We start from the raw sequence: 230,686 nt of genomic DNA on the forward strand, positions 1-230,686 counted from the left end.
GATGCCGAACATAGCCAATTTTTCGCGGTCCATAACATCCATCCATGTCAGATTGGAGCTCTTCTGAATCAACCAGTCTGAGAGAATATAATCCTCACTGTTCACGAAGGTTCGGCTATTCTCTACTCAATAAGAAACAAAGAAAAAGTTGAAGGATACATCCAATAAGGCAAGACCGATCAGGTCATATCAGTACTGTGCATTGCTTTCATGCATTGAGGGGAGCAGCTAAGCTCCCCTCACCTATATTTTTGTTGCTATTGTTCGGTTATATCTCTGCTGTTGGCTAGCAGTTTACTTCTCCGCGAGCTGCTGCATCTCATCCCAGACACCATCGAGGCTATCGATGACTCTCTTATAAAGATTATACTTTTTCTCATACATTTCTTTGAAATCTGGATTCGGCATGACTCTTGCTGAAATTTTACACATTCTGCCAACTGCTTCATCAAGGGAGGCATAATCGCCTACAGCTGCAGCTACTCCGATTGCACATCCTAATGCTCCTGTTTCATTCGCTTTAACAGTCTCAAAAGGAATCTGCATTACATCGGCAAACATCTGAGTCCACTGTCTGCTGTGAGCCGCCCCACCGGCAAGCCTGATGACTTTCACATCAGTTATCCTGCTCTTAAGCAGCCTCTCGGTATGCATTTTATGACAGAAGCAAATACCTTCAAACACACTGCGGAGAAGATGCTTGCGGGAGTGGTTCATAGTAATGCCGATGAATGACCCTTTTGCATTCGGATGCACATTGCTGGCCATTAGAAAAGGAAGAAAAACAGGGACAAATTCATCGGGGCCAATCTCATCAATCCAACTGTCGAGTTCCTTATAAATGTTACCACCCCGGGCTGCCAAATCCCTTCTGAGCTCCGGCAGCAACTGGTTGATGTACCAGGCATTGTTGCCGGCGGAGGTAGGACTCGACTCCTCTATGAGGAAATACTCAGGCAGTGCGAACAGCGAGTTCATTGCAACAGAGCCATCCAGTACCGGCTCCTTCCTGATATACTCATTGATCGACCAGGTCCCTGCGATCATACACAGGTTGTCCTCGTTAGTGATACCGGTACCCAAAGCACAGGCATCGATGTCGAACATGCCGCCGATTACCGGAGTTCCTGCATTGAGGCCGCACTTTTCAGCAGCCTGTTCGGTCACATAGCCTGCAATCTCGGTTGCTGTACACAACGGGGGCAAAGCATCATGTACCTCGCTGATACCGAACAGCTTCAAGAGCTCATCATCATAGGTACGAGTGTGCAGGTTGAGGAAGTTTGCACCTGAATAGTCGGTATACTCCGCCTTTGCCTCACCGGTAAGCCTGAATCTCACATAGTCCTTGCACTCAAACACATACTTGATATTCGTATAAGACTCGGGTTCGTTATCCTTCAGCCAAGCCAACAAAGCAACCGGCTGGCAGGCCATGATATGTTGGCAGGAGAGCGCAAACACCTTCTGCTCTGTACCATCCTGAGCCCATTTCTTTGGGTATTCATATGCGCGGTTGTCGGTGGAAATGATACCGTAGCGAACAGGACGGTCATCCTTTCCCCATAGATATAGACCCTTTCCATGACCGCAGATTCCTACGCCGGCAACATCGTCGGCCGAGATGCCAGTCTCCTCAAGAACCCCCTTGATTACTGAACAGTTGGCTTCCCACATCTCTTCCATATCGCGCTCTGTGTACCCTGGACGGACGGCAATCATGGCAGTGGCTTTACTGCAAATACCAACCTCATTTCCCTCAGCATCAAACAGCGCTGCTTTTGTCGTAGTTCCGCCATTATCAAGCCCGAGATAATACTTCATTGTTGACTCCTTTCATTCAGAGTAGCCTTAGAGGCGGCAAGCATTTCTATTCCCTTTTTGAATTGTTCTTCCATCCACAAGCGTGAACGTAAAACCTCGGATTCGGAGAATGTAACATCTTCGTACCACATCTCCATCATATAAGGTCCGGTATAATTTAGTCTTTCAAGTTGTGCAAAACGCTTGGAGAAATCAACGCAACCTGATCCGAACGGAACGCACTTGAATTTGCCCGGGAAGGACTCAGTGACAGAAAGCGTATCCTTGAGGTGAACCCCAACGATGCTCGATATTCCTCGCTCCAATTCAAAATCAACATCGTTCTCCGGCCATGCCGAAAGATTTCCGATATCGGGGTACACCTTATACCATGGTGAATTAATCATCGCCTCATAGGCCATGTGCTTTGAGATGGAGTTAAGAAAAGGAGTATCCATTATTTCCATTGCAAGCATCACCTGCTTCTGCTCAGCCACCTTGGCAGCCCAAGCCATCGCCTGACGGAAATACATGACAGACTGTGGCGTAGAAGGTTCATAGTACACGTCATAGCCGGCAAGCTGGATGACTCTGACCCCTGCATGGTTGCAAAAATCAACCGCTTTCAGCAAAAGTTCATGAGCCTTTTCCCGCACTGCAGGATCTTTGGAACCGAAGGGAAACCTTCGGTGAACAGAGAGACACATCGACTGGCAGGTCATTCCCGATACCAGAGCAGCATGCCTGAACTCTTCAATTTGTTCCAGACTCCAGTCAAGCCGTGTCAGCCTCTCATCGGTTTCATCGATGCTTATTTCGAGAAAGTCAAAACCAAGCTGTTTTGCTTTTGCAAATCTCTCGTGCCAGTTGAATTTTGGATCCAGCGCTTTCTCATACAACCCCAACAGATGATTACCTAACACTGATCACTCCTATACTAAAGTCCTCGGGGAACGCACAGAGGTCGTCGACAAACACATGGTAGAGTACCAAGAACACATCAGTATAGAGCGATGTCGACCTGTGTGGCACGCCTCCCACCCTCTCATCAGCAAAGTCACAGGCAGCCAAACAGCATGCCTGTGACACATAATATTACCATACAACAAGTGCTGCGCACCTGCATATGCGAACTTACTTATCTCTCACCAACTCCAGTACGATAGCGACTATATTCCAAATCGAACTCAGAATCTGCCAGACAAGAAATAGTATTAAGGCAATCGATACGATTGTTGCAAGCATAATCATGTGCAATACCCCCCTTACGCCTTTTCTCTAATCCGTTCGCCTGTTTCGATGTCGAACAGGTGAGTCTTTTCTCCCCGGACCTCAAGCTTGACTACATCATCCCTTCGGTACCGTCTCTCATCCTCGGTGATCAGCATAAGTAACATATCACCGACATGAATGCCGATGCGCCGCTCATCACCCAGGTTCTCGAACGTCGCAATATGCTCAGGTGTCCCTACAGAGTCCTCGCCGCCGATCAACACATCCATCGGTCGAACACCGACCTTGCAGCGGAAACCGTCCTGGATTACGTCATAATATCGTCTTGGAACAGTGATCTGGAGATTACTGTTCTCGAATGAGAAAAAGTAGACTCCTTCCTTCTTGATGATTTTCGTCTCAAGAATATTCATCGGTGGTTCACCAATGAAGGATGCAACGAACTCGTTGGCAGGATCATCATATACCTCAGTCGGGGTTCCGAACTGCTGCAGAACACCGAAATTGATGATGGCGATCCTGTCGGCAAGGGACATTGCTTCCAACTGGTCATGCGTTACATAGATTGTGGTGCATTTGATTTTGTTTATCAGGCGCTTAATCTCAATACGCATGGCCTGGCGGGCTTTGCCGTCAAGGTGTGAAAGCGGCTCATCCATCAAAAGAATTTCCGGCTCCCTAATGATTGCACGAGCAATGTTCACACGCTGTTTCTGTCCACCGGAAAGTTTGACAGGCATCTTTTCCAGAAGGTCCTCAATCTGCATCAGTGGTGCAATTTCTCGGACTCTTCTATCAATCTCAGCACTATCAACCCCTTTAGCCCTAAGATTAAACGCAACGTTCCCGTACACATTAAGAGGAGGATACATTGCATAATCCTCGAAGGCCAGACCTATCTTTCGATCCTTTGGGTGAAGGTCATTGATAAGACAATCATCAATATAGATATTCCCTTTCGTAATGTCTTCAAGACCGGCAATCATACGGAGCGTGGTTGTTTTCCCGCATCCGGAAGGCCCAAGTAAAGCAACAAACTCTCCCTGCTCACATTTAAGGTTCAAATCATTTACGGCATAATCATTAACGGTTCTCTTCTTTTTACCGGAATTGTCATATCGTTTGAATAAATGTTCTAGAGTCAGACCAGCCATTATCGAACCTCCTGTATTGTTGCTAAAGCCTTCACGGCCTCTTCATCATATCTGACAATGTAATTCTTCGATTCGCAGTCAAATACAATGGACTTCCCGATTTCAGGATGGATGTAGATATCGCTGTCTATTCGGACCCTCAAGCCGTTCGGAGCAATCATGCGAAGCTGGTAGTCACCGCAATCGGCAATAATTACCGATTTGTTCCCGATACTCTCATAGCTGTACACCGTTGCCTTAAAGTAACCCTCAATCTTCTCGAAGCTGTATTGGATGTGCTGGGGGCGGATTCCGATATCGACACAGCGAAGAGCAAGCTCACCGATCTTTACCATAACCTTCTCATCCACAGGCATTTCCATACTGATCTTCTTTCCGAGTACTTCAAAGCAGAGGTTGTATTTGTTTCCCTCAACTTTAATCGTGGAAGGGATGATATTGATCTGAGGTTCACCCATTAAAGAGGCAACAAACTCATTGATCGGCATATAGTATATTTCATCACCGGATCCAATCTGAATGATCTTACCCTTATTGATGATGGCAATCCTATCGCCTAATGCCATGGCTTCCATAAAGTCATGTGTAACATAGATACAAGTCGAGCCAAGGTTGGCCTGCATTTCCTTCAGCTCCGTACGCATGGAGTTTCTGAGTTTTGCGTCCAAGTGAGCAAGTGGCTCATCCATGAGAAATACATTAGGGTCGCGGACTAGTGCCCGTCCCATTGCCACACGCTGCTTCTGGCCGTTGGACAACTGGCTCGGCAACCGCTCGAGCAAATTCTCCATCTTCATCATCTTCGCAGCGGCATACACCTTTTCCTTGATGGTATTCTCATCGGTTTTGTAGAGCTTGCTTCTAAGGGGAGATGCCATATTGTCATATACGGTCATGTTGGGGTAAAGCGCATAGTTCTCAAATACCATTGCAACATTCCGGCGGGCCGGATCGACCAGATTCATCAATTGGTCATTAAATGATATGGTCCCTTCATCTGGAATCAAAATACCAGCAACACAATTCAGAATGGTTGTCTTTCCTGCACCAGCCGGCCCGAATAATACGAAGAACTCATTATCATGAATCTCGAATGAAATACCGTCGAGTGCGCATACCTTTCCAAACGTTTTCTTAACATTTTCAAACTTAATTCTTGCCATATCAAACCTTATCCTTTAACCGCACCGAAACTCAGTCCGCGCACAAGATGCTTCTGAATAAACAGTGCAAATACGATAGCAGGAAGTGCTGAGACTGTTGCCGCAACTGCAAGGTTCCCGTAACGGGCAGTGTCAGTACCAAGATATTTGGTGATTGCTACAGTGACAGGATACACTTTGCTACTGGCGAGAATCAGCGGGAATGTAAACGAGTTCCATGAAAAAATGAATGCCAACAATGCAGAGGAGACAAGGCCCGGTTTGATAAGAGGTATAAGCATCTTGAAGAAAATCTGATACCACGGATAGCCGTCTACTTGCGCAGCATATTCGATCTCAACGGAAATATCCTCAAAGTACCCTCTTACTACCCAAATCAGTAGAGGGAGCGAAATGAGCTGATAGACCCAAATCAAGCCTATATAGCTGTCATAGAGGCCCATCTTCTGATAGAGCATGAAGAGAGGAAGTACTACAAGAATCTCCGGTGCGAACTTGAAGGAAAGAATCTGGAAAGCCAGCTCCTCCTTCCTAGGGAAGTTGTATCGTGCAAGTGCATATGCTGCAGGAACACCGACGATCACAGAGACGAGAACGGCACCTCCGGAAACAATGAGGCTGTCTGTGATGTATCTTACGTAATCTGAACGCAACAATACTTCCTTATAGTTCGACAATGTCGGATTGAAGATGAAAGTTGTGGTGAAAACCTCTGTATCTGCCTTAAAAGAGATCATAACCATCCAAAGCAACGGAAACAGAGCAAAAATTGCATAGATTATCAGCAGAATATTCATTAGCGCGGTTAGTGCACCTTTTTTGCCTTTATTCATAATACCCCCTTCCTCACTCTTCCAGACCAGAGGCCTGCCTTTGTGCAAAGCGCTGGCGCTTTACAATAAACTTAGCCATCACATTGATGATAAGCCAAAGAACCAAAATGAATGAGATTGCAGATCCAAATTTCTGAAACTTGAATCCCTTCTGATACGAAGTCAACGAAAGCGACATGAGCGTATCGCCGGGACCGCCCTTCGTAAGTGCGAATATGACCGCATACTCCTGAAGTGCAGCCATCAATCTGAACAAGAGTGCGATGTAGAGACTCGGTTTGAGCATCGGGAGGGTCAGGTTCTTGAAATTGAACCAAGCACTTCCGCCGTCAATCTTGGCTGATTCGAACGGTGACTTGGGAAGGGATTGAAGTCCCGCAAGCACTAGAAGAATGACGAATGACGTGTTGATCCATACATCGATCATCACTACAGTCATGAGCGCAGTCCCAGGGGCTGACGCCCAAGGGAAATTATAAACTCCGAATATATTAAACAGTTTTTCTACAATACCTACTGAACTGTTCAGCATGAGCTGCCAAACAATCGTTGCAGTAACAGGAGCAACCATGAGTGGGAATACGAGCAAAACACGTAATACTTTCGAAAGCCAATTGTTCAGACTATTGAGAAGGAGAGCGATTCCTAGACCAAGGAGGATCTCTATCGCAGTGGAGAACAATCCATATAAAAGTGAAACTGTGAGAGCATTCCAGAATTCCCTGGAAGTCAACATGTTGACCCAGTTATCGAGACCAACAAACCTATGAGTAGGAAATTGGAATGAATAATTCGTAAACGAATACCAGATTGCCATCACAAATGGAACCATAATGCCAATTGTAATGATCAGTGACGGGGCAACAATAAGATACGGCCTTACCCGTACCTTGAAAGGGACTTTGTTCAAATCAGCTTTCTTGATGCCCAAGTTATCTTTTTGCATAACAGCACCTCTTGCAACAAACATAAAAGCACGGAGTATGGATTGGCCTATGCTCCGTGCTTATTAGCAGACTAACTACCTAGGTTATTCAACTTTAAGATCAGCAACGATAGAATCCATCGTCTTCTTCAATTGATCCATTGCAACCTGGACAGACGGGTACTTGTTGGTGGTAACCAGCTCTTGCAGAACCTTTGCCCATTCAGTGGTGGTTTCAACGAAATACGGCTGTGCAGTGAAGAAGATGCTTGCATTCTTCGACACAGTGCTGAATGCCTCATAGTAGCCTTCTGCATCAGCAACAGAATTTCTGTAAGCCTGGCTGGTCAGAACAGATGTGCGCGGAGTATCGGTACAAGCACCTTCCGTACCGGACCAGAGCATGAACTCGGGGCTGGTGAAGTGCTGCATGAAGTACCAAGCCGGTCCCTTCTTCTTAGAGGCAGAGTTCATAGCCATGGACCATACCCAAAGGTTGGATTTCATATCAGCTTCGGTCTTGCCAGCGGATACCGGATAAGGAACCATACCGAATGCAAGGTTGCCAGCCTGAGAAGAAGCACCCTTCACGTTCTGAGTGTATCCACCTCTGTCAGCATCCCACATCATTGCTGCCTTACCAGCACCAAGATCAGCACCGCACAACTCCCAACCGTAGCTTGCCCACTGAGGAGCACCACCGTTCTTTACCAGGTCAACCCAGTACTCGGTCATAGCGACAGCTTCAGGAGAGTTTACACGGCTCACGAGCTTTCCATTGACAACTTCAAAATCCTTTGCACCCCATGTCGAATAGAGGGACATGTATGCAGGGTGGATGGTGCCCCAGTCGGGGAGGCCGCGAACTGCGAGACCATAGGTTCCGCTTCCGCCAAATCCCTTCAGAGCCTTTGCAACACTCAGTAGCTCTTCAGCAGTCTTCGGAGGATTCAGACCCTTATCAGCAAGGACTTTCTTGTTGTAGGTGAGAATGTTAACTTCCCAACCCATCGGAAGTGCCCACTGAGAACCCTTTCCAACCGGGTGACCGGGCTTGAGGTCCCACTTCAGAGCATCGATTACACCAGGAATGAAGTCGGCATAGTTCCAACTCTTATCGGTGAGCGATGCATTGTTGATGTAGTTTTCCAACGGCTCTACGTTACCAGCGGTTGCATATCCCCAAGACTGATAAGCACCAGTCATGAAGACATCAATCGAACCAGAGCGGCTAGCAAGCTCTACATTCAGCTTCTCGAAGTAGTTACCTTCGGGCATGCTCGAATAGTTTACCTTGATACCAGTCTTATCAGTGAAATCCTTCAGCTTTGCTTCAACAGCACTAGCGTAGGTGTGATCGCTGAAGAGAACGGTAATCTCACTTCCGGCATACCTTTTCAAATCAAAATCGCCTGTCACTGATGTTGCATCAAGCACGGTGCTTGCTGCGTCCTTGGATCCCTGTGCAAATACGCTCGGCATAAGGACCGCAAGAATCATGAAAACCACTAAAAACTTTTTCATCCTTTTTCCTCCTTAATACTATATCCTTCTTATGAAAGATAAAAACCACAAACACTCGTCACAAAAACCAAAACCCTTTCAGGTTAATCGAACTTGATGACTACCTTCAAATCGCCTTCAGCCCCGCCGGCAAGTTTGAAACCCCTCTCCCAATCCTCCAGAGAGATTGTGGTTGTAACTATTCCATCGGTTTTCAAGTTACCCTTACTCATATTCTCAATCACAAATGGATAAGCATACGGGCTCAGGTGCGCTCCCCTAATATCAAGTTCCTTTCGGTCGCCGATAATCGACCAGTCAACGGTTGTTTCCTTAGAAAAGACTGAGAATTCTACAAAAGTACCAAGCTTCCTGATGATGGTGAGGCCCTGAATCACGCTTGCCGGGTTTCCAGTTGCTTCGATGTAGATGTCACAACCATATCCTTCGGTAAGAGCCTTGATTTCCTTGTCGATATCGCACTTGCCGGGATTCAGGATCAGGTCGGCACCAAACTCCTTGGCCTTTGCCAAGCGGTTATCCTGCATGTCGAGAACGATCAGCAACTTAGGATTCTTCATACGCGCATAGGTAACCATGCCGAGTCCGAGCGTGCCGGCACCGGAGATGACGACCACATCCTCGTTGGAGATCTCTGCCCTATCGACAGCATGCTTGGAGCAACCATAGGGCTCAATGAGCACAGCCTGTTCCATTAGCATATCGGCGGGGATCTTGGAAACGACAGCATTCTTCGGGTAGCGCACATACTCGGCCATACCACCGTTTGTGTAGTACATGAAGCCGAACATATCGTGGGGTTGGCACATCCAATAGTGGCCATCCTTGCAGAAACGACACTTGCCGCACGGAACAATCTGGTCAGCTGCAACACGATCGCCGAGCTGGAAGTCCGTTACATTCTCGCCGATCTGCACAACGGTTCCGAAGAACTCATGCCCGGGAATGAAAGGCGGCTTCACCCATGAAGGCTGAATGTCATCACCCCAGAACATGGCTGCACCATGGCTGCACTTAAGATCACCGGCACAAATACCGCATGCTTCCGTCTTAATAATTATATCATCAGCCCCGCACTCAGGTGTCGGGTACTCCGGTTCAAAACGATAGTCATCCTTGCTGTAAGCTACTAATGCCTTCATCGTCTTTGGGATTGTTCCTTTTACTGCCATAACAGGTACTCCTCGATTATCACTTATAGAAAGTCATTTTATATATGTCATGATATGTCAATAAAATTGACTTGTCAAACACATTTTTTTAATTTTTACCCCATATTTTCCGCAAAACTCAGTGAATATATATGAAACATGGCACTATGTAATGTAAACTATTGACTTTAATAATAAATGTTATATGATATGCTTTTATAAAAGCAAACTATGGAAAATCAACAATGAATCTATCGTCCGCAAAATTGAAGCAAGCAAACCGAAAAAAAGTATTTCTTGAAATATATGAGAAGAAGGCAATATCAAAAAACTCAATCTTAGAAAACCTAAAATTAAGCATTCCTACTATTACTCAGAACCTAAAGGAACTTGAGAATGAAGGGTTAATTATTCAGGAGGGATATTTCAAATCCACTGGAGGAAGACCTGCGACAATATACAAGTCCAATGAGAAAGCCTGTATTGCTATTGGAATGGATCTTCAGCCAAACAGCATTGAGATAGCTTCAATAGATATGTATGGCAGAATTATTGAAAAGGATTCACTAAGCATTACTTTCACCAACTCAGATTCATACTTCAAAACCCTCGGCAGCTTTGTCAATGAATTTATTCACAGAAGCGAGAAGCACAGCTCAACAGTTTTAGGGGTAGGCATTGCCGTCCCTGGCATTATTGCATCTGATGAAAACCATATGCTGTATTCCCAGGTTCTCAAGACATCTGATTTTACTCTTTCAGATCTAGCAAAATACATTGAAACCCCTCGCTGCCATTTTTATCACAATGCAGAATCCGGTGCTTTTGCTGAAATCTGGCATGGCAAGATCGACGGTTCTGCTTTAATGCTTTTCTTGGACAACTGTCTGTGCAATGCATTGATATTGAACGGTAAAGTATATCAAGGAATACTGAGCAGCGGTACTATTGAGCATATGGTTCTCCATCCAGGCGGAGAAACCTGCTACTGTGGAAAGAAAGGATGCGTTGATGCTTATTGTTCCGCATCAGGACTCAGCAGAATGATGAAACAGGACAATCTGGATGAATTCTTCATTGATTTAAGAAACGGAGATAGTGAAGCTGGAAGGATATGGAGCAAGTATCTTGAAGAACTGGCTTTAGCCATCGATAACTGTAGGATGATCATTGCCAGTGATGTGATACTGTCCGGTATGCTCCAGAAATATTTGACAAGTGAAGATTTCGAGATACTTAAATCGCTCTCCATGAGTAAAACAACATTTAAAAATGCTGATTTCAACATAACCAATGGAGTCTGTGGACGCAATGCAATAGTCATTGGAGCAGCAATACCACTGATGAAGGAATTCTTGCACAGCTGCAAGCTTCCATAGCAATCATCATCCATCAAGTGTCCGAGCTGACTGAAAATCCAAGACTCTTCCATCGAGCTGTAAAAGTTATAAACTTGTTGAGTAATGTTAGCAGGGCAATCGCTTAAAAAGGAATTTCTATAAGGATTGACAAATGAGGCTAAGCATTGGTCTCGTTTTGGTGAATTTTCTTTTTCATCTCTATACATTTTCAGGAATTCACGAATATCAACAATGCATAAAATCCCAGAGGTCCATGATTGGCCAGGGCTGAACCGGATCTGCTCGTTCGCTGTGAATTATATCCAGCCGGGAAGTCTATGTACTAACTGAGTTCCTGGTACCTTTATGGAAGGATCCAAAAAACCATCTTCCCACATGATTGATAGGTATGCCGGTAATGGATCTGCCTTCCTTTTTGTGAGCTTTTCGCCATCTTTGGGTCATCTTCAGGCTTGGCAAGATGCATCACGAGCTTCCTCAACAGGGAGAAGGTATTTTCGATTCAGTTGGATGTACCACGTATTTGCTCTTGGAGTTGACAACACAAGAGAATGGTACTATAGGGAACAATGTACATTATCTCAACGCTGCCCTACAGGGAGAATTTACATGAAAGCTCATATGGCCGTATTGCTTGTCCTGTTGATCGCCTTGTTACCAGGATGCACCACAAAGACAACGGAACAAGAGATTGTCTACGTCCCTGCCGTGAAGGAAGAACGTGTCGACTTCAGTGGCTACTGGGAAGGATCCTTGGTCATTGGTGTGGAACAATCACTTGCAATGGGCTTCACCATTAACTCCAACGGCGAGGGAACCTATGAAGCCCTGTTGCAGATTCCGTCCCAAGGCCTGAGGAATTTCAAGGTCTCGTCGATCCAACAGGAACACAACCAGCTTGCCATTGACATGGAGCAGTTGCAAGCCACATTCACGGGAACCTACGATGCCGGGACCCAACAGATAGCAGGGACCTTTGTCCAGATGGGGCAATCGCTCCCCCTTGTTCTTGCCAAGGGAGAAGTCAAGGAGAACACACGACCGCAAGACCCCGTCAAACCGTATCCTTACATAGCCGAAGATATCTATTTCCAACAAGAACCGGAGGGCTTCAAGCTTGCAGGAACCATTACACGACCACAAGGGGACGGCCCGTACCCCGCCGTGGTGTTGGTTACCGGATCAGGATCCCAAAATCGGGACGAAGAGCTGCTTGGTCATAGGCCGTTCTTAGTACTGGCAGATGCACTGACACGTTCCGGAATTGTGGTCTTGCGCTATGATGACCGTGGATTCGCCGAGTCGGAAGGCGATGCGAGTGCCGCCACATCGTTGGATTTCGCTGACGATGCCGAATCAGCTGTACACTACCTCAAGTCCTTGCCGTATGTCGATGCAGGAAATATTGGAGTCCTCGGACATAGCGAGGGTGCCATCATCGCACCGATTGTCGCCCAAAGGAATCGTGACCTGGCATTTCTCATACTCATGGCCGGCCCCGGTGTTGATGGAGTGGCCGTACTCGAGGACCAAACAGCGGCCATTCTTAGGGCTCAGCAGGCTCCCGAGCCGTATATCGCCCAGATAGTGCAGGCAAACCTGGCCATCTATGCAACGATCCTGGATGAGGGGAAGACAATCGAGGAACGCAAGGAAGCTGTACTGCAGACACTCCTGGCGATGGGATTGCCCGAAGACCAGGCAAAGGCCCAGGTATCTGCACTATTCTCCCCCTGGTATATGACGTTCCTCGCACTTGACCCTTCCGATTACCTGAAAGACCTGGCATTGCCCGTCATGGTCCTCAATGGAGCGAAAGATACGCAAGTTTCCGCAGCACTGCATGTACCGGCTATCGAAAAGGCTTTGCTTACCGGAGGAAACACCCGCAATACGATTAAGGTATACGAGGGGCTCAACCATCTGTTCCAACCGGCACAAACCGGCGCTCCAGAGGAATATGAGAATATTGATATAACAATCGACCCACAGGTTCTGGAGGATGTCTCAAACTGGATTGTCAGCGGAAGGTTCCAACTATAACGAACAGATTTCAGCAACAATGCCAATGACTTTTCAATGTGAATTCCCGGTAACCAGCCGTAAAATCCGTCAACTTGATGATTGATTTTACGGCTATTCACTGTATGCAGGCGTATGTACAGCCAAGCCTTCATTTTTGAGAAAAGTCTGGCAAAAAAGGAATGAAACAACTCCTATATATAAGACCCTCACCATCGCTCAAGGATTCCTGGTTCCCGTCAGTAGCAACAATTTTCCTGAAGAAATCGCTGTTTTCCTTAAGAAGCAGAACCTCAGCTGGCTTTTCTGACCGCCAATGGTTTTTTGATTCCTACGATGCCTTTGCTGCCACCGGAAGAAAACGTACCTTTTTCATAAGATAGCAAACCTTATTTCTTGTTTCCTGAGATTTGGTTGGAAAGAGGAAAATATCATACCAAACTCAAGAGAATAGCTCATGTACTTCTGACATAGCCGGCCTTAGCATTTAATTACCAGATGCGGCGTTGCCGCTGAATAACTATCTCCCATGTTTTTTGTGATTCCCTAAAAGGAGGAGAACATGAAAAAGGCTCTAGGTATTTTGATGGTTCTGATTATGCTGGGTTCGGGTGCACTGTTCGCCCAAGCTCAGGCTGAGACCGGCCTTACCAAGGTGGGTATTGTCAATCTGCCCCCCGAAGAATCCGGATATCGCCAGGCCAACGTAGAAGACATGAACACGGTATTCTCAAAAGCCAACGGTTATGACGCAAAACAGACCAACACCATGGACAACAGCGAACAGATCGCTGCCGCGAAAGGCTACATCCGTGATGGAGTGGACTATCTCCTGATCTCAGCAGCAAACGCTTCTGGTTGGGACGACACCCTCAAGTCTGCAAAAGATGCCGGAATCAAGGTAATTCTTTTTGACCGCGCAATCGATACCGCTCCCGCCAACTACCAGGCCGCCCTGCTCTCCGACATGGCCTATGAAGGCAAGAAAGCAGTGGAATGGGTATTGGGCCTTGGTCTTCCCAAGATCAATCTGATCCTTATCCGCGGACAGATGGGTTCTGCAGCTGAAATCGGCAGAAGTGCAGCAGTACTCGAAGCCGCTAAAGCAGGCAAGCTCAACATCGTCGCCGATGGAACAGGTGGGGACAGCTGGAGTCTTGAGGAAGCCCGCAAAGTTGTTGAAGCAGCGATTGCAGCAGGCAAGGATTTCAACGTCATCTACGCACAGAATGACGGTATGGCCCAAGGTGCTGTCCAGGCTCTGCAAGCAGCAGGCATCAGCCATGGAAAGGGCGGCAAGGTCAAGGTCATCGGATTTGACTTCAACCGCTTTGCCCTTCGAAACGTCCAGGCCGGTTACTGGGATGCCGACATGCAATGCAATCCCCGCCAGGCAGCCGAAATCTCCAAGTGGATCAAGAGTGGAAACATCCCCAGTGGAGTCATCTATCAGGAAGAACTGCTGTTGACAACCGAAACCATCACCGATGAACTCATCGACAAGTGGGGCATCAACGCCGATCCAGGCAAGGGTGTAATCACCAGGTAAGGTTTCATTCACAACCATGTGAAGTATGCAGTGTGGTGTGCAGATTCGATTCTGCATGCCGCATTGCATGTAGTTTGTTCCGTATGAGTATAAGGAGAACCTTGATTGTTGTCAGAAACCATACTCGAAATGACGGATATCAGCAAATCATTTCCTGGAGTCAAAGCTCTGGATGGCGTGGACTTCAAGCTCCGAAAAGGTGAAATCCATGCGCTCATGGGCGAAAACGGAGCGGGCAAATCCACACTGATAAAAGTCATCACCGGAGTCTACGAAAAAGACGCCGGCCTCATCACATTGCAGGGAGAGTCCATCCACTTCAAGACGCCCGAAGAAGCGCAGAACAAGGGAATAGGCACCGTCTATCAGGAGATAATGCTGTGTCCGAATTTGACCGTGGCAGAGAATATGTTCATCGGCCGCAGTCACACAGCCCTCGTCAATTGGAAGCAGATGAACGAAAAGGCAGCCGAGCTGCTTGCATCACTGAGTATTCCTGCAAGTCCCACCCAGGAACTTTCCAGTTGTTCGATCGCCGTACAGCAGATGATTGCAATCGCCCGTGCAGTCGACATGGACTGTAAAATCCTCATACTCGACGAGCCCACCTCCTCGCTGGATGAAGACGAAGTACATAAACTCTTCGCCCTCATGCGTCAGCTCAAAGAGCGGGGCGTAGGAATCATCTTCATCACGCACTTTCTCGAGCAGGTATACGAAATCAGTGACATGATCACCGTACTGCGCAACGGAAAGCTGGTAGGCGAATATGAAACATCCGCGCTCTCCCAATTCGACCTCATCGCAAAGATGCTGGGCAATGAACTTGAGGATATCAGCAAGCTTAAGAAACATGAACCGGTGGCATCGGACTCCACCACCCCGGTCTTCGAATGCATCGGTCTTTCAAGTTCCAAAGGAGTCAGACCGTTCAATTTCACCATACAGAAAGGTGAAGTAAACGGATTCGCCGGACTACTCGGATCAGGACGCAGTGAAAGTGTGCGAGCCATCTTCGCTGCAGACAAGGTAACAGGCGGTGAAGTGAAAATCCATGGCAAGCGGGTGAAAATCAAAACACCGCTTCAGGCCATACAACACGGAATAGGATACCTTCCCGAGGACCGCAAGGACGACGGCATCATCGCCGACCTGTCGGTACGGGACAACATCATTCTCACGCTGCAGGTCATGAAAGGCTTCTTCAAACCCCTTTCACTGAAGCAGGCGCAGGCATTCGCCCAAGAGTACATTGAGAAGTTGAACATCAAGACTCCGACTCCCAACACCCCCATCAAATCCCTCTCGGGAGGCAACCAGCAGAAAGTCATTCTGGCCAGGTGGCTGCTAACCCACCCCGAGTACCTGATTTTGGATGAACCGACCCGGGGAATCGACGTTGGAACCAAGGTCGAGATTCAGAAACTGGTACTGAAGCTTGCATCTGAAGGGATGAGTTTGACCTTCATCTCCTCGGAGATCGACGAGATGCTCAGAACCTGCTCGCACTTGATAGTCATGAAAGACCGTCAAATTGTAGCTCAGCTCAGAGGAACGGAATTGACGGAAAACGATGTAATGAACGTGATAGCCCAAGGGGGAAAGAACACATGCGCAAAGTAATAAAGAACGTTTCCCACCTGGTGCTTCCCCTATCGGTGTTGACGCTGCTGGTCATCATCAATCTGATAAAGGGTGCCGACTACTTTTACATAACCATGGTGAACGGAGCCCTGTACGGGAACATCCCGAACATCCTCTTCGGAGCCTCGGAGCTGGTCATCCTCTCCATAGGCATGACACTGGTTACCGCCGCTTCAAGAGGACAGGACATCAGCATCGGGGAGACAGCCACCATAACCTCAGCGGTATTCGTGCTCTATGTCCTGCAGGCACAAGAGGTCACCCTGCTTACGATAGTAATTGGCTTTCTCCTCAGTTGTGTTGCAGGCTTGCTTCTTGGAGCATTCAACGGCACCTTGGTTTCGGTATTCAAGGTTCAGCCGATGGTTGCATCGCTCATCCTCTTTACCGGCGGCAGGTCCATAGCCTTCATGATCGACGGCAAGCTGTCCCCCATCCTGGCCAATGACCTGTCGAACAAAATCGGTACGGTCATACCAGGCGTGCCGATACAGACTCCCATCATCCTGACGGTCCTCTTCATCGTGTTTGTTGCAGTGGTGTTCAAGACTACAACGCTCAGGCTCTATGTGGAGAGTGTGGGCATCAACCCGAATGCGGCACGACTGAACGGCATCAACCCCAAGAAAATCATATTCATAACCTTCTTGATCATGGGATTCTGCAGCGCAGTTGCCGGCTTCATCGCAGTGAACAAGGCAGGCCGCCATGACAGCGTCAACCTGCTCAAGCTCATCATGATGGATGCAATCCTCGCCGTGGCCATAGGCGGGAACTCATTGGGCGGTGGAAAGTTCAGCATCAGCGGTTCGGTCATCGGGGCGTATACGATAGAGATGCTCAACCGGACGCTGCTGAGGCTGGAGATAGACCCGGCGATGATCAAGGTCTTCAAGGCGGTCTTCATCATCATTCTCATGGTGGTTGCATCACCGGTGGTCCGCTTGTACATCAGCAGAACCATGGACAAGATCCGAGCTTGGAGAAGTGCTGCAGGCAGAGCACCCATTCCCACCACGAGAGCTGCAGGGAAGAAGGAGCAATAGGATGGCATCGGCGAATATACTCAAACAAAAAGCAAGACTATCGAACTCGAATATTCTCTTTCTCATCGCTGCAGTCATCTTTGTACTGATGTACCTGTTTGCAATAATCAGTTACCCGGCCAGCTTTATGCAGTTCCAGACGTTCTTCGACTTGTTCAACCTCAATGCTCCACTGCTCATCATGACATTGGGATTGTGCATCGTCATGATCGGAGGCGGCATCGACATCTCCATCGGCTCGGTGTGCGGCCTGATAACCATGGCCTGTGCGGTGTATCTGCAATCCGAGTCAGGAAGCATCGGCGGTGCCATCCTCATCGCACTGGGCATAGGCATTGCGTTCGGAATCCTGCAAGGCTACCTTATCGCCTATCTTGAGATCCAACCGTTCATCATCACCTTGTCCGGCTTGTTCCTGGCACAAGGCCTGTTGACGACACTGCATAAGGATCCGATCAACGTAACCATGCCGGCATTCGTAAGACTCAGGGATTTTGAATTTGTGATCACATGGCTGGGTACGAGAAACAGACTGGGTGTTTTCATCCCTTGTGAAATAAAACCCGGAACCGTACTTGTGGTAATTTTGCTTGTCATACTGGCATCGTTGATGAAGTGGTCGCGTTTTGGACGTAATGTCTACGCCGTCGGCGGCAACATGCACAGCGCCCTGATGCTCGGCGTCAACGTAAAAAGAACCATATTCATCACCTATGTGATCAGCGGATTGACCGCCGGCATAGCGGGCTTCGTGTACATAATGACCACAGGGGCCGGCAATGTCGGGAATGCGGCGGGAGCCGAAATGAAAGCCATAGCCTCGGCCATCATAGGAGGAACACTGCTCAACGGCGGTGTCGGGAACCTGCTGGGTGCACCGATAGGTACGTTGACGCTGCTGGTGATCAACGAACTGATCCGGGCGGCGGGTGTTCAATCGAACTTCCAAGCAATGGTAAGCGGTCTGTTGCTGTACTTCTTCATCGTACTGCAAAGCATCATCATGTCGCTGCGTGACCGAAAGAGCATCAAACTCACCCTGCCGCCTTGGCTCAAGCTTTCGGACAAGCAGCAGGTTCCAAGCAACCAGTAACAAAGAGTGCTTGTTTCTTCAACTCTGGCATTTGCTCCCGGTCCTGAACTCCCGGGGGGAAATGCCTGTATGTTTCTTGAAAATATAACTGAAGTAATGGGGGTCGCCGAATCCAACCTCGTAGGCGATGTCCGCACTTCTGTGCGATGTCGTCAACAGCAGCTCCTTGGATGTATTGATACGGACCCGGGTAAGATACTCAATGAACGTTTCACCGGTTTCCTGCGAGAAGATGGTGCTGAAATGGTTGGGGCTTACATGGACGATCGAGGCCACCGAGTGCAGGGAGATGTCCTGGTCGGCAAAGTGCAGGTTGATATGCTGCTTTGCCTTCTGAATCATTTCATAGTATTTTCCAGCCGCTTTTTGATCCCTGAAATCTATGAAAGGATCGAGGATTGACTTCACCCCGTCACAGAAGGTCTCTTTCGAACCGGCCATCTCTAAAAGTTGGGCTTTATTCGATAAGCACGGAATTACTTCCTGCACAACACCACCCAGTTCATCAATAATCCTTGAGATAGCCACCATAAGGTCATAGAGAAGATAATAGCTGATGAGCGTGGTCTGCAACGGGTCGGTGCCTATCATGGTCATATACTGGGCGATGATCTCATTGATGCCCGATTTCTTCACATATTTAAGCCGCTCCGATATGGGGCTTCCGTCCAGTTTCAGAAAGTCAATTTCAGAAAAGGTATTCAGGTCATGAATGCCGATTATCAGATTCTGACCGGTCTTTACAGAAAAGGTAATGGCCTTTTCCGCATCGGCATAGGATTGGGAGAGGCTGCCGATCCGCTCGACGAACGAGCCTATTCCGATTGTCACCAAGCATTTGGTGTTTCGTTCCACCTCATATTTTATGGCCTGCCCCAATGTATATGCAGTCTCTTCGAGAGGTTCGGATACAAGCTGCTTCAACAGCAGGACGATGGAGTCCCTGCTCTGGGAAAAGCATACCACCTCCTCCTGATGGTCGATGAGGCTGTTGATATTGAGCTTGGCGTTGATCAGTTCTGCATAGTTTTCAGAGGAGATGGAGAGCTTGATGATGGCTACAAGGTACCCATGGGCGATGAGATCGAGTCCCATGTCCCCGCCTTTTTCAAGTGCATCCTCGGTTTTGACAATACCGGTTACCAGGTCGTACAGCCAGCGCTCCCTGATCAGGTCCGAATTGGATTGGGCCTGCTGTTTCAAGTTCTCAATGCTTGAAAGGTGCAGTTTCTCCTGCTCGATCCTATCCACCAGTTTGCCGAGCGTTAGAAGCATATCCGAGGCGGAAATAGGTTTAAGGATGTACTCATCAACTCCGATTGATATTGCTTCCTGCGCGTACTGGAATTCGTCGTGCCCGGAGATGATGATGATTTTTATCCAGGGAAGTATCTTCTTGATGATTCTGGAGAGGCTCAGCCCGTCAACAAACGGCATCCGAATATCAGTGATCAGGATGTCGGGTTTCACATCCTTCATGATCGAGAGGGCCATCTCGCCGTCCGAGGCTTCTCCGACGAGAACGAACGGCCCCGATCCCGCCTGAATGCTGTTTCGAAGCCCTTCACGTACTACAATTTCGTCTTCTGCAATAAATACCTTATACATTGAATCCAACCTCAGGTACGCTGAAATACACAGTAGTACCCTCTTGATACCGACTTGTTATTTCCAGCTTCGTGCTTGCATCATAATACAGCTCCAGCCTCTTGTTAACATTATACAATCCATAGACATTGTTCAGATCCTCGGGATCAGCAGAGCCGTTGATCTGCTGGTTGATGTTTGCAAGTTTCTCTTCGGTCATTCCTATCCCGTTGTCCTGGACTGAGAAACACAGGCGATTGTTTTCACGCCAGCCTTTCACCGACAAGAATCCTCGACCCCGCTTATTCTTGATCCCGTGGTACAAGGCGTTTTCAACAAGAGGCTGCAGCACGAGTTTCAAGATTTGGCAGCTTGCCATTTCAGGTTCGTACTCAATCTCATAATCCAAAATATCCCTGTATCGTATCTTCTGAATGGTCAGATAGCTTTTCACATGCTCAAATTCCTCGCTGACCGTCAGATAATCCTTTCCCTTGTTCAGAGATATCCTGAAGAAACTTGAGAAGGCGCGTGTTATATCAATGACCTGGTCATTCTTCTTCTCTTCGGCTAGCCAGACTATGGTATCGAATGTGTTATAGAGGAAATGGGGGGTGATCTGGGCCTGGAGGGCTTTCATCTCCGATTTCTGCAGGTTTTGCTGTTCCCTCACATTCTCTGCGATCAACTCTTGGATTTTGACAGCCATGATGTTCAGGTTGTCGGTCAGTCCGTCAAGCTCGCTTACCTGAGGAAGTTTCACCCTGACCGTAAAATCCCCCTCGGCAATTCTCTTTGACAGGTCATCAAGCCTTTTAATCGGGTCGTTGATGCTGGCGGTCACCGAACGCTGGGTAAAAACAGCGAAGATTGCAACAAACACCACGGTAAAAATCTGAATGACGGTCAGGACGAATGTAATGCGCTTGTGATGCTCGTTTGTTATTGTTGCCGACTCGATTACGCGTACGATAAAATCCTGGAGGATGTCGGAGATGAGGGCGGACACGCCTCGGATTTCATCGAGCATTTCCTCATTCGCACTCACCAGGGACTGGTTCGCCATCTGGCTTCCCAACCGATCGACATTGCGCCTGAGCGTATCGACGGCACGACCGGCGACCTCAAGCATCTGCCTGTTTTCCCGTTCTTCGGTCGTTCTCATGATGTCATCCAGGCTTTCGTTGATTCCGTCGATGATGTCGTACTGCCGACCTTCTTCGAATTTCTTGTTTCCTGCTACAATATCCCATACCTCATTGGAGATATCCATTTTTACCGTTTGATTGAGACGGTTTGTCTTGCTGACATTGGTAATGATGAGGTCATAGCGAACCATCTGGACAACAAACGAGAAGATGGTGATAACCGGTGGGGTTATCATCAAAAGGATTATGATCACGTAGGAGAGCTTGATCCTCTCTTTAATGCTCCTGCTTTTAAACACTGAGAAAATCTTATCGACCATGGAAATCTGGTGCTTCATATCAATACCCACGCGGTTCTATGAGCGAAAGGTCATCGGTTTCATAAAACACTTCTTCATGTACGTATTGGAGTCGTGGGATGTATTGACCAGCCGCCAACCTTTCAGCCAGCCTGATGATTTCCGGACCGGTCTTGGGATTGCATTCGATGACACAATTCACCTTTCCTTCCCGCAGTGCATCGATGGCTGCCTGCTGAGCATCTATGGTAACAATGACGATATCCTTTCCAGGACGAATCCCTCTCTCTTCCATCGCCTCGATCGCCCCAAGGGTCATGCCGTCATTGTGGGAGAATATCACGTCGATGTCTTCATACATATCCAGAAACTCAACAGCAAGTTCGTACCCTTTGGAGCGGAGAAAGTCACCTGATTTGCTGTAGATGATTTGAAACTCCGGATGCGACGCAAGCACTTCCCTGAAGCCTTCCGCCCTTCCATTTGCCACCGAAGAACCTTCCGTCCCGAATAATTCCACGATGGTAATGGGTTCTTTGGTTTGCTCGAAACGCTTACGCTTCTCTGAAAATGTATCCAATACGAATTGCCCGGCATTCCGGCCCTCCTTCAAGCTGTCGGTACCGATGAAGCCGGCATAGAGCGAGGGGTCTGCCACTTCGATCTTTCGGTCTGTAACCAGGACAGGAATCCCGGCGTCGCGGGCTTCCTGCAATACATTATCCCAGCCATCGGTGACGATCGGAACGAATACGATTACATCGACTTGATACGCAATGAAAGAGCGTATCGCCTTAATCTGGTTCTCCTGTTTCTGTTCAGCATTGTCATACACCAGCTGCACCCCCTGTGCAGCTGCGGCATCCTGCACCGAGCGGGTGTTGCATGTTCTCCAGGCACTTTCAGCACCAATCTGCGAAAAACCCACAATAAGCCCATGATCTTCTTCAAATTGAGAGCTCTTCCCCTTTTGCGCGCCGCATCCAACGAGACAACAGGTGAGCAGGAGGAACATGATAGTACGGAATTGCTTGCTGATTGACCATTTCATATGAATCATCGACAGGACCCTTTTTCGTGCATGTACACTGATTATACATTCTCAGCACTGGAATTAACAGGAAAAGTTGAGAACAGCCACCCCCATCTTCATCCTCCTGCATCGATGGGAGAAAGAGATGATCTCTGGTTGAAGCCGAGGTTCCTTTTTCAACTAACCGCGTTTATTCTATGGAATGATTTCGTTGGTTGAAAAATCTGAAGACAAAGCTTCAGGTTAAAAAGGATGGACGTTTCTTTTGGCAATACTTCCTACAACCAAGATGCGGAACGTACAAACTTTTCACAACTCAGATGGCACTGTATGTTGGTCCAAAACCAATCGGTGATGATCTCATCAGCAGTGAGCAGGACGCATACCCTACAGCTGTTGGCTTGGCCAAACAGAAAAGTCATGTAAACAATAAATGGGAGACTGTTTTCCCATGCTGTTCACCTCACACAAAGATCTGGCAGAATAGGTGGAGTACTCAACGGTGTTCAAGAGCCATCAATTATTGAACGAAGCCATAACGGCTACTCAGATATTCCTTATCCCAGATTTTATAGTAGGAAAGCTCAAATAGTGTTATCTCATTTTCATATGAACAGCACACATCCTTGATCCTTATATGAGGACCGGAAAAGAGTTCCTCTACAACTCTCTCAATGTACTCTTTCTTATCCAGTCCAAGATCAACGTCGAATGAACTTCCCTGCAGAAGAATACGTATTTCCAAGTTGTATACATCAGTGGGAGGTATTTCTGAAAAAGGATCGAGTTTGAAGAAAAAGCGTTTGATCGAAGGGAAAGATTTATTAAGTTCTGTGAGCTTGTTGTCGAGTTTTTTATTCTTTGAAAGATAGGTATTAAAGAGATCCGGAAAGGCAGGTCGGCTGTACCGTTTAGACAACCAGGAAACCAGCGTCGACAAAGATTCCGTGGTAAGCTCCTTATCAGAAACTGGAAAGTTTTCGTCAATCAGATTCCGAGGAATACGTATCCGATGAGCCATTTGTACATGAAAAAAAGTGCCACCTCTGTCTTCCACATGCAATCTACGAGGATTTTTCCCATACCTTAAATTTATATCGCAAGCTTCAATAGATTGTGCACAAAGAAATTCAACAAACGGTTCATTCTCAAGAGAATGATGTTGCAAATCACAATCTTGGCTGAATAGAATGCATGCGTCTGCTTCATTTACCCAAGAGAACTGCTCAGTAGCATGGCTTACCAGCACATCTTTTTAATGCACCGTCAAATACTTGTCCTTGTTTCCAACCCAGTTTTTGTATCCGTTGTTGTATTGTCTCTACCACACCCATTATCCCTTCTCTTCTAAGAAAGAAGCTGATCAAGATTATAGGCGAAGGTTTCTTCCGAAGCCTTCTTTGTTGCAGCCAGTCTGTCTAGTTCTTCCTTTTTCCTGCGAGATCGATCCAACAACTCTTCCAAGACCTGGATAATGGTACTACGTTGTTCAACAACAGCATTTGGAGAGGAAATCACTTCGAACAAAGAGGCATTCAGCTTTGCGATGTGATGATGCAAATACAACTGGACAGTATCCTCAGAAGAAATATCAGAAATTTCGCATACTAATTGGAACAATTGCTCAATCCGCTTTTTATTCGCACCTGAGGGCTCCATCGTCCTATTCAACCACCCGTAGATGGTAACACGGCTCACTCCGAATATTTGAGCCCATTCAGTCTTTCTGAACTGAAAGAACCGATGGAGATGCTTGAATTGTTCATAGATATCAGTAACAAGTGACTTCTGTTTGGCTTTAGATACCATGACAGCATCCGTAGAAGTTTTTTGAGAAAAAATCCAGTACGTATTTGGAATCATCTTATATGCAGTACCGGCCATAAAGGTTTGTTGTAAAATATTTTCATCTACCAGCTTATTTGAATCTTCAGAAAAATAAATAACTTGAACATTCAAGCTGCTACAATTACTTACATTTTTATAGGACCTTGAAGGTGCAAATCCTATGCAGGTAGTCTGTGTTGCATCGCCGGTTGTCATGACCATAATTGCTTAGCCTCCTCTGTAATGAGAGAAGTAAAAAAAACATTCTCAATCACTGTATGTAAAGCAATAAAAACCTCTTTGCTCTTTGGCACAATCGCGTCCTTAGCACCATTTTGAAACACAATGAAATGGTCCAGATCAGCATAGGTAACCAAGGGCCCAGAAGAGACATAATCTATTACTCCGCGAGGATCGCGAATAATATCTTCTGGATACTTTCTCCCAGCTGCATTCTGGTATATTCGTACAAGTAAGTTACTTGTCATTTTCACTTCAGGAAGCCTTACCATCCTTTGGAGAGCCCAAGTCAACAATCCATTATCCGCCCAATGTACATCATCCGGGAATGGACATCCTTGGAATTCCGGCTTGATTGCAGCTTGCCAGGTCAACTCAGGCTTCTCTTCAATGGTATTAATAAATCGAAGACCCAATCCATTGATCAAGGAAAAATCAACAAGTTCATCAATCTTGTTCATGAGTTGCATGAAGGTAGCGAGTAAATCCTCGAATGAATAATCAGCCAAATCAAACACTTGAAAGGTAAGTTTCTCCGTATCAATAAACAGTGTTCTTTGATAATCAGCCGAAGCGAATACCCATTGCACAACAATAGTTTTCTCAACCTCTCCGTTTTGGCCAATTTTCAGCATATCTCCCCGCATTTTTGTAATCTGCGGGAAACCGACTTTTCGGCAATAATCTTGTATTGCTGGAATATACTTATCAATTTCCAAAATTGGTGCATACTGCATTTGGAAGAGAACCACTGACAAAGGTCCGTTGGGAAGTTCTTGTTTAATTGTAGCCATTGCCTTACTCCCTACTATTACTTTACGCTAAACTTTACACAATTACAAGGAAAATGCATATCTTCTCACCAAACCGCACCTATGACCTACGGGCACTCGTGTCATGATCAATGCACCACCGAAAACATCATCATAGGTACCACGGTGAACTGTCCTTTTTGATGGTATTCCGTCAGAAATCCATCTTATTACGATAGATATTTTCTTTCTTCCAGCTTCCCATCCGGTTACAATTGCTCCATGGATTATCAGACAACCAAAGAACGCTGCATCGCCTTTGATAAGAGCTATCAGGAAGTTGAACGCTTTGCCATCGAGTGGGGCATGGCTGCGACGCATGTACGCAGTGTAATCGATGAAATATTTGCATTGGCCACCGAAGTCAAAGGACTACGCTCACTGGCGGGCAACAATGCTTCGGCTTTCATTGTCTCCGAGCTATTCCAAAACCCAGAGCATATCCAGCAATTGATCGACCAGCGTCGATCTGCTTTGACTGGCGATGCGATGTATGTCCTTCAGCACTGGATTGAAAACCCTTGGTTTTGGTGCTACTACCAAGTCAAGGAAGAGATCGCCCATGATTTTTGGAAAATCCAGGATCTCCTGACAGGCAAACAGCATCTCTATTACTCGCCCTATATCAGGGATTTACAGGATCGTGCACAGAGAAAGGATATTTGCTGCTTCAATCCGCTGTTCTCAAACGGAACCTGCCTTCAGTACAGCAGAACCATCAAGGCCTTCTTGTTTCCTGTTTCCGATTTTCATTACTTTTGTAACACGATAGCACCGAATCAGAGCCTGAAAGAAATCCAGAGCAAACACTACCCGACATTCCTTCTGCTGGACTTGCTCATGGGCAGCCCGATCAAGATGCATGCAGGTTTGGAAATCGGTTTCATCTGGCAGTCGTGTGCGATACCGAACTTTTCCATAGGAAGGTTGCAAGGAGTTTGGGAAGGCAAAGCCATCTGTTCGATTGAACAGTACGCATTATCGCAATTCGATGAAAGCATGATCGATCTTCCCAATGCAGAGCTCTTCATTACCGCACCAGATGCCATGAGAGGCTCCCTGTTCTGGAACAGCAGAACTGCAGAGGCAGGCCTCCATACCAATTCGAAGGAAGCCTATTCATTGTATGCAGAGCTCCTGCAAAGGGCCTATCCTGGCTTGAAGCTTCCCAAAGAACCCGAAATCTTCATCAGCCAGCCTTTGCAACGCATCATCAGTGAGAGAAATCTTGCCCGCCCGTGGAAAGCTTTTGAATTAGTTTCAAACATCTGGGGATGGGCCAATACCAAGTCTATAACGCCCTTGGGCATACCTGATGAAGGAGAAGAACTGGATGCATACTGAAGCCCTTGATGACCGAAGGTATTTCTTGGACAAGCCTGTCGATGAGAGCACCTCCAAATTGGTAGTGACCTTCTTGCGTAATTTGTTTAAAAAAATGGAAGTTGATTCACAGATATCCCTCACTACAAAGCTATCAAAGATCCGCTATCTTAAGACAGGTGCAGCACTTGGAAATCTGAATGCGGAATATCTGAATACCGACCTGTCGGAATTCCCAGAAGGAACCCCAATTCTTGCCATCTGGAGTTCTACTTGGGATTGTGAAGAAGTCAACTACTATGCAGAAGGTTCAGAGTCGGGTACTCGATATGATGATGTGTTCCTCATCGATGCCAGAGTACTCGAAGAGGCTTGCAAAACCGATAATCCTCAATGGGGCTACCACCTGGATCATCATGACATCGAAGCAATAGAAGGTGATTTCAAGGAGATTGGGTTGCCTGATGAAGGCTATCACACCTACATCAATTTTGTGCTTTCAGGCTTGGTTTACTCGTATGATGGTGATGTGGATGTTGAGTATGCAAAGCAAGCTCATCCGATCATCCGCGATTACATTGCAAGCCAGATTGCCATGCATAGGGAAGAGGAATGAAAACCCCCATCCTCCTGCACATTCCGCACAGTTCGCTCAATATTCCGAAAGCTGTTCGAGATAAGCTTTGTATATCCGATGCTGAACTGGAACGTGAATTGTTGAGAATGACGGACCGGTACACTGACATTTTGTTCGGCCTGCCGACAATCACCAGCCATTCAATCATCTATCCAGTCAGCCGGCTGGTTGTTGATCCCGAGCGGTTTGAGGATGATGCAATGGAACTGATGGCCGCCATTGGCATGGGTGTCATCTATACCGCGACATCACAGAGAACACTCCTGCGTATCCAGCCGGATGCGTGTGAACGCACCAAGCTCTTGGATGCCTATTACCACCCCCATCACCGCCGATTTACTGAAGCAGTTGCTGAATTGCTCAACGAGGCTGGGCAAGCCCTGATCATCGACTGCCATAGTTTTGCAAGCAGGCCATTGCCGTATGAACTCAACCAGGGTATGGACAGACCGGACATCTGCCTTGGAACCGATGCCTTTCATACTCCGAAATGGTTGCTTGATTCAGTAACAAAAGCTTTTCTGAAGCTGGGGTATTCAGTAGCTATCAATCATCCGTTTGCAGGAACGATCGTACCGCTGCCCTACTACACTCAAGAAGCACGCGTGCTTTCGATTATGATTGAGATCAACCGAAAGCTCTATATGCATGAGGATACAGGGGAGAAAGGGCCCTTCATTGCCCGTGTCAAGGATGACATTGCTACGGTAGCAAGCCAAATAGTTCAAACGTAAGAGGTGTATATGACCATCGCAACGTATAAAGATGAGGACAAGACACTGTTTAATCAGATGAAGAACCAGACATCCGGGACATGGCACTTCCTGCTTACCGGAGAGTGGTCTCAGTCACCGTATCACCAAGGCAAGGTAGCGTTCCATTACCGGAATACAAACAGCAAGAAAAATTGGGCAATCCTCTCCATAGGCTTTCCCAAGCGCATTGCAGTGGCTGCAACCTTTAACCAACTTACGAAAATCGAAGAGGCGTATGAGCGAAGTTGACTACTATGCGCAGTGTGCAACCTCAAGAGACATCGTTCACAGCGAAAGAGAGAAAGCAAAACTCAGGATCAATGCACATTCTTCCAATACAAAAACCTGAGACAAAGCTTCAGGTTCATAAAGAAGTACGTTTCCTTCGGCAAGCACTACCTTTCGGAACCACTTCCTACAGCCAAGGTGCGATACGTAAAAACCATTCACAGCTCAGCAGATGCTGTCTCTTGGCCCAAAACCTGCATCATCGCAATCACTGATGGTCCTGCCACCAAAGAGCAGGACTCCTGCTCTATATCGAGAATAAGGGTTGTAGGGATAGTATTATGAGAGTTGAGTGAAGTTTTCCCAAGCAATCATATCCTTGACTTTTACATCCCTTTGGGAAAATTCTATCCGTCTCTTATCTCACATTTGCAAATCACTCCACTATTCGGAAGAAACTCCCAATGGTACAAAGAAAGAGCCAATACTGAAACGATATGGATTCAGATGCTGTGAATTTAATGATTATATTGGCGAAGGGCGCAGGATTAACCACTGTTCAGATTTGTTAACTATCGATAAATCCAACCGATTCAAAAACCTAATATATCAATCGTAAAATTGGGATAGCTCTCATGCTATGAAGTATGAAACTTAACAAGTGAAAGCCTGGTTTATGCCCAAAAATTCGCAAAAGTTAGCAACAAATGCGACGAATTGCGTACAAACATAACAATTTTTGCATAGCTGGATGCATTATTGTATGTAAGACTAAGTAATAGATTTTCTGCTGAAGTTTTCCATTTGGTGCGCTTTGCAAGGAATCAGAACATCGCTGATGTAATATTGTGCTCGAACAAATTTGTCATATTAACTGAGATCTGGATGTTTGATTTCTCAGGCTTGGAGGTAGGAATGGAAATTATTAATAAAACAAGAAACATGAAAATTCCCATTATCAATAAGCATCTACTACGGAACTACTGGAAAAATAAATACTTATTTCTCCTGCTATTTCCTGGTATAGTTTGGTATATCATATTTAAATACTTTCCTATCTATGGGTTATCACTAGCATTCAAGGATTTCAGTTTTCGCAAAGGAATTTTCGGCAGTGCTTGGGTGGGGCTGAAGCATTTTATTTATCTCTTTTCATTGTCTGGTTTTAGAAAAGCTTTTTTAAATACCTTGATTATAAACTTCTATCAACTGGTTTTTTGTTTTCCTGCTCCCATCATCTTCGCCCTTCTACTTAATGAAATCATTCATATAAGATTCAAGAAGATTGTACAGACGATAAGTTATCTTCCTCATTTCCTATCATGGGTCATTTTAGCAGGAATGTTCATGCAACTGCTTTCACCATCCACCGGTGCGCTCAACCAACTACTTGGTTTCTTTGGAATAGGCCCTTTTTACTTCCTGGGTGATCCCAAGTATTTCAGAGGTACTCTAGTTCTGACAAACCTATGGAAATCGATAGGTTGGAACTCCATTGTATATCTGGCCGCCTTATCCAACGTCGATACACAGCTGTATGAAGCTGCCCGCCTAGATGGTGTCAATAAATTCCAAGAAATCATTCATGTTACGTTGCCATCAATCGCAGGCATTGTAACAGTCATGTTGATCTTCCAGATGGGCAAGTTGTTCGGCGATAATTTTGATCAAGTCTTCAACCTCTACAATGCTGCCGTCTATGAGGTCGGAGATGTTCTGGGTACGTATACCTATCGAATGGGACTGAGGGATATGCAATACAGCCTGTCGACCGCTGTCAGCCTCGTAACCAACGTCATATCTTTTTCGCTGGTGATACTTACTAATGCAGTTGCGAAAAAAATCAATGATTATGGAATTTGGTAAGGGAGGGGGTCACAATGAAAATTCGTAGATCTACTGGTGAAAAGATATTCCTGACTGTCAACTATGTAACCATGATTGTGCTCTGCCTCACTATGATTTTTCCCTTTTGGAATCTTTTTGCAAAATCATTTGCTGCTGCAAGCGTTCCTACATCCAGATTTTATATGTGGCCGTCAGAAACAACTTTGGACAACTATGCCAAAGTATTCGCAAACAAGAATATATGGATCGGGTTTGCGAATACGTTTTTTAGAACCATCATTGGGACGTTCCTGTCGTTGATCATGAGCATCCATGTAGCGTATCCCCTTTCAAAAAGATACCTACCGAACAGGACACTCTGGACGTCCTTCATTGTCTTCACCATGTTTTTTTCCGGTGGAATGATCCCCGATTACATCCTGGTACGATCTCTCGGCCTGTATAACAGCCGATGGGCGTTGATCCTGCCGATTCTGCTGAACACTTTCAACATGATCATCATCAGAAACTATTTCATGAGCATTCCTGACAGCCTCGAGGAATCTGCAAAGATCGATGGGGCGAATGACCTTCTGATTTTGTACAGAATCATCATTCCACTCTCATTTCCAATCATTGCGACTGTTGTGCTTTGGACTGCCGTGACTCATTGGAACGCATGGTTTGATTCACTCATCTACATCAGTGATGGAAACAAGCAAGTGCTTCAAACCATTCTAAGGAGGATTGTCCTGGAAGGAAGCCTTCAACTGATGGAACTCCAAGGAGGAGCCATGGGCATGGATACGGCCAATGTGAACTCTGAGACGATCAAGGCCGCCACTGTCATTGTTGCAACAGCGCCGATTTTAGTGGCATATCCATTTCTGCAGAAATACTTTGTAAAGGGCATTCTTGTGGGTTCATTGAAAGGATAATCCCACCGATAAATACACATTGCAACCACCAAAGGAGGAAAAACTGAGCTTGTAAGTCTTTATGGCTTGCTTTAAAAAATCCTAGGCAAGTATATAGCTTATTGTATCTTTTTAACGTCCTTTAGACGTTTATTAAATGTATTTTCAAAAGCGAGGTAAGAGTATGAAAAAAGGAATGAGTTTCTTAATGGTTCTCCTAAGTGTTTCCATCCTGTTTGCTGCCGGTACATCGGAAAAAGCAACCGACAAGAAGATGAACATCACTTGGACGGCTTATCAGATGGCTCCAACAAATGCCGATGCACCCATGGTCAAGTACTATGAAGAAATGTTCAACGTGGATTTTGATGTATGGAACATTGATTACCAGCAGTACACGGAATTATTGAACATTAGGCTAGCAGCAGGCGAAATCCCTGATATGTTCATGGTCATGAATCCTGTCGATCTTTCAAAGTATGTTGAACAAGATCTTCTTGCTCCCATTCCACTTGAGAAAATCAAGAAGTTCATGCCAAACACCTATGCTGCCTATCAGAAGGATTTCTCGAATGAATTTGCATTGGGTCAGATTGATGGAAAGATTTACGGACTTGCTTCAGTTTCCACTGGCAACGTGTACCGACTGCCCATCACCTACAACAAGAACTGGCTGGACAAGCTTGGTCTGGAAGTTCCTACCAACATCGATGAGTTTGAGAAGGTCATCTATGCTTTCGCCCATGGCGATCCCGATGGAAATGGAAAGAAGGACACCTATGGCTTGTCGATGGATGGTCTGAACTTGCTATGGGGAATGTACGGTATGGTACCTCTTCAGGACTACTTCAGCATCAAGAACGGCAAAATTGCCTACCTGCCTATCGAACCCGAGATGAAGGAAGCTCTGGCGTATGCTCACAAATGGTATAAGGATGGCGTCCTAGATCCGGAATTCATCACTGGTGAGAACACTGGTGGATATTGGGCAATCAGCCACAGTTTCATCAACGGCCGCGTCGGTATGACCGTCAGAGGCAACTATTACCATTGGCTCTTCCCTGGTGATTACAACGAATATGACAATGGTCAGGCAATTCCCAACCAGGTTGGTGCAGTTGCCAAGGAACTCCTTGCAATCAATCCCGATGCAAAAGTTGCTTTCGGCCAACCCCTGAAGAATAAAGACGGAAAGCAGGGTGGAATCCGTGGATATCACATGCTGTCACGTTTCTATGGCATCGGAGCCGACGTTCCTGAAGAAAAAATGGACAAGATCCTGCAAATTCTTGACTACATGAGCGACAGCAACCCTGACAAGGATGCATGGGCCGTTGCTCGATACGGAATTGAAGGTGAGTCCTGGAGATGGTTGGAAAAAGATCGTGAAACCATCCTGAAATTGGGTGAATACAAGGATAGAGAAGGTTTCCGCTTTGAGAACGGCAACGTGTTCTGGTGGACAAGCGGATCACTTCCGAAGAGTCGTCAGGCTGAATGGGGTACAAAGATGGGATTTGACCAGAATGGCATCTACTCAGTATTCCCAATCTCTCTTGAGGCAATGAACAGATACAATGCTCAACTCCAGACATTCAGAGAACAGACGTACATCCAAATCATTACAGGGTCCAAACCTCTTGCTTATTTTGACACGTTTGTCGCCGAGTATCTCAAGACTGGTGGAAAAGAAGTATTGGACGCTGTCCAAGCTTGGTACACAGCAAACAACTAAGAGAATTATCTTCTCATAATTCTAACACCAGTGGGCTGTAAACACTATGACTTGAAGATTAGCGTCGAGCGAAGGAGGATCGGATACCATCAATATCCGATCCGACGATAACTTCCCCGCGTTTATGCTGAAGATAATGAAAGAACTGTGTTTTCAGACCACTGGATCAATATCGACTGGATATGTTCGTCATGCTGCGATATTGGACTGTCTCAAATCGTAGAGGTCAATGAGTAAAGAAAATGTTGTGGAGGTCAGTGATGGGCATTAAAGATATACGAGCAAGACAAAACTATACTCTCTTTATCATACTATACTTCTTTATCTATATGGGGGATGTCCCCGGCGGAACATACTTGCCTTTATACTTGAAATCAATAGGATTGCAGGAAGCATCCATTGGGGCAATTTTGGCCATTGCACCAATGATGGCAATGTTCGTCCAACCATTGTGGGGAATAATCACCGATATTTCTAAGTCGAAGAATTCAGTACTGATGATCATGCTCTTGGGGGCAAGCCTATTTTTCTTCTTGATCCCGCATATACCCAATTCATCAATTGCACTGTTAATTGGCCTGATAGTCTTATATAACATTTTCCGAAGCTCAACGCATGGAATCACCGATACCATTGCATTAGAATACCTGGATACAGTCAAAGCCAAATACGGGCTTGTAAGAATGAGCGGTACGGTAGGCTATGCGATGATGTCAATAATTGCCGGAATCATAGCAGCAAAACGATTAGAGAATATCTTCTGGCTCTTTGCCGTCCCTTCCGCTTCAGCTGCAGTATTGCTCCTGATTCTTCCGAATGTTGAAGGTCATTATAAGAAAAACTCTCCTGTCAATTTCACGTCACTGTTCAAACAGAAAGAACTATTATTGCTGACCGGAATCGGACTCCTGTTCCAGTCTACATCAGGATTTTTCCATTCGTTTTATTCGATCTATTTCACCAATGATTTGGGTGGAAGCTTACAGATGCTCGGAATCATCACTTCATTTTCAGCTTTCGCGGAAATCCCATTTCTCATATTCTCTGACAGCTTGGTCAGAAAGTTTGGTATCCGCTCACTCATGCTTTGCGCCTGTTTCATCGGGGCTGTCCGATGGATACTCACTGCCTTGGTTTCGACGCCTGAAATGCAGTTCTTTGTTCAGCTTCTGCATGGAATGAACTCCATAGTCTTCATGTTCTGTATGGCGGTCTACATCAACCAAAGCGTTCCCAAGGAAATCAAGGCATCCGGACAGACTTTCTATGCTTTTCTTGTAGGAATCGGCTCTCGAGTCATTGGAAGCTGGATTGGAGGCATCCTTACTACCTACATCTCAAAAAAACTAATTTTTCTTGCCAATGGATTGCTTTTATTGGCAGTTCTTGTAGCGATTTCATTCCTTATGCGAAAACATCAAACTAAAAGAATTAGAAATACTCCAAAAAACGAGGTAAGCGATTATGGAACGGTATCATCAATATCTCATTGAAGGGGCGGAACAGAGGATCCAGTACTTTCTGAAATACCAGACTGTAAATGTCAATGACAGGAATTTCGGTGGAATCGGTATGTATGAAAAAAACTATCCTCAAGCAAAATCCACCATTTACAGAATGACACCAGCGTTGTGTTGTTATGTTAATCCAACAAGCAGTTACTTTGAAAACCAGGAACTTCTTGAGCGAATATATCTCGCATTGAGATACATCATGAGCAAGCAGAGAGAGAGCGGTTGCTTTGATTTGGAAAACTGCAATTTCGATTCTGCTCCCGATACAGCTTTTTGCGTAAAGCGCTTGCTTCCACTGTATCGTATTGTGGAAGGATATCCTGCTTTGAATACTGAGTCGGTACTGGTGATGCTTCGTCAGATCATTGAAAAAGCACTTGAAGGCATTTCCAACGGTGGATTCCATACTCCAAACCATCGATGGGCAATTGCATCAATTCTAGCCGATGGCTCAAAACTGCTGGATATGCCTAAATATATGGATAAAGCGAAGGAATATCTTGCCGAAGGTATAGACTGCAACGAGTTTGGTGAATATTCCGAGAGAAGTGCCATCACCTATAATGCTGTCAACAATGCTGCCATGCTTACACTATATCAGGCTACGGGAGATGAAAAATTCCTGGACTATGTTCGTCGGAATCTGAAAATGATGCTGACGTATATGGAAGATGACGGATCGATCTTCAGTGAGAATTCCACAAGACAGGATAAAGGCGCCAAAGCATACGGCCGCGACTATTTTTATCAATTTTTGTATGTAGCTGCTCGTGACACAGACCCGATATACGGGAAAGCAGCCAAACGAATTCTGGATGACAATAAGAGAATGAATCTCCGTAAAGCGCCTGATTGCCTACACTACATCATGCTGGATGAGAAAATGTATAATTACACTTTCACTGATTCCGGATTTTTGGATTCCTATGAGAAACACTATAAATCATCAGGGCTGGTTCGGTTCAAACAAGGGAAGATGTCCTATTCCTTGGTTGAGAATTCACCAAAAGCTCTTTTCTTTAATACCGGGAGTTTTGGTTTCTACCTGAGAGGCTCAATCGGATATTTTGATAAGAGGCATATCCTGCTCAATGAGCTATCTCGTACTCAGGATGGATACAAAAGCACGTTCCATGCTGATGGATGGTACTACTTGCCATTGAAGAAAGTCGATCGGGAAATCATCAATTTCTTCGAAGTGGATAATTCGCAACGGGATAAAATCATCAAGAACACCATTGATATTGACATAGAAGTGATCAACAGACAAAACGGTTTTGATATCTCTTTTACTTCAAAAGGTATAGATGAGGTCAGCGTGTTGTTGGAATGGGTGATACCTGAAGGTTGCGAAGTAGAGAACGATGCTTTCTACTGCATCTCCCAACCTGGTGGAGCAATCATGGTTCGACAAGGTTATGTCAAGGTACGTAATGGTAATGACTCATTCTCCTTCGGCCCCATGGGAGTTTCAAAATACATCATGAAAGGTAATTACGGAAGTGAAGCAAGAAGCGAATCGAGTTTTACCCTTTGCACTGTCATGACAACTCCTTTCAAGAGGATTTTTAAAGTCAGATCTCTGTGACTAAGAAACCTTGTTTGATGTCAAACAAGGTTCAGCAAGGACAGGATGATTTAGTACTAAGAAATTAGCGGTATCGTACTATTCTCAACTTGAAGACTCTTGTTCTTTGATTACTCTTCTTTTTGGAGAATGGAGGTTCTCGGAAACTAAAAATATGAATATTAGTCGGAATGAAGCAAAAATTGATTTGAATCTATCCTTATTGCTTTAGAAAAATGCAATCAGATACTGAAGAATTGACTGCGCTTCACACAAATCGAACGATATCCGGTAGTTCTTTGTATGATGCGGCAAAACAACAAATCAAGATGACAACTTCATGCTGTTTATTTGCGGTTATCTAGACTTTACAAGTATGTAATTTATTAACTGGAATAAACAATCAGCAAACTGGATTTAGTAAAATTCCATCAGCAATCCAATAGCCAAGGATTATTAATGGATCCATAAAAAACACTTTTGAAAAGTATACTATACATTTTAATCCAAAAGTCTTAGGAGCTATAAGAATGACGAATGAGAAAAGTATAATACAGCAAAAAATCACAAAATTACTGGATCATTTTAAAACCGTTCTCTATGTGACTGATGATACATTCTTGCACAATATGCAAACCAACAATTTAGCAGGTGATGATATTTCTCTCTATCAATTTTGGGAATGGCCACAAGGCGTCGGGCTGTTTGCTCTTTGGTCCCTCTTTCAACAGACAAAAGACTTACATTGCTTGGAATTATTGAAATCTTATTATGATGAAAGAATCTCCATCGGGCTTCCCGATAAAAACATCAATACGATGGCACCTATTCTTGCTTTATCATATGTAGCAGAATACACGGGGGATGAAAAGTATCTTGAAATTTGCCTTGAATGGGCTGATTGGGCTGCAAATCAATTGGCACGTACAAATGAAGACGGATTTCAACATATCACTTCAGATACGTTGAACAACCAAGAACTCTGGGATGATACTCTATTAATGACTGTCTTGGCTTTGGTTAATATTGGAAGAATTATCAAGAACGACTCATACATCCAAGAAGGTATCTACCAATTCCTTGTACATGCAAAGTACTTGGTTGATAAGAAAACCGGTTTGTGGTTTCACGGTTTCACTTTTAATGGAAAACACAATTTTGCAAATGCATTGTGGGGTCGCGGCAATTGTTGGGTTACTATTTCCATACCTATTCTGTTGGAGATGATTGAACTTCCGCCAAGTACAAAGAAATATCTATGTACGTTACTAAACGAACAAGTAAAATCATTAGTCGATCATCAAGATGCATCAGGAATGTGGCATACTTTATTGGATGACCCAACTTCATATATTGAATCAAGTGCGACGTGCGGGATAGCGTATGGAATCCTAAAAGGAGTGCATACAGGAGTATTGTCTCCATCGTTCTCTGAATTTGCTATGAAGGCTATCAAACCAATACTTCAGAATATAACTGATAATGGAGAAGTACTCCAAGTATCGTATGGAACACCTATGGGACGTGAAACGAAAGAGTTTTATAAACAAATCCCACTTAAACCCATGCCGTATGGGCAAGCGACAGCAATCCTCTTCTTGATGGAGGCACTGATTGAACTAAAACAGGTTCCCAAGCTTTATGACTAGGGATTATATTATGTTTCAAGCAACTCATTGCCTTATAAATCATAGCCAGGAAAGAATTATGTAAGCTTTAACCTAAAGCAATCAACAGTAAGAATGAACAATTATTGCTCGTCTGACCACCCTCTTGAAACCGTATATTCTGCTACATATACGGTTCTCGCCTATATAAAACGGAATAACGGTGATTCGTGAATACATCAAACAAGGTTGTTAAACTTGTTGGCTTGAGAGTGTCATCACGTTTATTCTGGAAGTTTTATACTTTTTCAAAAACCCCTCGTTTCAATAAAGTCTACCATCCATACCAAAAACAAATCTCAACTACTCATTTTCCTTGTTCAGCAATCCGGCCAGCAAAGTTAGAATTTCTGATGCATTCTGATTATCCAAATGCAACGAGAAATTCAGGAGAATACCATCATCCGATTTCTGCACGGTAATCCCACTTTGACTGAGTTTAAGCATTTTGGCCCCATCACACTCACAAGCATCAAGCGCTACGGCCTCAAGAGAATCAAGCTCGACTTTCCCGCCAGTAGCAAGCCGATACCATTGTCTCGTGTCTGTCGGAAGAACAATCCTGCGACCGCTTGATTTTTGCTCAATCGCATCCTTGAGTGCATTCCTCGCATCCTCACTACCATGTAGGAGAAATACTGTCCTATTGTTCTCCCTAGTTGGCATGGTTGCATAATCCACCAACTGTGACTGATCAGCATGACCGGAATAGTACGGGCCAATATCAATGATACGACACCGAATGTCTGCTAATCGCAGGCTCTTCCCATCATTCATAATAACTCTCTTATTATATGCATCGTCATCTGTGAACTCTCCCAAGTGTTGAAGCAGATACCCATTGCTTTCAGGACTCTGATAGCCGGTAAGAAGGATGATTGCTTGTTCATCGGTAAGTACATCCTTTAAAATAGTAGGCTGTTTTTAAGAATCAGTGACTACGACACTCTGTGTCACACTTGATGCAATACACTGTCATCAGGAGGCAGCAAATATGCCACAGATGACAGCAGAGACACTTGTCGAGCGGATGAAAAGGATTCCTGAGTTCATTCTCAGCAGGATTGTCGAAATACTCGACTCCTATGACAAGGAAAGCACCGTTGCTGAAGGGATCCTGTTTGAACGTTGCCCAAAATGTGGAGTGGCCCACCCGAGGATCATAAAGGGCGGTAAGACATCCACCGGCAAGCAGATGTTCAGGTGCATGGATTGCCAGCGGCGGTTCACCGCCGACTATGGCACCTACTCATTCTATTCCCACCAGAGCCCCGAAGCCTGGAATGGGCTGATAAAGATGACGATCACCGGCGAGACCTTGGAAACGATCTCGAATGTCCTGGGTGTAAACATCGCCACGGCATTCAGGATGAGGCACAAGCTCATGTGTTCGCTGGAGGACGAGGAAGCCTCGGCCAGAATCTCTGACCAGGCGGAGCTTGACGAGAAATACCTTGTCAAAAGCCACAAGGGCGAGAGGATGAAGCATGTTGCAGGAAAGAAAAGAGGGACTCCTTCTCCCAAGAGGGGCATTTCCCATGACCAGGTCTGCCTCCCCTCAGGAGTGCAGAGGGGAGGAGGCTCCTATCTCAGATCCATTAACATGGCCAGGCCTACATCGGAGGAGATCATGAACCTGCACCCGCACATTGAGAAGAAGACCTATATATGGACCGATGACTGCCCGTCTTACAACAAGCTGATCGCGGCTCTTGAAAGCGACAGCAAAGTGGTCTCGAACTACAAGGACTACGACAGGGTCAATCATCTCAACAACGTCTACAGCTTTCATTCCCTGATTGAGCGATGGTACAACAAGATGGGTGGGGTTGCCTCCAAGTACATCAACAGGTATGCAGCTCTCTTCAATATCAGGTTCCAGGTTGGCAGGATGGATCCAAGCGAGGCTCTTCTGCTGGTCAAATCAAGGTTGAGAGGAATCAAGGGCAACAGCTTTGTGACAATCGAAAGGCTCAAGCAAGAAAAGCTGTTCAGCCCGCCTGAATTGAGATGGGAAGCAGGGCAAACGGCATGAAGTCACTATTTGTTAAAAACAGCCAAATAGTAAGCACATTCCCCTTATCCACCATACCGGAAGAAGTAAGAACAATCGATGTCGGAAAGCCTTGTTCACGCCTCTTGAACGGTAGCTGCAAGTCTTTGGGGCAATCAGGCAATAGGGTTCCAAGCTTATTCCATATAACGTCTTCATCTTTCATCAATTGAAAAAGTTCCAAGAAATCATCGGACAAATACTTTGTTTTCACTTCCTTTTTCACAGATAATGTATCGGCACAATGATCTCTGTACACCTGATTAATGGCCCCCATCAACGGAGAATGCAGGGTAATCGGAACCTGCTTGGCCTTTTTCATCTCCTTCATTGGATATTCATTATCGAGATCGACAAGTGCTCTCTGAAACTCAGGGACAAGCGATTGATACTCTATATCTGCATCACTGAAGGAGAACTCAGCCTGCATATGATTGCGCCAGAGATTACAAAATGCTTGCCATTTAACTCTTGCCATCGAATAATCGCATGACGGAGAATTTCCAATACTCGTATGCAAACCATCCAGGCGTGCGTTCAGCTCCTTCTGTGAAAGCCAGGATGCAACTTCTGAAACAGGCCGTCCATTCTTTTCTGCAATATCAAAGACAAACGCCAAGGTTTCATTGCTGAGCTTACTCTTCTTAACCAATCTGTACGTATTATTAAAAATCGGTAGATCATGAATTCTATTGCTTTCCAGAAGGAATTTCAGATCAATCAGTATCTGTTGAGCTCGATCGAGCGAAAAAGCTGGGATTACAAGCATCGATTCCGTATCAATAGCATCGTTGACAATCTCTTCCAGACGCTTCAATCGATTCTGATGAAGTGAATACTGTTTATCGCGCCGCCGATTGCCATATGTCGATTCCATGATAATGAATTTATCTGCCCCTTCACTGAATGGAAACTGGACGTTCTTGAATAAACATCCCGGAGAAGCCCCTCTTGATGTCGGTCCCAAATCACCGCTCGCATACAAGTACATCCACTTCTTTTTCTCATTCGGCCATCCCTCTTCATAATCATTTTCAGTCCAACGGAAAACATACGAACAGGAACCCAAAATATGCGATGTTCTCAACGCAGTAAATTGAATATCTGCAGAGAGCGCAATATAAGTCTTCGAGAACAAAAAACCTCCGTCCTTATCAATTAAGAACCACCTACTCTCAAACAATTGTAGAATCTCTTGCACTTTCTCTTTGCTGTAACCCTGAATTTTGAGTTGATCTTCCAACATCACCTTACTGATAGCTGCTGTCGCTTTTGTAAAATAGAATTGACCGGAGAAACCGGATTCAAGAAGAAGAGGAATCCTCCCGATATGATCGGCATGGGCATGGGTTATAAAGACTACATTTACAGAAGTAGCAAGCTTCTTGATTTCTGCATCCAGAGTCTGTACTGGGTCATTTTGAACAAGTCCAACATCAATAAGATAACGCAACACAAATAGAATGACTACTGTAAGGACCAGAGGCGCACTCTAGTCTTTACAGCTGGAGGTTCGATGATATTCTTAACTGACGGAGTTAGGAAGCCGGTGGCCGAGTGTCCTAGTTTGTAAGATTCTGGTACATCCAGAAATCTTGTTACACAAAATACTCCAACCCGGTCATCGAAGTCTATCGTAGGGCATGTCGGGGAGGCTTTTGCCTCCCGATATGACCCTGTAAATAAAAATGGTGGATTACGAACCACGCCTATACAGCCTTCCAGCTTCGAACATCCAAAAAGGAGGTGCTGCCATGCCGATGAACATGCAGTACGAACGGGCATTCGGGTTGGATCTCTCGAAGAAGACCTTCCACGGATGCATGCTGGACGGACCCGATCTGGGAAACCGTCATTTCTTCACCGGGGAGATGGGACCGCAGGGCAAAGCCAAGCTTGCAGGTAGGCTTTGCGAATGCGACCTGGTGCTCATGGAAGCGGGGACCTCATCGTTCTCGCTGGCGAGGTTCCTGTTGGAAAACACCGAGGCGGAAGTGGTCGTGCTCAATCCCGCCAAGCTCTACAACATTTTCAACAGTACCCTCAAGACGGATAAGTCGGACAGCGAGAAAATTGCCAGGATTGCCAGGACCATGCCCAGGGATGAGTGGCCTACAGTCTCGATTCCGACTAAGGAGGAGCAGGCTGAGCGGTCAACAGTCTCCCTTGAGGTGTTTCTCGCCCAGGAGATCACGATGCTGGTCAACCGTCTGTATGCCCTGTTCAACTCGATGGGACATCCCTTCATCAAGAAGTCAGACCTAAAGACGGAGGAAGCAAGGTTGACTTTGGCCAACAGACTGTTGTGCGAGGAGGCTCTTGCCATGGAACAGGCAATCATGCTCTCCAACCAGATTGAGCATGTGGCCGATCAATTGGAGCAATGCAAGCAGAGATTGAGGGATATCTGTCTTTCCCACCCAAAAGAGGCACTTTCCCTGCTCTCGTTGCCTGGAGTCGGCCTGATGACGGCAGCATCCCAGATTGCCTTCCTCAATGATGGTTCCCGTTTCAATTCCCCCGACAGCTATGTGAACTATGTCGGGCTCTCAGAGAGGAGGTTTGATTCAGGAACAAAAGTAAGCAAGGGTCATATATCCCACATGGGCAACAAGTGCATCAGGAGGAACATTATCCAGGCAGCCTGGGTGGCCTCAACCAAATTGAAAGGTAATCCACTCTCAATGAAATACAAAGATTTGATATTGAGAGGGAAAAACAAACCTGTTGCTGCGGTCGCGATTGCCAAGAAGATGATTCAGCTGAGCTATATCCTAGTCAAGAGCAACGGAATCTACGAGTTCACCAAACAGCAGGGTCTGGGGGCTTTCCGGAGAAAACTCCAATACCACAAGCTTACACAGTTGCTTGATTTTCTGCCCGAAATCACGAAGAGAGAAATGGAGGAGATTGATAGGACAAAAAGGAAAGAGGCAGCTGCAACTACCTCTAGTCCAAAGAAATTTGCATAAGCTTTGTAACTAAAGTATAGCACTGTTCTCGGAATCTGCAAGCCACCGAGTGGCGGCTTGTGTGCGCCATCAAGTTTAGCATTATCTATGACTAATAAGTTAAAAGTTCCGTTCCTTGAATTTAGGGCTTGACAACAGTAGTCAAATAAAACTCGCCTGTATTAAATTCCAATAATGTTGCTGATCCTGTCACGCATCCCATAGCACCTAAAAACCGGACTCTTGCTACTCGTTTAGCTTCCATTGTATCTCCTTCCGCACATGGTCAAAAGAATAAAGTCATACAAGCCTGTTTGCAATAAAATCTTCACTCGTAGACATACTTATTTTGAATTTTACAATTATTCCTCAAAGCCAATAACTATAAATACGTTTATGTACTCTTCTCCTCAAGCGACAATACAATACCTGCCTTCATACCTATCCATGCTGCTCGCTACAGGCAGGATTTACACATTGCCTGATACTAACCTTCATGATTCGGGCCATATTTGGAAGAACCCATTGTTTTCCTCATCGGACAAAATACGCATACACCCCTCCAGCTGCATCCAAGGCGGCTGACACCCAGTCATACAGACACTGAATTGCTTCTCTGACCTCCAAGAAATCGGCTTGCTCGAACTCCTTGAAGAGTTTCGGCCAAGTAGCATACTCCGAGTAGGGTTCATACGTGTCTTTACACAGTTCCACATAAAGAGTCTTCCAATCACGGTGAGCAAGAATAGCTCTCCAAACTTTAAGAGATGAATTTAGAGACTCCTTGCTGTTGTAATACGGCTCGTTCTCCCAATCAGATGTTTTAAAGGCATGGTGAAACAGCTTCCCGGTAGCCCAGCGTTCAAAGCTTCCAAACATCAGATCCAAGCATAGGCAATACCTCTTTTCATTCCCATCAATGCTCAGCACCTTAGCATCGTCTTGACCTACAAAGAGTACGTATTCCGTATATGGCGGCATCGCCAATCGTGGGTCCATCTTAAACCAAGGATGTCCGCTATACCGCCAATCAAGACCTTGGATGAACAAATGAAGAGTCTCAAGACATAAGTACCCTGTAACACTACTCTGGAAGAACACCAAACCAAATGCATGCAGACCCTTTGACCAATACCCATCCAAGGAATCACTCACCGGTACTTCGTTCGGAGGGAAGGCATGCAAGCCCGAATCGGTGCATAGAGAAATCACCCGCTCAACACGTAAGCCTACATCGATTGCAATTTTGAGGCTTCTCAACGTATCAATAATTGAGCCATCACCGACAGGGAAACTCCAATCCAACAACTGTTCGATGGTGAAAGACTCTTCTCCAGCAGCATCCTCAATCCATACCAGATGTGCGGTAGTATCATGAAAGGTTGAAAAGACATTATCGGGTCCCGTAGTAAGGAGCAAGCCATCATCGACTAGCATCCACTGGGTATCCCCAATCCTTCCATAGCATTTGATCACCCTGCCCTGCAGTTCTACGATTTCCATGAGAAACCGTGCAACATCATGGGTGCACGTACACGCTCCCTCCAAACGGGATTCGCTGGCAGTAATTGCGTTAAACATGTGTATATCCTCCAATAAATGGAGGACTATCAGGATGAGGGTTCGTGAGTCTGAAAGGTAATCATGGAAATCATACTAACAAGTGATGTAAAGAGTGTACAGGAAAAAACAATCGATACGACCACCCAACAATGCCTTAATTTTGCGTTTTGAGTAAAAGAGTCGCTTAGCTACGCCCAGAAGCCCCATACTCCACCCTCGGAACCTTCTTCTTCATCTTCTTCTCTATCACCTTGAAATGAGCTTCCTCTGAAGGACTGACAAACGTAATGGCTTCACCGGGCCTTCCTGCACGGCCCGTTCTCCCGATTCTATGAATGAAGTTTATGGGAGAACGAGGCAGCTCATAGTTGATCACAAAGGGAAGGAACTCAATATCGATTCCCCGGGACAATAAATCGGTGGTAACCAACACCCTGAGGTATCCCTGCTTGAAGTCGCTGAGCAGGTCTGTTCGTGCTCCCTGTGTCTTTCTGCTGTGAATCGACCTGGCCTCAATGCCATTCTTTTGTAATTTCTCCACCACCCTGTCAGCCCTTGCTACAGAAGAAGTGAAGACCAATACCTGATTCATATCCCGGCTCTTGATAAGGTGCCGCAGAAGCGGTCCTTTCTGTTCCTCTGCGATAAAATATGCACTTTGTTGGATGCAATCCAACTCAACTGCTTCCTCTTCGATTTTAATCACCAAGGGATCATGCAACAGAACTTTCTCCAATGCCTGAATACGATCATTCAACGTTGCAGAGAAAAGCAGATTTTGGCGGGCCTTGGGAAGCAACGCAAAAATCTGGTCCATCTCGTTCTCAAAGCCGGCTGTCAACATTTTGTCCGCCTCATCAAGCACCAACATCTCTGCCGAAGACAAAGAGACTGCGTTGAGGGAGATCAACTCCAACAATCTGCCCGGAGTGGCAACAAGAATGCTGACATTGTTCATAGCCATCATTTGAGGATTGATCGACACCCCGCCAAAGACAGCCAGGGTCTTTATCGGCAATCGCGCTTCATATACGTACGTGGCAAACACGGAATGAACCTGAGCAGCAAGCTCTCTGGTGGGAACCAGTACCAGAGCCTGGATATGCCTGCTCTTCATAACCACTTTCTTTTTTTGTATATGCATAAGGATGGGCAATACATAGCCAAGGGTCTTGCCCGACCCTGTCTTGGCAATACCAAGCACATCCCTCTTGCTCAGGACTGCTGGAATTACTTCTGCTTGAATTGGATAGGGCGTTGCGATATGTTCTTTCTGTAGCGCAGCACAAAGAGATTCCGAGACTCCCAAAGAGGTAAATGACATATAAGCTTGATCCTTTCATGCTACGTGTATAGCTATAGTATTGATAGGAATCATATGCCATCGCCTCCTGAGAGTACAGGGGTGCCTAAGTTTGCTGATTACCAGAATCGAATCATGAAATCACGGTTTAAGAGAAAAAAGTATATGTTTTTCGGAAGTTTTTTCTCTATAGAGATAAAACTCTACACTCATTGCATTCTTAATGCTATACTATCTCTATGAATACTCAAGAACAACCACTGATGCCCAGAAAAGAGTACTTGAAGCAACTGATTGCCTGGCGTGAGAAGCATCTTATCAAGGTAATCACCGGAGTCAGACGTTGCGGCAAATCGACATTATTCTCCCTCTATATCAAGTACCTCAAACAACAAGGTGTGCGGGATAGACAGATTATATCGATCAACCTTGAGGACATCGAATTCGAACATCTTCTCGATTACCACTCACTGTATCGATACATCAAGGAACTGTTGCAGAATGATTGTTTCACCTATGTTTTCATCGATGAAATCCAACAATGTAAGGGCTTTGAAAAGGCCGTCGATAGTCTCTTCATCAAGAACAACGTTGATCTGTATATTACAGGGTCGAATGCCTATATGCTCTCAGGCGAGTTGGCTACATTACTTTCCGGAAGATATGTAGAAATACAGATGCTTCCCCTCTCCTTCAAGGAGTATCTTGAGTTCTCCCATGCAAGTTTGGATAACCTCACTCCTTCATTCAATCGCTACTTGAAGCAGGGTTCGTTTCCCTATGTTCCAATGCTGGAGCAACAAGATTCTATTATCAGAACCTATATCGAGGGCATTTACACAACCATCCTGATCAAGGATGTAGCCCAACGCAAGGCCATCACCGATGTTTCCCTCCTTGAACGCATCATCAAGTTCTTGGGAAGTAGCATAGGGAGTCCCATCTCTGCAAAAAAAATCTGTGACACTCTCATCTCCAGTGGCAGAAAAGTTTCAGTCAATACGATAGATATCTATCTTCAGGCATTGCTGGACAGTTACATTTTTTACAAAGTGGACCGGTATGACATCAAAGGAAAAAATTTTCTTAAAACTTTGAGCAAGTACTACATAGTCGACTTGGGACTACGAAACAACCTGCTTGCGAGTTCAGAATCGGATATCGGACATCAGATTGAAAATATTGTATATCTGGAACTCATCCGGCGCGGATATCAGGTATCCATCGGCAAGCTGACGGACAAGGAAGTCGATTTTGTGGCAAAGTCCCAAGAGGGGCTCTCCTATTTTCAAGTATCGGCCTCGGTCCTCGATGAGAATACCCTCAAACGCGAACTTGCTCCGCTCCAAGCGATACGAGACAATCACCCAAAAACACTACTCACCTTGGACGAAATCGGTGCGGGCAGCAACTACGAAGGCATCCAACAAAAGAACTTGTTGCAGTGGCTTGTCACGAGCTAGATGATGATTGACCTTCTATTGGCATACCATGTGTTGGTTTTTGTTGGTGCAAAGGGTCGCACATTTGAAATTTTGAACGCTCAGTGATTTAACATAATTGTATTCGATTTTTCTTTATATCCAATACTTTGAGTAGTATACTCTATCAGATTGTTCTATTAATGCTCAAAGGAGAATACAAAAACGTGAAAAGAAATTTTCTTTTGTCTCTGCTTGTGCTCGCTCTCGTCCTTGGATTATTCACCGGGTGTGAACAAGAGCCTTCGCTCCCAAGAATCGCAGCCACCTTGAAAGGATACAACGATGAAATAACAGCCTTGATTGTATCGCACGTATCAGGCAACGCACCTGAGACCTTTACAGAAGGCACAATGGATACAGTAGATGTGGGATTTACCTGCAGAGTTGATTACTCAGACACCGATGCACTCGATCTGGAAGTGTTCCTACATCATTGGACTGCAGCTGATGGAACCAAAATCAGTGGGTATTTACAAGTGGAAATCGAGTATTATGCAACCCCGGTCTCTATATCCAGCATACATACCAATCGTACCACAATATATTTCGATCGTACGTCGGCAAGCTATGATGCAGACGTATTCGACGGGGATGCATCTTCAGAAACATTTATCGTTGAACTAGACCTGTTCAGGTGTCTTTCCCTGATTGTAGACGGAAAAACGCTGATATCAAGTACTGTCAACCTAAAGTAATTATTCTGCCAAAGCTTGCATACCGTGCATTGTTTGAAAACCGGTTTGCAGGCAATTGGAAATGGTGGTTTTCCTAGTTGTCCATCCATCCCGATCCATTAGCTTGAAGGCACATAAGCGGATGGACTATTCCCAGGCAGATTTCGTTCATATACATTGAAGCATCCGATCACTTGTAATCCCTCCCTCTTTTCTCCCATGTACTACCCTATTGTGGGAGATAAACAATCCATGTGGGAGAAAACTGCTAGCTAAGTATGCATGGACACAGAAAGCCCGTCCTTCTATCCGGACGGGCTTTCATTCCATGCTCTTACTTGTTCAGCGTATCGGTGGCAGTCCCTTCTGCAAGCTCTGCGGCAAGGGCGAACGTCTCACTGAGGGTCGGGTGGGGATGGATGCTCAACCCTACGTCCTGGGCGCTGGCTCCCATCTCAAGGGCAAGCACAGCCTCGGAGATAAGCTCACCTGCATTCCTGCCGCAGATTCCGGCTCCCAACAGGCGCCCTGTCTTTTCGTCATAGAGAGCCTTGCTGACTCCCTCTGAAGCCACTGCGTGTGTTTTGTCAAGCAAAAATCCTTGGTCTAATCACCAGGGAATCCCGTGTCTAATCACGGGAAATTCCCGGGTTTTATCATCTGCACAGGAATCTATGCAGATATCCAGAAACTATGGCTTGTAATCAGGGACATCCTCATATTCATCCTCAATCACAAAGATCACGTTTGGATCCGTTTCCCCATGCAGCTGATGTGCAATTTTACCTTTCAGGTAGGCAAGCTTGTTGCCCAGGTAAGCCATCTCGTTCTCGATCTTGTCCAAGCCGTACAACAGTCGAAGCCTTCCTTCAGGGCTTTGGTACTGCATTACTATCTTTCTGGCCTGCTCATGCAGGTCCTGTTCCGAGTATTCATGCGGGCTGGGTTCTATCCCCAACCGGTCCAATATGATCTGCTCGAGCTCCTCGGTGAATTTTGTACCGTCGTATCGGTAACACGAACGCAATTCACGCAAGTATTGTTTGTCAACGACCATGTTCGTCACCCCCTTTCGACCGCTCGGATGCGGTCTTCCGCATCAATGCATGCTCCATCCGGTAGCTCTGCCCCTCGAACACAAGCAGGTGCCCATGGTGGATGAGCCTGTCGATCATTGCTGCAGCCATCTGCTGGTCGGTGAAGATGCCACCCCACTTGGAAAACTCGAGGTTCGTCGTAAGAATGAGGCTTTTGCTCTCGTAGCTGTCGCTGATGATGCGGAACAGGAGCTGGGACCCCTCCTTGTCCACCGGTACGTACCCCCACTCATCAAGAATGAGCAGATCCAGTCTGCGTATGTCCGACACCAAGCGTTCCAAGACTCCGTTCTTCCGTGCCTCGGCCAGTTTCAGCACCAGCTCGGTCACCGTATAGAACCGGGCTGCAAGGCCCATCTCGCAGGCCTTCATCCCCAGTGCTATGGCCATATGCGTTTTCCCGGTTCCCACCGGTCCATAGCAGACCAGGTTGGTCTTCCTGCCAATGAATTCGCAGCCTTCCAGTTCCACCCTGGTAATGGAAGGCGGCAGGCGCACATGAGAATAGTCGTAGCCTTCCATGCTCTTGGGCATGGGAAACCGGGCCCGGTTGAGCAGCCTGGAGCGTTTTGAGCGTTCCCGGCTCTCCACCTCCATTGACAGCACGTCATGCAGGAACTCTTCCTGCCTCGGCGTTGCCTGCTGGCACAACGCTACCAGTTGTTGGGAAAGGAACAGTTTCCGGCACATGTCCGATATCTCTTCCCTACGTTGGATGCGGATGGTTGAAGTCATCATCATGGCTGCACCCTCCGTTGTTCCAGAAGCTGGTCGTACAACGAAAGGTCGGGACCGGCGTCCAGGTCGGTTTGGTCCCCGAACTCCGCCATCCTCGCCGCAAACACCATTGCATCGCTGAACGGGGCGTTGCCGGGGTTCCTCAGCACCAGGTCGAACGCATCAAGTGCTCTTTCGAAGCTGTAGCGCTCGCTCAGCAGGTTCATCGTTCGCAGGGCATCCTTCAGCGATTCCCTGTCCAGCGCATCGAGATAATCGCGTACGGGGGAGGACACCATCTCCCTCACACCGCTGTTGGGCCACGCTCCCACATTTCTCATGAGTACGGCCATGGAGGTTCTTGGGTCGACGCTGTCGGACCGCTCCTTGCCGAATTTGCGGACGTGGCTCACCAGGATCTTGCGCTTCTCGTCATAGATGTCGACGGTGTGGGCCCGGATGCCCACCAGCACTTCGCTTCCCCGGTATTCGGGACGGGTTGAGTAATGGTGGTTGCCGTCAATCTCCACCTTCCCGTACCCGTCGGCCTTGGCGTACACATACCGACAGACATCAAAACGGTGTCGGGGCAGCGGCAGCAGTGCCTCGCGGTCCTGTTCGAAAAGCTCGCCTATGATTGTGTTCTTCTTGTAATGGGTATTTCCCTGAAAGCTCGTCGCCTGCTCCAGCAAGCCCTTGTTGTATTGCTGCAGGTCGTCGAACTCGGGCAGGGGAACGAACCGGTTCCTGCGGACCGTGCCGATTTTATTCTCGACGCACCCCTTTTCCCATCCACTACCCGGACTGCAGAATCGTATGGAGAAGCCGTAGTGAGCCCTGAATTGGGCGAAGAGCTTCGCTTCCCGTATCTCCTGCCCGATGCGACGACCTGCTCCGGTGGCATTGTCTATCACAACCAGGGGGAAGACTCCGCCGATGAACTCAAAGACGTCCTGAAAGCCCTGGCAGATGCATTCGCTGGTCTCTCCGTTGAACATCTGGGGAAAATCCGCATTTGAATTCGGAAACACGCAGACAAGATAATGCTTGCGCTGCTTGACGCCTCTTTCATAGCAGTCCGCCTCGCCGAAGTCCCCCTGGGCCTCACCCGGATGCCATACCAGCTCCTGGCAGGCCCTGTAACTCGAGCGTTGTGCACGTGTTTTCCTCACATACCGCGATACCGTTGGGTAGGAGCAACCGAATTCCGGATGCAGCTCCACCAACCTGTCATAGACGCGCTGGGCGGTATGGCGCTGTTTCGAATTCTCCTTTTCATCGTTGGAAAGCCATCCGTCTATCTGCGGCTTGTAGGGGTCCAGCTTGCTGGGCAACCCCTCCTTCTTTTGAGGCGGCTTCGGTGAGAAGTCTTCCATGCAGAGGTACTTCCTCGCCGTCTTCTCATCGACCGATACTTCCCTGGCAATCCTTGCCACTGAGTATCCCTCTTTCCTCAAATCTCTGATACAATTGATTTGGGACATGTTGAGCACTTCTCCTTTCTCCTTTAATGTATTTGTTTCTACATCAAAGGTTACTTTCCAAAGGGCAGCTTCTCAACTGTCCCTTTGAACAATCCCGGGAATTTCCCGTGATCAGACCAAGGAAGATGAAGTGATCTTTCTAGGGATTTTTAGTTTACGCTACACACACTGCGCTCAACGCCCTGCCGTTTGCCATCCAGGGGAAGGACCCCTTCTTGAAGGCTATCCCCTTCTGTTTGGCTTCTGCTTCGGTCAGACCGATCCAGGCAACCTCAGGGCTTGTATAGGCAACCGAGGGAATACCCATCGGAGTGAAGGCCGACGCATGACCTGATGCCACCTCTGCAGCCACCTTGCCTTGGTGGCTGCTCTTATGGGCAAGCATCGGGTCTCCCACGACATCACCAATGGCAAAGACATGGGCGACATTGGTTCTGAGCTTCTTGTCCACCTCGATCCAGCCGCGCGTATTCGTCTTGATCGACGTATTCTCCAGTGCAATGCCATCGGAGTTGGCCTTTCTTCCCACAGCCACCAGCACGGCATCGGCTTCGATGGTTTCAGGAGCCTTTTCGCCTTTCAGATGGAGAACGAGGGCCTCCTTTTTCGCCTCCACCTTCTCAACTTTCGTCGAGGTGTAGATCGCCTCATACTGCTTCTTTAGCTTTCTCACCAACGGCTGCTTGAGATCGGCATCGGCAGGAGGAATGAGGGAGTCCATCATCTCAATGATGGTAATCCGAGAGCCCAGGGCGTGGTACATGGTAGCCACCTCAAGGCCGATGATTCCTCCCCCGATGATCGCAAGACGCTTGGGAATGTGCGTAAGCTCCAGAGCCTTCGTAGAGTCCCAAACCCGTTCATCCTCATAGGGAATGCCCGGGATTTGCACCGAGCGCGATCCCACGGCGATGATCAGGTCCTCAAAGGTGAGCTTCAGCTCCTCCTTGTCGGTAACCACCTTAAGACCGGTATCGGAGAGAAACGTACCGGTTCCCACGATGCGCTCGACCTTCCTTGCCTTGCACAGCGAGTCCAGCCCGCCAGTAAGGGTGCCTATCACCGAATCGCGATGGGCCCGGATTTTCTCCAAATCGAAGGTGGGCTTGCCAAAAGAAACTCCAAGAGGAGCAAGTTTTTCGGCATCCTCGATTACCTCGGCAAGGTGTAGCAGAGTCTTGGACGGGATGCAGCCGACATTCAGACACACTCCTCCCAACACCGGGCTCTTTTCGATGAGTGTCACCTTCCTGCCCAAATCAGCGGCACGGAACGCTGCACTATACCCTCCGGGTCCTCCTCCGAGGACCACAAGGTCAGCTTTCTTCTCTTGCATCTCTCTACACCTCCTTAGAGGAGCACCCGACGCAAATCACCCAAAAGGGAGGCGAGATACGTGGTAAAGCGAACTCCGTCGGCACCATCGATGACCCTGTGGTCATAGGCTACGGAGAAAGGCAGGATGTCGCGGGCGACAAACTCCTTGCCGTTCCAAACCGGCTTTTTGGAAAGCCGTGAGACACCAAGAATGGCAACCTGCGGAGGATTGATCAGAGGCGTGAACGCCGTCCCCCCGATTCCTCCAAGGCTTGAGATACTGAACGAACCACCTGAAAGATCTTCGGGCTTCAGTTTTCTCTCCCGGGCTTTCTGGCTCAAGGAGGCAAGCTCGCGTGCAATGTCTGTGACACTCTTAGTATCGGCATCCCTGAGAACCGGGACGATCAAGCCCTCGGGAGTGTCCACTGCAATACCGATATGGTAGTAATGCTTGAGAATCAACTCACCGCCGTCCTCATCAAAGGATGCATTCATCTGGGGGAACTTCTTCAAGGCTGCGACGACCGCCTTGATGATGAAAGCAAGGATGCTGATGCTCACAGGATCGTTGCTCTTCTTCATCTCCTCCTTGAGTGTTCTTCTCAGCTCTTCAAGATCAGTGACATCAGCCTCGTCATACTGGGTGACATGAGGGATGATCTGCCAGCTCTTCTGCAGATGAGGCCCGGAAATTTTCTGGATGCGGGTAAGCTTCCTGCGTTCGGTCTTCCCGTACTTTGAGAAGTCCTCAAGCTCAATCTTGCCGAAAGAGACCGAAGCTGTACCAATTCCACTGAGGGCTTTCTTCACCAAGGCCTGCACATCCTCATGCAGAATCCTCCCGTTGGGCCCGCTGCCCTTCACCAGTGCAAGATCGACTCCAAGCTCCCGTGCATACTTACGCAGGGAAGGAGTTGCATGGTAGACGGCACCTGGTGCCTGCTCATTGATGAACTCAGTGATACGATCCTGCTTCTCTGTCACTTCAACCGGCTTTTCAACCTCTTCGGCAACCTCGGATGCGGGTTCTTCCTTGGGTTCTGCGGGTTGCTCTTTCTCCGTTTCTTTGGCAGGGCTTTGTTCAACTTCCTCTGACGCGACCTCGATTTCGGCCACCACACTGCCCTTGGAGACGGTGTCCCCCTCCTTGAGCAACACCTTGGTTATGGTTCCTGCATAGGGGGAGGGAACATCAAGAACGGCCTTCTCGCTCTCAAGAGCAACCACCGAGCCTTCAGAAGCGATGACATCGCCGACCTTGATGTACACATCGATGATTGGAACGTCTTCAAAATCCCCGATATCCGGGATGAGTATTTGCTTGATTGCCATATTCCCTCCTTACCTCGTCAATGGATTGGGCTTGTCGACGTCGATGCCGTATTTCTTGATAGCCTCGCTGACACTCTTTGCAGGAATCTTGCCTTCGTCCGCGAGTCCCTTGAGCGCTGCAACGGCGATGTAGTACCGGTCGACTTCAAAGAATTTTCTCAACGCCTGCCTGAAATCGGATCGGCCGAAGCCATCTGTTCCCAAAATGGTCACACGCTTGTTGGGGATCAGCCTTCTGATCTGCTCAGGGTACGCCCTGATATAGTCGGTGCTGATTACAACCGGACCGTCATGATCTTCCAGAAGCTTGGTAAGGTAGGGTACCTTCGCTTTCGCCTCCGGGTGGGTCAGATTGTAACGCTCTGCCTCAACACCATCGCGATGCAGTTCGTTGACCCCCAGGATGCTCCAGATATCCGCTTCCACCCCGAAGTCCGCTGACAGCAGCTCGGCCGCAGCGATGACTTCCCTCAGAATGGTTCCGCTTCCCATCAGTTGAACAACAGGGCTCTTGGTCTTCTTTGCCTTCTTGAAGAGGTAGGCACCTTTCTTGATCCCTTCCTCGACACCCTTGGGCATCTCGGGATGGGTGTAGTTCTCGTTCATCAGTGTGATGTAGTAGAAGATATTCTCCCCTTCCTCATACATGCGCTTCAGCCCGTCCTGAATAATGAGTGCAAGCTCGTAGGAGAATGTAGGATCATAGGCCTGGCAGGTGGGATGGGTCGATGCCAAGAGCAGCCCATGCCCGTCCTCATGCTGCAGTCCCTCACCGTTCAAGGTGGTCCTTCCTGCCGTTGCTCCCAGCAAGAAGCCCTTCGCCCCGCTGTCCCCTGCGGCCCAAATGAAGTCACCGATGCGCTGGAAGCCGAACATCGAGTAGAAAATGAAGAAAGGAATCATGGAAACCTGGTGGTTCGCATGACTGGTGGCCGCAGCTATCCAGGAGGAAATTGCTCCGGCTTCAGTAATGCCCTCTTCCAGGATCTGGCCTTTTGCATCCTCGCGGTACCAGAGGAACGAATCCTTGTCCACCGGCTCGTACAGCTGTCCGTCCGGTGCATAGATACCGATCTGCCTGAACAAGCCCTCCATACCGAAGGTCCGGGCCTCATCGGAGACGATGGGCACGATCCTCTCCCCTATGTGCTCGTCCTTTACCAGCTTGGTAAGCAGGCGAACGAAGGCCATGGTGGTGGAAAGCTCCCTTTCTCCACTCGAGGCAAGCATATCCTCAAAACTCGAGGGAGCGGGAACCGTCAGTTTCTCTCCATCCTTATAGCGGAAAGGAACCGGACCGCCCATCGCCTCACGGCGCCTGGCCAGGAACTTACCTTCCTTGCTTTCCGGGTCGGGCTTGATGAAGACCATGTTCTTTGCCTGCTCGTCATCAATGGGTACGTGGAAGTGGTCCCTGAAGGCAAGCAGGTCTTTCTCTTCCATGTGCTTCAGGTTGTGCGCCCCCATCGCACCTTCACCGCTGCCCATGCCGTAGCCCTTGATGGTCTTGAACAGTATGACCGTGGGCGTACCTTTTTGGTTCGATGCTGCATGGAATGCCTGATAGATTTTTCTGGGGTCATGGCCTCCACGACTCAACTGCCACAGGTCCTTGTCGGTCTTGCCTTCCACCAGTGACTCTAGGTAGGCATCCCCGGAGAAAAGCTTCTCACGAAGATAAGCCGGACCCTTGGCCTGCAAGGTCTGGAACTCGCCGTCCACCATGTGTGCGAGTTTTTGGATGAGAACCCCCTTGGTATCCTTCTCCAGGATGGAGTCCCATTCGGTTCCCCAGATGACTTTGATCACATTCCATCCGGCTCCCCTGAATTTTCCTTCCAGCTCCTGGATGATCTTGCCATTGCCGCGAACCGGCCCATCGAGGCGCTGCAAATTGCAGTTGACTACAAAGATGAGGTTGTCGAGTTTCTCCCTGGATGCGAGAGAGAGTGCTGCCAAGGATTCGGGCTCATCCGACTCGCCGTCCCCCATGAAGACCCAGACTTTCCTGTCGCCATTGTTCTTCAGGCCCCTTCCCTCCATGTATTTCATGAAGCGCGCCTGATAGATTGCCATGGAAGGTCCAAGGCCCATGGAGACCGTCGGGAACTGCCAGAATTCGGGCATCAGATAGGGGTGGGGATAGGAAGAGAGCCCCTTGCCCTCCGTTTCCTGTCTGAAATGCTCCAGTTGGTCTTCTGTAAGCCTTCCCTCTATGAATGCACGGGCATACATACCCGGCGATGAGTGGCCTTGGAAGTAGATCAAGTCCGCACCATGTTCAGACTGAGGCCCTTTGAAGAACCAGTTGAATCCAACTTCATACATTGCAGAGGAAGATGAGTAGCTGGCGATATGCCCGCCCAGCCCCTTCCCGCCTTCATTTGCCTTGGCTACCATCACCATGGCATTCCAACGGACGAATGCAGAAACATTGCGAGCAATAAGAGAATCTTCGGGTGGGATGACAGCCGGGTCGTTTATGGTTGTATTTATATAAGGGCTGATCACCCCGGGAGAGGTGACAACTCCTTTGCTTCGAGCGGCTTGGGTAAGCTCAGAAAGCAGATAATCAGCCTTCTGATCGCCTTCTTTCTGAATTACACCTTCTAGCGACTGCAACCAATCTTTGGTCTCTGCAGGGTCTGGATCATGAAAAATCTGTTTACTCATACATTTCCTCCGATGGTGAGTGTAGGTACTTGATAAGTTTAGCATTCAAATCAACATTTGTGACTTTATTTAATATACTACTAATTTGGTAGTATATCAACCTACAATTACAGTTACATGAGAAAATTTGGAACATGGAATAGTATAAAAGTGTATTTCTGACAAAGAATTGATTATATGTAGTTCAAAATAAGGTTTTTTACAATAAATAAAGCAGATCGCCCTCTGGCTGCAAAAAAACCATCCGGTTGATCAAGGCAATCAGATTAATCTTGGAGTTACACTGCGTGTGCATACTCGAAAACCCATACATTTTTGTTCGGCTGAACACCCAATCATTATGACTCACAGCCTATATAGCTTGACCGCTATCCGCAAGAGGGGTGTACGTCTGTAAAAGTTCAGCAGATTGTTGCTGTTACGCGCAACTCACCAACACCCTGGATGGAGGGGACTCCATCAAACCAATACCCCTTGTTCAGAATTACTCAAGATATCATCATAGAAATTCCAAATCATACGTAAAAAAATGTCTTCGTATTTTGTATATTTATAGCACAAAAACCTCTATACTCAATCCGATTGCAATACACTTGCATTGAGGGAGAAGACCGTACGGTGAAAAGAAAATTCCTGCTGACTCTGCTTCTCGTGACGAGTATGCTTGGTGTGTTCACAGGATGTGAACAGGCGTCATCCCTTGTAGAAATTGTAACAACTGTACAAGAATACAACGCTGAATTATTACAGTTGATCCTGTCCCAAGCGGCTGGACATTCGTATGATTACTATACTGTGGGGGCGACAATCCCAGTAGACGAGGGAATAACCTGCACTGTTCGTGATACAGACTCTGAGGATACTACCTTTGATGTAAACTTGAACAACTGGGCGGCAAGTGACCATACGTTGATCAGTGGGTATATGTCGGTCGATATTGAGTACTATTCATCATCAACTGTTATTTCCAACATCAATATGAGGCCGGCAATGCTCTATTTTGACCGTACTTCGGTTAGTTACGTATCAGAAGTGTATGATGGAGATGCAACTACCGAGGAGTTCACCTCCGATTCTGATGAGCTCATGTGCATTTCCATTATTGTTGACGGAGAAACACTCCTATTCAATATTGTTGGTCTTTATAAATAGGTACTCGCAGTTGTCGAGTGTGTATCGAGATTCCAAAATCTGATACGCACTCTGCGTATATGTACTTTGCAAGGTTCCAATTCTCAGTAGAAGTCATAGATCCGTCCTGTTTCAAAGGTTTCCAAAGCCGGTAGAGAGAACCTAAAGGGTCCAGGCAATTCTGATACATGTATTTGTTTCATTTACTGCATTAAAGAATTTTAAAAAAGGAGCAATGTGTATGGTGAAAATGAAGTTCGTAATGGTTCTGCTTCTCGTGATTATCATCCTCGGGACTTTTATAGGTTGTGAGCCTTTACCATCCCTACCAACAATCGTAACAACCATGAAGGGATATAACAATGAAATTGTTGCATTAATATTATCCCAAGTGGAAGAGGAATATTCACCCGATGATTTTCCTGAAGGTTCGACAATCCCCTTGGACGAGGGAATTACCTGTACCGTTGACTACTCAGGAGCTGCTGATCTCGAATTGATACTTACTCTCAACAACTGGGCAGCCGGCGACGGGACCGAAATCAACGGATTAATGTCTGTGGAGATTGAGTATCAAGCTTCTCCAGTCGCTATTTCCAGTATCAGCGTAAGTCCGGCGATGCTCTATTTTGACCGTACCTCGGTTAGCTATGTAACCGAAGCTCTTGATGGAGATGCATCCAGCGAAGCATTTACCTCTGAAGAGCGCCTCTTTGTGTTCATATCTCTCATTGTTGACGGGAAAACCCTCATATCAAATTTGGTTGGTTTATAACTCTGGTTTGATTGCTGCACAACAATGTGTATTGGGCCTCGATGCCTCAATACACATTGTACATACAATTTAAAAGGTAAATTCTCCCAAGTTATTGGTTTACAACAGTGCCGTTCACATAAACCAGTCACTTTGCTATGTACGAAAGGGAAATCGACCCTTTGCCTGCATGCAAGGCGATGACAGGAGAAGCCTGCTCGACAAACAGTGGTTTCATTCCTGTTTTCTGCTCCACTATCTGTGCAACAGAAATGGCCAGACTTGCATCGCCGATATATGACAGTCCATAGGCCTGGATGCCCTGCTTTCGATATACCTTCATGAAACGCCCGACCAAGGCAGCGATGCTTCCTGTTCTGGATAAGCGCAAACCCAAAATGGCACCACCGCCTTCCTTGGAGAGCCCTACCACCGGCTTGAGATTCAGCTTGAGCAACAAGGAACCAAGCTTTTTGGGAATTCTCCCTCCACCAACCATCATCTTAAGAGATTGTACCGATACCATGATGGTGGTTCTCTCCGCTGTTTCACGAATGCTTTGCGAAAGCGCCTCCCCCTTCACCCCTCTTGCAACAGAGCGCGCAGCCTCTTGTGCAACAAGTCCTTGGGCGGAAGCATTGAGTTTCGTATCGATAATGGAGATGTCGGCGCCTTTATCCTGCAACGCCTTGGCTGCCAACTGATACGCGTTGTATGTACCGCTGAGCTTGGAAGAAACCGATAGTACCACAATATGTTTATAGTGCTGGGCAAGAAACTCAAAATGGCGCTGAATTTCACCGATTGAAGGCATCGAGGAGGACACCTTCTGGGCATTGCTATCCAGTATGTTCAACAACAAAGGAGAAGAAATTGTGATGCGGTCGAAATAGGAGGACTCTCCAATTTGTATGATCTGAGGAATCCTGTAGATTCGCAGCTCATCGACTACCTGCTGGGGAATGTCAGCCGAGGAGTCGGTGACAATGACCGTATCAGAATTTCGATTGGTTACGGCAAGCTGCTGCATGAACATATCATCAACCTTCTGCTCCTCGATGTGGGACAACAAGCCCAGCCGCTCAAACATCAAGGCAGGCTCGTCGGTATGCAGGTGAACCCGCATCTGGTCCTGATAGCTTCCCAATACCAAGGAATCACCAAGGTCCGTCACAGCATCCCGTACCTGCTGCTGTCGTCCTTGTGGAATACGAAGCAGAGCTTCCGTGCAATAACGATACCGACTATTCTCATGAGCATGGGCAGGCTCACTTGTACTTGAAGCCGCATGCACCAACAGGTTGGTTTCCGAAAATACTCTCGCTGGGTTGAGCAGATACTGATCAACTCCTTCCAAAATGGAAACAAATGCCTTTGCACCGGCATCGACCACTCCTGCACGACGTAAAAGTTCCATCTGGTTGGTGGTCTCCTTCTCAGCTTTCCTTGCAGCACGCAGTGCGCGGCGCAGCTGTATGGAAATAGGAATATCTGAGCCCTCAAAACGGGAAAGTTGATCAGCCCAACTTCTCATAACGGTAAGAATCGTCCCTTCCATAGGTGTTTCAACTGCACGATAGGCTGCGGCCACCGCTTCTCTCGTCGCAGCAACAAGGGTTTTCAGCGTAAGCTCTTCGAACTCATTTGCGATAAGAGAGAACCCATGGAAGAATTGGGCGATGATCATACCCGAGTTCCCCCTGGCCCCGATAAGGGCCGTACGTGCGAAATTATTGGAGATATCGGAAACGGAACCCGATCCATCGGTATTTGAAAGAATTGACTTGAGCGTATGGGAGATATTCGATCCTGTATCACCATCAGCAACAGGAAACACGTTGATGGTATTGATCGTATGCATGTTTTCCCTGAGGTTGTAGAAGCCGAATGTCAGAGAACCATAAAGGTCTTTTCCCGTAATGGTCATTTGTGCTCCTTGTCAGCCGAGTAGCTGAACTTTGGTTCTGAGTGATGTATGAGACGGTTGACGTTCGTCCTGTGGGTGAAGAGAATCAACAAGGACAACAAGCACAAGAAGACCAATCGGGCATACTCAATCGGTTGACCTTGGATATGGGAACGTATCAGATAATAAGGAATGAGTACGACGTAGGTCGTAATGGATGCCAAGGAAACATACCGGGTACCGATCGCAACAGAAAAGAAAACAACCAGGCCGACAGGTATTGCCGATGGAAACAGGACAGCAATCACCCCCGCTCCGGTAGCCACCCCCTTCCCTCCTCTTTGTGAAGGAAGGTAGGGAGAAAAAACATGCCCTAAAATGGTAGCCATGCCAATACACAGAAGCGAAACAGCAGGCAGGGAGAAAAAGTCCAGAGCAAACAAGGAGGGGACCACTCCCTTGAGCAGGTCCAGCACCCCGACGGTGACGCCATAGCGAAACCCAAGAGTCCTGCTTGTATTGGTAGCCCCGAGGTTTCCACTACCCTTCTCGCGCAAGTCGATGTGTTTTCTCTTCGCAACAAGGTACGCGGTGGGAATGCCACCTAATAGATACCCAAAAAGGCAGAGTGCAGCCGTTACGAGCAGGTTGCCCATCAGGACCTCTTTCTCCAGGGAATAAACAAGGAGGTCTGACGCACATATTCCTGGTAGTAAGCCTCGTTTCCATACTTCTCTTTCCAGGAGGCTTCCAGGAGATTGACGCCGCTCACAAACAGCAGCAACAGGGTTATGAATACGGGCCCGAAGACAACGAGATAATTGAACCCTCTCAGATAGGGAAGAACCATCACAAAAATTCCCCACCATACCAACACCTCACCAAAGTAATTCGGATGACGGCTATAAGCCCAAAGGCCGGAGGTAACGAGTCTCTTGGGGTTCTTCTTTTTAAAGGTGTTCTTCTGATAATCGGCAATCGTCTCGTAGACAAGACCAAATAGGGAGACAACCAATCCTCCCACAAGGAAAGGATAATTGATCTGCAAGCCTTGCCGACCCATCGCAAACGTGACCGGTAACAAGATGATCCAAACGGCGGTTGCCTGCAAAAGCCAGAAGGTTCCGAATTTCACAAACGAATTACGCTTGTCATCGAACCGATGATCGACTTTGGTCGCAAGAATGCGGCTCAGCAGGTATGAGCCCAACCGCACCGCCCAAAGCGACACAACAGCAAGCAGCAGTGTCTGCAAGAGGGCTTTCTCAGCATGTAGTACATACAGGTAGAGGACAGCAAGCAAGAAACTCAGACTATAGGAGAGGTCTGTTACCACATCGGTTTTTCGTATAAAGGCGTACACGAAGAACAGGGTGTTGATACCGAAGGAAATGACGAGGATTTCCAGAAATAGATTCATGATGTCTCCTAGGGAAACTGTGCTTTGTGGACGTATGTTAATAATAATACTTATTATTAAGAAAGACAATCTACAGGCCTTTTCACGCTGCTGACTCCTACGTTTCTTTGGTAACAACCCAATTCGATATAGAGACTCGTTTATTTAGAATACAAGGTGATTTTCCCGCGATGTCAGAAAACCGCTTGTAGCTTTTAAAGGATTACTAACTTAGGGGATAGAAAACACTTCGTTATAGACCAATATATGACTTAATTATCAATTAATATCTTTTATTATTATTTATTGTTGTTATTTAATGATTATTGGTGTATATTGATATTAGGTACTTGTTATTCTGCATCCCCTCTGCTCATAAAAGATTCTAGGACAAATCCTAGGAAAAGAGAAAAATCATGAAAAAAATGTTACTTGTGTTGGCAATCACATTGCTGACAACCGGACTGCTATTTGCAGCACCAAGCTGGTTAGGCGTCCAGGGCACAGCCTCTGTCAAACAGGAAACGGGAACTGAAGACCACACCATCATCCCTATCGGTTTGAATATCGCAGGAACCATAGGTATTGGCGATGCCCCGGTTGGAATAGGATTCCAAGCTGGTTTTGCAAAGACAGCCATTCACCAAAGGGACGGAGAAGAGCTGGAAGTCGAGGACTATCCTTTGACATGGAATGTTGGAGCTGCCGCAAAATTCAGGCTCAGCATGACAGATATGCTCGCTCTTGAACTTGGAGCGGGAATGATGTACGAGCGGTATGCGAGAACCGGCAGTATTCTGGGAACTGATTATGTAATTAACTTCAATACGCTCAGTGCAATCATCGTAAGTGACCTGTTGATTCACGTATCAGATTCCTTTGCAGTTGTCGGAGGTGTAGACCTCGCATTCCCCCTCACCGAGCAGGGTACATACACTCTCGGAGGAAGCTCGACTACGGTAAATTATGATGTTGAAGGTTACACGATTACGGGTAAGATAGGCGTTGCTTTCGGCTTCTAAAAGAAACATTACAATAAGTAAGGTATAAGCCCCACATTTTTCGGAGTTCTCCAGAAAGTGTGGGGCTTTTCATACTGCTTGAGAAACTGCGATGAACACATAATCCAATTACTCCAAGGAAATCGAGGAAGGTCTTCATAAATCGGTGATAGTTTCATGATATGTAGGCTCATAATTCTCTGGCAATAGAGATCAATCATTATAATGTTGTCATATAAATTACTCAAAGTTCGCATACTGCTAGGCCCTAGAATTTTGGATGAAAAGCAAAGGAAAAATTTGGAGATTAATTAATAATTACATATAATATATAGACATAAGCTCGAATATCTCGTATAATGGATGTACTATAAACCTATACAAGACAAGGAGCTTATGCCTAACATGTTGAGGGATTTTACCAACAATACCGATGCCATTACAAGTCAAGTCAGTGTTTTTTCCCAGAGATTTAAAGTCGGAGCCATCCTTCGCCATTGTGGTGCACACAAACAAAAGGGCATAGAAGTCCGGAAGGTCTTCTCCTACCTGTGTACCCTGCTGTTCTGTGGAATATCCATGAACAGGGATCAAAAAACCCGCAAGTACGGGAACATGGTGAAAAAGGATACATGCCATCGGTTCCTCCAATCCATGAAGATGGACTGGAACCGGTTCCTTTCCCTGCTGGCCAAAGAGATCATCGACAAGGATTTCCGCCCGATATGCCGCAACGATTGCAAGGGAGTGCAAAAGCCTTTTTTCCTGGTGGCCGATGACAGCAGCTACTGTCGCAACAGGTCCAAGAAGGTGGAGCTGAGCGCCAAGAACTGGGACCATGCCCTCAAACGCTACTACAAGGGATTCAGGATGCTTACCCTTGCCTGGACCGATGGCGTATCGGTCCTTCCCGTATCTTTTTGCAATATGAGCACATGCGACGATACGAAGGTGCTCAGGGGATCCAAAGGGCTTACCGCCAAAGAAAAGGAAACCTTTGGCTTCAAGATACGCAAGCTGGCAAAACAGAAGATGAACGACACGCTGCTGGACCTTCTGGATGTCGCTGCAGCGGCGAATCTCCAGGCCCGGTACCTGCTGTGCGACAAGTGGTTCGCCAACCCCGTCACCATCTTCGCCATCAGAGACAAGGGATACGAGGTGATCTGCATGCTGAAAAACTCCTCCACCTATTATCTCTACAAGGGAGAAAGGAGAAAGCTCAGCCAGATTTTCCGCATGTGCGCCAAGGAGGAGAGGCTCCAGCGCAAACTGGACCGAAAGGCCGGAAATGACGACTCGAAAGGCAGGAAATTCCTGTTCTCCGCTGCCATCTCACTGATCAACAAGGATGAGAAACCCAACCAAGAATCGAAAATCGTGTTCGTCAGGAACAGGAACAAGAAGAGTGAATACCTGGCGATTCTCTGCACAGACAACAGCCTGTCAGAGGACCAGATAGTTGAATATTACTGCAGCCGATGGGGGATAGAAACAATGTTCCATACCTGCAAGTCATTCCTGCGCCTGCAAAAGAGCACCCAATCGCTGGATTATTCAGAAATCCATGCCAGCACCGCCATAGTCATGTTCCAATATGCGATGCTCTCCTGGCTGAACCGCCAGAACTCTGATGAAATAGGTTTCGGTGAACTGTTCTACCAACTCCTGGAAGAGGTCCAAGATACTGCTCTCTTTCATGCCATTGAACTGGTGTTGACATTGTTCGTCGAGACCCTCGCTTCTGAATATGCCATGCCACCGGGAAAGCTCAATGAAGCGATGAACAAATTCCTCAAGCAACTGCCTGAGAGGCTGAAAACCTGTCTGGATCTAGCTGCTTAGGCATGTGCGAACTTTGAGTAATAATACATCTCAATAAGAAAGACAATCTGTAGCTTCCCTATTTCAGCTGCATTGAGTTGGATTGGGTATGCTGCAACCAACCAGAACAGAATTACCTAGTTGAGCATATGGCAATGAGAACAAACAATTTCTCGTTCAGCCTATCGTGTTTACTATTTACTTTGCTTTACTTGTTTGGTTGAGTTGCTGATCGTCTAGGCTTACGAAAGATTGGCCAAGAATGCTTCAATCAGGGAATCCTGATACGCTCCACGATAAGTGCCAGAAATGAGGCGATCGAGCATTTCCGTTCGGAAACGTGCCCAGGATTCCGCTTCATGACGCACCAAAATGGGAAAGTAGAGAATGTTGTTTTCGCGGGCGGCAGCCAGATCGCCGGGAGCATCACCGACCATGACCACCTTCTCAGGATCGAATCCGAACTCAAGCATCTTTGCAATGCAATAGGACTTAGTACCCACATCCTGTGCAAGAGAAACATCCATGTAATCCATAAGCTGATGCTGTGTCCACTCTTGGAGAACCGCTTCCGGATTGGCAGCCGAGATAATGCCGAGATTGGCTATCTCCTTGGCACATGCAAGCCCTTCCGTGATTCCTGGAAACGGCACCTTTACCTCTTCGGGAAGATTGGTGATTGCCGTATTAACTGCAATCGACCATGCATATGCTTTCTTGAAAACCGTCTGTCCTGATGCCTGCATCTTTGCAAGTACCGTTGCATTGCTGAGTTCTTGGGCCGATTGTACCCAAGACAAGAACATTGAGGCACCTTCAATAGGCGTGTATGTCTTGTCTATCTCCTCAAGCAACATTCCAAGGCCAAGAAACCGATTGATGCCTCGGGACATGGAGAATAAATTCACCGTGTTCCATCGATCCAAAATCTCTTTTTCCCACCGCTGGAGCCCCCATTCCTTGACCAACATCGGCCCAAAGCATAGTTGATGCTTGCTATTCATGGTGTCCATGGCACAACCATCTGAATCGACACAAATGAGATAGTCTTTCGTCTTTATGAATTCATGCAAAGTTTTCATGTTTGATCCTTGATGCTTCGGTAGGGCATACCGCAAATAGCCTCTGCAAAAAGCAAAGTGTATATAGTGCGAGTAGTGATGCTATGGTATTGGGAGCATCCCTCTCCTGGCTTTCAGGAGAGGGGATTTTCCATCCCCGCAAAGAGGCGGGGATACAGATGAGTCAAAATGGGGCTTAGCGGAACTGGTACCAATAGTCCTGCACATCCTGAAGATTGTCATAGATGTACTCGTAGTTGAGATTCCAAAGCGGCATTGCCTGGAAGGGGATGTTTCCCTCAGCACCCTTGGTCTCTGGACGCACCGTCCATCCCCCGATGGTGTTGAACGGCTGGATACCCTTGCCATTGCCATTCTCATCACCCAGCATATAGCGGATGAGCAGCTGAGCCCCATACGGATGCGGAGCCTCATTCACTACAGCAACGAAGTTCATGAACGGCACCCCGGACATTGGGACCATGACAGCGGGATTGACATCGATATTCCAACCCTTGTCGGTCTTTTCCCGGTACTTGGAGGAGGGAGCATAACCGATGAGCGCAGAAGTAGTTCCTTCACCGACGGCTTTGATGACCTCGTTGTTTGAATCCATGATAATCGGGTCGTTTGCAAGCACCCGCTTGATCCACGCATGAGCGGCAGTGGGCTCATCCTTGGCAAGTACAATGTCTTTGCCATAACATGCCTTGTACGCAGAGGCCATCTCATCGGCATGTTCGACCATCGTAGTGATGATTGCCATGTAACTGACGGTTCCAAGCGGGTTCTGGATGATGAACTTGCCTTTCCACTCAGGCTTGGTGATATCCCACCAGTTGCTGATCGGGCTCTCTTGATAAACACTGGTATTGTAGAACCACCAGTCGGTTTCAAAATACAGGGGTGTAAGATCCTTAAGGTACTGGGGATCCACGTTGCCGAAGATGGATGCAGGCTGATAGTTGTGCAGAATGCCTTTGGCAAAGAATTCCATGAGGTATTCGCCGTTCTGTTCCTTTGAGTGGATAACGTCTGCGGTTCTGATACCTGCCTCATATTCCGTTCTCAGTTTAGTGGCCATGTCGTTGGAGCTGATATCATAGCTTTCTACCGTCATGCCGGGATAATCGGCTTCGAATGCCGCCTTTACTCTAGCCATGCGGCTCGAGATTGAATAGACAACGACTTTGCCGCCTTCAGTCTCAAGCGCTTTTTTATAGAGCTCCTGACTGGATACGCCTTGGTTCAGACCTGCCTTTGCAGCCCAGTCATGAGCAAGCATAAGGCTGTCTTGTTGCTTTGGCTTTGCAGCTTCCTGGGAGCCTCCAGCAAAAATCGAGGTAAAAACCAAGAGAAACATCGTGACAATGAGCAACGTTTTTTTCATTTTCTTCTCCTTTATATTGATGTACAGGTTCTAATTATTCAGCGTCCACAACCGCTCGCTTCACGAGCAGCTTGCTCGTACTGTCAAATACATTGATTTTTGCCGGGTCGAGAGTAAGATACACATCCTGATCGACGTCGTAATGACGTAGGCCGTTCTGCTTCACCAGCAGTGTCTGACTGCCGACAGTAACATAGATGAGGGTCTCTGAACCTGCAGGCATCACCGACACAATCTTGGCAGAAATCAAACCGTCCGCCTTTTTCTTCTTGATGGAGACGATTTCCGGCCTGATACCCAGCACAGCCTTGAATTCACCTTTCGGGGCATCCGCCACCAGCTGATCAAGGGAGCAGATCAACGTTCCAAGCTCGGATTGCACAGAAAAGGAATTGTTTGCATGCACGGCAGTTGCATCGACAAAGTTGATTTTGGGATTTCCGATGAAGTCCGCCACACGCAGTGAACTTGGATTCTGATAGATTTCCATCGGGGTATCGACCTGGTCGAGAATCCCATTGAAGAACACTGCAATCCTGCTGGACATCGTCAGGGCCTCGGTTTGGTCGTGGGTGACATACACGATCGTCGTCCCCATCTCATGGTGCAAACGCTTTAGTTCGCTGCGCATCTCGACACGGAGTTTCGCATCCAGATTGGAAAGTGGTTCATCAAGCAACAGCACCTGCGGCTCAGTGACAATCGCCCTCGCAATTGCAACCCGCTGCTGCTGACCACCGGAAAGCTCGGAAGGATACCGCTCGGCGAATTCATCGATGCGCATTTGCTTGAGCACTTTTGTCACCCGCTTTTTGATATTATCCTTGGTTTCCTTCGCCACATCGAGGCCGAACGCGACGTTTTCAAATACCGTCATGTGCGGCCACAGTGCATAGGATTGGAAAACGAGGTTGAGATTTCGTTTTCCTGGTTCCTCATAGAATCGCTCGTTTGCGTTGATGATTTCTCGGTCTCCGATGCTCATCAAACCACCCTGGGGCTTTTCAAGTCCTGCAATGATTCTGAGTGTCGTAGTCTTTCCGCACCCCGAAGGACCAAGCAGCGTCATGAATTCTCCATCATTGATGGTTAAATTCAGATTCTTCAGGACATGGTTCTCACCATAATACTTATCAATATTTAGTAATTGTATTGTACTCATTCTTACCCTCCCTGATCAGAAGCCCTTGGACAAGTCGGCGTCTGTAAACGTATTGGCGAACCAGTAAACGAAGAAGACCATGGCAAACATGACGATGGTCACGGCACTTGACAGCTGGATGAGATTTTCCGACGTATAGGAGTACGCCATATACGGCAATGTCTGTTGGTTCGGCGTCATCAAGAGAACGATAAGGTCGAGCTCCTTGATGATATTGACGAACACCAGGATGAATCCGCTGAACATGCCTCCCTTGGAAAGGGGAAAGAGAATCTTCATAAAGCGTCGGAAGAATCCTGCATTGACCACCTGCCCTGCTTCTTCAAGCTCCACGCTGATCTGCAGCATATTCGATGTGCCGGCTCTGGATGCAAAGGGAAGATTTTTTACCACCGCGATGAGCACAAGGATGACAAAGGTGCCATACAGGGAGGGAATGACGGTAAAGGCATGACCAAAAAGCGTCAGCGTCTGAGATGTGGCGAAGAGTGAAAGATACATTGCTCCGAATGCAATCGAAGGAATCAGGTAGGGAATGAACACCAACTGCTCTACAAGCTTGCCAGAGAGCTTAGCCCTTCCCCGTGAATTTACATACCCGATGAACTGTCCGAAGATTGTTGCAAAGAAGGAAGTGAAGACCACCAATTTGATTGTATTCTTCACATAGGTGAAGAACTGGGAATTCTTGAAAATACCTGGCTCGCCTTGGTCGATGGTGGGCACCGAATCCCCAACCCAATAGTGGGTGGTAAGGTTGGAAAGACTATAATTTCCCGTCTCAAGCATGAATGACTGATACAGCAGCACAACCACAGGAATGACAACGGCCACCAACACAAAAAGCAACAGCACCACCACAATTGGTTTCTGCCACTTCCCTAGTGCTATCAGGTTGCTGCGCGAACCCTTGCCCCCGATTGTGCTGTAGGACTTTCGGGTTCCGATGAGCTTTTGGTTGAGAAAGATCGTTCCCGATGCAATGATGATGAGAATCAACGAGATAACATAAGCTACCCGGTTCTGCCCGTTCTGAATGGAATTATACAGCGTGGTTGAAACCGTGTAATAACTGATATTCAGTCCCAAAATCGAAGGAACGCCGAACGTACCCATGACTTTCGAGAAGGTCATGATGAATGCAGAGAGTATTGCAGGAAGTACTAAAGGAAACGTGATTCTTGTGAGGATTGTCTTCTTGTTCGCCCCGATGATCTGTCCCATCTCCTCGAGCTCGGAACTCACCGACCGAAGCGATGCAGAAACCAGGAGGTAGGAATACGCATAATAGTGGATGGTCAACACCAGGATGATGGGAACAGGCCCATAGACAAACCAATCAGGTGCATTGATGCCAAGGTATGCGAGCAATCCCGGAGATCCTCCGGTACGGGTGTTTTTAAAGATGGTGAGCCATGCCATGGCTTTACACCAAGATGGGAGCATGTAGGGAACAATCAAGGCAATGGAAAAGAATTTTTTATGGGGGATGTCACTTTTGACCATCAGCCAAGCAAAGAGTGATCCGATGGTTACCCCTACAATTCCTGTACTCATTCCGATCAGCAGTGAGTTTGCCAGAGGTTGCCACAACATTTTCTTGGAAATGGCGCTAAAGAGCACTCTTTTCCAATAGTAGAGCGTCCAACTACCTACTGTCGCCCCTTCCACTCTCCGTACGTCAGCGGCAGCAAGCGTGAAGGTCTGCATGATCATCTGTCCCAACGGAATGATGATGAGATAGAACATCATCAATACTGAAATGGCCAACATAACGTTGTACGGATTCTTAACTCCGCTGTAGAAAACATTCTTCGCTCTGCGCAGGCGTGAATAATCCTCGTTTCTCAAGTCCATGTGAAAATCCGCCTTTCCCATACAATTTCTTGAGGTTGCAACAAAGCAGATACGAAAGAGGTTTCCTCCATTCTGCCTGTATTCAGAAGCATAGGGTGAAACACCTAAGAAGTAAATTGCAATTCTTCTCAAAAAACATTGCATTTTGTCTCATTCTATCGTAGTCTGGGTATATGGGATTCGATGTCAGGCGTCAGCACGAGTTATTCAAGCACGTTGTTGACTTACAGGTTGATACCTCAAAAGCAAGCTTCATGCGCCACTGTCACCTCGATTATGAAATTAATTTCATCATGGAAGGAGACATCACGTTTTCCTTGGAGCAAGACACCTATCACATCGTACCACCTACCCTGCTGCTGATACAGCCAGGCCAACATCATTGCATCCTGACCAATACTGTTGGAGTTCCGTATGACCGATACGTGTTCCGTTTCAATGAGACGGAGCTATCCAAAGATATCAATGCATCCCTGGAAACAATCGCTGCCGTCAGTGAAGTCAAGGATCAGAATTTGATTGATTTGTTTCTTCGCCTCGATCCGTACATATCCTGCATTAAACCTGAGTTTTACACTGAGTTCCTCAAGTCTGCGCTGACAGAAATCATCATCTACTTATGCAGCAGCAATCCTAATCCATCCACCAAAGTAATGACGAATAAGGAGATTGAAACCATCATTACCTATATACATTCCAATCTTGAGTCCATCCTCTCGATCGACGACATCTGCCAGAACGTATTCATGTCCCGTGCGAAGGTGAATCGGCTTTTCCAAGAGCAATTCCATACCCCGCCGATGGCCTATGTAAGAGGAAAAAAATGCATATTGGCCAAGAAGCTGCTTCTTTCAGGATATCCTCTGACCGAACTCTATGAGAAATGTGGCTTCAGGCAGTATTCTACATTCTATCGATCGTATCGTTGGTTTTTCGGGCATGCGCCTTCAGAAGAACTTGTTTCTTCAACCACCTGAAAGAGCGCCATTTTGTTCTCTGGTATCCGACACGTACCTCTTCCATCAATCCCTGCTACCTTGTGGGCTGTTCTTTCTATGGTTGCAACCATACCCTCAAGCATTTACTGTACAAGTGCTGTACGGTCCTTGCTAAGGTGCTTCAAAGCAAATTTTTTTATGTTCATTCTATACATATAAATAGATTCATAAGAAGATCCGACTGAAGCAAATAAAACCTTCAGGAATTCCGATGTTCCCAAATAGCGGAGCGGGTTCCTTGGGCAACAATTTTCAAGAATCCATCACTTCCAACCATGCTATACTATACGGGATGCCTGCCGGCCAAATCTCTTTTTCGAGAAATCTACTGAAGGGGATATGCATGAAACGGATTGTCAAGCTTGCAACTATCGGATTGGTATTGGTTGTTCTGGTCTCTTGTTCGCTATTCAGACCAACACAGAAAGAACCGTTTGTAGACACCAAGCAAGCAGCCCGACAAATCGGAACCGCCCTTGTTACTGGAGACGGGGATGTAAGTGCAGTAAGCATTGCCATCATGCACGAAGGCGCCATTGTCTACAGCCAGGGTTTCGGCTTACGGGATGTTGAGAACAACCTTCCCGTCGATTCCCATACCCGTTTTAATATCGGGTCGATCAGCAAGATTTTCACCGGAGCCTCGATACTCCTGCTTGAAGATGAGGGCCTGCTCAAGCTCGACGACAAGGTGGTCGACCTGCTGCCGAACTTCACCATGGCCGATGAGCGACACAAGGATATCACCGTTCGCATGCTGCTCAACCATACATCGGGGATGCCGGGAACGAATATGCGCAATGCGTTCTCTGATGAGCCCAGCAGTGTGTATCTTCAACAATCGATGCAGGAATTCGCCAATTCAAATCTCAAGCACGATGCCGGTGCCTTCTCCCCCTACTGCAATGATGGCTTTACGATCGCACAAGTGCTTGTAGAACACCTTTCGGGAATCCCGTTCCCGCAGTTCCTGCAGGAACGGATTTTCAATCCGCTTGGCATGAATGATTCCTCCGTGGGTTTCCAGCCCCAAGAGGAGAACATGGCGTATGGGTACATCGAGCGTGCAATACGACTGCCAGTTGAGTATGCAAACATCACCGCTTCCGGAGGTCTCACCTCAACAGCAGAGGACCTTTGCCGGTTTGTTGCAATTGCAATGGAGCCCACCCTTTTACGTGAAGAAGCCATCACCGAATACCTTCGTGCGCAACCACCTACGTATCTGCTGCAAAGCGGGTACCCCCCTCTGCTCAGCTATGGCTTGGGCTGGGATTTCGTCTCTTGGGAACCCTACCGGTCTCAAGGCATCCAGGTACTGGGAAAGACCGGCGGGACGTTGGAGTATTCGACAATGATTTTCTTCCTACCCCAGTCACAAAGCGCCGTGGTTCTTTTGTCCTCAGGGCATCTCGATCCCATCGGAACAACACTGCCCATCGTCGATGCTCTTTTGAAGGAAACCGGACAAATACCCGAAAAGACCAAAACAGAGAAGGCGAAAGCTCTAAAGACACAACCGCTGCCTCCGGACATAGAAACCTACAGCGGATACTATTACGGAGGAAAAGGCCTGTTGCGGCTCAGTTTCGAACCACACACTTCGTCTCTCCGATTTGAAACCTATGACGGCTCGACGTTTGTAGAAACCGATACGTCTCGCTACATCGGGGATGGAATCTTTGAGAACCAGAGTGGAACATGGAATACGTTTGAAACATTGAACACAGTTCCCTGCCTCATGGAGATCAGAAGACCATACAACGTGGCTGGCATAGCCATGACCAAACTATCCACACAACCTTCGATCGAGCATTCCTTCACGCCAAGTTCCTATGTGCCGGCCAACCTCCCGGCCAACGACCTGTATTTTCCTGTCTTCACCGTTTCGTTCATAGAGGAACTGCCTTCCCATCTCATCGTTGACAACGCAATCTATGCGATCACTGGACAAACAGAAACCTCCATGGTCCTGCCGGCTTTGCGCGACCAAGCTGCTCCTAGGCTCGATGAGAATGATCATTTGATCATCGGCTCGTACATCTGTATGAATACCTCTGACATTCGGGCCTTGGAAAAGGGAGAAGCAATTACAATCGACGGTGATGAGAAAGCAGTCTTGAGAGAAATCACCGAACAAGGGACTTTTACCTGCACGGTACCAGAAGGGGGAAGAATCGTGGTACTCGGTCCCGATCTCTCAGACCTTGAGGACACACTGTACAGTGGAAGCGATCAGCTTGAGATGGATATCTTCGGCTCCTATGTGGTCTTCATGGCTGACAGGCCAATGGTGTTCCAGCCGAGCATCACGTAATACAAAAAACTCCCCGGCTTTGTACGACCTACGATGCCGGGTAGTCCCTCTTGATTCCCTACCAGCTGCATTTTCATCCTGCAAGCTGGATCAACATTGCAGCGTCTGCATCAGGGCAAAGAATTGTTGTGGCTCACCGGTACTGAAATATGCATACCACGCTTCTAGTGTGCTCTCTTCAAACACCCCCAGGAGCTCAATAATCTGTTTCGCCCATAAGAGCGAGGCGGTCGGACCTGCAGTAACAAGGTTGCCGTCCACTACCGACGCCTGGTCAACGTACAATGCCTGCCCTTTGTAGGAAGGACAAACCATCTCCAGAAACCCCGGTCCGTTGCTGGTATGCTTTCTGGCATCCAACAACCCTGCGTCGGCAAGGGCTGCCGTAGCTCCACAGATTGCACAGACTGTTGCACCGACAGCAAGCAACTCTCTTGCTTTCTCGATGATCGCACCATGTTTCGTATCGCTCCATGTATCGGCACCCGGCAGGAGCAGCACACTTGTTTTCTCAATTACCAACTCATCGAGCTGACAATCGGGAACAACCTTCAAGCCTCCCATCGTTGTGATCGGCCCCTTTGAGCAACTCACCGTTTTAAGGGATATCCGTTCAGCACCCTTTTTGAAAAAACGACTGCTGTGCAGTTCGGCAGTCACATACCCCGGTTCCCAGTCGGCCAACGTATCAAGCACATAGACATAGACAGTACGCATAGCTCCTCCTCATGGATTGCTTTCTGTATTGTTCCACTGTACTGTGCTATTGTTGACATCAGTATGGCAACAATGAGAAAGTATCAGGAAACCAACGATGAAAATCGACCGGCTTGTAAGCATTATCATGGTGCTCCTTGACAAGAATCGTATTGGAGCGCAAGCACTGGCTCAGATGTTCGAGGTATCACAACGCACCATATACCGCGATGTTGAGACCATCAACATGGCGGGCATTCCCATACGGTCGACACCAGGGGTGGGCGGTGGATTTGAGATTATGGAGGAGTACAAGCTGGAGAAGAAAGTATTTTCCAGTTCCGACCTTTCGGCCATCCTGATGGGGCTTTCCAGCCTGTCCTCCATGGTACGGGGTGAAGAAGTGGTGCAGGCCCTTGCGAAGGTAAAAAGCTTCATCCCAGCTGATCAAGCAAAGGAAATTTCCCTAAAGGCCAATCAGATATACATCGATTTGAGCCCTTGGCTGGGCAACAGGAATGTACAACCATACTTGGAACTCGTGAAAACAGCGTTGGAGCGGAACAAACTGCTCGCCTTCGACTACGTAGACCGTCATGGAACAAGGACCACCCGGACAGCCGAGCCCTATCAACTCGTGTTGAAGAACAGTCATTGGTATTGGCAGGGATATTGCCATACACGAAAGGATTTTCGATTGTTCAGGCTATCCAGGACACTGAACCTGCACATGCTCGGGCAGTCGTTCATTCCCAAGGAATACCCTAAGCCGCAGTTTGAGTATCCTGACTTCTTGGCACCATCATACACAACCATCACCATTCGGATTCATACGTCGGTCATGGACAAGGTACTCGAATACTGCACCTATGACCACTTCCAGCCTGACGGACCGGAGCACTACACCGTTGCTTTTCCCTTCATCGAGAATGACTATTACTACCAGATCCTGTTCAGTTTTGGTACAGAGTGTGAATGCTTGGAACCACTAGATATCCGCACGGAAATGAAGCGTCGCATAGAGGCCTTGGCTTCCTTGTATTGAGATTCTGTTCCTGTAACAGGAACATATTTGTGTTTTCGTTCCTGTACTAGGAACGTTAATACGATTTCGTTCTTGACTCAGGAACATTTGGTTTCTATCATACGTACATGACTATCCACCGTATTGCAGAACTTGAAGTTGCCATGAAACGACGTATTGCCTCGCTTCCAGCCAGGTTCCGTCCATTTGTCAGACATCGGGAGACGCTCCCCAGAACTACTATGCTTACCGGTCCAAGAGGAGTCGGAAAAACAACATTTCTTCTCTACCACGCACAAAAATTCTTTGAGACCCATAGAGAGAGGCTGCTTTACCTATCTGCTGATAATCCTACGCTTGGAAGTGAAGGTCTCTATGAAATAGTTACATCCATTTTTCTTGCGGGCTACGCAGGTGTAATTATCGATGAAGTCCATTTCGCAAAAGACTGGAGCATTCATCTAAAGGCTCTCTACGATGATTTCCCTAACCATACATTGTGGATAAGCGATTCATCATCCCTCTGCCTACGAATGGGCAAAGGCGACCTATCCCGCCGTTTTGTTCATATCGATATGCCCCTTCTCTCATTTCGTGAGTTCATCTATCTTGAGACTGGTACTGAGCATCCCACGTACAACCCATTCAACCCAAGCGGACAGCTGCCCTTGCAACCTTCCCCGAACGTCCTCTCTGCCTTTATGACATACAGGAGCATAGGCACTCGACCCTTCTACAGTGAAGGAGATTTTCATGATCGAATGCTCTCTATTCTGGATAAAACACTCTACAGTGATATTCCATTCTTCTTACCCAGCATCAGCGATGGCAATCTACGATTAATGAAAGCGATAACCGGTACTCTGGCCAATTCATCCATTCCAAGACTCCAGGTACGTTCGTTGTGTACTGATTGGTCGGTAGGAGCCGATAAGCTGTATCAACTTCTGAATGTAATGGAAGCAGTTGACCTACTCCGAATCATTCGCAAGGAACACGACACCAAAGCAAAAACAGCCGGTGAAAAACTGTTTTTTTCCGATCCGGCATTCTATACGGTGCTAGGAGGTAATATCGACAATGCAAGGGAGGCCATGACGGCTATGCTTTGCACCGCCGGAGGTTTTCTCGTAGAAGCTGTAAAAGATGAAACCACAGGCGATTTTGTGTTGTCCAAACCCTATGAGGCTGCGAGCAACCATATAAAAATTGAAGTGGGAGGCTCCTCGAAAAGTCTGAAAAAGGCTGATTTTGTCATCAGGGACGATACCGATTATCCAGGAGACAGAACCATCCCTTTGTGGCTGCTCGGTATGATGTATTGATGAGGCGTCTTGTCAGTCTCATATGGTTATCCTATCCTATTCTGAGACTCCTCCAAATCTTTGAATCTCCTATACAACGTCGCCTTTGACAGCTTGGTGATTGCAAGAGCTTCGTCTAGTGTGATTCGGCCTGCTTTCAGTTTCTGTCTCACCTCATCCAGCAGCGGCAGCGATACATCGATGGGCTTTCTTCCCGTGTAGACACCCCGTTCCCCGGATTCCATTTGGCCTCTCTTCTGTTGCACTCTGCGCTTGGTTGCAAGAAACTCATATTCGATCAAGTATGCTTTGATAAGGGTGCTGCGCTCCTGCTCACAGAAGCGTACGCCATGGATGTCTATCGGCAGCCTCATCCCCAAGAGCTGGAGGACCGAGAGTGCATGCCACTGCATATTTTTGTTTGAAAAGCCGGTGAAGTTGTTGAAACCATCCTGCTCAACGATCAACTTGTCACCGGTATAGATGGTGTCGGTGTTGATCAACCACTGCAGGCGGTTCAGGTAGTCCAGATTCGTTCTCTCTAGCTCCTCCTTGAGATTCACGCGGTTCGGTGAAGGGGTCCTCTCGCTGATGAATGTAGGAATTACCCCTACTCGGTAGTAGCGCTCGCGCCTAAGGTCCAGGTCGAGGCCGGGTATCCCACCCCAATCAACAGGAGTCAAGCCATCCACTACATCGTAGCAGGGAGCAAAGATGTACTAAAACGATTCATCCTCGAACAGCTCGTAGGTGATTTTAGCGACCTTGAACAAGGTCGTTTTGGTGTATGCGAAACAAATCTCTCCAGAAAGGCTGTAGAGCCGCTTCACATCCGAGGATATTGGAGTGGTGATATCTGTATTTCTTTTCATGGAGTTCCTCCACATAATTTCGTATAGGAAGCAAGGAGAATTTTCTCAACCCATGTCTGCAGTACCATAGAACGCATATTCTTGGGATGCTCGCCCCATCAAATGGTGAACACCCCGGAGTTCCCTTGACTCATCGTTCAGCATCCCGGCCTTCCACTTTTCTTGGCTCCGAACAGGTTGATGTTGCGACGTTTCCCAATCACCAGGCCCATGAGCTTGATGCACAGAAAGTAGAAGAGGACTGATTCGAGAGAGAATCTGATTTGGAATATCGCAATCTGAAACACATCAAAATAAGGGAGGAACAAAAGTCCCAACACTTGGAGAGCAAAGGTCAACCGGGTATTCTTGAGATGTAGTTTTGTTGAAAACAAGGCCGCCAAGGAGAAGGAAAAAGCCAAACCCAAACAACCGCCAAGCAAGTTGAACGATGAATTCTGCGCGTACTGCAGGAAAGCATGAGAGGCAGCCAGACAATACAGCAAGCATCCTATTACAAGAAACCCATCCTTGAACTGTTTTGGCCTATGAGCACCTGTCATGACACCCTCCTATACAAGTATCGATGCAACTATACGAATCAAATTACCTTATAGCCGATTATTCATCACTTTAAGCCTCCTTGCAAGACATACACAGGCTAACACCTCCTGTTGAACGGAGCTCTGCCCTGCACTATACTTTTTTCGCTGTACCAATGGAGATGACGATGCAGAAGGCACAACCTTATGAACCACTTTGGCAGTACGTTGCCGGTAACGATGCACAATCTGTAACACTTTCCTTTTCGGAGATTGAGAGGGTGCTTGGGTTTCCCATCAACCATGCCTTCCTGAATTACAAGAAGGACCTTCACGCCTATGGTTGGCTCTGCCGCAACATCTCAATAAAAGGAAACCTCATCACCTTCCTTCGCCTGCCTGAACATGCAACGGTAGTGCAAAAGGCTGGCTTCTCGGTCATCGGAAAGGAAGGCTCGACAGACGAAGGGGAAGGTTTTATCCAGAGGCTCTGGCAGGAAGCAAACAGCCAATTCGACACTGTAGCACAGCTGGCCAAGAAGGACGGAGATGAGAACCTCTGCGGCATCTGGGGTCTGATGACCGACTTCAGCCGCTCATACAAACCCTGGACGGAACATTTTACCCGTGGACTCTACCTGGCAGGAGTAGAGTGCATTGACAATGCAATCGCCCCTGAAGGCTGGACACGCTGGACCGTACCTACGTTCGAATACCTGGCGGTGGAATGCTGGACCGAGAACATCTTTTCAACAACAATCGCCTTCATGAAGGAGAACAAGCTACCCCTCGCCGGCTCTGTGCATGACTTTACAGAACCAAAGACAGGCAAGGCTTTCATGTTGTTTCCCATGCGAAGAAAGTGATTACATGCAGGTAGTCGCTACGACCTTATCATGCTGGCGACAACTGTTTTTACCTGTGGGAGGCTCAATGCCCCGATTGCCACCGCTCCGATGAGGGCGGCGCCGAATCCCGCCCCGTCATCAACCTGGGCAACAATGGTCGACCGGTTGAACTTCCTGTTCAACGCTTCTCTAAAGAGAAGGTTTTTGCGTACCGAGCTGCCGGTGGCAACAATACTTTCAACAGCAGCAAACACCTGCCCCGACTCAAGTCCGAACTGATACAGCTCATCAACAATTCCATCGATCGTACCAAGCACCAGGTTGCCGAACGTGAGGTTCTCCAAATTAACGGGGCCTATCGATCCTCTGATATTCGGCTCCTTCCTCGAACCGTTGAACCGGGTATCGACAGAGAGGGAGCCGGGAATACCCTTGTTTTTCCCTTCTTTCTTCATAAGATCGAACACAGCTTCATCAGAGATATCCATCCCTGCACTTCGTAGGATGGATGCTATGAGATCATGCAGCGTCTCATACGCCTTGCCTGCTGTCAGGGTCGCGCCGACATGCAGATACCCCTGGCCGAGGAACGGCCTGAGCTCCATGGAGGAAGGACACTGTGTGTTGGTGCTGAACAAGGAGATCTGTCCGCTGGTTCCCATGCTTACCAAAGCCGAACGGAACCAATCGGAAACCAAACCGAAGAAGCCGGCTTGATTGTCCCCAACCGGGTAGGTGACGGCAACACTGTCTCTTGTGTAACCGGCCACTTCAAATGGTTTGCAGGAGCCGAGAAACTGCTTCTCCTTCGAACCCAGCACCTCGAGGAGAACTCGTTCTTCAAAGGTGGAGGAGATGGGATCGAAGGCCCCGAACGGACCAAGGCAGCTTGGATCGGACTTGTCGATGGGTTTTCCCACAAGACGACTTGTCACATACTCCAGAATGCCGCAGAAGCCTGCTGCATCCGAGGGAACCTTGCCCAGCCTTCGGTTGGCATAATGGGCCAGCAAGCCATACCCCGAGGGAAGCAACACCCCGGTTTTCTCAAGCAGCAGCTGTTGGGAATCGATGCCATCCACCTGCTCCATTGCCCTTCGGTCGAGCCAAGTGTACAAGGGAGAGACCGCCAGACCCGAAGCATCGTAATACAGGATGCCATGCACCTGCCCGGTCACACAGATGGAGGCTATCGGAGAAGAAACCTTGGCGAGCAATGTCCTTACCGCCTGCTCTATCGCATGGGGATCTTGAGCATACGAGTACAGCTCCCCTGTCTGCAATTGCGGATTAGCCAAGGAGATTGCAGGCAGCAACCTGCCCGCTTCAAGGTCCAACACCACCATGGTAATATTTGTGGTTCCGATATCAAGTCCGACATGTACCATACCCATATACAACCTCTCTGCCTAAAGATAGCATACGGTACAATGTACAGGAAAAAAAGTGGATTCAACTGGCTTCTTCCCTACTTCCAACACCGTTTGCATGGACTTGTCCCCTTGTATACAGTAGAGTGACAGGGTCTGAATTCTGATCTTGCTGCAAGGATGAGGTATGCTGGATATTGCCATTTGCGACGATGACCCCACTCAGCTGGCACTGCTCGCAACATATACGAACGAATGGGTGCAAAATTCCAACAACCCAGCCTTCGTCCATCAATTCCTCCATCCTGATGAACTCTTGCGCAGCTGCGAAAAACGTCGATACCACATCTATCTCCTGGACATCGTCATGCCCATGATCCATGGAATCGAAGTAGGCAAGACCATCCGTGAGCACGATCAGCAGGCCGTCATCATCTACGCCACTTCAGAACCTAGTTTTGCCTTGCAGTCGTTTGCAACAAACCCTATCAACTACCTGCTCAAGCCCATCGACAAGGGCCGGCTTCATGCTACACTTTCCCTTGCGGCTTCAAAGCTTGACCCATCTGATGAGCATGTTCTCACCGTAAAAACCCATGCGGGAATACAAGTCATCAGACCCTCGGAAATTCTCTTTTGCGAATACTCCAAACACACAGTCATATACACCCTTACCGATGGCAGGACGGTACGGTCCAAAGTCATTCAGGGGACATTCTCCCGATACATTGAGCGTACACTGCATGACAAGCGTTTTATCAGGCCCCATGTATCCTACGTACTCAACATGGACTATGTCGAAAGCTTTACCAAAACACGGTTCACCCTCCGCTCAGAGCACAACGTTCCCATCGTAATCAAGCAATACTGCACGGTGCGGGATATCTACATGAATTACCTTTCATCGAAGGGGAAAACGTGATACAGGACCTGATCAACAACATTCTTCGCGGCAGCGTTACCTCGGTGATGTATGTACTGTTGCTTTTCACCCTGACCAAGTCAAAATTCGGACGTAAAACCACCATTCTCATCACTGCGTTTGTATTCACCATAAACATTGCCAGCACCTTCTGGTTCTATGTGTATGGGGATCTTACCTCGCTCTCTCGTTTCACGATTGTAATGTTCATAGTGGTCGGAATCGCCATGAAACCTCTGACTAAGCAGAGTCTCATGCAGTGGAGTTTCACGTTTCTCACCAGCATCAACATAGCCATGATGGTCATCATACTCAGCTTCCATCTAGGCAAACTCTTTCCCGATCCCCAGAGTGCCAATACCATCCTCAGGTTGCTGCTCTACTTGTTGGTGATTTTCTTGTTCCAACGCTACCTGCTTTCACTCTATCGCTCGGTTGTCAACAACTGGCCTATGTTCTCAGCCCTCATACTCTGCATTTTCCTCAACCTCTCCTATTACTTCTACGTTACCAGCGATATCCAAAACACCTTGCTCTCTTCCAGATGGCCGCTCCTGCTTCTAATCCTCCTCTCCATTTCAGCCTATGGCACTGTGTTCTATTCACTGAAACGCTTCACCGCAATGCATGCCCTCGAAACAGAAAACCTGAGGAACCAACATGAGAGGATTCTGCTCTCCCAAGCGGTCTCAACCATGACAGAGAGGTTGCAGCTCATGGAAAAAGTGGCCTACGAACACAGCCTTGTCTCCCATGACCGCAGACATTTCAACAGCATGCTTTTAGGCCTTCTTGAACAGGGCGAGACCGAAGAGGCCATGGCTTGTTTACGCACGCAGAATGAGAGTAAAACGAGCCCAAGCAAGGTCTATTGTGAAAACAAGGCTGTGAACGCCACGGTCAGTTATTACGTAGATCTGGCTGAGCAGAAAGGCATTCAAACAAACACCAACCTTACGATAGCAGCACAAATACCTGTCGATTCACTGGAGTTGGCAATGGTGGTAGCCAATCTCTTGGAAAATGCCATTCATGGCGTCTTGCTGCTGCCCGAAGACCAAAGAAACGCCATCAACCTCACCTGTCATCAGGTTGGTCGACTCTTGCTTGAAATAACCAACCCCTGCGTTAAAACGGCAACTCTGGGACCTGACGGCCTTCCTTTCTCCCCTGATGAAGGACATGGTGTGGGAACCAAGAGCATTGCAGCCTTTGCAGCCAAACATGACGCAGAGTTGCTGTACCATATTCAGGATGGGCTGTTCAGGGTGAGACTGCTCATCTAACTGCTTGTTGCTTTTTATGTAGAAACCGACGCCTTTTATGAATAACCTCTTTTCTGCCTGGTAAAATTTGCTAGGCTACCGTCCAAACTGTTTTTTCTGGATGACATCGCATGCCTGTTTTGTTTCTTCACAAGAATGCGTATGGATGTCAACCGAGTAAGAGGGGTCTCATCATGACAGTAAAAGTTCGGACGGTAGCTTGCACAGCTCTCCTGCTTGTTTTCTCAGGTATATCAGTCTTCGCTTCCAACACTCCCCTACGGCTTTTGATCAAACCCGTCTCCGACAGGGTTCAGTCAATCCGCTTCCAAACCGGAGTCGAGGAGACAGATATATGGACGGAGGTCTCTGCTTCCAACCCCGCCCTGGTGCTTGAGACATTCGACAGCAACAAGGACAGGCTCTTCGTTCAGCAGTCGCAGGACAACCAAGTCTGGAGTTCAAGCTACGAATACCAATATGATTCATCAACCAAAAGCTGGAAGATCACACCGCTTCGGGTCGTTATAAAGCCCGCCTCCGACAAGATCCAGGCCATACGATTCCAAACAGGCGTCGAGGAGACAGACAAGTGGGCGCTTGTCCCTGCATCCAATCCCACTCTGGTGCTCGAGGCATTCGACAACAATCAGGACAGGCTCTTTGTGCAGCAGTCGCAGGACAACCAGAGCTGGAGTTCAAGCTACGAATACCGATACAGCACCTCGGACAAGAGATGGACGGTCACTCCAAGCGAGGCGGATTCGTCCAGCCTCGTTGAATCGCTGGACCTGAAGCTGTACAACCTCTACCCACTGAGCAAGAGTTCCACCTACTACTCGTATGTGATCGGGGCCGGGCTGAAAATGAACATGGCATTGAACAAGCAGGAGACCCTCCTCGGCTACGCTGAGGTTGCATACAGCAGAGGGCCGTCGAAATCCGACTGGGTAGACACCATGCAGGCGGTGAACCTGTCGGTGGGGATGGGATATCGGGTTGCCCTTGCCGACAGGCTGCAGCTGACACCTGAGCTCGGCTACGGCGTAGTGCTGCATCTGCTCAACGCAGACTTCGACCAGGATGGGACGAAGACATTCGAACCCTTTGTCGACCAGCAAATCCGCCTCTCGCTGAACATAGGCTATGAGCTGAATGAATCCTATACCCTTCTCGTCGCCCCGCTGGGCGTCGTGTTCTTCGAAAAGAACACCATCGGAACACTACTGGGAATCCAAACCAGCCTTCGATTCAACTTCTAGGGAACCATCATGAAACAACATACTACTGCTCTTCCACTTTTGCTTGTCATGCTTGCCATAGTCCTGCTCAGCTTCACCGCCTGCAGTGATATGATGGAAAAACTGGGGACTATAAGCCTTACCATCGTCCTGGACACCCCCGACGTGGCGGTGGCCTCCTATCGCATGGAGGGATTGCATGACAATCCCAACTCACGCTTCACCTTACACGACATCGTACCGCCCCGCCATGTTCTTTCTTCCTTGAAAAGCGGGCTGTGGACCATCACCGTCACTGCCTTCGATGCAGCGGGCATGCAGTTGGGGATGGGCTCTACAAGTGTAGACATCCGGGAGGGCCAGATAGTCGAGACCACCCTGCTGGTCGTCTTCGACCAGGCTGTCCCCGCCTCCAGCGGTTTCACGTTCACCGCTCCTACACGTTTTGACAGTGCCGACGGCAGGCTGGATGGAACAACGGCAGCCATGGAGTACAGACTCGCATCCGATCCGGCGGATGCCCCCTATACCGCCTGCAGTGAAGGCACGACCATCCTAGGCTCCGGGACCTATCTGGTCAGGTACGCAGCCGCACACGGCCTACGGGCAAGCGAGCCGCTTAGCGTTGGCGTGCCGCACTATCAACCAATCCAGCTGACCATCGCAGACCCGACGCTGAATACCAGCAAAACCTATGACGGAACGCTCGAAATTGTTGGTGAGGTGGCTCCAGGAGCCTTGGTCGGAGTTGCCGGAACCGACAGCGTAACAGTTAGCGCCCGGGCAACGTATGACAACAAAGACGCAGCTAACGGAAAGATCATCACAGTCACCTATACACTCGAAGGGCCTGATGCAGGCAACTACATCAAGCCGGTCGATAAAGCAGTGGCGGGAGTAATTGAAAAGAAAGCTGTTGCCATCTCGGGAACAACCATTGCCGCAACCAAGGTATATGACCGCTCTCCATCAGTAGCAGTTACTTCACCAGGCTTGTTGGCAGGGGTAATTGGCTCCGATGAGGTAACAATTGCAGCAACGGCAAGCTGTAGTGACAGCAATGTTGGAAGCGATAAGCCAGTTACCATCACCTACACCTTGGGGGGAAGGGATGGCGGCAACTATCAATTGGCGGATAATCATTCCGAACAGACTTCCATTACGAAGGCCGTGCTGACAGCAACGGTGGAGGACTATTCCAAGACCTATGGCGATAATAATCCTTCCTATGCAGTATCTGTTTCCGGCTTCATCCCTGGTGAAGATGCCGATACAGCAGCAGGCTACACGGCCCCGTCTGCATCCTCCGCAACTGATGCCACCACAGTAATAGGTGTATATCCGATTACCATCGCAGGTGGAAGTGCAACCAACTACAGTTTTGTTACCAGTGATAGGGGAAATCTCACCATCAACAAAGCTACTATGGAAGGAAGTGTGTCTATTTCAGGTACTGCTGCCTATGGCCAGGACTTGAGTGCAGTATCCAACCTGACCAACACCGAGACACCCACCTACCAGTGGAAGCGTAACGGGGTAGCCATTAGTGGGGCAACCGACACCACCTATACCTTGGTAACTGCCGATATCAGAGCGACCATCACGGTGAGTGCTACTGCGACAGGAGCCAATTACCAAGGAACCAAAGACAGTGCAGCCACCCCGGCCGTCGCAAAGGCTGCCTACGCCATGGGTGATGTCACGTTCAATGATTACTCGGTATCGTACGATGGAAATCCAAAGAGCATTGAGATTACAGGTACACTCCCTTCAGGGGTGAGCGTTTCTTACAGTGGTAATGGACAAACAAATCCAGGAACGTATAGCGTAACCGCACACTTCACCGGCGACAGTACAAACTACCTGTTGATTCCCAACAAAACAGCCACGCTTACCATCAACAAGGCAGTAATAAAAGGAAACCTATCCATTGCCGGGACACCTACCTATGGGCAGGTCCTGACTGCAGTAGCAAGCCTGACCAACACCGAGACTCCCACCTACCAATGGAAGCGCAACGGGGTAGCCATCAGCGGGGCGACCGGCACCACCTATACCTTGGTAACTGCCGATATTGGAACAGCCATCACGGTAACCGCAACTGCGACAGGAGCCAATTACCAAGGAACTAAAGACAGTGCAGCAACCACAGCCGTCGCCAAAGCAACCTATGCAATGGGGGGGATTACGTTCAGCAATTACGCGATGACATACGACGGAAACCCAAAGAGCATTCAGATTACAGGTACACTACCCTCAGGGGTGAGCGTTTCCTACAGTGGAAATGGACAAACAAATGCGGGAGCGTATACGGTAACCGCACGTTTCACCGGTAACAGTACAAACTACGAGACGATTCCAGACATAACTGCCACACTTACCATCGCCAAGGCGATTATGACTGGAAGCGTATCCATTACCGGGACCCCTACCTATGGGCAGGTCTTGACTGCAGTACCGAACCTGACCAACACGGGGACTCCCACCTACCAGTGGAAGCGCAACGGGGTTGCCATAAGCGGGGCGACCGGCACCACCTATACCTTGGTCTCTGCCGATATAGGAACAACCGTCACAGTAACCGCAACTGCGACAGGAGCCAATTACCAAGGAACTAAAGAGAGTGCACCACCGCAAGGAGGCGTGATCACCCCGAAGCAACTCGGCATCCAGATTCTTGACCTACCATCGAACAAGGTATATGACGGGACCACTTCTGCAACAGCTCCCACATTCAATCTTTATGGAAAAATCGGTTCTGATGATGTAACAATAACGGCAACAGCCACCTATGATACCCCTGCAGCGGGAACCGGCAAAAGGATTTCTATTGTCTACTCGCTTTCGGGACCCGACGAGGGCAACTACCTCAAGCCAACCGACACGCTTACAACAGCATCCTGCGCGATCATAAAAAAGCGGCTTACGATTAGTGCTCCTACCTTGGAAACTGTTGAAAAAACCTACGATGGGACAACCAATGTGCTGGGAAGTATCACAACAGGTACGCTCTCCGGCATATTGGAAGGAGAAGTTGTTACCGTAGGAGCCAATGCAAGCTATAAGTCAGCCAATGTTACAACTGCAACGGGGGGATTCAATCCCATCACAGTGGTCTACTCACTAAGTGGTTTGAATGCTATCAATTACGACCCACCCGTCAACCAGCAACTTTGGGGAGCCATCGTAAAGAAACAAATAAGCGTCATCGGTACTGTCTTCCCTGCATCGAAGGTGTACGATAAATCATCTACAATCACCATCACAGAATGGGGGACTTTATCCGGTCGGATTGCAGATGATGATGTAAGTCTGAGCAATGTCATTGCATATTATTCCGGTTCCTACAGCAGCAATGTAGGAGCAGACAAGCCTGTTACCATCAACTATACCATCAACGGCACTGATGCCTACAATTACTACCTGAATAATGACACAAGCAAGACTGCCTCAATTACCGCAGCAGTTCTGACTGCAACGGTGGGGGACTATACCCAGCAATACGGTTCCGCCGCCCCTACTTTCACCGTTAATGTCACCGGCTTTGTTGGATCTGACAGTGCTTCCAATGTATTGGGATATAGTGCTCCTACTGCAACAGCAGGAACCAATTCCTCCTCTGCTGCAGGAACCTACACGATTCGCATAGCAGGAGGCAGCGCCCCCAACTACAGCTTCAATACCACTGATACGGGAACTCTAACCATCCAGAAGCCCATAGGCCCTGCAATCAGCGGTACCATAGAGGGATATTACCCCAATTCGAATGAAGATCAGACGATCATCAACGTCACCGGATTCTCGCCCAACCAAACGGGAATCGAGGCGGAAATTGCCTCCTTTGGCACCTTCATCCCTTATTATCCAGATTTTGCGATCGACAGTCGCGGCAGAACATTACTCGACTTGCCTTCCCCTGCGTCAACAACGACAAAGATTCGTTTCAGGGTGAAAGAGACAAGCACCCATGCACCAGGGCCTGCAACAGAGATTACGCTCGCCCCTCGACCGCTTGCAATCGGGGACTATTATGAAGGGGGTATCGTCGCTTATATCTCAACGAGCACCAATCTTGCTGAAGACACAGATGGGTTGATTGCGGCAAAGAGTGATGTTTTGCCTGCAGGAATAGCTTGGTCATATGTGTTGTCTACGCAAATTGGAACTGCGAATAGTATCGGCATGGGATTTACAAACACCAATTCAATTGTTGATAGGCTAGGATCTTCAGCTTCATCCTATGCAGCTGGAAAGGCTCGCTTCTATACGGGAGGTGGATATTATGACTGGTTCCTACCATCGCGGGAAGAATTAGTTGAATTATTTAACAGCAGGATGGAAATTGGAAATTTCATAACAACTTCTGAGTCGTTTTATTGGAGCTCAAGTGAGAATGATATGATCAGAGTCCCAGCTGACATTACTAGAGCGTGGGCTGTAAACTTTGATTCCACTTTAACTTACGCAACAATGTATGCCAGTGATCAAACAACGGCATTACATGTCCGTCCAGTCCGATACTTCTAGCATACCCTCCCCCTGCCAGACATCTGTTTGGCAGGAGGTGTCTTCCTATCTATTCTTCTATTTGATACCCGAGATTGCATCGGGTAATCTGGTTGTTCTCACACACTTCTCACACGTTTTAAATAGACTTGCAACCGGTTATACAGTACAGTAAAACAGTCGAAACCATGGTATGCGCTGTAAGGATTAAGGTATGCTGAATATTGCAATATGTGATGATGATTCCACTCAATTGGGGCTGCTTGCTTCTTATACAACCGAGTGCATCCAATCACACGCAATAGGGGCTGTCATCCATCAATTCGACCATCCCGACAAGCTGCTCAGCAGCTGCGAGAGACAACGGTATCACATCTACATCCTGGACATCGTCATGCCTATGATCAACGGCTTGGAGGTAGGCAAGGCCATCAGGGAACGAGACCAGGAAGCAATCATTCTCTATGCAACCTACGAGCCGGGCTACGCCTTGCAATCGTTTGAGTCGAGCCCGATCAACTACCTGCTCAAGCCGATCGACAAGGGCCAGCTGTGTAGAACGTTGCTGCAGGCATTCTCGAGGCTCGACAAGGCTTCTGATACCTCCTGCACCGTCAAGACAGCAGAGGGTGTCAGGGTTCTCAGATTCGCTGAAATCCTGATTGCAGAATACTCCAACCATACAGTGCGGTACACCCTCACCGATGCAAGAGTCATTGTCACATCGATCATCAAGGGTTCGTTTACCGACCATATCCAAGGCTTGTTGCGGGATGAGCGCTTCATTCGTACCCATATATCGTATGTCTTGAACATGGATTACATCGAGGGTTTCACCAAGACACGCTTCACCCTGCACGGAGGATATGAAGTACCCATCGTAGCCAAATTGTATAGAACGGTGCGTGAGCGGTATCTCGAGTACCTGCTGACCAAGGAAGGCTCATGACACCGGACCTATTGAACAACCTGCTTCGAGGCAGTGTCACCGCCGTCATGAACGCACTGCTGCTGTTTACCTTGACCAAGTCAAAGTATGGAAGAAACGGTACCATCGTTGCAGCAGTCATCATGTTTGTCACCGATATCACCTCTACCATGTATTTGTATTTCAATGCCGATCTTACGGCGGTATCGCACTCGAATCTGCTTACCATCATCCTGCTGGGCTTCCTTCTCAAGCCCTTGTCCAAATCAAGCATCATGCAGTGGGCGTTCAGCTACCTGACGACGATGAACGTCATGATGATGATCGTCATCCTCAGCTTCCAGATCGGAATGCTTCTTCCCTTCATCCCTCACATCCATTCACTTTCTCGCCTGATCCTGTTTCTTTTGGTAATCTTCCTGTTTCATCGATACCTGCTGCCGCTCTATCGATCAGCCGAGGACAACTGGCCGATATTCTCAGTCCTCGTCATCTGTCTTTCCTTGATGCTCGCCTACCCCTTCTACGCAACAACCGACATTATTGCCACCCTGCAGAGCTACAGCCAACCGCTCCTGCTCCTTGTTGTCCTTGTCGTAGCAAGCTATGGAACCATTTTCTATTCACTGAAGCGTCTCAATGCAATGCATGCATTGGAAACTGAAAACTTAAGCATCCAGTACGAGAAGACCCTGCTCTCCCAAGCTGCATCCACAATGGCTCAGAAACTTGAGCTCATGGATAAGGTTGCTGAGCAAAACAACCTCGCCTCCCATGACCGCCGTCATGTCTACGGCATGCTGCTGCAACTGTTGCAGCAAGGTGAGACCGAGGAGGCGATGCGTTGCCTGGAGTTGCAACTTGCCACCAAACAGCCAGCCTCGAGGGTCTACTGTGAGAACAAGGCCGTGAATGCAGTCACCAGCTACTATGCGGAAAAAGCAGTGCAACATGGCATACAGACAACCATCAACTTGAAAGTGCCAGCACAACTTCCCTTCGACTCCTTGGAGTTGGCCTTGGTGATTGCTAATCTTTTCGAGAACGCCATCCAGGGAGTATTGCGTATCAAGGACTGCAGGGATCGGGTCATCCAACTATCCTGTGTCCATAAAAACCGGCTTATCATACAAGTAGTCAACCCCTGCACCGATGATACCATATTGAATGCAGACGGCCTTCCTGCAACAGAAGAGGAGGGGCACGGGATAGGGACGAAAAGCATTGTTGCATTTGCCGCCGCGTACAACGCTGAGCTGCTCTACAGCATCCAGGATGGCCAGTTCCGTGTGCAACTGCTTGTCTGAAATAGTAAGTAGAAAATCGCATATTCTAAGTAACATTCCCCTATTTCCTCGATGTTTTTGCTAGGCTACATTCCAAATCTAGTAGCAAACGACTCAGTACTATGTCTTTTTTATAAGGTAAAACGCATACAACAGTCGTATCTCGATGAGGGGTTGTAGTATGGTATTAAACGTTCGGACAGCGACTTGCACTGCGCTTCTGCTTCTTCTCTCCACACTCTCGGTTTTTGCTTCCTCTTCCCCTGTGCGGATTATGATTAAACCTGCCTCCGAGCAGGTTGCGGCAATCAGGTACCAGAGTGGAACGAAAGCAAAAGGACCTTGGAAAGAGGTGGATGCCGACCATCCCATCCTGTCACTTGAGGCATTCGACAGTGCACAGGAGGTTCTCTTTGTTCAGCAAAAGGAACCCGGCAGGGATTGGAGCCGCAGTTATGAGTATCGGTACGATGAGCTGACAAACAGTTGGGACGTAACGCTGCCGGCCATCAAGAAACCGTTGTTCATCGACTCGATGGAGCTCAAACCGTATGCATTGTTCCCGACAAGTTCGAGTTCAACCCTCTATTCCTCGGTAATCGGGGGAGCTTTAAAACTCAATCTCAGTGTCGACGAACAGAAACCCTTGTACGGATACGTGGAGGGAGCTTACAGCCGCGGACCTTCGAAGTCGGATTGGGTTGACGTGATGCAGGCGGTCAACATTTCGGCAGGGTTTGGCTACAGAGTGAGCCTGGGCAAGCGTGTGGAGATTGCACCGGAGGTGGGCTACGGCCTGGTCGTCCACCTGCTCGACGGCGACCTTGACCAGGATGGGACCGATTCGCTTGAGGTCTTTGTCGACCAGCAGGTACGCCTTGCACTCAATTTCAACTACACATTCTGCGATGTACATGAATTTTTCATTGCCCCGCTGGGTGTCCTGCTCTTCGAGAAATCAAGGATCGCGGCCCTGTATGGCGTCCAAGCTGGCATGCGCTTCAACTTCTAGGAAACAATCATGAAAAAAATCAATACAACACTGACAATCATATCCCTCGTTCTTCTTTGCACCCTGGTAAGCTTCGTCGGCTGCAGCGACATGATGGCAACGCTTGGGAATATCAGCCTGACCATCGACCTGGATACCCCTGAGGTCGAGGTGGCTTCCTATATCCTGGAAGGCAATTTGGTCGACTCGAATTCCAGATTCACCCTGAACAATATTGTTCCTCCAAGACACACCCTCTCCGAGTTGAAGCAAGGGAGGTGGAATCTCACCGTCAAGGCGTTCGACGACCAGGGCAATCAAATTGGAATAGGAACCAAGACAGTCGATCTGAAGGCCGGGCAGGTTGTCGAGACCTCGTTGTTGGTTGAGTTCGGACAAAGTACTCCCGTGCTCAGTACGTTCACGATTGCAGGTCCCTCCCGTTACGATGACCGGGAAGGTTCTGTTGCAGGGACTACGACGAGGATGGAGTACCGCCTTGCTTCAGCCGCCGCCGATGATCCCTTTACCGCCTGTACTGCAGGCAGTACGCTTCTCGCTCCTGGCTCATACAAGATTAGGTATGCTGCAGCACATGGTCTTCAGGCCAGTGAGTGTCTCACCATCTCCGTCCCTGCATATACACCCATCCAGTTGACCATAACCAGTCCCACCCTGACGACGACCAAGGAGTATGACGGGACCAACACCGTACAAGGAAGCATCACACCGGGAACACTGAGCGGCATACTCAGCGGGGATGAGGTGACCGTACATGCACAGGCTGTCTATGACGCTTCCTCAGTAGGAAACAGCAGAACCATTACGATTACTTATTCCCTGGGCGGCGCTGATGCAAACAACTACCTCAAGCCGACCGATTCGACGTCACAAGGCACCATCACCCAGAAGCAACTCACCATTTCAGGAACCACGGTTACAGCATCCAAGGAGTATGACCGGTTGCTTGAAGCAATGGTTACCCAGACAGGTACCCTTGCAGGCAAGGTGGGCAATGAGGATGTTACTGTTTCGGCCTCGGCTTCATATCAGGACAAGAATGCAGGGACGGGCAAGCAGATCACCGTTGTCTACACGCTCGGTGGGGCCAATGAAGCCAACTACCTCAAGCCGGCGGACAATACCAGCTTCTCAGGTGCCATCACCAGGAAAGCACTTTCCATAACAGGCACGCCGGTACTGCAGACCAGGGATTACGACGGGGGCAGGACTGCCCAGGTCACCAATCCGGGCAGCCTCTCAGGAGTCCTTGCCGGTGATTCTGTAAGCCTGCAGGCAACGGCACTCTATGCTGATAAATCAGTAGCAGACAACAAGTCTGCAACAGTAAGCTATACCATCAGCGGCGATGATGCGCTCAACTATACAGCTCCTTCGGACGCTTCTGGTAGAGGAAGCATCAGGCCCAAGCAATTGGTTGTTACCGGATACAACCTCACCACCACGAAACAGTACGACGGCAACAACTCTGCCGCAATTAGTTCTGTGGCGTTCGACGGGAAGGTCTTGTCTGAAACAGTACAAGTAATTCCTGAAGCAACGTACAGCTCCGCCGGGATTGGAAACAAAACCATTACGATTACTTATTCCCTGGGCGGCGCTGATGCAAACAACTACCTCAAGCCGACCGATTCGACGTCACAAGGCACCATCACCCAGAAGCAACTCACCATTTCAGGAACCACGGTTGCAGCATCCAAGGAGTATGACCGGTTGCTTGAAGCAATGGTTACCCAGACAGGTACCCTTGCAGGCAAGGTGGGCAATGAGGATGTTACTGTTTCGGCCTCGGCTTCATATCAGGACAAGAATGCAGGGACGGGCAAGCAGATCACCGTTGTCTACACGCTCGGTGGGGCCAATGAAGCCAACTACCTCAAGCCGGCGGACAATACCAGCTTCTCAGGTGCCATCACCAGGAAAGCACTCTCCATAATAGGCACGCCGGTACTGCAGGCCAGGGATTACGACGGGGGCCGGACTGCCCAGGTCACCAATCCGGGCAGCCTTGCAGGAGTCATTGCCGGTGATTCTGTAAGCCTGCAGGCAACGGCAATCTATGACAACAAAACAGTAGGAAACGGTAAGAGTGCGACAGTAAGCTATTCCATCAGCGGCGCTGATGCGCTCAACTATACAGCTCCTTCGGACGCTTCTGGTACCGGGGATATCAGGCCCAAGCAATTGACCGTCACCGATTTCAATCTTGTGTCCACCAAGGAATATGACGGATCAGCCTCCTCGACCATCAACAATGTGGCATGTTCGGGCATGGTTTCGACCGATGATGTGCAAGTCAGTGCAAATGCAACGTATAACTCTCCCACAGCAGGAACAAACAAGCCGATAACCGTCACCTACACCCTTGCAGGTGATGACAGTGGGAATTACCTCAAGCCTGCTGATTCAATTGCCACTGCAACCGGTGAAATCACCAGAAAGCAGCTGAGGGTGACTGGGACAACCCCCACGCTGAGCAAGGTGTATGATGGTACTACGAACTTGCCAATTACATCCAATGGGACATTGCAGGGTGTGATTCAAGGCGAAGATGTGACATTAAGCACTGCTGCAGGCGCATATGCAAGCGCTGATGCCGGGACCAGCAAGGCGTTTACCATCAGGTATACCCTCAGTGGAACCGACGCTACCAACTATACAGTCAACGATACTACGGGTACTACCGGTATCATCAACAAGGCGGTTTTAACAGCTACGGTAGGAGACTACACCAAATCCTATGGAACAACCAATCCAACATTCACAGTATCCGTTTCGGGTTTTGTGAATGGAGAAAGCGCCTCAACGGCCAGCGGGTATAACGCCCCGATTGCATCATCTACGGCGACTACAACCACCAGTGCAGGTACTAATTCCACGATAACCATTTCAGGAGGCAGCGCAACCAATTACAGCTTCAATACCAGTACGGGTACGCTGACGATCAACAAGGCGGCAATATCCAACGATCTTGCAATCTTTGGCGGGACTAGCCCCAAATACGGCGATGTCTTAACTGCAATAGGAAATGCTACCCTATTGGGGACTCCCACGTATCAATGGAATCGTGGCGGTACAGCTATCAGCGGAGCAACAGCTAAGACCTATACATTGACTGCTGCCGACGTAGGATCGATCATTACAGTCACGGCAATCGCAGATGGGATAAACTATGAGGGCAGCCATACGAGTAGGCCGACCAACACAGTGTCAAGAATTGACGGTCCCTCAATTGATGGCGCCTTCAGTGCATACTATCCGTCCTCCCCTGCTACACAGACGATTATCAACCTCACCGGTTTTACGCCAAATCTTTCAGGTCTGGAAGCCCGGGTCAGCTTGAATGGCATACAGTATGATGATTATGCTGATTTAGAAATCGACAGTCGCGGCAGAGCGATGATTTTGATGTCTTCAAGTGTTACTACATCAGCAAAGGTCCAGGTGCGATACAAGGAGACTGCAACTACCGATGCAGGAGCCGTTAGGGAGATTCCCATCACTGAGCAGGCACTGGCAATCGGAGACTACTACGCAGGAGGTGTGGTAGGGTACATCTACCAAAGCTCTGATCCAGGGTACGTAGCAAATGAACTGCATGGCTTGATTGCTGCAAAGACGGATACAACACCAAGTTCAATGGTTTGGTCATCCAGGGATTTGGAAGTAGGAGGCACATCCACGGCTTTGGGAACCGGAGCTGCAAATACAACTAGAATCATTGATTATTTTAATAGCCTTGGGAATGAACCGACACCCTATGCAGCTCAAGCAGCAAGGGATTATACCGATGGTACATATCACGACTGGTTCTTGCCTTCCTTCGAAGAGTTATTTAAAATACGAACTAACAAAGCTATCATCGGAAATTTCCAAGATTCATCTGTCTATTGGACCTCCTCTGAATCAACACAGGAACCAGATCCACATGATTATGGACCAACGAAGTGTGCACATGTGTTACCGTTTTCTACCACCTCTGGGACAGGATGGGTCAACTACAAGTCTCCCAGGAATTCCAGCTATACAGCGGATGAACATGTCCGCCCGGTCCGCTACTTCTAATCGAGTACTCCCTGCCGGGCAATTGCTTGGCAGGAAGCATTGCACTCTTCACAGGGAATTGCCTATGCAATTCCCTGCGTGTGCCCTATGCGGTTACTAGAGTTTCACCCCATTCTTATCATATTGGCGTACGGAAATCTCTATCCGCTCCCAGAACGTATCTGCAAGGACAGCAATATCATCCGTCAAGATATTTGGCGTATTGTTATCGTAGATTTCTATAATGTCTTGCAGGTCCCAGTATATTTCAAATGCAACTCGGGCTGCTTTCTTATGAATCTCCACCCCTTCCCAGGGAAGGCGGGTAAAGACAGTATTTCCTTTGGTCCCCATACCTGGAGTGGTTTTATAATCAAACAACTCATGCCATGTTTGCCCTTGGGGCACATCATACGTAACAGTCTCATCACCATTGAACCAGAATACTGTGAGTTTCTTCCCCTGTATCACTCCATTTGTTATCGGACCTGGAAGCAAATCCGACAATTCAACCTGATAGATAGCCCGTTGGGCATCAACTACCTTGGTTTCATATACCGTAGAGCCATCAATGACTAAATCATACGACTCATAGACCGGCTCACCTTCTGTATTGGTTCTTCTGTGTACACGCTTTATCTGGTCTGTTATCGGAAACAGGCCGGCATACGTATCCGGCAGATCCATGACAATTTCATTGGAATAGAGGGCGTTGATCCCTGGAGTTGATGACATTTGCATACTTCCGGCACTATCGAAGAAGAAGAACAGAAAATCGGTATAGGTATCAACGGGAATGAGTCCAGGGCTTGCAATGTTGTTCTCAGTGAAATCCCCATACTGAACAATCCACTTCTGATTTCCTTCGTCGAACTGATGAAAAGGAATCGGATTGACAAATTTCCTCTCATTGCTCAACTCGACAGCTTGCAAGGGAATCTTGAATTTGGAAGGGGTGACGGTTGCAACAAGGCTTCCGTAATCTTGGTAATAGGGCGTTACCAAGGAATCCGGCTCCTGTAAGTTACGAGCAGTTGTGAGTTTTGGACTATCGCTCGATCGCCATGCGACGGTAGACGTCAAAGCAGCTGAGCCTGGATTCCAGTCACAGCCTATGAGCAACAGCATACATGCAAACAGTACAAGAAACGCTCGCTTCATACACACCTCTTCGGAAAATACACCCATCAAAGTATCGCATCAACATTCAGATAGCAAGCATAAAAAAAATCAATACGGTGTGTTCGCCAAGCCGCAGTAGTTGCTCGTTGAAGCCATGATTTCCTAAAGACATATTTACATGCGGTACTTTCATCCGGCTCTTCTCATATCGGCCATGAAAAGTCTCCAATTGTCTTCCATACTCGTTGCTTATAGGAACCGTCTGAAAATTGTAAACGATTACACTCCAATCCTTGACAGATGCTATAAGCCGTGTGAACATGGTATTAGGCAAGGAGAAGCGGCCATGAGAAACGTCATTCTGTCAATGAAGAACATTGACAAGCGATTCGCCGGCGTCCATGCACTCAAGGGTGTTGACTTCGAGCTGTGCGAAGGCGAAATCCATGCGCTGGTCGGTGAAAACGGAGCCGGAAAATCGACTCTGATGAAAGCACTGACCGGAATATTCCCCAAAGACTCAGGAGAAATCCACTACCAAGGGAAGCTCTTCAATCCCCAGGGGCCGAAAGACGCGCTGGATGCAGGCATAGCAATCGTACACCAAGAACTCAATATGATGGAGCACCTTACTGTTGCCCAGAATCTGTTCATCGGGCGTGAGGCGACCAAGCATAACGGCTGGTTTTTGGATGAAAAGGAACAAAACAGAAAGGCCGCCGAGCTCTTTGGGCGGTTGAACATGCACATCGACCCACAGGAGAGAGTGAGCAACCTTACGGTGGGCAAGCAGCAAATGGTCGAGATTGCAAAAGCCGTCTCACACAACCTCAAGGTCCTCATTCTCGACGAACCCACCGCCGCCCTGACCGACAGGGAGATCAACGACCTGTTCATCATTATGAAAGACTTGGCTAAAAGAGGCGTAGGCATGATCTACATCAGCCACCGCCTCGATGAGATTGGAATCATAACCGACAGGGTCACGGTGTTGCGTGACGGCGAGTATGTCGGTACCAAGGAAACAAAGGACCTGAGCAAGGATGAGATGATCAACATGATGGTCGGGCGGGTGATTTACGAAAAGCCCAAGACAAAGAGCAATGTCGCCCCCGACGCTCCGGTTGTCCTGAAAGTACAGGACTTGAATGCCGGAAAGCTTGTGCAGAACATCTCATTTGAACTAAGAAAAGGTGAAATCCTGGGCTTCGCAGGACTTATGGGAGCAGGACGCACAGAAACGATGCGAGCTCTCTTCGGTGCAGATAAAGCAGCAGGAGGAATTTTCATCAACGGAAAGAAATCCATCATCGAAAGCCCTCAGGATGCTGTACGCAACGGTATCGGATACCTTTCGGAGGACCGCAAGCGCTTTGGGTTGGCCATAAAGCTCTCAGTGAAGGAGAATGCTGTGATGGCCTCCTACGAGGACCTAAGCCCTTCTCTCTTTTTACCGAGGATCAAGCTGGACGGCATTGCAGCTGAATATGTGGAGAAGCTGAATGTAAAAACCCCTTCGCTCGACCAGTTTGTACGAAACCTCTCGGGAGGCAACCAGCAGAAGGTGGTCATCGCCAAGTGGCTGATCAAGAACTGCTCGGTGTTGATTTTCGACGAGCCGACGCGCGGCATCGATGTCGGAGCGAAGAGCGAGATCTACCACCTGATGAACGACCTGGTCAAGGAAGGCAAGTCCATCATTATGATCAGCAGTGAACTGAACGAAATTCTTCGGATGAGCGATCGCATCGCAGTCATGTGCGAAGGAAAGCTCACCGGAATTCTCAATATTGAAGAGGCAACCCAGGAACGCATCATGGCCTTGGCTACCCAACGAGGATAGGAGTGACCATCTATGAAATTGACAGATACCAATAAACTCAGGGAGAAACGAGGGGTGAATCTACAGAAACTGCTTGCACCCTTGGCTCTCGTCATCGTCTATGCATTCTTCGCCCTGTTCGGAAGAAACTTCTTCTCCTACACCACGCTGGTCAACATCCTCGACTCCTCCTATTACATCGGCTTCATCGCCATCGGGGTAACGTTCGTCATCATCACCGGCGGCATCGACCTCTCCTGCGGAACCATCATGATGGCATCCACCATCATCGGAGGAACCGCCTATAAGACATGGGGCTGGCCGATGTGGCTCTCGCTGCTGCTCATCCTCCTGGTTTCCACCAGCTTCGGCTTGTTCAACGGCATCCTGGTCAGCCGCTTGAAGCTCCCTCCGTTCATCGCCACCCTCGGAACGATGATGATCAGCCTCGGGACCGGCTCGATCGTCTCCAACGTTCGAAGCGCCACCTTCCCGGCACGTGGAGCCGCTGACAGCTGGTTCAAGGGCATCTTCAAGTACATCGCCCCCAATAATGCCAGCTACCCCACCGGTGCATTGGTCCTCTTCGGAACCGCCTTCATCGCCTACATCATCCTCACCCGCACGAAGATGGGCCGCTACATCTTCGCCGTTGGCTCGAACAAGGAAGCGGCACGCCTGTCCGGTGTAGATGTAGCCAAGTGGGAAATGATGGCTTATGTGATCAGCGGCTTTTTGGCAGGCGTGGGCGGTATCGCCTTCGCAGCTGTCTACACCACGGTCATGCCGGCCCAAGGCCAGGGCTTCGAGCTCTACGCCATCGCAGGAACGGTCATCGGAGGAACAAGCCTCAGCGGCGGTGCAGGTTCGGTGCTCGGCACCATGATCGGCGTGTACATCATGAGCGTACTGCGGGCGGGGCTGCCTTCAATGAACCTCCAGGCACAGTATCAGACATTCTTTACCGGCATTGTTGTTCTTGGAGCAGTCTTGCTGGATATCTATCGTACCAAGAAAGCTACCGAAGTGCGGATCCTCACTGCAAGTGATCGCTACCGACAGGAGATGCTGCTCAAGATCAGCCAAGTACAGGGAGAAGAAGCTGCTGTTCTGAAAGCAGAGATGAACAAAGAGTATCGAAGACTCAGACATGAAGAAAAAGTGCAACGGAATCTGTTGCGCAAACAAGAGAAGGATTTTGAGAAATCATAAACGGAAGATTATCCGGACTCGTATGAATCCGGAGGAAAAATAGGAGGGTTATTATGAAGAGAACCTTAGTCGTTCTATTGGTTCTGGTTGTACTCGCTTCAGCAACTGTATTCGCCCAAGGCGTGCAGGAAGCCAAGAAGCCGTACATCGCCGTTGTCTCCAAGGGGGAGCAGCACGATTTCTGGCAGCAGGTAAAGCTTGGTGCCAATGCCGCAGCTGCGGCCTATGGCGTGGATATCACCTTCGAAGGTCCTCCTTCTGAAAGTGATGTGCAAATCCAGGTGGAAATGCTGAATAATGCCATGGCAAAGAATCCTGTCGCTATCGCACTGGCAGCCTTGAACACCAGCAGTGTTCTTGACCAACTGCAGCAGGCAAAAAACCAGAAGATTCCCGTAATCGGATTTGACTCTGGTGTACCCGAGGCCCCGGCGGGATCGATTTGGGCGAATGCATCCACGAACAACTATGCAGCAGCCGGTATGGCAGCTGAAAAGATGTTCGAGGTGATCAAGAGCAGAATCGAAGCTGCAACGGATGCCAAACCGGTGAAGATCGTGGTCATGAACCAGGATGCGTCCGGTGAGTCATTGCTCAGCCGCGGCAAGGGTTTCCGTGACACCATCGTCAAGTTGATCGATGAGAAGACCGCTCTTTCCAAGAGTGATATCGCAGTCATCGGCAACACCGCTTACATCGCCGCCGACAGCCCCAGAAACGGCAAGAAAGTCATCATCGAGATGATTGTTCCTGCTTCTTCTGCCATGACCGATGCCACCAATGCCGCCCAGGCAGTGTTGAACAAGGTCACCAGCGACAATATTGTTGGCATCTTCTGTTCCAATGAAGCAACGGTAAAGGGCCTCCTGGCCGCTACCAATGACGGTGCAACGCTGAAGAGCAATGCAGCATTTAGAAACGTTGTAGTCATCGGTTATGATGCCGGAGCTGCCCAGAAGAATGCTGTTCGCAACCAGTACTTCCTCGGCTCCATCACCCAGGATCCGTACCAAATTGGTTACAAAGCCGTCGAGTTGGCTTACAAGGCCTACAAGGGCGAGCCAGTTGCCGATGTCGATACCGGTGCCAAGTTCTACAACTATCAGAACATGGATAACGCTGATATCAAGGGTCTGATCTACGATTGATGCATGGTACTTTCAACCGGGGGTCTACGAAGACCCCCGGTTTCTATGGAGAGACAAACGGTGGATAGCAATATTCCGGTGACGATCAAGGATGTTGCGCGATTGGCAGGAGTGTCGATCGCCACGGTGTCCCGAGCCCTCAACGAAAGCGATGTGGTCAAGGACCAGACCCGCAAAGCCGTCTTGGAGGCAGTGGAGAAACTCGGGTACAACCGCAATGAGGTGGCTCGTTCACTCAAGTTCCGACAGACTCGAACCATCGGTATCATCGCCCCCGAGCTCTCCAACATTTTCTTCATGGAGGTCGTCGAGGCACTGGAGCGATGTCTCGCGCCGAAAGGCTATTCGATGATCATCACCTCATCCTACGATTCGGTTGAAGAAGAGAAACGAAAGCTTCAGATTCTCATCGAACGCAACGTCGACGGGATGGTAGTCATGCCCTCGGGCTCGGAGGGAGAACACTTCCTCTCCAAAGCCCTGTCCAACATTCCATTGGTCCTCGTCGACCGCCGCATCAAGGGCCTGAAGGTCGACTCTGTAGAGACCGACAACCGGTTCGGCGTGCATAAAATGATTCAGGCTCTCAACAATGAAGGATTTTCCCGCATCGGTTTCATCGGTGGGGATCCGGATATTCACACCGCCGGCGAACGGCTGCACGGATATCTTGAAGCAATGGCCGAACACAACCTGCCTGTCGAAGATAGATTTGTCCTTCACCAAGGGGCGATGACCCAGCTCAATGGCCGCGAGCAACTGAAGAAAGCTCTCAGTGAATCCGACCACCCCGACGCCTTTTTCATTGCCAACGACTCCATGCACCTCGGGGCTACCATCCATGCAATCGAGAATGTACAGGAGCAAGAGCTCAAGAAGTTGGTATTTGCAAGCTTTGACTACCTCAGCTACGCTCCCCTGCTCAAGCTCTGTCATTATGCCGTCTCCCAGCAGTTCGAACAGATCGGGGAGGAAGTAGCAGCCTTGCTGCTCAAGCGCTTGGGCGGCGACTGGGAGGACTTCCCCAAGCATGTCATGCTCAGGCCCGAGATAAAGGTTATCAAGGCTAATGGGGGTGTTCCTTTTGAACAGGGAGAGCAGGGTTTGATGGAAAATCAAGCAGACGAAGGCAATACCGCAGATCTTTGTTCATATTTTTAATTGTTACCAAGCGAGAACGTTAGATTTCTGGCTGGTCTCCTGAATGCATACCTGGATCAACTTGTACAATTGGTGTATTTTCATTGTCAAGGAAAGGGTATGTCGAAACAAAGCACAAAGAGTCACGAAACCATCAACTCCGAAGGTCTTTTCCAGCTGGAGGAACCGCATGGGAGAAGTCTCCAGGATATTGAGAAAAGCCTCTATACCGGCTTCATAGACAAAGCCTACCCCTCGACCCCTTCTCTTCGTCCCCGCTTGATCATCAACAACCGTGAAAAACACCAAAAGGTGCTCCTTACCATCCAGGGCGAACTCTCGTCTTGCACTCAGTTCGACATTGCCGTCGCCTTCATCACCCGTGATGGGATTGCATCCCTTTTACAAACCTTGCTCGAAGCATCCCAACGAGGAGTTCGGGGGAGACTGCTCACTACCAACTACCTTCACTTCAATGAGCCTGAGGCGCTTGAAACCTTGCTGGACCTGCCCAATCTGGAAGTACGGATCCTCGAAGGGAATCTGCATACCAAAGGATACTTGTTCCACCATGCGCATAAGACCATCAACCTGATAGTGGGCAGTGCCAACCTGACGGCCCAGGCCCTGTCCACCAACCAGGAGTGGAATGTACAGTTCACCTCGACTGAAAATGGCGAACTGGTACATCAAACGTATGCCGACTTCAACCGCATGTGGGAAAGCGCAATAATTCTTTCTCCGGCATATCTGATGCACTACGAGAAAGAGCGGGAGGTTGCGAGAACAACAGCACAGTGGACAGAGCTCCCACCAGTTCCTCAGCCTCGGTTTCCTGTCTACGAGGAGGTAACACAGGAGGGAGAGCTTATCCCGAACACAATGCAGGCCGAAGCATTGCAGGAGCTCTTCGCCCTGCGTCATAGGGGCGAAACGAAAGGCCTTATCATCTCGGCCACCGGCACTGGCAAGACCCACCTTGCAGCCTTCGATGCAAAGGCCTGCAATCCCAAAAGACTCCTCTACATTGTTCACCGCCAGACCATCCTGCTCAAATCCATGGCAACATTCCAACATGTGTTCGGCAGAAATGAACATATCAGCTTTGGTGTGGTCGGGGGCGGAAGGAGGGAGACTGAATGCAACTTCATCTTTGCAAGCATTTCCACCTTGGCACGAGAGGATGTCCTTTCCCAATTTGCACGCGACCATTTTGACTACATCATTGTTGATGAAGTGCATCGTGCTGGTGCTGAGTCATACAAGAAGGTTCTCGACTACTTCAATAGCAAGTTTACACTCGGGATGACCGCTACCCCGGAACGTACCGACGGTCAGGATATTTACCGGCTCTTCGACTACAATATTGCGTACAATATCAGGCTGCAGGCAGCCATGGAGGCTAAACTGCTCTGTCAGTTTCATTATTACGGTATCAGTGACCTTACGATTGATGGGCTATCCGTCGATGACTCAAGTGATACGCGTTTCTTGACGAGCATAGCACGTTCAAGGCACATCAAAGAGGCAATCGACACATACAGCATGCACGAGAAGCGCAAGCGCGGACTTATTTTCTGCCGGACGGTCGTTGAGGCGAAAGAGCTTTCAGAAAGGCTGAATACGCTTGGTTTGAAAACACTAGCCGTAACAGGGGAAGACTCAGAGACTGTGCGGGAGGATGCCATTCAAAGACTACAATCCGATCAAAGGCCGGATATGCTTGAGTACTTGGTGAGTGTTGACATTTTCAATGAAGGAATCGACATCCCCAATCTCAACCAGATCATAATGGCAAGGCCCACCCAGTCAGCAATTATCTTCGTGCAGCAATTGGGACGTGGGCTGAGAAAGGCAAAAGGCAAGCCGTTTGTTACTGTTATCGATTTTGTCGGCAACTATGACAACAACTACCTCATTCCCATCGCCCTTTACGGGGACACTTCCTTCAACAAGGACAGAATGCGCAAGATGATGGTTGCAGGCAACTTGGTTCTCAGCGGGGAATCTACAGTAAGTTTTGACCGTATTGCACGTCAACGCATCTTTAGGGCTATTGATGATGCCCGTCTCGATACAAAAGCTCTGTTCAAGGAGCAGTATCTGAAGCTCAAGGCAAAACTGGGACAAGTACCCTCTCTTATGGATTTTGCCATTGCCAAGGAGTATGATCCCCTGCTCTTCTTCAAAAAGTATGATAGTTATCCTGCGTTGCTTATGGGTTTCGGGGAAATTCCAAGAGAAACCCTCACAAAAACCGAGCTCTGCTCGCTCCGATTTCTTTCCCAAGAACTCGCCAACGGGAAAAGACCGCATGAACTGCTGGTCCTCAAGCTGCTTGCCAAGCATGGCAGCATCTCAATTACCCTGCTTCAATCCATCTTGGAACAGGACTACCACTTCATCTTTGAGCAACAAGCTTTTCAATCGACGATCAGATTGCTTAATAATGGGTTTGTGAAGCAAGCTGCACGTGATAGCTATGACAACTTGGTGTATGTCCGAATGCAGGATGACGGCATATCGGCAAGCCCGCAATTTCTTGCCTTGCTTGCATCAGAGAGCTACCGTAATGCTTTCGATGATGTGATTGCATTGGGGTTGTACAACTACAGAACCCACTATGACAATCAGCTTCGTCAACCGAATTCGCTTGTACTGTATGAGAAATACTCTCGTAAGGATGTCTGCCGACTTCTCAATTGGGAAGACAATGAAGACTCGACAATGTATGGGTACAAGATCAAGTACAATACCTGTCCAATCTTTGTTACCTATCATAAGGGAGAAGAGATTAGTGCCAGTACCGACTATGATGATAAGTTCCTCAGTCCGGAGCTCTTTTCTTGGATGACCCGCAGCAAAAGAACGCTGGATTCGGGTGAGGTGAGGAAAATACTAAGTCAGCATGAGTCAGGCTTGTCCATCCCTCTGTTCATCAAGAAACACGATGATGAAGGCGCTGATTTCTATTATATCGGGCAAGCCGAATATATCAAAGGCAGAGAAAGGCAGACCACCATCAAGGATGAAGCAGGAAAGGACCTGCCCATCGTCAATTTCCTGTTCAAGCTTCAACAGCCCTGTGAGAATGATCTCTATACCTATTTACTAGAGCAAGCACAGCAATAGTACCAACATCATCCAACGATGTTTCTCCTATAGGCTTTTGGTATAAGCAAACGCATACTCCTGAAGAACTGCGGTTCTCTACACATACGTCAACGTACTTTCTAGACACCGCGATGCTTTGCTTTTAGGATAGGAGTCACGAGGAGTCTGACATGGCAACACATCGAGTCTATGCAATGAGCGTTTCAGCTGTCTATCCATTGTATCTCCAAAAAGCGGAGAAAAAGGGTCGGACAAAAGAGGAAGTGGACACCATCATCTGCTGGTTGACCGGCTACTCACAGGAACAGTTGGATGAGTTGCTGTCAAACCAGACAACCTTCGAGACCTTCATCAAGGAGAGTCCGTCCCCCAACCCTGCAAGAAGCAAAATCACCGGTTCGGTCTGCGGGGTACGCCTCGATCAGATAGAAGATCCGATCATGAAAGAAATCCGCTACCTGGACAAGCTCATCGATGAGCTTGCCAAGGGGAAGGCGATGGAGAAGATCTTACGAGTGTAAGACCTTCTCGCGCACCTAAAACCATTACTACTCCAACTTCCTCATTGCTGGCAGCATAAAGGCAAGCATAGCCACACTCAACAACAGCATCCCCGACACCAGAAACCAGCGGCTCACCCCGATTCCATCGGCAAACATACCGGACAGGATGAGCCCAAGAGGCATGGCAAGACCCTGTACACTCCCTAGCAAGGAGAAGACTCGTCCCAGGTACTGCGGTTGGATTTTCTCCTGTACCAAAGCTGTTTGCACTCCTGCATAGAACGGTGCCGCAAATCCCATGACCAGACAACTTGCAGCAAAGAGGAGGAAACCAGAGGGAGGAAGCAGCCCCGAGACAGCCAAACCAAGCCCTATGAGAGCGATGGAGGCTGCAATCATAAGGTAGCGATTCTTCAACGCTCCCAAAGCCCCCAATGCCAAGCCTCCTGCAAGCATTCCTAAAGCAAAGGCAATCTCAACAACAGATACATGGAATGCAGTTCCTTCGAAGTGCTCCATGCTCATCAGCGGGAAAAGTGCGTTGATGGGCATGTATATGAAGGTGAATAGGAAGCCGATCCAAAGCAGGGCAAAAAGCCCTTTGTTGCTTCTAAGGGCTAGGAAACCCTCCTTCATCTCCTTGAAGAAATGAAGCGGTTCTGTCTGTTGCGGCTTCGTCAGGCCAGGAATTTTCACCCAAGCCACAGTAAGGCTTGCGATTACGGCACCTGCGACATCCAAGGCGATTACTGCAGTCAGATTCCAAGCCATATACAGGAATGCCGCCAATGCCGGGCTGAGCAACAGGCTGACCGATTGGATTGCCTGGCTGTAGCCGGCGCATTTGGCAAGCATGTCCTGAGGCACCAGAAGCGGAGTAACAGCAGAAAGCGATGGTGTATGAAATGCCGTACCGACACTACGTACAAAGAGGATGACCATTACCAGCCATACCGGCAGTTCCCCTGAGAGTGCCGCCAAGGCGAGAATAGCGGCAGCAAGAGCAATAACCAAGTCTGAGAGAATCATGATGTGCTTGCGATTATATCGGTCGACGAGCACACCGATGAAAGGACCCAACACAGCATAGGGCAGGAAACCGACCAAGGAGGCAAGCGACAAAATCAAAGCCGACCCTGTGGTTTCAGTAAGATAAAGAATGATTGCCATCTGAAGAATGGCACTGGTTATAAGTGAGACAGCCTGGCCTGTCCAAATAGTAAAAAATTGCGACTTCCAACGAAGTGCTTGCATAGCGAATATCTCCTATAAAGTTCGGACTGTGGTAAACACGAACAGCTCGGCCTTGTTGAGGCTGAGCAAATTGCTACTTGTGTTGGAGCGTTACCAAGGTCGAACGATTCCCTTCATAGAAGAAATTCCTTTGTATTCATAAGATTCCCATAAGCTACCAAAGCAAGATACTGGTGTCAACAACCCGAGCTTGTCTGAAGATGAAAATCATCGGTACTTCAAGCATATCATTACAAAGGAATCATACCCTTTGCTCTGGCATTTCACTTATTACTCTCGTATCCATAATCATATATCTTCGATCAAGCAAACAAACTCCTGCAATCTCGGCACCGCTTGAAGTCATCGAAACCTCCTATGACAGCCACATCTGCATGACCCTGGTGGCTGTATCGACAATCCGGACATGGTGATTAATATTTACCAAAGGGCTGGTGACCAGTACTCCTTGGAACTGCTTTTCTCCAGTACAGCTTCAACAGAGCTCTATGCCCGCTGAACAAAGCGAGTACAACCATTGAATTTTTAGATGCCTTCTCGATGTCCAACGCTGTGAATTTCGTCAAGATTGCTGCTTCCCGCTATAACCTCAAAGACTTCAGGCGTATGCTGGAGCGCCCCCGAGTGTATGGCAGACCACAGACTTTCTCGTAAATTAAGCGAAAATTATCAAATCATACTGCTTAATATTGCTTAATTAACAAACATTTCCTTGCGAAGTGAAAATACCGGGCCTATAATGATGGTCTGATAACGTTTCCAAAAAACGTTGGCTTTTTATTCCGAGTGAAATTGAACTTGCTCAACCACCATGCAGGAGACCAGTATCAAGGACCTCCGCTACCTACAAGATGAAGCAAGCAACCACCGGGCATAGCTTTGATGTATTGGTTGAATATCTAGATATATGTGGAGCGTGTGATGAAGAATTCCGGCAAGACGAACATACCTACATTGAGGAAAAAGAAAGTCCTCACCCTGGCAGAACCCTACCTGTTTCTACTCCCGGCACTGGTAATATTCGGTTTGTTTCTCTATTATCCGTTTCTTCGTACGATATTCTTGAGCATGTTCCTTACCAACAAAACAGGCAAGCCGAAAATATTCGTACTCTTTACCGATAACAACAACTATCTCACCCTGTTCAAGGATCCCTCCTTCTGGTCCAGCGTCGCAGTAACCTTCAAGTTTGTCATTCTGGTTGCATTAGGCGGGCTGCTCGTTGGTCTTACCTCAAGTCTTCTGACCGAGAGAAAGTACCTCGGCTCCAGTTTTTCAGCAGCTGTCTATGCAATGCCGATTGCCATCGCATCGGCTGCTGCATCCATGGCCTTTAAAATGATTCTCCATCCCACAAACGGACTTCTGAACCAGCTGATGGGAACGCAAATCAACTTCACCGGAGACTCTCGTTATGCACTGGCATCGGTAGTAGGAATCACCATATGGCTCACCAGCGGCATCAACTTCATATTCATCAGTGCCGGCCTGAGAAATGTACCGGGAGAACTCTACGACAGCGCTTCAGTTGATGGGGCCGGGTATTGGAGGAAGGTGTTCTCCGTCACCATTCCCTCCATCTCCCCCACCCTGTTCTTTCAGATAATCATCAACATCATCGGGGCTTTCCAATCATTCAGCCAGATCAAGCTGCTGACCGAAGGAGGCCCCGGGGACACGACCAACGTCATGGTGTGGTCGATTTATAAGGATGCGTTCCGGAATTTCAGATTTGGAGCAGCTGCCGCCAGGTCGGTCATTCTCTTCTTGATTGTGATGATCATCACCATCATCCAGTTCAGATTTGAAAAGAAAGGAGTGAACTACTGATGCGTATTGCCTCAAGCCTGAGAAGAAGACTCAACAATACAGGACGATTTTTCCTGAACATCCCCTTGATGCTGATAATACTCGTTCCCCTGCTCTACACCATCTCGATATCGGTCATGCCACCCGATGAGATATACGGCAACCACCTGATACCGACTTCGGTCAAGTTCACCAACTACATCCAGGCGTTCACCAACCCGTACTACAACTTCCCCCGCATGATTCTCAACTCTTTCATTGTCTCAACGACAGTGATGCTCGGGCAGATGGTCACCTGCTCCCTGGCAGCATTCGCCTTCTCGTTTCTTCAATTCAAGGGGAAAAAGATTCTATTTTTGGGTGTCCTTGCCACCATGATGGTCCCTGGAGAAGTTACGATCATCGCCAACTACCTTACGATGGCCGGCTGGGGTTGGCTAGACTCCTACCGCGCCTTGGTGTTTCCCTTCCTCACCAGCGCCATGGGCATATTCCTGCTCAGGCAGTACTACCTGACTTTTGCAAAAGAACTCTATGAAGCTGCCAAGCTTGATGGCTGCTCGAATCTCCGATTCCTTACAAGCATCGTTGTCCCCCTCTCCCGCCCTGCCCTTGGCGCCCTGGGAGCATATGTGTTCCTGAATACATGGAACCAGTACATGTGGCCGCTCTTGGTTACCAACTCACGCGAGTATCGTACCGTACAGATCGGCATCTCGATGCTTTATGACATCGATGCTGTCTCCCTGGGGCTGATGATGGCCGGTGTGGTCATTGTCATCGTTCCCTCGTTGAGCATCTTCGTATTCATGAACAAGCAGCTTATCAACGGCTTGATGGCCGGTGCAGTAAAGGGATGATCGAGGAGGTTTCATCCCTCACCATAGGTATTTCTGGAATGGCTGATTCATTCCATGTTTACAAATAAAAGGAGAAAAGGAAAATGAAGAAAACGTTGAGTTTGGTTCTTGTCGGGCTCTTGCTTGCAGGGTCCCTCTTCGCAGGCGGTGCAGCAGAAGCAACCAAAGCTGCTCCTGCAAAACCTGCAGGCCCGGTTGAAATCACATTCTGGCATGCAATGGGGGGTGTAAACGGAGAAGCTCTCGCATCCATGGTCGATGAATTCAACAAGCAGTATGATGGAAAGATCAAAGTAAAGTATGAATTCCAGGGCAGCTATGACGATGAATTCGCCAAGATCCAGGCTTCCGGTGGAAACTACCCCTGCGACATCATCCAGGTGTATGATATCGGCACCCGTTACATGATCGACTCTGGTTGGATTCTTCCTGTCCAGGAGTATGTTGCAAAAGACAAGTACGACATCAGCCAGATCGAGCCGAACATTGCCGCCTACTACACGGTCGACAACACCCTGTACTCCATGCCGTTCAACAGTTCCACCCCGCTTCTCTATTACAACAAGACCGCCTTTGAAGAAGCCGGGATCACCAAGGTTCCGACCTGCTTCGAAGACATCTACGAAATCGCCGAGAAGCTGAAGATTGTCAATCCCGACGGATCGGTCAAGCGCTATGGCTACGGCATGGGTAACTACGGATGGTTCTTTGAACAGTGGATCGGCAAGATGGGCCTGCACTATGTGAACAACAACAATGGTCGCGGCAAGGATTATGCTACTGCTGTTGAATTCGACAAGAACGGCGGCGGCCTGCAGATTGTAAAGGTCTGGGACAAAATCCTCAAGGAAGGAATCTCCCCGTACCTCAACATGGGCAATGACGATGCCAAGGCAGCCTTTATTTCCGGTTCCGTGTGCATGATTCCTGAATCCACTGCTGCATTGAAGTCCCTGCTCCTCAACGTCGGTGACAAGTTCGAGATCGGCGTTGCCTACTTCCCGTCCATCAACCGCAACGACAAGGGTGGAGTATCGGTCGGCGGTGGAAGCCTGTGGATGATGGATACCGGCAAGCAGGAACGAAAGGATGCAACCTGGGAATTCCTGAAGTTCATGGTCTCTCCCGAGATGCAGGCTTTTTGGAATGCCAAGACCGGTTACTTCCCCGTAACAGTTGCAGCAGCACAGACGGCAACCTTCAAGGAAAATATTGCCAAGTATCCCCAGTTCCAGGTAGCCATCGACCAGCTGCACAGCTCTGCACCACAGTACTCCGGCGCCCTGCTGAGCGTGTTCTCCGAAGCCCGCCAGATTGTACAGAACTACATCGCCCGCCTTGCAAACAAGGAAGTGGATGCCCAAGGTGCACTCAATGGCATGGCCAAGGATATCAATAAGTCAATCGAGACGTATAACTTGGTCAACTACTAAACCCAGTCGAGTTTGGTATATGATCGAGAAGAGGACTGTTGTAACAGCACAACAGTCCTCTTTTTTTAATGAAATTGAAAACTTCGCAGAGTTACGATTCCCCTTCCTTAGTTGTACGTTCCGGTCAGCGTGAACGTTCCATTGGGAAGGATATACTGAAGTGACATTGTTTCATAATCGAACACCGCCCAGGTGAAGAGTCCACCAACCTTGCCGCGGGCATTCACCTTCTTGCCGTTCACTTCCTTAAGCGTCCAATTCATGGCAATCTCTGCACCAAGCAATGAGCCGTCGATGGTTCCGTTGGCCTGAAGAACTGCAACCACCTGCATAGCCTCATCAACCACCTGGATTACACTATGGTTAGAGCCGGAAATCTCACCGGAAACCGGGTCGAGATTGTAGTTGGTGACATTGTTCATGATGACATTCTTTCCATCAAGCAAAGGCCAATCGGATTTGATGGTTCCACCGTACGGGCCGTAGGCAAAGCTTTGCAAGGTTTCTTCGACAGTCTTGTAATGATTGCTGTTGCCTTTGTGCTCCGTCACAACGCTTCCCAGATCCTGATAGAGATTCACCGTTGCAGTGAAACTCACTGGAGCCCCGCTCTTACCAATCTTGCGTGCTTCCATCATGGTGCTTTCGGTCAATCCACGGGAGAGCACACTTTCATCCATCGACATATCACAACCAACGAATGCACCGAGCAACACGACAAGCCCAACAACAAGAAGGATTTTTTTCATACTCAATTTATGCCCCTTTTACATACAATATGAGACAATATTTGGGACATTACTGCTGTGTTTGTCAACAAAAATCGTCGCAATCGACACAAATCGAGCCAAGACAGTGCATTTGCAGTAAGAACCAGCTTTCATAAGGACGGCTGTTCGAATGCAATTTACATGACAAACGGAATTGTATACGTTATAAGTATGGAAGAGGTGCGTGATGAAATCACGTCACTTTGTACATGCCCGGAGAGAAAAGAGGTTTCTGCATGCCGATCAAACGCCAAACCAAGGCTTGGAAGCGTAATCTTTTCATGCTGCTCCTACTTGTCGTAGGAGCCTCCGTTGCCATGCCCGTATACTATATTTTCAGCCGTACACAAACAATCATAATCGAGGAAACTCAATCAAAGGCAATCAATCTTGCAGCAGCGATGTCAGCCTTTCTCTCCTACAACATCGAGAGCTATCGTCCCGTATCCGATGCAGAAATACTGGTCGAAGGCAGTGATCTCGAAAGATCGTATCTTGCATTCAACGAAGTGTTCAGGCAGGTCAAGAAGCAAAGTGATGCCACGTTCATCTACACCAGCAAGTATCTCGATGACCAAACCAGTGTCTTTGTCCTGGATGGAGAGGATCCTTCCTCTGTCCTCTTTTCTCCCTTCGGAAGCAGGGACAGCATGGATGCTTTGGAGCTTGAAACCCTGGTCCTTGGTGTGCCAACGGTAACCGGGCTTGCAGATGACAGTGTCTGGGGAACCTACTTGTCGGCCTATGCCCCGATCATCGACAACAGGGACAAAACGGTGGTAGGACTGGTGGGAGTGGACTACTCCAAGGACCATATGCTGGTACGGTATCGACGCGTGGGTTGGATATTGATTTCAAGCTTTACCTTCTTCACCCTCCTCATCACCCTGGCCTTGTATGTTCTCATTATTACCATCCAAGATCGCAGCGGAATCGATGAACTAACCAGATTGGGCACAAAACGTGCCATGATGAAAAGCCTTCGCATGGTGTTCAATGAGGCAAGGAAAAGCAACTATAATTTCGTCTTGTGCATGCTCGATGTAAACTCTTTCAAGGCCATCAACGACACCTACGGCCATCCCGTGGGTGATAGCGTACTGCGCTGCATCGGAAGGGCCTTGATTCAGGCGACAAGCAATACTAAGGCTTGTTTCCGGTATGGAGGCGATGAATTTGCCGTCATACTGCCCGAAACAACCCTGCTGCAGGCACAAGAAATGAAGAAGAACATGGAAGAAGAAATCGGTGCCATCACCATACCCGAGCTCAAGGGAATGAAGATATCGGCCAGCATCGGTATGGCGGAATGGCTTCCCGGCATTACCGTCGAGACGTTGATCGACCTAGCCGACAAGGACTTGTATGTGCAGAAGCAGAAGCAGAAGAAGGCTACGCTCTGAACACCGGCAAAAGGTTCCTGCGGGTACCGTTACAAGAGCATGCGAAGTTCTGCATCTTCAAGAGGCTTCAGCAAAACCCTCTTGATACCCGCTTTCTCACACCGTTTTTGCACTGCAGCGTCAAGTGTAGCAGAGAGGGCGATGATTTCCAGTTTCGGTTGCATCTTCAGCATAGCCAGAGCCGTTTCAATCCCATCCAAACCCGGCAGATGCAGGTCCATGAAGACGAGATCGAAACGGTGGCACTCAAGCAACTGCAATGCAGCCTCGCCACTTGCAGCAAGCGTCGCTTTGACCTGCAACTCACTCAGTTTCCTGTGTAAAAGCTCGCGGTGAATGGCAGAATCGTCAACCACCAGCACATGGGTTCTCAAGGCAGCATGCGAAGACAATTTTGCCTTCATTTCCGCTGCAAGTGTCGGGGTGGCAGCCCCATGGAGTACAAAGCCTAAAACTTCGACGCTTGGGGCATAGAGTGCAAGCGTACCACGGTTGAAGCACGTGCCGAGCAAGAGGCCGCGGGGCTTCACATCCATGGGTCCCGGCAGCACACCACCATCATCAGTATCAAGCAGGAGATACATACAGTGCGAGGACAAGGCATCAGAGGCGGTATCATAGCGAGCAATGTCCACATCCAATGCCTGCAGGCGCTCGAGCAAGGAGGCTGAGGAAGGAGATGCTTTGCCGACGTATCCATACCTGCCGCGAGGCAACCTCACAGCACTTCCATACTCCGGCAACTTGAAGGTAATCGTGCAGGTAAAGTGTGAGCCCCGACCCACCTCACTCTCAATTTCCAGCCTCCCGCCCATGGCTGACACCAGTTGCTTGACAATGCCCAAGCCCAATCCATAGCCCCCGGAAGAGGCATTCAATTCTGCAGAGAACAGCCGACTGACCATCTGTTCGGTCATACCGACGCCAGTATCGCTCACCACCATGCCTACCGTGGTTGTATCCGCACGAAGGTCCAGAAGGGATACCCGTATGGATACCTCTCCGACCTCGGTGAACTTGACAGCATTATGCAGCAAATTTATCAACACCTGCGTGAGGCGGACCGAGTCACCTGCCACCTGGTGGGGTATTACACTCTCTACTTCATAGGAAAGCTGCAAGTGCTTCTCACCGGCGAACAAGGCTACCGAGTCTACGGCTGCAGCAACCACATCCTGGATGCTGAAAGCTTCGCCTCTCAACATAGGCTGTTGATGGGAAAGCAGGGAGAAGTCGAGCAAATCCTGGATGAGATGTGTTACATGGAAACTGCTGGTCCTGATTTGCGAGACATAGGTGGACTGCCGCTTGTCCAAGGAGGTTTGCTGAAGCAGATCGGCCATCCCCGTAATCGCCGACAAGCTGTTGCGGATATCATGACTGTTTCGTGCATATAATGCATTCAAGCGAAGATTTTGCTGTTCCCTCTCTCCTGCCAGGTTCTTGGTGGCTTCCAAAGCCTGCTGCAGAGCGTGCTCCGAACGGACATGGGAGAAATAAGAGCCGAGCAGCTGGGCGAAAAACCGCAGCAGTTGGCGTACTTCGGCCGGCCATTGTTTGGCTGCAACAACCGAATCGAAACCCAGGAAACCAAGCAGTTGCCGATCTACCATGATGGGCTCAACCAAAATCGACTGGATGTGCTGGGCAATCAGCGTGGCTCGTTCGGCCTGCCAGGAATCAGGAAGGTCCTTCACCTGACAGATGTGAATCTCCTGCCCCTGTTCCAATGTCTTGATCCACTGAGGGAATGCCGTACAAGGCAGGCCTTGCAGCTGGTTCTTCTCACTGGATATGCCTGGCGCACACCATTCATAGGTATTCGACACCCCCCAATGAGCTTCGCATTGGAAAATATAGGCACGATCGGAACCGCTGGAGATTCCAAGCGTTGCAAGAATGTGCTGCAACAGCTCAGGCATCCCTGACAGCGGCCCTTTCATCAACTCATAGGAGAACTGCAACAGGATGTTGTTCAGCTCAAGGCTGTACGCCTGCGGTGGATTGGACTGCCACTCAGAGAACTGAACAAGCCAATACTCTCCCCCGTTATGAGGAAGCAAGGATGTAGAGATCCAAAACCGTTTCATCACTTGAGTATTTCGATCGCAGGCAACAAGTGCCTGACCTTCACAGACCTCATACGCGAATACAGAGCGAATATCCAAACCAAGCATCCCGTCACTGTCACAAGCAAGCAATGTACACCCAGTGTGATCGATGCTCACGATGTGGAAAGCGGAATCGAGCAGTATTGTTCCCTGAGCTGAAGAAACCTTGAGCTGTGCGGAAATGTCATCAACACCGACCAGAAAGGAGTCCTTCTCAAACGTGATACTTGCGTGAAAGTAACGAATATCTCCGGTAACCGGGGAGTGATATTGAAATTCCTGCCTGCTTTTTGTATCTCTCGCACGCTCAAGGGCACTTTGAATATGTGAAGATGTCTCCTCGCTGAAAAAGTCTGGGAATTTCCTGCCGACAACCTGGTCGAGCGGCAGGCGAAGATGGCGTTGCAGGGGATCGCCCTGTACTTGCGTGATGGCATAATCGGCATCCAAGGCAAACACCAAATCGTGTGGGACGCACGTGGTGTCGGGATAGACGATGAACAGCATATCCGTTCCATTGGAAAAAGAAGAGACTGTCACCTGAAGGTCCTGTGGTTTGACTCTATAGGTGAACGGGAGAGTCTGGTTTTTCACATTCTGGAATTGAAGACGATACAGTATTTCCTTTGGGGACAATGGTACTTCAGTCAGAAGCAAATACTGCTTTGCACAGGTATTGATGAATTTCAGTGAATAATCTGAGCCGAAACACAGCACCCCTATTTCAAGTGCTTCCATATTCATCCACTGGATATTTTCATCCCGGAGCATCATCTCTCCTCGTCAGCGTCCCATCAATCATGAGACGATACAGTGTAACATACATGAGTGATAAAATGACGAGAATTCTAATACAAAGTCACGAGAGACCAATTGTGGCCATTAGTATGAATACTCGTACCTTGTTTATAGAGATGAATCATTATTTTGTTTATATATATAATTTTACAAGAAACTTGCTTTCAGTTGAAACAAATAGCAATGTATATCTTGCTCCTCAATTGTCTTACCCTGTAAGTAAATTCCTACGATAGGACATCCACAAAACATTGACCGCTGAAATTGTATCCCTTACGTTGGTAATGGTACTACCACGTATACATTTCTGCTAGGGAAAGGATGACTTTGGAATGCTGGCATATGATTATCGAATCCAGACCAATCTGCCGTTCGATTACTATCGCATCTACTCGATACCAAACAAACCGGAATTGACCGACTACACCCGTCTGCTCTGGTATGGCTATGATGAGGAAGGCCCTACCATTTATCGACAGAATCCTCAAACCGGACAAGTGGTCAGGATTGACTACACGACCACTCCTGATAAGGACAAGTAGTCATACATCAATGCATGACTGCCAGTTTGTACAACTCAAGCACGGAATCAACACCGAGTTTCTGCATGAGTCGGCTTTTGTAGGTACTCACCGACTTGATTGAGATTTTCAACTCAAATCCAATCTCCTTCACCGTATAGCCGTGTGCCAGCAGCTTGAATACTTCGAGTTCCCGTTCACTCAAATTCTCAAGCTCCCCGATTTGCTGCTTGCCGCTCTCCTTCTTCGCAAAGAACGTATTCCCTTGCAGTATTGCGTCGATCGCCTGCTTCAGAACATCATACTCAACATTCTTGTTCAGATACCCTCTTGCCCCAAGTGCTTTTGATTCCTTGAGATAGAACACCTCCGGATACATGCTCAATATGCAAACAGGAGGATGGTCGGGGATTTTTTGTTGCAACTCCTGCAACACTTCCAGACCATTCTTCCAGGGCAATGCAATATCCAGAAAAATCAGATCGATTGCAGCCAAATTGTCATATTCAAGCGATTGCAAAAATTCGCGTCCATCACAGTATTCTGAAACTACACGGATATCGGATTCTCGTTCAAGCATGGAGATCAAACCCTTTCTGAACAGAGCGTGATCTTCCACTACGGCAATACTAATCATGCAAACCCTCCAACTGCGTGGGAAACGCTCTGTTGACAATCAGCATGACAGTACTTCCGGCTCCCACTTTACTTTCAATTTTCAACATCCCTTCCATATGCATCATACATCGTCTGGCAACATACAATCCCAATCCAGGCCCCTTCTCTCCAGCAGTGCCAACGTGTTTCACGCCCCAGGTATCGGCTTCGAATGCATGCATGGAAGCCTCATCAAACCCTATACCATCATCATTCACTGCAAACGTTACAGTCTGCCTCTGGATGATTACTTGGACAACAACACTGCCGCCCTCATACGAAAACTTAATTGCATTATCCACCACAATTCTCAAAGCGCCAACAAGAAGCGTCATATTTGCGCTGACCAGGGTGCAATCCTCGGGTTCAAAGGTAAGCTTGACGCCTTTCCTTTGTGCATAGCGCAACAACGAGGGAGGGAGTTCATGAATAATTGTATCGGAATCGATGGGAGTAACCGGATAAGAAAGCGGTACGTCTGCAAGCAGGAGCAGATGATTGATCAGCATATCGGACCGATCGACCAGCTCATCCAATTCCTCGGAAGCCTCTTCCCAAAGCATAGGGGTTTTTTGTACTCCATTCGGTTGGAACAACTGTTTCATCGCCTTCATTGCAACAAGCGGAGAGCGCAAATCGTGTGAAAGAATCTGCATGACTGTGGAACGAAACTCATTCGTCGCATGCAGTGCCCGATTGCTCTCCTTCAGTGCCTGGACGGTATTCATCCAATCCGTGATATCGCGGATCAACAGAAGCGTGAAGGTGGAAGAGTGGGGCTTGGCAGCAACTTCACGAATTTCAAACCATCGCTTGGAATCCGTGGTGCAGCAGATGCCTGCCAATTGCCTGCCCGGATTGCTCTCACTGTCTGCCTGATTGGCAAACTGTTTCAACAGGGCGATATGCTCGGCAGCCTCTATCAGGGGAACCCCGATACATTCTGCTGACAGCTCAGGCATGTACTGCTGGGTGACTGCTGTGTAATCGACAATGACCCGATTATGGTCGAGGACCAACAGGCCATCCTGCAGAGCCTCGAACACCAGCTGGTTGTCGACAGGGGCAACCTTGAACAAGGAATCACGATGGTAGAGAAAACCAAGCAGGATGAGAGAGACACACCAGGAGAAAGGAAGGATATCCACCGGCTGCCTGGTTGAGCTGAACACAGTACCGAGCCCCGCAGCCAAGGGAATCAAGTAGGCAGCGATCAATACGAGATTCTGCTTGCGATACGCTCGGTTCCCCCAGACCACCATTCTCAGGATGGCAAATATTCCAATCACCATAGCTGTGACTTGGTACAGTGTATGGAGGTGGTAGAGCTCATGTACCAAGGGGTCCATGCCTATAAAAAACTGCAACACCGAACCATCGTATCCTGGATGAAAGGGAAAGGAGAAGTGCAGTATTGTAAACAGAATCGATAAACTGAGAGTAAACCCATTCATGAATCGTTTCGCACCGATTTTCGTGCGGTAGTACGTCAGAAGAAAATTGAGATTTGCAAAGGGGACGAAACAGAGGCTCATAAATTGTACTTGATTGAGAACGGTGATTGCATTCTGCCTGTCTACTACATACAGCAGTGAGGCTGTAATCGTATAGACACCCAGGAGCCCGAGCAAAAGAACAAGTTCATTCACCCCATGATAGGCTCGCCTCCGAAGCAATACAATTACTATTCCAAGTTGCAGGAAAGCTATACCGGCCGTTGCGGCTGCAACTACGGTGGTCTGAGTCATAACCAATCCTTTATCTCAATCAAGCAACTTTCTCTTTACCTGTCGGAAAAGTTCCTTAATGAGTATTAGGGTACCCTCGCAGGAAAGTGAAGCCTAGTAAACAGCCTACAATTTTTTGTCAGAATTTTCTTACAGGTTCATTTTAAATTGTACACTATGTCATTATACTAAAAGAAGTATAGCAAACCTATTCCAGATGCCTTTCTTATATATTTCAAGAACAATCATCAGTACTCTTTGCATCCTTTGAAAACTTATGTCATAGTACGTAGAGAGAAGCAAAGGCGGCAATCCATTACTAGACATACAATGGGAGCAAAGAAATTGAAGAGCAAGAAGCCTCTTTCAATCAAGCAAACGGTGTTTCTGATCTTCCTTGGGGTTATGGTACTCACCCTCGTGGGAATCGGGACGATGGTCTACACGCGGTGGACTGCGTCCGCAATGAAAACCACAGATGACATATCCAACACCATCGGCTTGTCATTGCAGAATCAGCTTGGCTCCTTCATGTCCATCCCATGGCAGATAAACGAAACCAGCCACACGATTATCGAACAGCAAGTCATCGATATGGGCAGCGATGTCCAACGCGATCGGTTTTTCGTCTCGGTGCTTTCATCGTTCGCTCCCTATGTATACAGCTTCAGCTACGGAAGCAGCGAAGGCCATTACTTTGGGGCACGAAGAAATGCGCAAGACAGCGTGGAGATCATGCGTAACGACGAGCAGACAGGGGGACGATCCTGGTACTATTCGGTTACCCCCGACCTGCGCATCGCTCAGAAAATATTTGACGCAGGGACTTTCGATCCCAGAACCCGGCCTTGGTATAAAACCGTCGAACAATCAGGAGCAGCCTCCTTCTCCCCGGTATATAAACACTTTGTCATGGATGACATGTCCATTTCGGCTGCCTGGCCCATCTACAACCAGGACAACGTCCTTCAAGGTGTTCTGGGGACTCATGTCCTGCTGACGCACATCGGCGAGTACCTCGCCCGTGCAGTGAGTCCCATTGGTGGACAGGCTGTGGTTATAGAACGAAAAACAGGATTGTTGGTGGCAAACTCCCTGGGTATGAAAAACTTCTCTTCAGCTGCAGACGGAACATTCCAGAGGCTCCATATCTCCGCACTACCAAACAAGGCCTTCGCGCAGGCCTTCGAGGCCGGCCAAGGCTCCACTTTCCAAGGGTACCAAGTGAGCATGCTACCCTTGACGCTCCCAGGTGTGGATTGGTTGGTTCTCTGTGCCATACCGAACGACATTCTGTTCTCCGAGGTGAGAAACACTATCATCATCACCATCTTTTTAGCCCTGCTCGCGATGCTGGCCGGGCTGTTCCTCTATAATATTGTTGCAGGATACCTGATGCATCCACTCGATCAGTTGCTGGAGGTCTCAAAGGCTCTTTCCGAAGGGGATCTCAGCCGTCGCACCCACCTGTCCAGAGAGGATGAGATCGGCAGCATATCCTCCAGCATGAACAACGTAGCCGATACCATGCAGAACCTGATCAACACCCTTGAATCTCAGGTGAAAGAGCGCACGGAGGCTCTGCATGAAAACAAGGAGCAACTTGAGCTGCTGCTCAACTCCACCGCCGAGGGCATCTACGGTATCGACCTGGAGGGAATCTGCACCTTCTGCAATCAAAGCGCTGTTACCATTCTGGGGTATGAGAGCCAAGAACACATTGTAGGAAAACAGGCCCACGCTCTTATCCATCACAGTCATCGCGGAGGCAAGCCGCGCCCAATCTCAGAATGCAAAATCTTCCAAGCGATCCATGAAGGCAGAGGCATTGCGGCTGAGGATGAGGTTTTCTGGAGAGCAGACGGCACTTCCTTTGTCGTTTCTTACCACGCCTACCCCCAGATCCGTTCGGGCAACGTGGTAGGAGGTGTAGTTTCCTTTATGGACATCACCCAGCGCAGGCAGAAAGAGGATCAGATAGCTTTCCTTGGAAGCCACGATCCCTTGACCGGCCTGTTCAATAGACGGCATTTCGAAGAGCAATTCCGCCTTTTGAACAAGGATGAATATTTACCGCTTTCGCTGATCTTCGCCGATCTTAACGGACTCAAACTGACAAACGACATCTTCGGACATAAGGAAGGTGATCGCCTGCTTTGCCAAGCGGCTGAAATCCTCAAGCAGGCCTGCAGAGGCGGCGATGTGGTTGCACGCATCGGAGGGGATGAGTTCATCCTTCTCTTACCCAATACCAATGCCGAGCAGACTCGGCAGGCCATCTATCAAATACGGCAGAGCATTGCAAAAACGCCATTTGAGACCATCAAATGCAGTATATCACTTGGGTTTGATACTAAAACAACACCTGAGGTGACACTTGAGGAGCTCATGGCGAATGCCGAGAATGCCATGTACAAGGACAAGATTTCCAACCGCAAGCACGTCCAGCATACTATGCTCGCAAACCTGCAGGAGAAGCTCTTTACACGAAATCCAAAGGAGAAGGAACATTCCAAGGCAGTCGGCCGCTTGAGCTCGCGCCTGGGCTCGGCCCTGCGCCTGACGGAAGCTGAAATCGTCACCTTGGAGAAAGCCGCACTTGTGCATGACATAGGGAAAATCTCTGTAAGCGAAGAGCTGTTCGCAAAAAAAGTATTGACCGATCATGAATATGCCACGATGCAGCAACATGCTGTCGTCGGCTATCGTATCCTGAACCTGTTTGAGGATACCTTGGTCCTCGCTGAAGTTGTCTACAGCCACCATGAACGATGGGACGGCAAGGGCTATCCCCGCGGTCTTCAGGGGAACAGGATACCCCTGCTTGCCCGTATTATCGCCATTGCCGAGGTCTACGACCGAGTTCTTACCGATGCAGAGGGGGATGAGCACCAGCGAACACAGAAGGCTCGCACAGTCATCCATGAAGGAGCAGGAACCCAGTTCGACCCGGACCTTGCATCCCTGTTCCTCGCTCTTCTGGAACAAGAGCAATCGAATAGTCATAATCTATAGAAATTAGTATCCAGAGGTGTTGACAGAGAATGAGCTTGGTTGTATATTGAACAGTGTTCAATATTCTAACACTGTTCAATAAGGAGCAACCATGTCTACACGAAGGGAACGCGACGCCTTGCGGATGAAGGACGATATTCTCGATGCTGCACGACAACTGGCAGAGAAAGAGGGCTTCGAAGCAATTTCCATACGGAAGATCGCCCAAAAAATCGACTATACCCCCTCGCTGATCTACCACTACTTTGCCAGCAAGGAGGAGATTGTCTCCGTCCTCCTGCAACAAGGCTATGCAAAGCTTGCCGCAGCTCTTGGAGCAGCTGGCAACCAGGCACAAGACCCCAAGCGCAAGCTGATGGCGATGACCCGAACCTTCCTGCAGACAGCGCTCGAAATACCTCAGGAATTTACCATTGTTCACACCGATGGCTCACCCTCGGTGGTGGAACACACCTCCTACCTCTTCAAGGGAGCAGCCGAAAAACGCATTGCCATACGCATCCTTGCCCAATGCATTCAAAGCATGCATCAAGACAAGGATGTGAACTTCTCCCTGATTGAATTATCAGCCCAGTCCATAGCTGCTGCAACCATGGGTCTCGCCTTGAAACTCATCGTGGAAAAAGACCTTGACGAGACGCAGAGGGAAACGATCATCACCTACTTCAGTGAAGTAGTCGTAGTGCGCATGGCCGGAATGGAGGATTAACACATGAATAAACTACTTGCTCTTGCTCTGATGCTTGGCATCACCCTCTTGGGCTCCTGCAGCCTGTTCTCGCTCACCAGAGGGCTTGATGAGATGATGAGCCTTGAAATTGGGGAAGTCGATCTCGCAGTCGTACCGGACGGCCCCTACCGGGGATCGTTCGCCTTTGAACGATGGAGCAATACCGTGGAGGTGACGGTACAGAACCATGTAATCACGGCAATTCGCATAATCAAGGACATGAAGTTTGCAAAGGACGAGGTCTCCAGTGCCGTGTTTGAACGCGTTCGGACCCAGCAAAGCGTACAGGTCGATGCCGTATCCGGCTCAACAGTTACTTCGAAAGCCTATCTTAAGTCCATCGAATTGGCATTACAGCCATAACAATCTTTTTACAAGGAGGATTCACTACCATGGAATTCACACAGTACGACCACCAGCGGTACCGGCAGCAGCTTACGCAAGGCGTGCAGTTCAGCCCGGCATGCAGACACGAGGGACTCGACACCCTTTATATTGCACACTGCATGCGAGATCCGAACAAAGGAGGGTCCCTGATACTTTTAATCAGTGGGCTCTATCGCCGGCTTCAGCATGCCTACGCTGCCAACAGGCTGCAAAGGCTTGAGTGCAAAGTCCGCTTTTTTCAGCACAAGCTCTATGGGACCTTGTAGAAACAGTTGACAGGGAATAGGAAAAGGTGTATATCTAACGTACGTTAGGTAAGGAACGAAGTATGACCGACCAGGATTTGAAGCAGACCATCAAGCGAATCGCAGTAGAGCACTTCAACCGAAGCGGCTACCATGGAACGACCATTCGGACCATAGCCAGCGAAGCCGGCTGTTCACTGCCCATGGTCTACTACTACTATAAAAGCAAGAAAGAGTTGTTCCATGAGATCATCAAGGAAGACTACTTTGGCATCCTCAAGAGGGAGTCGGAGAGACTTGACAGCAGTTCCATGCTCGACTTCTATACCAATTTCATCCTCAATGTCATGCACCTGAATTCGTATGAGAAGAAAATCTACCGCCTGGGAATCAAGGTGTACCTCTCCTTCGATGGCGATGACGAGCTTCTGTCTCTCATGGAAGCCTGGGAGGCTTCAATCATTCCACGTCACAGTGCGATCCTGCTCCCCCACTTCAAGGGCAGAGCCGATGCACAAGTCAGGATCCGGACGTTGATGCACCTCATGGAAAATCTGATCGAGGGCATCGTGGTGAAGAGCAAGGTCATGAGCGAGGAAGAGATCCGCCAAGAGATTTCCATTGTATTGGGAGGAGAGTAAAAAAATTTGCTTAAAATACCTAACGAACGTTAGTGTAAATAAAGGAGCTACGTATGGAATCAGAACAGAAATTGGCAATCTTGCAGAATGTCTATGCAGCGGCAATTGCAGAGACCGTGAACACGTACCAGGGACTCGGCGCCCTTACAGCCATTGAAAAGCGAAAACAGGAGAGGCAGGGGCAAACAGCACCCTACCTGCTTGCACAGCTTGGCATTTCCACAGTCGAGGGTGTTTTCTCAAGTTTATCCAACATTTTCGGTTGTGCAGACTGGAAGGTGGAGCATGATGGTTCGGGTTATAACGCTGTAGCCACAACCTGCAAGCTCTGCGCTCTCTCGAAGAAAATGGGAGGGGCCTCCCCCTGCAAGGGATGGTGCCTCGATCCCATGATTGCGATGATCAAGGCCTTGGAGAGCAAGGCGACCGTGGACGTCGAACAGACGCTCATGAATGGTTCTTCCTGCTGCCTCACGGTTAAGCTGGGATAGCACTATGATCAAGGACCTGCAACTCAGTTCGTATTGCCGGTGTGAAGGACTTGACGCAGAGTATGTACGGTATAGGCTTCACTGCATTCAACAGAAAGCGTACAGGAAATACGTGCGTGCAATGTTCCGTTTCTTCATAGCCTTCCTTTGATCACCGGACCTCTTGTACATCGACTTTGTCCTCAGCCTTGCTTCTTTTTCCGCGGACGCTTGACCGGGACGGGAATCAGGGGCTCAAGAATCTGGATGACCTCTTCAAGCAGCTCCCGGTCCTCAGCATCTACAATGTAATGCTCTTTTGCGCCTTGATACGGAAAACCTTTCTCCGCTTCTGCAAGGACGTCCTTCAAGTTCTCCAGCTGTTTTGCATAAACGGTGTTGTCGCATACCAAAAAGAGCGGCTTGCGGTGAATGTAGACCATGTACGAGCCGAACATTTTCTTGTAGACCGGCTGCCAACTTTCATCGATCTGGTTTACGACAAATTCTATGAAATCCACGGTGGTTCCCATTTCTTACTCCTTGGGGATGTTTTTATAGAGATGGATGTAATCAGCAAGTTCATTGAAACCCTGCTTGCGATAGAATTCGTAGGAGGGAGCGGTACGATTGGTAGAGAGCAATATCGACTCGATGCCCTGCTGCAGAAGCAAAGGCTCCATACGAACAAGGAAGTCCGCTCCCAATCCTTTTGCCTGCTCACACTTCTTGATGCAGAACTCTTGGATATGATACTCGGTGCCTGAGTACCAATGAAGCACCCTGCCAAGGCTGAGCCCTATCAAGACACCCTGCTTGTACAATCCAAAACACAACGAGCCGCTCGGTTCCAACAAATCAAGCAGGTAGCGGCGCAGCCGGGTAGTGTCGCTCCAGTCGTCATTCCAAGGCGGTTGCGTGAAAACCTCATGAAAAAGGGGTTGTACTGCATCCACATCCCTGCTTCCAAGTTGAGCAACAACACGTTCATCCATGGCGGAACTCTCCTATAAAAACCCTACTGCTTTATGCATTGGTTGTACAGAACCGGCAAGCCTCTTGGTTGACAATTAGGCACTTGTACCGTACATGTGTGAATTGAGGAGACATACGTATATGAAACAGAGAATCCTGCTGCTTATACTACTCTTGTGTACATCAACGCTGGTTGCCGAGATAGCACCCCATGAATACCGTAACATGCAGTTGGGCTCTCCCGAACACCTACAGCTCAAGGTACTCTCGGTATCCAAATCCTACAACCTCTTTTCGGGCAATACCAAGGTCAAGGCCAACGCCGAGGTGCTTCTGGTTACGAGAAGCAACAGCAATCTAGCTGTCGGAGACAGGATTACGATCAAGTACACACATAACAAAACGAGGAAGCACTGGGCGGGCCCGAGGCCCATCCCGATACTTAGGAAAAAGGCGGAGACCGATGCCTTCCTTGCTTTTGATGCGGAGCAGAATTGCTATGTTCCTTCTGCCAGGGGGGCATCGTTCGAACCGTTGATCAGAGAGTATTGAGAACCCTACAGCCTGTCTGAATCGACGAGTCTCTTGTGCTCCAGGATGTACAGCGGCTTCATGTTCTGATAGGCCCCGATCCGTACGAACTTGAAGGTTGTCGCCACTCCCATGAAGAGATTGAACAGCTGGTTCTTCAGGTTCTTCTGCGGGAAGTCATAGAGCTTGCGCTTTTTATAGAAACGGTGGTCGTCCCTCACCACCCCCCGCATGCCGTAGATGAGGTCACGGAAGATTTTCATGCCGCCGACACCCAGAAAGTTCACTCCTTTCTGGTACTTGGCCCGACACGCTCGGTCCAGACGCACGGCAAGCTGCTCGATCAAAGCCTGCAGATGGGCCGAGTCAGGGCATTCATCGCTGATGACGCCCATCGAGTTCTCTTTTCCGACCCGGTCCTTGCCTTCCAGAAACTCTCTCACGTTGGAAAGCTGACCCAGCGGCCCGGCGACCAGATAGCAGGTGTGCTTGCCCATCATGCTGGTTCGATGTCCGTTGGAGAACGTCCTGTCCAGAAACAACTTCCAAATTGGTTTCAGATAACGCCCTTCGATGTTCATCGCATGAACAAGTACGTCGCAGGTGTTCACCAAGTTCTGGTAAAAGTCCTGAAAACCGTCCTTGCGGTCGCACGGACCGACCAGCTCACACCGCAGGCATCCTTGGCATGCTCCCTCGTAGGGAAAGTCATTGATGTCCACAACCTCCACCTCATTGGGATAGGCGGCAAGAAAGACCTTGATCATTGCAGAGAGATTGCCATCCGTGTTCTGCTCATCAGTAAGCAGTACGGTACGTATACCTCTTTTCTTTGCTGCCGAGGCTTCTCCCAATGTGGGTTTGAAGACGGGAGAACTCACGTCTTTCAGCACATTGCTGCGGCGGACCATCACAGTACGATTGAGCGTAGCCTGGTGAAACTCCTGCATGAAAAACCGCATGCTACTACGGAACTCAGCCTTGAGCAGGTCGATGTTGTCCACACTGAAACCTTCCATGAAATGCATGCCCAAGTCTTCACAGGTACCATAGAGCCATTGCTCGGCAAGGTTGTCAAAATAGTGGAAGCAGCTCATTACGCTGGTGGCGTACTTGTCTTTGAATACAGAATTCCTGCCTGCCTGCCTGACCAGGTCGAAGAAGCGGATCAGCTGCCAGGGAACCAGCATGGTGTATACCGGCGTAGCCCAGATGACGGCCTTGCATTGCTCGAGCAACGCAAGGCTTCCATCAAACCAAGCCTTGTCATACTCCATATCGGTAAGCTGCTCACCCACATGGATGATGGACCAGTCGATATTCGGCTCACGCGTAACCAAATACCTTGCATATTGCAGTGTAAGACTGTACTCGCCCTTCGGACTTGCATTGACAATAACCACCTTGGTCGCTTCACCCATACCCTTCTCTCCCATTGCTTTGGACGACTGTATGGATACAGGGTACGGGTGCGGTTTTTCCAAGTCAAGAAAAATTACCACGACCAGGTCAGATGCACAACATCGATTCGGGGGAGAGTATCCTCGTAAGGTCCTCTTCACTCAGGTACCCTTCCTCAAGCACTATCCTATAGACCGATCCCTCGGTTTTCTGAGCCTTCTTTGCAATCTCCGAGCAAAGCTCATACCCTAAAACCGGAACCAAGGCCGTGACCAGGCCGATACTGTTCTCCACCATCTCCCGGCAGCGCTCCTTGTTTGCCGTGATGCCGGTAATGCAGCGGTTGGTCAAAATGTGCAATACATTGGTGAGATTGTTGATCGAGGTAAAAAGCTTGAATGCTATCAACGGCTCCATTACATTCAGCTCCAGCTGGCCGGCTTCGGCCGCCAGGGTGATGGCAAGGTCGTTGCCTATGACATCGAAAGCAACCTGGTTGACCACTTCAGGAATAACGGGATTCACCTTGCCGGGCATAATGGAGGAGCCGGGCTGCATGGGAGGCAGGTTGATTTCGTTGATCCCAGCCCGTGGCCCCGAGGAAAGAAGCCGAAGATCGTTGCAAATCTTCGAGACCTTTGCAGCAATTCGCTTCAGAACACCACTGAGTTCGATGAACCCACCGGAGTCCTGGGTGGCTTTGATCAGGTTCCTTGAAGGAACCAACGGCAATCCGGTCAGAAGTGCCAAATGCCGCGTGACAACCTCAGCATACCCTTTAGGAGCATTCAAGCCGGTTCCAATGGCAGTGGCTCCCATGTTGATTTCATACAACAGAGTCTGGGCGATGCGCATCCGCTCGATGTCCTCGCCTACACTCTCCGCCCAGGCGATGAACTCCTGACCCAAGGTCATAGGAATGGCATCCTGAAGCTGGGTTCTCCCCATCTTCAGCACATCGTGAAACTCCCTGCCTTTTTCTTCAAGGGACTGCTTGAAGCTTTCAAGCTCGTCAAGCAGAGCGTTGAGCATCCAGGCAGCTGCCAGGCGAATGGATGTAGGATAGACATCGTTGGTCGACTGGGAAAGATTGACGTGGTTGTTGGGATGGACAATCTTATACTCACCGCGTTTCTTGCCCATGATTTCCAGAGCCCTGTTTGCGATAACCTCATTCGCATTCATGTTGGTGGAGGTTCCAGCTCCCCCTTGGATGGCATCGACAGGGAATTGGTCGTGAAGTTTGCCTCCGATAATCTCATCGCACGCCTCTATAATGGCTTTAGCTACCGCAGGATCAAGAATCTGATACTCCAGATTCGCCAAGGCAGTCGCTTTCTTGATGTAGCCCAAGGCTTGGATGAAAAAAGGGAATTGGGAAATCGGGATGTTGGACACCACGAAATTCTCCATCGCCCGAACCGTCTGAACCCCGTAATAGGCATCAGAAGGAACCATTTTATCACCCAGCAAGTCGTGCTCAACCCTCCATGCATCCATACCGATACATCTCCTTTCCACCAGAGCCCGTGCATGAACAAGCCGCATCATCGAAGACGCTGCGTAAGGCAGTCATTCCATTCCTGTTCTCTTATTCACCCCGTTTCCCTGATTGCTGTTATAGTACTTGTATCATCGCATGCAATGACGGTGGATTCAACCTTGATTTCAATCAATCAAGGCCTCTGACAATGACTGTCAAAGGCCTTGGTACCTGTTTGCATTCCTCTACTGGTCAACTGGTCAGGCTTTTGCCTTTTTCATGCTCGAAACAAGAGAAAACACGATGGTGAAGGCCGCCAACAGGAGAAAGACCAAGGAAATCGGGCGGGTGTAGAAGACAGTCAGGCTGTTCTTGCTCATCAGAAGCGCCCTGTTAAGGTTCTCTTCGGCTATGGGTCCAAGAATCACCCCCAGCACCAAGGGAGCTCCAGGATAGCCGTATTTCTTCATGAAGTAGCCAATCACTCCAAAACAAACCGCTACATAGACATCGTAGAGCTGATTTCCCAATGAATAGGAACCAACCACACAAAGAATGATGATGATCGGCATCAGTATGTTTGTAGGAATCTTGAGGATTTTCGGAGAGTACTTGGCACTGAGCAGACCGGCTGCAAGCATCACAAACTGAATGGCAAACATACCGGCAAAAATGGTGTAGACCAAGTCGATGCTTTCAACAAACAACAGAGGGCCGGGGCGGACACCGATGAGAATCAGGGAGCCGAGCATTACCGAGGTCACTACGTCGCCAGGAACACCTAGGCACAGCATGGGGATCAAGGCCCCTCCGGTGGTGGCGTTGTTGGCGGCTTCCGGTGCAGCAACACCCTCATACGATCCCTTGCCGAATTTGTCCGGGCGTTTGGATAGTTTCTGGGCCACATTGTAAGCAATGAAACTGGCAATGGACCCTCCGGTTCCTGGAATAATGCCGACAAAGACACCAATGACCGATCCTACAATGGCAGCAATGAGGAAGCCCTTGATATCAAACCACTTCGGCAACATGTTCGTAATGACCTGCGCATTGGCGGTACTTTTTCCATGCTTGTTGGCAACCTGGGAAAAGACCTCGGAGAGAGCAAATACTCCAATTAAAACCGGTAGTAAATTGAAGCCCCTCATCAACCGGGGGATGCCGAACGTGAAACGGTCGGTGCCGGCAATGGCATCGATGCCGACAGTGGAAATGAGCAAGCCCAGGCATCCGGCCAGAAGCCCTTTCCCAACATTCTTCCCTGAGGAACTTGCCATAATGGACAAACCGAATATGGCAAGGGAGAAATAGTCGGCTGCGTGGAAATTGAGGGCAATCTTGGCTAGCTGGGGTGCAATGAGAAACAAGCAGATGGAGGAAAACAATCCACCGATGAATGACGCAATGGTCGAAATTCCCAAGGCCCTTCCTGCCTGCCCCTGCTCACATAGAGGATATCCATCCAACACTGTTGCGGCAGCTGAGGGAGTCCCCGGTGTTTTTAGAAGAATGGCCGAGATGGACCCCCCATACATGGAACCGCAGAAAAGTCCGCAGAGCATGACCAGGGCGGTATCGGCCGGGAGCCGATAGACCAAAGGAAGCAGCAAGATGATTCCCATCGAGCCCGAGAGACCGGGAAGAGCACCGATCACAATGCCAACAACCACTCCAAACACCATGAAGAAGAATGTAAGAGGCTGAAGAATGGCAGAAAAACCGCTTAATACATAGGTAAACATAGACTTCTCCTCCTCATTAAAACAACGAAAATCTTGGTAATAAAACCTGGAATGCATACATGAACAGGAAGTAGATCACCACAGAAACAGTAATGCTGATCACGATGGCTTTCCTTCTATTCGAGTACCCGAACATCCAAAACAGAAACAGTAAAAAGAAAGGAGAGAGGAGAAGAAAACCCATAAATTTCATCATAAAAACATAGGCAAAGGTACCGGAAACGAGTAGAAAGACTTTTTTTGCCCGTTGTGCATCGAAAGCTTCACGGGTTTGGGCCGAAGAATTATTTGCAAGCAGCGCTTTGACCGCCTGTATCAGCCCCAAGGAGATGATGATAATTGCAACAAACGCAGGGTAATCACCAGGACCGATGCCCATTTTTGCCTGTGGAAGCTTCTTTGATTGAACAAATACAAATATGCCGAAGAGAATGGCACCCAACCCAACCCAGAAATCCGATGTGATGTTCTTTTTCATCTTTGACTCCGCATTACAAAAAGGGAGGGCCATCGATCGAGTGCGACGACCCCCCACCCAGAACAAACCTAGTAACGGTCACCCAAGCCTTTTGCCTTCACAAGTGCTTCATAGCGGGAATCCTCGGCAAGGAGGAACCGGCCGAAATCAGCAGCATTGAGGTACTCAGGGCTTACGCTCATGGCTTTCATCTTCTCAACAAAGATAGGATCTTCAATGCACTGCTTGAAGATGTCATGCAGTCTCTGTATTACGGCATCGGGGGTACCCGGAGGACATACCACGCCTCTCCACTGGGGAAGGACAAGATCAAGGCCCTGCTCTTTGGCAGTAGGAACATCGGGGAAGGAAGGATAGCGCTCTTCAGAGAAGACAGCGAGCATCTTCAGCTGGCCTGCTTCAATATTAGAGACGCCTTCAGGAGCATTGTTCATAGCAGAATCAACCTGCTTACCCAACAAACCGATGATGGAGGGACCGCCGCCGCTGAACGGGATATGGGTGAATTCAGCTGAGATTGCATCTTCGAACAAAATTGCAGCCATGTGGTTTCCACCGGCAGTCCCTGCGTTACCGATGGAGAGCACTCCAGGGTTGGCTTTTGCGTCGGCGATGAAGTCCTGCAACGTATTCCACTTTGCATCGGCGTTCACCAGCAGGTAGTTGTAGGAGCTGACGACCTGCAAAACCGGCACGAATGAATTGACGGTAATGGGAGTCTTGCTGAGCTGGGTCTTCGTCATCGAAGCATTATTCCAGTGCATGACACTATAGCCATCGGGTTTTGCATCCAAGAATTCAATGGCTCCGGTAACACCTGAAGCTCCCGGAACGTTCTTGATCACCAAATTCTGGCCATTGGCATACTTGGGGAATACTTCAGCAAGAACCCTGAAAACAACGTCTCCACCACCGCCGGCACTCCAGCCCACCACAGCTTCGACCGGCTTGGTCGGGAAGGTCGACATATCGGCGGACATCGCCGAGGCCTCTTTGTTTCCTTGAGCAAACAGCATGCTGCAGGAAAGAACGATTGCAAATGCAACGAATACGACTTTTTTCATATACTCTCCTATTATCCCTTTTTCAGGGTTGTTGACAACGGTAACCTGATCGAATGCCCTGATAGGGCGCTTTGATACATCGCTTGAATGATCTCAACGGATTTCCTTGCTTCCTCACCTGTAACCAGAGGGTCTCGATCCTGTTCAATGGCATCGATGAAGTCCCTGAACTGTGCCACATGGCCTTGGATCCCGATGGATGTGGGATTGGAGGCCCCGCCTCCTGTGGAGGATCCGGCACCAAATCCGGTTCGAATCGCATCATCACCTTCCTTCTCCTCAGAAAAGGACCAATGGATGAGATTCTCCTCTTCCAAAATAGCGCTGCCCTTGGTGCCGCAAATCTCAATGCGTTTGAGAAAACCGGGGTAAACACCCGTGCTGCTCTCAATCACTGCAAAACCACCGGTCTTCAGACGCAGCATTGCCACAGCAGTATCCTCAACCTCAATCCGCTCGTGGGCAAGTGTTCCCACATGCGCTGTCACTTCCTCGATACCGCCGACAAACCACTGCAAGAGATCAACGGCGTGAATCGATTGATTCATCACTGCCCCGCCACCGTCGAGCTTCCATGTCCCCCTCCAGGCAACCGAATCGTAGTACTCCTGGCTGCGAAACCACTTTACCTGGGCGTTTGCCAGCAGGATGGTGCCGAATCGGTTCTCGTCAAGCGCCTGTTTCATAAGAATTGCACCCTTATGAAATCTCGACTGGAAAATTCCTGCAAGCTTTACATTATGCTTGTGTGCCGCTTCGATGATTTCATCACACTTCTCAATGGTGACTTCAAGCGGCTTCTCTACTATTACATGTTTTTTAGCCTTCGTGGCAGCAACCGCTCCCTGCATATGAAGACCGGAAGGTGTGGTAATGGTGACAATGTCAATCGCCGGGTCGGCGAGAAATGCATCCAAATCACTATACCCGACGGCGCCATACTTGGAGCAAAAGGATTCTGCTTTGCCGGGAACCACATCAAATCCAGCAACAAACTTACCTTGTGCAAGTTCTTGGATGGCTCTGACATGAAAGTCAGCAATAGTCCCTAATCCAATTATCCCGAATCCGTAATTCTTCTTCAAAGCAAACCTCCGAATGACTTGTATGTATCCTAAAAGCGAATTGCTATTTTGTCAATTTAAATTACAAAATAATTTATTATATGCCCATTACTATAACGTAGTAAGTCGATAAATACTTTTATTTAACTATAATTACTATATTTATAACATTCTCATAATTGTTTTTTTATTTTACAAATTACTTGTCAAATAGTTCTTTGCATGCTAGATTCCTTACCAAGAACGACCGAACTGGAGGACGTATGACTTTACATGAAGAGTTTGCTGTCAAGCTGAAACGACTCAGAACACTCATGCAAACAAAGAACCTGGATGCACTCTATTTGAAACGGCAGGATGACTTTGCTTGGTTGTCATGTGGCGGCAGAAATTATGTAGGCCTCTCGGATATGGGCAACTGCGGTCTGCTTGTTACAACCGATGCCCATCATGCAATAACCAGCACTGTCGAAAGCCAACGGATGATGGATGAGGAAAATCTCGCCGAACTTGGCTTTACCATGCATGCAGGCATCTGGCACGATGAATCCTTTGAAGCAGCAAAACTTCTCGAGCTTGTACCGTCAGGGGGCATCGGATTTGACCACTCACACAAGATCGGCCCCAATCTCGCAGAGGAGATCAAGCCCTTGCGGTTCTCGCTCACCGAGAGTGAAGTTCAGAAATTCAGGATGGTCGGTCAGCTTGCTTCACTGGTAATCGAAGAAACTGCAAGCTCGATCAGGGTTGGGGAAAGCGAATACGCCATCCTCTCACGTGCCGCCCAAAAAGCCAGGGAACTTGGCTTGGAGGTGGTCTCACTCATGTGTGCCGCCGACCAGAGAATCTCACAGTACCGCCACCCATTGCCCACTGCCGCACAAGTAAAAGAGCGGGTGCAAATCGGGGGGAACCTCCGAAAATGGGGCCTTACCGTATGTCTGACCCGTTATGTCAACTTTACTCCGGTCACGGCGGAACTTGAGCGGCAGATGCGCATGAACCAAGAGATTGATTGCATCCTCATGCAGGAAACCAAGGTTGGCAGGGAATTGAAAGAGGTCCTTGCGTGCGGTGAAAAAGCCTACAAGGAGCGGGGGTACGGATACGAAATCGACAATCACCACCAGGGCGGGCCCATCGGCTATGCCGGACGTGACTATCGTGTCGATTTCTCAAACACCCATGTGGTGGAGGTAAACCAAGGATTTTGTTGGAACCCCTCGATCACCGGCACAAAAAGCGAGGACACGATTCTCGTCACTCAATCCGGCTTTGAGTTCATTACAAAACCCGTAGTATTTCCAGTCTGTGAGATCAAAGTCGGCGATACATCCTTTTCGAGGGCTGACATTCTCCAAAAGTTGATGTAACGTATTCAGATGAGGAACGAACAGGATGCCTGTGAACGATCTTGAATTAAAAACGTTCAAAGCCATAGTTGAATGCATTGAGGAGGGGTCTGAAAAACCCTCCCGTGCAGCTATAGCCAAAGAGCTCGGGTTAAGCAGGACCACGGCATCCAATTACGTAAACAAGCTCATCAGTGCAGAGATACTTGAGGAATTGGATTCAGAATCCCAAGGAAGAGGGAGGCCGGGCAAACCCCTGACCTTGTCGACTTCCAAGCGCTATGCCATCGGAGCCTTCTTCGATGAGCATGATTGGTACCTGAGTATCGTCAATCTGCAAGGACAACCCGTTGAAAACCTGCACTATCCCATAGAGCGGATGACCATTGACAGCTTCATCCAAGTCCTCATCGGGGGAATCAAGCACATCCAGAAGAAATACGGGGCCCAATTGCTTCCCGCCGTCGGGATAGGAAGCCCCGGTGTCATCGACAGGAAAACCGGCACCATCATCAAGGCGGTCGACCTCGGCTGGAGAGACATCCCCCTGGGGCGTATCGTACAGAATCAGACGGGCTTTTCCTGCTATATCCTCAACCGCTACCGAGCTACCGGCCTTGGCGAAGCACAGCACGGGCAAGGCCAGGGCGTAAAAGACTTTATCTTCATCGGCATCGGGACAGGAATGGGCTCGGCGATTTTCATCGATGGGAAACTGATGTTCACCACCAATATTCACACCGGCGGAATAGGTCACATCATTGTTGACCCTCACGGGCCGTACTGCAGCTGCGGGAGAAAAGGGTGTGCACTCCCCCTTGCATCCACCGATGCCCTGATTACAAACGTACTCAACAGCCTCGCCGACAAAACCCTGCTCACTCAGACCACGCTGGCCTTGCAATATGCCACGGAAAAAACATTGACGCTCGCCCAAATCATGCAGGCAGCACAAGACGGGGATGTATTTGCGCAGCAGGCAGTACAAACTGTCGCCGATCCAATGTGCCAGATCATCGGTCATCTGATCACCATCATCAATCCCAAGAAAATTGTGTTGGGTGGGCCGATGGCGACCTCCGGCAACTATTACGTGGACTACATCGAAAAGAAAGTCGTCAACGACTATTTAACACCGGAAATTCCCATTGTCCAGGGAAGCATGGACGTATACACCGGGGCAAGGGGTGCCGCTTCGTTGGTAACCAAACGCGTGGTGGAGCTTACGTTTCATACTCCCGATACGTGGTATCTGGAGCAGTAGGTCTCATTCCTCCTGCTTAAACTCAAACAAGTCCCCCGGCTGACAGCAAAGCACCTCGCATATTGCCTCCATGGTACTCAGCCTGACTGCGCTCACCTTCCCTGTCTTAAGGTTGGAGAGGTTCGCTATCGTAATTCCCACCTTCTCGGATAATTCAGTTAGTGACATCTTGCGGTCTGCAAGCACACGGTCAAGTCGAATGATGATTGCCATACGCTTGCCTAGACCGTTTGCTCGTATTCACGCTGCAAGGCAAATGCGTAGCTGAACACCCGGGCGAGCACGAGCAGAATAAGTGCATAGACAGCCTCATTGGGAAGCAGCTGAAAGCGGAAGCCAAGCAAGCCTGAAAGTTCTCCCAGATCCTGGGTAAAGACAAGGACCAACAGCAACTGCTTTGCATAGGCAAGGGCCAGCAGAATATAGCCCATGTTGGTTATCTTGATGGGAAGCGTTTGGGTGAAGCCCTTGGACCGGCTAAGTGTGTGGAGAATCGAGCGCAGCAGGTACAAAAACAACAAGCCAAGCACAAGGGTTGCCAACAGAAGGACAGAGTAGAGCAGAAAAGAACCGAGACTGGCAGAACGCACGGTCTGAGTGAATTGCAAGCCCTCGGGGAACACCAGCAAGAGCGAGAAGTCACCCTGCACAGCCAAAACAGCCAAGTATACCGTTATGCCGGCTACGGCAAGGGAGCCAAGAATGAGACTGAGGGTAAGCAGGCCTGTAAGCAGGCGCAGCCCTTTGTTTGACAGACTAAGCATGGAATGCCTCCAATTATCGTATTACAGATATTTTTTATCGTAGTACGATAATTTTGTCAAGACATTCCCTACCGCTTTTTTACTGCGCAGCCTGTTTCAATGCATTCTCGAATGCTTTCAGGTGGGTCTTGGAAGTGACAGTCGCCCCGCTGATCACATCTACATCAAGCGTTTTTGCTTCGATGGCTGTCTGAAACAACTCATCAATGGTCCTTCCCTTGGAAAGCTTGACCGGCTGACCATTCTTGGGAACAGCACCCTTGAGAATCCTGAAACTTGAGACTTGTCCACCTGCAATCTGCACCTCGACTTGGGTGTCGCGAATGTGCGAGGTGCAACCCTCCCACTTCCCGACGTACGTCCCATCCTTGAGGTTTGAGAACTGCACATTCTCAAATTGCAGCTGGGATGCCTCCTTGCGGTTCGGCCCATCCACACGCATGGCCATTACCAGGCCAACGGCGATCAGCACCAGCAAAGCAAACAAAATCCACCACATACGTTTTCTCCTTGTTGTACGCATTCTGTTCCTCCTCAAATACTGAGAAGCGATATGCTCAGTCCCGTTACCGGTTGGAAAACGGGGACCAATGACTCGGATATCCATCCCATCAAGTGCTCATCAATGGCAAACACCCCTACTTCGGGAAGTTCGGCCAAGAGCTTTTTGCAGCCCTTGATGCCTGAAAGAAAGAATGTTGTTGAAAGGGCATCCGCATGCAGGGAACGAGGGCAGACCACCGTCATACCAATCAAGCCGGAGCGGGCCGGACAGCCGGTCCTCGGATCGAGAATGTGGTGCTGCCGCTTTCCTTGTGAATCGATGAAGAACCGTTCATAGTCACCACTGGTGACAACCGAGACGTCCTTGGCCGCGATGGCTCCAACCAAAGAGTTCTGGATCCTGGGATGACGGATGCCCACCTTCCATGCCGACCCATCCGGTTTCGATCCCAGAAGCAACACATTGCCTCCAAGGTTGATATACGCCGATTCAATACCCCATTCGATGAGCACCTGCTTGGCACGATCGGCGGCATAACCCTTGGCCAAGCCTCCCAGATCCAACAGCATCCCCTGCTTTCCCAAGCCGGCACGTCGATTCTTCACATCCAACCGAATCTGGCGGTAATCGACAAGTGAGCGAACTTCTTTAATGGCGGCTTGGGTGGGAGGGGTTGCAGCATGGGTGAAATCCCAAAGATTCATCAGAGGAGCGATGGTTACATCGAACGCACCGCTTGAGAGAGCGCCGATTGCCACGGCTTCCTGCAGCACCTCGATGGTATCGGGGGAAACATCCACCAAACCGTCTCCCGCCCGAGTGTTGATGCTGCTCACCTCGCTATCGGGAAGAAACCTGCTCATCAGTAATTCCAGACGCTTCACTTCGGCAAAAGCCGCCTCAATCGCCGCCTCGGGCTGTTTTCCATAGACCTTGCAGGACAGTTGGGTATGCATGACTGCTAGATTTGCCTCGACGCTACGCATGTCTGCCTTCCTGTATCAGGCCGTCCATCACCAACGAGGTGATCGTGTCCAGCAACCGGGGGAAATGCTCCACTCCAATCTCCTCCTTGTGCACATCGATATTGATGATCGCCGTAAACACCAGCATGATCGTCGCGGCATCTATATCGTTTCTGATCTTCCCTGCAGCCTGCCACCTCCCCACCAACTCGACAAAGGTATCGTAGAGGAAGTGCACCGCTTCACTGCCGTGCTCAAGGCGATAGACCTGCTCGAGTTTTGCAAAGACCTTGCGGTTGTACCACTCTCGTAGAATCGGACTGCTACGCATGCCTTCACTGTTGCACGCGAGCATATGGGCGATCACTTCCTTCGGCTCCTGCGTTACATCAAGCTGAGCCTGGCACTTCTGTTTCAAAGCCGCGTTCTCTTCAAGGAATATATCCAGGAACAGTTTTTCCTTCGACGGATAGTAGAGGTAAAAAGTTCCCACAGCGAGCCCCGCCTCCTTGGCGATTTGGGCTACGCTGGTGGATTTGAACCCACCCTTGGAGAACAATGTCTTTGCCGCCTTGTACAATAGAGCCTGTTTCTCTTCCATGCATCCATCCTGAATGAATATTTTTAAATTCATTCATTTATACTGAAAAGGCTCCTTTTTAGTCAAGAGCCGACCTTTTCAGCCCCGCATATAACCTTTCCAATCGCCCCCGGGCAGATAGAGAGCGGGGTTCTCCTTGGTTCCCAAATCCCTGCGCGCATACCAATAGACGTAGGCGCCGACGGCAAGCCAGGCCCCGTCCTGCTGGTAGAACACCTGGCTCATCCGTCGATCGTATTCGTTGTCGGCCCCGCCTGCCGCATAGCCCTCCAGCTCATCGACAAGGGGGAGCACACGGGAGAAATCCCTGATCTGAAGCAACTCCCCGTAGACCCAGTCGGAACCGCTGAGCAAGGCCGGATACCCCTTGTGCAGCTGGTGGAACAGTCTGCCTTTGACACGTGCCGGGTGCAGGGATACCACCCTGCCCTCCAGCACCTTCACGTGATTGAAGAAACCGGAGAGCAGGCTTCCATAGACCCAGAGTCGTTCACACTCGTTCAAAACTCTTTGCCCCCTGCCAGTCTAACATCGGTGTCATAGGCCGCTATGGCGCCTATTGCGGCTTCCAATGCCCGTACTATGTCGGCAAGAGCCATACTCGGGGCATTAGGCCTGGCAACCACCTGGGATGGAATGAAAGGTACGTGGATGAAGCCTCCCCTGATCGGCCGCTTCTGATTGGCAATGGTATGGAGCACCCCGTACATCAGATGGTTGCAGACAAAGGTGCCGGCGGTATTGGAAACACTGCCGGGAAGCCCAAGCTTGCGGATTGCATCCACCATCGCCTTGATCGGGAGCGTTGAGAAGTAGGCAGGAGGCCCATCGTCGGCGATGCGTCGGTCGATGGGCTGGTTGCCTTCGTTGTCGGCGATCCTTGCATCATCGATGTTGATCGCCACCCGTTCAACGGAAATGTCGAACCTGCCGCCTGCCTGCCCGATACAGAGCACTGCATCGGGCCTGATCTCTGCAATCGCCTCCGCCACCCTCTGTATCGCCTTGCCGAATACCGTGGGAACTTCCAGTTTCACGACTTCCACTGAGGATACGACGGGACGAACCATTTTCACCGCTTCCAAGGCTGGATTGACCGCTTCTCCACCAAAAGGATCGAATGCTGTCAACAAAAGTCTCATGAGCACCCCCTTAGAATGCCAGGATATACATCAGGATGATATGAACCAGCAACATGACGAAAGCCACACGGGCCTGGCTCTTGATGATGACATACTTGTCCTTGGTCTCAAGCAACGCCGCCGGCATGATATTGAAATTCGCCGCCATCGGAGTGAGCAGGGTACCGCAGTAGCCTGCCGTCAGACCCAAGGCGCCTACCACAACAGGATTGGCTCCCTGCATGATGAGGAAGGGGATGCCGATGCCCACGGTGATGACGCTGAACGCAGCAAAACCGTTGCCCATAATGATGGTGAAGAGCGCCATGCCGATGCAGTATACAGCTACGGCGATCAAACGCGAGCCATCGGGAATGATTGCACTCACCCCCTTGGCGATGACCGTTCCCACACCGGCGGCTGTGAACAAGGCCCCCAATGCAGCCAAGAGCTGGGGAAGAATACCAACAGGCCCTACATTGTCCATCAGACGGGTTCCGTCGACGACCGCAGAGCGAGCCGGGGCCTTGGTGATCAGATAGGCTACGATGAGGGCGACGGCAGCGGAAATGCCGATGGCATTATTCGCCCCGAAGGGAAGGAAGGTGGCGGCCAGCACGGCGACGATTGCAAGGCACAACGCCGGGATGAAGACCTTGTAGCCGAGTGTATCGGCATGCTTACGCGTCACTTCAGCCTCAGGGACATCACTGGCGGACTGTACCACCCGGTTTGCAGCGGTAAGGGCTGCAATGGCCAGTACGCACACACCGGTGATCCAGTGAGGCAGATAGGGGCCGACCGAGAACGTAAAGGCCAGGATGAACCAGAACGCCGTGGTGCTGATGCGCTTTGGATGACTCTTGTCCCTGAGTGCCTTGATACCGACGAGCAGGAAGATCAGGGCGATGATGCAATAAAAAAACTCTGCGATTGCTACGTTTCTGGTCATACTCATTTCCCTCCCTTCTTGGCATGCTGGTCGAGATGACGATCGAGCAGATAGTTGTGCCCGATGCCTACCAGCACCGCTATGACAGCGATGGGGATGGACATCATGGCGATCTGCAGGGCGTTGATGGGATAGCCCTGCTCATTGAGGGTGGAGACGATCAGCAGTGTCCCGCTTGCGCCCATGAAGCAGTTTTGGGCGAAGAAGTTGCCGAAATTCTCCCCGGCTGCGCTATACCCCTTGATGGCATCCTCAGTCTTCTCATCCGCCTGCCCGTGTTTGGCGATATACGCCGCCTGGGCCATGGGGTTGATCAGAGGACGTACAAACTGAGGGTGGCCGCCAAGTCGCAGCGAGAATGCGGCAGCCAAAGCCCTGACAGCCAAGTACAGGCTGATGATTCTGCCTGAGGTGGCGCGCTTGGTCTTCTTGATCAAATCGACTGCCTTGTCCTTCAGACCATACCGCTCACAGATGCCGATGACCGGGAGTGTGAGAACGAACAAGGTTGCGGTTCGTTGGGAGATGAACGATTTGCCAAGGGTGTTCAGGATATCGATGAAAGGCATGCCCGCCACCAACCCTGTAACAACACCAGCAATGACAACCGTTGCGATGGTGTCTTTCTTGAGTACGAAGCCGATGATGACTATCAGTACGCCGATGAGTTTCAACAGTTCCATGAATCAATCTCCTTTTGTGTATGTAGTTTGTAAAAGTATACAACGCACTTTTCGAATGTGACATATTCGAACCTTTCTAGAATACAAATTTATGAGAATTTTCTAATGGCCAAACATAGTCCACAAGCCATATTTTCATACATGATGAATACTGGTAAGCATTTACCACCATAGTTGGGAAAATTCCCACCTACCCATGGCATTCCTCACCAACCAATTGCACCTTCCTTCTTCCCTTTTTTTGATTTGTATTTCAAAATTGAGCTGTTCCAAGACTTGGCAAGCTTCCTGCATATTCATCTGCGATGTAGATGCATCTTCATTTTTTAGAGAACAGGAATATTGTATGAAAGCGAAACAACGAAGCATGGTCACCGTCGCACTCTTGTGCATCGTTCTTTTCCAGGTTGGCGCAGCCGTAGCCTGGGAGCCGTATCTCGGCTTTGGGAAAGGCAAGGCCGAAATCGGCGATGACAAGTATCGGTTCTACGAACTGTCGGTAGGAACCCCGGTAGGGTCGAGGATTTCGGTCGAAGCCTTCCTGCTGGCCCAGCCTCTTGCCTTGGAATTGACGGCCCAGGACAACACCTTTGCCCTGATGAGCGGGATGAGAGCCTCCCTCACCCTCTTCAATGATGCCACCTTCAATCCGATGATACAGGCGAGCCTTGGTCAAATGATTCTAGGGAAGGTGGACGAGACTGAATCCTATCCAGACATTGCGTGGCATTTTTACAGCAGCATCGCCACTGGATTTGAACTCAACATGTTCGACTCCTTCCAGATCTTGATCCTTTCCGGGTATCGTTTCGCCCCGCATGAAGCCCAACTGGGCATGCAGGCGAACACGCTTTCCAGCCCATTCAACTCGCTGAGTTTCAGGGCCAATCTCAAGTAAATCGAAAGGCCGGTATGCATGCGTATACCGGCCGCTTCCATCAGACTTCGAACACACTTTACAGGCTCGCTGGATGACAAACCAGACAACTTGCGTTATAAGTGTGGTAGAAGCAGAAGAGAGACGCAAAGAATTCTCCTGTCTGCCTTCCGAGGTCTGATGAGGAAACCCCAGCACATTACGTTTAGCGGGAAACGCAATTATCTCTTGTTGCTCGCAGCAACAACGCTTTGTCTCTTTGTGCCTGCACAATTCCTCTATTTTCGCACCACCAGCGTCCTGAAGGACAACGCACGTATGCGCGCTCTCTCCATTGCCACCACGGTTGCGACCTTTTTGGAAGATGACATCGAGGTGTACCGAGCCATCGCAGACGCGTCGGATCTTGAGAAAACCCCCCGGCTCTATGCCGACTACCAGCGTTACAATGGCCTGCTCAGAACCATCAAGGAACAAAGCGGAGCTCATTTTGTCTATACCGAGGCGTTCGTGGATGATGCCACCATCCGTTATATTCTCGATGCAGAAATGCCCGACAGCGAGCTGTTCTCCCCTTTCGGCTCCCTCGATGGGATGGATGAGACCGAACAGATCGCCTATACAACCAGGACAGCAGCCGGCAGCAGGAATCTCATCTCCTCCGACTGGGGAGTTTTTCTCAGTGCCTTCGCCCCCATCATCGATGCACGTGACGACAGCCTGGCGGGTCTGGTGGGAGTTGATTATTCGGCTGAAACATTACTTCTTCAATCCCGTAAACTCCTCTATCTGCATATCATCACCTTTTCGGTACTCTCCTTGTTGCTCGCCTTCTCCCTTTACGTAGTCATCCAATTGATCAGCGTCCGTGCATATACGGATGAATTGACAGGCCTGGGAAACCGACGTGCGATGAACAAGACAATGGTACGTTTGGAGCGGGAGGCCCGCAGGCGCGGCAAGGCGTTTGTACTGCTGACTCTCGATGTCGACGCATTCAAGCCCATCAATGATGAACACGGACACCCCGTCGGAGACAAGGTTTTGGTGCGTATCGCAGAAACCTTGCTGCAGCATTCGGATTGGGAGGAGGGCTGTTTCCGTTCAGGCGGTGATGAGTTTGCCATGTTGCTGCCTTGTGGTGATCTTGAGCAGGCACAGCAGATCAGCAGGCAGATCAAAGCTGATGTCCAGGCTGTGTTCCTTCCCGAACTGAAGGGACAAGCCCTGTCTGTGAGCATCGGTACGGCGATGTGGCAGGAAGGAGATAGTCTGGAAACTTTGGTCAAGCGTTCCGACGCAAGCCTCTATGAGATGAAAAAGCATCAGACAACACGAAAAAAAGGCTGATGGTCTCTTGCCCAAATACCAGAGAGCCGGTAGGGTTTCTCCCATACGGGAGGGCAACTGATATGCGCACCATCAACACACTCTTTCTCACCGGATCACATTTTTGTCCGGATGAACAGGAATTGGCAACGCTTGCCTCCCTGTATCCCCAGGTCAATGTGACGAGTGTAGGAATGCTTGCGTATACATCCAGACACATAGAGCAGGCGCAGATAGTCGTCGGCCTTCCAAAACCAGAAGATTTGAAGCTTGCGGCCAACCTACGCTGGTTGCAAACCCCCTCCTCGGGAGTCAGCCAGTATGTCGATCCTGCGCTCTATGCAAGTGTCCCTCCCCTTCTGACCAACGCGCGTGGAACCTATGGGAAACAGATCGCCGACCATATCATTGGCATGATCATCGCGTTCAATCACAATCTGCTATGCTACCACGACCAGATGAAGACCAGGAACTGGAAGCGGCACTTTCCCGTCAAAGACCTTTGGGAGAGCACCCTGGTCATCGTCGGGCTGGGCGATATCGGAACCCAATTGGCGTTACGGGCGAAAGCCCATGGACTGAGGGTGTTGGCTGTAAAACGAACAGCGACAGAAAAACCCCCTTATGTGGATGAGCTGGGTACCGAATCCGAGCTTGATGCGTTCCTTGCTCAAGCCGACTATGTCGCCCTTTGTGCAGCATCCACCCAGCAGACCGAGCATCTGTTGGATGCTCGAAGGATTTCCTTGCTGCCTGAAAGAGCCTATGTATTCAATGTTGGCCGCGGCAACCTGATCGACCAGCATGCATTGGCAGAAGCCCTCCAAACCGGTCGGATTTCTGGTGCCGGGCTTGATGTCACCACACCCGAACCGCTTCCTGTAGACCATATCCTTTGGACGCTCGACAATGTCCTGATCACCCCGCATGCAAGCGGACTGTCCCCGAGCGACCCCCATCAGGTATTTTCCCTGTTCCAGAAAAACCTTGATCTATTTCTCCAGGACAAGCCGATGATCAATCTCATCGATTACTCTCGGGCTTATTAGCAATTGTAGGAAAATACATCCGTCATATCATACCATTCTTCTTTACCGCACAGACCTGCGATGATACGATGAGACATATTCAAGGGGGTTTGAAGGTGGCTTTAATTCTTGCAATCGACGATGCTGCAACCGACCTTGCGCTGATTCAATACATCCTGACCAACCATGAAGTGATACTTGCCCGAAACGGCGAGCAGGGATTGCAGCAGCTTGAGGAGCACCCGCAAACCGACCTGATCCTGCTTGACCTCCACATGCCGATAATGGATGGATTCACCTTCATGGACCGCTACCATGAGCTCAACCTGGACATCCCCATCATCATCCTCACCAATACCGAGGAAGTTGCTATGGAAATCCAAGGTTTGGAGAAAGGCGCCGTCGATTTCATCCGTAAGCCCCTGAATTTCAAAGCCCTTCAGATGCGCATCGATGTACAGCTCAGACTCAAGCAGTCCACCGAATTGATCAAGGAGCACAACCGTCATCTTGAGGAGCTGGTGGAGAAACGTACACGAGAGATTAGAAGAACCAACGAGATTACCATCAACGCCTTGGTACGGCTTCTGGAGGTGCGCAACATCGAAACAAGCGACCACGCCCGGCGTACGAAAATCATGATGGAACTGCTGTGCAAGCAACTTCAGAAAGTGAAGCCCATCGGCTATGAGCTCAGCGACAAGGAGATTCAGGAGTTGATCGATACCGCACCGCTGCACGACATCGGAAAAGTAGGAATCCCTGATCGTGTGTTGCTTAAGCCGGGGAAACTGGATCCGGATGAGATTGCCATCATGCGAGAGCATGTGAACAAGGGCGTCGAGGCACTGGACTACAGTATTGAATCTGAAGATTCGAAAATCAGTTTCATCGAAATGGCCCGCACCTTGATCGCAAGCCATCACGAGTGGTATGACGGCAGCGGATACCCGGAGCAGCTTCGTGGCCTGGCCATTCCTCTTTCGGGACGTTTGATGGCGGTAATCGATGTATATGACGCACTTACCAGCAAGAGGGTGTACAAGGAGAAGCTCGATCAAGCCAAGGCCATCGAGGTGATGAAGATGGAAGCCGACCGGCATTTCGATCCTGTTGTCTTCGAAGCATTCTTGCAGGTGGTTCCTCAAATCAATATGCGAATGCAAGAGTAGCAAGGAGAAACCATGAGAAGTCGTAACAGGATCAAGGTTTGTTTGTTCTTGATGCTGTTTCTTGCGATTTTCTCCCTGTCAGGCTCTGATGAGAAGCTTCAGTTCAGTAGAGAAGAAGCGCGCTTTCTTGCGGCGCATCCGACGATTCGGATTGGAATCGACCCAAAATTCGTTCCTTTTGAATTCATCTCCAACGAAGGCAAGCATGGCGGCATCACCGCTGATGTCCTCTCCCTCGTTGCCGAGCGCACCGGGCTCACCTTTATCTATGACCCGTCCTTGAGCTGGACCCAAACGGTGCAGAAAACCAGGGAACGGTCGATCGACCTGCTCGCTGCTGTCGGCTATACCCAGGCAAGGGCGCAATACATGACCTACTTGAAGCCATACCTGCAATTCCAGCGGGCGATTATCGTACAAAAAAGCAATACGAGTATTTCAAGTTTCGAGGATTTGAAGCATCGGCAGGTCGCTGTGCAGCGGGACAGTTCCCATGAGGGGTTTCTCCTCTATTACCCTGAAATTACCATGCGTCAGTATGATACCGTCGAGGAAGCCTTGCTTGCTGTCAACCGGGGGGAAGAAGTTGCCTTTGTAGGCAATGAGGCCACCAGCATATATCTGAGCCGCACCCTTGGCTTGACCGAACTTCAGTTCGTCCCCATCGCCGAGGGAGGGTTGCAGGACTTGCATATGGCAGTACGCAGTGACTGGCCGCAATTGGCAACCATTTTGCAAAAGACCCTCGATTCCATCAGCGAAGAGGAGATGGCACGCATTCTCGACCGGTGGATCCGCTATGAGAGCCGCTCCGATCTCGCTCCCATCATCCGCTTGGTCGGCATCATCGTATCGATTCTGGTCATCATCCTCGGCAGCTCCCTGTTCTGGGTTTCCCGCCTCCGGGAGGCAGTGAAGGAAAAGGATGCTGCACAGAAGCAGGCCCAGCAGGCGGACTTGGAGAAGAGCAGATTCCTCGCCCGGGTGTCACACGAGATCCGCACACCGCTCAACGGTATTCGAGGCATGAGTTATCTGCTGGAGAAAACCTCCCTCGAAGCTGCCCAGCTCCGCTATGTGAAAGCCATCAGCGGTGCGACACAGACCATGCAGAGCATCATCAACGATATTCTTGAGTTCTCCCGCCTTGATGAGGACCGTATAATCCTTGAACATATTCCGTTCACCTTGGATGATGTGCTGGAGAACTGCATCTCCATCGAGTCCTACTTGATTCACCAGAAGGGCCTGCTCTTCAGGTTGCACCAGGCAGAAGGAGTACCCCAGCATTTAATTGGCGACCCCACGCGTCTCTCGCAGATTTTGATCAATCTGCTTAACAATGCGGTAAAATTCACCGAGAACGGCAGCATCGAGCTATCGGTCGAAGCCCAAGAGATGCAGGACCAGGCCTGCGTTCTACGGTTTGAGGTGAAGGACAGCGGCATCGGCATGGATGCCCGGCAGCTTGAGAACCTCTTCAAGCCATTCGTTCAGGCCAATGCATCCATCCATCGAAAGTATGGTGGATCGGGCTTGGGACTTTCCATCGTCAAGGCTTTGGTGGAGAAGATGGATGGAAAGCTTTCGGTGACCAGTGAATCAGGCAAAGGCAGCTGCTTTACCGCCGTTATTCCCTACACACTCGATGCACGGGGGTCTGAGGAGGAACAGAGTCGAAGAAGGAGCATCGATTTCTCGGCGATCAAGGCCTTGGTCGTCTGCAGCGACCGATACCTCGACGATCGCATCAGAAGCCTCTTCTATGAGTATAAGATACAAGGGGAATCGGTCTCCTCGCCTTCTTTGGCAGCAAAGCTTCTGGAAAGCGGTAATTACTTCGATTTGGTCGTCGTAGAAATTTCAGACAGCCTGACCTTTTCCGATTCTCTGGCAGGTATCATGGAAAAGCAGGCACACAAGCGCCCGAAGGTCCTTGCACTCGTCCATGACGATTCCAAGCAGAAAAGTTCTGCATTCATCGACGTGGTGCTTCCCCTGCCCTTGATAAACTCGGTGTTGTTCAATGCACTGCTCCATCTATTCGGCAGGGGCGAAGGGGAAGCCCAGGAGAGCGACTCATCCAAGCAAACCGCTGCTGCACTGCCGCTGCAGATTCTGGTGGTTGAGGACAATGCCACAAACCAGATTATTGCCAAGGAGATCCTACAGCGGCAAGGCTGGTCGATCCACCTTGCCGACAACGGGAAAATCGGGTATGAGAAGTTCCTCGCCTTGGAGGGAGTACTGGATGTGGTCCTGATGGACCTGCATATGGATGTGATGGATGGGTATGAATCCTCAACGTTGATCAGGTCCAAGAACGAGACCATCCCGATCATCATCACCAGCGCCGACCTGATGGAAACGGTTCGCAAGCGATGCATGCAAATCGGGGTCAACGACCTGGTCGGCAAGCCGTACGATCCCGATCAATTGATCGAGAAGGTGGCAAAACTGGGCATTCCCTATCATCAGAGTAGACGGAGCATAGATTTCGAACGGGGAGTCTTCAGTATAGGAGGAGACCAACAGCTCTACCTGCGTGTACTCTTTGCCTTCATCGCCGAGCTTGAACAGCTGATCCCAAGCATAAAAAAAGCCATTGAGGAGCAGAATCTCCATACTGCGGCAGAACTCGCACACAAGGCAAAAGGCAGCACCGGGAGCATCGGGGCATTAGAAGCACAAAAGCTCTGTGCCAATCTGCAACAGACACTACAGAACGGCAGGATGCCTCCAGAGGAGGCTCTGCTTACCGTATATATTGAACTGGAGAAGGTGCTGCTTGAAGCTAAGGAGTATGTGAGTAAAGCTTGAAGCCCACCGTTACTTTTTTACCATCTCATTCACTATCTCAGCGATTCTATTTACATTCGTCTGGTAAATGAAGTGCGTGCCCTCAAGCACCTCATACTCGGCCTGTGGACCAATTCTCTTGAGATGCTGCATCTGGTACTCCTGTGGTGTCATGGGAAGCTGCTTGTTGGGCTTCTCATAGGTATCTTTGGAGATGACTTTGTAGTAAGGCACACTCTCAGGATAAGCAAGGGCTTTTGTCTGGGCTACGAACTCGGTGCCTTGGGCGATTTGCTCAAGCAGGGTGTCGTTGATCGAGAAACCTGCAAACAGCAGCATGTGATCGATTTCCTCATCAGTATAGCCCAATTCCAAAGCTTCCTTGCGATTGGTCACCAAGGGGCCCAGAAGCGCTGTTACACCCAAGGTTTGTTGGAGCTTTGCTATGGGAAGCAGTGCCGCTACAAAACCCGGAGTCTTTGTATAGAAATCCGATGAGGTTCCGTCCAACGAAACAATGGCTTTCACTTCGTCAGGATAGGCAGAAGCGTAATATTCGCTATACAGGCTTGAGATTGAATGTGCCACCAAGACATAGGGAGCGGTGAATCCAGCTGTTCTCAGAGCCGTTCGGATCTCCTCCACATAATTGGCACTGGAGCGTTCCCGGTTGGTTTGGCTGCTGAAGCCCACGCCGAAATACTCGACAACGACCACGGTATGTTTTTTACCAAGCTCTCTCATCAGGGGCCCGAAGTCAGCTGAGGGGAGAGCGATGCCCATACCGGGCAACAGGACTATGGTCTCTTCGCCCTTCCCCATTGTCGTCAGATGCATGGTCCCGTCAAATACGGGAACCATCTGTCCATAAGGCTCAACCTTTTTCCGTTGCTGAGAGAAGTAGGTGAAATGCAGCAACGTGGTACTACCCAAAAGAAGAATGATAAGCAAGAATGCCCACTTTACAACCCGCTTGAACCAGAGCTTTCTCCGTTTACCCATACGTACTCCTTGAGCATGATTGTATCTACAGTACCTACTCATGAGCAAGCTTTGTATAGGTTTCCGAGCTGAGGAAATACAAAATCATCTATTGTGAATAAACCTTTGCATCTGTATCTTCACCATCCTCGCCCTATCCTCACTATCGGCCGAACACATTGGTTGGGAAACCACCGCAGAAGCGTATAAAGGTCGATACGGACAGACAATCTCCTTCGAATTGCCTCCAAATGGAATAGCCAAGCCGGTCTATGGTTTTGGCGAGTTTGACTGGGACTCAAGCATCGGAAGCGCTGCTGTTCAGATGGGACTGCTCACCTATGAGGACGGTGGAGAGGTGACCATCCTGATCAAGGAGGGTCCCGAGCATATAAAATACGAGGGATGGAATACCACCTTCGTATTTCTCGATGCCAAGGGAAACGTTGTGAAGCCGGATGAAAGCACCATCCTTTTCATCGATATTCCCGATGAGCCCTTCCAGCCTTCCCGTGACCCCGCCCCGGCCTATTTCACTGTTTCCAATCAAACAGGCACCACCCTTTCTGTAACCAATGAATGCGAGTACGCCCTTGTTGAGCTCTACATCCTCACCCCGAAGATGGAGGCAGAACTGGACTACAGCAAGGAACTGTTGCAAGGAAGTGTACTCGCAAGTGGCGAGAGCGTACCTGTCAAACTATCGAGATGGCCATACTTGCAATCCTTTCTTGAAACAGAGGAGTTGGGCATCCTTTCCGTAGAGGCCTATGACGAGGACGGGTATCAACTGCTTCAGTATTGGTTGCCTGATAAAGAAAATCTGAAAATTACGCTCAGTGACTGGGATTATTTATAACATCCAGGGAAAACTGAGAGATTGTCCAGTAATTACCCAAATATTGTCCATGTATTTCTTCTCCTTCATCCCCAACACTCTATAGTATCAAGGACGAAGAAGTCCTGAAAAGGAGTAGTACATGAAGAAGTTTTTGTCCATTGCATTGATTGCATTCGTTGCAGTATCCGTTCTCACTGCTGCAGGTGCATCCGAAGCCGGGGTAACACCAGAAAAAAAACAGGTTTTACACGTAATGATGAGCTCGGGGGATGCGGGTCCCGGCAACATCCGCAAAGCGCTCGATTCCGCTGCAGATTTGATGGGAATTACCCTGCAATATGATGTAATTCCTGATGATCAGATGTTGAATGTAACAAATACGCGGTTAGTCACCGGTAATGCTGCTGATTTGATTGTGCACAACTTCGGCTTGACAGATGTATCAGCCAAAGACCTTGCTCCCCTCAACGGCCCATGGGTAGCAAAAATCACCACTACCACCAAGCCTCTTACCATTGACGAACAAGGCAATGTTTTAAAAGCTCCCCTCGGCGGAGAATCCAACATGGGTCTGTTGTATAATAAGAAAGTCCTTGAGGCCAGTGGAGTTACACTTCCCCTGCTGAACTATGACCAGTTCATGGTTGCTCTTAAGAAAATCAAAGCGGCTGGGTACACACCGGTATACATTTCCAATAAAGAGGTCTGGACTGCCCAAATTTTGCTGCTGACCTCAATGACCAGTGTTTTCGCCAACGATCCAGCTCTCATTGAAGGAATTACAACCAACCAAATCAAACCTAGAAATGTTCCTGAATTGGTGACACTGTGGAAGAATGCCTCTTCTTTAAAGACAGAAGGCCTCATTAATAGTGACTATATGTCTGCAACCAATGATATGGCACTCGAGGCATTGGCCGATGAACAAGTTGGATTCTATGCAATGCTGGACAATGCCTACGGTACCTTGAAAGAATTTTATCCAGACAAAGTAGACAATATCGGCATGACATTCACTCCCCTGTGGAATGACGAGAAAGATGGATATGTTTTGTTTGGTACAGCAACCAATTATCTTTCCGTAGTAGCAAAAAGTCCCCGTGTAGACCTGGCAAAAGAGTTCATCAATACTATGCTTTCTGAAAAACCTCTGAAAACATATTATGACTTGGTTCCTGGTGCTGTTCCGTACACAGACCTGGGCTTCAGCTTGAATATGAGCCCATTCAATCAAGAGATGAAAGAATATGCAAAAATGCTACCCTCACTCGGGGATTTCAATAACTCCACGTATAATGGGGCTACACCTCTTGAACCTTTCTATGGGAAATTCAATGAACAGATACAAGGCCTCTTTGCTGGACTTACTGTAGAACAGGCTCTTGACCGCTGGTATGAAGCGTACGCCGCTGATGCACAGGCACGTAGAGTTACTGGTTTCTAATCAATTCAATCGAAGCATACAAGCACCTGTGGCAACTTACAAAAGTTGCCACAGTCTCAACAGGGAGCGTCTGCACTTGAAAAGGTACACATCCACCTATTACTCGATCTGGTTCACTATCCCGGCATTGATTCTCTTTTCCATATTTTTTATTATCCCAAACATTGCCAATCTCGGGTTAGGGTTCACTGACTGGTCAATATTCTATTTTGATGACATCCACTTCATCGGATTGCAAAATTTCCAACGGCTATTTACTGAACCTGTGTTCTGGAAAGCCATACAAAATACTTTTTACTTCGCAGTAATAACAGTATTGGGGAAAAATGTAATAGGCTTCATCCTGGCTCTGCTTGTACAAAGGCAAACTCGATTCAACTATGTGAATCGCGCGATCATCTTCCTGCCGATCACAATCAGCCCGCTGGTCCTTGCCATCATTTTTTTATCAATCTACAACCCAACAAACGGACTGCTCAATGCTTTTCTTGATGTACTGCATCTGGGTAATCTGAAGCAGGATTGGCTGTTTGACCCTCGTTTCTCCTTAACTTCGATCAGCATTATGGAAATTTGGCAGCAGACAGGTTTTAGCATGGCAATTTTCATCGCTGGGCTACAGTCAATACCCAAGGATTTCTACGATGCTGCAAATATCGATGGAGCCACAACGATTCAACAAATTCGCTACATCACCGTCCCCCTGATCATTCAATCGATCAATGTTACACTTATGTTAAGCATAATTTCGGGAATCAAGGTATTTGCACAGGTATACGGTACCACCAATGGAGGTCCTGCAGACCAAACACAAGTACTGAGCACCTTCCTCTATAAAAGCTTTGGAAATGGGTACCTCGGGTACTCTTCTGCAGTGGGTCTGTTCACAACCTTGCTCATCATGCTGCTTACGTTTGGGATAGTTGGGTATCTCCGTACAAAGGAGATTGAATTATGAAACATATACAAAGAAAAGCATTCTCCTTGATGACTCTGTGTGCGAGCTTCCTATTTCTCGTCCCGCTCTATATGGTTCTCATCAACTCGCTTAAACCCCGGAGAGAAGCTGCTTTATTTTCAATCAAGCTCCCTACACAATGGCAATGGGATAACTATCGCCAAGTGCTTGAAAGCGCCCATATCCTCCAGGCATTTGTCAACGGACTAATTATTTCAATCGGATCTGGTATCCTCATCGTTGTTGTTTCCTCCCTATGTGCCTATGTGATAGCCCGTTCAAGACAAAAATGGGCCCAAACACAGTACTACCTATTTCTCAGTGGGTTGGTTATCCCAGTTGCTTTCATTCCAACCTATCTGGTACTGAATGCATTAAATCTGCTCAATACCTATGCCGGTCTTATTCTTGTAGCGGCAACCTATGGTTTGCCCATGTCAATATTTCTCTACGCAGGATTTGTGAAAACTATTCCCAGAGAACTTGACGAGGCAGCGGTTATCGAAGGATGCCCGCCTCTTCAGTTCTTTTTCCAGATAGTGTTTCCACTTATAAAACCGGTTACCATGACTCTAATCATCTTCAACTTTGTCGGAAGCTGGAACGATATTCAAATTCCTTTGTACTTTTCAAGCAGTGACAAATGGGCGCTTCCTTTGACTGTGTATAATTTCTATGGGGCTCATTCCTCTGCATGGAATCTGATCTTTGCAGATATCATTATCACCATTTTTCCCTTGCTTATACTCTATGTATTTGCTCAGAAGTATATTACTGAAGGAATGACTGCGGGTGCAGTAAAAGGCTGAGGTTCATAGTATGATTCTTTGTGAGGTACGCACATGTTCAACAGCATAAGAAACCGACTCCTTTTACTCATCCTTTTGTATCTATTCTTGGTGATACTTGTGATAACCATCATTATTTCAAATAGCTACATGCAGGATCGAAAGAATCAGTCTATCCGCTATTTTCAGCAACGCATCCATACTTCGATTGAGTTGATGGATACGGTGATATACCGCCTCGACACACTTTCGACTCAGTTGCTGGCAAGCAATACACTTCAAGAAATGTTTTCTTATGCAAAAAAATCGGAATATGCGGGAAAAAACTACTTCGAACACAATTTAGAACAAAAGAAAATTGCACAAGATATCCTGTGGGCATTCAATTCCCCAAAAACACAAGCACAAAATGTCAGTATATTCAGTGAAAGCACGTATCTAGGTTTGCGCTATAGTCCGACAGTAAGTAAGATACTCGAGGTATCATCACAACCATTTTTTGCAGTGCCAGAAGAGCAACCTTACGCTGTGATACCGCCTCACAAAGACTATTGGAGTGATTTCCAGGATTCAATCGTTTTTTCTTTAGTACGACCTTTTATCGCCACCAACCTCGGGTTCGTACAAATCGGAACCATTGAAGTGATGGAATCCTATGAGGTAATTGAAGATATTTTTAGTATTGGAGAATCTGATGCAGGACTATCGTTCCTGGTGATTGATGAACAGAATAGAATAATTCATACAACAATGGAACAGGATCAAGACGATTTACAGAGCCTCAAAACAATGATGAACGAGCAGAAAGCCGGAGACATTATCACAATCTCATTGCATGATGATACGTATATAATGGCGTTCGGCGAGCTCGCTTCGATAGGTTGGAGAATACTGCTTCTTCAACCTAAAAGCATCTATGATGCACCACTACGGACTTTGACTAAACAATTGATCCTGCTCATTGCGTGCATCACAATCGCCATCTTCTTAGTCATGATTTTTATTGTACAAAAGGTCACCAAACCTTTAGAGCAACTCTCCTATGACATCGACCGGTTTTCATTGTACGAAAAGCCAGTCGTTCATCCATGTAATCTTAAGGAAATCAAGGACATCCAGCAAACATTTCTCCGTTTGGTTGAACGATTGCAAGAATCCACAGACCAATTACTGCTGGCAAATGAGACGGAATTGAATTTGCGCATTATGAGCCTCCAATCACAAGTCAATCCTCATTTCCTCTTTAACTCCCTCACGGCGATCAGTGCAGCCTCCTATGAGGAAGGATCGGTAAAAGTTCCCGTTATGTGCAAACAGCTGAGTGAACTCTTCAGATATTCCAGTAGCGGGAGTGACTCTGAGACATCCTTGAAGGACGAGGTGGATAATGTGAGAACGTATATGGATTTCATGACATGGCGCTATGAAACCCTATTTTCCTACACGATTCATGTGATAGGCGATTTACAATCCATCAGAATCCCACGCCTGATCCTTCAACCGATGGTGGAGAATTCCTTCACTCATGGATTCAAACACGCATATCCCCCGTATCATCTCGATCTCACCTGTGAAGTATCCCCTGGGGGATGGCATCTTGAAATCAGTGATAGTGGAGCTGGATTCTCTAATGCAAGCATTATCGAGCTCTCTTCTCTCTTCAATTCAATCGACCGCATACTTTCGAAGAGAAACAGTTACGAAGAGCTGAAGGCGCATGATAAAGCCCTGGTAAATCTCTACATTCGTCTGAGGTTGCTCTATAAGGATGCATTCACTTTTCATATATCCAATGGGGATGCATCAAGAGGGGCAAGGATTGTCATTGATGTACGAGATACTGCTGAAAGGAGAGCATCTGTATGCTCCGAGTAGTCATAGTAGATGATGAGCCAATCATCATCAGAAACATCCAACGCTTGTTCTCGCTTACCGATACAACCTTTTCAGTCGTCGGCACAGCTACGAATGGAGAACAGGGATATCAACTCATTAAAACGCTGAAACCGGATCTTGCATGTATTGACGTTTCCATGCCGATTCTTGATGGCATGCAAATGACTGAAAGACTCCGGGGGGAAGGAGATACTGTTCCGATTGTAATCATCAGTGGATACAGTGAGTTTGAAAAGGCTCAACGGGCTCTCCAATTGCAAGTATTAGATTACCTCGTCAAACCTCTCGACGCTGCATCGTTTGCAAAATTTGTAGAGAACATCAAGCCCAAACTCGTTTGCACACAACATGAGAGGAAACAACGAACAATCCAAGAAATGCTCTCTTCTCTGCCCCCAACAATGCAAGATACAGTACAAGGGCCCATCTTGGTATCAAATATTTGTTTTGGGCCGTATAGATTCTTTCGTTCGAACCTGTTCGATTCAGCAGAATTCCTGCCGCAATACCAGGAAGTTCAGACCATTCTTTCCTCTTTACTTCCTCATTCTGATTTCTATGTGGTACCAAAAAACTATCCGAATGAATGTGTACTCGTTATTGAGAATCCAACTGAACAGGCTCAGACAATTTTTCCTGCAATTTTCAAGAAACTTGTTTTGATGTACCACTCAACAACGACAATTACCATGGTTTACACTCCCCAACTCTTGTCGTTCTCCGATATCACCAAGCAAGCCCAGACCCTGGACCAAGAACTCTATCGAAAGAGTATTTTTACACAATCGAGCTTATATGAGTTCCCCTCAAAGGATGCGTCGATTGATGTATTTGGACTGCTGCACAAAGAAATGCAGATGCTAGACCATGTTACGCATTCACCCTCTCCAATTACTGAAATCAAGAGATTGCTCGTATCCATCCTTCACACATGCGAGGAGCATAAGACTACGCAAAGGGACTTGCTGCATGTCATCAGAACACTATTCGCTAAACTCCAGTTTGACGGAATAAACCCAGATATCAATATGCTGCTCGATGTCATTTTCAGTAATGCCAATAGCTATGATATACTCTACAAACAGCTTCTTGACCTACTCTATCAAGGTTATGCTAAAAACAACCAGAGTTCGCATACTGACAGCGAAGGGCTGATGATGGAGCTCAAGTCTTACTTGGACGCACACTATTGTGAACGAATTCGCATCCAAGACTTGGCCGAGCAATTTGGATTCAACTATTCCTATCTCTGTATTGTATTTAGAAAACTCATGGGAGTTTCTCCGAATGAGTATCTAATCAACAAGCGGATACAAGAAGCCCAATATCTGCTTGTGAATCTCGAAACGCTCAATATCAAGAGCATTGCAGCCTCTGTCGGATATGAAGATTCGTTCTATTTCAGCAGAATCTTCAAGCAAAATACCGGCATGACACCTTCGGAATTCAGGACCAAGAACATATTTGCATCTAAGTAAGGAGAATGTATGAGTACCATGAAATTTTATCCAGGGAAACCTTGGATGGACACCCAAGGAAAATTAATACAGGCACATGGTGGATCTGTTTTATATCATAAAGGCAACTATTATTGGTATGGAGAAGACAAATCCAACTACGTACCCGGAGGCAAGAATTGGCATAACGGGGTTCGCTGTTATCGTTCAAAAGATTTATATGCTTGGACAGATATGGGTACCATCCTGTATCCGGCAACTTCACCACATGACCCTATGCACCCCCATCGCATCATGGATCGCCCTCATGTTGTATATAATGCTCGTACCAAACTATTTGTCATGTGGGTTAAGTTCGCCGGCACCAACGAAGATCCATTTGATTGGATGACACAGTATATGGGTGTCGCTACCTCTCCTACTATGGATGGTCCTTTTACCATGGTGCATACCATCAGACCGCTTGGTGTAGAAACCGGGGATTTCGATCTTTGGATTGATGAGAGGGACGGCAAAGGATATTTCATAGCAGATCGCGTTCACACTGAGCTGTTGATTGCCGACCTTACCGATGATTATCTCAATGTTACCGGATTTTATTCCAGTCATTGCCCTCGACTCGAGCCTCCTCTTGCACGTGAAGCACCATGTTTTTTCAAGAGAGAAGACAGCTACCATCTCATCAGTAGTGGAACAACCGGATATAATCCAAATCCTACCGAGGCGATGGTATCCACTCTTCCTCACGGCCCCTATACATTGCAAGGTTCCTTCTGCATTGATGACAAGAACATGACAAGCTTCGACTGCCAATTCAGTTCTGTTTTCAAGCATCCAACCCGTTATGGTCTCTATATTGCCATTGGAGATCGATGGATGGCAAAAACATCCGTAATTAATGGCAAAGAAGAAGCAGAAACAAGCGAGGCAACCTATGTTTGGCTTCCAATACGATTTCTAGACAATCGCCCCTTTGTTGAGTGGCGGGACGAGTGGTCTTTGGATGAGTATCCTATTGATGAAGGACCCTTGCCGTGGTGGAAGAGGTAAAGACCATGTTTACACAAAATGAAATCACCAAGACTCAGTATGTTCCAGAATATCTCCAAATTGCACATTCTCTTTCTCCGGTGTTTCAGAAAGAACAATGCTTGCCTTTACGGAAAGTCCGGTTTCAAAAACAACAAGGTGCCTTACATACGGTAGGAGTCATCGATTTGGGACCAGCATCCTTTCCTATGGAGTCCTTGGAGAAACAGAAGCCTCAGTTTTATGATTTTGGACAGCACGTGGTCGGCCATGTGTTTTTCACCTTGGAAACCATCGGGCCTCCACAGGACGCTCCAATAAAGATAAGGATTTCCTTTGGGGAAATGCCATGTGAACTGTTCGGTTATAGAGAATCATATGCTGGATGGTTAAGCGATACATGGTTCCAGGAAGAAATAGTAACAGTCGACTCAACACCGCAGCACATTGCAGTTCCAAGGCGATTTGCATTCCGGTATGTGTGTCTCGAAATTCTAGGTATTTCTCAAAAGAACACGGTGAGGTTGAGTTCGCTGCACTGCATCAGAGAGACCAGTGCTCCCACCTTCGAAGTAGCGACTTCCAAGTATAAAGGACTGCTCGGCTCCATCGATGAAGTCAGCCGAACCACATTGCGAGAGTGCATGCAGAGTGTCTTCGAAGATGGGCCGAAACGTGATCGAAGACTTTGGCTTGGCGATTTACGATTACAGGCTTTGACAAATTATGCCAGCTACAAACACTATGATTTGGTGAAGCGTTGCCTCTATTTGTTTGCCGGTATGTGTGATGCTCAAGGCAGAGTGCCTTCATGCATATACTTACACCCACAACCTCATCCCGACACTATCTACCTATTCGATTACTATGTACTATTCATTCCCACGCTATTGGAATATGTGCAAGCAAGCGGCGACCTGCCAACACTGAGAACCTTGTGGCCGGTAGCAAGAAAGCAAATCAGCATTGCAATGAGTTTATTGGAACAAGATATGGTTCGAGAAGATCCTACCTGGTGGGCATTCATCGATTGGGACGATTCACTGGATAAACGGCTTGCAGCACAAGGGACTTTCTTGTATTGCCTTAAGTCGGCGATAAGCATCACTTCTTTACTGAACGACCAAGATGATCATAACGAACTTCTTGCTTTACAGCATAGGTTGAAACAAGCTAGTCGGAAGTGCTTCAACAAAGAACTACGGTGTTTTACAAGTGGTACGATGCAGCAAGTTTCATGGGCTTCTCAAATTTGGATGGTACTTGGACAGACGATCGAAGGAGATGAAGCAAAAGCCTTACTACTCCGAACGGAGCGTCTTGAACATCGTCCAATGACACCCTACTTGATGCACTATTATGTTGAGGCATTACTGGAAGTTGGTCTCTATGAGAAAGCTCGTGAAGCGATTACCAAGCTTTGGGGATCCATGGTGAATTTGGGATCTGATACATTTTGGGAAATTCATAATCCTGATGATGTAATGTTTTCACCGTATGGAAGTGTTGCAATCACGAGTTTTTGTCATGCATGGAGTTGCACCCCTACCTACTTGCTGCAAAAACTGGATGAAATGGGGGCTGTTACTCACTAAAGACCAACGATTAAATCATCAATACCCAGAACAGACATAATGCAACGTGCTTGCTCTTTCAAGCGTCGTTGTCCAGAGATTAGTGTTGCACACCATGCAAGTTCCAGTAATCACTTGTAAGATGCTCTTGTACATAGCAATTGCCTTATCCTTCAAGCAAGATCTTACAATAGGGAATCCGACACAATGATGTGACGATTCCCTCGTTAATGGATCCATAAGCAGAGATGAGAAAAGCAAACCAATCGGTGCGGGACGGGAGGAGTGCTTTCCCGTCCCGCACGCACTATGCTTCTACGGCAATAAATGAGAAGGTAGTTACATCGAACAAACCCATATCGGTAAGCTTCACCTCCGGGATTACTGCCAAGGACATGAAGCAGAGCGTCATGATCGGTTCAACATCCTCCTTGACGTGCAATTCCCGGTATGCCACTTCATGGATTTCACTCAGTTTCCGGTCGACCCATTCACCGCTTTGGTCACTCATGATTCCCCCGACGGGCATCGGCATGGAGGCAAGAATCTTTCGGTCCTTTACCAGTACCATCCCACCGTTTTGGGCGGTCAGGGATTGAACGGCAGCAGCCATATCATCATCGTTCACCCCCACAACGATGATGTTGTGGGAATCATGAGCGATGGAAATGGCCACTGCCCCCTCGGTGATGCCATAGCCGCGCAACAGGGCGACCGCAACATTGCCGGTGGCCTGGTGTCTTTCCACCACGGCAACCTTGACGATGTCCTGGGATGGATCATGGATGAAGAGCCCTTGCCCGTCACGTGCTATACGTGCTTTCCCCTTGGCGGTTACCACCCCCCCAGGAAGAATGTCAATGGTGGTGACATCATCACGTGTGAGCTTCAACCTCAACTTCTCAACTGAGAAATCCTTGACATGGAAACTTCCCCTCACCTGTTCTATGCTGTGACGAGTCACCTCAAGAAGGTAGTTTCCTTGTTTAGCAACCAACCGGCCTTCGATGAATACCGCATCCGCCTTGAACTCCTTCAGGTCGTCAAGCAGCACAATGTCCGCCCGCAGGCCCGGAGCTATCGCCCCTCGGTCGAAAAGACGGAAGCATTCGGCTGCATTGAGACTTGCCATCTGAATGGCGACTATCGGATCAATGCCTGCATGTACAAGAATTCTCAGATGCTCATCCAAATGGCCTTTTTCCAAGATGGTCTTCGGCTGACGATCATCACTGCAAAGCAGGCAGCGCCTGCTGTTCGCAGAGGTAACGCCTTTAAGCAAATGGGCCAACTCGTGGCATGCAGAGCCCTCTCGCAACAGTACGTACATGCCGCGATCGATGCGATCATGCATCTCTTCGATGGTGGAACACTCATGGTCGGTGTGAATCAAGGTTGATGCATAGGCGTTGAGCGCCTTGCCGGAAACTCCGGGCGAGTGACCGTCGACAAGCTTGCCCATTTTTCGGGCGAGGAGCAACTTGTCCATCGCCCCATCCTCGGCATTGATGACTCCCGGGAAGTCCATGAACTCCCCCACCCCTAGAATTCGTTCATCGGCGATGGGAATACGCATGGCCTCAGCATCGATGACCGCCCCTGCATGCTCGAACGGGGTTGCCGGAACGCAGGAGGGAATCATGAAACGAATATCCAGAGCAGTCTCTGAGGCCGCATCAAGCATGAAGGACAAACCCTTCAGACCGCAGACATTCACCATCTCATGAGGATCGGCAATGATGGTGGTGGTCCCATAGGGCACCACCAACCTGCCCATCTCTTCGGGTGTAACGTAGGAGGACTCGATGTGGATATGGCTGTCGATGAACCCAGGGGCTGCATACCGCCCCTGTGCATCAATCTCAGTCTCACCTTCATAGGTGCCGACACCGGCAATGATGCCATCACAAACGGCAATATCACCCTCATGGATTGTACCGCTATAGACATTCACAACCTTGCAATTCTTGATGACCAAGTCGGCAGGAAGTCTGCCGCTTGCCACATCAACAAGCTTCTTCAATTGTGTTTTTCCCATCAAATCAATAACACCTCTTCGCCGTACTCGATGTACAGCTCATCGATGAGCGCTTCACTAGCCCTTGCAATGAACCCATCCTGGTCAAGTTCCTTCAGCGGCTTGATCACTACGTTTTTCACATCCCTGCGGCCTCTGACCATCACAGAGTCTCCCCATTGCTTGATCAGGGCATACCTGGCTGCCTCATCAATATAGATAACCTTCTTGGTATCCTTGGCATCCTCATAGTTTCTGAGAACACGTACGCATTTAACATCCATACTCTTTCCTCCTTAGACGTAGTCATACCGGCGGGGCACATCCATAATTTTCTTGTGTCCAAGATGGATGGCATAACAAATGACTGCAGCAAGCAAGTATCCCTCAGCATAGGGGAAGCTCATCGTAGCCATTCCAAAGACCAGAGCCGGGGAGTGGATGAACCCGAAAAACGACAGAACCGAAGCCACCACAAAGGCGATGGACGCCTTGTCCAGGCGGCGGTCGATGATGAATGCAACCACCGTCGCCCAGAGGATGCTGGTGATGATCGCCCCGCTGTGCATGGCAACCACACCCTTCCAGACCACCCCGTAGGTAATCATCGCCTGGCTGATCTCATCCGAGCTGTTCATGGTCAGCGTCTCCTCCAAGTAAATGCCGAAGGCACCCAGGGCATCACGGACATAGGTGTACAGAGCATCGGCGAGATGGGGAATGAGGGCGATGGCCAACGCAGCCCCGTGACGTCTGGGAACATCGGTGTAGGCATGGACCAGCATCAACATGGCACACCACAGGAAGGTGATCGAAGCAACTACAGCCGGCATCAGGGAGTTCATGAATCCATAGAGCCCGAAGACAGAGGACAATGCATACAGGATTGCAGAAATCCACGAATAGGAGATTCCTGTCTCACTCTTCTTCAAGCCTGCATGACCGAGCCAGACGGTATTGGGAACAATGGAGCCGAAGAGGGCCGATACCATGGTGCAGACACCATCGATGATCTGCGTCTGGCCGACATTGTACTCATCGCCGGCTGCAATGGCCGATTCAACGTTGTCCATCGTCTCAATGAAGTTGTACACCTCGATCGGGATGATGACGCTGAGGAAAGGGATGATGTACTTGAATCCCTGAAAGACAGCCCCGATGGAGAGAACGGGAAGCGATACTCCAAGCGTTGAGGTGTCGACCTGCACCCTGCCCAAGAACAAGGCCCAGACAATGCCGAACACCACCGAGACCAGAAGCATAGGAATCCGCTTCTTGAAGACATAGCCGCCGATCAGGCCGATGATTGCGATGACCACAACAGGCATGCCGAGAATCGGGTCATGATACACTTCAAAAAGGCCGGCGGTTGCCATCCAGACCAAGCCGATGCCTGCTACGGTACCAAGCATGGCGACCCGGGGGATCAAGCGGCGGATGAACGGTCCGATGAAACCTCCGAGCATCTCAATGAACCCACCGAGGAAACACGCGGCGGTGGCGGCCATCCAGCACATCTCAGGCGAAAGCCCTGAGTAATGCAAGGGATAGATTACGCCATACAAATACACAAACATAGCAGGAGTGGAGACACCCGAAGGAAGGGCCGTCACATCCTTGCGCCCTGTCTTTTTGGCAAGGCGGTAGCCCTGCCATGCATAGGCCAGACAGCCGAGCATCAACCCGAGAGCCAGACCGGGAATGACCCGACCGTAGATGATGGAATCAGGCCATCCTATGCCCTGCAAGGCATACGCGATAATGATAAAATTGATGATATTGCCGAAATATGAGTAGACGACACCGCCGAGATCTCCCGGCCGAAACAGTCCAACATGTCCAAGAGTTCGTTCCATTTCAGTACTCCTTATGTGTGTTCAACAAGTTCGAGTATCGGATCGAAGGTGGTCAACGCAATGCAGTCGACCGGCCCGACATCGGTAATCGCATAGTCCGGGATGGCGGTGATAGGCAGGAAGAACATGTACATCAACGGTTCAGGCAGGTTACAACCAAGCAATCGTGCTGCACCGTTCATTTCATCCTCCCTTTGAGCTACTTCCCCAGGTTCAAGGTCGCAGACGATGCCGCCGACAGGCAAGGAGAAAAAGTCCAGAACTTTTCCATCCTTGACCACCACCTGCCCGCCGCCTTCCTTGATCAGGTGATTCACAGCAAACGCCATATCCTCGGCATTGGTGCCCAATACGATGAGATTGTTGTCATCAGGGGCGGCCGAAGAGGCCATCGCACCTGCCTGCAGTCCCCAGCCCGAACAGAAAGCAAGACTCTTGTTCCCGTTGATGCCGAACCGCTCGAGAACAGAGACCATCAGGACATCCTGATCGGTATCGGGTTGGACTACATGGTCGACCACATCAAGAACCACATCCCGGCGCTTACGGACGAACGGTCCTTTGACCTCCATCGACAGGACCTTGGCCCTGCCGTTCGCCAATGAGACTCGATACTCGAAATCCTTTGCCGTGACAGGCTTGCATTTCAACTCGCTTGTAAGCAGGCTGCTGCGCTTCGGAGCATGCAAATCATAGGCTAACTTGTGGTCGCGGGCCACCAGATTCCCGTTGGCGATGACTGCCTGCACATTGAAAGAGCTTGGATTATCCACCAACAGGATGTCGGCAATACGCCCTGGGGAGATGGAGCCGACAAGATGGTCGATCCTGTACGCTTCGGCGCTGTTGATCGTTCCCATCTGGATGGCCGTCATAGGAGAAACCCCAGCCCTGATGGCAAGACGGACCAGGTGGTCTACATGCCCTTTCTCAACCAAGTCTTTCGCTGTAACATCATCGGTGCAAAAGCTCACACGCCGGGCCAGGGAGGGATTCACCTCGGTCACAGCACGGATGTTCTCGGCAAGGAAATGAGTTACCGACGACTCGCGAATGACCATGTGCATGCCCTTGCGCAATTTCTCGACCACTTCCTGATGGTCATAACTCTCATGGTCCAGGCGGACGCCTGCACACAGATAGCCGTTCAAGTCGTTGCCCCGGGCCATGGGGGCACAGCCGAAAATCGGCAGCCGATTCTTGTACGAGAGGCTGAGGGCTCCCAGGGTATCTTCATCCAACTCCTGTACCGCTTCCCGCACCGTCTCCCACACGCCGAAACACTCAGGCCACGTCTGTACCTGTGCATGAATTTCCGGATTGAAATTACAGGAGATGGTTGAGGTTGGAAACGTGTAGGGTGTTTTGTAAGGAGCTCCCCAGAAGACCTTGAGCGGGCTCTGCTTGATCTCGGCAAACACCTCCTTAAGACCTTCAAGGCCGCTGACCGAGATGTACTCATCAAGGCCGCTGACCATGCACGTGGTTCCCGAGGGCACTATGCCCTTGGCAAAACTGGTGATGCTGAGTTTGCTGCACTCGCTGTGGATGTGTCCGTCGATGAGGCCGGGCACCAGATAGCTACCCGAAGCATCGATGACCTTGGTCTTCGGGCCTTGGTAGGCAGATACATCGCCTACCGCAACAATCATATCTTGATAGATGGCTACATCCGCCGGATAGATTTCGCTTGTCATGACATTGACAAGGTTTCCATGCAGAATAAGGGTGTCGGCAGGAATCAGTGCGCGACCGGCGCGTATGTACTGCCTCAGGTTTTCAATCGTTCGTTCCATTGTGAATCCTCCAATCAAGCAAAATTCAGATACTCCGGCCTCTCGGCGAACCAGGCTTCCCGTCCTGCAGTTTGTATCCAGACGAATGGTGTAAGGGAGGAGGTATTGCTACAAATCAGGCTTCCCGTCCTGCTCCGCCTCTTTCGGAATTTTGTGGATTGGTACGTACAAGACGGCACACAGCCGCGAACCAGGCCTCCGACTCTGCTTGATACGTTGTATATTGGATGTGAGAAACAGCGGCTTCGTATCAACGATACGGACCAGGCTTCCCGTCCTGCATCTCCGCTGCCACGGAATTATATGATAATTCTTTGAACAGTTTTTTTCATTTGTAAAGATAAAAGTGACATTTTTTTGAAAAGCTGAAGCATTTTGCCGAGGCAGACAATAAAGCAGGAGCCTTTCAACCCCTGCCTCTTGAACAAACGTGTATGGAAAAACATTAGAACCCGTAGGCCAATGCCCCCCCGTCGACTGCATAATCAACACCGGTGATATAACGGGCATGCTCGGACAACAGGAAGGCAGCCATGGCACCCAAGTCCTTGGCCTCGCCGAAGGCGTGCATCGGCATGCGGTTGAGGATCAGACGCTTGCGCTCCTCGTCCATCACCTGCTTGGTCATCTCGGTCGGGAACCAACCCGGAGCAATACTGTTCACCGTAATATTATTCTGCGCCCATTCGACGGCCAGACCGCGGGTCAACCCTGCAATACCGCTCTTGCTGGCACTGTAGGGTACCACCTGGGAAAAGCCCAGATGAGCCGCCATGCTGGAAATATTGATAATGCGGCCGGTATGCTTGGAAGCCGAAAGATAGGGGAAACACAACACAGAAAGGTTGAAGGGAGCACACACATTGACCTGTTGCACTTGGGCGAACTCATCAAAGCTCATCGTTTCCGCCCGCTTCTTGATGGTGATGCCTGCATTGTTGATCAAAAAATCCAAACCGCCGTCTTCAGCTATCCTGTCAATGATGGACTTCATCTGGTCGGTATCGCAGATATCTGCGGCAATATGCGTCACTCCCTGAGGGACAACGGTATGCGAATCCTTGGGCTTGCCCGTCCTGCTGATACAGAACACCTGCGCACCACAACCGGCCAACACCTCGGAAATAGCCAAACCAATACCACTCGAAGCCCCGGTAATTATTCCTCGATACCCTTGCAAGTCAATCATACACCCACTCCTTACGATACATCAAACTCATTTGATATATTAGTATATTCCCACTATATCACACGATATAATGCAGTTCAAGCTGAGTTTAATGGCTTTATCAAGATTTGAATACTTGTATTTCGCCGGCTCTCACCATATGATGGATATTAGTGATATATTATAAGGGAAAAACCATGGAACAAAACACTCTTAAAGAGAGTGCCTACGAGTACTTGAAACGAAGAATCCTGACCGGAGAACTGCTTCCGGGTCAGGTAATCATCGAACGCGACATCATGGACATCCTCACCTTGGGACGGACTCCGGTTCGGGAAGCGCTTCTATTGCTTCAGAATGAGAACCTGGTGCTGATGTATCCACGCAAACAGACACTGGTCAAACCTTTGGCGATGCAGGACATCCTGGACCTTTTCTCGTTGCGAAAAATGCTCGAGGCGCAGGTGTTGGTCCAGTATCTGCATCAGATGGATCTCTTGACGCTTTACGAACATGACAAAAAACTGCAAGCACTGGTCGAACAAGGAAAAGAGACGGCTCCGCTTACCTTCTACAGTCAGGATATCGCCTTTCATGAGTACCTGATCAGCTGCTCAAACAACGCCAAGCTCATCAGCGTATGCAAACCACTCTTCCTTGAAGGCCTGAGAATCGGGATGCTGGGAGTGAAAACCTCACACAGCAAAGGTATGGATGAGACATACCGTCAACATCACAGGATCCTGGAGGCCATCGTGGGGGAAAATCTTTCCCGGATTCGCCAAGCATGCGTAGAACACCTGAACGCCGCACAAATCAGTGCATTGGAAACCTATAGGTCTTTCTCTTTATGATATATCTGTATTAATCGTCTTTATTTCTTGCATATTTAAGGTATATCATATTTTTATTCATGATAATCATGCTTGTATAGAGATTTATCCGTATGCTAATATATCAATAATACACAGTAGAGCTTACATGCTCTCAAACTTGAAGGAGTGATCACAATGCACATAGAACGACTTGAAACCTGGTGGGTGGAACGCAACCGCTGTCTGTTTGACAAAAAACGGCAGGGAAGTGCTGCCATGCCTTGGGATGTGGTGGTACTCAAACTCACCACCGACACCGGCCTTGAAGGCTATGCGACCGCCCTTGCTGCACGTAGCGGAACCATCACAGAAAGCTATTTACATGAGACAATCGCTCCGGTGGTGCTCGGTCGTGACATCCATGACCGGGAAAAGATATGGCACGAATTCTGGACCATCGACCGTCACTTGACTTTCTTCCCTGTCTATCTGCCTGGGCCAATCGATGTAGCCTTGTACGACCTTGCAGCGAAAGAAGCAAACCTGCCTCTGTACAAATACCTTGGCGCCTACAGAAAACAACTTCCCGTCTATGCAAGCGGAAACTTCCATGCAACCATCGATGAATATGTCGAGGAGGCCCTGAAGTATAAAGAGCGCGGCATCAAGGGCTATAAAGCCCACCCCGCCGGCCCCATCGCCTTCGACATGAAAGTCCATGAACAACTTCGCAAAGCAGTAGGCGACGACTTTATACTTATGAGCGACCCTGTTGCAGAGTATTCGCTGCACGAGGCTATCAAGGTAGGGCGACAGCTTGAGGAACTTGGGTATTATTGGCTGGAGGAACCGTTCAGGGACTTTGAGCTGGAGAAGTACTCGCAGCTGTGCAGTGCCCTCGACATCCCCATCGCCGCCACCGAAACAACACGCGGATGCCACTGGGGAGTGGCTCAGGTCATCGCCCAGCGTGCCGCAGACATCGTTCGCGCCGATGTAAGCTGGAAGGACGGTGTTACCGGAACGATGAAGATCGCCCACCTTGCCGAAGCTTTCGGCATGAACTGTGAGATCCATACCACCACCATGAACTACATGGATGTTGCAAATCTTCACGTTGGATGCGCCATCAAAAATACCGAATACTTTGAATACTTCGTACCCGAGGAGAACTATCAGCTGCCTATGCAGGGCATGCTGCCCATCGACGGCAATGGCATGATCACCGTTCCCGAAGGTCCGGGCTTAGGGGTGAATCTCGACTGGGACTTGATCAAGTCCAGTTGCAAGAGCTACCGCGAAGCAAGGATCTGACCATAGATAAGGCGCTCCCTCTTCAAAGGAGCGCCTTATTTTTCATACTATGGATGCTCAGTTTAAACCTGGAATCCGAAGTACTCCTTCACATTCTTGACGCACAGCTGCTCGATGATTTCTTTCAGATAGCTCTCCCCTCCGAAGTACTCACCCCGCTCGACGAGCTTTGCAAGATACCTGCACAGCAACCTGCGGTAGAGTTCATGGCGGGGATAACTGAGAAAGCTGCGGCTGTCGGTAAGCATGCCCACACCCAGCGACAAGGGATAGAGATTGGATACACTCTCGAATTGGTGCTCCATCCCATAAACTTGGTCGTTGAACCACCAAGGGGCACCGAGCTGGACTTTTGCCTTGGCTTCGCTGTCACAGAACCCGGCTGCAAGCACTGCGAACGTCTCAATCTTGGAAATATCCAACGGATAGAGAATCGTCTTGGGAAGAGTATTCGCCTTGGTCAGTCGATCGAGAAGCAATCCGATGCTGTGCACGCTGCTGCGGTCGTCGGTACAATCGAAGCCGGTGGACTGTCCAATTGCCGCAACCTTTGAGGTATTGGCATCCAGATAGGTGCCCACATGCAGCTGCATGACAAAGCCGTGCTTGTGATAGAGCCTGCCCATCTCGGACAGGAATGCAGTCCGATAGACATCAATCTCACGAGAAGTCAAGGGTTTTCCGGCAAGAGCGTTTGAGAAAACAGCCTCTACCTCTGCCTCGTCGACTTCAACATACTGGAAGTAAGGAATGCCGTCGTCGCTTACCGTGGTACCCAGGCTCTTGAAGAATATCAGACGCGTTTCCAACGCCTGTACCACATCTGAAAACTTCGAGATGGGTAGAGTGCTTACCTCCTCAAGTTTCTTGAGATATGAGGCAAAACCTGTCCTCTCGCAGAACATGGCTTGGTCGGGACGGAATGCTGTAAGCACCTTTGTCTTGGTCTTGCCCAACAACTGTTTGTGATAGGAAAGATTGTCAATCGGGTCTTCGGTGGTGCAGACCAATGCAACGTTGCTCTTTTCCATACACCACCGGGGGGTAATGCGATTGCTCTGGATCAAGGCCTTGGTCTCTGCGTAGATTCGCTTTGCATTCTCGCTGCACAGCATCTCATCGATATCAAAGTACCGCTTGAGTTCCAAGGCGCACCAGATATACAAAGGATTGCCGATCAAGTATGGAACGATGGCGGCAAACTTGTAGAACTTCTCTTCATACGATGCACTCCCGGTAATATAGGTCTCCTCGATGCCGAAAGTCCGCATGGCACGCCACTTGTAGTGGTCTCCTGCAAGCCACATCTGGCCGATATCCTCGAACTGCTTGTTCTCATAGATCTCCCTTGCCTGCAGATGGCAGTGGTAATCGATGATGGGAAGGTCCTTTGCATACGTATTGTACAGGTATCGTGAAAGGTCGGTATCGAGATAGAGATCTTCACTGAATGTTGTAGGGATGACCATCGTTGCAATCTCCTTAGAAGCCGATGAGGGCGCCGCCGTCGACCGGAAGGCATACACCATTGATATAGCGGGCTGCTTCACTGCTCAAGAATGCAGCGGCCATGCCGACATCCAAACTCTCTCCCACCTTGTTCATCGGAATCCTTCCCAGGATCTTGGCAAGACGAGGGGGATCATTGTCGGTGGCCTTGTGGAACATCGGGGTGTCGATCCATCCGGGGGCAATGGCGTTCACACGCACATTGTGAGGTCCGCACTCGGTGGCCAGGGTATGAACCAACCCAAGCAGTCCAGCTTTGGCGGTTGAGTAACCGGCAACCGCAGGCTGACCGATGTAGCTGGTCATGCTGGCCATATAGAGAATGCTTCCAAGCTGTTGCTGCTTCATATGCGGCACCAAGGCCTTGGTCAGTGCGAAAGCACCCACCAAGTGCACATCAAGCACCCGCTGATAATCCTCAACCGTCATTTCCTCGATTGGTTTCTTGCAATGGTTTCCTGCATTGTTCACCAAGATGGTGATCGGGCCGTGTTCGGCAAGCAATTGGTCAACCAAAGTCTGTGTCTTGTCGGTTTCAGTAATATTGAATTGATAAAATGCTACGGCAGAGCCGAACTCACAAAGGGCTTCTTCGGCCTGCTCCTTCGGCTCGAAACTCAATACCAATACCTTTGCGCCGCTTGCCACCAGACAGCGGGTGATCGAGAGGCCCAAGCCGGTCGAGCCACCGGTCACAATCGCCGTTCTCCCCTCCAGGGAGTACATGTTCTGCATATCAACCATGTTGTTCCTTCCTTCTTCGTTATGCATTATTTCTCACAAGCCCTTCGAACGACTTCCTTCTCCTGGAATTTGTAAGGAATAAAATACTCCTTGTGTCCGAGCGCTTCACTTTTACTGGGAGTGCCAGCGGCTACTTCACACACCATCTCCATCAACTCCTGAGTCAATTCAGCTTGATTGCAAAGTCCATCTAGCACCTTTCCTGCGTCAAAATCCATATCATCGATCATATTCGCATAGGTCGTACTGTTGCCGGTGATCTTGATGACCGGAGCCACGGCACTGCCCACCACCGTACCTCTTCCTGTAACCAGGAAGGTGATATGGCTGCCGCAACTGATCAGGTCCATCAAACCCTCGTTGTCGTTGGGGTTGGTAATACCGAATTGCATCCAGTGTGGATCGGGGGTGGAGTCGAGCAGCCAAAGACCCGGATGAGGCACTTTCTGGCTTACCTTCAATACCCCCTGGATCGGTCGACTGCCGCTTTTAATGACCGCGCCCATGCTCTTTTCCTCGATCGTCGAAAGGCCTCCGGCAAAATTGCCAGGACTCACCGAGTACTGGCGAACGCTCTTGCAGTACTGCAGGGCCTTCTCATAGGTGCACTCGATATCCTTTCGTGCCTCTTGTGTTGCCGCCCGGGCGGACAGAAGATGGCCAAGGCCGATTGCCTCTACAATCTCCTCGAAAATCGCCGTCCCTCCGGCATCGACAAGCTGATCGAAGAAATTGCCCACCACCACATTGCCTGCCAGGCCGCTGGTGTAATCCGAACCGCCGCACTCAGCCCCGATTACCAAATCAGAGAAGGTCATAGGCACCCGAGAGGTCTGCTTCAGTTCATCGAGCATGGTATGGACAATCGAAAGGCCCTTCTTGATGGAGGAAACGGTCCCGCCGTTTTGCTGGATATAAAACCAATCAGCAGGTTTACCCTCCTCCTTGGCAATATCGGCCAACCATTCAGGCTGAATATATTCGCAACCCAATCCCACCGCAAGGACCGCTCCCACGTTCGGATGCCGAATGAGTGAGATGAGCATGCGTACCGCATACTCATTGTCGGTGCACCCTTCGAATCCGACACACTCGACGTCCAAATTCCCTGATTGTCTGGCAATCTCCTGGGCAACGAATGCCGAACACTCCACTGTATAGATTACAAGCACCCGGTTGCGGATTCCCTTGCGGCCGTCTTGGCGCAAGTATCCCGACCACGTACGATTCAATGCATTCATCTGATCCTCGCTTACTTGTATTCAATGTCGGTAGGAGCACCGGTATGGATGTCCAGGTGACTTGATCGTTCATCATAACAGCTTTTCATGCAGTGCAAGTGCACCCAACTCCCTTGCTTGATGGGTTGGGTGGCTTCGCCGATTACCACCGAATATTTGATGATCTTCTCACCCTCGGCGATATCCCGCAAGGCAATTTTATGCCCTACAGGGATTGTTTCGATTGCTGACAGATCGGAGAGACCGGCATCAGCGTTTAGCTTGACCGCTCCGATGTGCAGCTCAGTCAAGGCGGTGGCTACATTGTCGTCACGGCCGATCTGAAAAGCTGTTTGCATGCTCATCTCCTACAGGATCCCGAACTTGGCAAAGGCATCGGTTGCACTCATGCCGTCCTCAATCGCCTTGCGAACCAGTTTTTCCCCACTCGCCTTTTCAAGCGATTTCACCACCACTTCTTCGGCAATGGCCTTGGGAATTACCAACACCCCGTCGATATCACCGAAGATGATGTCACCGTCCTCAATCGTCACCTGCCCGATTTCAATGGGACAGCGAAAGTCTACGACCTGGGTGCGTACACTGCTGTCCTGGGCATAACAGCCACAGGAGAAGACCGGCCAATTCTGCTCCAGCACCTGCGGGGTGTCACGATGCCAGCCATCCAGCACAGCCCCTACCGCCTTGCGGGTGCGTGCGGTGGCGGTAAGCAGCTCACCCCAATAGGCACAGCGCTTGGTGCCGCCGGTTGCAATATAGATTTCGTTTTCCTTGAGCTGATCCAGAGCCTCGGTCAAAAGACCAAAGGGCTTCTTCTGCGGACCGTATACATCGATCATCAAGACGGTCATTGCCTTACCAGCAAGTTTCATACCTTCTTTAATCGGCCTGATGGCCTGAGGAAGGAACTGGTGGGTATAGCCCATCACATCAAGAATATCCCCGACCACAGGGGTATACAACTTCGCTTTCATCAGATCAAACATTTCTGCTTCAGTATTCCAATCACTCATCATATTCCTCACTTACGGCTGCCAAGTTTCAAAGAGGCAAGCCAGAGTAAACATTGTGAAAACCAGGAAGCGACTTGCTCATCGGCATATCGCATTTTTTCCGGTTCCTCCACTTCCTTGGTAGCCAAGGAAAGTCCATGCACCCCATGGGGGTAGATATGCAAGGCGCATACTGCGCCAGCATCAAGCAATGCTTGGGCGAACAGCAGGCTGTTGTGCACTGGAACCGCCTCATCACTGGCTGTATGCCACAAAAACACCGGCGGGGTATCTTTGTCCACCCAGCGTTCCAGGCTGAAGAAGTCTTCACACGGCCCTTTGCCCAAATTCCCAATACTCTGCACATGCGCATACCTTCCTGCACTGATGACCGGGTAGCACAGTACCGCTGCATCGACCTTCTCCAGATTCATACGATGCGCATGCACCGCAAGGCTTGCTGCCAGATGACCTCCAGCCGAAAACCCCACAATATAGACAGGCAGGTATGGAAATGCTTGCCTGAGCACACCCACAGCCCAACCAGCCTCCCGCAAGGGCAGTGTCCCCAAGTCGGTTCCCACCGTGTAGGAGAGAACCGCTGCACCATAGTCTTGTGCAAGAAAGGCATTACCAACCGGCCACATTTCCCGAGGCGAAAGCCATTGGTAGGCACCTCCAGGGCAAATCAAGACCACAGCCTTGGGCTGCTCTGCCGGTTGCACCGCCAGCGTTGCCTCGGAGAAGGGACACGAATATTGCTTCACTGATTATCCCATCACAGGCATGATTAAATTCGGCAGGAACATGATCAGGCCGGGGACGTAGGTAATCAGAAGCAGGACAATGACCATAACACCGAGGAACGGAACCAAGGTCTTGATCAGCTTCTCAATGGGAACACCGGAGACTGCAGAACCCACAAAGAGGGTTCCTCCCACCGGCGGGGTGATCAGTCCGATACCAAGGTTCAGGATCATGACCACACCGAAGTGAACAGGGTCCATGCCGGCTTGGATGGCAATCGGAAGCAGGATGGGTGTTGCCACCAGGATAATGGCGGACATGTCCATGATGGTTCCCAAAATCAGCATCAGTACGTTCAGGATGAGCATAATCAACAAGGGATTGCTGGTAAGGCCGAGAATACCGTTGGCAACCATCTCAGGCAGGCGCAGGTAGGTAAGCAGCCAGCCGAACACCTGGGAGGTGGAGATGAGGATCATGACGATGGCCAGGGTGCCCAGCGATCGCTCAATCAAATGCCAAATCTTGGGTAAAGTAAGTTCCTTATAGATGACCGAACTGACAATGATGGCCCAAATAACCGCCATTGCAGCACTTTCTGTTGCGGTGAATATGCCTGTTACAACACCAAAGACAACTATAAGAACCGTTATCAAGCCCCACACCGCATCCTTGAGGGTGGTGAGGGCATGCTTGAGACTAAAGGGAGCTCCCTTGGGGTAGTTGCGCTTCACACTGAGCACATAGCTATAAATCATCAAAGCGAAACCCAAGAGGAATCCAGGAATTATCCCGCCAAGAAAGAGTCTTCCCACCGATACGCTGCCGGCAACCATGGCGTACATGACCATATTGTGGCTGGGAGGAATCAGAAGTCCTTCAACTGATGAACACATGGTGACGTTGGTGGAGAACTCGTCATCGTAGCCTTGTTCACGCATCATCGGGATCAGGATGGTTCCCAAGCTGGCGGTGTCCGCCGTCGACGATCCGCTGATGCCGCCAAAGAACAGGGAGGCTACAATGTTGACCATCGCAAGGCCGCCACGTATCCATCCTACAAGAGCGTCACTTAAGGCGATCAGGCGCTTGGAAATACCGCCGGCACCCATGATTTCGCCTGCGATTATGAAGAAAGGAACAGCCATGAGGGTGAACACATTCACTCCCTTGACCATCAACTGGGCGATCTGCATCAAGGGCAGGCCCAAAAACATCGTGGTAAGCACACTAGATATACCAATGGCAAAAGCGATGGGAAAGCGACATACAAGCATGACTACAAAGCTTCCCACAAGAATCAATACTGCGATAGAGTTGGTGTCCATCAGGAATTCTCCCCTTTCTGTGTTGCAAGCTCTTGCTTGGCTTGCTCAGCCATCTGTTGAGACTGGACTGCCAAGGTTTCCATATCCAGTGTCTGTCCATGGGCAACGCGATAGTAGAAGTTGATGAAGCGCTCGATTTCCATAAGGACAACGGCAATACCGGCGAACGGGCAGGAAAGGTAGAGCCACATGCTGGTAATGCCGACACCGGTCATCAAATTGCGCTTTGCCAGCATGGAGAACTGCCAACCATACACAATCATGAAGAGGCCAAAAGTAAAAATGGTGACATGTGCAGCACCCCGCACAAACCGAATGAACTGTTTAGGGGCAAAGTAATCAATAACCTGCATTCGAATATGGGTATCCTTGCGGATTGCAAGGGCTGCACTGCACAATGACATGTAGACCATGCACATCAACACAACCGGTTCACCCCAAACAAGACTGCTTTTGATCACATAACGATTGAAGACTACAATAGCGGTTATTCCGACCATCGCAATAAAGAACAGCTTGCATATGGTCATGAAAAACCAGTAGACAGCATCGAAGAATTTGGTAACGGTGTTCACACAGGACCTCCAAAGGTAAGGGGGAACACGTCCCCCTTATGAAAGCTCATACTATAGACAAGAAATATCAGGCTTACAGAGCAAGAATTGCATCGTAATACTGCTCATATCCCTTGGCATATTTTCTTACCACATCCTTGGTAGCCTCGATGTACGGGGTCTTGTCCTTGACCTCGATGACATTGGCACCGGCAGCCTTGATCTTGGTGAGCAGCTCGTTGTCAAGAACCTCGATGCCCTGGCGGTTCCACTCTGCAGTCTCTTTTGCTGCTTCCATCAGGATGGCCTGGGCCTCGGCATCGAGCTTGTCATACACAGAGGCGCTCATGATGACGATCGATGGGCTGTAGGTATGACCGCTGAGGATGTAGTTCGGAGCAACTTCGTAGAACTTGTTGGAGTAGTAACCGCTGTGGGGCTGCTCTGCACCATCTACAGTACCAGTCTGCAGTGCGCTGTACAGTTCGCTGAAACTAATCGGAGTGGACTGAACACCAAGAGCAGAAACAGTTTCGGTCATCAGGTCGGTGGTCGGGACCCTGAGCTTCAAACCTTTGTAATCGTTGATGCTGTTGATCGTCACCTTCTTGGAGGTGAAGAAATTTCTTGCACCTTCATCAAGGTAGAACAAACCAACGAAACCACTCTTGAGATCTCTGGGTTCATTGAGGAACTCCTGACCGAGGGGGCTGTTGATGACATTCCACAGGTGGGCGCGATCACGGAAAATGAACGGCAAACCGAACAGGGTAAGCTTTTTCATTCCAAAGTCACCAAGGCTGTTGGTGTTTGCACGGCAGATGTCGATTGCACCGCCACCCATCTGCAGGGTCTGGTACATGGTCTTCTCGTCTCCGAGCTGACCGGCCGGATATACCTGGATCTTGATTCTTCCGGCACTCTTCTCTTCCACAAGCTTGGCAAAATGGTCGCCGGCGAGGTCCATGATGTGACCATCGGGGTTCAATTCTGCATACTTGAGCACATAGCTCTTCTTCTCTGTAGCGGCACCGGCTTCTTTCTCACCTGCAGCAAACAGGAACGAGCCAAGGACGGCAAGGCACAATACCATTGCAAAAAACTTCTTCATAAAATCCTCCTGGGAAATGTATCGATTACGGCTACATCAACAGCCGGTAATACCCGTTCTCATACATGGGCAGATTGCTCTTGAACACCATCTCACTACCGATATGGATGGTCGGCATGACAGGACGAATGTCCTTTATCAGATGTTCGGCAAGAATCTTGGTAGCCAGATAGGCACTCTTGTAGGGATGATTCTGCACAACATTGCCAAAAACTCCCCTTCTTAAAAAATCCATGGTTTCATCAAAGAGGTCCATTCCGATTGAGAAAATCGATTTGTCGGAACAGCATTTTTCCATCAAACGCCCAAGCATCGCGGAGCTTCGTGCCGTTACAGCACAGCATCCTCTGATAGTTTTTTCCTCAATAAGTCTGCACACACTCTCCGATGGGTCCTCAGAGCTCGAGGAATGCACTTTGTAGACAGGATTGATTGCACCATTTTCGCTCAGATAGCTCTCGAACCCTTCAACAACCAGATAGTTGGAAGGAATTTGCGCATATCCAGCACAGATGAGAAGAGAATCGGTCGGGCCAACCTGGCGCATCATTTGTTCGGCCATCATTCTGCCTACCATCGTATAGTTTGGCAGAACACAACAAAGCCGCCCCGAATCAGGCACATCGTTGCCTACGAGGACCAAAGGAATCTGTTTCTCCTTCACCGCCTGCAAGCTTATCAGACCTTTTGTAGGTGTATAGCCAACCGATACGATGCCGTGGATATCGTCGCGCTCGATCAGATTCTGCATTTCAATTACTTGGCTGTTCTGTTCATCATCGTAATAAGGGGAGGACACCAACTCGACGTTGTAGTCTCCGAGTGTATTGATGTAATCGGTGACACCTTCCCAGATCGCCCGGTAGAAAAACCGGTTCTCACCGGTAAGGGCAGGAATGGCTGCGGCAATGTTCAGCTTCTTTCGCTTCAAGGATGCGGCGATGGCATTAGGACGGTACCCATGCTCGGCGGCTACCTGCACAATGCGTTGTCGTGTCGCCTCACTTACTCCGGGTTTGCCGCTCAGCGCACAGTGTACGCTTCCAAGGGATACCCCGGCAAGTTGTGCAATGTCCTTGATTGTAATTCGCTTGTCCATTATTTTCCTGCTAACTAACCAAAACGTTTTAGTTGATTTTTTAGTAGCATAGGGTGCAAAATCACTTCCTGTCAACAACAATTTTCACAATTTTGTAGGTCATGGTCCGATGGATAGGGAATATTTTGCTAAAACCATACAATTTCAGTACCAGTCTCTCTTGATTTACTAAAACGTTATGGTAATCTTGAGGGACTTATGAAAAACTCTACAGCGACCGAACAAAAGCCACAAACCTTTATTGTACACACCCATGTCGATGCATCGGTGTATAGTGCCTTCAGCACCTTCAATAATTTTATCCTGAACCGCAGAGGACTCACCCTGAAGCTCTTTCCCCTGCTTATGACCGGCATGGGCATCGCCCACGTGGCAAGCAGCTATACCGTAATGGGTATCGCATTCATCGCCCTGGGGGCGTTGCTTCCCCTCGCCTACGTGGGATTCCATCGAAGGTCCCTTGCCAATCAGATCAAGCAATACAAGCTTGAAAGACCACGATTGGCCTACAAGGTGAGTCTGCAACAATCAGGACTGTTCGTTGAAAACGAGAAGGAAAGCACCCTGTACCCCTATGAGATGTGCTACGGCGCATACCGGGTTCCTCAGTACTGTTATGTGTACATCACCAAGTCCAAGTGCTTCATCCTGCCCGTAAAAGACCTGCAGGACGGAGTCTCGGAAGAAATGTTGTGGGAGTTTCTCCAAGAGAAACTGGGGCAGTGGAAAACAAAATCCTTCATCAAGAAAACAAAGTAGAGGCAGGGTTGCACGCCCTGCCCCTTCGGCTTTCGGCTATCAGGAAAGCTCGGTAAGATACTGTTTGAGGAAGCTGAAGCCCCAGCCGCTGCCCTCCCGCTGTATGGCATAACCGTTGTCGATAACCATCTTGTTGTCGATGATGCCGTCGATCCAGTCAAAGCTCTCGGCTCCGAACGGATTTGCAACTGTGGCAAGCAGGGGGACATCATAGTCCTTGTAGTAGTGCGGCAGGCAGGGAAGGTGGTATGCATCAGCTACAATGGCACTCGCCCTCCAAGCTTCCACCCCGCCAAGCCTGAGTAGGTCGGGCTGCCACAAGTCCAAGGCATTGCGCTTGATAAGTTCCTTGAGTGCGGAGAGGTCATACTCACGCTCACCCATTGCAAGCGAAATGCCGGTCTTGTTGCGGATGATTTCATACCCGGCAAAGTCGGTATTCGAAACCGGCTCCTCGAACCACTGGATACCCAAGCCCTGCACCAGGTTGGACAGCTTGATCGCATTGCTCACACTCATGCCCTGATTGGCATCCATCATGATCCTTACCGAACCGCCCAAGGCTTCCCGCACCTTGTGCAGGCGCTGGATGTCCCGTTCCATGTCCGGGCTGCCGACCTTGACCTTGACGGCGGTGAATCCCCGTTTCTTGTACCCCAACACCTCTTCAAGCAACTCCGCGTCGGTGTAATTCAACCAACCGCCGCTGCCATATACAGGAATTTTCTTGCCGTTGGAACCCAAAAGCTTATGAATAGGCTGACCAAGCGTCTTGCCCCATGCATCCCACAAAGCCACATTGAGGGCGCCATAGGCCCAACGCAACAACCCAAGGTTGCCGAAATATTCACATTCAACCTCATATTCACGTTGAATTCGGAGCGTCTCATTGATGCTGTAAGAACGCTCGAGCACAAACGTCCTCAAATCCTTCAACGCACCCTCGATCGCCTTGGGTGAGTAGTGAAAACTCAACAGGTACCCCTGGCCTGTAACACCGGAGGCGGCAACCACCTCGACGATGTAGAACTTGATCGTTGAGATATCGTGGGTGGAATCGGCTATCGGCCGGCTCATCGTCGACTCGGCGGAGAACAGCCTCACATCTACAATTTTATGATCCATATATGCATCCTCTAATATAAAAGATTTACAAACAGTGTTGAGAAAATCGGAAAGAAGGTCAGAAGCAGCAGGCAGATTGCCAGCATAATGAAGAAAGGCACTGCTTCCTTGATGAATCGGTCGATCTTACAACCGGTCACCCCACACGTAACGAACATCAATGTTCCCATCGGAGGTGTTATTGCTCCGATTGACATATTGAAAATGAATACCATGGCGAACTGGATTTCATCAATCCCGAATGCGGCTGCTATAGGAGCAAGCAAGGGGACCAGGACTATCATGGCAGCATTGCCTTCAATAAACATTCCGACAAACAACAGGAACAGGTTGACGATGAGCAGGAACACATATTTGTTGTGTACGACCAGGATCATCATCTCGGTAAGGGTCTGGGGTATCCTTTCGCGGGTCAATATCCAAGCAAAGCTCGATGCCGCACCTACGATGAGCATGATGCTCGCAGTAGTGACAACTGTATCCTTCATCGCACTGACAAACCCCTGCAGGGTCATTTCGCGATACGAAATACCCAGCACCAACGCATAGACGATGGCTACAGCCCCGGCTTCGGTGGGAGTGAATACACCAAGGCGGATTCCACCGATGATGATCACTGGCAGACAAAGAGGAAAGAAGGCCTGCTTGAAGGATTTGAACAGCTCCCCCTTGGGAAGCGGCTCCGTCCTGATGGGGACATAGGCACGTTTCTTGGAGATCATGCTTACCAGAATCATCATGGCCAGGCACAACAACAGCCCGGGGCCGATACCGGCGACAAAGAGTTTCCCAATAGAGACGTTTGCAATGGAACCGTAGAGGATCATGGCGATTCCAGGAGGTATGAGGGGGGTGATCATCGAGGAGACTGCGGTAACAACGGTAGAAAACTCCTTGGAATACCCTTGGCGCTCCATCTCGGGACAGAGCATCTTCGCTTCCATGGCCGCATCAGCCAAGGCGGAACCGGACAGGCCGCCCATCAAAGTCGACAGCAGGACATTGACCTGGGCCAGGCCTCCGGCCATCCTGCCTGTGAGGACTGTACAGAAATGCATGACCCGATTTGTCACACCGCTGCAGTTCATGAACACACCAGCGGCAACAAAAAACGGTATCGCAAGCAAGGTGGTGTTCTCAATACCTGAGGCAACACGCTGTGCAAAAATCAGCGAAGGCAAGCCGGGCGATGCAATGAAGTACACCACGCTTCCGGCAAGTACCGAAATAAAAACCGGAGCTTTGAGAAAGAGCAGAACCAACAAGCAAATGGCTGCAATAATTACTGGATTCATACTCCTTCTCCTTTCATTCGGCCAAGGCTTTCTTTCAATCCGGTAAGAAACGGTACAGTATAGTTGATCCACATGAGGGCTGCGCTGACCGGAATCACCCCGTAGATAAGTGCAGAGGGAATGGAAAGCACCGAGGTTGATTTATTGGTGCGGATGAACATCGCCACCATGTCCGAGCTCTTGAGTCCCAGATAGAGCAATGAGAAACTGACCACCGCATAGATGAAAAGCGAAAGAAGAATCTGCACCCGTTGGGGAAAACGTTCCACCAACATGCCGATTTCCACATGTGCCTTAAACCTGAAAGCCGCACTGCTTCCAAGAAAGGCCACCCACAAGAATAATGCTATCTGCACCTCTTCCAACCACACATAGGGGTTTGCGAATACATACCGCATGACAACGCCCAGGAAGGTGAGCACAATCAACACCATCAGGGCAACGCACGCGATACCGATGTCCAGATTACCCACGATGTCTTTAATAATCCGTTTATTCATAATGTATGGATTTCCTAGCATCGGGCTCCCGTCGAAGGAAGCCCGATCGATATTCTTTACATGAAATTATTTGTTGATAATTGCCTTGACCGTCTCATGCAGGCCGGGTGTCCAGTTGCCTGCAATCTCAGGATAGGAATAGAACTGCAAAGCAGCATCCTGGAACATCTTCTTCTCGCTGGCGGTCGGGGTATAGAAGGTCACGCCGCCGGCTTCCAGCTTGGCGCGGGCCTCAGCTTCCTTGGCAGACTGGATGGAGTTGTTGTACAGACCGGCTTCGCGGGCGCTCTCCAGCAGAATGTTCTGCTGCTCGGCAGTCAGGCTGTTGAAGAAGGCAGTACCAACCACAAAGGTGGTGAAGTTCTTTATGTGTCCATCCAGGATGACGTACTTTGCCACTTCCTGGAACTTACCACCTTCCAAGGTAGTCAGGGGATTCTCAAGACCGTCAACAACGCCCTGCTGCAAGGCAGTATACACTTCGCCCAAGGCAAGCGGGGTTGGGGTTGCACCAAGGCACTCAAAACCCTTGATGAAAACCATGCTGTTGGCAACACGGATTTTCATACCCTTCAAATCGGCGGGAACTTTCACAGGCTTCTTCGTCATGGTATGGCGATCGCCGTAAATCCAGTTGGAGGAGATAATCTTCAGCCCATTGGCTTCCAGCTTCTTGCTCTGCTGGGCATACCAATCACTTTCGGTGAGTTTCCAGCAATCCTCCCAGGTATTGAACAAATACGGTCCGAAGACGATACCAAAATCAGGAACTCCGCGTTCAGCATAAAAGGCTCCGTCGGCAAGGGTGCAAACTGCTGCACCGGCCATCATCTGGTCGATCAAGTCGGTTTTCTTCCCCAGCTGGGAGGATGGGAACAACTCTATCTTCATGGTTCCATTGCTCTTCTCTTCGATGATTTTCTGCCATTCATGACAAGCCAGGTCGATGGGTTCACCAGGATTGTTCTCATACCCGATCTGCAGAACCACCGGCTTCGCCACCCCGGCTTTCTCCGATTGTCCTGAAGCAAAAATGCAGGCGGCCAACACCAGCACCAAAGCGAACATACATGCTTTCTTCATACCAAAACTCCTTTCACTTCAACTCTAATTACTCAGTCATCAACATGACTGCTTTAAACACTTCACCACCCAACTCATTCCACTGCCTGAAGGTATCGACTACTTGCCCGTTAAAATGGGTGCAATGCGTGACCAACTGCGAGGGGACAAGCAATCCTTGCTGCACGAGGTCGATAACGTGCTGAAAGTCCTCTATCGTTGCCGCCCTGCTGTCCAGCAGCTCCGTCTCACGTATATGAAACGCTCGGCCATCGAGGGCGATCGGATCTTTGCTGATTCCTACATAGACCATTCGCCCCCCATTACTCAGCAAAGATACATTGGAGGCCATCGATACTGCATTTCCCGTCGCATCAATGATGCAGTCCGGACCCTCCTGACTCGTCAATTGAGCAACTTGTACGGCATAGGAAGGGTCCAACGGGTCAAGAACGGCCAGGAAATCCGGAGCATGCTTACCGGCGAAAGCCCTTCGCTTCTCATGGGTATCGGAAAGAATGACACTGCAACCGGCCAATTCGGCCTGCAGGGCAGCCCCCAACCCGATGAATCCAGCTCCACTGACAAGCACCGTATCACCAGGCTTCAGTCCAGCTCTCCGCACGGCATGTGCGCTGATGGCCAAAGGTTCGATCAAGGCAGCATCGATTGGTTCCATGCAAGGATCCACGACAATAAGCTGGGAAAGTGGAGCCTGCACATAGTCGGCCATTGCACCGTCCCGGTGCACGCCATACACAGAGAGAGAACTGCAGGCATTGCCTTTTCCCTTTCTGCAGGCCTTGCAATGTCCGCAACTAAGATACGGCATCAGTACAACCTTGTCTCCGACACGGACGGATTCACTGGGACCGCATATCTGCTCCACTACGGCACAGAGCTCATGACCCAGGATTCTTGGATAGGTCTGCATCGGATTGCCACCACGATAGGCATGGAAGTCCGAGCCGCACACACTGACAGCAACCAGACGCAGAGTCGCCCAGCCTTGCTGAAGAATCGGCAACTCAACTTGCTGATATTCCAAATCAAAGGGTTTGTTTAAAGTCAATGCATACATAGGTGAATATTCCTTTATATATATTTTATTATTTCTTTTATTATATTATTTTATTAATTTTTTTGATGCTTTTAATCATATTTATGAGCCATCTGATATATTATACTAGAGCATGAATCGACTCATTGCAAGCAAAATTTTCAAAATATTCAAAAATCATCAGCATCAAATAGAAATGTTTCCCAGAGTGATATATTGTATAAGGCAAGCATTAATGCACCATTGCTGCAATTAATGCCATACAGTACTTGCTGGCACCCTCTTTGGCAGGTATTATGAATTAGCTGATATACAGGAGAGAAATCCATGGAACAAAAGTCGAATCTAAAGAGTGATGCATATCAATATATCAAGGATAAAATCCTCACCTGTGAAATCATGCCGGGGCAAGCCATCAGCGAAAAGCAGATCATGGAAACCTTTGGTATCGGGAGAACGCCGGTACGTGAGGCATTAATCATGCTGCAGAGCGAGAATCTGGTTGAAGCATATCCGCGGAGCGGGACTATAGCAAAGCCAATCACTTTGGAGTCAGTCTATGAGTTGTTTGAGCTGAGAAAGTTACTCGAGCCCAATGTAGCAACACAATTTGTCCGCAACATCGGATTGGAAGGCTTGTTGGTAAGGGACAGAAGCCTCAAATCGTTTTGTAACCCCACAAGCGAGCAAAGTACGCTCGCTTTTTACCAAGAGGACATTGCATTGCATGCCTACCTTATCTCCTGTACGCAGAACACCCAACTAATAGCTCTCTGCAAACCCCTGTTCGAGCAGAGCCTTCGAGTGGGCATGCTCGGGGCGAAGAGCCACACCAGCAGCTCCTCCGAGCAAACCTATCGTGAACACAACAGGATTGTGAAAGCCATCCTTGAGGAAGACACCCAGGAGATCCACAACGCCTTCATCTCCCATCTGAATGCAGCCAAGATGAGCGCCATTCAGTCTGTTAAGAACCAATAGGAAGAGAATTGATATACTAGATGTACGAGACTCTCATAAACCTTACCTTCACTCCCTTTTTGATGCCCTGAGCGTCTGTGCTGCGCATACCTGCGATTACACCATGAAGAGGGGCCAATCCCTCAGCTCGATATCTGAAAAAGGGTGCACCAGCTCTACACCCACCCCTCTTGCTTCAATAGCTCATCCAGATGGTCCAAGAGCCGGGTAATAGTCTCAAGCTGGGTTTCCCCCCCGATGCCTTGGGTAAGCTCTTTGATGTCCTCATCAAATTGAGGGGGAATAAGGGAGCAGGTTGCATGCACCCAGGCCTGTTGACGTTTCTCACCGGGGTGGGTTTGCTTGTTCAAGGCGAAGAGAATATCGAAATAGGACTCCATAAGTGCTGCAGTTCGGTGGATCATGCTCAGATGGTCTTTCCTCTGTACAGCATGCTCGATCTGGTCGAAGAAAGAAGCGGTGAGCTTACTCCTGAGCAAGGGATAATTGTTTCTGATGATCGCCTTCTGCAAAGCTTGCGGATAGTCTGTCTCCAACAACTGCTTGAGTGAAGAGAACTTTCCGTCCTTGTCGATCAATACATGCGACGTTTTTATGTTGTGCACAAAGGCGGTGGAGTACCCCACCCTCGCCTGATGGCCCACCCAAACACGCGTAATCTCGTCCTCAACCCAGTCCAGGTCGCGATACATCAAGTCGACGAACGTCCCATCCTTGAGCTGCATCTCATCCCCTGGACCGAAATAGTCATTCTGCAGCTCAGCTTTTTCAGAAAAAGTGTCAGCCAACTCCTGGCGAAACGCCAAGGGAAGCGGCTGTTTGCTATAGATGTACAGGTCGTAATCGGACAGTGCATCACAACCCAGGCCGGTCCTGGAGCCTGCAAGTGCAAGAGCTTGAAGAGCGGGGTGTTCGGACAGTTTGTCAATGAAGGATTCTATCATAGGCCTATAGTGACACAGTTATGAGAAAGTGAGAAGGTTTGCTTTATGCAGAGAACCATACTTTGCGTTAAAGCAGAGAACCAATCGCCTTGGCGATATCAACACCATAGCGATACGTGGGCTCCTTCGTTTTCTCAGATTCTTCTTTCACCATATCCAAGGCACGTCGAACCTGGGCATTGAAAATCGCACTGTTGCGTGCCGACTCCTCCTTGGCCTCGAATACAGAATTTCCCAGAATCACATAGTCCTCCGTGCCCCTGATATGAGCCACCTCAATGGCGTAGAAGAGCTCCTGGTTGCTGTGCTCGTTGGCAAAGGTGGCAAAGTCGGTATAGGTGTTTCGGTAGTAGGCAAGCCATTGGGTCAAGTCCTTTGGATTGGCCACCTCCATCGGAACAGGAATGTTGTAGTAATCCTTTCTGAGTGTGTTCACCACGGCATTCGTACTGTGGAGGTCTAGTGATGATGTCACATACCGCAGGTTTTCTTTTGGCTCACCTTGGAGATGCAGGGTGCGCACCCCTTCGGCGGGGACATAGCTGACCGTGTAGGTGTAAGGTCCTTTGGAGAGTGCATGCGAGTCCTCCTTGATTACACGCAGGCTTGCAACATCGAACAACCGGTAGGAGTACTGCTCCTGCTCGGAGTATCCGATGGTTTTCTTCACCCCGGCGAATCGGGGACTGGCGGTTGGAAGATACACCTGCTGTTCGGTGTTTACGGGCCGCACCTGGGTGGTGCCGTACACTTCCAGCACATAATCGACATCGTTGTGTCTTGCATAGTCTACAGCCAAATCAGTTGGGCCGAAAAACCCTTCCCTATTGGAGAGATTCCCGGCTTCAATAACCTTGACGAACCGATCGGCCTTCAAGCCTTCCCTGATATCGGAATACATGGTTTGCCTAAAGGATGGGCTGCCGATTCCCAGCACCATCAAGGTAACGGTAGCCTCATCTACAGCCTTCTGCAGGGAAGCGGTGATCTCAGGATTCTGGGGATCCCTTGCCTTTGCCCGTTCATACATCATCACAGCCGCGCGGATATCCAACTTGTCACCGCCTTGCTGCTGGTTTCGTGCAAGGTTGAACCATCGTTGGGCGGCTTTCTGGTTGGCCTGCTTCGCCTCTTCACTATAATTGGATGCAGCGAGTGTGGGATACCCACTCTCCCGTGCCAGGCGGTGCAAAGCTTCGAGATCGGTATATGCTTGTGCAATTCGGTCCAGGACTTCGGGATCATCACCGGGTGCAGCAAGGGCCGCTTGCTTGTATTGCGCATCACCGTCGTTGAACGCCACCGGTATCATGGCCTTGGCCTCGGTGAAATCAGGATTCATGGTCCAGGCACGAAGCAGCGAATCCAACGCCTGTACATACGCTTTCTGCTCGAAGGCGGACATGCCTTGACGGTATTCCGAACCGCCTTTCACAAACAAGGTACCACAGGAAGTGAGGGTAAGACTGACCAGTATGACAAGAACCAAGGACAGCGTTCGTTTCATTGTTGACTCCTTCTTTTGGTATGAATGCAGGCATATTGTATTTCTTTTAGTCCATTATTTATGGCAATAAGGTAGCGGTCAAGAAAACCCCTCCGAGAAAACAGGAAAAAATGAAAAATGTTGCCCTTGGTGTACCCTCATCAGAAATGTTTTGGAGACCTGATTACCTGCCCGCCGCCCGAGGCGGGGGAGTCGCCACATAGAGATAAAAATGATAAACTAGGAGACACAACGAATGACAAGACTGTCCGTCTGTGTATGAATCTTGTCCAAGTTTTTTCTTGTATTTGTTGCAGATTGTTGTATTATTGACCTACATAGAAGAAAGGTCACCCTTTCTGGTTACCTACGCTTACCGCCATTACCTTGGTGGATTGTTCAATTCCAGGAAGAGTAGACACACGTTGGTTCCTTATTGGAAGGAGGACTTCATGGATATAATCGGGACTTCCCTGAAACGAGTCGATGCATTCGACAAAGTAACAGGTAAAGCTAAATACACAGACGATCTGGTTTCAGGGCATGCCCTGATTGCGAAAGTGCTGCACAGCACCATTGCAAACGGCTGGGTCAAGGAGTTCGACCTCAGTGAAGCGTGGAAGGTCAAAGGCGTAGTGGACATTGTCACCTGCTTTGACGTACCCGATATCCAGTTCCCCACGGCCGGACACCCTTGGTCCACCGATCCAAAGCATCAGGACATTGCAGATAGAAAGCTGCTCAATGCCAGGGTCCGTTGTTATGCAGACGACATCGCCGCCGTCATTGCAGAGGATGAGATCGCAGCCGAAGAGGCAGTGAGAAAAATAAAGGTCACCTATGAGGAATACACCCCCATCCTTACCGTCGAAGATGCAATGAAGGAAGGGGCCACTGTCATTCACGAAGAACGGCCGAACAACATCGTGGTCAAGTCTCAATACGAGATCGGCAACTTCGAGGAAGCGATCAAGGAAGAAGGCTTGATCAAGGTGGTCGGAGACTACGAGACCCCGGTGGTCAGTCACTGCCATATCGAGAGTGCAAACTCCTTTGCCTACATGGAAAGCGACAAGATTGTCGTAGTAAGCTCCACCCAGATTCCCCACATTGTGCGCCGCGTCTGCTCGCAGGCTCTCGGGGTGGGATTCGGCAAGATCAGGATCATCAAACCGTACATCGGCGGCGGCTTCGGCAACAAGCAGGATGCCCTGACAGAACCTTTGAACGCCTTCCTTACCACAAGAGTGGGTGGACGGCCGGTAAAGCTTGCCTATACACGGGAAGAGACGTTCGCTTCGACCCGCACACGGCATGCAATGCAGTTCCATATCGAAAGTTATATCCGTAAGGACGGCAGCTTTGCAGCCCGTACCATCAAAGCCTACTCCAACCAGGGCGGCTATGCATCGCATGCCCACGCCCTCGTCGCCAATGCAGTGAACGGCTTTCGCATGATGTACCCGGTAGGAGCCATCAAGAGCGAAGCCTATACGGTCTACACCAACCTGCCCACCGCAGGGGCGATGCGAGCATACGGCATTCCACAAATCGGCTTCGCGTTGGAAGCCCATGTGGACGACATTGCAAAACAGACCGGGCTCGACCCCATCAGGCTTCGCAAGCAGAATATGATGAAGCTCGGCTATGTCGACCCGATCACCACGATCACCTGTCACTCTACCGGGCTTGATGAGTGCATCGAACGCGGAGAGAAGTATCTCGATTACACCAAGAAGCGGCTGGCGTATGCAAACCAGAGCGGGCCGATCAGAAAGGGTGTGGGTATGGCGATCTTCTGCTACAAGACCGGCGTCTACCCCATCAGCCTGGAGACTTCGGCCTGCCGCATGATCCTCAACCAGGACGGTTCGCTGCAGATGCAGATCGGTGCCACCGAGATCGGACAGGGTGCCGATACCGTCTTTGCCATGATGGCGGCCCAGACCATCGGGGTAACGGTTGACAAGGTGCATGTAGTCAGCAAGCAGGACACCGATGTAACTCCCTACGACACCGGCGCCTATGCCTCAAGGCAGACCTATGTCTCGGGCATGGCGGTGAAGAAAACCGCCGAGTCCTTCAGAAAAAAGATTCTCGACTTCGCCGGCTTCATGCTCAAGAAAGATCCGTGGGATTTGGACATCAAGGACAACAACATCGTACACGTCAACAAGAGTGAGAAGCTGCTCAGCGTAGCCGATGTGGCCATCGAATCCTGCTACAGTCTGACGAACTCCACCCATATTGCAGCCGAGGAATCCCACCACTGCACCGACAACACCTACTCCTTCGGCGTTTGTTTTACGGAGGTCGAGGTCGACATCCCCATGTGTCAGGTCAAGATCCTGGACATCATCAATGTCCACGATTCAGGCAGGATCATCAACATGCAAACCGCCCGCGGACAGGTTCACGGAGGTATGAGCATGGGCCTTGGGTACGGACTCTACGAGTACTTGAAGTTCGACCCGAAGACCGGCCGGATGCTCAACGACAACCTTTTGGACTACAAGCTGATGACGGCCATCGATACCCCGGAGCTGCATGCAGACTTCGTTGAGACCGATGACCCCACCGGTCCGTATGGAAACAAGTCACTGGGAGAGCCACCCACCATTCCGGTTGCTCCTGCAATCCGAAATGCGGTGCTCAATGCCACCGGGGTTGCCATCAATGCAGCTCCGTTGCACCCCCAGAGAATGTTCGAAGCCTTCACCGAGGCGGGCCTGATCAAATAAAGGAAAGAGCGTATGTATAATTTCAACAATCTCTATGAACCAACCTCAGTAGAAGAAGCCTTGCGCTTGAAGAAAGAACATCCCCAAGCGTTGTTCCTCGCCGGTGGAAGCGACATTCTGATAAAAATCCGAGAGGGCAAGCTCGCCGGTTGCGACCTGATTAATATCTACAATCTGGAGGAACTGAGGGGAATCTGCCTCGAGGACGACGGTTCGATTCTCATCAGGCCGCTCACCAGTTTCACCGATGTATCGATGCATCCGGTCATCAGACAGTACGTACCGGTCCTCGGAGAGGCGGTTGACCAAATCGGCGGACCGCAGGTGAGAAACATCGGGACCATCGGAGGCAACATCTGCAACGGAGTCACCAGTGCCGACAGCGCCACCACACTGAAGGCCTACGATGCCACTCTGGAGATTGCAAGCCTCGACGGTATTCGTCTCCTGCCCTACACCGAGTTCAATCTCGGTCCCGGCAAGGTGGACTTGAGAGAGGGAGAACTCTTGTGCGGCATCCGCATCGCCAAAGAGAGCTATGAGAACACCAGCGGCCACTACATCAAGTATGCAATGCGCAAGGCGATGGATATCGCCACCCTGGGCTGTTCGGTCAATGTGAGACTTACGAGCGACAAGAAGCATATCGATCGGCTTCGCATCGCCTTCGGCGTTGCAGCCCCGACTCCGATTCGATCCACCACCGTAGAGTCAAAGGTACAAGGTCATGAGCTGAACGAGCAACTGCTCGATATCGTCTCTGAAGGAGCCTTATCTGATGTGAGTCCAAGAACCAGCTGGCGTGCTTCCAAAGAGTTCCGCCTGCAGCTGGTCAAGGAAATGGCGAGAAGAACAACGAAGGCTGCAGTTGAGAAAGCAGGAGGCACCATCAATGGCTAACAAAGACGTACACTGTATTGTCAACGGAAAAGAGCGTGTATTCTCAGTGGATGTCCGCTCGTCCTTATCCGATATGCTCAGAGGGAAAGCCGGCTTGGACAGCATCAAGCACGGCTGTGATGTAGGAGAATGCGGTGCATGTACCATCCTGATCGACGGCAAGCCGTTCAACAGCTGCATCTATATGGCGATTTGGGCTGAGGGAAAAACCATCCTGACTCTTGAAGGCCTGAGCAATACCAAGGGAGAGATCAGCGACATCCAACAAGCCTTCATCGATGAAGGTGCCGTCCAGTGCGGTTTCTGCACCCCCGGTTTCATCATGGCCTCCATTCCCATCATCGAGAAGGACGAGCCTTCCTCCCGCGAAGAGATCCGCCGCCAGATTTCAGGCAATCTCTGCCGATGCACCGGCTATGAACACATTGTCGATGCAATCGAAAAAACGCAGAGGAAGCGGATTGAACAGAAGAAAGGCTGAGATTCATTGAACATGAGAAACGGGAATGCAAGGCATTCCCGTTTTTCTTTTTCGATCCAAAAATAGTCTTAGATTTCTTTGACTTGAGACTTCTTCACCTCATAGCCCAAGGTGGTGACAGCCTTTTCTATGGCTTCTGCAGTGATGGCCGAATCATCAAAGTCAAGCTTGACCTTGCTGGAGTTGAACAGCACCTTCACACTCTCCTTCTGTACACCTTGCAAGGCTTTGGTTGCATTCTCAATCTTTTGCATGCAGGACGGACAGGTCAAGGATTCCAGTTGCATGGTAAGTTTCTTCATGGGTATCGCTCCTTTCATCGTTGTGGTATGGGTAGCATACCAAGGATCTTTTCGGTCGTAATTGATTCAAATCAACTTTCACCGTTCTTTCCGTAATTGGAAGCGCAGCAGCCGCATTCCGTTGAGAATCACCACGAGAATGCTTGCCTCGTGCACCAGCATGCCGATGGACATATTCATCCACTCACTGAAAAACACGCTTGCCAGGAGGACCAACACCACGCCCACTGCAATTGCAATATTCTGACGCATGTTGTTCGCGGTCGCCTTTGCCAATCCCAGGGCATGAGGAAGGCGGCTGAAGTCCGAATTCATCAGCACCACATCCGAGGTCTCGATGGCTACATCGGTACCGCTGCCCATGGCGATTCCGATATGGGCCAAGGCGAGCGAGGGGCTGTCGTTCACCCCGTCTCCCACAAAGGCAACCGTTCTCCCTTCTGCCTGCAGCTTCTTGATATAGGAAGCCTTGTCCTGGGGCAGCATGTGTCCATGGGCCTCCGTCAAACCCAACTCCTTTGACACCAAGTCCACCGTCCCTTGGTTGTCCCCCGAGAGTACGACCAAGTGCTTCACGCCCAGCCTCTTCAGCTTGCGCAGATGAACCTTCACACCCTCTCGTATTTGGTCGCGGATTCCCATAAGGATCTGGAGCTCACCGTCCACGGCTGTCAACACAAGTGAGTTTCCACTCGCTTCAAATCGTGCAATATCCCTTAGCGCCTTCTCAGAGAAGACTACCTTCTCCTGCTCCATCAAACCGACATTACCGACGGCAACCCGATGGCCGTCCACCTCGGCAACGATGCCTCCTCCCGCCACGACATTGGTTCTCTGCACGGTATAGGTGTCGAGTACACCCAGATGCTGTACGATTGCTTTAGCCAGGGGATGGTCTGATTCTCGTTCCACGCTGGACAGATACCCCAGGGTTTGTTGGATATCGGAGACATAGTATTGGGTGTCTGCAACAGTAGGATTGCCCACTGTAAGCGTTCCTGTCTTATCAAAAACGATGGTGTCGACCCTGCTGAAATCGTGGATGACCTCGCTGCCCTTGAGCAGCACCCCATGGCGTGCACCGTTGCCGATGCCTGCGACATTGGAGACGGGGACGCCTATTACCAAGGCGCCGGGACATCCCAGTACAAGAATCGTGATGGCAAGTTCAATATTGCGGGAGACCAACCAGACAAGCAGGGAGAGAACCAGCACTGCAGGTGTGTAATACTTTGAAAACCGGTCGATGAACCGCTCGGCCTCCGACTTTGAGTCCTGGGCTTCCTCGACCAACTCGATGATCCTTCCAAAGGTGGTATCCTCTCCGACCCTGTCGGCAACAATCTGCATCGTCCCATTTTCCAAAATGGTGCCGGCAAACACCTGGGAGCCCTTCTTTTTACCTACAGGCACAGCCTCACCGGTGATGCTCGCCTCATTGATGTACCCTTCACCGCTGATGACGGTGCCGTCCACGGGAACTTTCGCCCCGGTTTTAACGAGCAGGGTATCGCCGACATCGACATCATCAACATCCACCTCTTCAAATTCACCGCTCTCGACCTGCTTCAAGGCACTCTCAGGTGCCATTTGTGTCAATTCCTTGATGGCAGAGCGGGTCTTCTGCAACGTACGCTGCTCAAGATACGCTCCGAACAGAAACAGGAACGTGACAATTGCCGACTCTTCGAAGTTCTTGATGAAGAAGGCACCTATGACTGCCAGGGTGACCAGGACATCGATGCTGACGACCTTGACCTTCAGTGCCTGATAGGCTTGGATGGCAATCGGAGCTACTCCAAGCACCGATGCAAGAATGAGCGACCACATGGCCGCCTGCTCCTGGTGAAACACCAGCTCGCTGGTGAAGCCGATAATGATCAGAGCCGCGCTGACAACAGTGATATGGTTCTTTTTACCTAAGATATATTTCTGCATCCTTTGCTCCTTCCAACCTACTGCGTTTGGTGATAGGCTTGGTCGAGTTCACCCAACATGTGATAGACAGCTTCGTAGGTTTCACACACGCCCTCAGGAATACGGTACGTGTTTGTAATGGTTCTCAGCTGAGCGAATTCTTGTTGGAGTGCAGGAAGCTTTGCACCTGCCTGCTCGATCTTGTGGACCATTGCCTCGAAGGTCCGGCGAACTTCATGGAATTCGGGGTGGTTGGAGCCGTGAACCCGGTCGACGATGGGGACGTATTGTTTCAAAACCTTCAGATATTGCTTCTTGGAAGCGGCGAACGTTGTAGTATGTAACATGGTGGCTTCTCCTTATTTCTCTTGGTTACAGACCAAGTGTAGCCGAGATGAAGCTAAGGATAATTGATTAGAATCAACTTTCGATGAATTCTTTGACGAAAGGGTTGGTGTTACGCTCTTGTCTCACATCCGCCGTCTCGTTACGCTTACTACCAAGAGGATTATCTATGCGTACAGCCATCTATGGAGCAGGGTCGCTTGGAACGGTATTGGGAGCGTATTTGACAAGGGCGGGCATCGAGTGCGACCTGATCAGCCGCAATAAAGCCCACATTACTGCTTTACAGCAAAAGGGAGCGCACATTGTTGGAAAGGTAGACCTTACCGTAGGGGTGAGTGCGCTGCTGCCTGAGCAGATGCAGGGGACGTACGACCTGATCTTCCTTTTGACCAAGCAACTGGAGAACCGAAAGGTTGCCACATTCCTTCGCTCCTACCTTGCCAAGGACGGACTCTTGGTCACCATGCAGAACGGCCTTCCTGAAAGCGAGCTGGCACAGGTGCTGGGCGCCCAACGGGTGGCAGGCTGTGCAATCGGTTGGGGGGCCACCCTGCAAGCAAGCGGCGTTGCCGAACTCACCAGTGAACCCGAGGCCCTCGCCTTCAGCCTGGGGATGCTCACTCCTGGAAGGGAGGAGCGACTTCAAGCTGTCGCTTCAGTGCTCGGCGTCATGGGGCCGGTAACCATCGAAGAGAACTTCATCGGTGCCAGATGGTCAAAGCTCCTCATCAACGCTTCCTTCAGCGGAACGGCTACTGTTCTGGGCTGCACATTCGGTGAGGTAGCCAAGGACAAGAAGGCCCGTCGTATCGCCCAGCTGATCCTCAAGGAGTGCTTTGACACCGGACACAGCCTCGGCATCACATTCGAACCGGTGCAAGGAAAGAACCTGGAAAAACTGTTCGATTACCAAGGTCGTGTGAAACAGAAGCTCAGTTACCTGCTCATCCCCCTGGCTATGAAAAAACACGCCAGCCTCAAACCTAGTATGCTTCAGGATATCGAGAAAGGGAAAAAGTGCGAGGTGGACAGCATCAACGGCATCCTCTCCAAGGAAGGAAAAAGGGCCGGTATTGCTACCCCGGTAAACGATTTGGTAGTCCAAATCATCTCCCGTCTTGAGTCCGGACAATTGAAACCCTGCCGGGAAAATTTGGGATTCTTCAAAGCATTTCTTTCCTAAGTCTTGAAAAAATAAATACTTATTTTTACCAATAGCATTGACTCTTTATCCAATACCCCGTAAGCTTAAGGAGCTTAGACTTTGTGTTCCTTTCCTGACGATCCTATCTTTGTAGCCATGCTGCTTGACTTCCATGCACTTCTGACGGGTAATCGATTGAAACTGTACCAAACTCCTAAGACACCCAAAGAAAGCAGGCATTGACCTGCGCAAGGAAATTATCATGGCAAAAAAAATTTATGTAGGAAACATGAGCTACCAGACCACTGAAGAGGCTTTGTACTCTTTGTTCGCACAGTACGGCGACGTAATGAGCGCACGCATCATCATGGACCGCGACACCAACCGTCCCAAGGGCTTTGCCTTTGTTGAGATGGATGACGACAGCGCAGCTGTTGCAGCAATCAGCCAGCTTGACGGCCGTGAGCTCGATGGAAGAAACCTCAGGGTCAACGAAGCCATCGCAAAAGAAAGAACCGAACGCAGACCTTCTTACAACAACAGATACTAAACTATACATCAAGCAGCATAGGGAGCCCGAAAGGGCTCCTTTTTCATGCAATAAGACCCAGTGCCTTCCACCAGAGCGTCTGCACCACTACGGTTATGAAGTAGACCACTGCAATCAAAGGGATGCCGAGTCGAATCGTCTCCTTCTGGGAGTACAGTCCGTTACCCTCCCCCACACCGACGAGCACATTCATATGGTGAAAGGGAAGGATGTAGTGCGAGCCGATGACCGTATAGGCCCACAGCACGATTACCAGTGGATTGATCGAAGTGGAAGCGGCAAAAGCCAGCAGTGCCGGAATGGCAACCCCCATCACAGACAACACGCTTCCAAGCAGCAGGTGTACGATCATGGTGAAGGTGGTTACCACCGCCGCCAGTGCGAATATGTTGGTAGGGACATGGGTGGGAAGCACCAAGTGCGCAATGTAGGCATTCATTCCGGTCTCTGCACCGACCTTTCCGATAGCTGTGGCGGCAGTGATGAAGAGAATCATATGCAGCGGGATCTCCTTCCAATGACGGGCCTCCAAAACTTTTCCGATGACAGGAAAACTCATCAAGACGGTGATCAGAAAGGTTATCCAGCCAATGTCGATCTTATGCAACGAGTCGGTGGCCCAACTCAGGATTGCAATGACAAGCCAGATGAAAATCCGCTTCTCCTTGCCTGACAAGGGACCGAGCTGCTCATATTTCTCTTGTATGGCCTGCTTGTTGATCGACAGCTTTTCATGCTGCTTGAACAACAGCAAGAAAAGGATGCAGGTGAGAACGCTGGCAACCATCGAAGGGATTCCCATGACCTTCAGCCAACCGATCCACCCAAGATCCACCTGTGCATACTGCACTGCCAGAGGATTGGTGATGCTCGCTCCGGTAAGGAAGATCAGGGAGATGGGGACCGAAGATGCAAAAACCGCAAAGCCGATCTGCCTTGCATCCTGCACCCCGATCTGAGCTGTGTCGATCACCACCAGCATGACACTCATGATCAAGAGGGCACGAGGCCAGGCATGGGGAATGATCAGGCTCAGTACAAAGGTCAAAAGATAGATGACGATGATCAAGGAGCGGTAGGAGGAGACAAAGCGCAGCATGAAATAGGCGATTCTCTCCCCGAGTGCGGAGGAGCGAACCGAGGCGGCCAACAGGTAGGCCCCCATGATCAGAAAGGTGCTGGAAGTGGCCAGCGGAGCCAGGACGACCGTCGGTTTCGCTACCTTCAGGATAATCAGAAGGACAAGATACAGACCGGCAACGTACCCGCTGTGACTGACCTGGAATGCCCAGAACACGACGGTCATGACGGTAAGGGCGAGTGCTTTCCTACCCTGGACCGTCAGACCGTCCAACGGGAGGGCGAAACACACCAAGGCCAGTATCACTCCAAGAATCAAACCACGTAGTTTTGCTCGATCCATTCACCACTCCTAATGTTCCGAATGCTCTTGACAGATGCGGATAAAGGCTACACAATTCATATTGTTGCATGCAACAATATGGAGGATTTCTATGGCAAAGACCATTCTTGTTACCGGCGGCGGCAGAGGCATCGGACGAGGCATCTGCCTGACCCTCGCTTCCAACGGGTATTCAGTACTTATCAACTATGCAGGAAACGAGGAAGCTGCACGAGAGACGCAGCGGCTTTGCAGCGAGGCTGCCATCGGTTCAAACCAGTCCTTTCATATCCTCAAAGCCGATATCTCCGATTCCCGGCAGCGTAACCAGCTCATCGAACAGGCGTTTTTGGCTACCGGCTCACTCGATGGCTTGGTAAACAACGCAGGAGTGGCCCCCTTGCAGCGTGCTGACCTTCTGGATATGAGCGAAGAGTCCTTCGACCGCCTTATGCACATCAATCTTCGAGGTCCTGTCCTGCTTACCCAGCACATTGCAAAGCGCTGGAAGGATGCCGATGCACTGCAGGGAAAAACCATCATCTTCATCACCTCGGTCTCGGCCACCATGGTTTCGGTCAATCGAGCTGAATACTGCATCAGCAAGGCAGGCCTCGGCATGGCAGCCTCACTGTTCGCAACCAGACTCGCCGGCGAGGGGGCCTTGGTGTATGAGATCAGACCGGGCATCATTAAAACCGACATGACCTCGGCCGTACAGCAGAAGTACGATACCCTCTTGGAGCAGGGCATCGTCCCGCAGATGCGCTGGGGCCTTCCCGAGGACATCGGCAGAACGGTGAACTCACTGCTTTCAGGAGGACTGCCCTTCTCCACCGGTACGGTAATCACCGTCGATGGAGGGTTGGCCATCCCAAGGTTATAGGAGGTGTTGCCCCGCCTGATACTCCCTCCACACCTGCTCAAACCAAAAAGACTCCGAAGGGACGGCTCTGCATCGGTCAAACCGATGACAGAGCCTTTCTTCATCGTCGACGTAGAGAACCTGCATTACCTCTCGCAGCTGATGCTTCTCCTCCTTGATCGTATATTGGCTGGCGAGCGGATGAGCCTCCCTGCCTGCCGAATCGACAACAAGATAAGACCCCCTGCTGCCTCCTCCTTGCCCGAGATACCAATCGATTGCAGAGAGGTACCAAACCTGGGCTATCAGCATGTGGCGCAGCCTCAGCGCCTTTGCCAGGAATTCAGCGGGAACCGATAATTCCTTGCCGAAGGAGTGTTGCTGCGCCTTTGCTTCCAACAGGGCTTTTTCCACCAACTCCTTTCTGCGAATCGGACCGCCATAGCTGGACATTCTTCTCTGCAGGCTGAACATTTGCTCATCCAACTGGTGCTTTACTGATTGCAAGGTGGTCTGCTTGGTACAAGCCGTCCATCTACATACAGTGTCGACCAGCTTTTCAAGGTCGGCTTGTACGACATTGCGCAGCGAGTCGGCTTGCAGCATCGGCCTTTCCTTGCTTCCTGCAATACGCTGGGCGGCACGCAGCGCCCCTACTTGGCCGGCATTCAAGGCACTTCCGCCCGGGCGGCTCACCCCATGGCTGCCATTGACCTCCCCGATGGGATAGAGCCCTTTGATATTGGTGGACTCCCACCAGATATCACTGTACAGTCCGCCGTTGTTGTGCTGGGCGCATACATCGATTTCCAACAATTCGTGCTCAAGATCGATGCCGTGTTTTGCATAAAGCTCCACAGCCGCCGGATTGAGCAGCTTCAGCCGCTCAAAGGGTGTTCCAGCCCAGGCCTTGGAGGCATCCAGGTATCCAAGGGCGGTGGGATGGATGCACTGCCGATTGAACGAAGACCATGCAGGATTCCCGATGATGTTGCTGGAAAAATCCAAAAAGACCCTTCGACCCTTTACCTGGGTCTCGTGATAGACCAGAAGATCGATCAATGAGGATCCCTGGTCGGGGACCTTTGCCGCATCGAACGGCCACTGATACCCCTTGAGAAAAACGGCGTTGGTCAGCTCCTCCCAGTTGTTGAAATACGGAACCAGGAAGTCGACCGGATTGTTCCCCCTTCGGTCGGTGCTGATGTAGCGGGGAAGCACCTGCTGGTAACTGCCTGAGAGATTCCACCGAAACTTGGTGCTGGCTATACCGAACTGCGATTCAGTCAGGTTGACAGCCTCCGCCCCGATTTCCATGGCCAATCCAATGCTCCCCACATGAACGCGGGGATAGACCGAAGCGGCATAGAAGCCGGCAGGACCGCCGGTTCCCAGCACCACATGCTCGGCAAGGATGACGCACAGGCCGTGGGCTTCGTTGTGCACTTCATCCTTGTTCAGTACCACAGCTCCGACCATGGCATGGGTTTCATCGGTAAGGAGCTTGACCACATCACAGCGGTCCCACATGGGAATGTTCCATTTTTCAACCTCAGCATGGAGTACACGCACCATTTCTTTGGAGGTATACGGCCCGAGGCTGATGCCCCGGTTGCTCGGGTCATGGTCGGTCTTGTACCCGGAATACCCGCCGTAGCGGTTGCTGGGAAAGTTCACCCCAAGGCTGACGAGATTGTAAAAAGCCCTGAGCGAATTCTGGGCTTCAATGAAAGCGATGTCACCATGAACAGAGCCGCCTCGGGTGTACGACTCGACCATGGAGTACGGCGAGTCGGGAATGGGACTGGCGTCACTGAGGCGATAGTAGGTCTGCTTGTCGCTGCCGGTGTTGCGGCTGGTGCCGCCTTTGCTGTTGTCCGTAACGATGAGCAAGTCGTCCACGCCCATGCGCTTGAGATGTACCGCACACGACAGCGAGGCCGCCCCCGATCCAACTATCAGGGCATTGGTGCGAAAGACAGGGAGGCTGAGCCCCTTAACCGACCACTTTGCATGTAAGTGCATCATTCAGATTGTTTCTCCTACAATGTACGTACCTTCCAAAGCTTTCTGAATGGGTGCCTGCGAGCGATCGATGATGCGTGAACTCAACCAGAGGCCTGCCTCCATTCCCAATCTGCGAAGTGAAAACTCGATGGTATCGATGCGTTGGTCCATCAGCTGGAGCATCGGCGAGTTGTCGAATCCACAGAGGGAGAAACGGTGGGGAACCTGCCAGTTTTGGTGTAGTGCTGCTTGATACAAGGAGACGGCCATCAGGTCATTGAAACAGAGCACTGCGTTGTACGAGCGCTCCTTGAGAGCGGGAATTACTTTTGAATTCAGTTCAGTCAGCGAATCGACCATGATTACATCGACTTGCGGATCGAACGGTACATGGCGCCTTTGACAGGCTTCAACCACACCCTGCTCACGCAGGGCACTGACCGACGGCAGCTGGGAGAAGCCGATGAAACAGGGCTTGAGATCGGCCTTTCGTTTCTCGTACATCGCCCCTACCAGCTTGTCCATTCCGCTCAGGTTGTCCACCAGAACATAGTTGTGTTCCGGATTGGAGCGATTGAGCATCAAGAAAGGAACACCTCGATCTTCCAAAAGTTCTTCCATCTGCTCGGAAGGTTTGGTGAAAGCAAAGATGCATCCATCGATGTCCCCAAGCTTCTTGGAGTCAAAGAGGGACAGATCTCCATCGTTGAGACTCGTGATGATATTTACCCGAGTCTCTCCGAAGCCCTGCTGAACTCCCTCCAAGAGCTCTGCTACATCATAAAACAGATGGATGTAGCTGAACTTTGCCCTTGGAAGAAAGAGACGAATGGTGATGATGGCCCTACCTTTCTGCTTCTTGATGGAACGCTTCTCGTAGTGCATTTCCTCGGCCGTACGAAGGATCAGCTCACGCTTCTCCTCACTGATCAGTGAGGAGTTGTTGAGGACCCGTGAAACGGTACTGGGGGAAATATCCAGTGCCTTTGCAATGTCGTAGACCGTCACTTTCTTTGCCATCATCACTCCAAATCAGCTGTGGGAGGGGTAGATTATGCAACCTACTTCCTCTTGCTTGACCATCAGCTTGGAACAGCCCGAACACAACTTACAATAATCCACCTCATCGCCGAGGGCAAGCCGCTTCGGCAGCAAAGGATCGGAAAGAGTCTGTCGGCCCCATCCTGCAAAATCTGCATAGCCGAGCTCGATATTGCTCTGTGCCTCGTGCACTCCCTCCTCCTGCAATACGGAGTAGGCCGACCCGAATACCTTCATCCTCTCCCCAACCAAAGCCTTGGCTCTACGGGCATAGCGGAACTGGTGAAGGTAGAACCACTTGGAAGTAGCGGTAGGACGGGTGATTTCACTGGTAACCCCGGGTATTCCCGCCGATACGTTGACATAGTCCATGCCAAGGTCGGCCATCAGGGAGATGACACGGTCCATCTCACTGAGGTCCTCGACGGCGTCGTCAGACGATGCTGTACCACAACCGCCTTTTATGCCTTCCCAGTACGAAATGCGGCTGCCGAGGATGAAATCCTTGTTTACAAGGCGTGCCTTGATCTGGGGAATCGACTCGACAAGAAAGCGGGTGCGGTTCTCAAAAGAGCCGCCCCACTTGTCGGTGCGTTGGTTTGCAGGCCTGAGCATTTCACAGCCCAGATACCCGTGGCACATCTTGAAATCGACACCGTCGGCACCGGCTGCTTCGCTGATCAGCGCCGCCTCGATGAACAGACGCTGGATCTCGTCAATCTCTTCGGTGGTGAGCAAATGTTCCCAACTCTCAGGATTATACAGGGCGGTGGGACGGGAAAAGTCGCGACCGCTCTTGCGTCCTGAATGAGTAACCTGGAACAGAACCAAGACATTGGGATCGACTGCCTTCATAGCCTGAACCAACGCCTTGAGACCGGGAAGGTTCTCCTCGTTGATCACCATCTGATTCTTTCGGGCAAGAGCGTTGTCGGCAACAGCCAAGGCTTCGATGACGATTACCCCCCACTTTCCCTCTGCAAGCTTTACATATCGCTTGATGGCCCGCTCGGAGACCTTGCCACCAATTGCATCATTGCCTTCCATCGGCTGGGCTACAAAACGGTTCTGGGCGATGCGGTTGCCGATCTTCTGCGATGAAAGCAGAATACTGTTTGGTTCAAGTTTCATTAGTTACCCCTGATAAGTGTTTTATTGAATTTTGCCATGATGGCAGGACCAGCCAGGATTACCACGACAATAATCAGGAAAGCCAGGCTGATAGGTCTCTGCACGAATGTCGCCCAGTTGCCGTTGGAGAGCATAAGAGCTCGACGGAAATTGCTTTCAAAGAGCGGGCCAAGGATCATGCCCAGAATAATGGGGGCGATGGGGAGCCCGATCTTGCGGAACAAGAAGCCGACGATACCGCTGATGATCAACACCCAGATATCAAAAATCGAGTTGCTGATCGCATAGGATCCCACCAAGCCGAATACAAGGATTGCCGGGATCAGGAACTTCTTGGGGAAGCTGATCAACTTGGCGAACACCGGTGCCCCTAAAAGGCCCAGAATGCACATGAACACCACCGAGAGCAGCAGGCTGATGAAAATGGAGGAGACAAAGGGCATCTGCTGCTGGAACAACAGCGGACCGGGTCTGAGGCCTTGGATGATCAGGCCCCCCATAAGGACGGCCGTCATTGCATCACCGGGAATTCCGAGGGTGAGCATGGGGATGAGTGCACCGCCGGTACTGGCGTTGTTGGCCGCCTCGGGAGCTGCAACACCTTCAATGATGCCGGTTCCCAAGAGCTCCTTGCGCTTGCCGAAGCGCTTCTCCTGTCCATAGGCCACCAAAGCGGCAATCGAACCGCCGGCGGCAGGAAGGGCACCGATCAGAACACCGATGAAGGAGGAGCGGACTACCGTACCGAAAATCCGCTTGATGTCCTTGATCGGAGGAACAAGCTTCGAAAGCTTTTGTTTGACCGTCACCTTGTATTCGGAGCTGGAAATCTGTACGAGCATCTCGGATAAGCCGTACATGCCGATCATGACGGGAATGGAGTCGATGCCCTCCAACAGCTCTGCCCTGCCCATGATGAAGCGGGGGTATCCGGTGATGGGATCCATGCCGACAATACCGATGATCAGGCCGATTACGCCGCCGATCAAACCCTTGACGGTGGAGCCCGGGCTGATGATTGCGATGATGCTCAGGCCGATGAGGGTAATCCCTACATACTCTTCGGCACTGAACTTGAGGGCAACGCTTGCGATGGCGGGGGCGGCGAACATCAGTACGATGACGCTGAAGAAGCCTCCCAAGGTGGAGCTGATGGTCGAAATGCCGATGGCTTCGCCGGCTTTTCCCATCTGGCTCATCGGATAGCCGTCAAGACTGGTGGCTATAGCCGAGGGTGTACCGGGAATATTGATGAGAATTGCAGAGATGGAGCCTCCATATACCGAACCCGAGTAGAGCCCGAGCAGGAAGGCAAAGGCGATGGCGGGAGAAAGCCCGAAGGTGAAGGGGATGAAGACTGCGATGGTCATGGTTGAAGTCAACCCGGGGAGTGCACCAAACACAATACCTACAAACACTCCAAGAATAGAGGCCAGGTATATGACTGGATTGGTGAAGAATTGCAACCCGGAGATGTAGAGATCCATTGAAAACAGTTCCATGGTGGTTTCCTTATCTGGTTAAATCAAAAGCCCCTGGGGGAAGGGAATCGAGAGAATCATCTTGAAAATGATGTAGATGATGGCGGTGATGCCAACTGAGACGCCAAGAATCAACACAGGCTTGCGCTCCTGTTTGTCGGTAAGCATCCACATCAGGGAGGTGATGAACAAAAAGCTTGCTGTAGCGAAGCCGAAGATCTTCATAATGAACACATAGAGCACCAGCATGACCAAGGTGACAAAAAACATCAGAAAGGCTGTCTTGGTGGTCCACCAGGACTGAACGTTCGTGGTGTTTTGGGTGCGTATGGCTTCAATGACCATCAACACGGATAGGACGGCCAGCAGGAAGGCAAGAATTCGTGGATAAAAGCCGGTATTGAGGGCGGCAATGCCCCCGGTTCGAGTCGGCATGAAGCCGGCGGCGATATAAAGCAGGCCTGCAAACGCGAAGAACACGATTCCTGCAATGATATCAGAGTTTTTCTTAGTCATTCATTTCTCCAAAAACTTGGTTGAAAGGCAGTGAATATCGCCCCCAATCCAGATTGGGGACGATACTCCAGTATACATCAGATAACCGCTTGTGCGATCAGTCGTCGATGAACTTGATGCCAAGCTCGTTCACCAGGAAGTCAAGCTGCTTCTCAGCGTCCTTGATAACCTCGGCGAACTGGGTTCTGTTCAGATAGACCGGCTGGTAGCCTGCGTCAATGAGGAACTTCCTGATCGTCTCATCCTGCATTGCACGACCGATTGCCTCGTCGATGATGCGCACTTTCTCGGGATCGGTTCCCTTCGGTGCGACAAAACCGCTGTAGTTGCCCATCACTGCATCGATGCCCAGTTCCTTGAGGGTCGGTACATCGGGATAGGAGGGGTGGCGTTCTGCAGAGGCGATGGCCAAAAGGCGCAGGGCGCCGCTGTCAACGTGGGCCGAGAGGTCTGGAAGCGGTATGTTGGTCATATCGACGTGTCCACCAAGGAGGGCTGTTACAGCCTCGGCATAGGCAGGATACGGGATGTGGTTGACCTTGATGCCGGCCATGGCTTCAAAATATGCAGCATAGATGTGCGCACTTGCACCGGTGCCGGAGTTGGAGTTGGTCAACTTGCCGGGGTTTGCCTTTGCATAGTCGATCAAGTCCTGAAGGGTCTTGAAGGGGCTGTTTGCATTGACGGTTACCGTTGCAGGGATGGTAATGACCTGGCTGATGAGTTCCACGTTGTGGATATCAGGATAGATCGGGGAGACGTACTTTGCAGAGACGGTGGACATGGAAGTGGTTCCAATGACGTATCCATCTTTGGCAGCTTTCTCAATTTCCAACGAACCGACGACTCCGCCCCCACCGGGCTTGTTCTCTACTACGAACGGTACACCAAACTGTTTCTCCAGATGACTGGCGACCGGTCTGGTCAACACGTCGGTCATACCACCTACGGACCAGGGAATGATCACCCTGACGTTCCTGGATGGATACTTCTCGATTGTCTCTTCTTGTGCCCCTGCGGCAAAGAGCGGCAATGCGAGTGCGAGAACGATTGCCAAAACCAAAAGTTTCTTCATGATCTCCTCCTTAGGAGAGTACCAAGCATGCTTGGTACTAGAGCATTGTTGCATGCAACTTTTTTATTGCATGCAACAATCTTACCTCATTCATAGAATCTGTCAAGTCTTTTTTTACACCAACTGAATCCGCCTTCCCTTTGAGTGCTGAATCGCCTGTACAAGCTTGATTGCAGCCAATCCGGTATGAGCATCACAGACAAACGGTTCTCCCGTGCTCAGTGTACGATAGAACTCATCAATCAAGAGACCGTGCGACAAACCCCACTCGGACTTCTCTCCCGTTGCAACCTCGCTGGCATGAAACTCCATCAGTCCGTCATGCTCGATGGTAAGGCCGCTTTGCTTCACCGTCAGGGTCGCCTTCTCCAAATGAATTTCCACCGTGCACTGCTTGCTCATCGGATAGCAGTTGGTGCAGTAGCCGACGGCAACCCCCCCTCCACACAGCGTTGCATGGAACATGGCACTGTCTTCGACTTCATACGCATCGTCGTCGCGAAGTTTTGCATCGAAGCCTGAAACAGCTGCCACCCCACCGCATAGATAATCCAAAAGATCCAGAGTATGGATTGCCTGATTGATGAGCGTCCCCCCTCCTTCGGTCTCGTACCGACCGCGCCAAGGACTTTGCGAGTAATACTTGCCGCCGCGATCCCAAGCAACCAGCACCATGGCACTGACAATATCTCCGTACTGTTTGCACTCGATCAGGGTTTTTGCCTGAATGGTGGATGCATTCATCCTGTTTTGGAAACAGACTCCCAATCGCCTTCCTGTTGCTTCAGAAACTGCAATCATCCGCTTCGCATCCTGAGGCAGGATTGCCAACGGCTTCTCGCAAAAAACATGAAGGCCATGCTGCATGCAATCGATGGCGATATGGGGATGGGTATGGTGAGGGGTTACAATATGTACAACATCCACATCAGTGCGGCTGAAAAGCTCGGTATAGTCGGTAAGAACCATACCTCCATAGGTTTGTGAAAACTGCTTGGCCCGCTCCTCGACACAATCGACTGCATACGCAATCTCAGTGTACGGACACTGGACCAAAGCCTTCCCATGGTTCTTCGACACCGCCCCGCAACCAACCACGGCAACCCGATATGTTTGCATGTTCACTCCTCTCCCTGCAGGCTTCGATACTGTCCGGGGGTAAGCTTCTCGGAATTCTTGAACACTCTCATAAAAGTACGAAGACTTCCAAATCCACACTGCTCGACAACTTCGCTGACCAACACACCTTCACGCAAAAGCGCTTTGGCAGCTTCAACCCTCACGGAACTTATATAATCTGAAATATTGAACCCATGAAACTTCTTAAATATTCTTGAAAGTAGAACCGTCGAAATTCCAAGTCGGTCTGCGAGAAGAGCAACATTGAGCATGGGATTTCGGTAATCGGAATGTACCTCGGACAAGGCCCGTTGATACATGCCGTATTGTGCTCCACCCTCGCCGGCATACTGCTTCTCGATAAGCAACACTGCGTTGCACACATTGCTCACTATCGCCTCAACCACCTTGCATGATTGAGCCAAGTCATCAGCCTGCAGGATGGGAGGCAGTGAGATGGTAGGAATCATACCCGGATATCGTTCCTCCAAATGGTTTGCACACCGTATGATCGTCCCGGCAATGTTGAAGAGAAGGTACCGAAGCCGCTGGGGACTTACCCCAAGTGCCTTGTTGTCATTAATCAAGGCATGTATTGTATGGACCGCCTCAGCTGAATTGCCGGTCTGAACAGCCTGGGAAAGTCTCAACTCCTGTTCGGTTGAATAGATGTAATGTATCTTGCTGCTCATTTCCAGCATATCACAGTTCATCATGAACTCTTTGCTTCCCATGGCGTAACGATACTCCAGCACATTCACAGCCTGCAGATAAGCTTCCCCCAATGAGGCAAGGCCTTCAACCAGGTCTGAGGAAGCAATATCGAGGCAGTGGAAAATCTCCTCTTCCTTCATCGATTGCATCGTCTGGATATACAGACGATGACTGTCCTGAGACTGGTCATGAATCGGGATATTCAAAATCAGCGCTATGCCTTGTGTTGATACAGAGGGAAACACGCCAAAACCACGGCTTTCAAACCAGCGGATGCACTGCTGTTCATCCAACTGCTCTGGAACAGCATTCTCCTTGCTCAGCAAGACCACCGCAAACGTATCAGAGACCATCTGTATACCGGAGGCCTGCAAGGACTCCTTGCTCACCGTCCCTTTGCTTCCTGCAAGAAGCTTTGCAATCATATTGCTCTTCAGTGACTGGGTCTGGTCGCTGATGATCCGGCTCATCCCCTCCTTTTCCGCCTTCAAGCGGGAAACCGATGAAACGAAGGGTGAATAGAGACCCGAGCCGGTGCTTGCCTGGTTTACTACGGTTCCCGTCTCCTGCATCGCTTGTTCATAGAGCTGCCAATCCTTGCCGATACGCCATTTGACGATTGCCCAGCCACCGCCGAGCGCCAGCACAAAATAGCCCAAGGATATCAACAGGAAGACCATCAAGGCATGAAAATAAGAGCTCTGTTCGGTCATCACAAAATACATCGCATTGGTTTCACTGGAAGCCCCTGCCGTTACAACCTTCCCTTCAATGCGCCGGGTCTGTCCCGAAGGTATGGTATTGAGAATGCCGGCATCCTCTCCTACTTTGTAAGTATCGGTAAAGTCATACAGCACAGTACCCGAAAGACGATTGGTAATCAACAAATCCTGTGAATTACTCAAATACCCCGACACAATAGGCGAAACATCAACCAGATAGGCGACAGAAAACTCATGGTGCCATCCGCTCTTGGCAAAAGAGAGCGGCCTGATCACCAGAATCCTATTGACAACCCCTCCCCCGGCAAGGCAGCAGGAGGCATCCTCCAAGCCCAGTATCCATCGCTGGCGGCCGAATACCGAAGCAAATTTTTCAGCAGTCCATCCGAGGGAAAAATCATCCATCAAAGGTAAATCTTCCAATGTTCCCCATCGAGTTGTGGAGACATAGAAGTTCAGCGATGGAGAGAAGATCATACTATCCACAATAGCTGAGCCTTTATTCATCACATGTGATAATGCAACAGAGCTGTCATACAGGTAGAGCGAATCCAATTCCTGGGTGCTGGAAGTCCGGCTCAGTCGTTGGAATTGAGAACCAACCAATAAATCCTGACTAGCGGCATTCACTTCCGAAAAAATTCGTTCAAATTGATTATGCATAACCTGCACAGACAGAGAGTTTGTCTGTATTACTTGTTTATTCATAATCGACAGACTTGTCGCCATCAAGACAAGAAACAGGAGCAAGGGCACAATGAATACCGCCAGATAGGAGTATCTCCATTTTCTGAGCAACTGATGTTTGAATGACCTTGCTTGCTGCTTCACCGATGCTCCCTCAATCAGACAGGTAACTGTCCACCGCATTTCTGTTCAAGAAATGAACAGAATACCTCATCATCACAAGGAATGTCGACCCAGCTCTCATCGGTCCAAGAGGAGAGATGCATTGCGTTGGAGATGGCCAGACTGGCCAGCCCATCCTCACCCGGAGCAATGAGTGGTTCCTGCTTGAGAATTGCATTGCAGAAATTCGTGATGATACCCGGGTGGGAGGTATAGACGCCTTCAACTGCAATATGCTGGATTTCGCTCTTCGGCTGCCCGATCTCACCTTTGAAACGCTCGTTGAAATCGTCTGTATCCTCCTGCAACACATGCAAGGTGAGTGTGTCGTTCTCAACAACAAGCTTACCCTTGGTTCCCGTTATTTCCAAGCGATTGGTTCCCGGCGAATCGGCGATGGTGGTTGTGTACTGGCCGATGGCCCCATCGGGAAATTCGAACAAGGCAAATACATCATCCTCTGTCTCGATCGATCGATGCTTTCCATAATACATCGTTGCCTTCACCCTTGATGGCATACCCAGAATCCACTGCCACAAGTCCAGGTTGTGAGGATTTTGGTTCAAGAGAACACCGCCGCCTTCCCCTTTCCAAGTCGCCCGCCAAGAACTGGAATCATAGTAGCTTTGGGCCCTGAACCAGCTGGTAATGATCCAATTGGCATGAATGATCCGACCCAGGGTGCCGTCCTGCACCAACTGCCTTGCTCGTATGTAGAGTGGATTGGTCCGTTGATTGAGCATGATGCCGAACACTTTCCCGCTTTTCTGGGCCGCAGCCTGCATCTGCTTGGCCTGCTTGACATATACACCGGCAGGTTTTTCACAGAGCACATGCAGGCCTGCCTCGAATGCCTGTACGGCAAGTACGGGATGATAATAGTGGGGAACAGTAGGTATGATGGCATCACACAAACCACTTGCAAGCAAGGCAGTTGCACTATTGAAGACTGTGACGGCTGCATCAAGGCTCTCCTTTGCAATGCCGACGCGGACCGGGTCGATATCGGCAACCGCGGTCAGAACCGCATTGGGGATCTTCCCCGAAGCAAACGCTTTCGCATGCTGCGAGCCCATCTTCCCATACCCGATGATTCCTATTCGCACCTTCTGCATACCTACCTCCTGCCTTCACATGCTTGTTTCAAAATCGAGAGGGCCGACTTTGCATCGGATTGCCAGTCATCACTCTTGCCCTCGATGCTCATCGAAGCATCATAGCCTGCAGCCTGCAATGCAGTCATGAACGAATCAACCTCGTCACACTGCATGGTCGGGTATCGCCTTCCTTCATATAAGGCGATATGGGTATGCATCAGGGGCGCCACCTGTACGATATGGTTCCAATCCTCATGTTCCGAGGCCATGTGATAGGAATCGGCGAGCAACCCCACATTGGGCAGACCGACACAGGCTTGCAATGCAGCAGCCTCGGTGAGGGTGTTGATCAGGTTGGTCTCCAAGCGGTTGAGCGGCTCGATTGCAATCCTGATGCCATAGTCTGCACCAACCATCCCAATGACCTTCGTAACATCCACCAAGTGCTTGAATGCCTGCTGCCAACGCATCGAGTCATCGAAGGTCCTGGACTTGCCGCTGCCGAACACCACCAAGTCGGCTCCTATTGCCTGCATCCTGGCATACGCTGCTTTCAAATAGGCAACCATTTCTGCCTCTTGATATCGGTCTCCTATGACCTGCATGCTCTTTGGGAGCAGCAAACAGCAGCGCTCAACGCAAATCGGAGAAGCATGGACTTGTTCCACGATTGCAGAAAACGCATCCTCATCCAAGACGGCAATGACGTTGAGCTTGGCTTCGACGTAATCATACCCCAAGGAGGCCACCTCATCGATGTTCTGAATATCCGTACATATACCGAACCTCATTGCAAGACCTCCAATGTTGTCATATCTCCGCATATCACCTGTTGTGCCACCTGCAGCCTGAAGTGCTGTCCTCGTATGTGCATGGAAACAGCCACATCGTCGTTCGCAATGATGGTCGCCATGGTCAGGGGAACGGCCGAAGAGAACACCTCCTGCACCTGAGCGATGGGCTCACGCACAGGATACCCATAGGAGACCCATCCGCCCTTCGGCTCTTCCGAACCACAATACAGGTGGCTCTCCCAGTGTGTTGAAGCGTCTACTGAAAGGGTGTCCTCTTGATCGTGACCCTGGGCGGCAACGCAATATTTTCTGTACCCGGTTCCTTGGGAAGTGGTGAACTTTGCAACATGGTTGGAAAGAAGCTGGACATCGGTTCCTGCAAAGTTCCAGGTCCAACGCACATCATGCGCTGCTTTTCCCGTCCCTGTCAGATGGTCGATGACAACCATCGACCGGGAATCGTTGAGGAACACCACCTTCCTTCGATGAAATACAGGGTCCTGCATGTACACATACCCATTGTGGGAGATATCGATCAAGGCATAGTGTTCTGTTTTCTCGAAAGCATGACACCAAGTCCTTACACCCCTCACCCGATTGACCTTGGGAACACTTCCCATCTCATGGTCATCAATATATACGGTGTTGTGAGCCAGGGAGCCGGTGAAATAGTGTCTCCAATCCTTCCAACAGGAGCTGTTATAGATGTATCTGCCGCTATCGATGAGGATGTCCTCTCCCCCGATCATCAGCTCCAGATGTCCCGTGTCGTTATGAGAGTGGGAGCTTTTCTCCCCCCGTTCCAACCGGACACCCAATACATGCCAGTAACTGTCGCCTCTCGTCCAACCGGTTCGCATGCAGTAGATCCCTGCATCATGCATCTGATAATCGAGCATTGCAGGAGCATTTCCCCTCTTGCCTGCAGTCGCCATGTATAAGAAGTCACTTCTGCCGGTCAGCTTTGCCATCCACCTGAAGTATGCACGGAGTTCATTCAGGTCATCGGGGAAGAATGACAGGTTCATACCTTCATACAACGACGTATCGGTGATACGGGTCAACAGGCTCGTGCGATCGGCATCGCCGATCATCGGTGTGGAAAAATCTGGCTTCACCAGGCGCATCACGAACTCAGCACTCTTCTCTAAAACCGGCATGGCATACGGGGCTACCTCCATCCCATTGATTGTGCAGAGCTGTACAGCCTGCATGAATGCAATGGAAGCAACCAGATGATAGATCGGGGTATGTTCCATATGAGCACCGTCATGGTCGAAGCAATAGACGATTTCATGCATAACCCTTTGATACCCTTGCTCACGCCAAGCCTGAGCATCCTTGAACTCGGGGAACATGATGCCCAACTGCAACAGGGCGCTTGCTTCCATCGACAACCAATTGCTTGAGCGTTCGTGATTGCTGTAATGCTTGTGCAGGAAGGTTCCGTGATCGTGGATCGAACAGAGAAAAATCGCCCAGGTCTCGGCATCAAAGGCCTCACTGGTGCGGAAAATCTCCATGCAGGGCAGCCAGGTGGTATAGATACGGATTCCTGCTTCGATGGTTCGCCATGCATGCCCGGGGAAAGGAGACTTCTTATCCATCTCGTCCCACTCGATGAACTCCTTGGCAGGCCAGGCCTCATAAAAACTTCGCACCTGGTCGCAGAATTCCTTCACATACCGCTCATCCTTGGTCAGTGCATAGGCTCTGGCCAGCGGTTGCCAGTAGATGGTCCTGAAGAGCGACCAACTCCATTCATTGTCACGGCTTGTCTCAACGGTAGGATTGAACTTCCAATCAATCGGACCGGCAAAATCATGTCCGAACAGGTGATGATCGAGCACCGTTTGCGCCTCTTGCAGAATGTGCTCATCCTTGAGTGTTTCACAATCCCGGGCAGTAAAGAGATAGTGAGGACCTTTGCGGGTTCGAAAATGATTGACTATCCGATCCAGCGCCTGGTCTTCATTACCGCAATCCAGGTCCCCGAGACTTGGATTATTGCAATCAATGAGTGAGAGTAATCGTTGCTTGGTGTTCATTCCATTTCCTCCAGACAGAATCGGGCGGGCCGTTTCGTGTCGGCCCACCCTTGTAACATACGAGAATTATTTTGCCATATAGCGATCGTAGTTGGCCTGCTTGATGGCAATCGCCCGCTCGATACCGAAATTCTTCAGCTGCTTGACATACCCATCGAACTCATTGATGGAAATGGCACCGGTGATGAACTTCGACTCCATCTCATTGGCATAGGTCAATACGTTGTTCATGATTTTCGCCAATTCACTTGCTTCCTCGCTGGTTGCCGTCACCGGAGGCATGATGTACTTGCCGTAGTCGGTCTGGGCCCAAAGATTGATGGCCTCACTCAACTCGGGAATACTGTAATACTGCTCCAGATATCGTGGATCCTGGATAAAAGGTCCATTTACGCTTGAACGCATGTACATAGCCATCGCCTGACTGAGGGTGAGCCCATCCGCATTCTTGTAGATGACATCGGTATACTTGGGATATCCGTCCACCATGGTATACGTTACGCCTTCAATGCCGAAGTTGACCAATAGGTGTCCCGCTTCGGAGAAGTTGTAGTCCAGCAGTTTTGCAGCCGCTTCGACATTCTTGCTGCTGGAGGAGATTGCAGCCGACGGACCGGAGTTTGAGTAAATGTTCGACATCTTGGCAAACTTGGAATATCGGTCGGCCGAAGGAGAAAGGGGACGAGCGGAAACCATGTGCACTGAAGGATCGCTTTGCTGCATGGCAGGGAGCCATGTCCCGATTCCCGATCCACCCGGTGCATACGTAGCTCCACAGATGCTGTTCAATACCTTTACGGCCTGACTCTTCTTGTCAATGGAAAGATAGTCGTTGTCCAGCAGTCCTTCCCTGTAAAGTTTTGCTGTATAGGCAAGATACTCCTTGCGAGCGGGTTCTATCAGACCATTGCGAACAACTCCATTCTCAACATAGAAATCATCAAAACTGTCAAAACCCGGAGCGAGCACCCTGCTCACATGGTCCTTGCGAAGTGAAAGGGGGATCTTCACACCGATGCCTTGAAGAGCCTTCAAAGCGGTATACAGCTCATCAGGAGTACGGGGCGTCCGGGTGATACCGGCTTTTGACAACAGATCCGTTCTCCACACCCACCCTTCTGTGAAAAGAAGGTTGTTGTTCTCATAGCTTTCACCGCGAAGGAACGGGAAGCAGTAATAAGTGCCGTCATCGGTGCTGATCATTTTAGCGATATCGGGGTGCTCGTTCAAAAATTTGGTGATGTTCGGTGCATACTTTGCAAATACATCATTGAGGGGGATGATCACCTTGTCATCAAGGGCCGCCTGGGGACCGCCTGGATAGTCGATCCACTTGTACTCGATGATGTCAGGGTAGTTGCCGGATGCAATGAGGATGTTGAACCCTTCGGTCATTACACCATCGTTTGCAGCACTGACATGCTGGAACTCAATGGAGGTATTCGTCCTCTTCATCAACTCCTTGAAGTACTCGGTCTGGGAAAAGTCCTGTACCACCGAAGAGATATTGGGATTCAACGGCGCCCAGTACGTCAACTTGGTTTGCGCAGCAACCTCACTTTTCTTTTCGCTGACACCTGCAGCGAAAACCGTTCCCAGTACCAACGAGAGTACCAGAACCACACTCACAATCTTTTTCATTGTTTCCTCCTTTGGGAATACAAGCCAGAACCATTTATTCAAACAGGCACATGCCTGCATGTTACCGGGCATCGTCAAGGGACCAAGCCTCATACGCCTTCAGACAGCGTTCCATCAATGCAGGAACCACATACGTGCCATCCCCTTCAATCAGGTCATATCGTGCGTTGCAGGGAATCAAAGGCAGTTGCTGGGCAGCAAGAACCACTGCTGTATGGGAAGCTACACCATCGACGGTGCATACAGGTTTCTCATGGTCTCTCGTACAGGAAAGGGCGTCCATCAGCTTGTGCATAGTTGGATTCTGCCCCTCTTCGGCATACCGCTTGACCGTCCCATCACCGAACATGGCGGTAAATCCATCACCATCCAGCACAATGCGGCCCTTTTCAAACTCGAACTCCCCGATGGGGCCGACTTGCTTCTCCTGTACGCAATGACCGGTATAGTACAAGAGGGGGACCTCTTGTGTCGTTGTGATTCGAAGAGCGGCAGCGTCATACGTTTCCAAGGTCGGTCGTGCACGATAGCGAAAACCTTCAACTTGCCGGATGCCGGCAGAGTCGGTCAGCGACGCGCCCAACAGGAACAACATGGTCTGCAGCTGATGGGCGCAGGCATTGGACACAGGACTGTCATAAATCGGTTGTCCTTCGACCATGATCCTTCCCACCCAATTGTTGCGCTGGTAATACGCATCACCCCGACGCATGAATCGCAGTGCTTTCAATCGGACAGGCTTGCCGAACATACCCGAAAGCACATCCTGCTTGAGTGCAAGCAACCCACGGTCAAAGCACTGCTGAAAGCCGACGGCAATAAAAAGTCCGCTCTCTTTCTGTCTTCTCTGCAAATCAGCAAGTTGATGCTCATCCAGAACCACCGGTTTCTCACACAGCACATTGCACCCATGCACCAGAGCCTCAACAATATAGGCATAATGGGTATGAATGGGGCTGGATATGATCACGAGATCAAACTGATGCTCTGCGTACGCTTGGCAAGGGAACCCGTACTGTGCAACCCCGTGCTCGACGAACTGCTGCTGCAAGCCGCTTGTGGCAAGACAGGGGTCGGCGACGGCGGAAAACACTACCGCGTCGTCATGCATGCAAAGCAAGGCCTGGACATAATTCTTTGCATACCCGCCTGCACCGACAAGCAGCACCTTCACCGTTTTCATTGTTTCTCCCCGGAAAAAGCCGATGCAAGAATTGTTGCTTGCTCAACATGCAGGGCCTTGGTGGGACAAACCTGGAAACAATACCCACAACCAATACAGGCATCACGCTTGTGCGCCTTCCTTCCGACGAGCTCAATGCCTTCATGCCAACAAACATCAGCGCAGCGACCGCATCCTATGCAGAGCTCTTGCTCGACTTGGGCGGCCATATAGGCCGAACCGAGTCGGTTCTGCCGATCTTTTGCAAATGCATCGGGCATGGAAAACAACTTCAAGGCATCTCCCTTGAGACTGGGGATGTCGGTATACCCATGATCGTCCATCCATGCTCCCACCTGCTCGATCAAGCGCTTGCAGGCCTGGGGTCCTGCACTGCAGGCCAAGGTGCCCAGCTGGACAAGGTCACTGCCGGCCATGATTAATCTGATCGCCTGATCGAAGCTATAGACCCCTCCTCCGGCGAACATGGGGATGGTTATTCCCTTGGAGCGAGCCTCGGCCACGGTGTAACAGACGATGGGGTTCGCCTGGGTGCCCCCATAGCCGGCACCAGGTCTTGCTTGGGTCGTCTTCCAATCCAGATCAAAGTAAAAACCTTTCCAGCGAGCAGTGGGACCGACCGCTGAAGCCCCGGCAGCGACTGCATGACGCATGGAAGTCAGAGCATCACAACTTTCCACTGCCAGTTTCACCATGACGGGAACCGTAGGGACGGTCGCCCTGATCATCTGTGTACAGGAGCTTACGAGTTGGTAATAGTTGAATTGACGGTCTTTTGCTACCGCGACCCCGGGAGTATTGAAATGCAGTTCAAAGGCATCGGCTCCGGCAAGAGCCAACTCCTTGGCTTGCCGCTTCCATTCAGCCTCCCAGTTCCCACCCTTCACGATATCACTGTAATGCCCGATGGAGACCCAGAGTTTGATATCGCCATCCATTTGGGCCTTGATGGTTCTCACTTCCTCGCAATATGCTTCCAAGGTGGTGATGGTATCGGGGATCTGATTTCCGACAGCATGGCTGTGAAATGCCTGCTTCCCCTTGTATACGGCTTCGGCATCGGGATGGAAGAAACTTCCTCCTCCTGAACCATGCCCGTAATTCCGTAGTACGATTGCACCGGGGCGGCATGCGGCACTTTTAAGGACGTTGCGCGCCCCTTGTGTCGCAGGGCTGGATGCAATGACAAACGGGTTTATCATATCAAAGGCGTCACTGTATAGGTTGGCCATTTCTCTCTCCTATCTGGTTGTTTTTTTCTATCCATGCAATGAGGGTGTGTGCATCGTTCTTAAGCTGCTCAAGGCTGTCACCCTTCACAAATTCAAGCAGGGCAAACTTCGATTCCGATGATTGAAAAGCTGCCAGATACTGCATCCACTCGTCTGTTCCTTCCTCCAACGGCCTTCTTCCCTGCTCGTCCCAGTGGTAGACATGCAGATATTGCACAGCTTTCTTGAGGTTGCATAAACCTTCCAGTCGCTGTTGTACCGTTAGGTTCTGATGCGGCTGCCACAACGTTTTTAAATTGCTTCTTCCTACATCCGCTAGAAATGTTGCAGCCGTCTCATTGGTGTCGGTGATGGTGTTCTTATGCCACTCCAAGGCGACTTGCAACTGGTACTCCCCTGCCAGGTCGGCAACAGCTTTTGTTTCTGCAACCAAGAGCCTGTACGCCCCGTCGCTGACTTGGTTCGATGGCTTGTCCCCACCCCATATGCGGATCACCGGTGCCTGCATTTGCGCTGCAGCCTTGATTGAGGGAGTCGGGTCCAATCCCGTTCCGAGGCGAAAATAGGAACCATATCCGGCGACGACCAACCCTGATGCCCGGGTAAGGCGCCCGATCTCACCGGCACGTTGGAGGTCATCAGCCTTGATATGCCAATTCTCGCTCCACTCTATTGCCAAGAGACCCAACGCCTTTGCATATGTGATGATTTCTTCGGCGCTGCTGCGCTTGCAGGTAACGGAAACCAACCCGGGAACTATCATCCTATGCCTCCAACACACTCTTCCAAATGCCCTCGTCAACAGGAATGCCGAGCTCAAGATTCTCTTTTCGAACCTGCTGCATTCCCTGGCCGGGGTAGTGTACGGCAGTTCCTTCCTCCCTGCACACCGATGCCTGCAGATCCTCAAGGGTTGCTGCAATGTTTCGCTTGAGAGCCTGTCTGTCAGGAAATGAGGAGAGATTGATTGCAATGAAACACTGGCTGAGATTGGTTTCGACAGGCAGTTTTCCAATTTGGCAGGTGGAATTCCCTCCCGAAAGAGTTGCTGCGATGAGGTCCAGAGCCAAGGACAAGCCTGCCCCTTTCCAATACCCGATCGGCAGAACCTGATGGGTTTCAAGCACCTTGGCAGGGTCCCTGCTCAGATTTCCCTGAGCATCGAAACCGGCATCAACCGGACAAAGCACCCCTTCCCGCTTGTATTTCTCCAGTTTGCCGTAGCTGAACATCGACATCGCCACATCGAGCAGGACCGGTCCCTCGTCATGAGGAATCGCCGCCACCAGTGGATTGTTGCCAAGTTTTGCATCGGTACCTCCCCAGGCAGGCATATTGGGAACTGTATTCGTCCATAGCAATCCGATGCAGTCATGCTCACAGGCCAAGTGCCCGTAATTGCCCGGACGCATCCAGTGGTTGGTGTTTTTCAGGGCTACGATTCCCACCGTATGCTGTTTGGCAAGCCCAATCGCCCGCTTCATGCAGATCCATGCATTCAGGTTTCCAGGACCCTGCAGGCCATCCCATCGTTCCAGCATGCCGTAGGACTCAGAACATACAGCACGGGCATGGACTTTCACCGACCCGTTTTGGATGGAGGCGATAAATTTGGGAAACCTGTTCAGGCCATGGGTGTACACACCTTCCAACGAAGCATCGGCAAACAGTTTCGCACTCAAATCTGCATCGTCTCCGGTTATTCCATGCTTATGCAGCACCCGTACAAATTGTGCAACCATTTCATCATACATTACTCGCATGCTTGCTTACCCCTTTACCGCGCCGACCATGACGCCTTTTACAAAATACTTTTGAAGGAACGGATAGATGGCCAGGATCGGGGCGGTAGCCACCACGATTGTTGCATACTTGATCGTATCGCTGGCCATCGCCAAGCCTTCAGCACCACCGGCGCACATGACGCTGGTGTCATCCTGGATAAGGATTTCCCTGAGTATCAACTGCAATGGATATTGGAATTTCTTATGCAGGAAGATCATGGCGTTGAACCAGGAGTTCCAGTGATATACCGCATAATAGAGGGTGATGACTGCAACCGTCGCCTTTGTCAGCGGTGCCATGATGGAGAACAGGATTCGTGCATGGCCCGCCCCATCCATCATTGCCGATTCAGGCAGACTGTCGGGTACTGCCGCCATGGCGGTGCGCATGACAACCAAGTTGAATGTATTCATTGCGACCGGCAAGATCAACGCCCATCGGGAATTGGTCAATCCCAAGTTCTGTACGGTCAGGTAAAAGGGAATGGTCCCTCCCTGAAAGTACATGGTAAAGACAATCATCATAGTGAAAAACTTATTAAACAATACGCCTTTGCGGGAAAGTACATACGATCCGATGAGCGTAAGCACAATGTTCAAGGAGGTGCCCACCACCACGATGAACAAGGTGTTCATGTAGCCTGAAATGATATTGGGGTTCTTTGCAACCGCCTGATAGGCCTGCAGCGTAAACTTCTTTGGCCAAAGGAAAAGACCTTGATGCTTCATCACTTCCACTGGATCGCTCAGTGAAGCAAAGAGGATGTTGAGTATCGGCAGGATGATGCACAGGGACAATGCGGCGCACATTCCAATATTTACTGCATTGAAAACCTGTTCTCCCGGGGTTTGTCGAATTTTCATGATGGGTGACCTGCTCCTTACCAAAGGCTGTTTCCGCTCACATGCTTGCTGAGCTTGTTGGTGAACCACACCAGGAAGAAACTCACAATGGAGTTGAACATCCCTACTGCAGCTGAATAACTCCAGTTCATTTCCAAGAGGCCCTTCCTGTACACATAGGTTGAGATGACATCCGCAACCTCATAGGTCAGGGGGTTGTACATGAGAATGATTTTTTCATAGCCGACATTGAACATTTTCCCTACCTGCAGTATCAGCATGATGATGATGGTGGGAAGAAGGCAGGGCAATGTCACCGACAAGAGCTGACGAAACTTGTTGGCGCCGTCAATCCTAGCCGCTTCATACAACTGTGCATCGATGGCGGTCAAGGCTGAAAGGTACACAATGGAGTTCCACCCGATGTTCTGCCAGACATTGGAGATGATGTACAATGGAATGAAATACTGCTTCTCATTGAGCATGGTCGTCGGTGCAATACCGAACAGGGACAGGAACTGGGGAATGACCCCGTCCCGGCACGTAAGGTCCATCATGATCGATACAACCACAACAATTGAGATGAAGTGAGGGATGTAGGTGATGGTCTGTACGGCTCTGGAATAGAGCTTGCTGGACAACTCATTGATGAGAAGTGCCAGGATGATCGGCATGGGGAAAGTGAAGAGCAGGGTCAGAAAACTTATCCGCAGCGTATTCATCAAGACTCTTTGGAAGTAATAATCGGTGAAGAAGTCCCGAAAATGCTGAAGCCCCACCCACTTGCTGCCCAAAAATCCAGTGCTTGGCTTATAATTCTGAAAGGAAATCACCAGGCCGAGCATCGGCCCGTATTGGAACACCACATAGTATACGAGTACAGGAATGAACAGTGCATACAGCGTTTTGTTCTGCTTCCAATCTCTTTGCAATTTTGCTGAAAGCGGCAAATTACAGGTTGCCGACACTTCAGATGTACGTTGCTTCATGAAACCTCCAAGTTCCGTCAAGTCACTCATCATTGTTCTCATGCATCCGGAAATCTGTAAATTGACAGTTCGAAAACCCATATGCCAAAATTTTCCAGCCGATATTCCTCTCGTCGTCTTTCCAGTTTTTACTTGTTCCCTTATCGTGGTTTGCAATTTCCACACACAGTATTGAAGAATTTGGCACAGCAGAAAAATGTGTCGCATCGGCCTCATGCTTGTCCATTGACCCGCTCTTTCCGCTCTTTTATGCTTGAAACCGATATCCATGCCGCTATCTCAAGCCAGCATACGTCTCACGCTAAAGGACTCCCACCCATGATCGAAAACCCCGTTCTCAAAGGCTTCAATCCTGATCCATCCATTTGTTACGCTGATGGTTGCTACTATATTGCGGTGTCAACCTTCGAATATGTTCCCGGTGTTGCGGTGTATGAAAGCACCAATCTGGTTCAATGGACGTACTGCACGTCGATTCTGACAGAGCCGGAGCACCTGGATCTGGCCGGGTGCAACAACAGCAGCGGCATCTATGCACCGACTTTGAGGTTTCATGCCGGTCGGTTTTATTTGGTGACCACAAACAAGCATAAGAAAAGTAATTTCCTGATGACAAGCACCTCCATCAAGGGTCCCTGGAGCAAACCTATGCACATCTGTGAAACAGGAATAGACCCCTCTTTGTTCTTCGATGAGGATGGTCGATGCTTCTATACTTCCAACGGGATGTTCAATGGGAAAAAAGGTATCCATGGTGCTTATCTTGACTGCTCGACAGGGACATTGCTTGAACCGATGCAGCTACTCACCGCCGGAGTAACCGGATGTGCGACCGAAGCCCCTCACATCTACTTTCGCAACCAATGGTACTATCTGTTGATTGCAGAAGGTGGAACCGAATACGGGCATCACTGCCAAGTTTTCCGTTCTAAAAACCTGCAAGGCCCATACGAGGAACATGCATCCGCCCCGATCCTTTCCCATGTCCATAGGAAGGGCCACCCCATCCAGGCAACAGGGCATGCCGACTTGTTCTGCACTCCCGACGGGCAGTGGTTCGCCGTCTTTCTGGGTGTCAGGGTATTCGGCAAGGCACTGCTGCATAATCTGGGCAGAGAGACCTTTTTGGCTCCTGTGAGCTGGATCGATGATTGGCCGATCATTGGAAGCCAGGGTCATGTCGAGCTCTCCTACCCGCTGCTTTATGATACTTCAAGACAAAGGCCTGAACTGCTGGTCGATTTCTCCCGTCCGCTTGCAGAGTATCCGCTGCTGAAGGTACGACTTCCCAAATCCGATTGCTATGTACAGATTGAAGGGAATCTCCTACTCTGTGGAGAGGATGAGCTGGGAACAAGCCTGGGCAACCCCACCCTTCTGGCACTGAGGCAGACATCGTTCCGCTCTACGTTCACGTGCAGGCTTTCTCTTACCGACCTCCAAGGAAAAGCGGGTTTGGTTGCATGGTACAACAGTGATTATCATTGCAAACTAGTCGTCCAGCGGATATCCGATGATTGCTTGCACATCTCCCTGGTCAGGCACATCCATGACATGGAAGCTGCAACCAACTCCCTGCTGTTGCGCTGCGAAGGGACCGAGGTGACACTATCCTGCACAACCGACACCACCTCATACCAATTTTTTGTAGGGGACACACTCATCGGTTCAGCATCCATCGCTTCCTTCTGCAGTGAGACCACCATGTATATGAGCTTCACCGGTACCTTGTTGGGCATCTTTGCAGAGCAAGGCAAGGCAACATTCCTTTCGAGCATGAGCTTGATCGATCATGATTGAAAAGGGGTCTTCCATCCTTGACAAACATTGCCCCTAGGGAAATGATGAACCATCATCATGCAACAGGTAATCATCCTCCATAATCACATCCCCCAGAACGCCCCAGAGGACGTACTGGACATTCTCCGTCAAGCCCAATGGATTGAAGAAATCCTTAGACAAAAAGGATATTCGGTGACACTGCTCCCCTACTCTCTCTCTGCTCTCGAGCAGCTGGATAAGAACGTCGTTGTCTTCAATCTCGTAGACTCGGCACCCGGGGAGGAGATGCTCTCCTACCTGGTCCCGGGAATACTTGAAAGCCTTAAGCTGAAGTATACCGGTTGTTCCCTGGCAAATCTCTTCTTGACAACCAACAAGGTACTTGCCAAGAAGCTGATGGCCGAGCATCATCTGCCGACTCCCGCCCCATACAGCAAGGAGAGCGAAAAAGGGCTGTACCTCATCAAACCCACCGCCCAGGACGCTTCAGTAGGCCTTGACGAACACTGCCTTGTCGAACACGCAGAGGTTCAGACGAGGCTGAAAGAGAAGGAAGCCCAAATAGGCTGCCCCTGCTTTGCCGAACAGTACATCGACGGCAGGGAGTTCACCGTCTGCATGTACGGCACGAGGAAGGATGTGCACATCCTCCCCCCCTATGAGTGGGTGTTCAATGAGTATGGGAATCGGGCCAAAATCATCACCTACGATGCCAAATGGACCGAGCAGACGTTCGGGTATGAGCACATCAGTGCAAAATACACCCACGACGAGGCTGACAAACCCCTCATCGTGCAGTTGGAACATCTTGCAAAGGATTGCTGGAAGGCCTTCGACCTCAACGGTTATGCACGGGTGGACTTTCGCATCGATGCAAGCCATCGGCCGTTTATTCTAGAGCTGAATGCAAATCCGAGCTTCTACGGTTTCTACCATCTGGCCCAGGAGTGGAACTTCAGCTTTGAGGATCTGATTGTATCATTGGTTAACCAAGCCGCTATTTTATAAATACTTGTCCACCCAGACCAAGCTCTCAAGCTCAAACCCTTCAGCTTTATAGAGGCTCTGCGCCCGCTCATTCCTTGGATGGGTCACCATCGCAAGGTAGGTGCAGCCGCTTTCCTTCGCCCAACGTTGGACTTCCGCCAACAGATGCGTCCCCAAGCCGTGGGCTCTAGCCTCTTCTGCAACATAGAGCTCATTGAGCCACAGGTAGTCACCCCCGCTTTCCAGCCCGCAGCAGACATTGCCGAAGGCTATACCGACCGCCTTATCCTGCAAATAGGCCACCCAAAGGACTGCACGGCTTTCCGGTTTCATTGCATTTGAGAGGACGGCCTCAATGTCATGCTGATCCGGCTCATATCCGATGAACGTCAGTTGATGTCTCACAAGGATGCGTACACCTTCGATATCACTGATATCAGAGGTGTGTTGGAAGCTCCGAATTTCAATGTCCATGCCTTACCACCCTTTGACGTACAGCAGCTTGTCATCGCCGGGAGCGTAATAATCTTTCAGCTGCCCTTCCAACATATATCCATGACGGGTGTAGAAGCTTCGGGTGGGGACATAAAGAGGCTGTGAGGAGGTCTCGATGTAGATGCGCCTGCCTCCCCTGCGCTCGATCTCCACCTCGGTCTGCCTGAGCAACTGTGCTCCGATACCCTGCCGTTGGTACGCAGGGTCGACTGCTATCCAGTACAGGTCGTAACTGAATTTGGTACCAGGAATGGGCCCGAAGCAGGTATACCCGAGCACCTGCTCCCCTTCTTGGGCGAACTGGAAAAAGTAGAGGCTCGCCTCTCCTTGCTCGAGTCGTTCGCGTACCAGCGATACGCCGACCTCCTGCTCCTCTTCATTGAAGAAGCCTGAGTTTTTCAAGATGGAGGCTACAGCCTCCATGTCCTTCTCTATGGGTTGTTCACGAAACTGCATCATCGACTCCTGAGCAACTGCTCGATGACCTCACAATAGGTCATGCCTGCTTGCGAAGCGGCAGCGATGAAGCCGCTGTCGGCAGTTATGCACGGATTGCTGTTCATCTCCAGGATGAACGGCCTATTCTGCTCGTCAACTCTGAAATCGACGCGGGCATACCCACTGTTCCCAAACAGTGTATATACCGCTTGGGCAAGCCGTTTCAGCTCTTCGATCAAACCCTGCTCCTGTGCAGGGAAGATGTAGGAGCGCTGGGTATGCTGGTAGGCAAATGATTGCGGCAGCCACTTCGCCTCATACCCTACAATCTTCACCTTTTCTTTCGGGTAGTCGACAAAACGCATCTCACAGACCGGCAACACCCTGCCTCCCGGCAGGATGGAGAGATTGAACTCCCTGCCGTCGATATACCGTTCTGCAAAATGATCGGGATGGTCAATCAAGTACGAAGCAAGCTCACCAGCTTCAGCAAACGTCCTCACCGAAGCATCGCTGATACCCACCGACGCTTCTTGGGCGATGGGCTTGATCATCAACGGGACGCCAAGGAAGCTTGAGCCGCCATGGCCTTCCTCCAGCCACGGGGGAGTGGGAAGACCTGCCAAGTCCAGTTGTTTCTTGGCAACCACCTTGTCCCCTGTCACCGAAAGCGTATAGGCACCACCCCCGCTGCAGGGAATGGAGAGGGACTGGCACAACAGGGGAACCAGATGTAAAAGACGGCTTGAGCTGAGATTCTCCACCAGATTGAACACAAGATCGCACCCCGATTTCTCAATGCGGCGGGCAGTGAGAATCAGGTTCAAGGAGAAGGCCGCCACTTCGACGGTATGACCAAGGCGGATCAGAGCTTTCCTGACCGCCTTTACTTGGGCGATGGTGTCCGCCTCATCCTCTCGCATGCCGCTTCTTCGAACATCGGTGAGAATCAGAACCTTCATAGGCCAAGCCTCTTTTGGGCCGAATGCACAATCCTTGCGATCAGCTCATCGTAGGAGAGCCCATGCATCCTGCTCAGAATCGGAAGGTCGGAATCGATGGGATGAAGACCGGCAAGGGGATTCACTTCCAAGAAGTGCACCACCCCTTTCTCGTCCATCTTCACATCGACTCTCCCTCCGTCCCGACACCCGAGCGCTTGCCAGGCCGCCAAGGCGACTGCCTCGCAGGCTTTCCATGCAGCTGCTTCAGGCTTCTCATAACGGGTCGTGGTCACATACTCCTGTTTGGTCTTGTAGGAGTAGATGCCTCCGTCGCTCTGGTGATCGATGATGATTTCCATCACGCCGGTACTCACCGCATCATCACCGGTTCCGGTGATGCCGACGGTGAACTCCCTGCCGCTCAGGTACGTCTCAACCAAGACCGGCTGCTCATAGGCAGCCAGCATGGCTTGGGAAACGCTCTTAAGCTGCCCCGGATTTGTGACTTTACTGGAAGCGGTGATCCCGATGCCGGTTCCACCGGCAACCGGCTTGAGAAAGAGCGGATAGGGAAGATCGACTTTCTTGTAGTCCTCTGGATGAGAGAGCGTACAAAAGTCAGCGGTTGCCACCCCGGCCTTTCTCACCACATCCTTGGTGAAACCTTTATGCAGGCAGATTGCCAGCACAAACCCTTCACTGAAAACATAGGGGATCTGATAGGCGTCCAGGAGGGCCGGAATCTGGGACTCACGCAACAGGCCGAACAACCCTTCTGCGATGTTGAACACCAGATCCCAACGCCTGCCCTCGGCAAGCCTTGCCACCAAGGCCTTCACGTTGCCGATTCGCACCGTCTGATGCCCGAGTTTCTGCAAGGCGGCATCGATGGCATCGATAGTGACAAGGCTGTCGCACTCGGCAACCGACTCCGGCTCATAGCCTTCCTTCAGGTAGTCGTCCTTCAGGTCATAGGTCATTCCGATCAGCACGTTGCAGTCTCCCTTGCAGTGGGATAGGAGAACACCTTTCCCTCATAGTTTCTGAGGTACAGGTGCTCGTCATCCTGTCCTACTTCATACTGAGGGAGAATGGGGACCTTCCCGCCACCTCCGGGTGTATCGATGACGTACTGGGGAATGGCATACCCGCTGGTAAAGCCCCTCAGCCCCTGCATCAACGCCTTACCCTTGTCCACAGTCGTCCTGAAGTGCTCGGAGCCCGAAATCGGATCACACTGGAAGAGGTAGTAGGGTTTCACCCTGGCTCGCAGCAGCTTGTGAAACAAGTCGGTCAGAATCGGTACCGAATCATTGACACCTTTGAGCAGAACTGTCTGACTGCCCAAAACAACACCTGCGTCAGATAATGCATTGCAGGCTCTTGCGGCTTCTGCTGTCATTTCATCGGGATGGGTTGCATGGATGCTCATGTAAATGGGTTTGTATTTTCGCAGAACGGCAAGCAGGCCTTCATTGATTCTCTGCGGCATGACCATCGGCACCTTCGTACCGATGCGTACCATCTCCACATGTTCGATGCCGGTTACCTCAGAGAGCAGGTAATCGAGCATTTCATCGGAAAGGGTAAGAGGATCGCCGCCGCTGATGACCACGTCACGCACCTCAGAGTGTTCTCTGATGTACTCCAACGCTTTTCCCCAATGGTTCTGCAGAGCCTCGGTGTGACCTCCGACCATCCGCGATCGGGTACAGTACCTGCAATAGGTGCTGCAAAAGCTGGTGGTCAAAAAGAGCACCCGGTCGGGATAGCGATGCACCAACCCCTGTACGGCGGTGGTGTGCTCCTCGGCCAGAGGATCTGAGCTCTCGCCTTTTCCCACATACGACTCCTCGATGGAGGGTATGACGGTCCTGCGAATGGCGTTATTCACATCATTCGGATCGATGAGGCTGAGATAGTAGGGGGTTACCGAGAAGGGAAACAAGGTATCCGCACTCGCCAAGGCTTCACGTTCGCTTTGTGTGGGAGTGAGGAACCGACAGAGGTCGGTGTAGGTGGTGATTCGATGAAAAAGCTGCCAGTGCCAGTCATTCCACATCGCATCGGTCGCGTCCGGGAAGTAGTGCTTCCTGAACTCTTCGATCCTGCCTTCCAGAGGAAATCTCGACTCATGAAGGCTGCCGTTCTGGTGATGGGGTTTCGGTGCAACCGAGGCTGCACCGCTCCGTATAAGCGGAGGCTCGACATCATCAATAATAACACGCTCGTTAGTATTGAACTGTCCCATAAAAATCGTCCTTGACGACCACACTCACGGTCCTTTCGACTCTCCGTGTTCGTCAGCATCAGTGTATCACCAAGGCAAAAAAAGGTCGCTATATTTTGCGTATTTTTCTGCATGATTTTACAGGTATTTTATGCACGACGGCTCGACCGAAAAGGGATCATATCAAACGAGAGAGAACCACAAAAATCTGCTCGGATTTGCCTGCCTTCACAAGCAAGGTGAACATGTCGATTTCTGTTTCCTTCCTTCATCCTCTCTGCTACCATCTACCCATTACAGAGGAAGCAGCATGAGAAAATGGAATGTCTTCCACCCAGAACGGTTCCAAGGATCCAAGAAAAAGAACAACTATTTTGAAGGTTGGTACTTCAAGATCGCCATGCACGATGAGGTACTGTGCCTCATTCCCGGTATCTCCCTCTCCTCGGATCCTCATGCCTTCATTCAGGTTGTCTCAAGCACCCGGAACAAACCGTGGTATGTACGTTTTCCACTCTCAACATTCTCTGCTGACAAGGACAGCTTTCTCATTCACATCGGCGAGAACTCGTTCAGCAGGGAGGAGGTGCATGTCCGACTCAAGGACGTGGATCTTGACTTGCAAGCAGACTTCTCGTTTACCGAGTTAAAGAAGTATCCTGTCACCCTCACCAGTCCCGGCATCATGGGCTGGTATGCCTATGTGCCGAAGATGGAGTGCCTGCACGCCGTCGTAGCCACCACCTGCTCGGCATCAGGTACGTTTATGCTCAACAGCCGCAGTGTCGAATTCGAACATGCAAACGGGTACATGGAAAAGGACTGGGGATCCTCGTTTCCCAAAGCCTATCTTTGGATGCAGGCCAATTCATTCTCCAGAGAAGGAGTATCAGTCATGCTCAGCATCGCCCATATTCCCTTCCACGGCCTCGCCTTCATTGGGTTTTTGGGCTTTGTGCAACTGAAAGACTCCCTGATCCGCTTCGGAACCTACTCCCGCGCGCGCTTCGTAATTCAGCATGCAACAGAAACCCACATCGAGGCGGTGATCATCACCAAGAAACACCGCCTGACCCTCAGAGGCGCATTGGGAGGTGCAAGCGGTCTTGCCGCCCCTAAAGAAGGAAGTATGGAGCGTACCATCTATGAAAGCATTGACGGGACACTGTATCTCCGACTTGAGACCGCCCAAGGGGACTTGCTCGTTGAGGATACCAGCATTCATGCAGGTTTGGAGTTCAGTGAAGCAGCCAAGTTGATGGATGGCAAGCAGAAATTATAGTATAGTGGGTGTATGACAGACATCACACACATTATCCAAACCTTTCAAGAGAACTATATGGTCTCCTTTTTCATGCTCATGGGAACGCTGTTGGTACTGCTTGCGGCGAATGCAATCCTGGGCAAGCGCATCAAGAAGCTTGAGAGCATGAAAATGCAGGACGAAAGGAGCGTAAAGGCCCCTGCTCTGCCCATGCTGCGCTTTATCAAGCGCATCGCCATCCCCCTGCTCTTCCTCGCTTCCCTCTCCGTCTTTCTGAATAGTGTTTCGTTCGCAGAGGGCATACAGAGAGTGGTTCAGATTATCTTTGCCGTAATCATGACCATCATCATCGTTCGGTCGGTCAACAAAGCCCTTGAACTGAGTTTCTCCAAGTATTTTGAGAAGGAGTATGCAAACCGCGAGCATGAGAAGAACCTCAAGCCGCTGCTCTCCTTTGTCAAGCTCCTATTATGGGTGATAGGTTTTCTCATCCTTATCAGCAACCTGGGCTTCAACATCACCACAGCCCTTGCAGGACTGGGAGTCGGCGGTATCGCGGTAGCCATCGCCGCCCAGGGCATCCTGGGAGATTTGTTCAGCTACTTTGTGATTTTCTTCGACCATCCCTTCGCCCTCGGTGACTTCATCGTCTTCGGTGACAAGTCGGGTATAGTCGAACGGATCGGCATCAAGAGCAGCCGCATCAGGGTCCTCAGCGGAGAGGTTCTCATTATCTCCAACTCCGATCTGACCTCAAGCAGGATTCACAACTACAAGCAGATGCAACGAAGACGTGTGATCTCCTCCATATCAGTTCCATTTCACACACCTGAGGAGAAGCTGAAAAGGATTCCTCAGCTCATCAAGGACATACTGGCATCAATTCAGGTTGTTGAAGGGGTTGTCTGCGACAGGTCGCACTTCCAAAGCATCGGCTCTTCGGCTTTCATCTTTGAGACCGTATATTATATACCTGCCCCAGAATACGTTGCCTTCATGAACGTACAACAGGAATTCAACCTCAGATTGGTAAAAACCTTCCGAGAGGAGGGCATTGAATTTGCTTACCCGACGCAACGAATCCTTTCGCCAGATCAGATGACCTGAACCTCGCCCTCCTCTTCCTTATCCACACTCAGGATGCGGTCCATCTCATCATGGACTGCCTGGGTGTAGGGACCGAAGTCGAAGAGGGTTCTAAGCCGTGAGAAGAGCGGCCGTACAAAATGCCTGAGCTGGCTTCTGTCCTTCTCAAGGGTGGATTTGCTTTGCAACACCATCACCGTAACTGCAGAAGGAGAGTTGTAGGAGCCTACCTCCACAAAGCCGAACTTCTTGTACAACTTGATCGTCTTCTCATCATCGGCAAACACATCGATGATCAACTCCTCCACCCCTGTCGCCCGGGCGAGCAAGAATACTAAAATGATCAAGCCGATGGAAGCGGAGGTGTTGCGCATCTCCGGAAGTACGGCAAGGCGAATGATCTCAGCCGCTTTGCGTGTCTTGAGAACCGACTGGATATCGAAGTACTTGGAGATGGGAAGCGGCCAGAAGTGTTCGCTGGTCATCAGCGAGACGGTTCCTACCGGATGCAGACCCCGGAAGGCAAGGATGTGCATCGCCTTCTCATCCACCTTGCGGTGAATCGACTCCTCAAGATAGCCCTTCTCGCCCACCAGCACCTTGCGTTGGATGAAGAATACGTCGTTCATGCCGTTTTGGTCGGTCACCAGCTGGAAACGTATGTTCTCCTTGTTCTCCTCATTGAGGGCGAAGATGGTGGTGAACTCAGAACCCACCTGCTCTTCACTCTTGACCCTGATGCGTCCCCCCATTTTTTCTACGATGTTGTAGCAGTTGGAGAGCCCGAGACCTGTGCCGCTGCCAGGGGCCTTGGTGGTGAAGAACGGGGTGAATATCTGGCTCATATGCTTTTCGGATATACCGCAGCCGGTATCGCCGACCTTCACCTGGACAAATCCATCCTTTTCCACGCAACTGAGGGTCAACTTGCCGTTGCCGTCCATCGCCTGGATGGCGTTGACGATGAGGTTGAGGAAGAGTTGCTGCAATTCGCCCTCATTGGCTTCAATGGAAGGAAGCGCATGGTAGTTGCGCTCAACACGAATATTCTGTGAATCGACGCCGCGCAGTGCCAGACGAAGGGAGAACTCCAACACCCTGACCAGTTCCACCTGCTGGGTCTGCTTCACCTCTTCCTTACGGCTGTAGATGGAAAGTTCCTTGATGACATCGCTTGCCGTCTTGGAGTAGGTCAGGATATCCTGGACATACTCATGGTGCGGACTTTGCTCTTCCATCTCGCTGAGCATGATCTCGGCAGTCCCGACGATACCTGCAAGCGGATTGTTCAGCTCATGGGCGATGCCGGCGGCCAGTGTTCCGATACCAGCCATCTTCTCGGTCCGCACCAGCTCCTCCTGCATGTGTTTCTGCTCGGTGATGTCGTTGATGATCTCGATGAAAACGCTCTTGCTCTTGTCAGGGGAGCGGACCGAATGGAACTGAAATGAGAAGACTTGGTCGGCCACATCGGCCTCTGTCTCCTGCAATACCCCGGTGTGCAGGCATTCAAGACCCTGACAGAACGGACAGGGACGGCTGCGGTGGAAGAATGCACGGTAGCACTTGCCGCCGATGAGCGTCTGGCGGTCCTGTCCGAAGAAGTTAACCGCAGCCGTATTTGCCTCTTGGATGGTATAATCGATATCGATCAGGCAAACCGGGGAGGCAATCCCGTTGAAAATGGCTTCCAGCTTGTTCTTGCTCATGGTCAGTTCATCACCTTGGATGCGCAGCTGCTCAAATGAAAGTGCATTCTCCAAGGAGAGACTGCTCTGGGCGGCAAGGATTTCCAACGCCTCACGCTCGATTTCACTGATCAAGGCCTTGGCATGGTCGTAGCCGATGAGGATGTAGCCGGCGATCTGCTTGCGGAAAACCAAGGGGATGAGCACATCAGCCGGGGGAAGGGAGTTGCTGACCTCCATGCGCTGCTCGTCGGGATTCACACTGATGACCGAACTTTGGTTCTCCTTCTTATACAACTCGAGTTTCTGCTGTACCTCATCGGAGAATGAGAAGGAGACTTCCTGGCCGATTTTGCAGGGGGTTGGACAGTTGTTGTGGGCCACCAGGAAAAACTTCTGACTCTCGTCATTCCGTTTCGCCACAAAGACTACCCAC

The 230,686-nt window shown here is 49.6% G+C and carries 197 protein-coding genes (1 of these 197 running past the window's edge); 84 read left to right on the plus strand and 113 right to left on the minus strand.

Features of this window, described 5'->3' with window-relative positions:
- Window positions 1-294: 294 nt before the first annotated feature.
- From MUG09_RS12835 to MUG09_RS12870, 8 genes are all read right to left on the minus strand, one after another.
- Window positions 295-1,824 carry an FGGY-family carbohydrate kinase gene (locus MUG09_RS12835; protein WP_244771831.1) on the minus strand — a complete coding sequence of 510 codons (1,530 nt, stop codon included), beginning with the start codon at window positions 1,822-1,824 and terminating at the stop codon, window positions 295-297.
- Window positions 1,821-2,726, minus strand: a complete 906-nt coding sequence (locus MUG09_RS12840; protein ID WP_244771832.1) for an L-ribulose-5-phosphate 3-epimerase — start codon at window positions 2,724-2,726, stop codon at window positions 1,821-1,823. The genes MUG09_RS12835 and MUG09_RS12840 overlap by 4 nt, the downstream gene beginning before the upstream one ends.
- Window positions 2,727-3,068: 342 nt before the next feature.
- Entirely contained in the window at window positions 3,069-4,190 is a 1,122-nt protein-coding gene (locus MUG09_RS12845; RefSeq protein WP_244771833.1) for an ABC transporter ATP-binding protein, read from the minus strand.
- Entirely contained in the window at window positions 4,190-5,353 is a 1,164-nt protein-coding gene (locus MUG09_RS12850; protein WP_244771834.1) for an ABC transporter ATP-binding protein, read from the minus strand. Before MUG09_RS12850 ends, MUG09_RS12845 begins: the two co-directional genes overlap by 1 nt.
- Window positions 5,354-5,361: 8 nt before the next feature.
- Window positions 5,362-6,150 (minus strand): carbohydrate ABC transporter permease, encoded by a 789-nt coding sequence (locus MUG09_RS12855; RefSeq protein ID WP_244771835.1) that lies wholly within the window; start codon window positions 6,148-6,150, stop codon window positions 5,362-5,364.
- 49 nt (window positions 6,151-6,199) lie between these two features.
- Window positions 6,200-7,132: a carbohydrate ABC transporter permease gene (locus tag MUG09_RS12860; RefSeq protein WP_244771836.1), complete on the minus strand. Its 933-nt coding sequence runs from the start codon at window positions 7,130-7,132 to the stop codon at window positions 6,200-6,202.
- Window positions 7,133-7,216: 84 nt separating this feature from the next.
- The gene (locus tag MUG09_RS12865) at window positions 7,217-8,635 is read right to left on the minus strand and encodes an ABC transporter substrate-binding protein (protein WP_244771837.1); all 1,419 of its coding nucleotides are present in this window, start codon (window positions 8,633-8,635) and stop codon (window positions 7,217-7,219) included.
- 83 nt (window positions 8,636-8,718) lie between these two features.
- Window positions 8,719-9,807, minus strand: a complete 1,089-nt coding sequence (locus MUG09_RS12870; RefSeq protein ID WP_244771838.1) for an alcohol dehydrogenase catalytic domain-containing protein — start codon at window positions 9,805-9,807, stop codon at window positions 8,719-8,721.
- Between the two features lie 245 nt (window positions 9,808-10,052).
- On the opposite strand from MUG09_RS12870, the gene MUG09_RS12875 reads away from it, so the two are divergent.
- The 6 genes from MUG09_RS12875 to MUG09_RS12900 all read left to right on the plus strand — a co-directional run bounded on the left by MUG09_RS12875 (window position 10,053) and on the right by MUG09_RS12900 (window position 18,501).
- Complete coding sequence (locus MUG09_RS12875; protein ID WP_244771839.1) at window positions 10,053-11,165, plus strand: ROK family transcriptional regulator; 1,113 nt, start codon at window positions 10,053-10,055, stop codon at window positions 11,163-11,165.
- Between the two features lie 591 nt (window positions 11,166-11,756).
- Window positions 11,757-13,190, plus strand: coding sequence for an alpha/beta hydrolase family protein (locus tag MUG09_RS12880; RefSeq protein ID WP_244771840.1), 1,434 nt, complete (start codon window positions 11,757-11,759; stop codon window positions 13,188-13,190).
- A 541-nt stretch (window positions 13,191-13,731) separates the two neighbouring features.
- Window positions 13,732-14,718, plus strand: coding sequence for a substrate-binding domain-containing protein (locus MUG09_RS12885; RefSeq protein ID WP_244771841.1), 987 nt, complete (start codon window positions 13,732-13,734; stop codon window positions 14,716-14,718).
- Window positions 14,719-14,823: 105 nt separating this feature from the next.
- Complete coding sequence (locus tag MUG09_RS12890; RefSeq protein WP_244771842.1) at window positions 14,824-16,341, plus strand: sugar ABC transporter ATP-binding protein; 1,518 nt, start codon at window positions 14,824-14,826, stop codon at window positions 16,339-16,341.
- Window positions 16,329-17,408, plus strand: a complete 1,080-nt coding sequence (locus MUG09_RS12895; protein ID WP_244771843.1) for an ABC transporter permease — start codon at window positions 16,329-16,331, stop codon at window positions 17,406-17,408. The genes MUG09_RS12890 and MUG09_RS12895 overlap by 13 nt, the downstream gene beginning before the upstream one ends.
- A gap of 1 nt (window position 17,409) precedes the next feature.
- A complete protein-coding gene (locus tag MUG09_RS12900; RefSeq protein WP_244771844.1) occupies window positions 17,410-18,501 on the plus strand; it encodes an ABC transporter permease in 1,092 nt (363 codons plus the stop codon).
- Between the two features lie 18 nt (window positions 18,502-18,519).
- On the opposite strand, the gene MUG09_RS12905 is transcribed toward MUG09_RS12900, so the two are convergent.
- The 6 genes from MUG09_RS12905 to MUG09_RS12930 all read right to left on the minus strand — a co-directional run bounded on the left by MUG09_RS12905 (window position 18,520) and on the right by MUG09_RS12930 (window position 25,429).
- On the minus strand, window positions 18,520-20,109 hold the full coding sequence (locus MUG09_RS12905; RefSeq protein WP_244771845.1) for a response regulator: 1,590 nt from the start codon (window positions 20,107-20,109) through the stop codon (window positions 18,520-18,522).
- Complete coding sequence (locus tag MUG09_RS12910) at window positions 20,102-21,574, minus strand: sensor histidine kinase (RefSeq protein WP_244771846.1); 1,473 nt, start codon at window positions 21,572-21,574, stop codon at window positions 20,102-20,104. The genes MUG09_RS12905 and MUG09_RS12910 overlap by 8 nt, the downstream gene beginning before the upstream one ends.
- Before the next feature lies 1 nt (window position 21,575).
- Window positions 21,576-22,463, minus strand: a complete 888-nt coding sequence (locus MUG09_RS12915; protein WP_244771847.1) for an ABC transporter substrate-binding protein — start codon at window positions 22,461-22,463, stop codon at window positions 21,576-21,578.
- Between the two features lie 625 nt (window positions 22,464-23,088).
- Window positions 23,089-23,817, minus strand: a complete 729-nt coding sequence (locus MUG09_RS12920; protein ID WP_244771848.1) for a hypothetical protein — start codon at window positions 23,815-23,817, stop codon at window positions 23,089-23,091.
- Window positions 23,818-23,915: 98 nt separating this feature from the next.
- Complete coding sequence (locus MUG09_RS12925; RefSeq protein ID WP_244771849.1) at window positions 23,916-24,617, minus strand: hypothetical protein; 702 nt, start codon at window positions 24,615-24,617, stop codon at window positions 23,916-23,918.
- A complete protein-coding gene (locus MUG09_RS12930; protein WP_244771850.1) occupies window positions 24,608-25,429 on the minus strand; it encodes a TIGR04255 family protein in 822 nt (273 codons plus the stop codon). The genes MUG09_RS12925 and MUG09_RS12930 overlap by 10 nt, the downstream gene beginning before the upstream one ends.
- Before the next feature lie 240 nt (window positions 25,430-25,669).
- On the opposite strand from MUG09_RS12930, the gene MUG09_RS12935 reads away from it, so the two are divergent.
- The 10 genes from MUG09_RS12935 (at window position 25,670) to bglB (ending at window position 37,599) form a co-directional block, all read left to right on the plus strand.
- The gene (locus MUG09_RS12935; RefSeq protein ID WP_244771851.1) at window positions 25,670-26,791 is read left to right on the plus strand and encodes a hypothetical protein; all 1,122 of its coding nucleotides are present in this window, start codon (window positions 25,670-25,672) and stop codon (window positions 26,789-26,791) included.
- A complete protein-coding gene (locus MUG09_RS12940) occupies window positions 26,781-27,386 on the plus strand; it encodes a hypothetical protein (protein ID WP_244771852.1) in 606 nt (201 codons plus the stop codon). Before MUG09_RS12935 ends, MUG09_RS12940 begins: the two co-directional genes overlap by 11 nt.
- Complete coding sequence (locus MUG09_RS12945) at window positions 27,383-28,141, plus strand: N-formylglutamate amidohydrolase (protein WP_244771853.1); 759 nt, start codon at window positions 27,383-27,385, stop codon at window positions 28,139-28,141. The genes MUG09_RS12940 and MUG09_RS12945 overlap by 4 nt, the downstream gene beginning before the upstream one ends.
- 9 nt (window positions 28,142-28,150) lie before the next feature.
- Window positions 28,151-28,411: a hypothetical protein gene (locus MUG09_RS12950; protein WP_244771854.1), complete on the plus strand. Its 261-nt coding sequence runs from the start codon at window positions 28,151-28,153 to the stop codon at window positions 28,409-28,411.
- A gap of 894 nt (window positions 28,412-29,305) precedes the next feature.
- Entirely contained in the window at window positions 29,306-30,256 is a 951-nt protein-coding gene (locus MUG09_RS12955; protein ID WP_244771855.1) for an ABC transporter permease, read from the plus strand.
- Window positions 30,257-30,270: 14 nt separating this feature from the next.
- Window positions 30,271-31,155: a carbohydrate ABC transporter permease gene (locus MUG09_RS12960; protein WP_244771856.1), complete on the plus strand. Its 885-nt coding sequence runs from the start codon at window positions 30,271-30,273 to the stop codon at window positions 31,153-31,155.
- Window positions 31,156-31,318: 163 nt separating this feature from the next.
- On the plus strand, window positions 31,319-32,869 hold the full coding sequence (locus MUG09_RS12965) for an extracellular solute-binding protein (RefSeq protein WP_244771857.1): 1,551 nt from the start codon (window positions 31,319-31,321) through the stop codon (window positions 32,867-32,869).
- Window positions 32,870-33,129: 260 nt separating this feature from the next.
- Complete coding sequence (locus MUG09_RS12970; protein WP_244771858.1) at window positions 33,130-34,362, plus strand: MFS transporter; 1,233 nt, start codon at window positions 33,130-33,132, stop codon at window positions 34,360-34,362.
- Entirely contained in the window at window positions 34,334-35,971 is a 1,638-nt protein-coding gene (locus MUG09_RS12975; RefSeq protein WP_244771859.1) for a hypothetical protein, read from the plus strand. The genes MUG09_RS12970 and MUG09_RS12975 overlap by 29 nt, the downstream gene beginning before the upstream one ends.
- A gap of 509 nt (window positions 35,972-36,480) precedes the next feature.
- The gene (bglB, locus tag MUG09_RS12980; RefSeq protein WP_244771860.1) at window positions 36,481-37,599 is read left to right on the plus strand and encodes a beta-galactosidase BglB; all 1,119 of its coding nucleotides are present in this window, start codon (window positions 36,481-36,483) and stop codon (window positions 37,597-37,599) included.
- Between the two features lie 321 nt (window positions 37,600-37,920).
- On the opposite strand, the gene MUG09_RS12985 is transcribed toward bglB, so the two are convergent.
- Window positions 37,921-38,394, minus strand: coding sequence for an MBL fold metallo-hydrolase RNA specificity domain-containing protein (locus MUG09_RS12985; protein ID WP_244771861.1), 474 nt, complete (start codon window positions 38,392-38,394; stop codon window positions 37,921-37,923).
- A 217-nt stretch (window positions 38,395-38,611) separates the two neighbouring features.
- Here MUG09_RS12985 and MUG09_RS12990 point away from each other — a divergent pair, with 217 nt between their 5' ends.
- The gene (locus MUG09_RS12990) at window positions 38,612-39,652 is read left to right on the plus strand and encodes an IS1595 family transposase (RefSeq protein ID WP_244771862.1); all 1,041 of its coding nucleotides are present in this window, start codon (window positions 38,612-38,614) and stop codon (window positions 39,650-39,652) included.
- On the opposite strand, the gene MUG09_RS12995 is transcribed toward MUG09_RS12990, so the two are convergent.
- Window positions 39,609-41,126: an MBL fold metallo-hydrolase gene (locus MUG09_RS12995; protein WP_244771863.1), complete on the minus strand. Its 1,518-nt coding sequence runs from the start codon at window positions 41,124-41,126 to the stop codon at window positions 39,609-39,611. The two genes, MUG09_RS12990 and MUG09_RS12995, sit on opposite strands and share 44 nt — an antisense overlap.
- A 298-nt stretch (window positions 41,127-41,424) precedes the next feature.
- Between MUG09_RS12995 and MUG09_RS13000 the strand changes: the two genes are divergently transcribed.
- A complete protein-coding gene (locus tag MUG09_RS13000; RefSeq protein WP_244771864.1) occupies window positions 41,425-42,642 on the plus strand; it encodes an IS110 family RNA-guided transposase in 1,218 nt (405 codons plus the stop codon).
- A gap of 121 nt (window positions 42,643-42,763) precedes the next feature.
- Here the strand turns inward: MUG09_RS13000 and MUG09_RS16545 are convergent, their stop codons facing one another.
- The 3 genes from MUG09_RS16545 to MUG09_RS13010 form a co-directional block, all read right to left on the minus strand.
- Window positions 42,764-42,886, minus strand: coding sequence for a hypothetical protein (locus MUG09_RS16545; protein ID WP_280529367.1), 123 nt, complete (start codon window positions 42,884-42,886; stop codon window positions 42,764-42,766).
- 269 nt (window positions 42,887-43,155) lie between these two features.
- Entirely contained in the window at window positions 43,156-44,202 is a 1,047-nt protein-coding gene (locus tag MUG09_RS13005) for a hypothetical protein (protein ID WP_244771865.1), read from the minus strand.
- A 166-nt stretch (window positions 44,203-44,368) separates the two neighbouring features.
- The gene (locus MUG09_RS13010; protein WP_244771866.1) at window positions 44,369-45,508 is read right to left on the minus strand and encodes a DEAD/DEAH box helicase; all 1,140 of its coding nucleotides are present in this window, start codon (window positions 45,506-45,508) and stop codon (window positions 44,369-44,371) included.
- 218 nt (window positions 45,509-45,726) lie between these two features.
- Between MUG09_RS13010 and MUG09_RS13015 the strand changes: the two genes are divergently transcribed.
- Window positions 45,727-46,950, plus strand: coding sequence for an ATP-binding protein (locus tag MUG09_RS13015; RefSeq protein WP_244771867.1), 1,224 nt, complete (start codon window positions 45,727-45,729; stop codon window positions 46,948-46,950).
- A gap of 185 nt (window positions 46,951-47,135) precedes the next feature.
- A complete protein-coding gene (locus MUG09_RS13020; RefSeq protein WP_244771868.1) occupies window positions 47,136-47,666 on the plus strand; it encodes a hypothetical protein in 531 nt (176 codons plus the stop codon).
- Between the two features lie 313 nt (window positions 47,667-47,979).
- Here the strand turns inward: MUG09_RS13020 and MUG09_RS13025 are convergent, their stop codons facing one another.
- From MUG09_RS13025 to aceE, 7 genes are all read right to left on the minus strand, one after another.
- Window positions 47,980-48,240: a hypothetical protein gene (locus MUG09_RS13025; protein ID WP_244771869.1), complete on the minus strand. Its 261-nt coding sequence runs from the start codon at window positions 48,238-48,240 to the stop codon at window positions 47,980-47,982.
- A gap of 96 nt (window positions 48,241-48,336) precedes the next feature.
- A complete protein-coding gene (locus MUG09_RS13030; protein ID WP_244771476.1) occupies window positions 48,337-48,702 on the minus strand; it encodes a hypothetical protein in 366 nt (121 codons plus the stop codon).
- Window positions 48,692-49,483, minus strand: a complete 792-nt coding sequence (istB, locus tag MUG09_RS13035; RefSeq protein ID WP_244771475.1) for an IS21-like element helper ATPase IstB — start codon at window positions 49,481-49,483, stop codon at window positions 48,692-48,694. The genes MUG09_RS13030 and istB overlap by 11 nt, the downstream gene beginning before the upstream one ends.
- Window positions 49,480-50,943, minus strand: a complete 1,464-nt coding sequence (gene istA / locus MUG09_RS13040) for an IS21 family transposase (protein ID WP_244771474.1) — start codon at window positions 50,941-50,943, stop codon at window positions 49,480-49,482. The genes istB and istA overlap by 4 nt, the downstream gene beginning before the upstream one ends.
- A 154-nt stretch (window positions 50,944-51,097) precedes the next feature.
- Window positions 51,098-52,279 carry a dihydrolipoyl dehydrogenase gene (gene lpdA / locus MUG09_RS13045; RefSeq protein WP_244771870.1) on the minus strand — a complete coding sequence of 394 codons (1,182 nt, stop codon included), beginning with the start codon at window positions 52,277-52,279 and terminating at the stop codon, window positions 51,098-51,100.
- 14 nt (window positions 52,280-52,293) lie between these two features.
- Window positions 52,294-53,595 carry a 2-oxo acid dehydrogenase subunit E2 gene (locus tag MUG09_RS13050; RefSeq protein ID WP_244771871.1) on the minus strand — a complete coding sequence of 434 codons (1,302 nt, stop codon included), beginning with the start codon at window positions 53,593-53,595 and terminating at the stop codon, window positions 52,294-52,296.
- A 9-nt stretch (window positions 53,596-53,604) separates the two neighbouring features.
- Complete coding sequence (aceE, locus tag MUG09_RS13055; protein ID WP_244771872.1) at window positions 53,605-56,268, minus strand: pyruvate dehydrogenase (acetyl-transferring), homodimeric type; 2,664 nt, start codon at window positions 56,266-56,268, stop codon at window positions 53,605-53,607.
- 618 nt (window positions 56,269-56,886) lie between these two features.
- Between aceE and MUG09_RS13060 the strand changes: the two genes are divergently transcribed.
- Both MUG09_RS13060 and MUG09_RS13065 read left to right on the plus strand, forming a co-directional pair.
- Window positions 56,887-57,420, plus strand: coding sequence for a hypothetical protein (locus tag MUG09_RS13060; protein ID WP_244771873.1), 534 nt, complete (start codon window positions 56,887-56,889; stop codon window positions 57,418-57,420).
- A 220-nt stretch (window positions 57,421-57,640) separates the two neighbouring features.
- Window positions 57,641-58,174 carry a hypothetical protein gene (locus MUG09_RS13065; RefSeq protein WP_244771874.1) on the plus strand — a complete coding sequence of 178 codons (534 nt, stop codon included), beginning with the start codon at window positions 57,641-57,643 and terminating at the stop codon, window positions 58,172-58,174.
- 127 nt (window positions 58,175-58,301) lie between these two features.
- Here MUG09_RS13065 and MUG09_RS13070 read toward each other — a convergent pair whose 3' ends face one another.
- From MUG09_RS13070 to MUG09_RS13080, 3 genes are read right to left on the minus strand one after another with little or no spacing between them, the layout of a single operon-like run.
- Entirely contained in the window at window positions 58,302-60,080 is a 1,779-nt protein-coding gene (locus MUG09_RS13070; protein ID WP_244771875.1) for a DegV family protein, read from the minus strand.
- Window positions 60,077-60,715: a glycerol-3-phosphate 1-O-acyltransferase PlsY gene (plsY, locus tag MUG09_RS13075; RefSeq protein ID WP_244771876.1), complete on the minus strand. Its 639-nt coding sequence runs from the start codon at window positions 60,713-60,715 to the stop codon at window positions 60,077-60,079. Before plsY ends, MUG09_RS13070 begins: the two co-directional genes overlap by 4 nt.
- Window positions 60,715-61,479 carry a DUF1295 domain-containing protein gene (locus MUG09_RS13080; RefSeq protein ID WP_244771877.1) on the minus strand — a complete coding sequence of 255 codons (765 nt, stop codon included), beginning with the start codon at window positions 61,477-61,479 and terminating at the stop codon, window positions 60,715-60,717. The genes plsY and MUG09_RS13080 overlap by 1 nt, the downstream gene beginning before the upstream one ends.
- A 395-nt stretch (window positions 61,480-61,874) precedes the next feature.
- On the opposite strand from MUG09_RS13080, the gene MUG09_RS13085 reads away from it, so the two are divergent.
- Window positions 61,875-62,480, plus strand: a complete 606-nt coding sequence (locus tag MUG09_RS13085) for a hypothetical protein (protein WP_244771878.1) — start codon at window positions 61,875-61,877, stop codon at window positions 62,478-62,480.
- 384 nt (window positions 62,481-62,864) lie between these two features.
- A complete protein-coding gene (locus MUG09_RS13090) occupies window positions 62,865-64,304 on the plus strand; it encodes an IS4 family transposase (protein WP_244771879.1) in 1,440 nt (479 codons plus the stop codon).
- A 221-nt stretch (window positions 64,305-64,525) separates the two neighbouring features.
- Here the strand turns inward: MUG09_RS13090 and MUG09_RS13095 are convergent, their stop codons facing one another.
- From MUG09_RS13095 to MUG09_RS13110, 4 genes are all read right to left on the minus strand, one after another.
- Window positions 64,526-65,365 (minus strand): HAD hydrolase-like protein, encoded by an 840-nt coding sequence (locus MUG09_RS13095; protein ID WP_244771880.1) that lies wholly within the window; start codon window positions 65,363-65,365, stop codon window positions 64,526-64,528.
- Between the two features lie 175 nt (window positions 65,366-65,540).
- Complete coding sequence (locus tag MUG09_RS13100; RefSeq protein WP_244771881.1) at window positions 65,541-66,734, minus strand: ABC transporter substrate-binding protein; 1,194 nt, start codon at window positions 66,732-66,734, stop codon at window positions 65,541-65,543.
- Window positions 66,735-66,768: 34 nt separating this feature from the next.
- Window positions 66,769-67,896 carry an ABC transporter ATP-binding protein gene (locus MUG09_RS13105; protein ID WP_244771882.1) on the minus strand — a complete coding sequence of 376 codons (1,128 nt, stop codon included), beginning with the start codon at window positions 67,894-67,896 and terminating at the stop codon, window positions 66,769-66,771.
- A 15-nt stretch (window positions 67,897-67,911) separates the two neighbouring features.
- Window positions 67,912-69,753: an ABC transporter permease gene (locus MUG09_RS13110; protein WP_244771883.1), complete on the minus strand. Its 1,842-nt coding sequence runs from the start codon at window positions 69,751-69,753 to the stop codon at window positions 67,912-67,914.
- A gap of 173 nt (window positions 69,754-69,926) precedes the next feature.
- Here MUG09_RS13110 and MUG09_RS13115 point away from each other — a divergent pair, with 173 nt between their 5' ends.
- Both MUG09_RS13115 and MUG09_RS13120 read left to right on the plus strand, forming a co-directional pair.
- Window positions 69,927-70,730: an AraC family transcriptional regulator gene (locus MUG09_RS13115; RefSeq protein ID WP_244771884.1), complete on the plus strand. Its 804-nt coding sequence runs from the start codon at window positions 69,927-69,929 to the stop codon at window positions 70,728-70,730.
- A 364-nt stretch (window positions 70,731-71,094) separates the two neighbouring features.
- The gene (locus MUG09_RS13120; protein WP_244771885.1) at window positions 71,095-73,068 is read left to right on the plus strand and encodes a serine hydrolase domain-containing protein; all 1,974 of its coding nucleotides are present in this window, start codon (window positions 71,095-71,097) and stop codon (window positions 73,066-73,068) included.
- A 90-nt stretch (window positions 73,069-73,158) separates the two neighbouring features.
- On the opposite strand, the gene MUG09_RS13125 is transcribed toward MUG09_RS13120, so the two are convergent.
- A complete protein-coding gene (locus MUG09_RS13125) occupies window positions 73,159-73,785 on the minus strand; it encodes a type 1 glutamine amidotransferase family protein (RefSeq protein WP_244771886.1) in 627 nt (208 codons plus the stop codon).
- A gap of 97 nt (window positions 73,786-73,882) precedes the next feature.
- Here MUG09_RS13125 and MUG09_RS13130 point away from each other — a divergent pair, with 97 nt between their 5' ends.
- Window positions 73,883-74,809 (plus strand): helix-turn-helix transcriptional regulator, encoded by a 927-nt coding sequence (locus tag MUG09_RS13130; RefSeq protein ID WP_244771887.1) that lies wholly within the window; start codon window positions 73,883-73,885, stop codon window positions 74,807-74,809.
- Between the two features lie 107 nt (window positions 74,810-74,916).
- Window positions 74,917-76,113, plus strand: coding sequence for an ATP-binding protein (locus tag MUG09_RS13135; RefSeq protein ID WP_244771888.1), 1,197 nt, complete (start codon window positions 74,917-74,919; stop codon window positions 76,111-76,113).
- Between the two features lie 26 nt (window positions 76,114-76,139).
- On the opposite strand, the gene MUG09_RS13140 is transcribed toward MUG09_RS13135, so the two are convergent.
- The 3 genes from MUG09_RS13140 to MUG09_RS13150 all read right to left on the minus strand — a co-directional run bounded on the left by MUG09_RS13140 (window position 76,140) and on the right by MUG09_RS13150 (window position 77,506).
- Complete coding sequence (locus tag MUG09_RS13140; RefSeq protein ID WP_244771889.1) at window positions 76,140-76,784, minus strand: hypothetical protein; 645 nt, start codon at window positions 76,782-76,784, stop codon at window positions 76,140-76,142.
- 27 nt (window positions 76,785-76,811) lie between these two features.
- The gene (locus MUG09_RS13145; RefSeq protein ID WP_244771890.1) at window positions 76,812-76,964 is read right to left on the minus strand and encodes a hypothetical protein; all 153 of its coding nucleotides are present in this window, start codon (window positions 76,962-76,964) and stop codon (window positions 76,812-76,814) included.
- A 137-nt stretch (window positions 76,965-77,101) separates the two neighbouring features.
- Window positions 77,102-77,506, minus strand: a complete 405-nt coding sequence (locus MUG09_RS13150) for a hypothetical protein (protein WP_244771891.1) — start codon at window positions 77,504-77,506, stop codon at window positions 77,102-77,104.
- A 167-nt stretch (window positions 77,507-77,673) separates the two neighbouring features.
- Between MUG09_RS13150 and MUG09_RS13155 the strand changes: the two genes are divergently transcribed.
- Window positions 77,674-78,351 (plus strand): GyrI-like domain-containing protein, encoded by a 678-nt coding sequence (locus tag MUG09_RS13155; protein WP_244771892.1) that lies wholly within the window; start codon window positions 77,674-77,676, stop codon window positions 78,349-78,351.
- A gap of 17 nt (window positions 78,352-78,368) precedes the next feature.
- Here MUG09_RS13155 and MUG09_RS13160 read toward each other — a convergent pair whose 3' ends face one another.
- Complete coding sequence (locus tag MUG09_RS13160) at window positions 78,369-79,727, minus strand: sedoheptulokinase (RefSeq protein WP_244771893.1); 1,359 nt, start codon at window positions 79,725-79,727, stop codon at window positions 78,369-78,371.
- A gap of 163 nt (window positions 79,728-79,890) precedes the next feature.
- Between MUG09_RS13160 and MUG09_RS13165 the strand changes: the two genes are divergently transcribed.
- From MUG09_RS13165 to MUG09_RS13200, 8 genes are all read left to right on the plus strand, one after another.
- Window positions 79,891-80,625, plus strand: a complete 735-nt coding sequence (locus MUG09_RS13165) for a LytR/AlgR family response regulator transcription factor (RefSeq protein WP_244771894.1) — start codon at window positions 79,891-79,893, stop codon at window positions 80,623-80,625.
- On the plus strand, window positions 80,622-81,911 hold the full coding sequence (locus MUG09_RS13170) for a GHKL domain-containing protein (protein WP_244771895.1): 1,290 nt from the start codon (window positions 80,622-80,624) through the stop codon (window positions 81,909-81,911). Before MUG09_RS13165 ends, MUG09_RS13170 begins: the two co-directional genes overlap by 4 nt.
- Before the next feature lie 173 nt (window positions 81,912-82,084).
- Window positions 82,085-83,152: a hypothetical protein gene (locus MUG09_RS13175; protein ID WP_244771896.1), complete on the plus strand. Its 1,068-nt coding sequence runs from the start codon at window positions 82,085-82,087 to the stop codon at window positions 83,150-83,152.
- Between the two features lie 9 nt (window positions 83,153-83,161).
- Window positions 83,162-87,658, plus strand: a complete 4,497-nt coding sequence (locus MUG09_RS13180; protein ID WP_244771897.1) for a YDG domain-containing protein — start codon at window positions 83,162-83,164, stop codon at window positions 87,656-87,658.
- 193 nt (window positions 87,659-87,851) lie between these two features.
- Window positions 87,852-88,586 (plus strand): LytR/AlgR family response regulator transcription factor, encoded by a 735-nt coding sequence (locus tag MUG09_RS13185; protein WP_244771898.1) that lies wholly within the window; start codon window positions 87,852-87,854, stop codon window positions 88,584-88,586.
- Window positions 88,583-89,872: a GHKL domain-containing protein gene (locus tag MUG09_RS13190; RefSeq protein ID WP_244771899.1), complete on the plus strand. Its 1,290-nt coding sequence runs from the start codon at window positions 88,583-88,585 to the stop codon at window positions 89,870-89,872. Before MUG09_RS13185 ends, MUG09_RS13190 begins: the two co-directional genes overlap by 4 nt.
- A gap of 160 nt (window positions 89,873-90,032) precedes the next feature.
- Window positions 90,033-90,863 (plus strand): hypothetical protein, encoded by an 831-nt coding sequence (locus MUG09_RS13195; RefSeq protein WP_244771900.1) that lies wholly within the window; start codon window positions 90,033-90,035, stop codon window positions 90,861-90,863.
- 9 nt (window positions 90,864-90,872) lie between these two features.
- A complete protein-coding gene (locus MUG09_RS13200; RefSeq protein WP_244771901.1) occupies window positions 90,873-94,928 on the plus strand; it encodes a YDG domain-containing protein in 4,056 nt (1,351 codons plus the stop codon).
- A gap of 96 nt (window positions 94,929-95,024) precedes the next feature.
- Here MUG09_RS13200 and MUG09_RS13205 read toward each other — a convergent pair whose 3' ends face one another.
- Window positions 95,025-96,068 (minus strand): hypothetical protein, encoded by a 1,044-nt coding sequence (locus tag MUG09_RS13205; protein ID WP_244771902.1) that lies wholly within the window; start codon window positions 96,066-96,068, stop codon window positions 95,025-95,027.
- Between the two features lie 307 nt (window positions 96,069-96,375).
- On the opposite strand from MUG09_RS13205, the gene MUG09_RS13210 reads away from it, so the two are divergent.
- From MUG09_RS13210 to MUG09_RS13235, 6 genes are all read left to right on the plus strand, one after another.
- Window positions 96,376-97,872: a sugar ABC transporter ATP-binding protein gene (locus MUG09_RS13210; protein WP_244771903.1), complete on the plus strand. Its 1,497-nt coding sequence runs from the start codon at window positions 96,376-96,378 to the stop codon at window positions 97,870-97,872.
- A 12-nt stretch (window positions 97,873-97,884) separates the two neighbouring features.
- Window positions 97,885-99,063, plus strand: coding sequence for an ABC transporter permease (locus MUG09_RS13215; RefSeq protein WP_244771904.1), 1,179 nt, complete (start codon window positions 97,885-97,887; stop codon window positions 99,061-99,063).
- 53 nt (window positions 99,064-99,116) lie between these two features.
- Window positions 99,117-100,211, plus strand: a complete 1,095-nt coding sequence (locus MUG09_RS13220) for an ABC transporter substrate-binding protein (protein WP_244771905.1) — start codon at window positions 99,117-99,119, stop codon at window positions 100,209-100,211.
- Between the two features lie 60 nt (window positions 100,212-100,271).
- Entirely contained in the window at window positions 100,272-101,372 is a 1,101-nt protein-coding gene (locus MUG09_RS13225) for a LacI family DNA-binding transcriptional regulator (protein ID WP_244771906.1), read from the plus strand.
- Between the two features lie 99 nt (window positions 101,373-101,471).
- Entirely contained in the window at window positions 101,472-104,483 is a 3,012-nt protein-coding gene (locus tag MUG09_RS13230; RefSeq protein WP_244771907.1) for a DEAD/DEAH box helicase, read from the plus strand.
- A gap of 152 nt (window positions 104,484-104,635) precedes the next feature.
- Window positions 104,636-104,986, plus strand: coding sequence for a DUF2200 domain-containing protein (locus tag MUG09_RS13235; protein WP_244771908.1), 351 nt, complete (start codon window positions 104,636-104,638; stop codon window positions 104,984-104,986).
- A 27-nt stretch (window positions 104,987-105,013) separates the two neighbouring features.
- Here the strand turns inward: MUG09_RS13235 and MUG09_RS13240 are convergent, their stop codons facing one another.
- Window positions 105,014-106,222 (minus strand): MFS transporter, encoded by a 1,209-nt coding sequence (locus MUG09_RS13240; protein WP_244771909.1) that lies wholly within the window; start codon window positions 106,220-106,222, stop codon window positions 105,014-105,016.
- Between the two features lie 921 nt (window positions 106,223-107,143).
- Between MUG09_RS13240 and MUG09_RS13245 the strand changes: the two genes are divergently transcribed.
- The 3 genes from MUG09_RS13245 (at window position 107,144) to MUG09_RS13255 (ending at window position 110,324) form a co-directional block, all read left to right on the plus strand.
- A complete protein-coding gene (locus MUG09_RS13245) occupies window positions 107,144-108,052 on the plus strand; it encodes a carbohydrate ABC transporter permease (RefSeq protein WP_244771910.1) in 909 nt (302 codons plus the stop codon).
- On the plus strand, window positions 108,052-108,891 hold the full coding sequence (locus MUG09_RS13250) for a carbohydrate ABC transporter permease (protein ID WP_244771911.1): 840 nt from the start codon (window positions 108,052-108,054) through the stop codon (window positions 108,889-108,891). The genes MUG09_RS13245 and MUG09_RS13250 overlap by 1 nt, the downstream gene beginning before the upstream one ends.
- 83 nt (window positions 108,892-108,974) lie before the next feature.
- Window positions 108,975-110,324 (plus strand): ABC transporter substrate-binding protein, encoded by a 1,350-nt coding sequence (locus MUG09_RS13255; protein WP_244771912.1) that lies wholly within the window; start codon window positions 108,975-108,977, stop codon window positions 110,322-110,324.
- A 107-nt stretch (window positions 110,325-110,431) separates the two neighbouring features.
- Here the strand turns inward: MUG09_RS13255 and MUG09_RS13260 are convergent, their stop codons facing one another.
- Complete coding sequence (locus MUG09_RS13260) at window positions 110,432-111,073, minus strand: hypothetical protein (protein ID WP_244771913.1); 642 nt, start codon at window positions 111,071-111,073, stop codon at window positions 110,432-110,434.
- Between the two features lie 257 nt (window positions 111,074-111,330).
- On the opposite strand from MUG09_RS13260, the gene MUG09_RS13265 reads away from it, so the two are divergent.
- Entirely contained in the window at window positions 111,331-112,497 is a 1,167-nt protein-coding gene (locus MUG09_RS13265) for a diguanylate cyclase domain-containing protein (protein WP_244771914.1), read from the plus strand.
- A 29-nt stretch (window positions 112,498-112,526) separates the two neighbouring features.
- Here the strand turns inward: MUG09_RS13265 and MUG09_RS13270 are convergent, their stop codons facing one another.
- Window positions 112,527-115,379 carry an ATP-binding protein gene (locus MUG09_RS13270; RefSeq protein WP_244771915.1) on the minus strand — a complete coding sequence of 951 codons (2,853 nt, stop codon included), beginning with the start codon at window positions 115,377-115,379 and terminating at the stop codon, window positions 112,527-112,529.
- Window positions 115,380-115,738: 359 nt separating this feature from the next.
- Here MUG09_RS13270 and MUG09_RS13275 point away from each other — a divergent pair, with 359 nt between their 5' ends.
- Window positions 115,739-115,948 carry a hypothetical protein gene (locus MUG09_RS13275; protein ID WP_244771916.1) on the plus strand — a complete coding sequence of 70 codons (210 nt, stop codon included), beginning with the start codon at window positions 115,739-115,741 and terminating at the stop codon, window positions 115,946-115,948.
- 7 nt (window positions 115,949-115,955) lie between these two features.
- On the opposite strand, the gene MUG09_RS13280 is transcribed toward MUG09_RS13275, so the two are convergent.
- Together MUG09_RS13280 and MUG09_RS13285 are read right to left on the minus strand one after the other, a co-directional pair.
- Window positions 115,956-116,564 carry a response regulator transcription factor gene (locus tag MUG09_RS13280; protein ID WP_244771917.1) on the minus strand — a complete coding sequence of 203 codons (609 nt, stop codon included), beginning with the start codon at window positions 116,562-116,564 and terminating at the stop codon, window positions 115,956-115,958.
- The gene (locus tag MUG09_RS13285) at window positions 116,557-118,332 is read right to left on the minus strand and encodes a sensor histidine kinase (RefSeq protein ID WP_244771918.1); all 1,776 of its coding nucleotides are present in this window, start codon (window positions 118,330-118,332) and stop codon (window positions 116,557-116,559) included. The genes MUG09_RS13280 and MUG09_RS13285 overlap by 8 nt, the downstream gene beginning before the upstream one ends.
- A 324-nt stretch (window positions 118,333-118,656) precedes the next feature.
- Between MUG09_RS13285 and MUG09_RS13290 the strand changes: the two genes are divergently transcribed.
- The 6 genes from MUG09_RS13290 to MUG09_RS13315 all read left to right on the plus strand — a co-directional run bounded on the left by MUG09_RS13290 (window position 118,657) and on the right by MUG09_RS13315 (window position 123,820).
- Window positions 118,657-121,326, plus strand: coding sequence for a diguanylate cyclase (locus tag MUG09_RS13290; protein ID WP_244771919.1), 2,670 nt, complete (start codon window positions 118,657-118,659; stop codon window positions 121,324-121,326).
- Window positions 121,327-121,417: 91 nt separating this feature from the next.
- Complete coding sequence (locus MUG09_RS13295) at window positions 121,418-122,035, plus strand: TetR/AcrR family transcriptional regulator (protein WP_244771920.1); 618 nt, start codon at window positions 121,418-121,420, stop codon at window positions 122,033-122,035.
- A 3-nt stretch (window positions 122,036-122,038) separates the two neighbouring features.
- Window positions 122,039-122,419, plus strand: a complete 381-nt coding sequence (locus tag MUG09_RS13300; RefSeq protein ID WP_244771921.1) for an FMN-binding protein — start codon at window positions 122,039-122,041, stop codon at window positions 122,417-122,419.
- A 29-nt stretch (window positions 122,420-122,448) separates the two neighbouring features.
- Complete coding sequence (locus MUG09_RS13305) at window positions 122,449-122,709, plus strand: hypothetical protein (RefSeq protein WP_244771922.1); 261 nt, start codon at window positions 122,449-122,451, stop codon at window positions 122,707-122,709.
- Between the two features lie 62 nt (window positions 122,710-122,771).
- The gene (locus MUG09_RS13310; protein ID WP_244771923.1) at window positions 122,772-123,329 is read left to right on the plus strand and encodes a TetR/AcrR family transcriptional regulator; all 558 of its coding nucleotides are present in this window, start codon (window positions 122,772-122,774) and stop codon (window positions 123,327-123,329) included.
- 53 nt (window positions 123,330-123,382) lie between these two features.
- Window positions 123,383-123,820 (plus strand): L-2-amino-thiazoline-4-carboxylic acid hydrolase, encoded by a 438-nt coding sequence (locus tag MUG09_RS13315; protein WP_244771924.1) that lies wholly within the window; start codon window positions 123,383-123,385, stop codon window positions 123,818-123,820.
- A gap of 182 nt (window positions 123,821-124,002) precedes the next feature.
- Here the strand turns inward: MUG09_RS13315 and MUG09_RS13320 are convergent, their stop codons facing one another.
- Both MUG09_RS13320 and MUG09_RS13325 read right to left on the minus strand, forming a co-directional pair.
- Window positions 124,003-124,332, minus strand: a complete 330-nt coding sequence (locus tag MUG09_RS13320) for a transcriptional regulator (protein WP_244771925.1) — start codon at window positions 124,330-124,332, stop codon at window positions 124,003-124,005.
- Between the two features lie 3 nt (window positions 124,333-124,335).
- Window positions 124,336-124,794: a GNAT family N-acetyltransferase gene (locus tag MUG09_RS13325; RefSeq protein ID WP_244771926.1), complete on the minus strand. Its 459-nt coding sequence runs from the start codon at window positions 124,792-124,794 to the stop codon at window positions 124,336-124,338.
- Between the two features lie 121 nt (window positions 124,795-124,915).
- Here MUG09_RS13325 and MUG09_RS13330 point away from each other — a divergent pair, with 121 nt between their 5' ends.
- Window positions 124,916-125,326, plus strand: coding sequence for a hypothetical protein (locus tag MUG09_RS13330; RefSeq protein WP_244771927.1), 411 nt, complete (start codon window positions 124,916-124,918; stop codon window positions 125,324-125,326).
- A 5-nt stretch (window positions 125,327-125,331) separates the two neighbouring features.
- Here the strand turns inward: MUG09_RS13330 and MUG09_RS13335 are convergent, their stop codons facing one another.
- The 6 genes from MUG09_RS13335 to MUG09_RS13360 form a co-directional block, all read right to left on the minus strand.
- Window positions 125,332-126,726, minus strand: coding sequence for an NAD(P)H-dependent oxidoreductase (locus MUG09_RS13335; RefSeq protein ID WP_244771928.1), 1,395 nt, complete (start codon window positions 126,724-126,726; stop codon window positions 125,332-125,334).
- 88 nt (window positions 126,727-126,814) lie between these two features.
- A complete protein-coding gene (gene aspA / locus MUG09_RS13340; RefSeq protein ID WP_244771929.1) occupies window positions 126,815-128,206 on the minus strand; it encodes an aspartate ammonia-lyase in 1,392 nt (463 codons plus the stop codon).
- Window positions 128,207-128,449: 243 nt separating this feature from the next.
- Window positions 128,450-129,931 (minus strand): tripartite tricarboxylate transporter permease, encoded by a 1,482-nt coding sequence (locus tag MUG09_RS13345; protein WP_244771930.1) that lies wholly within the window; start codon window positions 129,929-129,931, stop codon window positions 128,450-128,452.
- Between the two features lie 16 nt (window positions 129,932-129,947).
- Window positions 129,948-130,409, minus strand: coding sequence for a tripartite tricarboxylate transporter TctB family protein (locus tag MUG09_RS13350; protein WP_244771931.1), 462 nt, complete (start codon window positions 130,407-130,409; stop codon window positions 129,948-129,950).
- Window positions 130,410-130,477: 68 nt separating this feature from the next.
- Window positions 130,478-131,473, minus strand: a complete 996-nt coding sequence (locus MUG09_RS13355; RefSeq protein ID WP_244771932.1) for a tripartite tricarboxylate transporter substrate binding protein — start codon at window positions 131,471-131,473, stop codon at window positions 130,478-130,480.
- Between the two features lie 11 nt (window positions 131,474-131,484).
- Window positions 131,485-132,558 (minus strand): Gfo/Idh/MocA family protein, encoded by a 1,074-nt coding sequence (locus tag MUG09_RS13360; RefSeq protein WP_244771933.1) that lies wholly within the window; start codon window positions 132,556-132,558, stop codon window positions 131,485-131,487.
- Window positions 132,559-132,800: 242 nt separating this feature from the next.
- Between MUG09_RS13360 and MUG09_RS13365 the strand changes: the two genes are divergently transcribed.
- A complete protein-coding gene (locus tag MUG09_RS13365; protein ID WP_244771934.1) occupies window positions 132,801-133,910 on the plus strand; it encodes a M24 family metallopeptidase in 1,110 nt (369 codons plus the stop codon).
- A 25-nt stretch (window positions 133,911-133,935) separates the two neighbouring features.
- On the plus strand, window positions 133,936-135,153 hold the full coding sequence (locus MUG09_RS13370) for an ROK family transcriptional regulator (protein WP_244771935.1): 1,218 nt from the start codon (window positions 133,936-133,938) through the stop codon (window positions 135,151-135,153).
- A gap of 3 nt (window positions 135,154-135,156) precedes the next feature.
- On the opposite strand, the gene MUG09_RS13375 is transcribed toward MUG09_RS13370, so the two are convergent.
- The 9 genes from MUG09_RS13375 to MUG09_RS13415 form a co-directional block, all read right to left on the minus strand.
- On the minus strand, window positions 135,157-135,366 hold the full coding sequence (locus MUG09_RS13375) for a helix-turn-helix domain-containing protein (protein WP_244771936.1): 210 nt from the start codon (window positions 135,364-135,366) through the stop codon (window positions 135,157-135,159).
- A gap of 8 nt (window positions 135,367-135,374) precedes the next feature.
- Window positions 135,375-135,917 carry a hypothetical protein gene (locus tag MUG09_RS13380; RefSeq protein WP_244771937.1) on the minus strand — a complete coding sequence of 181 codons (543 nt, stop codon included), beginning with the start codon at window positions 135,915-135,917 and terminating at the stop codon, window positions 135,375-135,377.
- A 79-nt stretch (window positions 135,918-135,996) separates the two neighbouring features.
- Complete coding sequence (locus MUG09_RS13385) at window positions 135,997-136,416, minus strand: FMN-binding protein (protein ID WP_244771938.1); 420 nt, start codon at window positions 136,414-136,416, stop codon at window positions 135,997-135,999.
- 35 nt (window positions 136,417-136,451) lie between these two features.
- A complete protein-coding gene (locus MUG09_RS13390) occupies window positions 136,452-137,408 on the minus strand; it encodes an FAD:protein FMN transferase (RefSeq protein WP_244771939.1) in 957 nt (318 codons plus the stop codon).
- Window positions 137,401-137,988: a TetR/AcrR family transcriptional regulator gene (locus MUG09_RS13395; protein WP_244771940.1), complete on the minus strand. Its 588-nt coding sequence runs from the start codon at window positions 137,986-137,988 to the stop codon at window positions 137,401-137,403. The genes MUG09_RS13390 and MUG09_RS13395 overlap by 8 nt, the downstream gene beginning before the upstream one ends.
- A gap of 78 nt (window positions 137,989-138,066) precedes the next feature.
- The gene (locus tag MUG09_RS13400; RefSeq protein WP_244771941.1) at window positions 138,067-138,492 is read right to left on the minus strand and encodes a gamma-glutamylcyclotransferase family protein; all 426 of its coding nucleotides are present in this window, start codon (window positions 138,490-138,492) and stop codon (window positions 138,067-138,069) included.
- Entirely contained in the window at window positions 138,489-139,130 is a 642-nt protein-coding gene (gene pcp, locus MUG09_RS13405) for a pyroglutamyl-peptidase I (RefSeq protein WP_244771942.1), read from the minus strand. The genes MUG09_RS13400 and pcp overlap by 4 nt, the downstream gene beginning before the upstream one ends.
- 10 nt (window positions 139,131-139,140) lie before the next feature.
- The gene (locus tag MUG09_RS13410) at window positions 139,141-140,061 is read right to left on the minus strand and encodes a DUF979 domain-containing protein (RefSeq protein ID WP_244771943.1); all 921 of its coding nucleotides are present in this window, start codon (window positions 140,059-140,061) and stop codon (window positions 139,141-139,143) included.
- Window positions 140,062-140,063: 2 nt separating this feature from the next.
- Window positions 140,064-140,744: a DUF969 domain-containing protein gene (locus MUG09_RS13415; RefSeq protein WP_244771944.1), complete on the minus strand. Its 681-nt coding sequence runs from the start codon at window positions 140,742-140,744 to the stop codon at window positions 140,064-140,066.
- A 346-nt stretch (window positions 140,745-141,090) separates the two neighbouring features.
- Between MUG09_RS13415 and MUG09_RS13420 the strand changes: the two genes are divergently transcribed.
- From MUG09_RS13420 to MUG09_RS13440, 5 genes are all read left to right on the plus strand, one after another.
- Window positions 141,091-141,642, plus strand: a complete 552-nt coding sequence (locus tag MUG09_RS13420) for a hypothetical protein (protein WP_244771945.1) — start codon at window positions 141,091-141,093, stop codon at window positions 141,640-141,642.
- Window positions 141,643-141,801: 159 nt separating this feature from the next.
- Window positions 141,802-142,971, plus strand: coding sequence for a GGDEF domain-containing protein (locus MUG09_RS13425; RefSeq protein ID WP_244771946.1), 1,170 nt, complete (start codon window positions 141,802-141,804; stop codon window positions 142,969-142,971).
- A 62-nt stretch (window positions 142,972-143,033) separates the two neighbouring features.
- Window positions 143,034-143,999 (plus strand): D-2-hydroxyacid dehydrogenase, encoded by a 966-nt coding sequence (locus MUG09_RS13430; RefSeq protein ID WP_244771947.1) that lies wholly within the window; start codon window positions 143,034-143,036, stop codon window positions 143,997-143,999.
- A 68-nt stretch (window positions 144,000-144,067) separates the two neighbouring features.
- Entirely contained in the window at window positions 144,068-145,150 is a 1,083-nt protein-coding gene (locus MUG09_RS13435; RefSeq protein ID WP_244771948.1) for an HD domain-containing phosphohydrolase, read from the plus strand.
- Window positions 145,151-145,162: 12 nt separating this feature from the next.
- Window positions 145,163-147,970 (plus strand): ATP-binding protein, encoded by a 2,808-nt coding sequence (locus tag MUG09_RS13440; protein ID WP_244771949.1) that lies wholly within the window; start codon window positions 145,163-145,165, stop codon window positions 147,968-147,970.
- A gap of 9 nt (window positions 147,971-147,979) precedes the next feature.
- Here the strand turns inward: MUG09_RS13440 and MUG09_RS13445 are convergent, their stop codons facing one another.
- A complete protein-coding gene (locus MUG09_RS13445; protein ID WP_244771950.1) occupies window positions 147,980-148,951 on the minus strand; it encodes an alpha/beta fold hydrolase in 972 nt (323 codons plus the stop codon).
- 220 nt (window positions 148,952-149,171) lie between these two features.
- On the opposite strand from MUG09_RS13445, the gene MUG09_RS13450 reads away from it, so the two are divergent.
- The 8 genes from MUG09_RS13450 (at window position 149,172) to MUG09_RS13485 (ending at window position 158,938) form a co-directional block, all read left to right on the plus strand.
- Window positions 149,172-149,789, plus strand: coding sequence for an LCCL domain-containing protein (locus MUG09_RS13450; protein ID WP_244771951.1), 618 nt, complete (start codon window positions 149,172-149,174; stop codon window positions 149,787-149,789).
- Between the two features lie 121 nt (window positions 149,790-149,910).
- Window positions 149,911-151,215, plus strand: coding sequence for an ABC transporter substrate-binding protein (locus MUG09_RS13455; RefSeq protein WP_244771952.1), 1,305 nt, complete (start codon window positions 149,911-149,913; stop codon window positions 151,213-151,215).
- Window positions 151,216-151,531: 316 nt separating this feature from the next.
- Complete coding sequence (locus tag MUG09_RS13460) at window positions 151,532-152,173, plus strand: carbohydrate ABC transporter permease (RefSeq protein WP_244771953.1); 642 nt, start codon at window positions 151,532-151,534, stop codon at window positions 152,171-152,173.
- A 71-nt stretch (window positions 152,174-152,244) separates the two neighbouring features.
- Window positions 152,245-152,982, plus strand: coding sequence for a carbohydrate ABC transporter permease (locus MUG09_RS13465; protein ID WP_244771954.1), 738 nt, complete (start codon window positions 152,245-152,247; stop codon window positions 152,980-152,982).
- Between the two features lie 99 nt (window positions 152,983-153,081).
- The gene (locus MUG09_RS13470) at window positions 153,082-154,836 is read left to right on the plus strand and encodes a sensor histidine kinase (RefSeq protein WP_244771955.1); all 1,755 of its coding nucleotides are present in this window, start codon (window positions 153,082-153,084) and stop codon (window positions 154,834-154,836) included.
- Entirely contained in the window at window positions 154,824-156,335 is a 1,512-nt protein-coding gene (locus MUG09_RS13475) for a response regulator (protein WP_244771956.1), read from the plus strand. The genes MUG09_RS13470 and MUG09_RS13475 overlap by 13 nt, the downstream gene beginning before the upstream one ends.
- Before the next feature lie 9 nt (window positions 156,336-156,344).
- Window positions 156,345-157,364 carry a family 43 glycosylhydrolase gene (locus MUG09_RS13480; RefSeq protein WP_244771957.1) on the plus strand — a complete coding sequence of 340 codons (1,020 nt, stop codon included), beginning with the start codon at window positions 156,345-156,347 and terminating at the stop codon, window positions 157,362-157,364.
- Window positions 157,365-157,369: 5 nt separating this feature from the next.
- Window positions 157,370-158,938 (plus strand): alpha-L-rhamnosidase-related protein, encoded by a 1,569-nt coding sequence (locus MUG09_RS13485; RefSeq protein WP_244771958.1) that lies wholly within the window; start codon window positions 157,370-157,372, stop codon window positions 158,936-158,938.
- Window positions 158,939-159,224: 286 nt separating this feature from the next.
- On the opposite strand, the gene ade is transcribed toward MUG09_RS13485, so the two are convergent.
- From ade to MUG09_RS13510, 5 genes are all read right to left on the minus strand, one after another.
- On the minus strand, window positions 159,225-160,955 hold the full coding sequence (gene ade, locus MUG09_RS13490; RefSeq protein WP_244771959.1) for an adenine deaminase: 1,731 nt from the start codon (window positions 160,953-160,955) through the stop codon (window positions 159,225-159,227).
- Window positions 160,955-161,218, minus strand: a complete 264-nt coding sequence (locus MUG09_RS13495; protein ID WP_244771960.1) for a hypothetical protein — start codon at window positions 161,216-161,218, stop codon at window positions 160,955-160,957. Before MUG09_RS13495 ends, ade begins: the two co-directional genes overlap by 1 nt.
- 12 nt (window positions 161,219-161,230) lie before the next feature.
- On the minus strand, window positions 161,231-162,790 hold the full coding sequence (locus tag MUG09_RS13500; protein ID WP_244771961.1) for a SulP family inorganic anion transporter: 1,560 nt from the start codon (window positions 162,788-162,790) through the stop codon (window positions 161,231-161,233).
- An 11-nt stretch (window positions 162,791-162,801) separates the two neighbouring features.
- Complete coding sequence (locus MUG09_RS13505) at window positions 162,802-164,586, minus strand: adenine deaminase C-terminal domain-containing protein (protein WP_244771962.1); 1,785 nt, start codon at window positions 164,584-164,586, stop codon at window positions 162,802-162,804.
- A 445-nt stretch (window positions 164,587-165,031) separates the two neighbouring features.
- The gene (locus MUG09_RS13510) at window positions 165,032-165,775 is read right to left on the minus strand and encodes an SDR family NAD(P)-dependent oxidoreductase (RefSeq protein ID WP_244771963.1); all 744 of its coding nucleotides are present in this window, start codon (window positions 165,773-165,775) and stop codon (window positions 165,032-165,034) included.
- Window positions 165,776-165,951: 176 nt separating this feature from the next.
- Here MUG09_RS13510 and MUG09_RS13515 point away from each other — a divergent pair, with 176 nt between their 5' ends.
- Window positions 165,952-166,608 carry a GntR family transcriptional regulator gene (locus tag MUG09_RS13515; protein WP_244771964.1) on the plus strand — a complete coding sequence of 219 codons (657 nt, stop codon included), beginning with the start codon at window positions 165,952-165,954 and terminating at the stop codon, window positions 166,606-166,608.
- A gap of 156 nt (window positions 166,609-166,764) precedes the next feature.
- Entirely contained in the window at window positions 166,765-167,883 is a 1,119-nt protein-coding gene (locus tag MUG09_RS13520) for an enolase C-terminal domain-like protein (RefSeq protein ID WP_244771965.1), read from the plus strand.
- Window positions 167,884-167,945: 62 nt separating this feature from the next.
- Here MUG09_RS13520 and uxaC read toward each other — a convergent pair whose 3' ends face one another.
- The 10 genes from uxaC to MUG09_RS13570 all read right to left on the minus strand — a co-directional run bounded on the left by uxaC (window position 167,946) and on the right by MUG09_RS13570 (window position 177,208).
- Window positions 167,946-169,352 (minus strand): glucuronate isomerase, encoded by a 1,407-nt coding sequence (gene uxaC / locus MUG09_RS13525; RefSeq protein WP_244771966.1) that lies wholly within the window; start codon window positions 169,350-169,352, stop codon window positions 167,946-167,948.
- Between the two features lie 13 nt (window positions 169,353-169,365).
- Window positions 169,366-170,136: an SDR family NAD(P)-dependent oxidoreductase gene (locus MUG09_RS13530; RefSeq protein WP_244771967.1), complete on the minus strand. Its 771-nt coding sequence runs from the start codon at window positions 170,134-170,136 to the stop codon at window positions 169,366-169,368.
- 26 nt (window positions 170,137-170,162) lie between these two features.
- Complete coding sequence (locus MUG09_RS13535) at window positions 170,163-171,377, minus strand: UxaA family hydrolase (protein WP_244771968.1); 1,215 nt, start codon at window positions 171,375-171,377, stop codon at window positions 170,163-170,165.
- A gap of 11 nt (window positions 171,378-171,388) precedes the next feature.
- The gene (locus MUG09_RS13540; protein ID WP_244771969.1) at window positions 171,389-171,715 is read right to left on the minus strand and encodes a UxaA family hydrolase; all 327 of its coding nucleotides are present in this window, start codon (window positions 171,713-171,715) and stop codon (window positions 171,389-171,391) included.
- A gap of 9 nt (window positions 171,716-171,724) precedes the next feature.
- Window positions 171,725-172,390 carry an RraA family protein gene (locus MUG09_RS13545; RefSeq protein WP_244771970.1) on the minus strand — a complete coding sequence of 222 codons (666 nt, stop codon included), beginning with the start codon at window positions 172,388-172,390 and terminating at the stop codon, window positions 171,725-171,727.
- Window positions 172,391-172,398: 8 nt separating this feature from the next.
- Window positions 172,399-173,136: an alpha/beta hydrolase gene (locus MUG09_RS13550; RefSeq protein ID WP_244771971.1), complete on the minus strand. Its 738-nt coding sequence runs from the start codon at window positions 173,134-173,136 to the stop codon at window positions 172,399-172,401.
- Between the two features lie 3 nt (window positions 173,137-173,139).
- Entirely contained in the window at window positions 173,140-174,444 is a 1,305-nt protein-coding gene (locus MUG09_RS13555) for a TRAP transporter large permease (RefSeq protein ID WP_244771972.1), read from the minus strand.
- A complete protein-coding gene (locus MUG09_RS13560; protein WP_244771973.1) occupies window positions 174,444-175,019 on the minus strand; it encodes a TRAP transporter small permease in 576 nt (191 codons plus the stop codon). The genes MUG09_RS13555 and MUG09_RS13560 overlap by 1 nt, the downstream gene beginning before the upstream one ends.
- A gap of 73 nt (window positions 175,020-175,092) precedes the next feature.
- Window positions 175,093-176,109, minus strand: a complete 1,017-nt coding sequence (locus MUG09_RS13565) for a TRAP transporter substrate-binding protein (RefSeq protein WP_244771974.1) — start codon at window positions 176,107-176,109, stop codon at window positions 175,093-175,095.
- 31 nt (window positions 176,110-176,140) lie between these two features.
- The gene (locus MUG09_RS13570; protein WP_244771975.1) at window positions 176,141-177,208 is read right to left on the minus strand and encodes a LacI family DNA-binding transcriptional regulator; all 1,068 of its coding nucleotides are present in this window, start codon (window positions 177,206-177,208) and stop codon (window positions 176,141-176,143) included.
- A 198-nt stretch (window positions 177,209-177,406) separates the two neighbouring features.
- Between MUG09_RS13570 and MUG09_RS13575 the strand changes: the two genes are divergently transcribed.
- The gene (locus MUG09_RS13575) at window positions 177,407-177,967 is read left to right on the plus strand and encodes a YcxB family protein (protein ID WP_244771976.1); all 561 of its coding nucleotides are present in this window, start codon (window positions 177,407-177,409) and stop codon (window positions 177,965-177,967) included.
- A gap of 39 nt (window positions 177,968-178,006) precedes the next feature.
- Here MUG09_RS13575 and MUG09_RS13580 read toward each other — a convergent pair whose 3' ends face one another.
- The 5 genes from MUG09_RS13580 to MUG09_RS13600 all read right to left on the minus strand — a co-directional run bounded on the left by MUG09_RS13580 (window position 178,007) and on the right by MUG09_RS13600 (window position 183,030).
- Window positions 178,007-179,092 carry a mandelate racemase/muconate lactonizing enzyme family protein gene (locus MUG09_RS13580; RefSeq protein ID WP_244771977.1) on the minus strand — a complete coding sequence of 362 codons (1,086 nt, stop codon included), beginning with the start codon at window positions 179,090-179,092 and terminating at the stop codon, window positions 178,007-178,009.
- A gap of 11 nt (window positions 179,093-179,103) precedes the next feature.
- A complete protein-coding gene (locus MUG09_RS13585) occupies window positions 179,104-180,387 on the minus strand; it encodes a TRAP transporter large permease (protein ID WP_244771978.1) in 1,284 nt (427 codons plus the stop codon).
- Entirely contained in the window at window positions 180,384-180,887 is a 504-nt protein-coding gene (locus MUG09_RS13590) for a TRAP transporter small permease (protein WP_244771979.1), read from the minus strand. The genes MUG09_RS13585 and MUG09_RS13590 overlap by 4 nt, the downstream gene beginning before the upstream one ends.
- A gap of 66 nt (window positions 180,888-180,953) precedes the next feature.
- Window positions 180,954-181,970: a C4-dicarboxylate TRAP transporter substrate-binding protein gene (locus MUG09_RS13595; protein ID WP_244771980.1), complete on the minus strand. Its 1,017-nt coding sequence runs from the start codon at window positions 181,968-181,970 to the stop codon at window positions 180,954-180,956.
- A 28-nt stretch (window positions 181,971-181,998) separates the two neighbouring features.
- A complete protein-coding gene (locus MUG09_RS13600) occupies window positions 181,999-183,030 on the minus strand; it encodes a zinc-binding alcohol dehydrogenase family protein (protein ID WP_244771981.1) in 1,032 nt (343 codons plus the stop codon).
- Between the two features lie 306 nt (window positions 183,031-183,336).
- Between MUG09_RS13600 and MUG09_RS13605 the strand changes: the two genes are divergently transcribed.
- Window positions 183,337-183,990, plus strand: coding sequence for a GntR family transcriptional regulator (locus MUG09_RS13605; RefSeq protein WP_244771982.1), 654 nt, complete (start codon window positions 183,337-183,339; stop codon window positions 183,988-183,990).
- A 155-nt stretch (window positions 183,991-184,145) separates the two neighbouring features.
- Here the strand turns inward: MUG09_RS13605 and MUG09_RS13610 are convergent, their stop codons facing one another.
- The gene (locus tag MUG09_RS13610; RefSeq protein WP_244771983.1) at window positions 184,146-184,934 is read right to left on the minus strand and encodes a DUF4037 domain-containing protein; all 789 of its coding nucleotides are present in this window, start codon (window positions 184,932-184,934) and stop codon (window positions 184,146-184,148) included.
- Window positions 184,935-185,001: 67 nt separating this feature from the next.
- Window positions 185,002-186,441, minus strand: a complete 1,440-nt coding sequence (locus MUG09_RS13615) for a hypothetical protein (RefSeq protein ID WP_244771984.1) — start codon at window positions 186,439-186,441, stop codon at window positions 185,002-185,004.
- 431 nt (window positions 186,442-186,872) lie between these two features.
- On the opposite strand from MUG09_RS13615, the gene xdhA reads away from it, so the two are divergent.
- From xdhA to xdhC, 3 genes are read left to right on the plus strand one after another with little or no spacing between them, the layout of a single operon-like run.
- A complete protein-coding gene (gene xdhA / locus MUG09_RS13620; protein WP_244771985.1) occupies window positions 186,873-189,161 on the plus strand; it encodes a xanthine dehydrogenase subunit XdhA in 2,289 nt (762 codons plus the stop codon).
- A gap of 12 nt (window positions 189,162-189,173) precedes the next feature.
- Entirely contained in the window at window positions 189,174-190,061 is an 888-nt protein-coding gene (xdhB, locus tag MUG09_RS13625) for a xanthine dehydrogenase subunit XdhB (RefSeq protein WP_244771986.1), read from the plus strand.
- A complete protein-coding gene (xdhC, locus tag MUG09_RS13630; RefSeq protein WP_244771987.1) occupies window positions 190,054-190,542 on the plus strand; it encodes a xanthine dehydrogenase subunit XdhC in 489 nt (162 codons plus the stop codon). Before xdhB ends, xdhC begins: the two co-directional genes overlap by 8 nt.
- Before the next feature lie 68 nt (window positions 190,543-190,610).
- Here the strand turns inward: xdhC and MUG09_RS13635 are convergent, their stop codons facing one another.
- The 3 genes from MUG09_RS13635 to MUG09_RS13645 all read right to left on the minus strand — a co-directional run bounded on the left by MUG09_RS13635 (window position 190,611) and on the right by MUG09_RS13645 (window position 193,108).
- Window positions 190,611-190,844 (minus strand): heavy-metal-associated domain-containing protein, encoded by a 234-nt coding sequence (locus MUG09_RS13635; RefSeq protein ID WP_244771988.1) that lies wholly within the window; start codon window positions 190,842-190,844, stop codon window positions 190,611-190,613.
- Between the two features lie 78 nt (window positions 190,845-190,922).
- Window positions 190,923-192,782: a heavy metal translocating P-type ATPase gene (locus tag MUG09_RS13640; RefSeq protein WP_244771989.1), complete on the minus strand. Its 1,860-nt coding sequence runs from the start codon at window positions 192,780-192,782 to the stop codon at window positions 190,923-190,925.
- A 17-nt stretch (window positions 192,783-192,799) separates the two neighbouring features.
- A complete protein-coding gene (locus MUG09_RS13645; RefSeq protein ID WP_244771990.1) occupies window positions 192,800-193,108 on the minus strand; it encodes a hypothetical protein in 309 nt (102 codons plus the stop codon).
- 167 nt (window positions 193,109-193,275) lie between these two features.
- Between MUG09_RS13645 and MUG09_RS13650 the strand changes: the two genes are divergently transcribed.
- Both MUG09_RS13650 and MUG09_RS13655 read left to right on the plus strand, forming a co-directional pair.
- Window positions 193,276-194,292: a ketopantoate reductase family protein gene (locus MUG09_RS13650; RefSeq protein ID WP_244771991.1), complete on the plus strand. Its 1,017-nt coding sequence runs from the start codon at window positions 193,276-193,278 to the stop codon at window positions 194,290-194,292.
- Between the two features lie 223 nt (window positions 194,293-194,515).
- Complete coding sequence (locus MUG09_RS13655) at window positions 194,516-194,803, plus strand: RNA recognition motif domain-containing protein (protein ID WP_013608228.1); 288 nt, start codon at window positions 194,516-194,518, stop codon at window positions 194,801-194,803.
- 43 nt (window positions 194,804-194,846) lie between these two features.
- Here MUG09_RS13655 and MUG09_RS13660 read toward each other — a convergent pair whose 3' ends face one another.
- Window positions 194,847-196,226 carry an SLC13 family permease gene (locus MUG09_RS13660; RefSeq protein ID WP_244771992.1) on the minus strand — a complete coding sequence of 460 codons (1,380 nt, stop codon included), beginning with the start codon at window positions 196,224-196,226 and terminating at the stop codon, window positions 194,847-194,849.
- Between the two features lie 91 nt (window positions 196,227-196,317).
- On the opposite strand from MUG09_RS13660, the gene MUG09_RS13665 reads away from it, so the two are divergent.
- On the plus strand, window positions 196,318-197,091 hold the full coding sequence (locus tag MUG09_RS13665) for a 3-ketoacyl-ACP reductase (protein ID WP_244771993.1): 774 nt from the start codon (window positions 196,318-196,320) through the stop codon (window positions 197,089-197,091).
- Here the strand turns inward: MUG09_RS13665 and MUG09_RS13670 are convergent.
- The 19 genes from MUG09_RS13670 to MUG09_RS13760 form a co-directional block, all read right to left on the minus strand.
- A complete protein-coding gene (locus MUG09_RS13670) occupies window positions 197,086-199,098 on the minus strand; it encodes an FAD-dependent oxidoreductase (protein WP_244771994.1) in 2,013 nt (670 codons plus the stop codon). The two genes, MUG09_RS13665 and MUG09_RS13670, sit on opposite strands and share 6 nt — an antisense overlap.
- Complete coding sequence (locus tag MUG09_RS13675; protein ID WP_244771995.1) at window positions 199,099-200,097, minus strand: LacI family DNA-binding transcriptional regulator; 999 nt, start codon at window positions 200,095-200,097, stop codon at window positions 199,099-199,101.
- Between the two features lie 12 nt (window positions 200,098-200,109).
- Window positions 200,110-201,249: an oxidoreductase gene (locus MUG09_RS13680; RefSeq protein ID WP_244771996.1), complete on the minus strand. Its 1,140-nt coding sequence runs from the start codon at window positions 201,247-201,249 to the stop codon at window positions 200,110-200,112.
- Window positions 201,249-202,751 (minus strand): tripartite tricarboxylate transporter permease, encoded by a 1,503-nt coding sequence (locus tag MUG09_RS13685; RefSeq protein ID WP_244771997.1) that lies wholly within the window; start codon window positions 202,749-202,751, stop codon window positions 201,249-201,251. Before MUG09_RS13685 ends, MUG09_RS13680 begins: the two co-directional genes overlap by 1 nt.
- Before the next feature lie 18 nt (window positions 202,752-202,769).
- A complete protein-coding gene (locus tag MUG09_RS13690) occupies window positions 202,770-203,246 on the minus strand; it encodes a tripartite tricarboxylate transporter TctB family protein (protein WP_244771998.1) in 477 nt (158 codons plus the stop codon).
- 97 nt (window positions 203,247-203,343) lie between these two features.
- On the minus strand, window positions 203,344-204,321 hold the full coding sequence (locus MUG09_RS13695) for a tripartite tricarboxylate transporter substrate binding protein (protein ID WP_244771999.1): 978 nt from the start codon (window positions 204,319-204,321) through the stop codon (window positions 203,344-203,346).
- A gap of 114 nt (window positions 204,322-204,435) precedes the next feature.
- A complete protein-coding gene (locus MUG09_RS13700; RefSeq protein WP_244772000.1) occupies window positions 204,436-205,440 on the minus strand; it encodes a Gfo/Idh/MocA family protein in 1,005 nt (334 codons plus the stop codon).
- Window positions 205,441-205,442: 2 nt separating this feature from the next.
- Window positions 205,443-207,707 carry a helix-turn-helix domain-containing protein gene (locus tag MUG09_RS13705; protein WP_244772001.1) on the minus strand — a complete coding sequence of 755 codons (2,265 nt, stop codon included), beginning with the start codon at window positions 207,705-207,707 and terminating at the stop codon, window positions 205,443-205,445.
- A gap of 14 nt (window positions 207,708-207,721) precedes the next feature.
- Complete coding sequence (locus tag MUG09_RS13710) at window positions 207,722-208,840, minus strand: Gfo/Idh/MocA family protein (RefSeq protein ID WP_244772002.1); 1,119 nt, start codon at window positions 208,838-208,840, stop codon at window positions 207,722-207,724.
- Window positions 208,841-208,842: 2 nt separating this feature from the next.
- A complete protein-coding gene (locus tag MUG09_RS13715; RefSeq protein ID WP_244772003.1) occupies window positions 208,843-209,613 on the minus strand; it encodes a sugar phosphate isomerase/epimerase family protein in 771 nt (256 codons plus the stop codon).
- Window positions 209,610-211,664: an alginate lyase family protein gene (locus MUG09_RS13720; protein ID WP_244772004.1), complete on the minus strand. Its 2,055-nt coding sequence runs from the start codon at window positions 211,662-211,664 to the stop codon at window positions 209,610-209,612. Before MUG09_RS13720 ends, MUG09_RS13715 begins: the two co-directional genes overlap by 4 nt.
- Window positions 211,665-211,730: 66 nt before the next feature.
- The gene (locus MUG09_RS13725) at window positions 211,731-213,305 is read right to left on the minus strand and encodes an extracellular solute-binding protein (protein WP_244772005.1); all 1,575 of its coding nucleotides are present in this window, start codon (window positions 213,303-213,305) and stop codon (window positions 211,731-211,733) included.
- A 61-nt stretch (window positions 213,306-213,366) separates the two neighbouring features.
- The gene (locus MUG09_RS13730; RefSeq protein ID WP_244772006.1) at window positions 213,367-214,488 is read right to left on the minus strand and encodes a Gfo/Idh/MocA family protein; all 1,122 of its coding nucleotides are present in this window, start codon (window positions 214,486-214,488) and stop codon (window positions 213,367-213,369) included.
- Complete coding sequence (locus MUG09_RS13735; protein ID WP_244772007.1) at window positions 214,485-215,720, minus strand: 4Fe-4S binding protein; 1,236 nt, start codon at window positions 215,718-215,720, stop codon at window positions 214,485-214,487. Before MUG09_RS13735 ends, MUG09_RS13730 begins: the two co-directional genes overlap by 4 nt.
- Complete coding sequence (locus tag MUG09_RS13740; RefSeq protein ID WP_244772008.1) at window positions 215,701-216,483, minus strand: sugar phosphate isomerase/epimerase family protein; 783 nt, start codon at window positions 216,481-216,483, stop codon at window positions 215,701-215,703. The genes MUG09_RS13735 and MUG09_RS13740 overlap by 20 nt, the downstream gene beginning before the upstream one ends.
- A 1-nt stretch (window position 216,484) precedes the next feature.
- A complete protein-coding gene (yiaK, locus tag MUG09_RS13745; RefSeq protein WP_244772009.1) occupies window positions 216,485-217,483 on the minus strand; it encodes a 3-dehydro-L-gulonate 2-dehydrogenase in 999 nt (332 codons plus the stop codon).
- Between the two features lie 6 nt (window positions 217,484-217,489).
- Complete coding sequence (locus MUG09_RS13750; RefSeq protein WP_244772010.1) at window positions 217,490-218,368, minus strand: carbohydrate ABC transporter permease; 879 nt, start codon at window positions 218,366-218,368, stop codon at window positions 217,490-217,492.
- Window positions 218,369-218,385: 17 nt separating this feature from the next.
- Window positions 218,386-219,336: an ABC transporter permease gene (locus tag MUG09_RS13755; protein ID WP_244772011.1), complete on the minus strand. Its 951-nt coding sequence runs from the start codon at window positions 219,334-219,336 to the stop codon at window positions 218,386-218,388.
- Between the two features lie 22 nt (window positions 219,337-219,358).
- Window positions 219,359-219,562 carry a hypothetical protein gene (locus tag MUG09_RS13760; protein WP_244772012.1) on the minus strand — a complete coding sequence of 68 codons (204 nt, stop codon included), beginning with the start codon at window positions 219,560-219,562 and terminating at the stop codon, window positions 219,359-219,361.
- Window positions 219,563-219,654: 92 nt separating this feature from the next.
- On the opposite strand from MUG09_RS13760, the gene MUG09_RS13765 reads away from it, so the two are divergent.
- A complete protein-coding gene (locus tag MUG09_RS13765; RefSeq protein WP_244772013.1) occupies window positions 219,655-221,136 on the plus strand; it encodes a glycoside hydrolase family 43 protein in 1,482 nt (493 codons plus the stop codon).
- Window positions 221,137-221,193: 57 nt separating this feature from the next.
- Complete coding sequence (locus MUG09_RS13770) at window positions 221,194-222,126, plus strand: D-alanine--D-alanine ligase family protein (protein WP_244772014.1); 933 nt, start codon at window positions 221,194-221,196, stop codon at window positions 222,124-222,126.
- Here MUG09_RS13770 and MUG09_RS13775 read toward each other — a convergent pair.
- Genes MUG09_RS13775 through MUG09_RS13795 form a run of 5 tightly spaced genes read right to left on the minus strand, consistent with a single transcriptional unit; the run spans window position 222,121 to window position 226,233 of the window.
- Window positions 222,121-222,579 carry a GNAT family N-acetyltransferase gene (locus MUG09_RS13775; RefSeq protein WP_244772015.1) on the minus strand — a complete coding sequence of 153 codons (459 nt, stop codon included), beginning with the start codon at window positions 222,577-222,579 and terminating at the stop codon, window positions 222,121-222,123. The genes MUG09_RS13770 and MUG09_RS13775 overlap by 6 nt on opposite strands.
- Window positions 222,580-222,582: 3 nt before the next feature.
- Window positions 222,583-223,056, minus strand: coding sequence for a GNAT family N-acetyltransferase (locus tag MUG09_RS13780; protein WP_244772016.1), 474 nt, complete (start codon window positions 223,054-223,056; stop codon window positions 222,583-222,585).
- Window positions 223,056-224,000, minus strand: coding sequence for a D-alanine--D-alanine ligase family protein (locus MUG09_RS13785; protein ID WP_244772017.1), 945 nt, complete (start codon window positions 223,998-224,000; stop codon window positions 223,056-223,058). Before MUG09_RS13785 ends, MUG09_RS13780 begins: the two co-directional genes overlap by 1 nt.
- Window positions 223,997-224,974 carry a D-alanine--D-alanine ligase family protein gene (locus MUG09_RS13790; protein WP_244772018.1) on the minus strand — a complete coding sequence of 326 codons (978 nt, stop codon included), beginning with the start codon at window positions 224,972-224,974 and terminating at the stop codon, window positions 223,997-223,999. The genes MUG09_RS13785 and MUG09_RS13790 overlap by 4 nt, the downstream gene beginning before the upstream one ends.
- Window positions 224,968-226,233, minus strand: coding sequence for a KamA family radical SAM protein (locus MUG09_RS13795; protein ID WP_244772019.1), 1,266 nt, complete (start codon window positions 226,231-226,233; stop codon window positions 224,968-224,970). Before MUG09_RS13795 ends, MUG09_RS13790 begins: the two co-directional genes overlap by 7 nt.
- 289 nt (window positions 226,234-226,522) lie before the next feature.
- On the opposite strand from MUG09_RS13795, the gene MUG09_RS13800 reads away from it, so the two are divergent.
- Both MUG09_RS13800 and MUG09_RS13805 read left to right on the plus strand, forming a co-directional pair.
- Complete coding sequence (locus MUG09_RS13800) at window positions 226,523-227,494, plus strand: tocopherol cyclase family protein (protein ID WP_244772020.1); 972 nt, start codon at window positions 226,523-226,525, stop codon at window positions 227,492-227,494.
- Window positions 227,495-227,506: 12 nt separating this feature from the next.
- Window positions 227,507-228,583: a mechanosensitive ion channel family protein gene (locus MUG09_RS13805; protein ID WP_244772021.1), complete on the plus strand. Its 1,077-nt coding sequence runs from the start codon at window positions 227,507-227,509 to the stop codon at window positions 228,581-228,583.
- Here the strand turns inward: MUG09_RS13805 and MUG09_RS13810 are convergent.
- Window positions 228,571-230,686: the 3' portion of a GNAT family N-acetyltransferase gene (locus tag MUG09_RS13810; protein WP_244772022.1), read on the minus strand. It continues 1,007 nt past the right edge of the window; 2,116 of the gene's 3,123 nt are visible here — the last part of the coding sequence; the start codon falls outside the window, past its right edge; it ends in the stop codon at window positions 228,571-228,573. The two genes, MUG09_RS13805 and MUG09_RS13810, sit on opposite strands and share 13 nt — an antisense overlap.

Source organism: Sphaerochaeta associata, from assembly GCF_022869165.1.
GTDB lineage: Bacteria > Spirochaetota > Spirochaetia > Sphaerochaetales > Sphaerochaetaceae > Sphaerochaeta > Sphaerochaeta associata.

Coding starts and splice junctions, on each gene's coding strand:
- MUG09_RS13390 (WP_244771939.1), bottom strand. CDS start 137,408: ATGCGTAGCGTCGAGGCAAATCTAGCAGTCATGCATACCCAACTGTCC.
- MUG09_RS13645 (WP_244771990.1), bottom strand. CDS start 193,108: ATGTTACATACTACAACGTTCGCCGCTTCCAAGAAGCAATATCTGAAG.
- MUG09_RS13775 (WP_244772015.1), bottom strand. CDS start 222,579: ATGGACATTGAAATTCGGAGCTTCCAACACACCTCTGATATCAGTGAT.
- MUG09_RS13700 (WP_244772000.1), bottom strand. CDS start 205,440: ATGCAAACATATCGGGTTGCCGTGGTTGGTTGCGGGGCGGTGTCGAAG.
- MUG09_RS12845 (WP_244771833.1), bottom strand. CDS start 4,190: ATGGCTGGTCTGACTCTAGAACATTTATTCAAACGATATGACAATTCC.
- MUG09_RS13015 (WP_244771867.1), top strand. CDS start 45,727: ATGAATACTCAAGAACAACCACTGATGCCCAGAAAAGAGTACTTGAAG.
- MUG09_RS12945 (WP_244771853.1), top strand. CDS start 27,383: ATGAAAACCCCCATCCTCCTGCACATTCCGCACAGTTCGCTCAATATT.
- istA (WP_244771474.1), bottom strand. CDS start 50,943: ATGTCCCAAATCAATTGTATCAGAGATTTGAGGAAAGAGGGATACTCA.
- MUG09_RS13695 (WP_244771999.1), bottom strand. CDS start 204,321: ATGAAGAAACTTTTGGTTTTGGCAATCGTTCTCGCACTCGCATTGCCG.
- MUG09_RS13130 (WP_244771887.1), top strand. CDS start 73,883: ATGAAAATCGACCGGCTTGTAAGCATTATCATGGTGCTCCTTGACAAG.
- MUG09_RS13595 (WP_244771980.1), bottom strand. CDS start 181,970: ATGAAGAAAGCATGTATGTTCGCTTTGGTGCTGGTGTTGGCCGCCTGC.
- MUG09_RS13095 (WP_244771880.1), bottom strand. CDS start 65,365: ATGAAAACTTTGCATGAATTCATAAAGACGAAAGACTATCTCATTTGT.
- MUG09_RS13215 (WP_244771904.1), top strand. CDS start 97,885: ATGAAATTGACAGATACCAATAAACTCAGGGAGAAACGAGGGGTGAAT.
- MUG09_RS13670 (WP_244771994.1), bottom strand. CDS start 199,098: ATGATGCACTTACATGCAAAGTGGTCGGTTAAGGGGCTCAGCCTCCCT.
- MUG09_RS13300 (WP_244771921.1), top strand. CDS start 122,039: ATGAATAAACTACTTGCTCTTGCTCTGATGCTTGGCATCACCCTCTTG.
- MUG09_RS12905 (WP_244771845.1), bottom strand. CDS start 20,109: ATGTATAAGGTATTTATTGCAGAAGACGAAATTGTAGTACGTGAAGGG.
- MUG09_RS13090 (WP_244771879.1), top strand. CDS start 62,865: ATGTTGAGGGATTTTACCAACAATACCGATGCCATTACAAGTCAAGTC.
- MUG09_RS13785 (WP_244772017.1), bottom strand. CDS start 224,000: ATGAAGGTTCTGATTCTCACCGATGTTCGAAGAAGCGGCATGCGAGAG.
- MUG09_RS13690 (WP_244771998.1), bottom strand. CDS start 203,246: ATGACTAAGAAAAACTCTGATATCATTGCAGGAATCGTGTTCTTCGCG.
- aspA (WP_244771929.1), bottom strand. CDS start 128,206: ATGGATGCATGGAGGGTTGAGCACGACTTGCTGGGTGATAAAATGGTT.
- MUG09_RS13370 (WP_244771935.1), top strand. CDS start 133,936: ATGCCTGTGAACGATCTTGAATTAAAAACGTTCAAAGCCATAGTTGAA.
- MUG09_RS13610 (WP_244771983.1), bottom strand. CDS start 184,934: ATGATAGAATCCTTCATTGACAAACTGTCCGAACACCCCGCTCTTCAA.
- MUG09_RS13210 (WP_244771903.1), top strand. CDS start 96,376: ATGAGAAACGTCATTCTGTCAATGAAGAACATTGACAAGCGATTCGCC.
- MUG09_RS13515 (WP_244771964.1), top strand. CDS start 165,952: ATGGAACAAAACACTCTTAAAGAGAGTGCCTACGAGTACTTGAAACGA.
- MUG09_RS13715 (WP_244772003.1), bottom strand. CDS start 209,613: ATGAGGTTCGGTATATGTACGGATATTCAGAACATCGATGAGGTGGCC.
- MUG09_RS13655 (WP_013608228.1), top strand. CDS start 194,516: ATGGCAAAAAAAATTTATGTAGGAAACATGAGCTACCAGACCACTGAA.
- MUG09_RS13770 (WP_244772014.1), top strand. CDS start 221,194: ATGCAACAGGTAATCATCCTCCATAATCACATCCCCCAGAACGCCCCA.
- MUG09_RS13680 (WP_244771996.1), bottom strand. CDS start 201,249: ATGAAACTTGAACCAAACAGTATTCTGCTTTCATCGCAGAAGATCGGC.
- MUG09_RS13115 (WP_244771884.1), top strand. CDS start 69,927: ATGGGATTCGATGTCAGGCGTCAGCACGAGTTATTCAAGCACGTTGTT.
- lpdA (WP_244771870.1), bottom strand. CDS start 52,279: ATGCAAGAGAAGAAAGCTGACCTTGTGGTCCTCGGAGGAGGACCCGGA.
- MUG09_RS12930 (WP_244771850.1), bottom strand. CDS start 25,429: ATGGCTACAATTAAACAAGAACTTCCCAACGGACCTTTGTCAGTGGTT.
- MUG09_RS13195 (WP_244771900.1), top strand. CDS start 90,033: ATGGTATTAAACGTTCGGACAGCGACTTGCACTGCGCTTCTGCTTCTT.
- MUG09_RS12835 (WP_244771831.1), bottom strand. CDS start 1,824: ATGAAGTATTATCTCGGGCTTGATAATGGCGGAACTACGACAAAAGCA.
- MUG09_RS13485 (WP_244771958.1), top strand. CDS start 157,370: ATGTTTACACAAAATGAAATCACCAAGACTCAGTATGTTCCAGAATAT.
- MUG09_RS13430 (WP_244771947.1), top strand. CDS start 143,034: ATGCGCACCATCAACACACTCTTTCTCACCGGATCACATTTTTGTCCG.
- MUG09_RS13500 (WP_244771961.1), bottom strand. CDS start 162,790: ATGGAACGAACTCTTGGACATGTTGGACTGTTTCGGCCGGGAGATCTC.
- MUG09_RS13800 (WP_244772020.1), top strand. CDS start 226,523: ATGAGAAAATGGAATGTCTTCCACCCAGAACGGTTCCAAGGATCCAAG.
- MUG09_RS12970 (WP_244771858.1), top strand. CDS start 33,130: ATGGGCATTAAAGATATACGAGCAAGACAAAACTATACTCTCTTTATC.
- MUG09_RS12985 (WP_244771861.1), bottom strand. CDS start 38,394: ATGAATGATGGGAAGAGCCTGCGATTAGCAGACATTCGGTGTCGTATC.
- MUG09_RS13160 (WP_244771893.1), bottom strand. CDS start 79,727: ATGGGTATGGTACATGTCGGACTTGATATCGGAACCACAAATATTACC.
- MUG09_RS13435 (WP_244771948.1), top strand. CDS start 144,068: ATGAGACATATTCAAGGGGGTTTGAAGGTGGCTTTAATTCTTGCAATC.
- MUG09_RS13230 (WP_244771907.1), top strand. CDS start 101,472: ATGTCGAAACAAAGCACAAAGAGTCACGAAACCATCAACTCCGAAGGT.
- MUG09_RS13535 (WP_244771968.1), bottom strand. CDS start 171,377: ATGAATGCATTGAATCGTACGTGGTCGGGATACTTGCGCCAAGACGGC.
- MUG09_RS13275 (WP_244771916.1), top strand. CDS start 115,739: ATGCTGGCATATGATTATCGAATCCAGACCAATCTGCCGTTCGATTAC.
- MUG09_RS12925 (WP_244771849.1), bottom strand. CDS start 24,617: ATGGTCATGACAACCGGCGATGCAACACAGACTACCTGCATAGGATTT.
- MUG09_RS13155 (WP_244771892.1), top strand. CDS start 77,674: ATGCAGAAGGCACAACCTTATGAACCACTTTGGCAGTACGTTGCCGGT.
- MUG09_RS13575 (WP_244771976.1), top strand. CDS start 177,407: ATGAAAAACTCTACAGCGACCGAACAAAAGCCACAAACCTTTATTGTA.
- MUG09_RS13750 (WP_244772010.1), bottom strand. CDS start 218,368: ATGAAAATTCGACAAACCCCGGGAGAACAGGTTTTCAATGCAGTAAAT.
- MUG09_RS13530 (WP_244771967.1), bottom strand. CDS start 170,136: ATGGTTGATATGCAGAACATGTACTCCCTGGAGGGGAGAACGGCGATT.
- MUG09_RS13010 (WP_244771866.1), bottom strand. CDS start 45,508: ATGTCATTTACCTCTTTGGGAGTCTCGGAATCTCTTTGTGCTGCGCTA.
- MUG09_RS13000 (WP_244771864.1), top strand. CDS start 41,425: ATGCCGATGAACATGCAGTACGAACGGGCATTCGGGTTGGATCTCTCG.
- MUG09_RS13585 (WP_244771978.1), bottom strand. CDS start 180,387: ATGAATCCAGTAATTATTGCAGCCATTTGCTTGTTGGTTCTGCTCTTT.
- MUG09_RS13545 (WP_244771970.1), bottom strand. CDS start 172,390: ATGAGTGATTGGAATACTGAAGCAGAAATGTTTGATCTGATGAAAGCG.
- MUG09_RS13795 (WP_244772019.1), bottom strand. CDS start 226,233: ATGGGACAGTTCAATACTAACGAGCGTGTTATTATTGATGATGTCGAG.
- MUG09_RS13085 (WP_244771878.1), top strand. CDS start 61,875: ATGAAAAAAATGTTACTTGTGTTGGCAATCACATTGCTGACAACCGGA.
- MUG09_RS13455 (WP_244771952.1), top strand. CDS start 149,911: ATGAAGAAGTTTTTGTCCATTGCATTGATTGCATTCGTTGCAGTATCC.
- MUG09_RS12975 (WP_244771859.1), top strand. CDS start 34,334: ATGGAACGGTATCATCAATATCTCATTGAAGGGGCGGAACAGAGGATC.
- MUG09_RS13440 (WP_244771949.1), top strand. CDS start 145,163: ATGAGAAGTCGTAACAGGATCAAGGTTTGTTTGTTCTTGATGCTGTTT.
- MUG09_RS13065 (WP_244771874.1), top strand. CDS start 57,641: ATGGTGAAAATGAAGTTCGTAATGGTTCTGCTTCTCGTGATTATCATC.
- MUG09_RS13730 (WP_244772006.1), bottom strand. CDS start 214,488: ATGAAAACGGTGAAGGTGCTGCTTGTCGGTGCAGGCGGGTATGCAAAG.
- pcp (WP_244771942.1), bottom strand. CDS start 139,130: ATGAGACTTTTGTTGACAGCATTCGATCCTTTTGGTGGAGAAGCGGTC.
- MUG09_RS13740 (WP_244772008.1), bottom strand. CDS start 216,483: ATGATAGTTCCCGGGTTGGTTTCCGTTACCTGCAAGCGCAGCAGCGCC.
- MUG09_RS13220 (WP_244771905.1), top strand. CDS start 99,117: ATGAAGAGAACCTTAGTCGTTCTATTGGTTCTGGTTGTACTCGCTTCA.
- MUG09_RS12960 (WP_244771856.1), top strand. CDS start 30,271: ATGAAAATTCGTAGATCTACTGGTGAAAAGATATTCCTGACTGTCAAC.
- MUG09_RS13805 (WP_244772021.1), top strand. CDS start 227,507: ATGACAGACATCACACACATTATCCAAACCTTTCAAGAGAACTATATG.
- MUG09_RS13395 (WP_244771940.1), bottom strand. CDS start 137,988: ATGGAAGAGAAACAGGCTCTATTGTACAAGGCGGCAAAGACATTGTTC.
- yiaK (WP_244772009.1), bottom strand. CDS start 217,483: ATGCGAGTAATGTATGATGAAATGGTTGCACAATTTGTACGGGTGCTG.
- MUG09_RS12940 (WP_244771852.1), top strand. CDS start 26,781: ATGCATACTGAAGCCCTTGATGACCGAAGGTATTTCTTGGACAAGCCT.
- MUG09_RS13365 (WP_244771934.1), top strand. CDS start 132,801: ATGACTTTACATGAAGAGTTTGCTGTCAAGCTGAAACGACTCAGAACA.
- MUG09_RS12990 (WP_244771862.1), top strand. CDS start 38,612: ATGCCACAGATGACAGCAGAGACACTTGTCGAGCGGATGAAAAGGATT.
- MUG09_RS12955 (WP_244771855.1), top strand. CDS start 29,306: ATGGAAATTATTAATAAAACAAGAAACATGAAAATTCCCATTATCAAT.
- MUG09_RS13135 (WP_244771888.1), top strand. CDS start 74,917: ATGACTATCCACCGTATTGCAGAACTTGAAGTTGCCATGAAACGACGT.
- MUG09_RS13565 (WP_244771974.1), bottom strand. CDS start 176,109: ATGAAGAAGTTTTTTGCAATGGTATTGTGCCTTGCCGTCCTTGGCTCG.
- MUG09_RS13050 (WP_244771871.1), bottom strand. CDS start 53,595: ATGGCAATCAAGCAAATACTCATCCCGGATATCGGGGATTTTGAAGAC.
- MUG09_RS13150 (WP_244771891.1), bottom strand. CDS start 77,506: ATGACAGGTGCTCATAGGCCAAAACAGTTCAAGGATGGGTTTCTTGTA.
- MUG09_RS13780 (WP_244772016.1), bottom strand. CDS start 223,056: ATGCAGTTTCGTGAACAACCCATAGAGAAGGACATGGAGGCTGTAGCC.
- MUG09_RS13315 (WP_244771924.1), top strand. CDS start 123,383: ATGGAATCAGAACAGAAATTGGCAATCTTGCAGAATGTCTATGCAGCG.
- MUG09_RS13685 (WP_244771997.1), bottom strand. CDS start 202,751: ATGGAACTGTTTTCAATGGATCTCTACATCTCCGGGTTGCAATTCTTC.
- MUG09_RS13145 (WP_244771890.1), bottom strand. CDS start 76,964: ATGAAAAGAAATACAGATATCACCACTCCAATATCCTCGGATGTGAAG.
- MUG09_RS12885 (WP_244771841.1), top strand. CDS start 13,732: ATGAAAAAGGCTCTAGGTATTTTGATGGTTCTGATTATGCTGGGTTCG.
- MUG09_RS13375 (WP_244771936.1), bottom strand. CDS start 135,366: ATGGCAATCATCATTCGACTTGACCGTGTGCTTGCAGACCGCAAGATG.
- MUG09_RS13330 (WP_244771927.1), top strand. CDS start 124,916: ATGAAACAGAGAATCCTGCTGCTTATACTACTCTTGTGTACATCAACG.
- ade (WP_244771959.1), bottom strand. CDS start 160,955: ATGGGAAAAACACAATTGAAGAAGCTTGTTGATGTGGCAAGCGGCAGA.
- MUG09_RS13710 (WP_244772002.1), bottom strand. CDS start 208,840: ATGCAGAAGGTGCGAATAGGAATCATCGGGTATGGGAAGATGGGCTCG.
- MUG09_RS12910 (WP_244771846.1), bottom strand. CDS start 21,574: ATGAAGCACCAGATTTCCATGGTCGATAAGATTTTCTCAGTGTTTAAA.
- plsY (WP_244771876.1), bottom strand. CDS start 60,715: ATGGGCAACCTGCTCGTAACGGCTGCACTCTGCCTTTTTGGGTATCTA.
- MUG09_RS13590 (WP_244771979.1), bottom strand. CDS start 180,887: ATGAATAAACGGATTATTAAAGACATCGTGGGTAATCTGGACATCGGT.
- MUG09_RS13475 (WP_244771956.1), top strand. CDS start 154,824: ATGCTCCGAGTAGTCATAGTAGATGATGAGCCAATCATCATCAGAAAC.
- MUG09_RS13480 (WP_244771957.1), top strand. CDS start 156,345: ATGAGTACCATGAAATTTTATCCAGGGAAACCTTGGATGGACACCCAA.
- MUG09_RS13295 (WP_244771920.1), top strand. CDS start 121,418: ATGTCTACACGAAGGGAACGCGACGCCTTGCGGATGAAGGACGATATT.
- MUG09_RS13255 (WP_244771912.1), top strand. CDS start 108,975: ATGAAGAAAACGTTGAGTTTGGTTCTTGTCGGGCTCTTGCTTGCAGGG.
- MUG09_RS12865 (WP_244771837.1), bottom strand. CDS start 8,635: ATGAAAAAGTTTTTAGTGGTTTTCATGATTCTTGCGGTCCTTATGCCG.
- MUG09_RS13270 (WP_244771915.1), bottom strand. CDS start 115,379: ATGCTCCGGGATGAAAATATCCAGTGGATGAATATGGAAGCACTTGAA.
- MUG09_RS13245 (WP_244771910.1), top strand. CDS start 107,144: ATGAAGAATTCCGGCAAGACGAACATACCTACATTGAGGAAAAAGAAA.
- MUG09_RS13285 (WP_244771918.1), bottom strand. CDS start 118,332: ATGACTCAGACCACCGTAGTTGCAGCCGCAACGGCCGGTATAGCTTTC.
- MUG09_RS13120 (WP_244771885.1), top strand. CDS start 71,095: ATGAAACGGATTGTCAAGCTTGCAACTATCGGATTGGTATTGGTTGTT.
- MUG09_RS13180 (WP_244771897.1), top strand. CDS start 83,162: ATGAAACAACATACTACTGCTCTTCCACTTTTGCTTGTCATGCTTGCC.
- MUG09_RS13505 (WP_244771962.1), bottom strand. CDS start 164,586: ATGGAACGAACGATTGAAAACCTGAGGCAGTACATACGCGCCGGTCGC.
- MUG09_RS13280 (WP_244771917.1), bottom strand. CDS start 116,564: ATGATTAGTATTGCCGTAGTGGAAGATCACGCTCTGTTCAGAAAGGGT.
- xdhB (WP_244771986.1), top strand. CDS start 189,174: ATGTATAATTTCAACAATCTCTATGAACCAACCTCAGTAGAAGAAGCC.
- MUG09_RS13265 (WP_244771914.1), top strand. CDS start 111,331: ATGCCGATCAAACGCCAAACCAAGGCTTGGAAGCGTAATCTTTTCATG.
- MUG09_RS13605 (WP_244771982.1), top strand. CDS start 183,337: ATGGAACAAAAGTCGAATCTAAAGAGTGATGCATATCAATATATCAAG.
- MUG09_RS13675 (WP_244771995.1), bottom strand. CDS start 200,097: ATGGCAAAGAAAGTGACGGTCTACGACATTGCAAAGGCACTGGATATT.
- uxaC (WP_244771966.1), bottom strand. CDS start 169,352: ATGGTCATCCCTACAACATTCAGTGAAGATCTCTATCTCGATACCGAC.
- MUG09_RS12850 (WP_244771834.1), bottom strand. CDS start 5,353: ATGGCAAGAATTAAGTTTGAAAATGTTAAGAAAACGTTTGGAAAGGTA.
- MUG09_RS13110 (WP_244771883.1), bottom strand. CDS start 69,753: ATGGACTTGAGAAACGAGGATTATTCACGCCTGCGCAGAGCGAAGAAT.
- MUG09_RS13100 (WP_244771881.1), bottom strand. CDS start 66,734: ATGAAAAAAACGTTGCTCATTGTCACGATGTTTCTCTTGGTTTTTACC.
- MUG09_RS13205 (WP_244771902.1), bottom strand. CDS start 96,068: ATGAAGCGAGCGTTTCTTGTACTGTTTGCATGTATGCTGTTGCTCATA.
- MUG09_RS13125 (WP_244771886.1), bottom strand. CDS start 73,785: ATGCGTACTGTCTATGTCTATGTGCTTGATACGTTGGCCGACTGGGAA.
- MUG09_RS13250 (WP_244771911.1), top strand. CDS start 108,052: ATGCGTATTGCCTCAAGCCTGAGAAGAAGACTCAACAATACAGGACGA.
- MUG09_RS13005 (WP_244771865.1), bottom strand. CDS start 44,202: ATGTTTAACGCAATTACTGCCAGCGAATCCCGTTTGGAGGGAGCGTGT.
- MUG09_RS13070 (WP_244771875.1), bottom strand. CDS start 60,080: ATGACCATTACGGGAAAAGACCTTTATGGTTCTCTGACATTCGGCTTC.
- MUG09_RS13555 (WP_244771972.1), bottom strand. CDS start 174,444: ATGGACACCAACTCTATCGCAGTATTGATTCTTGTGGGAAGCTTTGTA.
- MUG09_RS13720 (WP_244772004.1), bottom strand. CDS start 211,664: ATGAACACCAAGCAACGATTACTCTCACTCATTGATTGCAATAATCCA.
- MUG09_RS13345 (WP_244771930.1), bottom strand. CDS start 129,931: ATGTTTACCTATGTATTAAGCGGTTTTTCTGCCATTCTTCAGCCTCTT.
- istB (WP_244771475.1), bottom strand. CDS start 49,483: ATGATGATGACTTCAACCATCCGCATCCAACGTAGGGAAGAGATATCG.
- MUG09_RS13325 (WP_244771926.1), bottom strand. CDS start 124,794: ATGGATGAACGTGTTGTTGCTCAACTTGGAAGCAGGGATGTGGATGCA.
- MUG09_RS13495 (WP_244771960.1), bottom strand. CDS start 161,218: ATGGATGTTAAATGCGTACGTGTTCTCAGAAACTATGAGGATGCCAAG.
- MUG09_RS12950 (WP_244771854.1), top strand. CDS start 28,151: ATGACCATCGCAACGTATAAAGATGAGGACAAGACACTGTTTAATCAG.
- MUG09_RS12880 (WP_244771840.1), top strand. CDS start 11,757: ATGAAAGCTCATATGGCCGTATTGCTTGTCCTGTTGATCGCCTTGTTA.
- MUG09_RS13185 (WP_244771898.1), top strand. CDS start 87,852: ATGCTGAATATTGCAATATGTGATGATGATTCCACTCAATTGGGGCTG.
- MUG09_RS13175 (WP_244771896.1), top strand. CDS start 82,085: ATGACAGTAAAAGTTCGGACGGTAGCTTGCACAGCTCTCCTGCTTGTT.
- MUG09_RS16545 (WP_280529367.1), bottom strand. CDS start 42,886: ATGGAAGCTAAACGAGTAGCAAGAGTCCGGTTTTTAGGTGCTATGGGA.
- MUG09_RS13615 (WP_244771984.1), bottom strand. CDS start 186,441: ATGAAACGAACGCTGTCCTTGGTTCTTGTCATACTGGTCAGTCTTACC.
- MUG09_RS13510 (WP_244771963.1), bottom strand. CDS start 165,775: ATGATTGACTTGCAAGGGTATCGAGGAATAATTACCGGGGCTTCGAGT.
- MUG09_RS13570 (WP_244771975.1), bottom strand. CDS start 177,208: ATGGACAAGCGAATTACAATCAAGGACATTGCACAACTTGCCGGGGTA.
- MUG09_RS13415 (WP_244771944.1), bottom strand. CDS start 140,744: ATGGAACTGTTGAAACTCATCGGCGTACTGATAGTCATCATCGGCTTC.
- MUG09_RS13410 (WP_244771943.1), bottom strand. CDS start 140,061: ATGACCAGAAACGTAGCAATCGCAGAGTTTTTTTATTGCATCATCGCC.
- MUG09_RS13030 (WP_244771476.1), bottom strand. CDS start 48,702: ATGGTCGTTGACAAACAATACTTGCGTGAATTGCGTTCGTGTTACCGA.
- MUG09_RS13600 (WP_244771981.1), bottom strand. CDS start 183,030: ATGTATGCATTGACTTTAAACAAACCCTTTGATTTGGAATATCAGCAA.
- MUG09_RS13080 (WP_244771877.1), bottom strand. CDS start 61,479: ATGAATCTATTTCTGGAAATCCTCGTCATTTCCTTCGGTATCAACACC.
- xdhC (WP_244771987.1), top strand. CDS start 190,054: ATGGCTAACAAAGACGTACACTGTATTGTCAACGGAAAAGAGCGTGTA.
- MUG09_RS13385 (WP_244771938.1), bottom strand. CDS start 136,416: ATGTGGTGGATTTTGTTTGCTTTGCTGGTGCTGATCGCCGTTGGCCTG.
- MUG09_RS13235 (WP_244771908.1), top strand. CDS start 104,636: ATGGCAACACATCGAGTCTATGCAATGAGCGTTTCAGCTGTCTATCCA.
- MUG09_RS12935 (WP_244771851.1), top strand. CDS start 25,670: ATGGATTATCAGACAACCAAAGAACGCTGCATCGCCTTTGATAAGAGC.
- MUG09_RS13640 (WP_244771989.1), bottom strand. CDS start 192,782: ATGCAGAAATATATCTTAGGTAAAAAGAACCATATCACTGTTGTCAGC.
- MUG09_RS13260 (WP_244771913.1), bottom strand. CDS start 111,073: ATGAAAAAAATCCTTCTTGTTGTTGGGCTTGTCGTGTTGCTCGGTGCA.
- bglB (WP_244771860.1), top strand. CDS start 36,481: ATGACGAATGAGAAAAGTATAATACAGCAAAAAATCACAAAATTACTG.
- MUG09_RS12870 (WP_244771838.1), bottom strand. CDS start 9,807: ATGGCAGTAAAAGGAACAATCCCAAAGACGATGAAGGCATTAGTAGCT.
- MUG09_RS13335 (WP_244771928.1), bottom strand. CDS start 126,726: ATGGGTGAAGCGACCAAGGTGGTTATTGTCAATGCAAGTCCGAAGGGC.
- MUG09_RS13580 (WP_244771977.1), bottom strand. CDS start 179,092: ATGGATCATAAAATTGTAGATGTGAGGCTGTTCTCCGCCGAGTCGACG.
- MUG09_RS12965 (WP_244771857.1), top strand. CDS start 31,319: ATGAAAAAAGGAATGAGTTTCTTAATGGTTCTCCTAAGTGTTTCCATC.
- MUG09_RS13465 (WP_244771954.1), top strand. CDS start 152,245: ATGGTTCTCATCAACTCGCTTAAACCCCGGAGAGAAGCTGCTTTATTT.
- MUG09_RS12895 (WP_244771843.1), top strand. CDS start 16,329: ATGCGCAAAGTAATAAAGAACGTTTCCCACCTGGTGCTTCCCCTATCG.
- MUG09_RS13105 (WP_244771882.1), bottom strand. CDS start 67,896: ATGAGTACAATACAATTACTAAATATTGATAAGTATTATGGTGAGAAC.
- aceE (WP_244771872.1), bottom strand. CDS start 56,268: ATGAGTAAACAGATTTTTCATGATCCAGACCCTGCAGAGACCAAAGAT.
- MUG09_RS13445 (WP_244771950.1), bottom strand. CDS start 148,951: ATGGGTAAACGGAGAAAGCTCTGGTTCAAGCGGGTTGTAAAGTGGGCA.
- MUG09_RS13200 (WP_244771901.1), top strand. CDS start 90,873: ATGAAAAAAATCAATACAACACTGACAATCATATCCCTCGTTCTTCTT.
- MUG09_RS13765 (WP_244772013.1), top strand. CDS start 219,655: ATGATCGAAAACCCCGTTCTCAAAGGCTTCAATCCTGATCCATCCATT.
- MUG09_RS13350 (WP_244771931.1), bottom strand. CDS start 130,409: ATGAAAAAGAACATCACATCGGATTTCTGGGTTGGGTTGGGTGCCATT.
- MUG09_RS13540 (WP_244771969.1), bottom strand. CDS start 171,715: ATGCAAACAGCTTTTCAGATCGGCCGTGACGACAATGTAGCCACCGCC.
- MUG09_RS13310 (WP_244771923.1), top strand. CDS start 122,772: ATGACCGACCAGGATTTGAAGCAGACCATCAAGCGAATCGCAGTAGAG.
- MUG09_RS13660 (WP_244771992.1), bottom strand. CDS start 196,226: ATGGATCGAGCAAAACTACGTGGTTTGATTCTTGGAGTGATACTGGCC.
- xdhA (WP_244771985.1), top strand. CDS start 186,873: ATGGATATAATCGGGACTTCCCTGAAACGAGTCGATGCATTCGACAAA.
- MUG09_RS13320 (WP_244771925.1), bottom strand. CDS start 124,332: ATGGGAACCACCGTGGATTTCATAGAATTTGTCGTAAACCAGATCGAT.
- MUG09_RS12900 (WP_244771844.1), top strand. CDS start 17,410: ATGGCATCGGCGAATATACTCAAACAAAAAGCAAGACTATCGAACTCG.
- MUG09_RS13665 (WP_244771993.1), top strand. CDS start 196,318: ATGGCAAAGACCATTCTTGTTACCGGCGGCGGCAGAGGCATCGGACGA.
- MUG09_RS13760 (WP_244772012.1), bottom strand. CDS start 219,562: ATGGACAAGCATGAGGCCGATGCGACACATTTTTCTGCTGTGCCAAAT.
- MUG09_RS13240 (WP_244771909.1), bottom strand. CDS start 106,222: ATGCAAGCACTTCGTTGGAAGTCGCAATTTTTTACTATTTGGACAGGC.
- MUG09_RS13650 (WP_244771991.1), top strand. CDS start 193,276: ATGCGTACAGCCATCTATGGAGCAGGGTCGCTTGGAACGGTATTGGGA.
- MUG09_RS13380 (WP_244771937.1), bottom strand. CDS start 135,917: ATGCTTAGTCTGTCAAACAAAGGGCTGCGCCTGCTTACAGGCCTGCTT.
- MUG09_RS13165 (WP_244771894.1), top strand. CDS start 79,891: ATGCTGGATATTGCCATTTGCGACGATGACCCCACTCAGCTGGCACTG.
- MUG09_RS13635 (WP_244771988.1), bottom strand. CDS start 190,844: ATGAAGAAACTTACCATGCAACTGGAATCCTTGACCTGTCCGTCCTGC.
- MUG09_RS13420 (WP_244771945.1), top strand. CDS start 141,091: ATGAAAGCGAAACAACGAAGCATGGTCACCGTCGCACTCTTGTGCATC.
- MUG09_RS13520 (WP_244771965.1), top strand. CDS start 166,765: ATGCACATAGAACGACTTGAAACCTGGTGGGTGGAACGCAACCGCTGT.
- MUG09_RS13725 (WP_244772005.1), bottom strand. CDS start 213,305: ATGAAAAAGATTGTGAGTGTGGTTCTGGTACTCTCGTTGGTACTGGGA.
- MUG09_RS13735 (WP_244772007.1), bottom strand. CDS start 215,720: ATGGCCAACCTATACAGTGACGCCTTTGATATGATAAACCCGTTTGTC.
- MUG09_RS12860 (WP_244771836.1), bottom strand. CDS start 7,132: ATGCAAAAAGATAACTTGGGCATCAAGAAAGCTGATTTGAACAAAGTC.
- MUG09_RS12855 (WP_244771835.1), bottom strand. CDS start 6,150: ATGAATATTCTGCTGATAATCTATGCAATTTTTGCTCTGTTTCCGTTG.
- MUG09_RS13355 (WP_244771932.1), bottom strand. CDS start 131,473: ATGAAAAAAGTCGTATTCGTTGCATTTGCAATCGTTCTTTCCTGCAGC.
- MUG09_RS13305 (WP_244771922.1), top strand. CDS start 122,449: ATGGAATTCACACAGTACGACCACCAGCGGTACCGGCAGCAGCTTACG.
- MUG09_RS13755 (WP_244772011.1), bottom strand. CDS start 219,336: ATGAAGCAACGTACATCTGAAGTGTCGGCAACCTGTAATTTGCCGCTT.
- MUG09_RS13190 (WP_244771899.1), top strand. CDS start 88,583: ATGACACCGGACCTATTGAACAACCTGCTTCGAGGCAGTGTCACCGCC.
- MUG09_RS13425 (WP_244771946.1), top strand. CDS start 141,802: ATGAGGAAACCCCAGCACATTACGTTTAGCGGGAAACGCAATTATCTC.